Raw genomic sequence first — 185,936 nt, 5'->3', positions numbered from 1 at the left:
CTCCCCTCCCTCCCAGGAAGGGGAGCAGATGGAAACCCATTAACCGATTGCCGCCGCGCATCCCGCTCGGCTATGCCCACCCGTCAATCAGCGGGAAAACCCGCATACAGAGGTGAAGGTCAGCTTATGCATGGTGCGGCGCTCGGTTTGATGCGGGAGCGCCGGTTCCTGCCGCTTTTCGTCACCCAGTTCCTCGGCGCGTTCAACGACAATCTGTTCAAGAACGCGATGATCTTCTTCGCGACCTACCAGATCTTCAACTCGGTCGAGGACGAGACCCGGTTCAGCGCCATCGCCACCGGCATCTTCATCCTGCCCTTCTTCCTCTTCTCCGCGCTCGCCGGCCAGCTCGCCGACACGTATGACAAGGCGAAGATCATGCGGATCATCAAGGCCGCCGAAATCGGCATCATGCTGGTGGGCGCCTCGGGCATCTTCCTCAAGAATCTGGAGCTGATGCTCGTCGCGCTGGTCGGCATGGGCATCCATTCGGCGTTCTTCGGCCCGATCAAATATGCGATCCTGCCCCAGCATCTGAAGGAAGACGAAGTGCTGGGCGGCACCGGCATGGTGGAGGCCGGCACCTATATCGCCATCCTGTGCGGCACGATCGCCGGCGGCGTGATCAGCGCGAAGGCCGCCGCGTTCGCGGTGATCGGCGTCGCGGTGATCGGCTGGCTCGCCTCGCTGCGGATCCCCCCCGCCCCGCCGCTCACCACGCTCAAGATCGACTACAACATCTTCCGCGCTTCCTGGCGGCTGATCTCGGCCACCATGCACATCCGCCGCCTCTATCTCGCGATCATCTCGATCAGCGTGTTCTGGACGATCGCGGCGGTGCTGGGCGTGCTCTTCCCCCCGCTCGTCAAGAACGTCTTCCATGCCCAGAAGGACGTGGCGAGCGTGTTCCTCGGCATCTTCTCGGTGGGTATCGCGATCGGATCGGTGATCATCAACCGGCTGCTCAAGGGCCATGTCTCGGCGAAATACGCCGTGCGCTCGGTGCTGACGATGATGGTGTTCGTGATCGCCTTCTATTTCGTCGCGCGCTTCTGGCCGGTGCACGACGGGCCGCTGATCAAGACCGCGGAGTTCGTGATGATGCCGCTGGGCTGGGCGGTGCTGGGGCTGCTGATCGCGATTGCGATCACCGGCGGCATGTTCGTGGTGCCGCTCTATGCCTTTCTGACCACCACCGTCGAAAAGTCGCAGACCGCGCGGACCGTGGCGGCGAACAACATCGTCAATGCGGGCTTCATGGTGTTCGGGTCGGTCGGCATCTTCGGGGTGAGCAAGATCCCCGGAGTCGGCGTGGCCGAATGCATCCTGGTGGTGGTGGTACTCTGCCTTGCCTCGGCCTGGTGCGCGAACCGGCTCTACAAGGCCGAGGACGCGCCCCACGTGCCCGACGTGCTGCCCTGAGCCGGCAGGCCCTCGCCGTCAGGCGATGAAGGTGAAGAAGCAGACGAAGAAGGCCGTGAAGCTCAATGCGAAGAGCTTGACGTCGCTGTCGTCCCGCAGCTTGCGCTGCTGCGCCACGGCGCGGCGGACGTGGCGGCGGAACGGGTGGCGGCGGGGCGCGTAGCCCTCGAGCACGAGCTGGCGTTGCATGGCCAGCAGTTAACGACTTCTTAACCTTTGCCGCCAGCATTACCTTTGGTTAACCAGTGTCCGGCGGCGGGACAGGCCTTGGTTACCGGGCGGCTGGCCCGGTGCTCGCCCGCACCACCAGCTGATGGCCCAGCGTGACGCGCGGCTGGGGCGCGCTGCCGCCGAGGATCAGCTCGGCCGCGGCGGAAGCGAGCTCGTGCACCGGCTGGCGGATGGTGGTGAGCGGCGGCCACACCGCGCGCGCCAGGTCCGAATCGTCGAACCCCGCGATCGAGAGCTGGCCCGGCACGTCGATGTCGCTCTCATGCGCCACTGCGAGCGCGCCCGCCGCCATGTCGTCATTGCCGGCGAAGATCGCGGTCGGCCGGTCCTTGCGCGCCAGCAGCGCGCGCGCCGCCGCTGCGCCCGAGGCGAAGTCATTTTCCGCGGCGGCGACGAGCGAAGGATCGAAGGCGATGCCATGTGCTTCGAGCTCGGCCTTGTAGCCCGCCAGGCGATCCGCCGAGGAAGCGTGGCTGTCGAGCCCGCGGATCATCGCGATGCGGCGATGCCCAAGCCCGATCAGATGGCCGACCAGCTCACGCGCGGCGGCGACGTCGTCCATCGATGCCGACATGCCGGCATCCTTGCGCGTGCCCGGCGCGATCCGGACATAGGGCAGTCCGCGCCGGTCGAGCTCGTCGAGCAGCGCCGTCGCCTCGGTCACCGGCGGCGAGAGGATCAGGCCGTCGAGATGCGTCTCGTCGATCAGCGCAAGCACGTTCGAGACGAGATCGGGCGACTGGCTGTCGATCGGCTGGAGCAGCAGGCGATAGCCCAGCTCGGTGCAGCGCTGCTGCGCGCCGGTCTGGACGTGATAGATGTAATAGGGACTGGGGTTGTCGTAGAGCAGGCCGACCTGGAACGACTTGCGCCCGGCAAGCGTGCGAGCGGCGTGGCTGGGCCGGAAGTTGAGCCGGGCAACGACTTCCTCGACGCGGCGGCGCGTCTCTTCGCTGACATGCTTCTCGTTGTTGAGCACGCGGCTGACGGTCTTGAACGACACGCCGGCGATCTTCGACACTTCCTTGATCGTGGGACGGCTGGACATCACTTTCCCCGCCGGGATGCAGCCCCGGCCTGTACAAGCCATATTTGACAGCGCTGGCAGTGCGCAAGCTAAGAAGCGGGGTGATGGACAGCGCACCGCCCCTTCCCGCCATGGCCGAGATCGTCGCGGCACGGCTCCGCCCGGGCGCGCGGCGACCCTTTGTGCTCGGCATCGCCGGCGCGCAGGGCAGCGGCAAGTCGACGATCGCACAAGCCCTCGCCACCCACTTTGGCTGCCCCGTGCTGTCGCTCGACGACCTCTATCTAGACGGTGCCGCCCGGCAACGGCTCGCCGAGACCGTCCACCCGTTGCTGCGCACCCGCGGCGTGCCGGGCACGCACGACGTTCCCGCCGGGCTGGCGGCGATCGAAGCGCTGGCGCACGGCCCCGCCCTGCTCCCCCGCTTCGACAAGGCGCGCGACGAGCCCCGCACGTCCGAGCAGGTTCCCGGGCCGGCCGAGATGTTGATCCTGGAGGGCTGGTGCGTGGGGGCTCGGCCACAGGCCCCTGCGGAGCTCGCCCAGCCGATCAACGAGCTGGAACGCGTGCACGATCCGGACGGCCGCTGGCGGCGCTGGGTGAACGACCAGCTGGCCGGTGCCTATCAAGCGCTCTGGGCACGGATCGACCAGCTCGTCTTCCTCGAGGCGCCCGGCTTCGAGGTAGTGGCCGATTGGCGGATCGAGCAGGAACATGCCGCGCGCGGACCGATGTCCGATGCCGAGGTCCGGCGCTTCGTCCAGCATTATGAGCGGCTGACTCGGCATATGCTGCGCCACGGCCATGCCTGGGCCGATCTGACGCTGCGGCTCGACGCCGATCGGCAGCCGAGGATTGATCCAGGTTAATTGGGCAGCTCGACATGGCGGGCTGCCCGCTTTCGTTGGGCGCCGCGGCTCGCGCGGCGCCCGCCCCCCGAAAAGGGCCGAGAGCCCGCGCAGCCGAACCGCGCGGGCTCTCTTGCTACTTGCCGCCGCCGTTCGCGCCCTCGCTCTTGCCATCGCCCTCGAGATTCCGGGAAGGGTCCTGGTTGAGCGAGAAGCCGCCGTCGACGCCGGTTCGCAGCATCCTGAGGGCGTCGCTGGCATCGGCGCCCGATTTGGTGAAGCTGATCACGAGCGTGCCCGGGATCACGGTGAGCAGATAATTGGCCGACAGCGCGAGCGTTCCCTGCCCGATCGCATAGCTGCCCACCTGCTCGCCGGCCATGCGCGCCAGCGCGCCGGTGAAGCCGTCACCATTTACCAGCGAACCGGTGGAAATGGTGTAGCCGAACACCGGATCGGGCTGGCCGAAGAGCTTGGTCGCATTGTTGGCAGAGACGGTCACCGTGCGGCGCGTGATGTCGGCGATCACCGGCCCGCCCGTCAGCGAGACCGTGTAGTTCCCCGCGTCCACGCCCGACAGCGCCAGCCCGTTCACCTGCACCGCGCGGCCGCTGCCGGCATTGGCGTCGGCGAAGCGATAGGTGGCGGTGCCGGTCACCGCATCTCCCGAGATCACGCCGGTGAGCGCGATCCGGCCGGTGGTGCCGGTGGTGCCGTCATAGGCGCGGCTGTCCGCCGTCGCGGTGGCGGTGATCGCCCGCTGCGCGATCGTCGCGGTGCCGGTGGCGGTGCCGCTGATCGTATAGTTCGCCGCATCGGCGCCGTTCAGCGCCAGGCCGGTGGCCGTGGCCGTGCGATTGCCGGCATTCCTGCTGTCGAAGGCGATGCCGCCGGCCGTCACTCCGACCTGGTCGCCCAGGACGACGCCGTTCAGGCCGAGCGTGCCGGTGGCGGCGGCGGTGCCGTCATAGACGCGGCCATTGGCAGCCAGCGTCGCGGTGATTGCCTTGGCAAGGATGTCCGCCAGCGCAGTCGCCGTCGTGTTGACGACATAATTGCCCGCATCCGCGCCCGACAGGGTGATGCCGCTCGCCGTCACTGTCCTGCCGACGCCCGCATTGCGGCTGTCAAAGGCCATGCCGGTGCTGCCGGCCGACACGGCATCGCCCGCGACCACGCCGTTCAGGCCGAGCGTGCCGGTGGCGGCGGTGGTGCCGTCATAGACGCGGCCATTGGCAGCCAGCGTCGCGGTGATCGTCTTGGCCAGGATGTCCGCCAGCGCAGTCGTCGTCGCGTTGACAACATAGTTGCCTGCATCCGCACCCGACAGGGTGATGCCGCTCGCCGTGACGGTGCGGCCGATGCCCGCATTCTTGTTGTCGAACGCCAGCGTGCCGTTCGCAGCCACCTGATCGCCGCCGATCAGGCCGTTCAGCGCCAGGCTGCCGGTGGCGGCGGTAGTGCCGTCATAGGTGCGGCCATTGGCCGAAAGCGTCGCGGTGATCGCCTTGGCGAGGATGTCCGCCAGCGCAGTCGCCGTCGTGTTGACGACATAGTTGCCCGCATCCGTGCCCGACAGGGTGATGCCGCTCGCCGTGACGTTGCGGCCGATGCCCGCATTCTTATTGTCGAACGCCAGCGTGCCGTTCGCACTCACCTGATCGTTGCCGATCAGGCCGCTAAGCGCCAGGCTGCCGGTGGCGGCGGTGGTGCCGTCATAGGTGCGGCCATTGGCCGAAAGCGTCGCGGTGATCGTCTTGACGAGGATGTCCGCCAGCGCAGTCGTCGTCGTGTTGACGACATAATTGCCTGCATCCGCGCCCGACAGGGTGATGCCGCTCGCCGTGGCTATGCGCTTGCCGGCATTCTTGCTGTCGAAGGCGAGGACGCCGCTCGCCGCCACCTGATCGCCATCGACCAGGCCGGTCAGCGTGAAGCTGCCGGTGGCGTTGGCGGTGCCGTCATAGACGCGGTTGTCGGCGGTGAGGATCGCGCTGATCACGCGGGGATCGACCACCACCGTGCCTGCGCCGAAGGTGAAGGCATAGTTCATGTCCGACGCCAGCGAACCGAGCGCCGCATAGACCGCATAGGTCCCGGCGTTGCGGCCGGCGCCGCTGAGCGCCGCCGCGCCCGACCAGGCCGCACTCGCGCTGTCGCCGTTCACCAGCCCGGTGATCGTCGCGGTGAGGGTCGGCACGGCGCCATTATAGGTGACGTGGAAGCTGTCCGGCGTCACCGTCAGCACCGGGCGGTAGCCATAGACGAAGCGGTTGCCCGCATTCGGCGCGGCGGCGAAGCTGCCGGTGCCGAAATCATAGGCGTCGCCGTAATAGCTGGTGCCCGCCAGGCCGCCGAAATCATTGTTCGGATCGGACTGGCCCGGCGTGGCGCCGGTTTGGGTATAGACCAGCCAGCGGCCCGCAGTGGCGGCGAGCGCATCGGCGCCGCGCCGGTTGGTGAACAGCCCGTCGGAAGCGAGCGTGATCGCGTCCCCGCCTGCCGCCGAGAGGATCCGGCCATTGGCCGTGATCGTCATGCCGCCATGCGAGGCGATCGTCACCGCGCCGCCATTGCCCTGAACGATGCCGTCGATCGCCAGCGCCGAGATGTTGTTCAGCCTGAAGCCGTTGCCGTCGAAGCTGCCGAGCATGCCGATGCGATTGTCTCCACCCAGCACCGCGCCGCCGGTGGCGCCGCCCTGCAGGCGATTGGCGACGATGTAGAGGCTGTTCTGGCTAAGCGCGCCCGTCACCTGGAGATCGAGCGTGCCGCCGACTTCGATCAGGCCGTCCAGGCCCAGATTCTGCAGGTTTCGCAGCTTGAAACCGCCATTGGCCACGGTCACCGTGCCCAGGCTGGCGACCTGCGAACCGACGCCGTTCACATCGAGATCGACGTCGCCGTTCGCCGCCACCACGGCCAGCGTGGCGGCCGAGACGCCGGCCCCGCCGATCCCGCCCGCGGCCGTTAGCGCCACGTCGCCGCCCGTGACCGTTCCGAAACGCAGATTGCCGGCGCCGGTGCCTCCCCCCGCGCCGAGATTGACGACCGAGCGGCCCCACAGGTCGCCCGTGCTGACATCGCCCTGGCCGAGGATGTCGATATGGCCGGCGCTGCTGGTCACGTTGCCAAGCCTGAGCGTGCCCGTCGGCCCCTGGAGCGCGATCGCGCCCGCCGCGTCGATATTGCCGATCGCGAGATCGCCGGTGCGCACCGAAACCTGCACCGTGCCGCCATCGATATTGCCGAGCCGGTCAGCCTGCTGGAGATTGATCGCGATCGCGCCGTTGCTGGCCGCCAGGCCGGTGCCGGTCAGCGCGCTGCCGGCATTGGTGAAGACATTGCCGACTGCGATCGAAGCTGCGTCGGCGGCGCCGAACACCAGCCCTCCCCCCGCGGTGAGCGACAGCGCATTGGCGCCGGTGCCGGTCAGCGCCGCGCTGGCCAGTTCAAGGTCGCCGCCTGCTTCGAGCGTGATCGCATTGCCCGCCTGGAGGTTGCCGATCCTGAGCAGGCCGTGCTGCGCCCGGATCGAGATCGCGCCGCCAAAGGCGAAGTCGGCCGCGCCATGGTCGAAGTCGCCCACCGTGTCGGTGACGGCGAGCGAGCCGGCCCGGGCGCCGCCCACTGCCAGGATATTGCCCACGAAATCGCCGCCGGCGAGCGTGTAGTCGCGGCCGACGCTGACCGTGCCGACCATATCGGCCGTGCCGGTGCCCGCATCGATGGTGACGTCACGGCCGGTAACCTGGCCCAGGCGGATGCCCTGCCCGATCGCAGTGACGTCGCCCTGCGCGTCGAGGATCATCCCGCCGGTGATCGCCCCGCCGCGTGCCTCCACATGGATGTCGCCCGCGGCGATCAGCCATCCGCCCGCGCCGAGATCGCCCGCGGTGTCGATGATGGTGACGTTGCCGAGCGCAGTGGCGCCGCTGGTGCCGAACACCGGATGCAGCGCGTCGCCGCCGAAATCGGCGGCGGTCAGCGTATAGTCGCCGCCGCTGCTCTCCACTCGGGTCAGGCTCAGCAGCCCGGGAGTGAACGCCGTGATGTCGTGCCCGGCGAGCAGGTTGATGCCGAGATCGCCCGAGGCGACGCGAACATCGACATTGCCGCTACCGGCGGCGACCGTGTCGAATACGCCGGTCACGCTGAACAGGTTGATCGTCACATTGCCGCCGAGCGAGACGACCGTTGCGCCACCGGTGCCGCAACCGCAGCCGCCAAGGCTCCCGCCCGCTTCGGCGATGTTGGACGCGCTCGCGACGGCGCCGGCATCGGCACCCAGCGTGACATTGCCCATCGCGGCGAGCGCATAGCCGCCCGGCGCGGTCAGGCTGCGCACCGTGGCGGTGCCGCCCGCGGCGAACTGGCCGCCGCCCGCCAGCGCGATCCGCTCGATGCTGAGATCCCCGGCCGCGCTGACCGTCGCATCGCGCCTGCCGGTCAGCGCCCCCATGGTGATCCCGCCGGTGCTGCTGTAGAGTTCCACATCGCCGCCGGAATCGAGCGCAGCCGCCAACACCGTGCCGCCATCGATGTAGAGATAATTGCCGGCGGAGAGGTTGGCGACCGCAGTCGTGTCGATCGTGCGGTTGCTGTTCAGATAGATGTCGTTCGCGCTGATCCCGCCGCTGCCGAGCGTCAGGTTGCCGCCCCGCGCCTCGAGATCGACCGTGTCGCCCGACGCCGTGTTCACGGTGAGCGCGCCATCGGCGAGATAGACGCTGGCATTGCCGGTGTCGGCGCGAAGCTCGCCGATCGCGAGATTGCCGTGCAGCACGGTCACCGCCGCGTCGTTCGCTATGACCTGATCCAGCGTCGCCGAATGATCGAGGTTCACGAACGCTCCGGTGAGGCCCCGGACATGGGCGGAGCCGGTCGAGCCCGTCGCCCGCTCGAAATAGCGGTCGTTGCCGATGCCGACGGCGCCGTCCTCGCCCAGCACCGCGTTGCCGCTGGTGCTCTCGACGGTGAGGTCGCCGGTCGTGCCGGTCAGCGTCGACCGGCGCAGCACTGCGTCGCCGCCCTGGGCATAAACCGTAATGTCGCCGCCCGAGGTGATGTAGCCGGCGGTCGCATCGCCATTGGCGGCGGCGAGGCGCACATTGCCGTTCGCTTCGATGCTGCCGGCCACGCGGATCGCGGTGGCGCTCTCGATATCGAAGCCGCCGGTACCGCCAGCCCCGTGGAAGAGGTTGAACGCGCCGATGGTGGAGGAGACGCCGACCCCCACCGCGCCGAGCAGTTCGTAGACGTCGACCGCGTTGGCCGAACCGGTCACCGCGCCGGTGAGCGACTGGATCGTACCGTTGCTGAGCATGCCGGCGACCTGGAAGTCGATGCTGCCGGGATATTCGAGCGTGGCTCCGCCCAGGTCGAGGTCGCCCAGGCTGGTCAGGTGCCAGTCGCCCGTCCGGCCGCCCACCGGCGTGAGCGCGGCGCCGAGGAAGCTGGCGCCCTTCAGCGTGTAGTTGCGCCCGACATAGGCCAGGCCGACATCGACGATGCCGGTGCCGTTGAGCTTCAGGTCATAGCGGCTGCTCGCCTCGAGCAACGCGATATTGGCGCCGTTGACGGTCAGGGTGCCGTCCGCGGTCAGGCCCGCGCCGAGCCGGGCGGATGCGCCGAGCACATCGCCCGCCGTCGCGGTGGCGGTGAGGTCTCGGCCCGCGACGAGGTTGCCCGACAGCGTCAGGTCCGTGCCCGCGATCAGCGTGACGTTCGCGCCGCTGGCGCCGGCGATCCGCAGCGCGTCGAGCGACTCCGCATGCACGTCGCCGGTCGCGGCGATGCCGATGGCGGCATTCGCATCCGTGACGCCGACGGTGGCGTTGCCGGTGGCCAGGATCATGACCGAGCCGGGCGTGACTCCCGCCCCATAGCTGAGATAGTTCGAGGCCGTGATGGCACCGCTCGCGGCGCCCAGCGTGACGTCGCCGCCCGAGATCCGCACATTATAGCCGTCGCCCGCCGCATCGGTGCCGCCGAGCAGGTCGAGCGAGCCGACGCTGACATAGCCGGTGCCGGTCACCGCGACATCGTCCTGCGAGAGGATCCGGCCGATGCGCACGTCGTGCGCGCCGCCATTGACGATGACGTCGTTGCCCCAGAGCTCGCCGGCCTGGATGCCGTTGGCGTTGAGCGTGATGACGCCCAGCGTGCTGATCCCGGCATTGGCGGTGAGGTCGCCGTCCACGTTCAGCGTGACGTCGCCGCTGCCGATATTGCCCAGAACCGTCAGGTCGCCGGCATTGGTGAAGCGGAACGCGGCGCTGGAATAGGTATTCCCCTGCAGCCGGACGACGTGATTCTCCCGGTCGGCCGTGACGCCGCCGCGGCCGTAGAGCGACAGCGAACGGACCGTGAGATTGCCGTCGGACTGGGTGATGGCGCCGGTCGCGTCCAGGACCATCCCGCTGGTCACCACGATATTGCCGGCGAGATCGATCGCGCCATTGTTGTAGAGCACGAAATTGTCGGCGCTCGCGTCGCCGAGCGTGGTGAACGAGACCAGCCCGTTGCCGTAGAGCTGCACCCAATGGCCCGCCGCGGACGCGCTCAGCGTGCCGCCGGAGACCGCGGCCGTGCCGCCATTGTCGATGTCCCCGCCCGCGATCAGCGTCATGGCCGCGCTCGATCCCGCGCTGACCGGGCCGGTGATGGCGAGGCCGCCTCCGGTCCTGACGGTCAGGTCGCCGGCCGCGGACAGGTTGCCGATCGCGCCGATCATGTTGCCGCCGCCCAGCAGCATATCGCCGGTGGCGGAGCCCGAGGCGCTCGCTGCAGTGATGACCGAGCCGGCGGCCTGGCTGACCGATCCGGCCATCGCATCCGCGCTGAACGCGCCGCTGGTGCTGACCGCGCCCGTCAGGCGGACATGCTCGGCCAGGAGGCCGACATCGCCCGAGCTGGTGATCTGGTCGCCGAACGCACCCACATCGCCGCTGTTGAACGCAATCGCGATGCCGCTCTGGGCGTGCGAGCGCAGCGTGCCGGTCACCCCGCCGGTCATGCCGTAGCTGGTGATCCGCCCGCCCGAGGTGAGCGACAGGTCGCCGCCCACGTCGACGGTGTCGGCCAGCATGAGGTTGCCGACGACATTGACGGTGGCGCTGCCCGTCAGGTCGAGGCTGAGCACGCCGAACTGGTTGGCGCCGCCCAATAGGATGTCGCCGCCGGCGCGCGCGTTGAGCCTGCTGCCATAGATCACGGCATCGGGATTGTTCGCCTGGGTGATCCCGCCGGTGTCGGAAGTGAGCGTCACGAGATTGCCCGACGCGGCGACTGCGTTGGTCAGGCTCACATCGCCGGTGACGTGCAGCGTCAGGTCGCCCGCCCGCGCGCGCAACTCGCCGATCGTGGCGATCTGGTTGGCGTTGCCGAGGCTGATCTGGCCGTTGGAGATGGCGCCCAGGCTGTCGGCGGTGACGATGCCGCCTTGCTGGACCAGGTCCCCCGCGGTCTGGAACCAGATGTTCCGCGCGGTGACGTTGCCGTCCAGCTTCAGGTTGGCCGCCCGCAGGTCGAGATCGCCGCCGGCGCTGATCGGCCCCAGCGACAGGAAGCTGTTTGCGCCATTGGCGAGCGTGATGTCGCCCGCCGCGCGGAAACTCGCCGCGCCGCCGATCGACAGCGCCGCCGACTGAGTGATCGAGCCGGTATCGGAGATCAGCGTGAGGTCGCCCGGCGAACTGAAGGCGGCGGCGTCGAGATCCCCGTGGTTGCGGAACAGCAGGTTGCCGGTGGAAGTGGAGAGCGTGGCGCTGTCGATCTGGTTGGCGCCGGCCAGCGACAGGCCGGTGCCGGCGGTGCCGTTGAAGCTGCTCGCGATGATCTTGGCGGTCGAGGCCTGGTCGATGCCGGCGCCCGCGGAAAACGTGACGTTGCCGGCCGAGATCGTGCCCGCGCTCTGGGTGATCCGGCTGCCGTCAACGAGGAAATAGGCCTGGCTGCCCCCGTCCACGTCGCCGGCGATATCCAGGTCGACGACATTGTGGACGAAGACGTTCGAACCGCTCAGCCCGGCGATCGTGCCGATACGGTTGGCGAGGTTGAGGCTGATGCCGCCGCTGGTCGTGCTCGCGTCGAGCGATCCGACGAAGAGCGCGCTGAGCTGCGTGATCGCACCGCCCGCGCGCGCCGTCATCGAATTTGCCTGGCCGCCGATCCGCAGCGCGCCGGTGGCCCGCAGCGTCGCATCGCCGGTCGAGGCGAGATAATATTCGGAGACCGTATTGGCCCCGTCGAGCACGACGTCGCCCGCGGTGACCGCGACGCGCCCGCCCGAGAGCGTGCCACTGATCTGCTCCAGCCGGCCGGAGCCGGTGTCGAAGTTGAGAGCGCCGCCCGTCACGTTGCCGTCGAGCGCCAGATCGCCCTGGTTGGTCAGGCTGATCGTAGTGCCGGTGAGCGAAGTCAGTCCCTTGACCGTGCCCACATGGTTGGCGCGCTGCAGATCGATCACGCCATAGGCACTGGCGGTGAGGTTGTCGGCGGTGATGCTGCCGCCGGTCTGGGTGATCGCGCCGTAATTCGGCCCGAACCCGTTATTGGCGAGGAGCGTGACGTTCCGTGCCGCGATGTCGCCGGTGATTTCGAGCGCATGGTCGGACGAGACCGATACGTCCGCGCCGGTGCCCGCCGAGAGCCCGGCGATCCGGTCGATCGTGCCGGCCAGGTTGACGCCGTCACGGCCATAGGCGGTGAGCCCGCGGATGGTGACGATTGCATTGTTCGCCTGCGTGATCCCGCCCTGCTCGCTGCGCAGCGTGACGTCGGTGGCCCCGTTGGTCACGATCCCGTCGATCAGGAGATTGCCGGTATTGGTGAAGGCAAGATTCCCGCCGGGCGTGTGCGCGTTGAGCGTGCCGACATTGCTGGCGGCCGCGGTGAGATCGACGCCGAGCCCGAACAGGTACAGATAATCCGCGGCGATGTTGCCGCCGTTGATCGCCGCGACGCTGTTGGTGAGCGATACGCGCCGGCCCGCCGCGGCGATCCGGTCGACGGTCATGACGCCGCCATAGCCGTTGGAGCCGCTGGCGATGCTCACATCGCCGCCGCTGATCACGTCGAGATGCTCGATCTGGTTGTCCCTGCCCAGCAGGGTGGCGCCGCCGGCCGCGTTGACGATCAGCGAGCCGATCAGCGCACCGTTGACCGGGTCGCTCTGCGTGATCGTGCCGGTGTCGGAGACCAGCTCGATCATGTGCCCGGCCGCATTGACCGAGCCGATCGAGATGTTGCCGAGATTGCGGAAGCGCAGGTCGTTGCCATTGCCGTTCAGGTCGGCCGCCGCAACGTCGTTCGCGCCGAGCAGCGAGATGCCCGTGGCGCCGCCGGCCTGCAGGCTCGCCGTCGTGATCGCGGAATGATCGACGTCCTGGGTGATCGCGCCGCCAGCGGTGATCTTCACCAGATTGGGCGCCGCGATCTCGCCGTTGAGCGCCAGATCGCCGTTGGTCTTCAGCGTGAAGCTGCCACCCGCGCTGATCCCGTTGAGCGTGCCGATCGCATTGTTCTGGTCGAGCACGATATCGCCGCCAATGGCCTTCGCATCGAGCATGGCGGCCGAAATCGTGCCCGTCTGCGTGATGCCGCCGCTGTCCGCGATGAGCGAGACCGAGCCCTGCGCACTGATCGTGCCGAGCAGGATCGCGTTCGCCGAACGGAAGAGGATCGGAAAGGCGGTGACGTTGTTGGTCGCAGTGAAGTTGCTGGCGGTGGTCGAGCCGATATCGTTCGCGCTCGCCAGTTCGATGCCGAAGGCGGTGAGATCCAGGTGATCCGCGGTGATCGTGCCCGCGCTCTGGTGGATCGTGCCGGTAACGTTCATGGTCAGCGCGCCGCCTGCATGGACGTTGCCGCCCAGCGTCGTGAAGCCATGGCCGTCATAGGTGATCGATCCGCCCGCGCTCAGATTGCCGAGCGTATCGACGAAATTGTCGCCGGCGAGAACGATGTCGGTCGCGGCATCGACATTCAGCCGACCGGTCGAGATCGAATTGCCGGACCCGGCCTGCTGGTCGACCGACCCGATATTCGAGGCCAGGTTCACCGTGCCGTCCTGCGCGGTGATCGCCTTGACCTGCAGGTTACCGGCGTTGCGCAGGGTGATCGTGCGGCCGTCGCCGGCCCGGATATTGTACAGGCCGACCGCATTGGCGCGGTTGAAGCTGATGTCGCCGCCCGCCGTCGCCGTCAGCGTCGCCGCGGCAACGGTGGAGCTGGTCTGGGTGATCGAGCCGGTTCCCCCGGCCGTGAGCTCCACATTGCCCGCGATGATCGAACCGCCGACGTTGAAGCCGCCGGCGTTGGCGAAGTGGAAGAAGTTGGTGCCGGTGCTGATCGTGCCGGTGCTCTGGACCTGGTTCGCCTTGGTCAGATCGACATCGCCGGTCGAGGAAATAGTCAGCGTGCCGGCGGTGATGATCCCCAAAGTCTGGGTGATCCCGGCGGCGCTGAGCGTCGTGCCGGCGAGGCCGCTGTTGATGCTTCCATAGAGGTTCAGCACGCCGCTGGTGCTGGTGATGTCGATCCCGCCGGTGGCGCTCGTCAGATCCCGCAAGAAAGCGAGGCTGCCCGAAAGGTTGATGCCCGTCGCGGCGTCGACCACCAGCGTGTTTGCCGTGAGCCCGCTGCCGGTGACCGAGCCGGTGTTCGAGTTCAGCGTCGCCTTGTTCACGGTGACGGCCCCGGTGAGGACAAGGTCGCCGGCGTTGCGGAAAGCGAAATCGCCCGGGCCATGCGTGTCGACTGCGCCGATGCCGGCGACATTGTTGGCGCTGTCGAAGAAGATCGCGCCATGCGACGACAGGTTGAGCGTGCCGGTCGTCACCACGCCGCTGCTCTGCGTGATCGTCCCCCCGCTCGAAAGCGAGACGATGCGGGCGAGGATGTCGCCGCCCAGCGTCAGATCCTGATTCCCCGCCACAGTGACATCGAGCGTGCCGGTGCCGAGCGTGATGTCGCCCAGGCCGAAGGTGCTGCCGCCATAGACGGTGGCGGAGCTGCCGTTGCCGGTGAGGTTCAGCCGGCCCGCGGTGATCTTGCTGTTGGCGTCGAATGCCGTGAGCGCGCCGCCGCCGAGATCGAAGGTCACGCTGTGGATGTCGGCGTTGACGCCGCCGGCGGCGATCTGGAAGCCGTTATGGTTGGTCAGCGATACGTCGCCGGCCATGGCGTAGAGCGTCAGGCTGTTGAACGTGTTCGCTGCATTCTCGAGCGTGATGTTCCGCGCGGCCGAAAGGTTCAGCCCGGTTGCCGAGACATAGCCTGCCCCCCCGATCGCGCCGATCTGCGAGGTCAGGGACACATCCAGGGTCGCGCTGACATGGCCGCCGATGAGGATGTCGCCCCGGTTCATGAACGAGGCGCTGCCGGCGCTGGCGTTCAGGACGTCGATCTGGCCGACATGGTTGGTGCCGTTGAACGCGAGAGCCGTACCGTTGGCAGTGAAATTGTTCGCCGTGATCGTGCCGGCATTCTGGACGATCGTGCTGCTGCCGGTCAGTGTGACCGTGCCGCCGGTGACATCGCCCACCAGGGTGAGCGCGGTGCTGGTCCGCAAGGTGACGTCGCCGGACCCGCCATTCAGGATGCCGACCGCGCTGATCGCATTGCCAAGGCTATTCAGCGTGATGCCCGTGCCGCTGCCGGCGTTCAGGCTGGCCGCGGTGATCGCGCCGGCCTGGGTGATCGCGCCATTGTCGGAGAACAGGTTGAGCGCCCCGACGGTGCCGCCGGTAAAGGCGATGCTGCCGAGATTATGGATCCAGACGTTCTTGCCGCTGCCATAGATGAATTGCGTGCTGCCGTTGGTGCCGTTGAAATCATTCGCGCCCTTGAGCGCGATGTCGCCATGGGCGCTGGTGACGGCCAGGCCGTTGCCTGCCACGACCTTCGCGGCCGCATCCTGCAGCACCGAGCTGTTGTTCGACGTCAGGTTCACATAGGCGCCCGAGATCGTGCCCGCCGCCTGGCTGAGGTCCCCGCTGTCCGCCGTCAGGCTGACGATGCCAGTGGCGGCGTCGGCCGTGATATCGCCGTCGATGGTGAAGGCGTCGCCGGTGAAGCTGATGTTGGTTCCGCTCAGCCCATGGATCGTCCCGACATGGCTGGTGCCGTTGGACATCTGGATCGCGCCGCTGGCGTTCGCGGTCAGCGAGCTGGCCGTGAGTCCGTCGCTGGTGAGCTGGATGTCGCCGGCCGTCGCGGTGAGCGTGACGTTGCCCGCCGGGTTGAGGAACTGCAGGTACAGCCCGTCGCCCCGCAGCTGCACCGTGCCGGCCGAATCAATGGCGGTTGCCGTGCCGAGGCCGAACCTGTTGGCACCCGTCAGATACAGGTTGGCGCCGCCCAACGTGGTGGCATTGGCATCGACCTTGCCGTCGCTGGCCTGCATCACGTTGCCGGTGGCGCGCAACGTCACGCCATAGGCGGAGATCGTGCCGGTGGTCTGGGTGATCGCACCGCCATTCGCCCAGAGGTCGATTATCTTCCCGGTCGCCCTGCTGGCAGTGACGTCGCCCTCGATCGTGAAGCCATGGGCCACCGTGACGCGAATGTCCCCGCCCACCGCGGCGAGCCCGGTGAACCTGTTGACGTTCACATTGCTGGTCAGGTCGATCGCGTTGGCGCTCGCCGACAGGCTGTCGGCGGTTATGCCGCTCGAACTCAGCGCGCCGACGGTGGTGACGGCGGCGCTGCCCGTGGTGGTGAGGCCGAGGTTCAGCGCCGCGCTGTTCGCATTGTTCAGGCGGATCGTGCCGCCGCCGCTCGACTGGGCGTTGAAGCTGCCGAAGCGATTGCCCTGGAGGAGCGTGATGTCCCCGGCTGCCGACGCGGCGCCGAAGACGCCGGAGTTCCAGCTGCCGCCGCTCTGGGTGATCGCGCCGGTCTTGGCGATCAGGCTGGCGGAGGCATTGATCGTCCCGGCTAGGTCGAGATCGTGATCGGCGATGATGGTCAGGCCGTTGCTCACGGTCGAATTGCCGAGCTTGATGTCGTCCTTCGCGTACAGCGTGGCGGCGAAGCCGCTGACCATCAGCGTGTCCGCATCGATCTTGCCGTGCGGGGTCGTCACCGAGCCAACGGTGGTGGTGCCGGTGGTGATGCTACCAACGCCGGTGCTGGCGAGCGCCACCGTGCCGGTAGCCGCGCTGATGTCGGCTTCAATGGCGAAGCCGCCGGTATCGCCGATCCGGATATCGCCGGCGGTGGTGACGAGGCCGTTCAGCGTAGTGAAGTTGTTGGACGCGTTCGACAGGTCGATGCCGGTCGCGGCCTGAGCGACGAGCGTGGCGACCGTGATGGCATCGGTCTGGCTGATTTTGCCCTGGTCCGAGATCAGGGTGAGCGTGCCGAAACTGTTCTGCGCGCCCGGCAGCGTGATGTCCCCGCGGTTGCGGATCGTGACGGTCCCCCCATTCGGGTGGAAAGCCTCCGTCAGGGTTCCGAAATTGTTCGCGCCGCCGAGGAGCAGCGGGCTGCCGCTCGTGCCGGTCCAGAGACGGTCCGCAGTGATCGCGCCGCCGGTCTGGTTAATCCCGCTCGTCCCATAAAGCTTGACGCCGCCGGCGGTGATGTTCCCGGTCAGGGCGAGCAGCGTATTGGAGTAGATGTAGACGTCGTTGTCGCCGCCGGTGCTCTTCGCGGTCAGCGCGCCGAGCTCGGCGATCTCGCTGTTGCCGTCGTTGAACCGGATAAAGCCATTGGTGGCGGTGGCGGTCAGCTTGTGCGCCAGGATGACGCCGGAGATCGATCCGGTGTCGGAGGTCAGATTCCAGTCGCCGGTGCTGGTGACGTTGTTGCCCCACAGCAGGATGTCGCCAGCGTTGCGCAGCGTGAAGTCGTGGCTGACCGTATAGCTGGAGAACGCGTCGATCTGGTTCGCGCCGGGCAGGATCACGTCGGTTCCGCTAAAGTAGAAACCGCCCGGACCATTGCTGATCACCTGTGCACCAACATCCTGGATGATCGACTGCGCCGCATCCAGGGTGATGGCATAGCCACCGGCGATCTTCCCGCTGTTCTGCAGGATCGAGCCGCTTGTCGACTGGAGGTGGATCCAGTCGGCGTTGCCGGAGGCGCCTACCGTTACGTCGCCGTCGAGATGGATGTCGCCCGGGGTCTGGATCTCGATCTGGCCGGCCGCGGTGGTGAGATAGCGATAGCTACCGACATTGACGGTGGCGCTCGAGCCGTAGACGCTGATGCCGTTGCCCGCGTTGATCCCCAGCGAATGGGCGATCACGTCACCGCTGTTGCCGACCGAGGCGGCGCTGTCGATGGTGACGTCGCCCGTCGTGTTCACCGAGAAGCCGATATAGCTGTCGCCGCTGAGGTGAATGTCGCCGCCGCCGGTCGAGGTCGCCCAGATGTTCACGCCGCCGGCACCGGCGAGGTCGATTCCCCCGGAGGCAGTGGCATAGGTCGTGGCCGGAAAGCTGTTGGAAACCGTGCCGCCGTTGCGCGTGATCGCCCCGCCGTTCGTGGACAGGATCAGGTCGTGCGTGCCGGTATTGACGGCGCCGGTCAGCGCGATGTCGCTGTCGCTGCCCAGGTAGAATTTGCCGCCGCTGCCGATGGTGGTGTCCACGGCACCAAGCCGGATGTTGCCGGCCACGTCGAACGAGACATCGCCGCCGGCGGTTACCGCCAGCGTGCCGCCGAGCGAAAGCTTGCCCGAATAGGTTTCGATCGCCCCGCCGGAGTTGAGGGACACGTTGCCCGCCGCCGCGCTGATGTTACCATCGATGGTAAAGCCATTGTCTTCTCTAAGGCTGATGTTGCCCGTCGCGCTCGTCAGGCCGGTGACGCTGCCGACCTTATTCACCGTGCTGGAATTCGAGTCGTAGAGCGTGATGTCGCCGTGCGCCTGGACGTTCAGCGAGGCAGCGTTGAAGCTGCCCCACTGGTCGACGTTACCCGTGTCCGAGATCAGTGTGAGCGCGCCGATGGCAGGGTTAGAAGGGTTGGTGCCAACGGTGTCGAAGTGCAGATCGCCGAGCGAGCGTATCGTTACGGTGGCGTTGGCGCCCCAGTTGAATGAATTAAATTCGAGCCGGTTGGTGCCGAGTAGCTTCAGGTCAGCACCGGAATCCCCCAAAAAGACACCACCGATGTCCGCCTGAACGCTCGCGGCGCTGGACTGGAGGACCGAGTTGGTGGCGCGGAGTGAAATGTCAGATCCGAAGATCGTGCCGGCGGCCTGGGTGAGCGTGCCGTTCGCCGCGATCAGCGTCACCACACCGCCCGCTCGGCCGACATCCCCATCGACCGTGAAGTCGCCGTCGTTCCAGACAGTGACGTGCGTGCCAAGCAACTGATGATAGGTGGTGACATCGGCCTTGCCGAATTGGCTGCCGATCCCGACGTCGCCAGCGGCCTCGGCGGTTATCGAATTGGCGACGAGGCCTGGGTTCACGACGACATCGCCGCTCTCGGCATACAGGCGGACATCGCCGAACACGCCGGAGAAACCGGCATTCACCCAGTCGCCGCGGATCACCACGTTGCTGCCGTTGGCGCCGATGACGCTCGAGAAACCGAGATGGTTGCCCAGATGGTTGCCCGTCCGGTTCAGGTCGATCCCGGTTGCGGCCTGGAAGACGAAGCCGGTGCCCAGGCTGATCGTGCCGCCGGTCTGCAGGATCGCGCCGTTGCGCGAGTTGAGCAACAGCGAGTTGCCCGCCGTGACGGTGTCCGTGAGCCTGATGTTGCCGTCGAGCGCGATCGAAAGGTCGCCGCCGGCGCTCAGCGCGCCGAAGCTGCCGACCGAGCCCATGTCCAGCGTCAGGTCGCCGCTCAGCGTGGCGGTCAGCGTGCCGGCATGGCTCGCGCCGGCGACGTTATAGGATCCGCCGGTAAGATCGACTGCGCCGGTGGTGCTGACCGCCAGGTTGGTGCTGCCGGCATTGCTGAGGGTGATGGCACCGCCGCCCGTCGAGCCCGCGACGATATCGGAAATATAGCTTCCCGCACCGAAATCGATGTCGCCCGAGGCGTTCAGGGTCAGCAACGACACGCCGACGACGGCGCCGCCGGTCTGGATGATGTCGCCGCCCGCCGCATTCAGCGTGATCGCTTGGTTGTTGCCGGCGACGGTCGTGTTGACCGCCAGCCCACCCGTGGCGTTGACGGTCAGACCACCGCCGCCCGTGCCCAGCCCGATCAGCGTGGTGCTGCCGGCGATGTTGATCGTGCCGCCGCTCTGGGTATCGAGATAGGTCTGCGGCGCGGCGATCGTGCCGCTGCCGGATACCGCACCGCGGGCGGTGAAAAGCACTTTGGTGGTGGAACTGATCGTGCCGTCGATCGACACGGGCGCATTCACGCCCATGCGCAAGCTGACATCGCCGGTGCTGCTGCTGATATTGCCGAGATGGGCAATGCTGTTGTTCTGCGAGGTGCCGAGCTCGATGCTCTGCGTCGCGCTGGCGATGAGCGTGTTCGCGGTGAAGGCGACGCTGCCCTGCTGGATGTTACCATTGTCGGCGATCAGCGTCAGCGTGCCGATCGGGGTCGCGCCACCGTCGAAATAGATGCGGTTCGCCGAGCGAAGGGTGACGTCGCTGCCCGAGCCCCAACCCAGAGTAAGGCCCCAAAGGCCCATATTGTTGGCGCCGGCAAGGATCAGGTCGTCGCCCGCCACGAAGGAGTCGGTGCCCATCCCCGTGCTGGTGATCGTCGCGCTCTGGCCCTGCACGATCGAGCCGCCTGCCGACATGTGGACCTGGCGGCCCCTGATCGTGCCCGCGGTCTGGTTGATCGTACCCAGGTTCGAAGTGATCGACACGTCATGGCCGCTCGCCGCGGTGACGGTGCCGCTGAAGCCGACAGTGGAATCGGTGGCGATGGCGATGTCGCCGCTGGTCGTGATCAGGTCGCCGAAGTTGACGGCGCCAAGCGCGGCCTGGTTGATGTTGATTGCGGCCGCATTGATGTTGAGCGTGCCGATGTTCGATCCGCTGCCGGCGCCGACGGTGCCGCCCGAGGTCACGTTGATCACGCCGGTGGTGAGACCGCCAATGTCGAAGCTGTTCACGCCCTTGACGTTAATGGTGGCGCCGGTGAGCGAGCTGACGAAGACCTGGCTGAACAGATTGTCTTGGCTGAGATCGATGCCGTCGCGCGCGCCCGCAACCACGGTGCCGTTCAGCACGCCGCCGCCGGCGCTCTGGTGGATCGCGCCGTTGGCGGCGTTCAGATATACCCGGTTGCCGAGGTTGTTCGCGGTGCCGGTGAGCGCGATGTTCAGGTCGCCGGTGCTGTTGACCGTGAGATCGTGGTTGATCGCGTAGACATAGTCGAGCGTGGTGGCGGTATCGAGGTTGAACGCGCCGTCGCCGGAAAGCTCGGCATGCGCGGCGCGGATGACGCCGCTGCCGCTGGCCGTGCTAACGTTCAGGCTGACCTTGCCGGGCGAGACGATGTCGCCGGCGATGTTGGTATTGGTGCCGTAACTGTAGAAGGAGATATCACCGCCGGCGGTCAGCCCGCCGATCTTGTCGATCGCGTTCCCGGTGCCGGTGAACTGCATCGAGGCGCCCGATCGGGCCGTGAGCGTGCCCGCGGTGATCCCCTGGACATTGGACCAGAGCACACCGTTCTCGGCCGTCAGGTCGACGGTGCCGCCAACGGCCGTCATGGCAGCGCCGCTGGTGATCGAATCGCTCGAGAGCATCGTGATCGCCGGGGCCGTAAAGCTGCTCTGGGCATTGTTGCCTATGCCGATATCCGCGCCGCCATTGTTGGCGACGGCGGTGGCGCTGGCGGCGCCGTTCACGATGTTATGGTTGGTGGTGAGGACGATCGCGCCGGTCTCGTCGAGCGCCGCCGTGCTGGCAGTGACCGTCCCGGTCGACAGCAGGCGGGAGAAGAGATTGGTCTTCGAGACGAGCGCGGCGAACACGCGGTTGCCGCTGGTGCTGCCGCCAAGCGAAAGCACATCGCCGCCATTGGCCGAACTGCCCGTGCCGTCGGCTCCGCTTGCTACTTCGAAGCTCAGCAGGTCGAGATCGTCGGCGCCGGTCCGGGCGAAGCTGATCCTGTACTTGGCCGCCGCGCCGTAAAGCACGTTGCCGCCATCCTGCGCGGAGATGCTCGACCCCGCCTCGGTGGTGACCGAGGTGGAAACCAGCGCGATCGCGCCGCCATGGCTGGTGATCTGCGCGCCGTTCCGTACGGTGATGCCCGCGTCGCTCGAAGCGCCGGTGAAGCCGAACTGGGTCGAGCTGCCGTCGAGGAAACCGCCCGCCGAGGAATCGGTCGCGCGGTCCACTGCCGCGGTGGTGACGAGCAGGCCGCCGGTGCTGACGCGCGCATTGGCGCCGATCACCACGCCATTGGCGTTGTAGATCCAGATATTGCCGCCCACCGCGCCGCCGGTGGAGCCGATCGTGCCGTTGAGGTTGCCGTTGATCGTGCTCGCCGCGCCGCCGACGCGGTTGAGCACGATGTCGCTCCGATTGGCGAAGACGAAGTTCGCCGTGTCGCCGCCGTTGATGTCGAACTTGTCCCAGTCGATCACCGTGCGCGAGCCGCCCAGGGTCACGGTGGTGGTGTTCGGCACCGACTGGTCGATCGTCGGCCCCGCGCCGTTGCTCTGCGCGGGCGTGGCGCCCTGCACGAGCTGGGCGTGCGCGGGCGCGGCCCAGACGGCGGCGAGCGCGAGCGCGCCAAAGGCCGAGGTGGTGAAGAGGCGGCTGCGGCGGCGGGGGGCGGACATGATCATATCCCTCAGAAGATCGAGGCGGAGAGGCTGACGAGGATGCGGTCGGCGGGCTTGGGCACCCTGGGAGCGACGCGATCGAACGGGTGCGCCCAGGCCAGGTCGAGCGAGAACCACGGACCGATCTGCGCGCGAACGCCATAGCCGGCCGAGCGCAGCGTCACCTTGTCGGCGCCGGGGCCGATATTCGTCAGCCGCACCGCGTCGAGAAACGCATAGGGGCGAAACACCGAGCGCTTGCCGAACTGGAAGGGCGCGGTGCTGATCTCGAGCGACGAGCCCAGCGCCCGGTCGCCCGACGCGGCCGAGGGGTCGTAGCCACGGCCGATCGAGAGGTTGCCGGCCGAGAACTCCTCATAGGAGAGCAGCGGCGTGTCGGTATATTGCCAGCTGGTCGAGATGCTCGCGGTCACCGGGCCGACGACGCGGCCGCCGACCGAAAAGTCCGCGCGCACCACCGTGGCATCCGGATGCCCGCCGAAGCGCGAGGCGACCCGGTTGCCATAGGGCGTGGCGCCCAGGCCGTTGACGCCCTTGCGCAGCTCGAGCGAGCCGGTGGCCGCCACGGAGTGCGAGGCGAGTTCGCGCGGCGCGAGATGGCCGTCGAGCCGGGCGAAGAAGACGCGGAGCTTGTCCTCGGTCAGCGTGGCGATGCCGCCGCCAAACTCGACCTTCTGGTCGATCCACTCCAGCCCGCCCGACAGGTTCAGATTGTAGCGGCGGTGGCGCAGCAGCGGATAGGTGAGCCGGGCATTGCCGGCGAAGCTGTTGCCGAGCAGGTCGAGCGGCTTGAGCGCGGCGCCGGGCCGGGTGCGCGCGAACGAGCCGGACAAGTCTAGCTGGAGCCCTTCCCCGCCCAGCTTGACGCTCTCGGTCAGCTGGATGACGCGCTGCTCGGGGCTGGAGATCGTGCCGTAGCCGACGATCGTGGTGCGCTCGCCGAGCGGCGTGAAGCTGTTATAGTCGACCCGCGCAGTCGCCAGGTCGCGGCCGATCGAGTCCGAGCCGTAATCGTTCACTGCGAAGGTGGCAGTGACCGGCGTGCGCGAGATGGCGATGTCAAGATCGACCGCACCGCGGCCGCCCGGCGACTGCTTGAGCGAAGCCTGCACGATCACGCCGGGAATGTCCGAGGCGAGCAGCAGATAGCGCTGGGCCATGTTGAGATCGAAGGGCGTCATCCCCTTCAGCTTGTCGAGATAGCGCTCAACCTGGCGCTGCGCCGGGCCGACATCGCCGTGATAGCTCACCGAGACGACATGCGCCTCGGTGACCGAAAGGATCAGCTTGCCGTCGGCGATGCGCTGCTCGGGAATGTCGACCGCGGCCAGCACGCCGCGGCGCAGATAGAGCGCCGCCACACGGTCGCGGATCGTGCAGATCGTGGCGATCGGCACTTCCCGGCCGAGCAGGTCCGCATAGGCGAGCCGCAGCTTGCTCTCGTCGAGCGCGAGATCGCCGTTGGTGCCCTGGAACTCGACGCCGGTGAGCGTGACCTTGAGGTCGCTGCTGGCGAAGGGGCACGGCCCGGTTTCCATGTCGCGGAACAGCTCGCCGCGCGGCGCGGCGGGTATCGGCGTCTGCTGGGCGGGGTTCAACTGCTGGCGCGTGGGCAGCACCTGCGCAGCCGCGGGCGAAGCCAGCGCGGTGCCCGCGAGAAGCAGGAACGCGGCGAGCGCCTTCCGCCCGTTCGGAAAATGTTGCACGGCAACCATCGGCATCGCTCGGCCTTTTTTTGTCTGGAACTGGGGAACCGGAAAGCCGCTCTGCCCCACGACCCGGGCAAGCGATCCTGCCTGGCGATCGTATCGCAGGCGGGATTTTGCGTCTGTCGCTACTAATAGCGACAGTGGCGGAACGAGGTTGCGGCACAGGGAGCGCTTCGCTCCCCATCCCTCCACTCGCCCTTGCCCTGCACCCAAGTCACGACAAGAAAACACCAATTTCATCGACGCTGACCCCCGACCGAGATCGCGCGCAAACGATCCGGAACGGTGCTGCCTAGGGCAGGGCCGCCGGGGGCGAATAGCTCCCATATGGTAGTGGTTTCCGCGCGGTTCACCGCATCGGCGAACCGTTCCGGCGCTGCCCTATCCGAGTCGGATCGTCGGCACCGACATGGCCAGGCGCACCAGATCGAGCTGCCGATGACAGCCCGTCTTGGCCTGGATCGTCTTGAGCCGGGTGCGCGCGGTCGACAGCTGGATGCCAAGCTGGTCCGCTGCCTCGTTCAGCGGCACCCCGGCGATCACCGCATCGGCGAGCCGCTCCTCGGCGGGAGACAGGGCGAAGCGCCGTGCGATCCACCCGACCGCGCCGGGCGGCGTGTCGTCGGGGTCGGATATGACGAGCAATACCTGCCCGGGCAGGCTCGGCAGGCCGAACTCGCCCGCGGCGGCGAGCGGCCAGAACATCGCGTGCAGCGCGCTCCCGCCGCTGCGGCGCGGCAGCATCACGCCGGAAAGCTCGCCTTGCACCGCCATCGGCGCGTCGGCGCTGGCCCGGCAAGCGGCGAAAGCCAGGTCGAGCGCGCGGCTGCACCGGTCATCGAAGCTGCACGGCTGGCCGAACCGGTTGAGCAGGATCGCCCCGCCGCGCGCGACCAGCGCCTCGGCACGGTGGTTCATCCGCGTCACGCGCCGCTCGCGATCGAGCACGAAGGCGGCGTGCATCCAGCCGTCGAACACCGTCTGCGAGGCCATGCTCGCCATGCGGGCTTCCATCAGCGTCCGCCGCAGCTTGAACGCTCGGCCGAAATGCGGAGCGAGCAGGCGGAGCAGCTGCATCTGGTGCTCGCGCCGCGCCGGATCGTTCCGTCGATCGGAGAAGGAGAAGGAAGCCCAGCCGCCCGGCTCCCGCTCCAGCACCATGCCGGCGCCGTGATGGCCGATCCCGTGGACCCGCATGAAGTCGTTGTAATGCTCGGTGCGGAACAGTTCCTCGTCGCGGATGATCGCTTCGGTGCGCACCGGCTGGCCGACGCCGTTGCGAGGGACGAAGTCGACATAGGGGCTGTTGGAGAAATAATGGGCCGCATAGTCGCGCATGGCGGCTTCGGAATAATTGGCCGTCACCGTGAGCGCTGCCGCCGGGAGATGGCTCTCATGGCTGAACAGCGCGACGGTGATCTCGGGATAGATCTCTTCGATGCGATCGACCAGCCGCTGCCACAGGCACGGATCGAGCGCGGCTTCGTAGATACCGCCGACCAGCTCCGCCACCAGCATCGGCGTCAGGGATTCCGGGCTTGGCATGACGCGCCCCTCTTTTGTGCCGGACCTGGGAAATGCGGCATTAACCCCGGCAAGGCTCCGGAACAAACTGTAACGAACGCGAAATATTGCGTATGTCGCTATTTCTAGGGACAAGCCTGGGGCAATTCGGGTGGTAAGAACGCGAAAACCGGGCGTCACCATGCGCCCATCCGATCGCCGCCACGGCCACGCCACGGGTGGCGTGCCGCTCCAGGATGCCCCGATGGCCGATTCCGTCCCGCCGCTGCTCAAGGTCGCGCTGGTGGAGGACGACATCGCCTTCCAGAACAGCTTCGCCGCGGCGGTGCGCAGCTCGGCGGACATGCAGCTGATCGGCATGGCGCACAACGTCGCCCAGGCGCGCCGGATGCTGGCCGGCGATCCGCTCGACGTGCTGGTCGTCGATCTCGGCCTGCCCGACGGATCGGGGATCGACGTGATCCGCGCCGCCCATGCGAGCTGGCCCGAATGCGGGATCATGGTCAGCACCACCTTCGCCGACGAGAAGCACGTGATCGCCTCGATCGAGGCGGGGGCGGCGGGCTATCTGCTGAAGGACAGCTCGGCCGAGAAGATCGCCGACGAGATCCGCGCGCTCCATGCCGGGGGCAGCCCGATCAGCCCGCGCATCGCCCGCCAGATCCTGCTGCGCTTCCGCCCGGCCGAGCCGGCGCCGCAAGTGCCCAGCGCCGCGGCGCTGGCCATGGCGACTCCGATCGCCTCCCCGCTCTCGCCGCGCGAGCGCGAGGCGCTCGAACTGATCACCAAGGGCTTCAGCTATGACGAGATTGCCGAGCTGATGCTGGTCTCGCGCAACACGGTGATGACCTTCGTCCGGCGCATCTACCAGAAGCTCGAGGTGACCTCGAAGGCGGAAGCGATCTTCGAGGCCCGCAACCATGGGATTCTCTAGGACGCTGCGGACCTCCCTCGTCTATACGGGCCTGGCGGCACTGCTCCTCGTCGCCCTGTACCTCGCGACGCGGCCCCAGGGCATTCACCTGACCCATGCGCAGCTGCTGGTGCAATATAGCCAGGGCTATCCCCCACCGTCACGCACCGCCGACTGGCGCGCCCTGCCGGGCCGGTGGGAGGAAGTCGGCCTGCCCCATGCGCCCCGCCCCCGCATGCTGCCGGGCACAGGCGACGCCGGGCAGCTCCCCACCCAGACGACCTGGTATCATTTCACCCTCGATCCCTCGCAGAAGGCGCCGCGCGGCGCCTATCTCTACATCCCGCGCTGGAAGACCGACGGCGAGCTGGCGGTCTATGTCGACGGGCGGCTCTTCTACCAGACCCACGCCAATCTCCAGTGGAACGGCTCGAACCGGCCGCTGTGGATCCCGCTCGAGGAAACGGCGGAGACCACCTCGCCCAGGGACCTGCTGATCCGCATCCGCCACGTCCGCGGCATCGGCGGCGCGCTTTCCACGCTGTGGATCGGCGACTATCGCCAGCTCGCCGCCGCCTATTACGCCCGCGCCTTCTTCCAGGCGGAACTGCCCTATATCAGCTCGGCGATGTTCCTCGCGACGGGAGCGTTCGCCTTCCTCGTCTGGCTGCGGTCGCGGCGCGAGACGCTCTACCTGCTCTATGCGCTGATGACCGTCGCGACATTCCTGCGCGTGATGCACGCCTATATGGGCGCCGATCGCCTGCCCGTCTCCGACGCCTGGTTCGGGTGGATCACGGTCAATTCGGTCGGCTGGACGGTTCTGATCGCCCATCTCTTCCTCACCGCGCTGCACCATCATCACGCGCGCTGGCTGACCGCGACCATCGCCGTCATGTGCCTGGGGTTCGGCGGGATCACCCTGCCGCTGTTCGAGGGCACCCCCGACGCCACGATCGTCTCGCCGCTGATGTACATCACCATGGTGAGCGTGGGCACCTTCACCTTCATCGCCCATATCGTCTGGAGCCGCCGGGCGGGAACGATGGAGGGGATCGGGCTGGCGATCTGCGGCCTGCTCTCGTTCATCCTCGGCGGGCGCGACATGCTGCTCCAGAACAACCTGATCAACATCGAGAGCCTGTTCGTCTCCTTCTACGCGCAGATCGCGCTGATCCTCGCCTTCTGCCAGATCATGCTGAGCCGCTACCTCAAGGCGATGAACGCCGTGGCCGAGTCGAACGTCGTGCTCGCCCGCAGCCTCGCCGAGCGCGAGGCCGAGCTCAATGCCAGCCACCAGAAGCTGCGCGAGATCGAGCGGCGCGAAGTGCTCCACCAGGAACGCCAGCGGCTGATGCAGGACATGCACGACGGCCTCGGCTCGTCGCTGGTGAGCACGCTGCGCATGGTCGAGCACGGCCATATCGACGAGGCGGACATCGCGCAGCTGCTGAAGGGCTGCATCGACGATCTGAAGCTCACCATCGATTCGATGGAGCCGGTGGAGACCGACCTGCTGCTGCTGCTCGGCACCCTGCGCTTCCGCCTGCAGCCCCGGCTCGAGGCTACGGGTATCCGCCTGCGCTGGGACGTGCGCGACGTGCCGCCGCTCGCCTGGCTCGACCAGCGCCACTCGCTGCACGTGCTGCGTATCCTGCAGGAAGCCTTCACCAATGTGATCAAGCACGCCAGCGCCGGCGAGATCGTCGTCACCACCGGCGTGCGCGACGGCCAGGTCTGCGTGGGGGTGGAGGACAATGGCAGGGGCTTCGACGCGGCGGCGGCGGTGCTGGGGCGCGGGCTCGGCAACCAGGCCCGCCGCGCCGAAGTGATCGGCGGCAGGGTCGAACTCGAATCGACACCACGGGGGACCCGCTTCACCTTGCTGCTGCCGATCGAGGGCACCCGCTCCCCGCCCCGCTGACCGAGGTTCCCGACTTTCGCCCGGGCCAATATTTCCTTTGCTGAAAATCCTATCAAATCAGAGGATGTTTCGCGCACGCAGCACGAGGCAGCTTCCATGCGTTCGACACTCCCGAGCCCACCCGCCCCCGCCTTTGCGGCCGAGATCGCGGACACCGTCTCCGCGCTCAACGCCGTGCGCTCGGCCTGGCGGACCCGGCAGCCGCACCGCGGGAGCGTGACTCGCTTCCCGTCCCCTTCCGGCCTGGCGCGTGTCGTCGAGCATCTGTCGGCGGCGCTCTTCCCCGCCAGGCTGGGCGGCTTTCGCGGCGGCCCGGCCCGCGAGGACGATTTCGTCGCGGCTCAACTGCGCGATGCCCTGGCGCTGCTGCGCGAGGAAGTGGCCAGCGAGCTCGACTATTGGCAGGCCGAGTCCGACCAGCCTTTCGAGCCCGACCAGCCCGATGCGATCGTCCGCCTCTTCGCCGCGACGCTCGCGGATATCCGCACGCTGGTCGACGCCGATGTCGAAGCCGCCTTTGTCGGCGATCCCGCCGCGCGCAGCACCGACGAGATACTGATCAGCTATCCCGGCGCGCTCGCGATCCTGCACCACCGGATCGCGCACCAGCTCCACATCTTGGGCGCCGTCATCGTCGCGCGCGTGATCTCCGAGCTGGCCAATGCCCGCACCGGCATCGACATCCATCCCGGCGCCACGATCGGCCCCAGCTTCTTCATCGACCATGGCACCGGCGTGGTGATCGGCGAGACCGCGATCATCGGCCGGGGCGTGCGCCTCTACCAGCACGTCACGCTGGGTGCGCGCAGCCCCCTCGGGCTGGCGCCCACCGGCCCGCGGACCCGGCACGCGCGGCATCCGATCGTCGAGGACGGCGTCACCATCTATGCCGGCGCCACCATATTGGGCCGGGTGACGATCGGGTGCGGCAGCGTGATCGGCGGCAATGTTTGGCTGCTCGACGATGTGCCGCCCGAAAGCGTGGTGGCCCAGCCCGAGGCGATCCGGCTCGATCCGGCCGCGCGCAACGCGCTCTCCGAACGGCTGACGGAGCATGGCGCATGAGCCCGCTGATCGGCGTGCTGTGCTGCAACGAAGTCGCCGACCGGCCGATCCAGGCAGTGGCGACACGGTTCATCCGCCCGCTGGCCGAGATATCCCGCGCCACCGTGCTGCTGGTGCCCGCCGTCGCCGGCACCTTCGACGCGGCATCGCTCGCCGCGCGGCTCGACGGCCTGCTGCTCACCGGTTCGCGTTCGAACATCGCGCCACGCCGCTATGGCGACGAGGGGGTGGCCATGGGCCCCGAAGCCCATGCCGCGGTCGATGGCCTGGTCGAGGCCTTCTCGGCCCGGCCCGCCGGCGCACCCGTACTCGCCGTGCAATGGCATCCGGAATGGGACGCCGCGCACCGGCCGGAGAGCCGCGCCTTCTTCCGCTTTGTCGGCGAGGCGATCGCCGCCTGAGCCGGCCGGGCGGGCTCAGCCCCCGCGCAGGCTGTCGGGAACCACGCCGCCATTCTCCGCCAGCTTGGCCATCACCGCCTGGTGCAGGGCAATGTTCTGCTCCGCGGTGCCATCGTCGCCGGCATGCACGTCCAGCTCTTCGGCGAGCTGCTTGCGCGCGTCGAGGCTGGAGTCGAGATCGAGCAGCTTGAGCAGGTCGACGATCGACGTCTGGTAGTTGCCGCCGCCGCCCTTCATGTCCGCCATCGAGGAAAGCACTGCCCCGACATCGACCTGGGTCGGGGCTTCCGCGGGCGCAGGTGCCGGCGCGGCCTCCGCTTCTGCGGTTGCGGGTTCGGGGCTCGGGGCGGGGGCGTCCGCCTTGTGGCCGAAGATCTTGCCCATGATGCTGCCGAAGATGCTCATTCAATCCTCCCATCACATGCGATGAAGCGCACGGCGCGCGGCATCAAACGCGCACCTCGGCAAAAGGGTTCGGCGGAACGGGCGATAGATGCAGGCGTTCACGCCCTAGCTCCGCACGAGGGGCTCCAACAGGAGGTAAGGATGCAGGTTCTTCGCTGGATGATGCTGGGCGCCGCCGGGCTCGCGCTCGCAGGCTGTGGTTCGAAGACCGATACCACCAGCACCGATACGACCACTGTCACCACCAACACCCAGGGTTCGATGATGGCGAACGGGATGGACATGGCGCCCGCCGCATCCGTCGGCCAGGGCTTCGCGAATGCCGCCGCAGCGAGCGACGCCTTCGAGATCGAGACCTCGAAGCTCGCCCAGGGCCAGTCGCAGTCCGCCATGATCAAGAAATTCGCCGACGCGATGATCAAGGCCCATACCGATTCGACCGCCAAGCTCAAGACGGCGGCGAGCGCGGCTACCCCCGCCATCACGCCGGACCCGGCGCTGACGGCCGCCCAGCAGCAGGCGCTGGATTCGCTCAAGCCGCTGAAGGGCGCCGAATTCGACAAGGCCTATGCCGCCGCCCAGGTCGACGCGCACCAGAAGACGCTCGATGCGCTGAAGGCGACCATCGGCAACAAGGACGTGCCGCAGCCGCTGCGGGATTTCGCGACCAAGCTGATCCCGACGGTCACCGCGCATCTCAACCTGGCCAAGGGCCTCAAGGCCTGAACCCGCGGGCGATGGGCCGCCCGATCAGCGGTTCGTCAACGGGCGGTGACGGGTGCCTCCGTCACCGCCCCCCGCAGCAACCAGCCGACCCATAGCAGCACCCCCAGGATGCCGCAGATCAGCACCGGCGCGGAAAACGCTTCGCCGATGCGCGCATGGCAAGCCACCGCACCGCCGAGAAAGGCAGTGAGGAGGCCGCAGCCGATCGCCCCGAACCTGCGGGTAAGGAACGCGCAGACGCCGAGGATCAGGATTCCCGCCAGATAGGGAAGCTGGCCCGGCGGATAGCCGATATGTGCCTGGGGAGCTGCCAGCACCTCCGGCGCCAGCAGCATGACCAGGGCATCGGCCAGCAACAGGGCGCTGGCGAGGATCGAGCAGATCCATCCGGCACGCGGCCGCGCGGCAACGAGGAGCGGCTTCGACAAGAAATGCACCGGGTAAATGTCCCTTCGACAGTCGGAAACGAGCTCGAGCCTCGGCCGGCGCGATCAGAACGCGACCGAGAGGCCGGCATTCACGCTGTGACGGGCGACGTCGCCAAACTTGTTGCCGACGCCCGCGCCATATTCTCCGGTGTAGCTCAGGTTCAAGCGAATGCCCTTCGACACGGGAGCCGTGAGGCCCAGCGCGACATGCGCCATGGTGTCGCCGCGCTCCGCGCCCCGTGCCAGCATCATGCCGCCCGCATCCGCCGCGGCATAGGAAGCGCTGGCCCGGCCGTTATTGCCCTGGAACTGATGGCGGATGCCCGCCTCTGCCCAGGGAGTGACGCCGCCCAGGTCGAAGCTGATGCCCAGCGCGGCATCGCCGAACAGCGCGTTGCCGGCATTCTTGACCAACTCCAGCGCGAAGCCCGAACCGCCCTCGGTCAGGTGGTTGCGGCGGCCTTCGACATAAGTGAGGCCGACGCGCGGCGTGATGCGAGCTAAGCCCAGCGACACCTGATAGCCAGCCGACATGTCGGCGATGAACCCGCCCAGGTCGTAGCGCGACGTGGCGGTGCCGCCCGGAACGGCGCGACGGGTCTTGGCCCGCGACAGGTCGTAGGCGACCAGGCCGCGCAGCGCGAGGCCGCCGAGCTCGGCACTGGCCGAGACACCGATCTGCATGCCCTCCAGCTTGGTGGTGGCAGCCAGGCCCTCCACCGTCTGGTTGGTCGAGAGCGTCCCGACAAAGGCACTCACCCGCGCCGTTTCGGAGAATCCCCAGCCGAACCCGCCGAGCAGGCCGCGGCTGTCGCTGCGCAAGTCATGCGCGCCGGTGCCGGCATTCCCCTGGAGCGCACCCTCCTGATACAGGCCCTGGGCGAAGCCGTAGAAGCCGACATGGCCCTTCCCGCCATTCTCCAGCGTGCGCATCGCATCGACCACGGCCAGGCCGTTGTCGATGCTCGCCTGGTCGGCCGCGGCATAGGCCTCGGCGCTGAGCTGGGCAAAGCCGGCGGCACGCGACGCGCCGTTGGTCTCGACCAGCGCCGGCAGCGCGTTGGTGAAGGCCTGCACCATCTGCCCGCCGCCCAGCACGGCATTGGCATAGCGGATCGAATCGCGCACATTGGCGCCGAACGCATTGTCGTTCTGGAACTCGCCGACCAGCTGGATGCGGTTGCCGCGCGTCGCCACGAAGCCGAACACCGTCTCCGACTTGTTGATCGTGGTAAAGCCGCCGGTGATCCCGCCTTGCGCCACGACAAGGTCGAGCGCGCCGCCCGGCGTGGACTGGAGGATGCCGGTGATGTCCAGCGTGGCCCCCGGCTGGATGCGCATCGCGCCGGAGATGTTCAGGCGGTCGCTGCCGGTCGGCGCCATTTCGAGCAGCAGGTTCGAGCCGTTGGTGAACAGGACGTCGCCATTGACCGTCATCGTGCCCGGCGAGGCGCCCGGCGACAGCGTGCCGCGCACTTCGATATTGGCATTCACCGCGCCCGCGCTGCCGAAGGTCGCGCCACGGCTGACGATGATGGTCTGGGCCGAGGTGATGGTGGTGCCCGCCTGACCGATCAGGCGGCCGCCAGTGACCGAGACGGTGTCGTAGCTAATGTTCCCGGTGAGCGAGACCACGCCGCCGGCGACGTTGAACGCTTCGAATTCGGTATAGCCCTGACCGTTCCACGCGGTCGGCGCGGCATAGGTGCCCTGGGTGTCGAACTCGAGCGTGTCATAGCCGGTGCCGCCGCTCGCGATGCCGGTGATCGCACCGGCACGGCCGAGGGTGAGGCGGTCATTGCCCGCGCCCAGCGCCACATTGCCCGCCAGCGTGCCCTGCACGTTGAGATTGTTGGCACCGTCATTGCCCGCGAGCGTCGGCACGGTGAGCGTCGAGCCCGCCGTGACCGTGAGCTTCGCGCCGAACAGGTCGACGACGTCGAAGCCGGCGTTGCGATCGATGATCAGTTCGCCGGCATCGCCCGATTCGAGCTGTTCGAAGCCGCTGGCGTTGACGCTGCTCAGCTGGCGCACGGTGTTCGCCGCCTGGTTGAGCACCAGGCGATCGATGCCGTCGCCGCCATCGATCGCGCCGCTCAGCATCGCGCCGCTCGCCAGGGTCAGCACGTTGTTCGCCGCGCCGAAGCTGGTCTGCGTGGCCGCGATGGAGCTGCCCGCCGCGATGGTCAGGTCGCCCTGGTCCACGGTGATGTTCTGGTAGGTGCCGTTGCCGCTGATCGCGAGGTTGCCGGCGCCGCGCGCCAGGATGTCCTCGAAGTTGAGGATCTTGGCGGTGGCCAGCGTCGCGGTCTGGTCGGCGAGCGTGTTGAACACCAGCGCGTCGTGCCCGGCGCCGCCATTGACCGTGCCCAGGATCGAGCCGCCGTCGACGATCAGCAGGTTGTCGTGTTCGTCGAAGTTGAGCGTCTGATCGGCGGCAATCGTGCCGCCCAGCGTCAGCGACGCGCTGCCGGCGACGTTGATCGTCTCGAAGCTGGTGATCCCGCCGGCGATCCGGGAATCGCCCGTCAGGTTGAGGTTGAGCACGTCATTGCCCGCGCCGCCGTCGAGCATGCCCGAAAGCGCGCCGTTGAGGATCATGGTCAGCGTGTCGTCGCCGCCGCCCAGCGACACGCCGCCGGTGAGCGCGGTGTTGAGGATCACCGACTGTGCGCTGTCGTCGCCGATGATGTTGCCGATGCGGTGATCGCCCTCGCCCGGGTTGAGCGTCAGGCTGGCGCCGTTGCGCAGCGTTACCGTGTCGAAGTCCTGGTTCATGCCGATCGTCAGGCGGGCATTGCCCGAGACGTCGAGCGACTCGAAGTTGACGACATTGGGCAGGTCGCTGGTGTCCTGGGCGATCTGGAAGGCCACGGTGTCGATGCCGGTGCCGCCGTCGATCAGCCCGGTAGCGGTGCCGCCGGCAAGCACAAGGCGGTCGTCGCCCGCGCCGAGGTCGATATTGCCCTCGACCACGCCGCCGGCATTGAGCGTGACGGTGTCGTTGCCGCCGCCCATGGCGATGCCGCCGCCGATCGCACCCGCGACGGTCACCGATTCCGCCGCGTCCGAACCGATCAGCGCAGTCGCGCTCTGGGTCTGGAAGCGCGTGCCGGCCGCGACCGTCACGTTCGAGCCCGCCATGCTGAGCGTGTCGAGATCGGTGGTGCCCCGGATGGTGATCGCGCCGGCCCCGCGCTGGCTCAGCGTCTCGAAGCCGCGGAACTGGTCGAAATTGACCGAGCCGCCGCCATTCACGTCGACGAGCAGCGTATCCCTGCCCTCACCGCCATAGGCAGTGCCGGTGAAGATGCCCGATGCGGCATAGACGAAGGTGTCGTTTCCGCTGCCCAGGCGCAGGTCGCCCTGGAGCGTGCCGTAATTCTCGAACAGGTCGTCGCCATCGGCCAGGTCGACATTGCCGATGATCGTGCCGCCGGCGAGGTTGCGGATCCTGTCGGTGGTATGCAGCGTCTGGATGCCGCCCGCGATCACATAGGTTCCGGCCGCATCGCCGCCGGGCGCATGGAGGTCGACTCCGCCCGCATCGAAATTGCTGTTGTCCTGGAGAACCGTGTCCGCTCCGCCCCGGATCATGCCGAGATTGTCGAGCTCGAACAGGCGCAAGGCAGCGTCGACGCCGGCGCTGCCATAGCCTTCGTCGTCCAGGCCGGCGACCATCAGCGCAGTCGATGTGCCGCCGGTAGCCTCGATCGTACCGCCCGCCGCGTTGGTCATGCCGACGATGCCGTTGTTGCCGAGCAGGGCCGCGAAGACGCCGGTGGCGACGGCCGCCGACGAGCCTTGGGTGCTCCCGCCGCCATTGGCCGCGATCCGGCCGCTATTGACCAGCTTGCCGACCCGTACCGGCTGCTGATCGATGCAGTCCTCTTCGAAGGCGCCGCCGAAGGAGGTGAGCTGCAGGCCGGCAACGCCCCGGCCGGTCGCTTCGATCGTGCCGCTATTGGCCACGTCATACTGCTGACCCATCGCCACGGCGGCGCCGGCATATGCGCTGCCCGCGCGAATCGCGCCGCTGTTCGCCAGCTTCACCAGGCCGCTCTCGCTTTCGAGGTAGACTGCATTGCTGCCGTCGCTCGAGGCCGTAATCTGACCGCTGTTCGTTACGTCGATGCTGCGGCCGTGCTCGTCCATTCCATAGCTGCCGACCCGCAACCCATAGCCCTGGGCCGAGGAGATGGAGCCGCTATTGTTCAGCGAGAAGGCGCCGTATTCGTTGATGACCGCGACACCGTCATAGCGCGTGTCGATTGCGCCGGTATTCGTGAGGCTGGACAGCGTGTTCAAGGAAAAGATACCGGCGACCTCGCCCTTGATCGATCCGTTGTTCACCAAGGCGAGTTTCGCCTCGTAGCGCGGGTCGGCCACCTCGATCGCGGCGTATATGTCGCCATTCTCGTTATCGACGACATCGAAATTGGCGTTGTTGGTGATCTTGCCGTCGCCGAGCATACGCAGCGACCTGTTCTGGGTCGTCGCCGACATAACCGTCACTTCGGTATTCGCGCCGCTCGCCTCGACGCCATGCATCTCGAAACCCGCCGGGATCGCGTTGGTGGCAAGATCGAACGTGCCGCTGCTGGTGAAGGACCGACCATAGGCGTCCGCGCCTCCGCCGCCGGTCACCGTTCCGCTGACGTCGAGCGCGGCGCCGTTGCGCGTGAGCACGGTGTCGTTGCCGTCGCCCATGTCGAGGTTCCCGGTCACCTTGCCGCCAGTCGCGACATAGAGATCGTTGCCGCCGCCGAGCAGCACATGGCCGGTGATGGTGCCGGCATTCTCGACGATATCCCTGGCATAGCCGCCCACGATTGCCGCGCCCGCGGTGCCGGTGGTGTTGCTCGTCACATGGCCGGCGATGGTGCCGGTCGCAGTGTTCACGACGCGATTGATACCTTCCCACCCGACCATCTCGATCGCATTGCCATGGGCGCTGACGATGTCGCCGCTATTGTGGACTTCCGAACCTTCCATCCGGATGCCGGTGCCCTGCATGCTGACCCGGCCGATGCCCAGATTGCCGCGATCATTGGTGAAGACGCCGTTCAGGAGGTCCACGCCGAGCCCGAAATTGCCGGTCGAGGCGTCCTTCGAATCTTCCCAGATCGAGGCGCGGTTGGTGATCCGGCTGCCATTGGCCTCGAGCAGCACGCCATAGGCACTGCCCATCTTGCGCAGATTGGAGCTGGCCGAGATCAGCACTTCGGTGCCGGCGCCGGTCTTGAGCGCGGTGCCGCCGGTGATGCCGATATAGCCGCTCTGCGCGAACAGCTCGACGCGGCGGGCATGGGTCGCGTCGACTGCAATGCCCGCGGTGCCGCCGTTCACGGCGCCGGCGATCACCAGGTCGAGCCCCTGTCCGCCTTCGCCGAACACGCTGCTCGTGGAATCCCTCTCGACGATGATCGACGGTCGGGCATAGCCGCCATTGTTGAAGTTCATGTCGAGCACGACGCGGCCGTCGCCGGCCACGCGCAGCAGCCCGTCATAGCTGTAATGGCCGCCGGTGCCGTCGGCCGGCCCCTGCAGCGTCAGCACCGTGCCGGCACCCGCCGCCTCGTAGATCGTGCCGCCCGAGAAGCCGGCGGCGTTCGCCCGGAGCACCGAGAAGGTCTGGCTTTCGCCGGCACGGGCCTGCAGCACGTTGTTGCCCGCACCCATGTCGACCGTTCCCGTCACCAGTCCGCTCGTATCGACGCTGCCGTTCTGGCCGAGCCGCCTGATGTCGACGACCAGCTTGTCATCGCCGGCGCCGGTCGAGACATTGCCCTGCACCGAGCTGCCCTCGGCGAGCCACACCATGTCCTTGCCCGCGCCGCCCAGCACGACGTCGCCCACGATCCGGCCCTTGTTCGCAACTTGTGCGCCGGATTGAGCCCCGGTATTTATTCCGACCGCGGCGCCTGTTCCCGCGCGAATCTCGCCTTCGTTGATCAGCTTGGGCGATACATAATATTGCTCGTTGTAACCGGAGACGGCGGCGCGCTCACCCGTGCCGATGATCGAACCACGGTTCGTCAGGGCCGCGCCATATTGCAGGAACACCGCCTGGTCGCCGCGGATCACGCCGCCCGTATCGTTGAGGAAGGTGCCATAGAGGCTCCGCAGACTCAGGCCCGTGCCGCCTTCCGCCGCGTTCGAGATCGTGCCGCTGTTATAGCCCGATCCGCTCACCTCCACAGCGGTGTCCACCCGTCCCTCGGCACGGATCGTGCCGCGATTGACGAAGCCATGTGCGTTGTCGGCGGAGCCGGCGCCCGAGGCGCGGATGCCGAATTGTGCCTCGCCCGACAGGTTTATGGTGCCGCCGGTATCGTTGACGAAGCTGGCGTTGTAGTCGCCGGCCTCGATCAGCGCGGTCGGAGCGTCGTTCTCGGGAGTCGAAACGCCGGTGAAGCTCAGCGTGCCGCGGTTGACGAAGGTCAGCGGTGCACCGTTGTTATATTCGTTGTACGAAGTGATCCTGAGGCCGGCGTCCGATCCGGCATAGGTGAAGCTGGCCAGGTTGGTCACGGTTCCCGGCCCGGACACGTCGAGGGCGCCGGTCAGGTTCTCCGCCGCGATGGTCACGGCGAGATTGCAGCCGCACAGATCGAGGCCGTAGCGCTCGAAGCCCGTCGGCAGCTGGCCGAAGGCGACCGTTCCCGAACCGGTCATGCGGATGCCGTAGGTGTCGACGCCTTCGCCGCCGTCGAGCGTGCCGGTCGGCATGGCGGCGAGGCCAGCCCCATTGCCCTCGCGCCAGAATATGTCGTCACCGTCGCCCAGCGCGAGATTGCCCGCCATGCCGCCGCCGATGCGCTGGTAGAAGCGATCGCCAGCTTCGCCGAGCACGACATCGCCACCGATCTGGCCGGCATTCTCGATGATCGCCTGCCCCGTCGCGCGGATCGCCGTGCCGCCGGCGCTGCGGATCACGCCGCCGGCCTTGTTCCGGAGGCTGAGATCCGACGCCGAGATGGCCGGGGCCGCGCCGCGCGCCTCGATCAGGCCGGTGTTGCGGATATCGCCCTGGCCGGAAATGGCGATGGTCGCTTCGGCCGCCGAATTGTTCGCGATCGTGCCGCTATTGTCGAGATCGACATAGGTGGCGCGGATCGCCGAAGCGTCGCCCGCCTCGATCGTGCCCGCATTGCTTCCATAGGCTTCGCGGACGTCCACGCCGCCTTCGATGCGACCGCCGCGGCGGTTCTGCAGATCCAGCACGGACGCGCGCGCGCGCACCGCCGGGCCGTCGGTGCCGCGCACCAGGCCGTTATTGTCCAGCGAGAGGTAATTGCCGGCATCGTCGTCCTGGCGCAGCGCGTTGCCGCCCGAAAGCGTGCCCGACCTGCCGATCCTAACATCGAGGCTCGCCGTATCGGCAAGCAGGACCGCAGGGCCCTGCGAGAACACGCCGCCATCGACGATCAGCCTGCCGCCGACATCGAAACGCAGCGCCGCGCCCTCGGTCGCCTGGCTGCCGACGGTCGCACCGGGCTGCACGGTGACGGTGCCATTCGCTACCGCCATGACGAAAGGCGCCGAGGTGCCGGCACAGACGATCTGCGTACCTTCGCCCGCGCACTGTGCACGCGCCGCCGTCGAGGAAAGGGCAATGGCCAGCGTCGCCGCGCTCACGAACAACGCGGCACGGCCCTTGGCGCGGGGAGGAATATGAGTCGGAAGGGCGGTACGCGCCATGATGCTGCTCCAATGCCGGAAGTGCCGGCTCGGATGTACGCGCCAGCGTGAACAGCAAGGGCAGATGCCGATGTTCGAAAACTAGTTCCAACGCTTTAACTACACAGCGGAATGCAACTTCACGCGATTGTGCAGTTTTCAGTCGGCTATTCCGGACAGGAGGTTCCGGACTAGCAGGCCGGTCATCGTATCGGCGCGATGATTGGCGTGGCGCGCCGCGATCCGCGCGGCCTGCGCGCGTATCCGATCGTCGCCGGCGGCGCGGCAGAGCGCCGCTCGCACCGCATCCGCTCCCGCCGACACGGCCTGCGACTGGGCGGCGCCGGCAAGGCGCAGCCGATAGGTGAGCAGCAGCGATTCCAGCGTATCGGGCAAGAGGAGCTGCGGCACTCCGGCGGCGAGCATGCTCGCCGAGGCGCCATAGCTCCCCCGGCCGACATAGAGCGCCGCTTCGCGCGCCACCGCCGCGAGATCGATGGGCGCGGCGCTGTACCGGATGTTGCCGGGCAGCGCCTCGCCAGGGGAACTCGCCGAATGCCAGAGCGCGGGCCAGCCCAGCGCGCGGAGCGCACGCACCACGATCGCGCTGCCGGCCCGGTCGAACGGCAGGTAGACGAGCGTCCGCGGGCCTTCGCCTTCCGGCCAGTCGGGGCGGGCATCGGCCTCGATGCCGATCAGCGGGCCATAATAGGAAGCGGTCCCGTCCGGCCCGTAGTGATCGAGTTCGGCCCAGGCGAGCGAATGGAGCGGCGCACCCGCCAGCAACTCGTCGAGCCCGGCAAGTTCGGGCGCGCCGAAATGGCGGCAGGCTTCCCGCACCGCCCGATCGGCGGGAAGCTGCGCCGCCGCCAGCTCGGCGGCATCATGTCCGGCCCAGGGCTGCAGGCTTGCGCCCGCATCGCGCGCGCGGGGCGCCACGAAGGTGGGGCCGAGCCGGCGCGCGGGGAGCCCGGCAACATGGGCCGCCAGCAACGACAAGGGCGCATGTTCCGCCAGCAGCGCATCCGGCGCCAGCTGCTCGAAGAAGTCCAGCCATTGCCGGACCAGGGGTATCGCACCGGCCGCGTCCGCCAGCCCGCCCGCCGCGATTACCTGGCCATAAGTCAGCGTCTCGCGCCTGGGCACGGCGCCGGCGAAACGCGGACTCTGCACCACCAAGTCGAACGCATCGCGCTCCAGGCGCAACGCGGTCTGCGGCGTCCGTGCCGCCAAGGTCAGATGATGCCCGCCCGCACGCAACGCGCGGCAGACCGGCGCGAGAGTCGCGACATGTCCATATCCCAGCCCCAGCTCCCAGCTGGCCAGCAACCGCATGCAATCTCCCCCCAGGCGGACCGGAACGATGGGATAGCATAGCGGCCGCCGGAGATCGCCGCACAGCCGCCATTCCTTCCCGGCAACGTGCAATCCCCGGCCCGTCGCGCGGCGGACGGCTTCCGTCGCAGCCGATGCAGCATCGTCCGTCTTCCCTGCGCATGGGCTCGGCCAGCGTTGAAAAGGGGACAGCAATGTTCATCGTCGGGAACATCCCTCCGGAGACTTCCGCGCCGCGCAGCCGGCGCGAAAACCGCGCCGCGATCCTGCTCGCCGGCCGCGCCCTCTTTGCGCGCCACGGCCTCGCCGGGGTCACTTTCGAGCATATTGCCCGGGAAGCCCGGCTGACTCGGCGGACGATCTACAATCACTTCGCCAATGTGGACGAGCTCTTCGTCGCGGTCATTCACCAGACGCTTCGGCAATTGAAGGCGCAGGTGCCGGCCGCCCCACCCGGCGAACAGCAGCTGCATCCGGCACTGAATCGCTTCATGCGGGACTTGCTCGTGCTGTTCACCAGCACCTGCTTCTCCGATCTCCACCTGGCGCTGGTCCGCCATGGCAACGATCATCCGGAACTCCGCAGCGCCTTCGAGCGCGAGATTCTCGATCCGCTGGGCACGTCCCTCGCGACCTATCTCGGCACGCGGCGGGCCCGCGATTTCCACCGGGATCCGCAACGCGGCGCCGAAGAAATGGTCGCGATCATGCTCGGGCTTGCCGAAACCTCACGACTGCTCGGACGAACCAGCGACGAAGCGATCCTGCACGGACTGCCGCTCATCGCCGCCATTGTCCAGGCGCTCGCATCGGCGCAGCCCAATCCGCTCTGCCGCGTGGCCTGACCGCCCGCCTTCGCTCCGAAGGGACGCAGCGGCGCGCGCCTTTCATCGTGCCCATGTCCGTTTTCGTCGCGCGGATATGGGATTTCGTCGCAGCCGGAACTATGCTCCGTTCTCCGCCTCGAGGGCGGACATGAAGGCCCTGAGCGGCACGCCATTCCGGGGGAGCGATCACGACAGATGCGAGGCGGCCCGATATCTGCTCCCGGGTTGACCGGTGCCGTTGCCCGCATCTCGCTGATCCTCTGGACATTCGGTCATGGATTGACCGTCCTGATCGGGGGGCTGAAGGGGCGCGGCTATCTGGTCCAGTTCCTGGTCGAGATTCCGCTCTGGGCTCTCTCGCTGGCCGCCGTCGCGATCCTCTACCTCGTCTGGCGCGGTCTCGAAGCGCATGGCGTGATGGGCCGCTGGCCCTTGCTGGGCCTGGCCTGCCTCGCGGCGGGGGCGGCCCTGAGCGTGATCGACCTGATCTATTATGACTGGCTGGCCACGCTGTTTCTTCCGCGATGGCATGATTGGGCGCATGCATTCGGCCCGCGCGCAGGCAATAATTTCGCGCTCTATTCCTGGACCTTCTGCCTGAATGCCACGCTGTTCTGGGCATTGGGAGTCGACGAGAAGGCGAAGCGGCAGGAAAGGATCACCACCGAAGCGAAGCTCGCCGCGCAGGAGGCCAGGATCGAAGCCCTGCGCTTCCAGCTCAATCCGCATTTCCTGCTCAACACGCTGAATGCCGTCGCCAGCCTGGCCGCCATGAACCGCAACGTCGAAGCCGAGGCGATGACCATGAAGCTGGCCGATTTTCTGCACGGCAGCCTGGCCACCGACGCCAAGGCGCCCATCCCCCTCGCGAACGAGCTCGCCATCATCGAATCCTATCTCGACATCGAAGCGGTCCGCTTCGGAGACCGGCTGCGCGTCGAGATCGATTGCCCGAATCACCTGCTGGACGCCAGCGTGCCGAGCTTCATCCTCCAGCCGCTCGTCGAGAATGCCGTGAAATATGCGGTGGCCCCCTCGCGCTCGGGCGCGATGATCCGCATCATCGTGCGCGGGGCGGAGGGATTCCTGCTGATCTCGGTCATCGATACCGGAAGCGATGGCACAACGGCCCCCTCCGGCGGGACCGGTGTGGGGCTGCGCAATATCCGGGCGCGGCTCGCCACGCTCTACGGGCCCGATGCTCGTCTGGATATAATCGCCGAGCAGGCCGGCTTCACCGCGACGCTCCGCATGCCGTTGCGCATGGCGCCGCCGCTCCCCGCGTGAAGCGGCCGAAGGGCGGCAGGCGCGCTTGCCGGCGTCCGTCTGCGCTACCGGGGTCTGCGGATTGGCCTCCGCCCGCCACCGACGGCACGACCCGCAAACGAAAAAAGCCCGCATTTCTGCGGGCTCATTTCATCGGGGGAATGGTGGAGCCGAGGGGGATCGAACCCCTGACCTTCGCAATGCCATTGCGACGCTCTCCCAGCTGAGCTACGGCCCCAAACCCCGGGAAGACGGGCCCTCTAAAAGGGCTCCGCGGGTCTGGCAAGGACCTTTTTTCGGTCCCTGCCAATTTTCCCGGATTTATTGCTCTTCGTCGTCGCCGCCGGTCTCGACGCCCAGGTCGTCGTCGCCGCCCAGATCGACATCGTCGTCCGCCGAGGGCTCCTCGTCGTCGTCGCCGATGTCCAGATCCTCGTCACCCAGATCGGAATCCTCCGTCGCGGGCTTCTCGGCCTTCACCGCCTCGAAAGGCAGCGGCTGCTTCGACTTGAGGATCGGTTCCGGATCCCAGGCGAACCCGCAGCTGATGCAGGTCACCGGTTCGTCCTTGGTCAGATCATAGAAGCGCGTTCCGCACTTCGGGCACGCGCGCTTCGTGCCCCATTCGGGCTTCACCATGTGTTGCCTCTTCGCCTTTCAAATCTTGGATTTCGGGAACAGGTCCCGGAAAGTGGGAGGCGCCTTGCCATGCCGCAAGGGCGCTGTCAAAGCCGGGCGTCATGTCCGCCTCTCCTCCCCGTCCGCTCAGCATCTCCGCCCGTGGCCCCTTGCGGGGCCGCGTCACCGTGCCCGGAGACAAGTCGATCAGCCATCGCTCGCTGATGTTCTCGGCGCTCGCCGTCGGCGAAAGCCGGATCGAGGGACTGCTCGAGGGCGAGGACGTGCTCGCCACGGCCGCGGCGATGCGCGCGATGGGCGCCGTGGTGACTCGCGGCGCGGACGGCGCCTGGACCGTGCACGGCGTCGGCGTCGGCGGCCTGCTCCAGCCCGAGGGCGCGCTCGACATGGGCAATTCGGGCACCTCCACCCGGCTGCTGATGGGCCTGGTCGCCAGCCATCCGATCACGGTGACCTTCACCGGCGACGCCTCGCTCTCCAGCCGGCCGATGGGCCGCGCGATCGAGCCGCTGGGCCAGATGGGCGCGGACATCACCGCCAGCCCGGGCGCCAAGGGGAGTCAGACTCTGCCGCTGATGCTGCGGGGGATCAGCCCCGCCGTGCCGATCACCTATACCTTGCCGGTCGCCTCGGCCCAGGTGAAGTCGGCGGTGCTGCTCGCCGGGCTCAATACGCCGGGCATCACTCGGGTGATCGAGCCGGTGCCGACTCGCGACCATAGCGAACGGATGCTGCGCGGCTTCGGCGCCGAGCTGACCGTGGAGGACGGCCCCGAGGGCAAGATCATCTCGATCCGCGGCGAGGCGGAACTGAAGCCCCAGCACATCATCGTGCCGGGCGATCCCTCTTCCGCCGGCTTCTGGATGGTCGCCGCCTCGATCGTGCCGGGATCGGACGTCACCATCGCCAATGTCTGCATGAACCCCACCCGCACCGGCCTGATCCAGGCGCTGCGGATGATGGGCGCCTCGATCGAGGAACTGGATGCGCGCGAAGTGGGCGGCGAGCCGGTCGCCGATCTGCGCGTGCGCCATGCCCCGCTGAAGGCGATCGAAGTGCCGCCCGAGCTCGCGCCCAGCATGATCGATGAATATCCGATCCTGTTCGTCGCAGCCGCGGTCGCCGAGGGGCGCACGGTGGCGCGCGGCGCGCACGAGCTGCGCGTCAAGGAATCGGACCGGATCGCGACGATGCGGGCCGCGCTCGAAGCCAATGGCGTCTCGCTGGAGGAGTTTGACGACGGGCTCGCCATCACCGGCACCGGCGGCGCGCCGATCCCGGGCGGCGGCAATGCCGTCTCGAAGCTCGACCACCGCATCGCGATGAGCATGACCGTCGCCGGGCTGGTGGCCGCCGCGCCGATCGCGATCGACGACGTCGCACCGGTGCAGACCAGCTATCCCGCCTTTTTCGACGTATTGGACGGCCTGACCGCATGATCCGGCTCGGCCGCCGCGCCTTTCTCGGCGGCCTTGCCGCAGGCACCCTCGCCCTTCCCGCCTGGGCCCGGATGCGGGACGAGATCCGCTTCGCGCCGGACCGGGAGCTGATGGTCCCGGTCGAGGGCGGCAGCGTCTATGTGCGAGTGAACGGCGACCTCGAGGGCGCCCGCCCGCCGCTTATCTATGCGCATGGCGGCCCGGGCGGCGATCATTCCGGGCTCCTCCCCCTCACCGCCCTGGCCAACGAGCGCGCGGTGATCCTGTGGGATCAGCTCGACAGCGGCCGCTCCGACGCGCCGCTCGATCCGAAGAACTGGCGGGTGTCGCGCTTCGTCGACGAGATCGACCGGATCCGCGACGCGCTGGGCATCACCCGCTGGCATGTCGGCGGCGGTAGCTGGGGCGGCACGCTGGCGATCGAATATGGCGCGCGGCGGCGGCCCGATACCGCCAGCCTGATCGTCCAGTCGCCGCTCGTCTCGACGAAGAGCTGGATCGCCGATGCCGATCTGCTCCGCTCGCGGATGCCGGCGGAAGTGCGCACCACGCTGGAGAAGTGCGACACCGCCGCCCCGCCGCCAGCCCGGGCCTGCGAGGCGGCGACCTGGGATTTCTACCGCCGCCACGTGATCCGCTCGCAGCGGGCGGACGGCATCGCCGCCTATCGCGCCCGGGCGCCGCGCGATGCCGGCGACACGCTTTACCGGCGCATGTGGGGCAAGGCCGAGTTCGTCTCGACCGGCACGCTCCGGGACTATGACGGCGAGCCGCTGCTGGCGAAGCTCGACGGGCCGAAGACGCTGTTCGTCTGCGGCGAATATGACGAGGCGCGGCCCGAGACTGTCGCCGGGTTCGCCGCACGGGTTCCCGGCGCGACCTTTCGGGAAGTGATGGGATCGGCGCACTCGATCCTGTCCGACCAGCCCGAGGCCTATCTGGCGCTGCTGCGCGACTGGATGGCACGCCACGACGCCGCCTGAACGCGGATTTGCGCTCGAATCGCTTGACGGCGCGCCCATGTGCCGCGAACGCTGGGGCATATGATCATCGCAGTCGACGGACCGGCAGCCTCTGGCAAGGGCACCATCGCGCGCGCCCTGGCGCAGCATTACGGGCTGCCGCATCTCGATACCGGCCTGCTCTACCGCGCCGTCGCCGCCACCGTGCTGCGCGAGGAGCTGGACCCGGCCAAGGAAGCCGACGCAGTCTCCGCCTGCAGCTTCGAGGATTACCTGCTCGACGATCCCTGGCTGCGCTCCGACGAAGTGGGCAAGGCGGCGTCCGTCGTGTCGGCGCATCCGCTGGTGCGCGCCGCCCTGCTCAACCGCCAGAAGAAGTTCGCGCGCCAACCCGGCGGCGCGGTGCTCGACGGACGCGACATCGGCACGGTGATCGCGCCCGACGCGGACGTGAAGCTCTTCGTCAAGGCGACTCCGATGATCCGCGCCCAGCGCCGCCACCTGGAACTGCGCAAGCACGGCGTGCTCACCAGTCTCGACAAGGTGCTGGCGGACATCCGCGCGCGCGACGAACGCGATTCCAAGCGCACCGAAGCGCCGATGGCGCAAGCCAGGGACGCCGCGTTGCTCGACACCAGCTTCCTCTCGATCGATGCCGCCGTCCAGCGCGCGATCGCGATCGTCGAGAGCAAGACGAACGCGATCCACGCTTCCGGCTGACACGCCCGCTAGATATCGATCTGGATCTCGCCCTCGGTCGGCTGGGTGAAGCCGCGGATGATCTGGAGCATGCCCTCGGTGCCGAACAGCTGGTAGAGCGTGAACAGCCCCTGGGCGAGATCGCCGTCGAACTTCATCGAGAAGCGTTCGATGCCGCAATCGGCCATTTCCACCGGCCCGCCCGAATAGACGAATACCACTTCGTTGAAGGTGCAATTGCGGAAGGTGTTGCCGTCCAGCACGATCTCGGCATTGGTGAAACGCTGGCTGTCATATTCCATCTTCATTCCTCGCGACCCGGCCTCGGAATCCGCAGGTCGCATCCCGCGCGCCGCTCTGCAATGCTTGCGGATATCGGCAGTTTCGGCTAGAGCGCGCGCGTCCAGCGGGCGGGTGTCCGCGGAGGAAGGCGCGGAGGGGAGACTCTCACGCGCCGTTTTCGCTTTCACCGGCGTCTTGCTTCCTTCGCTTGCTCCCGCACAATGGATGCCGCGACCGGCGATCGGCCGCCGCGGCGAGTCTGGCCCAAAGACCGTCGGATCCAACCGACCGGCCGGAAACAACATGATTAGGAACTGAAACCCTTATGGCCACTACGGCAAATCCGAGCCGCGACGATTTCGCGGCGCTTCTCGAGCAGACCCTCGGTCAGGCGGACGGCTTCGAAGGCCGCGTCGTGATCGGTACCGTCACCGGCATCGAGAACGACCTCGCAGTCATCGACGTCGGCCTCAAGTCCGAAGGCCGCGTGCCGCTGCGCGAATTCGCCGCGCCGGGCCAGAAGGCCGATCTCAAGGTCGGCGACGAAGTCGAAGTCTATGTCGACCGCGTCGAGAACGCCAATGGCGAAGCGATGCTCAGCCGCGACCGCGCCCGCCGCGAAGCCGCCTGGGACAAGCTGGAAGCCGAATTCGCCAAGTCGGCCCGTGTCGAGGGCGTGATCTTCGGCCGCGTCAAGGGCGGCTTCACCGTCGACCTTTCGGGCGCGGTGGCCTTCCTCCCCGGCTCGCAGGTCGACATCCGCCCGGTGCGCGACGTCACGCCGCTGATGGACATCCCGCAGCCCTTCCAGATCCTCAAGATGGACCGCAAGCGCGGCAACATCGTCGTGTCGCGCCGCGCCGTGCTCGAAGAGACCCGCGCCGAGCAGCGTTCGGGCCTCATCCAGAGCCTGGCCGAGGGCCAGATCATCGACGGCGTCGTCAAGAACATCACCGATTACGGTGCGTTCGTCGACCTGGGCGGCATCGACGGCCTGCTCCACGTCACCGATCTCAGCTACAAGCGCGTCAACCACCCGTCCGAGATGCTGGGCATCGGCGACACGGTGAAGGTGCAGATCATCCGCATCAACCGCGACACCCAGCGCATCTCGCTGGGCATGAAGCAGCTTGAGAGCGATCCGTGGGACGGCGCCGCCGCCAAGTATCCGGTCGGCGCGAAGCTCAGCGGCCGCGTGACCAACATCACCGAATATGGCGCGTTCGTCGAGCTGGAGCCGGGCATCGAGGGCCTGGTCCACGTCTCGGAGATGAGCTGGACCAAGAAGAACGTGCACCCGGGCAAGATCGTCTCGACTTCGCAGGAAGTCGAAGTCGTGGTGCTCGAGGTGGATGCCGAGAAGCGCCGCATCTCGCTCGGCCTCAAGCAGGCCCAGCAGAACCCGTGGGAGCGTTTCGCCGCCGAGCATCCGGTGGGCACCGAAGTCGAGGGCGAAGTCAAGAACGCCACCGAGTTCGGCCTGTTCATCGGCCTGGACAACGACGTCGACGGCATGGTCCACATGTCGGACATCGCCTGGGGCATCTCGGGTGAGGACGCGCTCAACCTGCACCGCAAGGGCGAAGTGGTTAAGGCCATCGTTCTCGCAGTCGAGCCGGACAAGGAGCGCATCTCGCTCGGCATGAAGCAGCTCGAGCGTGGCGGCGTCGCCGCTGCGGGCTCGACCGCCTCGGCCGATCGCCTGAACAAGAACCAGGTCGTCACCGTGAACATCCTCGAAGTCCGCGACGCGGGCCTCGAAGTCCAGGTTGGCGAAGACGGCGCGACCGGCTTCATCAAGCGCACCGACCTCGGCCGCGACCGCGACGAGCAGCGTCCGGAGCGTTTCGCCGTCGGCCAGAAGCTCGATGCGATGGTCACCGGCTTTGATCGTTCGAAGAAGCCGACCTTCTCGGTCAAGGCGATGCAGATCGCCGAAGAGAAGCAGGCGGTTGCGCAATATGGCTCGTCCGATTCGGGCGCGTCGCTGGGCGACATCCTGGGCGAGGCCCTCAAGGCCCGCAACGAAAAGAACTAAGATACCGTGCGGGGAGCGGCAAAACCGCTCCCCGTTTCGTTTATTCCCGAATATCATAGGTTAATAGCCAATCTGCGGGTTGATGCAGGTTGGTGAACGGGGCTACAGAGCCCGTCAGGGACTAGCGCTGACGCGGAAGACCGCAGGTCCGCGTGCGCAAAGGGAGGGTTGCGGATGATCCGCTCGGAACTGGTTCAGTTGCTGGTGCAGGACAATCCGGGCCTTTCGGTCCGCGAGGTCGAGAAGATCGTGTCGGTCTTTTTCGACGAGATCGTCGGCCGGCTTCAGCAAGATGGCCGCGTGGAACTGCGCGGCTTCGGCGCCTTCTCCACCCGCGCGCGCGATGCACGCGTCGGCCGCAACCCGCGTACGGGCGAGACGGTCGAGGTGGACGCCAAGCGCGTTCCCTATTTCAAGCCCGGCAAGGAAATGCGCATCAAGCTCAACGTCTGAGCAATGCGCACCGCGTGACGCCGGGGATTCCAAGCGCTCGCGTGGATGCGCACGGATGTGGCGGACCCGGAGTTCGAAATCATCGACGCCGGACGGCGCGGCGCGCCTTATGTTCGGCCGCGCCCGCCATGGCTTTCGATCTCGACGACACTCCCGCGCCGCTTGGCGGCCGCTCGGTGTCGCCGGACCGCAATCGCCCTTGGCGGGGAATCCGCCCCCAGCTATAGCGTCCTCGGCCGTGCGGGCGTGGCGAAATTGGTAGACGCACCGGACTTAGACAAAGACTTGAGTGCTCGCGGGGAAACCCGCGCAGTAGAACTGCTCAAATTCGGGGAACCCTGTCAGATGGCAATCCCGAGCCAAGCCCGGAAACGGGAAGGTGTAGAGACTAGACGGGCAGCACCTACCCCCTGCATCCGCAGGGCAAGGTGAAGGGATAGTCCAGACCACAAACGCCCATCCGGGCGGCGGCGAAAGCCGTAGCTGGTAAGAAAATCCGTAAGGCCGCAAGGCCTGTGGGGGTTCGAGTCCCCCCGCCCGCACCAGGTCCGAAAAGCGGTTGACGGCCGCCTTCGGATGACGACGCCAATTATGGCGTTCCTCGGCTTCGACGCCGCGCCCCTGACCGGATCCGCGCAAGGGAAGGTGAAATGGAATTTCCGCCGCCCCGGAAAGGCGCGCGGCGCATCGCCGACCTTGGCGCGCCGGTTCGGCATTCGGCCGCGACGGGCATCGCGGGAAGCGCCGGAGGATCGCTACTTCGGGCCATATGCCGGCCTTGCCGGCAATATACGGGAACCGGCCGGAGAGACGTGCCGAGCGGCAAGGCAATCTCTTGCCTCACCATTGCCCGGACTTGAAATCTTCCGCCCTTCGGGGACGTGCGGGTTCGAGTCCCGCGGTCCGGCCCGCGCCTTTCAGGGGCTGTCGGGCTTGTCGTCCTGGGTGGCGATGATCACGCCGCCCGCCACGATCGCCACAATGCCGATGATCGCGATGATCGGCGCGCCGCCGATATCCGACTTGTGCTTGGCCCCGGTCGACGAACGCAGCGACAGTTTCGACGCCGCGGTTCCAGGCGCGGCGAGTGCCGGCACGGCAGCCAAAGAGAACAGCGCAGCGAAAGCCGCGACCTTACCGAGAATACGCATCGTACACACTCCCCTTTCAAAGGAATGGTGGTGAAATGCCTCGCACGCACCGATGGTTCCCGCACCGCAGCGAATCGCTGCGGTGCCGCAGGGGTTGGCAGCGGCGGCCGGCGATCATACACCCGTTTCCGCCCAGCCGGATTTACCTGATGCCCCCTCGCCTCCTCTGCCTGCTGCCCCTGATCGCGCTATCGGCTTGCGACGGCGGCGCGGGGCAGCGACGCGACGACACCGCAGTGGTCGTCAGCGCGATCGGCTCGGGCAGCGCACTCGGCGATCCCGACACCGGAGCGCTCGATCCCGCCCGCCGCGTGCTGCTCGGCGCGACCGCCCAGGGCCTGGTGCGGTTCGATGCCGCCGGACAGATCGAGCCGGGACTGGCCGAGCGCTGGATCGTGATCGACGACGGGCGCAGCTACATCTTCCGCCTGCGCGACGATGCGACCTGGCCCGATGGCGAGCCGGTCACCGCCGAACAGGTGGTGCGAACGTTGCGCCGCACGATCGCGCCACGCTCGCGCAACGCGCTCTCTCCCTTCCTCGCAGTCATCGACGAGATCGTCGAAATGACACCGCAGGTGATCGAGGTGCGACTGAAACGCCCTCGGCCCGATCTGCTAAAGCTCTTCGCCCAGCCTGAAATGGCAGTGTTCCGGCTGGACAGACTCGACGGCAGCGGCCCGTTCCGCGCCATCCAGCACCGGGCGAGCGTGCTGCTGCGGCCGGCGCCCGATCCGGACACGGCCGACGACGGCGCCGCGCCGCGCCCACAGGAGACGCTGCAATTCCACGGCGAGCGCGCGGCGGTGGCGCTTGCCCGTTTCCGCGACGGCCAGTCGGACCTGGTGCTGGGCGGCAGCTTCATCGACTGGCCGCTGGTGACGGCCTCGGGTATCGCCGCACCCAATGTGAAGCTCGACAATGCGTTGGGGCTGTTCGGCCTGGCGGTCGTCTCGCGCGAGGGGTTTCTCGCCGATCCGGCCAATCGCGCCGCGATCGCCATGGCGATCGACCGCGCGACGCTGGTCCACGAGATTCATCCGGACTGGACGCCCGTCGAGACCCTGCTTCCGATACAGCTCGATTCGGCCAGCCCGCCTGCGCAGCCCGCCTGGGCGGCGCTCGACCTCGATCAGCGCCGGCAGAGCGCGCGGGCCGCAGTCGCCGGCTGGCGGCGGGCGCATCCCGGCCCGGTCACCATGCGCATCGCCTTGCCCGCCGGGCCTGGCGCCACGCTCGTCTGGTCGCGGCTGGCCGAGGCGTTCTATGCGATCGGGCTCAACCCGGTCCGCGCTGCCACCAACGCGCCCGCGGACCTGCGCCTCGTCGATGCCGTCGCGCCCTATGACAGTGCGCGGTGGTTCGTCGCCACCGCCTGCCAGGCCTGCTCCAGCGATGCGCAGACGCTGATCGATGCCGGGCGCGACGCGCCGGACCTCTACGCCCGGGCCCATCGCATCGCCGAGGCCGATGCCGCGCTCACCGCGGACGGCGCTTTCATCCCTATCGCCCAGCCCTTCCGATGGTCTATCGTCGCCCTGCGGCTGCAGGCCTGGCAGGGGAACGCTCGCGCGTGGCACCCGTTGAACCACCTGCGCAACGAGACGAGGTGAACGTGGCGAGGACGACGCGGATGGCTTCGGGGGCAAAGGCGGCAGCCGCGGCGCTGCCGCTGGGATCGCATGCGGCGGACGTCCGCCGGCGAATCGAGATGATGGAGCATCTGCTCGAGCGCAGCGTTCCCATTCCCGGCACCAAGGCCAAGGTCGGTCTCGACGCGATTCTGGGCCTGGTGCCCGTGGGCGGCGATCTGATCGCGGCGCTGCTCGGTCTCTATATCGTCTGGGAGGCGCGCAACCTGAAGATGCCGGCGACGACGATGATGCGCATGGTCGGCAATGTCGGCTTCGACTGGTTGATCGGGCTGGTGCCGGTGGTGGGCGACGCGGCGGACTTCCTCTTCCGATCGAACACCCGCAACCTCCGGCTGATCAAGCGCCATCTCGACCGGCATCACCCGGGCACCGCGACGGTCCATCACCGCTAGCGCGTGGCGCCTCGGGGAAGGACATGCTCCCGGCGCCGGCTCGCAATGCGGGATTTCACCTGCCGGGCTCGCGCGGCCAGGCCCATGACCCGGATGCGGGATCCGGCCTAGCGCCGCCCACCCCGCCAGATCTTCAGCGCACTGCGATCGGCCGCGCCGCCGGTGCCGGGCCGGCAGGCCTCATAGCGCAGCCCCTTGTCGAGGCAGAGCCAGAGCTCGTCGAGCCACCCCTCGCGCGTCACCGTCACGCGGATCGCATTGGCGGGAATGCCGCGATTCACTTCGGCGAAGCGCGCCTTGAACTCGCCGACGGTCAGGTCGCCGCGCGAAAGCCGATCCATGTCGGGATAACGGACCGCGTCGTAGAGCCGCTTCGCCGTGCCGAAATAGGCAGCCGGCGACATCGTGGTGCAGGTGCCGTGCTTGGCCCATTCGTGCTGGATCAGCTGCGCCGAGGGCGTGGTGCACAGCATCGACTTGATCTGCGCGGGCGGCAGAATGCGCGTGTTCGCGCAATATTGCGGCCAGCTCCGCATCTCGCCATCGGGCCACAGGCCGTGCAGCGTGAAGCCGAAGCGCGCGCCCTGGCGGCACTGGAAGCGATTCTCCGGTTCGTCGCCATGCGCACGGCAGAAGCCGGGGCTCCAGGTGAGCGCCAGCGTATAGGAGCCGATTGGCATGATGCGGCGCGGCTCCTTCGCGCCGGGCAGATCGGGGCGCGGCCGCTCGATCTTGCCGGGCATGGGGCACATCATCGCCTGGGCGGAGGCGATGCCGGGCAGGAGCGCGAGCCCCGTGCCCAGGAATCCGAGAACCAGCTTGCGCATCATGCTGCGCCCTCCGGCGCGAAATCCAGGCCGATATCGGCTGCGGGTGCCGACTGGGTAAGCCGGCCGACGCTGACATAAGTGACGCCGCTCTCGGCGATCGCACGAATCGTGTCGAGCCGCACGCCGCCCGACGCCTCGGTCGGCACCCGGCCCGCGACCAGCGCGACTGCCTCGCACAGCGTCTCCGGCTCCATATTGTCGAGCAGCAGATGCGTCGCGCCCGCGGCGAGCGCGGGTTCGATCTGGTCGATCCGGTCGACCTCGACGATGATGCGCTCGATCCCCGCGGCGACGGCGCGGCGCACCGCCTCGGCCACCGATCCGGCGACCGCGACGTGATTGTCCTTGATCATCGCGGCATCCCACAGGCCCATGCGATGGTTGGTCGCACCGCCCATGCGGGTCGCATATTTCTCCAGCCGGCGCAGGCCGGGCAGCGTCTTGCGCGTATCGAGCAGCGTGGCGCCCGTCCCCGCCATGGCATCGACATAGGCTCGCGCCAGGGTGGCAATGCCCGAGAGATGCTGCACGGCGTTGAGAGCGGAGCGCTCGGCGGTGAGCAGCGCGCGCGCACGCCCGCGCAACCGCATCAGATCGGTCCCCGGCGCCACGCTGTCGCCATCCTCGACCAGCCGCTCGATCTCGACCTGGGGATCGAGCGCACGGAAGAAGGCCTCGGCGATGGGCAGGCCCGCAACGGTGATCGCATCGCGGCTGTCCATCACGCCGGCGAAAACCGCATCGGCCGGGATCACCGCGGCGGAGGTGATGTCGCCCTTGTCGCCCAGATCCTCGGCGAGCGTGGCGGCAACGAAGGCGTCGAGATCGAATCCCGGGAGCGCGAAGACTTGAGACATGGCGCGCTTGTGGCACAGTCTGCGCGGACGGCAAGGGGGTGTGGACGGCGCGCAGGACCGCGCAGGATCGGTCGCAACTCGAATTGACTGAAACCCGGCGCGCGGGGCAGGCTGGCCGCCATGGCCGATATCGAACCCGCCATGATGCCCGAAGTCCGCCGGCTGCACGCTTATTGGGAGCGGCGCGTCGCACATCGGCCGTCACCGTCCGGGGAATGGATCGCGGACAAGCTGCTGCTGGACGCACTGGGGCTGGGGCTGGAGCAGACGCTGCAATATCTCGGCCTCGAGCAGCCCGATTTCGAAGATTTTCGGCGTTGGATCGTCGCGACGGCGGGGCCGCCCGACCGGCTTGCGATCGCCCGCTATCACGCCGCTCTGGATGGCACTCCGCCCCCGCCGCAAGTCGCGGCGCGGCTTGCGGAGATCGACGCGATGCCGCCGGTGCTCGACGCGGCGGACCTCGCCCATTGGGAAGCCCAGGGCTATGCGATCCTGCGCGGCGCGATCACCCCCGAACAAGTCGCCGCGGCCGCGGCGCTGCTCTGGGAAGCGGCCGGAGCCGATCCGGACGATCCGGCGAGCTGGTATGGCCCGCGCACCAACGGGCTGATGATCCAGCGTTTCCAGCACCCCGCATTGGAGGCGGCACGGCGCGCACCGCGCGTGCACAAGGCCTTCGCCCAGCTCTGGGGCACGAGCGACCTGTGGCCGCGCATCGACCGGATGAGCTTCAACGCGCCCGTCCGCCCCCACCACGACTTCGCCGCACCGCGGCTGCACTGGGACGTGAGCCTGGTGCCGCCGATCGCCTTCGCGACCCAGGGCATCCTCTATCTCTCGAATACCGCGGCGGACCAGGGCGCGTTCGAGCTGGTTCCCGGCTTTCATCACCGCCTGGCCGACTGGCTGGCGGCGCTGGGCGAGACGGACCCGCGGACGGTGGACCTGAGCGACCAGGCGGTGCGCGTGCCCGCGCGCGCCGGCGACCTGATCATCTGGCGGCACGATCTCCCGCACGGCGCCAGCCCCAATCTGGCGGCCCGGCCACGGCTCGCGCAATATGTGAATTATTACTCGGCGGAGATGGGCATCCAGCCGGAATGGCGATGACCGGCAACGCCTGTTCTCCGGAAGGGCATGCCCTCAGCGGATCCTGGCGGGATCCCCGATCGCACCCAGGTCACCCTGCCCCACTGTGCCTGCCGCCATTTCCAGCATCCGGTCGAGGCTCTTCTTCGCCTGGAGGCGCAGCCCTTCCTCGATCTCGATGCGCGGCTCGAGGTCGCGCAGCGCGAGATACAGCTTCTCCATCGTGTTGAGCGCCATATAGGGGCAGATGTTGCAGTTGCAGTTGCCGTCGGCGCCGGGCGCGCCGATGAAGGTCTTGCCCGGCATCGCCTTCTGCATCTGGTGGATGATGTGCGGCTCGGTCGCGACGATCAGCGTGTCGCCCGGCATGGTCTGCGAGAATTCCAGGATGCCGCGGGTCGAGCCGACATAATCGGCGTGATCGAGCACGTGCGGCGGGCATTCGGGATGCGCGGCGACCGGGGCGCCGGGATGCTGCGCCTTGAGCTTGAGCAGTTCGGTCTCGCTGAACGCTTCGTGCACGATGCACACGCCCGGCCACAGCAGGAGGTCGCGGCCGACTTTGCGCTTGAGATAGCCGCCCAGATTGCGATCCGGGCCGAAGATGATCTTCTGGCTCTCCGGAATCTGGGCGAGGATCTTCTCTGCGGAACTGCTGGTGACGATGATGTCGCTGAGCGCCTTAACCTCGGTCGAGCAGTTGATATAGGTCAGCGCGATGTGATCCGGATGGGCGGCACGGAAAGCCGCAAACTGCTCGGGCGGGCAGCTGTCCTCCAGGCTGCACCCGGCATCCATGTCGGGCAGCACCACGATTTTGTCGGGCGAAAGGATCTTGGCGGTCTCGGCCATGAAACGCACGCCGCAAAAGGCAATCACCTCGGCATCGGTCTCGGCCGCCCTGCGCGACAGGTCGAGGCTGTCGCCGACGTAATCCGCCAGATCCTGCAACTCGGGCTTCTGATAATAATGGGCGAGGATCACGACATTGCGCTCCTTGCGCAGCCGGTCGATCTCAGCGCGGAGATCCAGCCCCGTCAGGCTTCCGCCGATACCCTTGCGCGCGTCCATGCCTCACTCTCCCTTGCCCGCGCCGCACATGGCCCGGCAGACGCGCGGGTTCAAGGCTGGTCAGGGAAAGTGTGCCGCGAAATCGCGTTCGGCACCGGGCGTTCCTGCGACCACGGCGCGCGTCACCGATTCGCCGAACGGCGTGAAGGCGATCGCCTCCGCGCCGAAATGCGCGAAGATCATCGCGCCCATTCCCCAGAGCCAGGCCGGATGCACGCGGCGCGCGCGGAGGAAATCGCCGGCGACGCCGATCAGCGGGAAGATCAGCGGCGTCAGCCCGCCCACGATGATCCAGGCCCAGGGCACAAGGAACGGCGTGGGCAGCAGGCGGCCAAAGCCGGGCCCCGTGAGTATCGCCGTCGCGCAGATCATCAGCCGCCGGTGCCATGGCGAATTCCCCCGCATCGCCACTGCCGTCAGCACCAGCCCGGCGAAGCAGAACAGGTCGGCGGCATTGCCGAACAGGAACTCGCGCAGGTCGAAGAACGGCGGGCCGCCATGGTCGCGCACCGAGAAGAGCATCATCGCGACGCCGGCCGCGACCATCATCGGGACCCAGGCGAGCGCGAGCATGCCCAGCCTCCGGTGGATCCGCACCGCGCCCGAGGCGACGAGCAGATTCTGCGTCAGGAACAGCGCCACCCAGCCGAAGAATATGACGGAATGAACATGGTAGATCGGCGGCAGTGCGAAGCTGGAGCGCCCCAGCGCAAGATTGAGCGCGAACCCGGCAACGATGACGGCACACATCGCCAGCGAAAGATAGAGAAAGAAGCGATCGCGCCCCCCGGCGCGCGGCAACGGTTCGGCAACAGTAGCCATGTGACCATCCCCCAAAGTCGATGGCGCCTTCTACTCGCTTCGTTACACCTTCTCAACAACGCAGATATGCATCATTCCCGGTTGCCGAGAACCTCCTCGGGCCGGCGCGATACGTCCCAGCGCTCGGTCGAGCGGTTGGCTTCGTCCGGAAAGAGCACCCGGACTTGGGCGTCGATGCCCGTCGCCCTGAGCGGCATGGCAAAGCTGCGCTCCACTGCGCGCCGCGTCGCCTCCCGGGCCATGCGCATATAGGGCCCGGACTGGGCCTGGCGAAGCAGTTCCTGCTGGCCGGCCTTGCGATTGGCGTCGTCCAGCTTGCCGCCGACATCCGTGACCGAGAGCAGGATGCCGCCATTGTCGTACTGGCGGACCTGGTCGAGATCGACGTCCGGCCCCATCGCCTCGACCGCGGGCAGCCGGACAGTGAGCTGCCTGTTCTGCGCATCCCAGGCAACGTCCTCCTGGCGCAGCTGCGACAGATCGACTTCGTAGCGCACGCTGCCCGGCATGATCATGGTCTTCTGCGCGGTGAGACCGAGCTGGCTCTGCTTCGACGTCACCACCGCGACGAACTTGGCCGCGAAGGCGGACAGGCGGTTCTGCTCCCGCAGCCCCTGCAGGCTGGCCTGCGCCACCGTCTCCGGCGTCGGGCCCTGGAACTGCCGCTTGATCGTATCGCCCAGGAACCAGAAGCCAGCGCCCATCGTCAGGACCACCGCCAGCACGATCACGAGGGTAACGCCGAACAGCTTGAGGCAGCCCCCGCCGCCCTGCTTCACGCTGTCGTCTTCCAAACGCCGTCCTCCTCGATGACGAGCCCGCGGTCGCGCAAGTCGATCAGATGCGCGAGCACCGATCGTCCGGCCGCGCCGCTCAGCCTGGGATCGAGCCCAGCATACATGCGCTCGACCATGGCGGGAACCGCGCCGACATCGGCCTTGAGCAGGCGCAGTATCTGCCCCTCGCGCTGCTTGCGGTGCCCGATCAGCCCACGGACGAAACGGTGCGGCTTGTCGATCGGCTCGCCATGCGCCGGGAAATAGATGCGGTCGCTCTCACGCGCCATCAGCTTGTCGAGGCTGGCCATATAGGCGGCCATGTCGCCGTCGGGCGGCGCGACCACCGTGGTCGACCAGCCCATGACATGGTCGCCGCAGAACAGCGCGCCGCTTTCGGGCAGTGCGAAGCAGAGATGGTTGGACGTATGGCCGGGCGTGGCCACCGCGACGAGTGTCCAGTCCGGGCCCGAGATCGATTCGCCGTCCGCCAGCACGCGGTCGGGCGCATAGCCGGTATCGAACGCGGCATCGGCGCGCGGGCCGGCATCCTCGAGCGTGAGCGGCGCGCAGCCGATGATCGGTGCGCCCGTCGCCGCCTTGAGCGGGGCGGCGGCCGGGCTGTGATCGCGATGCGTGTGGGTGCAGAGGATCGCCGCCACCGACCGCCCGCCGATCGCGGCGACGAGCGCCGCGAGATGACGGGGATCGGCCGGCCCGGGATCGATCACGGCGAGCACGGAGGTGCCGACCAGATAGGTCTGGGTGCCGGTATAGGTGAAGGGCGAGGGATTGGGCGCCAGCACCCGCGTGACCAGCGGATCAAGGGTCATGGCCAGGCCGGTCGGGGCATCCGCGATGATGTCCATGCTCCCGAAATGGCCTTTGCCGCGCCGCAGCGCAAGGCCGTCTGGAGCAACGAAACGGGACCGGCCGCGAAGGAGATCGGCCGGCCCCGTCGAAAGGCGTTCGTGAAAGGGGCTTTTTGACGAACGCCCTTCCCCTCCATGTCACTTGTCGTCGGGGACGCTCTTCTCGACTTCGGCAATCGCTTCATCGATGCCCTTCAGCGCATTGGCGCGCTGCTCGGTGCTGAGATCGAACTGGCCCTCGATCGACCGGCGGGCCATGCGCAGGCCCATCATCGCGCTTTGCATGCCCATCCGTCTGGCGTCGATCGCCACCTTCTGGGCCTCGACCGTGATCTTCTCGATCCGGTTGGAGCAGATGATCATCACCTTCTTGCCGTCGCGCTCGAACTTCTCGACGACCGGCTTGCCGTCCGTGGTGTCCGCGCACTTGCCGTTGCGGACTTCCGGCACGCTGGCGCGGATCGCATCGACATCGGGAATCTTCGTCTCGAACGAAGAACCATCGGCACGCGTCATCACGATCTTGGTGACGCGCTTGCCGTCCTTCTCCTTGCCCCCCTCAGTGGAGCGATAGACGTACCGCTCCACTCTGACGGGCGCCGCGGGTGCTTCCGGCGCAGCGGCGGGCGTCGCGGGAGCAGCCGGCGCGGCGACGGGCGGCGGGGGCGGCGGCGCGGGCACGTCCTGATCCAGCGTCACGCCGGTGACGGTCGCCACCTTTGCCTTGATCTGCTCGGCGGCCTGCGTGCCCGAGGCGGTGAGGCCGAGCGCGGCGAGGCCGAGCACGCCGGTGCCGACCAGGCCGGCAGCGAGGCGGGCGGGAGTGTTCTTATGGGTCTTCGAAAGCATGCGGAGCCTCCCTTTAACTTCGTTGATCGTATGCAAGTGACACGCCGCCGAGACCGCACCCCCATGCGCGGACTTGACGATCGCACGGCCATAGGCATGGCGCAGTGCCTGGGCGCGGCCGGCGAGCACCAGGGCGTCGCAGGCCATTTCCTGGTCGGCGCGGAAGGCGCGGAAGGCCCTCCAGGCGACCGGATTGAACCAGTGGATGGCGAGGACGACCAGCGCGACCCAGTTCGCGATCAGATCCCCGCGGACATGATGGCCGAGCTCATGGGCCAGCGCGAGATCGCGTTCCTGCTCGTCATAGCGCTCGGTGAAATCGCACGGAAAGGCGACATATTTGCGCAGCACTCCGAAGGCGAGCGGCCCGTGCACCGCATCGGTCTCGATCACCCGCACCTTGCCTTGCGCCACGGTACGATCGACGCGCGCGGCCTTGAGCAGGCGTGCGCAGTGCCGGCGATGGGCGATCAGATGCCAGGCGAGAAAGGCCAGCGCCCCGATCGCCCACAGGCTGATGCCGAGGATCAGCAGGCTGGGCCCGCTCGCGCTTTGTGCGGGCGCGACCAGGGCAGCCGCGACGGGGTGGCTGCCAGCGCCGATCTCGACGATCGTCACCGCGCCCTTGTCGATCCCGCTGGGCAGCGCTTCCGGCTTGATCACCCCGGTGACGATCCCCGGCACGTCGGCTTCGCGGACGAAGGGTGCGATCAGGCTCGTGAGATGCCAGTCGCCGGGCAGCGGGGGCATCAGCATCCGGATCACGGGAAGCGCCCAGAGCGCATAGGCCATCTGCGGACCGAACGCACGGCGGACGGGTGCGCGGATAGCGAGCACCAGCAGCATCAGCAGCGTGCTCGCGACGAAGGTCTCGATGATCCAGCCGGTCATTGCTTGAGTTCCTTCAGCAGCGCCTCGATCTCGGCGATGTCCTGTTCGGTAAGTTCGTCGCGCTCGGCGAGATGCGCGACCAGCGGCGTGAGCTTGCCGCCGAAGAGCCGGTCCATCAGCTTGCGCGATTCCCCGGCGACATAATCGCCGCGCACGACCAACGGATGATAGAGATAGCGGCGGCCCTCTTCCTGGTGCGCGATGATGTTCTTGGCGAGGAGGCGCCCAAGCAGAGTCTTGACCGTATTGGCGCTCCAGCCTCGGGCGGCGGGCACCCGCTCGGCCACTTCCTGGGCAGTGAGCGGCGACTCCTCCCACAGCACTTCCATCACGGCGTGCTCGGCGTCGCTGATCCGTTCGGTCATCGTTCCCTCTTTGAAATGACTACGTCTGTAATCGTCTCGATTACGTCTGTAGTCAACTGGGTGAACGCCGGCTGAACGATCCAACATGGACTCTTCAGGATTTGCCAATATCTGCACAACTTCGCATGCATCTCCCTCCAGTGAGAAAGTCGCACCACTGGCGATTCCACACGGTTTCACTGGAGAAGAGACATGGCCAACCCGCCTGCCGACTGGATCAAGTCCGCCGTCAAGATCACCCCCGGCTTCGAAGTGGCCGGCGACCCGTACATGGGCGCGTCCGGCAATTTCGACGGCATGGGGATCTCCTGCGGCGCGTTGCAATGGAATATCGGACAGAACTCGCTGCAGCCGATGGTGAAGGCGGTGGGCCAGCCGGTCGTGCTTGCCGCGATGCCGACCTATGGTGCGCAGATTTGGGCAGCCTGCACCGGCACGGTGCGGAACGGCCTGGCGATCGTGAACGGCTGGCAGAACGGCAAGGCGCTGAAGCCCGTCGCCAAGGCCGAGCTTCGCGCGCTGATGGGCGGCACGGCGATGCGCGCGCAGCAGGACAAGGTGATCGGCGAAGTCGCCGGCCGCGCCCATGCCGGCGCCACGGCCTGGGCAAGGGGCTATGACGACGGCACGCCCAGCAAGCGGCTGTTCTGCTGGTTCTTCGACATCATCACGCAGAATGGCGGGCTGGAGACCCTCTCACCGCAAAGGGTCAAGGACTTCATCGCCGCCAACAGCCCCGACCACGCCGACGACGTGATCTGCGACTTCCTGGCTGCGGTGAAGGGCACCGCCGGCCATGTGAAGGATGCGAACAAGAACGGCTTGCTCTGGCGCAACAAGCCCGATGCCGAGCAGATGATGGTTCTAGTGATGAGCTATCTGCGCTCGAACACCGCCAATCCGAAGTGGCAGCATGTCGTCCTCAATCGCAAGGGCACGATCGCGATGGGCGAAGGCTGGGTGAACGGCGCCAAATGGGATTTCTCGAGCGAAGGGCTCTGAAGCTCGCCAAACTGTCGGAATTGCTTACAAGCGCGATGCCTGGTTAACGATCGCTAACCATCGAAACCCCGGAAATCCGGGCTTGGCCCAAACTGGCACGGCGAGTGCAAAGTAAAGGGCACCCCAAGCGTTCTACGCTTCATTCATTGGGTGGGTCGACCGCTACTTCCCGGTCTCGCGTCGACCCACCCACCCGGGGCCTCCCAGAATCAGGCAGCAAGACGATTTTACGCCGCAACGTCACGCCCGGCGACGAAAAACGCCCCGGCTTTCACCAGGGCGTCATCGGAAAGCAGGCCTTGCCGGGGTCAGGCCTCGGCGAAGAGCTGGGCGAGTTCGCCGCTCTCGTACATTTCCATCATGATATCCGAGCCGCCGACGAATTCACCCTTCACATAGAGCTGCGGGATGGTCGGCCAGTCGGAGAATTCCTTGATCCCCTGGCGGATGCCCTGGTCCTGGAGCACGTCGACGCTCTCGAACTCGACACCGAGATGGTTGAGAATCGCCACCGCGCGGCTGGAGAAGCCGCACTGCGGGAAGAGCGGGCTGCCCTTCATGAACAGCAGCACCTTGTTGCTGTCGACCAGCGCCTTGATGCGCGCCTGGGTATCGTCGGTCACTTCGCTTGCTCCTCGAGGGGCGCTTCGGTGGTGAGCTGGAGAGCGTGGAGCACGCCGCCCATGCGCCCGCCGAGCGCGGCATAGACCGCCTGGTGCTGGCGCACCCGCGGCATGCCCTTGAACATCGGCGCGACCACGCGCGCCGCATAATGATCGCCATCACCGGCGAGATCGGTGATCTCGACCCGGGCATCGGGGATGCCGGCCTTGATGAGGTCTTCGATCTCGCTGGCCGCCATTGGCATCAGGCTTCACCCATCAATTGGCGGCGCGCCTCGACTGCCTGCTCCTCAAGCGCGCGGCGCACGGTGGCATCGTCGGTCTCGATGCCGGCGGCGAGCAGATCGCCGAGCAGCTTGCGGATCACATCCTCGTCGCCCGCTTCCTCGAAGTCGGCCTGGACGACTGCCTTGGCATAGGCATCGGTCTCTTCCGGGGTCAGCTTCATCTGCGCCGCGGCCCACTGGCCGACGAGACGGTTGCGACGGGCGGTGACGCGGAAGGCCATGTCCTCGTCGCGCGCGAACTTCGCCTCAAATGCCTTTTCGCGATCGTCGAACGTGGTCATTGCAGTCCCCTATATGGCGTTTGGTGTGGAGATAGGGGGGCGAAGGCCGGAGAGCAAGCAGCCGATCCTCCCCGGCAGGGGGGACCATGCGCAGCACGGTGGAGGGGGAACGCAACACGGGATTTGCTCGCGGCGAGACCCCTCCACCACGCCGCTTCGCGTCGTGGTCCCCCTCCCCGTGCCGGGGAGGATCAGATCGTCACCACGACCTTCCCGATCACCTGGCGCGCGGCCATCTTGGCGATCGCCTTGCCGCCATCGGCAAGCGAGAAGGTCTCCGTCACCTTCGGAGCGATCCGCCCTTCGCCCCATAGCCGGAACAGCTGCCCCACATGCGCCGCGTTCGCCTTGGGATCGCGCGCCGCGAAGGCACCCCAGAACACGCCGCACACGTCGCAGCTCTTCAACAGGGTCAGGTTGAGCGGCAGCCTGGGAATGCCTGCCGGGAAGCCGACCACGAGATAACGCCCCTCCCAGCCGATCGCGCGCAGCGCCGGCTCGGCATAGTCGCCGCCCACCGGATCGTAGATCACGTCCGCGCCCTGGGGCCCCAGCGCCGTCTTGAACTGCTCCGCCAGTGCCTTGGACTGGTCCTTGTCGAACGGAGCGCGGCCATAGACGAGCGCCTCGTCCGCGCCGGCAGCCTTCGCCGCCGCCGCCTTTTCTTCCGAGGAGACCGCCGCGATCACGCGCGCGCCGAATGCCTTGCCGAGTTCCACCGCGGCGAGGCCGACGCCGCCCGCGGCACCCAGCACCAGCAGGTTGTGCCCTTCGCGCAGATGCCCGCGATCGAGCAACGCGTGGATCGTGGTGGCATAGGTGAGCAGCAGCGCCGCGCCTTCCTCGAAGCTGCGCCCCTCGGGCAGGCGAAACAGGCGAAACGCCTCGATCGCGATCTTCTCGACCAGCCCGCCATGACCGGTCACTGCAATCACCCGGTCGCCCACCGCCCAATCGGTCACGCCCTCGCCCACGCTTTCGATCACGCCGGCGATCTCGCCGCCCGGCGCGAAGGGGCGCGGCGGCTTGAACTGATATTTGTCCTCGATGATCAGGAAATCGGGATAGTTGATCGCGCAGGCCTTCACCGCGACGACCACTTGCCCCCTGCCCGCCGTCGGATCGGGCAGATCCTCCAAGATTAGAGTATCAGGTCCGCCCGGTTGCTTCGAGAGCAATGCCTTCATTCGCCGTCTCCACCGCCAGCCAGGGGCGATCCTTCGCCATTCCGGCTTCGAATTTCGAAATCGCGGTATCTTGTGCCAGCGTCATGCCGATCTCGTCCAGCCCTTCCATCAGGCATTGGCGGCGGAACGGGTCCAGATCGAAGGCGAAGCGATCCTGGAAGGGCGTGGTGACGGTCATCGTCTCCAGGTCGACCGTGATCTCGTCGGTCCTGGCGACCTCGACGAGCCGGTCGACCGCTTCCTGGGGAAGGACCACCGGCACGATGCCGTTCTTGAAGGCGTTGCCCGAGAAGATGTCCGAGAAGCTCGGCGCGATCACGGCCTTGATGCCGAGATCGGCGAGCGCCCAGGCGGCATGCTCGCGGCTCGATCCGCAGCCGAAATTGTCGCCGGCGACGAGCACGGGCGCCCCCGCATAGCGCGGATCGTCGAAGATATTGCCCGGCTGGGCGCGCACGCTCTCGAACGCGCCCTTGCCCAGCCCCTCGCGCGTGGTGGTCTTCAGCCAGTGCGCGGGAATGATGATGTCGGTGTCGATATTCTTGGCGCCCCACGGATAGGCGCGCCCGTCGACCTTGCGAACGGCTTCCACTCTACACAACCTCCCGGATCAGCGGGTGGCCGTGACCTCCGCCCTGGCCTCGACTGCCTTGCCCGTGGCCGCATAGGCCGCGGCCAGGCCGCTCAGCACCGTACCCGCAATCAACGCGATGAGCGCCCGCTTCATACAACATCCCCTTACGCATCCTCCGACATCAGCTCCCTGACATCGGTGAGGCGTCCCCGGATCGCCGCTGCCGCCGCCATTGCGGGTGAAAGCAGATGCGTCCGCGCCCCCGGACCCTGCCTCCCTACGAAATTCCGGTTCGAGGTGGAAGCACAACGTTCACCGCTGGGAACCTTGTCCGGGTTCATCGCGAGACACATCGAGCAGCCCGGCTCGCGCCATTCGAACCCGGCTTCGAGGAAGATGCGGTCCAGCCCCTCGGCCTCGGCCTGGCGCTTCACCAGCCCGGAGCCCGGCACGATCAGCGCCTGGCGGATGCGATCAGCCACGTGATGGCCCTTCACCACTGCCGCGGCGGCGCGCAGGTCCTCGATCCGGCTGTTGGTGCACGAGCCGATGAAGACGTGCTCGATCGGCACGTCCTCCATCCGCATACCGGGCGTCAGGCCCATGTAATCGAGCGACTTTTGCGCGGCGACGCGCTTGGCGGGATCCGCGAAGCTCTCGGGATCGGGCACCGCGCCGGTGATCGGCACCACGTCCTCGGGGCTGGTGCCCCAGGTGAGCGACGGCGCGATGTCGCTCGCGTGCAGGACGACGCTCCTGTCGTACGCGGCGCCGGCATCGGTGGCCAGGCTCTTCCAATGGGCGACCGCCCGGTCCCAGGCCTCGCCCCCGGGCGCCATCGGCCGGCCCTTGATATAGGCATAGGTCGTCTCGTCAGGCGCGATCAGGCCCGAGCGGGCACCGCCCTCGATCGACATGTTCGAGACGGTCAGCCGCCCCTCGATCGACATGTCGCGGATCACGTCGCCGGTGAACTCGATGACATGGCCGGTACCGCCCGCCGCGCCGATCCTGCCGATGATCGCCAGGACGACGTCCTTGGGGCTGACCCCGAAGCCCAGTCTGCCATCGACGCGGATCTCGAGCGTCCTGGACGGGGACAGCAGCAAAGTTTGCGTGGCGAGCACATGTTCGACCTCGCTCGTCCCGATGCCGAAGGCCAGCGCTCCCAACGCTCCATGCGCCGAAGTATGGCTGTCGCCGCAGACGAGCGTCGCGCCGGGCAGCGTAAAGCCCTGTTCGGGGCCGATGACATGGACGATTCCCTGCCGCGCATCGAGCGCGTCGATATAGGGCACGCCGAACTCGGCGACATTCGCACGGAGAGCGGCGAGCTGGCCCGCGCTCGCCGGATCGGCGATCGGCAGCGCATCGCCGGCAGCGTCGACGCGGGCGGTGGTCGGCAAGTTATGATCGGGAACCGCAAGCGTAAGGTCCGGGCGGCGCACCGGCCGCCCGGCCGCGCGCAGGCCGGCAAAGGCCTGGGGGCTGGTCACCTCATGGACGAGATGGCGGTCGATATAGATCAGGCAGGTTCCGTCGTCCCGGCGCTCGACCACATGGTCGGCCCAGATCTTTTCATAGAGAGTGCGCGGTTGAGCGGTCATGCAGGCGCTTTAGTCGATTCTTGCGCACAGGCAAGCGTTCGTGCAATTTTCCATCGCATAGTTGAACTATTCTCCGGTCAGCGGCCCAGCCTGTCCGCCTCGCCCCTGAGATAGGCATGGAGCGCGCCAATTTCCGCGTCGTTGAGCGCATGCGTCGCTTCCCGGGCGACCGCCGACATCAGCCCCAGGTCGCGTCGGCGCTTCCCCACCCCGATGCGCAGCAGCCGGCGGAAGGCGATGGGATCATAGCCGGCGGCCATGGGCGCCAGCGCAGGGGCAACCGGCCCCTCGCCCAGCGCATGATCGTCGCCCAGCCGATGGCAGGCGGCGCACGCCGTGTCATAGACATAGCGGCCCGTCTCGGGCGGCCGGTGCGCCGGAGCCAGCCGGACGTTGCGATAGCCCTCCTCGAAACTGCCGGCCAGCATGCCGAGGCGCGGCAACGGGCCATAGCCGGTCTCCGCCCGCGAATCCCCCGCGCCGGGCTTCAGCGTGCGCAGCCAGGCGATGATCCGGCCAAGATCGTCATCGGCCCAGGCGCGCTGCGCCCCGGTGGGCATGATGAAGACCGTGCTGCCGTCCCGCTTGACGCCGTAGCGGATCAGCCGGACGAGCTCCGCGTCCGAATAATAAGCGAGCTTGCGGGCGATGGCCGGCGGCGCGATCGTCCCGGTCAGCCGGTCGCTGGTCCAGACCCGCCCCTCGCCGTTCGGCCCGTGGCAGCTGCGGCAGCCCGCGAGCGTGGCGAGCCGCCCGCCTTCGGCGATCGCCGCGGGATCGCGCGGAATGGCGATTCGATCGTCCGGCACGGCATGGCCGCGCCCGATGATCCATTCGGAGCCAACAAAGAGCCCGGCCGCCAGCACGATGGCGATCGCCACCAGGACTTCGAACAGCTTGACCACGCCCCGCATCGGATTCCCCCCGGATTCCCGGGCGCGATCCAGAGCGCAGTTTCGTTACAGGGCCGCGACGACACCCTTCGGCATCCTCCCGGTCAGGCCGCGCCCGCCGCTTCATTGGGCGAGACATAGGCCGGGTCGTGCGCGAACGGCAGCGGCCGCCCCGTCCGCAACGCCTCCAGCACCTCCACGAACCCGGTCTCGCACCGGAAGCCGAGCCGGCGCTCCGCATGGCCGGCGTCATAGACGCGGCCGATGCTCGCGGGGAGTTCCCAGCCCCGGGCACGATAGAGCGCCGGAGCGTCCGGGAAATACCGCGCGATCACAGCGCGCGCATCGGCCTTGAGCGCCGCGCAGTCCGCGCGCGCAAAGGGCGTCGGCGCGGAGACGATGAACGTGTCGAAGCCGATCTCCGGCGCCCTTTCCAGCGCGCGCAGATGGGCCCGCGCGGCGTCCTCCGCCGTCAGCCGGCGGTACAGCAACTCGTTCGCCTTCATGTTCTCGCCGGACAGCGCCCGATGCGTGTCGTCCTCTTCCGGGAAGAAGCGGCTGGTGCGCAGCACGACGCAATTGAGCCCGTCGTTCAGCCAGGCCAGCCGGCAGAGCTGCTCGGCGGCGAGCTTGGTGACGCCGTAGATGTTGCGCGGCTCGATCGGCCCGGAACGCTCGTCGAGCCATATCGCCGAATCCCCGGCTTCGTCGCGGATCGCCTGGCTGATCATCAGCGACGTGGTGGACGTGAAGACGAACCGGTCATGGCCGGCACGGGCAGCCGCCTCGAGCAGGTTCAGCGTGCCGGTGACATTGACGTCGACGAACGCCCGGGCCGGATAGCGTGCGATATCGGGCTTGTGCAGCGCCCCGCCATGGATCACCGCCTCGATGCCGCGCTCGGCAAAGATGCGATCGATCAACGCCCTGTCGGCGACCGATCCGATCAGGTCGGTATCCGCGCCCGGTGCAACGTCGAGCCCGGTCACGACGTGCCCTTCCGCACGGAGCAGGGGCGCGAGGAAACGGCCGAGCCAGCCGGAGGAGCCTGTCAGGAGAATATGCATGTGCACCCGATAGCGGAGTGTCAGCCCCGCTGCCAGTCCGAGACGAGATAGCGGCACGACGCGGCGGTCCAGTGCGTCGAGAAATGCGACGCACCCCGTTCGCGGCCGGCGCCGCTCCCGCGCTCCGCCTTAACCGCGGCATCGCCATCCTCCAGACCGCTCGACAGATCCAAAGCCGCAAGAAACACGATCAGCCCGGTCAGGCCGCAGACCATCCTACGCATGCACAAACCCCGTTACGCCCGCGCGCCGACATTCCGGCACGCCCTCTCCGGCGGTTGCAGCAGTGCGACCTTATGCTGCGGCGAGGCCGGGTGCGTCAGGCGGCCGTGCATTGCCACAGCATTGCGACGAATCCGGACCTGACGGCGATCACGACGCACGCGCGCGCGTCGAAGGCGGGGAAATCAGGCCAGGCTGGGGATTGCGGAAGCCCGGATCTCGGCCGGTTCGCGGGCATCCGCCCATTCGGTGCGCCGCTTCACGCCGGGATTGAGGAACAGCACCGGCAGCTTGAGGAACAGCAGCTCGGAATGGATGAAGGTGTCGATCGCCCGCTCCCACCATTTGGGATCGCGCTTGCCGTTCGCCTGGAGCCAGCCGTCATAGGGTGCCCAATGGCTGGGCTCGTCCTTCTCGATGACCCGGAAGATCTTCATCAGCACCTTGTCGTGCCGCACCAGCGGATGCCGGAGCAGAATGTCGACCTGTTTGTAGCCGCGCCGTTCGGTGAGCGAGATGACCCGGCACAGCCGCTCGAACTGCGCATCGTCGTCGATCACCGCCTGGGTATCGAGTTCGTCGATCGTGCGCCGGAACATGATTTCGACGAAGCGGTCGATATGGCCGCAGGTCCGGTCGACCTGCAGCGGCATCTTGCCCTGCAGTTCGAACCAGCGCTTGAACATCACATAATGCTTGCGCTCGTCGGCCCGGTGCTTCTCGATCGCGGCGATCAGCGCATGGTCGTCGGGCGCCCGCGCCTTCACCGCCTCGAGCACCCGGTCGATGCTCGTATACCCGCGATGCTCGTTATAGATGTAGATCGAGCCCAGCAGGTCGAGATAGCGGCGGCGGAACCATGCTAGCATTGCCGAATGCTACGCCTTTGTTTCCGCCCCCGCCAGCCGGGCAAAGATTAATTCGCAGTCATGTGGCCATGAAGGCGACGGCACTGATCCCTTTCGGACAAATACCCCTGTTTCGTCATCCCCGCTCCTTCCGTCGCCATCCTCGCTCTTTCCGTCGTCATCCTCGCTCTTTCCATCGTCATCCCCGCGAAGGCGGGGATCCAGGGCAGCACGGGATATCGGCGCCATCGCGCAAACGCCGTCCGGAAAGGGCGGAACCTGCCACTCTCGCTCCGCGCTTGGCTCTGGATCCCCGCCTTCGCGGGGATGACGTCGAAAAATCAGATACTTGTTTGGGTTCTCAACCTGATGGACCATCCTTGTCCGAAAGGGATAAGCGCCGAAGGCGATCAGGCGGCGACGAGCGCCACTTCATACTTCGCCGTCGTCTTTTCCGCGACTTCCGCTTCGGTGACGCCGGGCGCCAACTCGACCAGGCGGAAGGGCGAATCATGATCCGCGCGCTGGAACACGGCGAGGTCGGTGATGATCATGTCGACCACGTTCCTGCCGGTGAGCGGCAGCTCGCAGCTCGGCACGAACTTGGGATCGCCGTTCTTGGAATTGTGCTCCATCACCACGATGATCTTCTTCACGCCCGCGACCAGGTCCATTGCGCCGCCCATGCCCTTGATCATCTTGCCAGGGATCATCCAGTTGGCGATGTCGCCGCCCTCGCTGATCTCCATGGCGCCGAGCACGGTCAGGTCGATATGGCCGCCGCGGATCATCGCGAAGCTCTGCTCCGAGCCGAAATAGACCGACTGGGGCAGCTCGCTGATCGTCTGCTTGCCGGCATTGATCAGATCGGGATCGACTTCGTCGTCATAGGGGAACGGCCCGATGCCGAGCATGCCGTTCTCCGACTGGAGCGTGACTTCCACGCCCTCGGGAATGTGGTTCGCCACCAGCGTCGGGATGCCGATGCCCAGGTTGACGTAGAAGCCGTCCCGCAGCTCCTTCGCGGCGCGTGCCGCCATTTCATCACGGGTCCAGGGCATTTCTCAGTTCTCCTTTGCGCCGTCGGCCACCGACCGGGCGCGCTCCTCGTCAAATCCCCGCCAGATTCCCTGCAGCACGTCGGCCTCGGCCAGGCCGGTGTGCGCGGCATAGCCGGCTGCGGCGGTCTCGACACACTCGACGAGCAGCGAGCCAAGCAGTTCCGGCGGCCAATGCGTCATGGTGCCGACGATGCTGAACGAACGGCCTTGCTCGGCGCTCACCCAAAATCGGGCCAGCTCGAAATAATCATCCGTCAGGCCCGCATGCCCCTCGAGCGGAAGGGCGCCGGGATGCTCCGGCTCGGATCGGCGCAACCAGCTCATGGTTTCGCCGCCCCGGCCGGATCGGCCCATTGCTTGTCCTTGGGGAACACGTCGTCCATCTGGCCCTTCAGGCCGGTGCCGTAGACGGGGTTGGGCAGGATGAACCAGCCATGCCCCCAGAGCGGCGCGATCAGCGTGTTGGCGGTGGTGTTGCGCCGGGCGGAAACCGACAGGTCCTTGGCGTTGAACAAGTCGCTGAAATCGCCGAGCTGGTCGCCGCCCATCGCGACGATGCAATAGCGCTCGGCGATCTTCCAGCGCCGCTCGTCCTTGCCGCCGGGCGCGGCATCGTCGCGCAGGATCAGCGTGTCGCCGAGCGTCACCGGGCCCAGCCCGGCATGCTCCAGCGCCCGGATCGTGAAAGCGGCGGTGCTCGCCGAGCGATTGGTGTTGTAGATCACGGTGATGCCGTCGCCGCGCAGCGCCGCGATCGTCTCGGGCGCGCCGGGCACCGCCTCCACCTTGTCCGCGCCGGTCTCTTCCCAGCGCGTCCAGCGGCCCTGATCATAGCCCGGGCCGCGCCGGGCGGCGTCGCTCTCGAAGCCCAGGTTGAGCAGCACCGTCTCGTCCACGTCGAACACCACGGCGAGCGGGCGCTTGCCGCAGGTCTCGAACCGGGGCGAAGTCAGCGTCGAATCGCGCGTCATCACGACCGAGGTGATCTGGCTCTTGTCGCGGCGGAAGCGCAGCTCGCCATGGACATAGTTCCACAGCGCCGCATAGGCCTGCAGGCTGAGCGCCGAAGCCTCGCCCGAGCCGTAGAGGAACTGCATCTCGGGCGGCACGCTTCCTGGCGCGGGAGCCGACCCGCCCGGCGCGCTCGATGCGACCGGCGTGCCGCTCGGGGGCGGCAGCGCGGTGAGGTTGGTGAGCTGGACCTTCTCCCCATCCCCGGTCTCGAAGACCTGGCCCGGCTGCGGCGCCGCCCGCTCGGCCTTGCTCTTCTTGCGCTTGTGGTCCTGCGACGTCTTGATCACGCCCGCCGCGGCGCCGAGCGGCACCGCCGCCGCGGCGATGCAGCCCGAAAGGCCGCTCGCGGCGAGCGCGAGGCCCGCGATCGCGCAGATGCGGTTCACGCGGCCCCCAGGGTCTCTGGGCGGGGACGGGTGGTCCGGAACTCGATCTTCTTGTCATAGGGGGCGCCGACGATCATGCGCTTCACATAGATGCCCGGCAGATGGATCTGGTCGGGATCAAGGCTGCCCACCGGCACCACTTCCTCCACTTCGGCGACGCAGATGCGCCCCGCCGTCGCCATCGGCTGGTTGAAGTTGCGCGCGGTCTTGCGGAAGATCAGGTTGCCCGCTTCGTCCGCCTTCCAGCCCTTGATGATCGACAGGTCGCTGCGGATGCCGCGCTCGAGGATATATTCCTCGCCGTCAAAGACCTTCACTTCCTTGCCCTCGGCCACCTGCGTGCCGACGCCGGTCCTGGTGTAGAAGCCCGGAATGCCCGCCCCGCCCGCGCGGCAGCGCTCGGCCAGCGTGCCCTGGGGGCAGAATTCCACTTCGAGCTCGCCCGACAGATATTGCCGCTCGAACTCCTTGTTCTCGCCGACATAGGACGAGATCATCTTCTTCACTTGGCGCGTCCGCAGCAGCTTGCCCAGCCCCTCGCCGTCGATGCCGGCATTGTTCGAGGCGATGGTGAGGTCCCGGGTCCCGGCATCGCGGATCGCATCGATCAGCCGCTCGGGAATGCCGCACAGGCCGAAACCGCCCGCGCAGATCGTCATGCCGTCGAACAGCAGCCCTTCCAGCGCTGCTTCGGCGTTGGGGTAGAGCTTCTTCATCCGCGATTCTCTCCTGACTTCGCCGGGGGCGATAGTCCGGCGCGGAAGCTCCGGTCAAGCGAACCTGAACCGACTTTCAACTTCGCTGCGCCGCAGCAACGGGCGGGATCGCCCTCGATCCAAGCTGAACAGGAGATGATCGGCACCGGTGGTGTGGCACAATGGCAACACGGCAGGGTTGTAATTAAATTGCCATATTGCACTGCGGAATCGGAGGCCTACGTAGAGCCCCGGATGGCCATCCGAACCTGAGTAATAAGTCCAAAGGTAGGAAAACAAATGCGAATTCTCGCAACGACCGCGCTCGCCCTCGTGGCGGCCACCGCAACCCCCGCCCTCGCGCAGGACGGCACCTTCCAGGGTCCGCGCGCCGAAGTGATCGGCGGCTGGGACCGCGTGAACGGCGATGGCGACGGCAAGTCGGGTTTCGTCTATGGCGGCGCCATCGGCTATGACCTGCAGCGCGGCAAGGCAGTGTTCGGCGTCGACGCCGAAGTGACCGGCTCGACCACCAAGGCCACCGAGGCCGGCGTCACCGTCAAGGCCGGCCGTGACCTGTATGCGGGCGTGCGCGCCGGCATCGCCGTCACCCCGACCACCCTGGTCTATGCCAAGGGCGGCTACACCAACGGCCGCATCACCGGCGAGACCGGCAATGTCCGCGTCTCCGACAATCTGGACGGCTTCCGCCTCGGCGCCGGTGTCGAGCATGCGTTCGGCCAGCGCCTCTACGGCAAGGTCGAGTATCGCTACTCGAACTACAGCCAGGATGTGGAGCGTCACCAGGTGCTCGCGGGCCTCGGCGTCCGCTTCTGATCGCCTGACGATCCGGAACGAAGGGGCCGCGCGGGCAACTGCGCGGCCCTTTTCCGTTCGCGGTTCCGCTGCGATAGCGCGGCATGCTTGCAGCCCTTCTCGCATGGATCGTCGGCGTGAACCTGTGGACGATGCTGCGCTTCCAGGAGGACAAGCGCCGTGCGGCCGCCGGTGCGCGGCGCATTCCGGAGGCCCGGCTTCTCCGGCTCGCGCTCCTGGGCGGCACGCCGGGCGCGCTCGCGGCGCGGCGGCTGTTCCGCCACAAGACCCGGAAGCAGCCCTTTTCCACCCAGCTCCTGCTGATCGCGGCCGTGCAGCTGGCCGTCGCGATCGGGCTCCTGGTGCTGTGGCTTGGGAAATGAGCGGCGGCTAGGGCCCGTCGTCCAGCATGATCGAGCGATGCGGCTCGCGCCCGCCATAGCTTTGCGCGGCTACCCTCGCCCCTGCCGCCCGCAGCGCCTCAGGCCGGTCCACCGAGCGCACGCCGACGATCGCGGCCTCGTACTTCATCGTCCCCGCGAACGCCGGCACCGCGCGTACCCGTTCGAGCCATGCGGCCGTGCGCGGCCAGCGATCCGCGTCGATCTCGAACCCGGCGAGCGAGGCGTTGCGGAAGAAGCAGGCATAAGTGAAGTCGGCGATGCAGACATGGTCGAACAGGAAGCCGTCCGCGGGCGCCCGCGCCTCGATCCAGTCGAGCGCTTCCGGCAGATCGCGGGTCGTGACCTGCGCGATCAGCGCCTGGTCGGGCTCGCGCTTCCACACATAGGGGACGATCGTCTTCTGATAGAAGAGCCGCCAGATGATCAGGTCGCCCAGCCGGCTGTCGGCATATTCCTCCATCCACCGCGCCCGGGCCCGATCGGCGGGCGAGCGCGGCATCAGCGGCGGCTCGGGCCAGCGTTCGTCGACATATTCGGCGATCACGGTCGAATCGTTGAGCACCAGCTCGCCGTCGATCAGCACCGGAATGCGGCGCAATGGGCTGACCCGGGTGAATGCGTCGGTGCCGTAGAAGGGCACGATCGGGTCGAGCTCATAGTCGACGCCCTTGTGATCGAGTGCGACGAATACCTTGCGGGCATAGGGCGAGACATGATTGCCAATGATCAGCATGGCCATGGGGGTTACGCTTCCTGCCCCGGCCGGTCTAGAGATGGATCATGACCGCAAAACGAACCGGGGGCCGGATCCTCGTCGACAATCTGGTCGCACAGGGCTGCGACCGCATCTTCCACGTGCCGGGCGAGAGCTTCCTCGCCGTGCTGGACGCGCTGCACGACGTGCCCGCGATCGACATGGTCACTTGCCGCCAGGAAGGCGGCGTCGGCTTCATGGCCTGTGCCGACGGCGCGATGACCGGCAAGCCCGGCATCGCGTTCGTGACGCGCGGGCCGGGCGCCACCAACGCGTCGATCGGCGTGCACGTGGCGATGCAGGATTCGCAGCCGATGATCCTGTTCATCGGCGATGTCGACCGCGGCATGCGCGATCGCGAAGGCTTCCAGGAAATCGACCTGCCCGCGATGTTTGCCCCGCTCGCCAAATGGGCGACCCGGATCGAGGACGCCCGCCGCATCCCCGAATATGTCGCCCGCGCCTATGCGGTGGCGATGTCGGGCCGGCCGGGCCCGGTCGTGATCGCGCTGCCCGAGGACATGCTGTGCGACGAAGTCGAGGCGCTCGACCGGCCCGAGCTCGCGCCGCCGCTCCAGGCACCCGACGCCTATGACCTCGACCAGATGTACGCGCTGCTGCGCAAGGCCGAGCGCCCCGTCGCGATCGTCGGCGGCGCCGGCTGGGACGCGGAGGCCGGCGAGGAATTCGTCAAGTTCGCCGAGCGGATCGGCCTGCCGGTGGCGGGCGCTTTCCGGCGGCAGGACGCGATCCCCAACACCGCGCCGGTCTGGGCCGGCAATCTCGGCTATGGCCCCAACCCGCGCCTGGTCCAGCGGATCAAGGACGCCGACCTGCTGCTCGTGGTCGGCGCGCGGCTGGGCGAGGCGACCACCGACGGCTATGCGCTGATCACACCGGACCATCCGGGGCAGACGCTGATCCATGTCCACCCGGACCCCGACGAACTCAACCGCGTCTATCTGGCCGACCTGCCGATCTGCGCGCGCCCGTTCGAATTCGCGGCAACGCTCGCGGCCGACACGGAAGTAGAGCTGCCCCGCTTCGACGCCGGGGCCGCGCACGCCGAATGGATCGACTGGTCCACGCCCAAGCCCCGCGAAGGCGTGGCGCTCGATCTCGGCCAATGCGTCGCGGCGATGCGCGCGGCGATGCCGGCGGATGCGATCATCTGCAACGGCGCGGGCAATTTCTCCAGCTGGTGGCACCGCTACTGGCCCTATGCCGCCCAGCCGTCGCAGCTCGCCCCCACCGCCGGGGCGATGGGCTATGGCGTGCCCGCCGCCGTCGCCGCCGCGCTGCGCTTCCCAAGCCGCGCAGTGGTCGCGCTCGCCGGCGACGGCGACTTCCTGATGAACGGCCAGGAACTCGCCACTGCCGTCCAGCACGATGCCGAGCTGATCGTCCTCCTGGTCGACAATTCGACCTATGGCACGATCCGCATGCATCAGGAGCGCGAATATCCCCTGCGCCTCTCCGGCACGACGCTGCGCAATCCGGATTTCGCCGCGCTCGCCCGCGCCTATGGCGGCTGGGCCGAGACAGTGGAGACCACCGCGCAGTTCGCCCCCGCGCTGGAGCGCGCGCTCGCCCAGACCGGCCTGCGCCTGCTCCATCTCAAGACCGACATCGAATTCATCACCCCGGGGCTCACCGTCTCGGGCCTCCGGAGCAAATAATCCCGCCGGCGCACGGCTTTGGCTGCCGCGCACGCCCTATAATGCGCACGAGGCAATCGAAGAGGCGAGTACATGGGCTGGCGGCACCTGCACGTCGGACGAAAGGGCGACAATCTGACGATCCGGGATCGTCGCGTCTGGCAGGAAGAATGGCGCTGGATCAATGGCGAGACTGTGCGCCTGCCCGATCCGCTCGTACCGGCGGACGTCCTTTCGCACATGATCTGCGAGATCGGGCCCAGGACGCGCCCGGTGCGCTTCGCCGCGCACAAGCTGCAAAGCGAGCTCTGGTCGTTCTACGTTCCGGATTGATCGGTCGCGGTGCGCGCCGGTCCTGACCGAGGAGGATCCGGATCAGCTCGCCAGTCCCTCCGCGATCTCCCACCATATCGGATCCCGCTTCCGCCCCAATATCTCCACCACCGTCCGCCCCTCGCCGTCGGGAATGTCCCCGCGCGCGCCGGCGCGCACGAACATGGCGAAATGCTCCGCCCCGCTGCCCTTCGCGAGCATCCGGTGCAGCGCGGTCCGGCCCTTTCCGTCCCGCGCATCGGGATTGGCGCCGCCGATCAGCAATTCCTCCGCCGGCCCGAACCTGCTCCAGCCAACCGCGCCCAGCAGCGGCGTGTCGCCGCGGTCCGCCCCTTCCTCGATGTCCGCGCCCTGCGCGAGCAACAGGCGGATCATCGCGCGATCCTCGTTCCAGGCAGCGGCGAACAGGCAATGATTGGGGTCGGCGCCGCACGCCAGCAGATGCTCGGCGAGCGGATGGTTCGATCCGCGCGCGACCGCGAACCAGAGCGGCGTCGCACGCCACGCGCCTTCGGTGAAGGCGGCATCGTCGAGCGCGAGGCCGAGCCCAAGCAGCAGGTCGGCCATGGCGACGCCGGTGCCGGGCGTCGCGCAGGCCAGGTGCAGCCAGCTTCGGCCGCGCTCGTCGCGATGGCCGAGCAGATCGGGCCTGGCCGCGAGCGCTTCGCGCACCTCCTCGAGGCGGTGCCGGCGGATGCTCTCGGTGAGGCTGGTCTTCGAAACCATGTCGCACCCTAGCCCCGAAGCTCGCGCAAACGAAGAGGCCGCCCCGGTTTCCCGGAACGGCCTCCCCTGAGTATCCGCCAAGGGATCAGATATCGTCGCCGAGCGCGCCCTTGACCTTGCCGATGAGCTGCTGGCCCTTGCCCTTCAGCTCCTGCAGCTTGCCCTCGACGTCGAGCTTGTCGTCCGCGCGGGTGCGGTTGGGATCGTCGGCGTCGCCCGCCATCGCCTGCTTGGCCTTGCCGACCAGCTCGTTGACGTTGCCCTTGATCTTGTCGGTAAGTTCACCCATGATTCCAATCTCCTGCCGCGGATCGGCGCTTGGCCGCGCCTGTGATCCGTCTGACTGAAACAACGGTCAGCGCCGGATATGGGTTCCGTCATGCCAGAGCGGATTGCCGAACATTATGAGCGACATGCCCATGCCTTCGATCATGAGCGGCGCAAGCGTTTCGCCGAACGCGCCTGGCTCGACCGCTTCCTGCTGGGGGTGCCGAAGGGCGCGCCGGTCCTGGACCTGGGCTGCGGCGCGGGGGAGCCGATCGCGCGCTATCTGCACGACGCGCACCACCCGATCACCGGCATCGACGTCTCGGAGAAGATGATCGCGCTGTGCCGCACGCGCTTCCCGCGCGAGCGCTGGATCGCGGCGGACATCCGCGACGTGACGCTGGACGCCATGTTCGGCGGGATCATTGCCTGGGACAGCCTCTTCCACCTGCCCGCCGACGATCAGCTCGCCCTGCTCGAGCGGATGGCCTCCTGGCTCTCGCCCGGCGGTGCGCTGCTGTTCAACACGGGGCCCGCGCGCGGCAGCGCGATCGGGTGCCAGTTCGGCGAGGCGCTGTTCCACGCCAGTGCCGACCCGGCGGAATATCGCGCGGTGTTCGCGAAGACCGGGTTGTTCGAACTCGCCTACAAGCCGGAGGACGCCGCGACCGGCGGCCGTTCGGTGTGGCTGGTGCGGAAACCGCATTGAGCGCGCCGGCCCCTATCCTCCGTCATCCCCGCGCAGGCGGGGATCCAGAGCCGCAAAGGGCGCCGCTTCATTACCCTGGATCCCCGCCTGCGCGGGGATGACGACGGGAAATCAAATGTCCTCGGTCTAACCCCTCCCTTCCAGGGAGGGGAACCAGGGTCAGGGCGCCACCTTCTGCAGGAACGCGATCACCGCGGCCCAGGCCGGCTCGGCGCCATCGGGATTCTTCGGGCGCAGCAGGGTCGAGGAACCGTGCACGCCGCCTTGCTTGGGCACGAACTGCTCCTTCTCGCCCGGCACCGCGGCAAGGATGTCGCGCGCCGCGTCGATCTCGCGCCCGTCCTGGGCGGAAGTCACGAACACCGGCGCCTTCACCTTGGCGGCCGCGGTCCTTACCAGCTTCGCATCGTCGAAATACTCGCCGGGCGAGAAGGCCAGCACGGCCTTCACTTCGCCCGGATGCTCGGCGGCGAGCAGGAAGGCCAGCGAGGCCGAATAGCTGCTGCCCCACAGGATCACCGGCAGCTTCCGGGTTTCCGCCCAGGCGAGCGCGGCCTCAAGATCGGGCTTGGCCGCCAGATATTCCGCCGAAGTCGCGATATGGCCCGGCTTGACGCCGACGCCCCTCGCCGTCTCGTTGCCGCCGAACAGGTCGCCGCCGGCACGCTGATCGATGCGGAGCGACGCATAGCCCCAGGTCGCCAGCCGCGGCGCGATGGTGGCATATTCGTCCCGGCCCGATTCGGCCTGGTGGAAGAGCAGGATCAGCGCCTTGGGCTTCTCCACCCCGGTATAGACCCCGGCCACCTTCACCCCGTCCGCCGCGGTGAGCGTCACCGGCTCGGCGGAGATGGCGCGCGCCTCCTTGGGCACATTCGCCGGCTTGGGGTGGCAGGCGGAGAGCGCGACCAGCGCAAGCGCCGCGGCCGCCGCGCCCCGCATCAGATCAGCCCCGCGAGCGGGCTCGACGGATCGGCATAACGGCGCTTGGCCATGCGCCCGGCGCGATAGGAGAGCCGCCCGGCCTCCACCGCCGCCTTCATCGCCGCCGCCATCAGGATCGGATCCTTCGCCTCGGCGATCGCAGTGTTCATCAGGATGCCGTCACAGCCCAGTTCCATGCCCACCGCCGCGTCGCTCGCCGAGCCGACTCCGGCATCGACCAGCACCGGCACCTTGGCCCCTTCCACGATCAGCCGGATCGTCACCCGGTTCTGGATGCCCAGCCCCGATCCGATCGGCGCGCCGAGCGGCATGATCGCCACTGCCCCGGCATCCTCCAGCCGCCTGGCGGCGATGGGATCGTCGACGCAATAGACCATCGGCTTGAAGCCTTCGTTCGCGAGGATCTCGGTGGCACGGAGCGTCTCGACCATGTCCGGATAGAGCGTCCGCGCCTCGCCCAGCACTTCGAGCTTCACCAGCTCCCAGCCGCCCGCCTCGCGCGCCAGCCGCAGCGTGCGGATCGCCGATTCGGCATCGAAGCAGCCGGCGGTGTTGGGCAGGTAGGTGATCTTCTTCGGATCGATATAGTCGGTGAGCATCGGCGCCTTGGGATCACTCACGTTCACCCGGCGCACCGCCACGGTCACGATCTCCGCGCCCGACGCGGCCACGGCCGCTGCGTTCTGCTCGAAATCCTTGTACTTGCCGGTGCCGACGATCAGCCGCGAGCGGAAGGTCCTGCCCGCCACGGTCCAGCTATCGTCATCGACGCGCCTGCCATGATCGCCGCCGCCCGCCGCGACCGGATGGTCGCCGCCGCCGACGAAGTGCACGATCTCCAGTTCGTCGCCATCCTCGACCATCACCTGGTCCAGCGTCGAGCGCGGCACCACTTCCAGGTTGCGCTCCACTGCCAGCTTGGCGGGCACCAGCCCCAGCTCCTCGGCCAGCCGGGCGATGGTGAGGCCCGCAGTGACTCGCTTGTGCTCGCCGTTGACGGTGATGGAGACGGTGCCGTCGCTGTGCATGTACTGTCCTTGGATATTTGATCGGGAGCGCGGGCTCATATAGGGAAGCCGCTCCCGCGCCCGCAACCGAAAGGCTTGGCCTTGGCCGATACGATCTACGTCCTCAACGGTCCCAACCTCAACCTGCTGGGACTGCGCGAGCCGGAGATCTACGGTTCGGACACGCTCGACGACATTGCGGGCCGGCTGGAAGACCGGGCCAAGGCGCTCGGCCTCGAGATCGATCTGCGTCAGTCGAATCACGAGGGCCATCTGATCGACTGGCTCCACGAGGCCCAGGCCCGCGGCGCGCGGGCGGTGCTGCTCAATGCGGGTGCGTTCACCCATACCAGCCTCGCGCTGTACGACGCGATCCGCTCGATCAGGACGCCGGTACTTGAAGTCCATATCTCCAACCCGCTCGCGCGGGAGGAATATCGCCACCACAGCTATGTCGGCATGGCCGCCAGGGGAACCATCGCGGGTTTCGGGGCGCTGTCCTACATGCTTGCGCTTGAAGCCGCCGCGCTCCTCTGACAAAGGGCGCCGTTTCATCGGAAGACGAGATCAAATGGCAGAAAAGAACGACAAGACGGGCGCAATGCAGGTCGACATCGACCTGGTGCGGCAGCTCGCCGCCGTGCTGGACGACACCAATCTCACCGAAATCGAAGTCGAGGACGGCGATCGCAAGGTCCGCGTCGCCCGCACCGTGCAGGCCGCGCCGGCGATAATGCAGGCGCCGATGGCAGCGCCCGCGATTGCGGCACCGGTAGCCGCCGCGCCGGCCGTCGAGGCCGCGCCCGCGGCGTCGGCGCTGAACGCGGTCAAGTCACCGATGGTCGGCACCGTCTATCTGGCGCCGAATCCCGAGGCGGCCAATTTCGTCGCGGTCGGCCAGACGGTGAAGGCCGGCGACACGCTGCTGATCATCGAGGCGATGAAGGTGATGAACCCGATCCACGCCACTTCGGCCGGCACGGTCAAGGCGATCCTGGTCGACAACGGCCAGCCGGTCGAGTTCGACCAGCCGCTGGTCGTGGTCGAGTAACCATGCCCGAGATCAAGAAGCTCCTGATCGCCAATCGCGGCGAGATCGCGCTGCGCATCCACCGCGCCTGTCACGAGATGGGCATCAAGACCGTCGCGGTGCACTCCACCGCCGATTCGGACGCGATGCACGTGCGGCTGGCGGACGAAGCGATCTGCATCGGGCCGCCGGCCGCGGCCGAGAGCTATCTCAAGATCGACCGGATCATCGCCGCGGCGGAGATCTCCGGTGCCGACGCGATCCATCCGGGCTATGGCTTCCTCTCGGAGAACGCGAAGTTCGCCGAGATCGTCGAGGCGCACGGGATCATCTTCGTCGGGCCCAAGCCCGAGCACATCCGCACGATGGGCGACAAGATCGAGGCGAAGCGCACCGCCGGTGCGCTCGGCCTGCCGCTTGTCCCCGGCTCGGACGGCGCGATCAGCGATGTCGAGGAAGCCAAGCGCATCGCCGAGGCCGCGGGCTATCCGGTGATCATCAAGGCCGCATCGGGCGGCGGCGGCCGCGGCATGAAGGTGGTCACCAACCCCGCCGACCTCGAAGCGCAGATGCTCCAGGCCGGCAGCGAGGCGAAGGCCGCCTTCGGCGACGCCACGGTGTATCTGGAAAAGTATCTCGGCAACCCGCGCCACATCGAGGTGCAGGTGTTCGGCGACGGCAACGGCAACGCCATTCACCTCGGCGAGCGCGACTGCTCGCTCCAGCGCCGCCACCAGAAGGTGCTCGAGGAAGCCCCCTCGCCGGTGCTCTCGGCCGAGGAGCGCGAGCGTATCGGCGGGATCTGCGCCAGGGCGATGGCCGACATGGGCTATCGCGGCGCCGGCACGATCGAGTTCCTGTGGGAAAACGGCGAGTTCTACTTCATCGAAATGAACACCCGCCTGCAGGTGGAGCATCCGGTGACCGAGGCGATCACCGGCCTCGACCTCGTCCGCGAGCAGATCCGCGTGGCGGAAGGCCACGGCCTGACGCTGCGCCAGGAAGACGTCGTCTTCCGCGGCCATGCGATCGAATGCCGCATCAACGCCGAGGATCCCCGCACCTTCGCTCCCTCGCCGGGCCTGGTGAAGGGCTATCACGCGCCGGGCGGCATGAACGTCCGCGTCGATTCGGGTCTCTATGCCGGCTACAAGGTGCCGCCCTATTACGACTCGATGATCGCCAAGCTGATCGTCTACGGCACCACGCGCCAGGGTGCGCTCCGCCGCCTGCGCCGCGCGCTCGAGGAGTTCGTGATCGACGGGATGAAGACCACCATCCCGCTCCACCAGGCGCTGCTCGACGATCCTGATTTCCAGAAGGGCGACTATACGATCAAGTGGCTGGAAGAGTGGCTCGCCCGGCAGGACGAGGCATGAAGGCCACCATCTACCACAATCCCCGCTGCTCCAAGTCGCGCGAGGCGCTGGCGATCCTGAACGGAACGCCGGGCCTCGAGGTCGAAGTGGTCGAGTATCTCAAGACCCCGCCGAGCCGCGAGACGCTGAAGGACCTCTATGCCCGCGCCGGCATGACCGCGCGCGAGGGCCTGCGCATCGCCGAGGACGCCGCCAAGCCCCTGAAGGGTGCGGACGACGATGCGATCCTCGATGCGATGGCAGCCGACCCGATCCTGATCGAACGGCCGCTGGTGGCGACCGAAAAGGGCGTCCGCCTCGGCCGCCCGCCGGAGCGGGTGCGCGAGATCCTGTAGGTTGAGAACCCAAACAAGTATCCGATTTTCCTTCGTCATCCCCGCGCAGGCGGGGATCCAGGGTAATGCGGGATATCGGCACCACCGCGCGAACGCCATCCGGAGCGGGCAGCACCCCGCCACCTCGGCTCCGCACCTGGCCCTGGATCCCCGCCTGCGCGGGGATGACGATTGAAGGAATGTGAGTCCCCGACCCAGAGCCGGCCACGCTACCCGATTTGGCGAATTCCCGGCAGGATTAACGCGAATATTACGATCGCTCCCGTAACAATCCCCAGGAAACGGGGGCGGGGAAATGCGGACAAGGGTCAGGATCGATGGGCATTGCGCGGGCAAGGATCCCGCACGGACCGGCGGTGCGCGGCCATGAGCACGCCCGTCTCGCTCCACTCCCCGCTCGATCGGCTCGTCTCCTGGTTTCGCCGCGGCGAAGGGGAAGACCCCTGGGCCGCGCCCGACCGGACCGCGCTGCACCGGCTACGCTACGAGCAGATCGGCGCCTTCCTGTTCCAGCACGGGCTGGAGCCCAGCACGACCAACTTCGATTTCGCCGGCCGCTTCCTCGACGGCCTGGAGGCTCCGCTGGTGCGGGCGGCCCAGGAACTGCTCAACGCCAAGGGCCGCCTCACCGATCGCGACATCGAGCGGATCGTCGAGCGCTGCGCTGCCAGCGAAACGCCTGACAAGCTCGACAAGCTTACCCGCGAACTGGAGAGCAAGGTCGCCGATTGTCTTGGCGCGGTGGGCGACGCCACCGCTTCGACCAGCGCTTATTCGACCGCGCTCGGCGAAGCGGCGGACCAGATGGGCAGCGAGCCGGGCGAGGCCTATCGCCGGCTGCTTGAAGTCACGCTCGAAGTCGCCGAGACGACGCGCAAGATCGGCGGCCGGCTCGAACGCACCCGCGAGGACACGCGCCGCCTGCGCGCCGATCTCGAACGCGCGGTGCGCGAGGCGGAGGAGGATCACCTCACCGGCCTGCCCAATCGCCGCGGCTTTTTCGCGCGGATGGAGGAAACGCTGGCGCGGCCGGATGCCGCTCCCTTCGCCCTCGCGCTGTGCGACATCGACAATTTCAAGGCGATCAACGACCGGCATGGCCACCATACTGGCGACCGCGTGCTCCGCTTCGTCGCGCGCTTCCTGCGCGAGGATCTTGGCCGCCGGGTGATGGTCGCGCGTTATGGCGGCGAGGAATTCGTCTGCCTGTTCGAGGGAGCCGACGCCGAGGAAGCCGCCGACCGGCTCGATGACTGCCGCGCGCGACTGCGCGAGCGCCTGCTGCGCGACCAGACCACCGACCTGCCGATCGGCCGGATCAGCTTCTCGGCGGGCGTCGCACCGATCACGGGCGATCACGCCGATGCGCTGCGCCTCGCCGACGACTTGCTCTATGCCGCGAAGCATGCGGGCAAGGATCGCGTGGTGACTTCCACGCTGCCGGTGGCCTCCGCAGCCTAGGAACCGTCTTTCTTCACGTCCGTGGTGGAGCGCGGGCGTTTGTCCCAAGCCGTGCATACGCGGCGGAAGGGACTCCTCCGCCACGCCGCGCATGGTGCCCTTCCCCCTCCGGGGAAGGAACTAGCCCCGTCTCAGGTGCGTGATGTCCTGTTTCAAGCCATAGAGATAGACTGGCCGGCCATCGCGCACTTCGACATCGGCGGTCACCCGCATCCAGCGCATCTCGCCGCTCGGCCGACGAATCTCGGCTTCGAAGGTGAAGCTGCCGCAATTGGCGATCGCCTCCGATCGCAGCCGGGCCAGTTCGGCCTGCGATTCCGCGCTGTACATCGCGACCACTTCGTCGCGCAGCACCGGCCGGCCGGGCGGCAGGCCGAAGATCTCGAACACACCCGGCGTCCAGCGCAGTGAATCGTCGGAAAGATCGCATTCCCAGGCGGCCGGCATCGGCGCGAGCAAGCCGGGGGCATGATCGGGCACGACGTGCAGCCCGTTTGCCCAGCCCATCGGCACCCGGCCGACGGGCGGCTCCGCGACCCGATCTATCCAGTGACTCGCCATGCTACACCCAAGGCTCCACCCCGTTCGCCTTGCTACTCCTCCAATGGTTAATGTCCAGCACCCAGTTTCAGCGACGACCCGGTCTTTTAATGCGGGATTCCATCTGCTTGGCTGGCGGTAATGCCGATGCCCCATCCCTTCCCCGCCGCGTTTCCGCTCGCCGCCCTTGCCGGAGCAGGCATGCGCGTGCGCGCCGTGCCCTCCCGCCCTCCGCGCACGCGAAGGCGAGTCAACGCAGTCAACATTTTCGCGCGGCTCCCGCTCGGGGGTGACGCGGGCACATGCCCTCGCTATGGGCTGCGCCCATGACCCAGATCACGTCCGAGATCGTCGCCGAGCACGGCTTCACCCCCGAAGAATATGAGCGCGTCCTGAAGGCGATGGGCCGCGAGCCCAACCTCACCGAGCTCGGCATCTTCTCGGTGATGTGGTCGGAGCATTGCAGCTACAAGTCGAGCCGCATCCACCTGAAGAAGCTGCCGACCGAGGGTCCCCAGGTGATCTGCGGCCCGGGCGAGAATGCCGGCGTGGTGGATATCGGCGACGGCCAGGCAGCCATCTTCAAGATGGAGAGCCATAACCACCCGAGCTATATCGAGCCCTATCAGGGCGCAGCGACCGGCGTGGGCGGCATCCTGCGCGACGTGTTCACCATGGGCGCGCGCCCGATCGCCAACATGAACGCGCTGCGCTTCGGCCGGCCCGATCACCCCAAGATGAAGCACCTCATCGCCGGCGTGGTCCATGGCATCGGCGGCTACGGCAATTGCGTGGGCGTCCCCACCGTCGGCGGCGAAGTCAATTTCCACAAGGCCTATGACGGCAACATCCTGGTCAATGCGATGACCGTCGGCATCGCCGATACCGACAAGATCTTCTATTCGGCCGCTTCGGGCGTCGGCAATCCGATCGTCTATGTCGGCTCGAAGACCGGCCGCGACGGCATCCACGGCGCGACCATGGCCTCGGCCGACTTCGGCGAGGATTCGGAGGAAAAGCGCCCCACCGTCCAGGTCGGCGACCCCTTCACCGAAAAGCTGCTGATCGAGGCGTGCCTCGAGCTGATGTCGTCGGACGCGATCGTCGCGATCCAGGACATGGGCGCCGCCGGCCTCACTTCGTCGTCGGTCGAGATGGCCAGCAAGGGCGGCGTCGGCATCGAGCTGATCATGGACGATGTCCCCCAGCGCGAGACCGGCATGACGCCGTACGAGATGATGCTCTCGGAGAGCCAGGAGCGCATGCTCATGGTGCTCAAGCCGGGCCGCGAAGCCTTTGCCGAGGCGATCTTCCGCAAGTGGGAGCTCGATTTCGCGGTGATCGGCCATGTCACCGACACCGGCCGCATGGTGCTCAAGTGGAAGGGCGACACGGTCGCCGACATTCCGCTCGCCCCGCTGGCGGACGAAGCCCCGCTCTACGACCGGCCGCATGTGCCGACGCCGAAGCCCGCCGAGCTGGCGGACGTGCCCGAGAGCGCGGATCCGGCCGCCGACCTGCTCAAGCTGGTCGGCACGCCCGACCTGGCTTCGCGCCGCTGGATCTGGGAGCAATATGACCACATGGTCGGCGCCGACACCGTCCAGCGCCCGGGCGGCGATGCCGCGGTGGTCCGGGTGCACGGCTCGGGCAAGGGCCTGGCGATCACCACCGACTGCACCCCGCGCTATTGCTTCGCCGATCCGGTCGAGGGCGGCAAGCAGGCCATTGCCGAGGCGTGGCGCAACCTGTCGGCGGTGGGTGCCACGCCGCTGGCAGTGACCAACTGCCTCAACTTCGCCAATCCCCAGCGCCCCGAGATCATGGGCCAGATCGTCGGCTGCCTCGAGGGCATGTCGGAGGCGTGCCGCGCGCTCGACTTCCCGATCGTCTCGGGCAACGTCTCGCTCTACAACGAAAGCAAGGCGACCGGTGGCGGCTCGGCGATCCTGCCGACCCCGGCGATCGGCGCGATCGGCCTGCTCAAGGATTACAGCAAGAGCGCGACCATCGCCTTCAAGGGCACCGGCGACATCATCCTGGCGGTCGGCGAGCGTTCGGGCCATCTCGGCCAGTCGCTTTGGCTGCGCGAGCTGCACGGCCGCGAAGAGGGCCCGCCCCCGGCGGTCGACCTGATGATGGAGCGCCGCACCGGCGCCTTTGTCCGCTCGGCGATCAACACCGGCTGCATCACCGCCTGCCATGATGTGGCCGATGGCGGCCTGGCGGTGGCGCTCGCCGAGATGGCGATGGCCTCGGGCATCGGCGCGATCATCGACCAGCCCCAGCCCTTCGGAATCGCGGGCTCCTTCTTCGGCGAGGATCAGGGGCTGTACGTCGTCACCGTGCGCGACGAATCGCTCGCCGACTTTCTGGTCGCCGCCGACAAGGCCGGTCTCGCGGCAGACCCGATTGGTCGCACGATCAAGGACCGGATCATCTTCGAGCTGGAAGAAGGCGATTTCTGCGTGGCCTTGACCGATCTCAAGGCGGCGCATGAGCGTTTCTTCCCTGAATTGATGGGCGAAGACGCCGCCCTGGCATGAAGTTCGGCGTGCCGGGCCGGCAATGAGGAGGTCCAGTGATGACCGCTGGCTATTCGGGCACGCCGCTCGCGAAGAAACTGGGGCTCAAGCCCGGCATGCGCAGCTGGTTCCACGGCATGCCGGAGAGCGTCCGTGCCGAAATCGATCCCCGGGGGCTGGGGGTCGAGGAATATGCCGCCGCCTGTGCCGGGCTGCAGGCAGCGCACATCTTCGTCACCGAGCGGGCGAAGCTGGAACACGAACTCGGCGCACTGCTCGCGCTGATCGACCGCAACGGCTTCATCTGGGTCTCCTGGCCCAAAAAGGCCGCCCGAATGGAGACCGACATCACCGAGGACGTGATCCGCGAAGTCGCGCTGCCCAAGGGCCTGGTCGACATCAAGGTCTGCGCAGTCGACCGGATATGGTCGGGCCTCAAGCTGGTGATCCGCAGGGAAAACCGCTGAGCGCTACGGGGAAAACCGGATTGCCCGCCCCGAGACACCGGTGGCATCAGCGGCCCGGGAGCGTGGTAATGGCCGAGCATGAAGCGCTGCCCTGGCAGCCCTATCCGGAATTGAGCGATGATGCGCGAGTCGAGCGGGCCCAGGCCTTCCTCGCTGAAATGGCCACACGCCGCAGCTGCCGCGCCTTCTCCGAGCGCCCCGTACCGCGCGAAGTGATCGAGGCGGCGCTGCGGGCCGCGGGTTCGGCACCGAGCGGCGCCAATCGTCAGCCCTGGCATTTCTGCGCGATCGAGGGAGAGGCGGCCAAGGCGACGATCCGGGTCGCGGCCGAGGAGGAGGAGCGCCAATTCTACGCCAGCCGCGCGCCCAGGTCCTGGCTCGACGCGGTTCGCCCGCTCGGCACCCATGCAGACAAGCCCTTTCTCGAGAGAGCCCCCTGGCTGATCGCCATCTTCGCCCGGCGCCTTGCCGATGACGAGGTCGTGCCGCGCAACTATTACGTCATCGAGAGCGTCGGCATCGCCACCGGGATCCTGCTCGCCACGCTGCACACCGCCGGGATCGCCACGCTGGTCCACACGCCCAAGCCGATGCGCTTCCTCAACCGTGTCTGCCGCCGTCCGGACAGCGAGAAGCCGCTGATGCTGATCGTCGCCGGCCACCCGGCCGCCGATGCCACGATCCCGGTGGCCGGGGCGGCAAAGAAGCCGCTGGAGGAGATCAGTTCCTGGATGTAGCGTCCCCGCCAGAAGCGCGGGGAGGACAAGCGACATGATTCAAGCCGGACGCAGAATCCTGGTGGCCGCCCTCGTCGCCGGCACGCTCGACATCGGCGCGGCGGCGATCCTCTCGCTCCGGGCCGGGCGCACGCCCGACGCGATGCTGCGCGGTGTCGCCAGCGGCCCCTTTCCCGGCGCGACGTCCTGGGGCGCGGGCGGCGCGGCGCTGGGGCTGGCGGTCCATTTCGCGATCATGGCCGTGATGGCGGCGGTCTTCGTCCTTGCCGCCGATCGGCTGCCCCTGCTCAAGGCGCGGCGCGTGACCGCGGGCGTCGGCTATGGCGTCGCCACCTGGGCGGTGATGAACCTGGTCGTGCTGCCGCTGCGCTGGCCCGGCATCTTCCCGCATCTCGGCCTGCAGACGATCGCGACTCAGCTCTTCTGCCACATCGTGCTGGTCGGCATCCCGATCGCACTCGTCGCCGCGCGGCGCTGAATGCCCCCTTCCGCCGCGGGCACCCGGCTCGCTTCTCTCGATGTGGTCCGCGGCGTGGCGGTGCTGGGCATCCTGCTGCTCAACATCCTTTCCTTCGCCATGCCCGAGGCCGCCTATGTGAACCCGCGCGCCTATGGCGGCTGGCACGGCGCCGACCTGGCGGCCTGGGCGATCAACTTCGTCCTGTTCGACGGGCGGATGCGCGGGCTCTTCTCCTTCCTGTTCGGCGCATCGCTTCTGCTGGTGATCGGGCGCGCCGAAGCGAGCGGACGCAGCCCGGCCGGCGCACACTACCGGCGCATGGCCTGGCTGCTCGTCTTCGGCCTCGCCCATCTGTTCCTGGTCTGGCACGGCGACATCCTCGCCCATTATGCCATGATCGGCATGATCGCCTATGCGATGCGCGGCTTGCCCGTCCCGCGGCTGCTGGTGCTCGGCACGATGCTCGCGCTGGCCGGTGCCCTCCTGTTCGCGACCATCCCGCTCACCATCGTCCAGCTGCAGGCGAGCGCACCGAACGCCTCCGAGCTTCGCGGCTACGCTCAGTCCTTCGGCGTCCCGGCTCCAGCCAATATCGCACGCGATCTCGCCCTGCACCATGGCAGCTATGGCACGCTCCTGGCCAATCGGCTGCACGAGGACGGCAGCGAGTTGATCGCGCTGCTCGTCTTCTTCGGGCCGGAGACGCTCGGCTACATGCTGTTCGGCATGGCGGCGCTCCGCAGCGGCATGCTGCGCGGCGAATGGACCCGGGCACGCTATCGCCGCTGGCTGGCCGTCTGCTGGGGGATCGGCCTGCCCGCCTATGCCATGCTCGCATGGTGGCAATGGCATTCGGGCTTCGATATCTGCGTGGTCGCGGCGATGCTGCCGCTTACCGCGCTGGTCCGCCCGCCGATGATCGCGGGATGGATCTGCCTGATCCTGCTCCTCGCCCGCCCGGGCGGCGCGCTGACCACCCGCCTCACCGCGGCGGGGCGCATGGCCTTCACCAACTATCTCGCCACCAGCCTGATCTGCACCTCGCTCTTCTACGGCTATGGGCTGGGCTGGTACGGGCAGCTGACCCGCTGGCAGCTCTATCCGGTGGTTCTCGGGATCTGGGCGCTGATCCTGCTCTGGTCCAGGGCCTGGCTCGACCATTTCCGATTCGGCCCGTTCGAATGGCTGTGGCGCAGCCTGGCGCGCGGGCGCTTCCAGCCGATTCGCGGAAGCGCACAAGATAGTAATGCGAGTGCCTCGCAATAGTCTTGCGAATCAGTGTCAATAGCCCTACTTCCTCCCTTGAGAGTCGTGAGGGTTCGATGGTCGTCTGCGTTTGCAATGCTCTTCGGGAACATGAGGTGCGCGAGGCCGCGCGCGAAGGCGCGACCAGTGCCTGCCAGGCCTATCGGGCGCTCGGCTGCCAGGCCAAATGCGGACAATGCGTGCCGTTCGCACGCGAGATCATCGCCCAGGAACGTGCTGCTGCGTAACGTTCGCAACAGCCGAAAGCCGCAGAAATCAGCCATTTTTTGACTGTCCAAGGCGAACCCGCGCGCCTATGATCGCTGCCTGAAAATACAACAGAGGCACGCGACATGAAGGGCGACCCCAAGGTCCTCGATTATCTCAACGAGGCGCTCAAGAACGAGCTTACCGCGATCAACCAATATTGGCTGCATTACCGGCTGCTCGACAATTGGGGCATCACCAAGCTCGCCGAGCTCGAGCGCCACGAATCGATCGACGAGATGAAGCATGCCGACAAGCTGGCGGAGCGCATCCTGTTCCTCGACGGCCTGCCCAATTTCCAGCTGCTCGGCCGCCTGCGCATCGGCGAGACGGTGGAGGAGATCCTCAAGGCCGACCTGGCGGTGGAGATGGAGGCAATCCCGCTGCTGCGCGACGCGATCCAGCATTGCGAGAGCGTGCGCGACTATGTCTCGCGCGACCTGTTCGCCCATATCCTCGAAAGCGAGGAAGAGCATGTCGATACGCTGGAGAAGCAGTTCGACATGATCGCGCGCATGGGGCTTGAGAACTATATCCAGCTCAACAGCGAGGCGGCCGAGGCGAGCTAGGGTCCGCCGTCAGCCCGCGAGCGAGCGCCGGCCGAACACCGGACGGCGCTCCACCAGCGGGTTCGATTCGCGTTCCAGCAGGGCCAGCGTCGCTTCGAAGAGCGGGCGCAGCTGCACGACATGTTCGAGCACGTCCGTCGGCGTGTCCTGCCGCTCCATGCACAGGCGGGCGCTCATTTCGATCGTCTCGGCCAGGTCCGCCAGCGGATCGGCACCGAACTGGCGCGATTCGCCCTTCAGCGTATGCGCGGGAATCACCATCGAGGCGGCGTTGTTCGCGCGCATCGCCTCCTCGATCCGCGCGACGGACTTGACGCCGTCTTCGCGGAAATAGCCGAGAATGCGCACGAAATTGGCGCCGAGCTCGGCCCGAGCCTGCGAAAAACTGTCCCAGTTCACCAGCTGCACATTGCCGGTCATCGCTTCATTCCCCTACTCCGCACCCTCCAGAGCGTCCCCCAAAGGGTATCGCCCGTGTGTAAACACAGAGTTGATTTGGGATCAGGATCGTTACGGAAGCGATTGGATTCTCATTCCTTATCGCGGTCGAACGGATTCTTCGGCGCCCGCAGCGTCAGCCGCACCGGAACCGCACCGAAATCGAATTCGCGGCGCAAGCCGTTGATCAGATAGCGCTGATAGCTCATCGGCAGCAGATCGACGCGGGTACCGAACAGGACGAAGCTGGGCGGACGCGTCTTGTTCTGCGTGACATAGCGGGGCTTGATCCGCTTGCCGCCGGGCGCGGGCGGCGGATTCGCTTCGATCGCGCGCTCGAACCAGCGATTGAGCTGGCCGGTGGAGACGCGGCGCGACCAGGCCTCGCGCGTCTTGAAGGCAACGTCGATCAGCGTGTCGAGCCCCTTCCCCGTCGCCGCGGAGACCGTGAGCAGCGGCACGCCCTTCACTTGCGCCAGCCCCTCGTCCAACGCGCCCTTCACGCCGTTGAACAGGCTGGAGGCATTTTCGGCCACATCCCATTTGTTGAGCGCGATGATCAGCGCGCGACCTTCCTGGAGCACGCGGTCGGCGATCTTGAGGTCCTGCACTTCCAGCCCGCGGGTGGCGTCGAGCAGCAGCACCACCACTTCGGCGAAATCGATCGAGCGCAGCGTATCGGCGACCGACAGCTTCTCCAGCTTCTCCTCGACGCGAGCCTTCTTGCGCAGGCCCGCCGTGTCGATCAGGCGGACCGGGCGCATATTGCCCTCGAAATCCTCCCATTCCCAATCGATCGCAATCGAATCGCGCGTGATCCCGGCCTCCGGCCCGGTGATCATCCGGTCCTCGCCCAGGAAACGGTTCACCAGAGTCGATTTGCCCGCATTCGGGCGGCCGACGATCGCCAGCTTGAGCGGCGCATTGGGGTTATCGGGATCCTCTTCCTCGACGTCCTCCTCTTCGCGCTCGACATGCGGCAGCAGTGCCTCGAACAGGTCGCCCATGCCTTCGCCATGCTCGGCGGAGAGCTGCACCGGATCGCCAAAGCCCAGCGCCATCGCCTCGATCACGCCGGTCTCGCCCGCGCGGCCCTCGGCCTTGTTGGCGACGAGCACGATCGGGCGATCGGTGGAGCGCAGCCAGCGCGCGATCTCTTCGTCCAGCGGCGTCACGCCGGCGCGCGCATCGACCAGGAACAGCGCGACATCGGCGTCCTGCACCGCCGCCTCGGTCTGCTGGCGCATCCGGCCCGGCAAGGTCGCCGCGTCCTCGTCCTCATATCCCGCCGTGTCGATGATGCGGAACTCGAGCCCGAGCAGGCTCGCATCGCCCTCGCGGCGATCGCGGGTCACGCCCGGCTGATCGTCGACCAGCGCGAGCTTCTTGCCGACCAGCCGGTTGAACAGCGTCGATTTGCCGACATTCGGCCGGCCGATGATGGCGACGATGGGCAGTGGCATGGCGTGAAGACTCTTGTCGACGTGGTTCGGTCAGGAAAACGGCATGGCGCCCCAAAAAGCAACGGGCGAGGCCTTTCGGCCCCGCCCGCCTGCCATGGCCGGGACACTAAATCAGCGGAACGCAGTGAGGCGCCCGCGGTCGTCCAGAATGTAGAGCATGTTGTTTGCCACTACCGGCTGGAGCGAGATCGGATATTTCAGCTCGATCGTCGAGCTCACGCTGCCGTCAGCCGGCGATACGAAGGCCAGCTCGCCCCGGGTATTGCCCAGGATCAGCTTGCCGCCGGCAAGGACGGGGCCGACCCAGCCCCAGGGGTCCTTGGGCTTCTTGTCGTTCTTGTAGCGCTTGAGCTGCGAGATCCAGCGCACCTTGCCGCTGGTACGCGAAAGACACAGCAGCCGGGCGTCGTCGGTCACCACGAACAGCCATTCCCCCGCCACCCAGGGCGTGGAGATGCCGGCGATGTTCTGTTCCCACATGCGGTTGCCGGTGGCGATGTCCATCGCGACCATGCGGCCGCCCTGTCCCACGGCATAGACGCGGCCCTGGTCGATCACCGGTTCGGCATCGATGTCCGACAGCGAGGAGACCGAAGTGGTCATGCTGCTGCGCGAGAGCACGTCGCTCCACAGCGAGCGGCCATTCTCGTAGCGATAGGCATTGAGCTCGCCCGACGAGAAGCCGGCAATCACCGTGCCCTGCGCCGAAGCCGGCGCCGCCACGCCGAACACGCCCTGCGATTCGAGGCTGGCCGACGCGGTCCAGCTGACATCGCCATTTTCCTGGCTCATCACGAAGAGCTGGTTGTCCTGCGTGACGACATAGGCATTGCCGTTGGCGAGCGACGGCGCGCCGCGCAGCGGGCCACCGGGGCGCTTGCGCCACACTTCGGTGCCGTCGGCGACCTTCAGCGCCACGACATCGCCAAGACCGTTGGTAGCGAAGACATGCTCGCCCGAGACGCTGACGCCGCCGCCGAAGCGCGCGGTCTTGTTGCTATCAGCCTTGACGGTGGCGGCGCGCCAGAGCTCGGCACCGGTGTCGGCGGCGAGCGCATGGACCTGGCCGTCAGTGTCCATCACGAACAGCTTGCCACCCGCGATCACCGGCGAAGCGGCGAGACGCTCCTTCTTGGAGGTCTTGGCGATCTCCTTGCTCCAGACCTGCGAGGGCGTGGCGGACAAGGCGAGATGGCCCATCGCCTTGGCGGCATTGCCGCCCGGCTGGTTCCAGTCCGCGTTCACTGCCGCCTCCGGCACGAGCACGTCGACATTCGCCAGCGACTTGTCGCTGGTGATGTCGTTCTCGGACATCAGGATGGGAACGCGCTCGCCGAGCACGGGCGTCTTCTTGCCCTGCCCCTTGATCACCCCGCAGCCGCTAGCCAGCGCGAGTGCCGCAAGGGCCCCAGCCACCCTCAGCTTATTGTTCATTTAGCCTGCTTTTCCTTAGACTGATCGAGGACGTCGATCCCCAATACGCTCGCCAGCTGAACCGCGCGTTGCCGCGTCGTATCCGGCACATTGTCGCCGCCCTGGGCGATCTGCTGCAGGAGCTTGCCCGCCTCGGCGCGCTTGCCGAGCTTGATCTGCGCGGCCGCCACCATCTCGCCGGCACTGCCGAACCAGGCCGAATCCGGCCTGGCGAGCCCCTGAAGGCGCGAGACCACCACTTCCGGCTTCAGCGTGTCATATTCCACCGACGTCTGGCGGAGCAGCGCATAGTCGCGATAGGGCTTGGCATAGGCAGTGTTGCCGGCAACCCCGGCGAACTTGGCGGCGGCGCCCTTCGCATCCTTCTTCTGCACCAGCAGATTGCCCTCGATGATCGCGGACATTGCGGCGAAGCCATTGGTGCCGCCGGCGGCGAGCTTGGCGAGCACCGGGTTCGCCTTGTCGAACTGGTTCTGCTCGATGTCGCGCAGGGCCGCGTCATATTGCTCGCCCTTCTGGCCCGCGGCGGAAACGCTCTGATGCTGCCAGAACAGGAAACCGGCAAGGGCAATGAACCCGGCCACGACGGCACCGACGATCAGGCGCCCATATTTCTGCCAGATGCCGAGCATCTGCGAACGGCGATATTCCTCGTCGACTTCGCGCAGGAAGGCTTCGTCTGTGGTGCCGGAGGGGGGAAGCGCCAAAATCTACTCCATGCGTCTCTAGCGGGCGCGAACCTGATCGTGCCGCGCGGGAATCAACAGAGCGCTCGGTAGCCCGTCAATCCCGCGGCGCATAGACCTGATCGGGCCCCGGGAAGGCCCGCGACCGAACATCGGCGGCATAGGTTTCAACCGCGGCGGAAATACGGCCGGCGAGATCGTCATATTTCTTCACGAACCGGGCAGTGCGCTCGAACATGCCGAGCATGTCGTCGATCACCAGCACCTGGCCGTCGCACTCGGCCGATGCGCCGATGCCGATCACCGGGCACGAGACCGCCGCGGTGATCTCCCTGGCCAGCGTCTCGACCACGCCTTCCACCACCATGCCGAACGCCCCGGCGGCAGCGATCGCCCGCGCATCGTCGAGGATCTGGGCATGTTCCGCGTTGCTCCGGCCCCGCGCGCCATAGCCGCCGAGCGCGTTGACCGCCTGCGGCGTGAGGCCGACATGCCCGATCACCGGAATGCCGCGCCGAGTGAGGAATTCGACGGTGGGCGCCAGCGTCTCGCCGCCCTCCATCTTCACACCGGCGGCGCCCGTTTCCGCCAGCACGCGCGCCGCCGAGGCGAAGGCCTGTTCGGGGCCCTGCTCATAGCTGCCAAAGGGCATGTCGACGACCACCAGCGAATGCCAGCTGCCCCGCACCACCGCGGCGCCGTGCGCGATCATCATCTCCAGCGTCACCGGCAGCGTGGAGGGCAGGCCGTAGATCACCTGGGCCAGGCTGTCCCCCACCAGCAGCACGTCGCAATGCGGATCGAGCAGCTGCGCCATCCGCGTCGTATAGGCTGTGAGCATCACGATCGGATCCTTGCCCTTGCGATCGCGAATCGAGGGGACCGTGAGCCGCTTCATCGGAGCGGGGGTCGGGTTTGCACGGCTCGTGGCCGTATCCATGGTGACGTGCGACATGCTCGGCTCTCTAGCGTCTCCGCCCACCGCCCGCCAGCACCGAGCAGCACGCCAGTTCGAATGACTTGACTCTATGTTCAGTATACTTAACATTGAGTCGTATATTTCGAACTCGAGGTGAATCATGTCATTCAAGGAGAAGATCGCCTGGATCTCGGTGATCACCACTGCGCTGGTGTGGGGCGGCTATTTCGGCTTCATGCTCGCGACCGGCGGGAAGCTGTACGGCCCAGCCTATCTCGCCGGCTTCATCGGCGCAGTGATCGTCCAGACGATCCTGATGATCGCCGCAGCGATCGTCACTGCAGTGCTCGCGCCGGCCGATGCCAGCGCCGGCAGCGACGAGCGCGACCGCGACATCGCCCGGCGTGCCTATGCCTTCGCCTATCCGGTGCTGCTGGCGCTGGTCGTCTGCGTTGCGGCGAGCGTCCATTTCGGCGTTCACGCCGTCGGCATGGCCTATGGCATCATGGGCGCGATCGTGATCGCGGAGATCGTCCACTATGCCGCGCAGATCGCCGGCTACCGCAGGGGGCATTGAGCCATGGTCCGGGGACGCGTCGTCAACCAGGTGCGCACCTTGCGCTTCCTCGCCGGCGAAATGACCCAGGCCGAGCTGGGCGAGAAGATCGGCCTCACGCGCCAGACCATCGCCGCGATCGAGCAAGGAAAATACTCGCCGTCGCTCGAAGCCGCGTTCCGGATCGCCCAGGTGTTCGACAAGCCGCTCGAGGAAGTATTCAGCTGGGAGGCATGAACCAGCCCGGAGATCCGGGCGCTCGAGAAGTTCCGCGCGGACTTGCGATCAGAGCAGCGTCCGCGCGTAATGCTCAGGCTTGAAGCCGACCAGGATGCCGCCGGGATATTCGAGCACCGGGCGCTTGATCATCGACGGCTGGGCCAGCATCAGCGCCGCCGCCTTGCCGGCATCGATGCCCTCGCGATCGGCATCGGGCAGCTTGCGGAAGGTGGTGCCGGCCCGGTTCAGCAGCACTTCCCAGCCGACAATCCCGCTCCAGCGCGCGAGACGCGCCGCGTCGATCCCCGCCGCCTTGTAGTCATGAAAGGCATAGGCGATGCCGTGCTCGTCCAGCCAGGCGCGCGCCTTCTTGATCGTGTCGCAATTCTTGATGCCGTACATGGTGACCGTCACGTCGCGTCCTCGCCTGCTCATGGCCTCCGATGCGCGATAGCGTGCTCCGCGGCGAAAGCCAGCCGGCTTTCGATCGGGCGGGACATGCCCTAGGCTGTCGCCGAACGGTATCGGGATGATGCGATGATGTATCGGTTCGAAAGGCCGGCACCGGCGGCGGCGGCTCTCTCTTCGCCACAGGCCCGGAACTCGGCCGGTGGGTGCGCCAGGTGAGCGCGCCCAAGCTCCTGTCGGGCGGCAATCCCCAGATTCCCAAGGCCGACGGCGACGCGCCGGTGCAGGCCTATATCGCCGCGATGCCCGATTGGAAGCAGCGCATCGGCCGCACGGTCGACGATCTGGTGGCAGGCGCCGTCCCCGGCGCGCGCAAGGCAGTGAAGTGGAACACGCCCTTTTACGGCGCGCCCGACCGGGAGGGCTGGTTCCTCGCCTTCCACTGCTTCGACCGATATGTGAAGCTCACTTTCTTCCGCGGCACGTCGCTCGATCCGGTCCCGCCCGGCACCTCGAAGCAGGCGGAGGTGCGCTACCTCGACATCCGCGAAGATGACAGGATCGACGCCGTGCAGCTGGCGGCGTGGTTCCGGCAGGCCAGCGCCTTGCCCGGCGAGAAGCTCTAGTCGTTCAGGAAACGCCCGAGCGTGACGACGCCCTGCCGCTCCAGGCCGAGCGCCTCGTAGAAGCCGAGCGCTTCTCCATTGCCCTCGCGCACCATGAGCTGGATCTTCGGGCAGCCCCGTGCGCGCAACCACGCCTCCGCCGCGGCCATCAGCGCTCGACCAAGCCCGGTATGACGGGCGACGGGTGCCACCGCGAGATAATAGACCCATCCGCGATGGCCGTCGTCGCCCAGCATCACGCTGCCCGTCATCCCGCCGCCCTCGCCTTCCGCCACCAGGATGGTCGAGGCTTCCGCGGCGAGGGCACGGGCGAAATCCCGCTCGGGATCGTTCCACGGGCGCGTGAGGCCGCAATCGCCCCAGAGCGCGATGACGGACCCCGCGTCCTCGGCACGCGCCTGCCGGATCATGCCGGCCGCCGGGCGATGCGCCACAGCGTGGCCGCGCCGATCAGCAGCCACACCATGTTCAGCGTGGCGGAGGGGATTGCGCCGTTCCAGCCGCTGTTGATCACGAAGCAGCCGGCGCCGACCACGTTCATCCACTGATAGGCACGCGACTGGCCGGTCAATTTGCCGGACGAGAGCAGAAGATAGGCAAGGAGGATCAGCCCCGCTCCGGCCCAGCCCGCGATCTCGATCAACAGCCTCCCGGCGCTCATCGCGCGATACAGGTGACGCCGGCCCAGAGATTGGTCACCTTGCCGTCGGGTGCAGGCGAGCTGAGCAGGCCGGAAAGTTCGCCCATCATGAATTCGTTGCCGATCGTCGTCTCGCCGACATCCACCGTGCCCGCCGCCTCCAGCGCCTTGCGGCTGGTGCCGATGCCGATGCCGTTGCCCGTGGTGAACCTGGGTGATTCGCGCCCGTCCAGGTCCCAGCCGGCGAACTTGCCGTCCTGGAAATAGAGCGAGAGCCCGTCCCGGAAAGTGGCATGCGCGAGCGGACCGGCGCCGCAATCCTGGCTGTTCGCTTCCTCAATCGGGCTGCCGAGCGCGGCCGCGAGCATCCGCACCGCATCGGCCCTGGCGATGCCGAAGGTCACATGACGGGAAGCGCCGTTGGGCAATACCAGAGTCAGTTCGTCCGGCGCCAGATTGACTGCGACGCCCGGCGCCTCTTCGCTTGCGTTCGGCGCATCGGCGGTGCCCGCGGGTGGCACGATGATCTCGGTCTCATTGGCCGCGGCGTTGCTCTCCACCGGCTTCTTCGGCGCGGGCGAGCAGGCGGCGAGCAGGCCCAGCGCCACGAGCGCGCACGGCAACAGCTTGATCGTCATCGTCCATTCCCCCGCCGGTTCACGGCCATTTTCTCACTATCCCGCAGCGCCCGCAACGATTTCAGGCGAGCGCGGCCACGGGCGCGCGGCGAAAGCAATGCCGTTGATGATCGTTCACCAGCCCCACCGCCTGCATCCAGGCATGGACGATCGTCGGCCCGACGAACTTGAAGCCGCGGCGCTTCAGCTCCTTCGAGATCGCTTCGGAGAGCGGCGTGGTGGCGACAAAGCCGTTCCCCGCGCTCAGGATCGGCTTGCCCCCAGTGAAGCGCCAGCAGAAGGCGGCGAAATCCTCGCCTCGCGCTGCCATGTCGCACCAGATCTGCGCGCCCCTGATCGTCGCCTCGATCTTGGCCCGCGCGCGAACGATGCCGGGATTTGCCATCAGCCGCTCGACATCATCGGGCCCGAAGGCGGCGACCTTCACCGGATCGAAACCGGCGAACGCCTCGCGAAAGGCCTCGCGCTTGCGCAATATGACGATCCAGGCAAGCCCCGCCTGAAAGCCCTCGAGCATCAGCGCTTCCCACAATGCGCGCGAATCGCGGATCGGCACGCCCCATTCGGCATCATGGTAAGAGCGGTTGAGCGGATCGCTCACCGCCCAGGCGCAACGTGGCAGATCGTCGGTCATCGGCTTCCCCTAACCGTCTCGCCGATACGCACTTCGCTTAGCCCGAGCCAGTCCGCCATGCGGGCAAGCTCGATCGCCAGCCGCTCCTCGGTGTCGCGCGGGGCGCCCGGCTCCAGCGTCACCCGATGGGCGAGCAGCCGGCCGGCCTGGCGATCGGCCTTGAGATCGACGCGCGCGGTGAGCGCCTCGTCCATCAGAAAGGGCAGCACGAAATAGCCATGCGTCCGCTTGTCGGCAGGCACGTAGATTTCGATCCGATAATGGAAGTCGAACAGCCGCTCGGTGCGGCCGCGCTCCCAGATCAGCGGATCGAACGGCGCGAGCAGCGCCGCGCCGCGCACGCGGCGCGGCAGCCGCGCATCACGGTGCAGCCACGCCCTCTGCCCCCAGCCCTTCACCTGGACGGGGATCAGCACCCCCTCTTCCTCCAGCTCGGCGAAGGCGCCCTTCGCCTCTTCGGGCTTGAGCCGGAAATAGTCGCGCAAGTCAGTTGCGGTCGCCACGCCGAGCGCGCGGGCACTGCGCTCGATCAGCGCACGTTGCGCAGTCGCCGCATCCGGCGTCGGCAGGCCATAGACCGCCGGCGGGATCACGCGCTCGCTCAAATCATAGATCCGCTCGAAGCTGCCCCGCCGGGTGGCGGTGGTGATCCGGCCCGACCAGAACAGCCATTCGAGCGCGAGCTTGGTCTCGCTCCATTCCCACCATCCGCTCTTCGAGCTGCCATTCTCGAAGTCGGAAGCGGCAAGCGGCCCTTCGCCGGCGATGCGGGCGAGCACTGCCTGGGCCTCGGCATTGCGCTCCCGGGCGAACAGCCGGAGCTGCCGCCAGCCGATCTCGCCGCGCTCGGCCCGCGCCATCCGCCAGCGGAAGTGCGGATGGAGGTCCACCGGCAGCAGCGACGCCTCGTGCGCCCAATATTCGAACAGCCTGCGCCCGCGCCTCGGCCCCCAGGCATCGCGCTCGAGCAGCGCGCGGTCATAGCCCCCCAGCCGCGAAAAGGCGGGCAGATAGTGCATCCGGGCCAGCACGTTGACGCTGTCGATCTGATGAAGCCCAAGCCGATCCACGGTGCGGCGCAGATGCGCCGACCCGACGCTGGCCGGGCGAGGCCGGCCGAAGCCCTGTGCCGCGAGGAAGATGCGGCGGGCCTGGGCCAGCGAAAGCGTCTCGCTCGCGCTCATTGCGCCTCGAGCGCCGCGAGATCGGCCGGCAGCCATTGCTTGAACAGGGCGAGCACGCGCTTTGCCTCGGCGGGCGGCAGGGTTATCGCGTGGCGCACCGCCGCGGCGATCAGCGTCATCGTCAGCTGGGCATGGCAGGCGATCGCCGCCGGGCTCGCGCCGCCCGCGATCGGCCGCACCGTCTCTCCGAGCAGGCCCGCGAGAAAGGCGCCATCCTCCTCGTCGAGCTTCTGCAGCGCGCGGTCGGCCTGGGTGGCCTGCCAGATGTCGCGCATCACCGGCTCGTCCAGGAACATCCGATAATAGCTGTCGACGATCCGGCTCAGCGCCGGGCGCAGATCCGCCACCGTCTTCACCGTGGCGAGATCGCGCTCCACACAGGCGCGGCCCATGGCGTTATAGCGCTCGGCCAGCGTGCCGATGATCGCCGCCTTGTCCGGGAAATATTGATAGAGCGAGCCAAAGGGTATCCCGGTGCGCTCGACGATGTCGCTCATGCGGAAAGCCTCGCCCCCCTTTTCCGCCATCACCGCCGCCGCGCATTGCAGGATGCGCTCGAACCGCTCGCGGCTGCGCTTCTGCACGGGCACCATCCGCTCCCGTGCATCGGACGCTTCCGCCCCTTGCGCCTTCCCTGCCGGCCTTCGCCCCATTCCGATTCCCATCGCATCGCTTGACGATCCGAATACGAGAGACTATCGGGTTTTGCAAATACGATATATTCTCGTATTTTGAGCGAAAGGTCTGACCATGCGAACCTTCCTCGTCCCTGGACTGCTTTGGTTCTCGGCGATCGGCTGCGGCCTGATGGCTGGGCTCTATTATGCCTTTTCGACGTTCATCATGACTGCGCTCGGCCGGATCGCCCCGGCATCGGGCATGGCGGCGATGAACGCGATCAATGTCGACATATTGCGCTCGTCCTTCCTGCCGCTGTTCCTTGCCACCACCGTCGCGGCCGGGCTGCTCGCGGCAGCTGGCGCACTGCGCTGGGGCGAGCCGGGCTCGCTTGCGATGCTCGCTGGCGGCACCCTGTATCTGCTCGGCATGTTCGGCGTGACGATGCTGTTCAACGTGCCGCTCAACGATGCGCTGACCGCAGCTGGCGACGGCGGCGGCTCGGCGGAGATATGGGCGCGCTACGTCAGGGAGTGGACGATGTGGAACCATGTCCGCACGCTGAGCTCCACTGCGGCGCTCGCGCTGTTCGTCGTGGCGCTGGTGCAGCGCTAGGTTGAGAACTCCTATTCTTCCATCCTCACCCCGGCCTCGAGCCGGGGTCCCGCTGCCTTGCCGGCAGAAGAAGAAGCAGGATCCCGGCACAAGGCCGGGATGACGGAGGGAAATCAGATACTCGTTTGAGTTCTCAACCTAACGCCTGAGGCGGAACGCAGGCAGGTATCCCCTTCAAACAACCATCCCTGTTTCGTCATCCCCGCGCAGGCGGGGATCCAGGGTTTCTCCACCGCATCGCCCGCGACTCTGGATCCCCGCCTGCGCGGGGATGACGGCTATCGAACCGTCCTTGCCTTGAGAGGACAAGCTCCAATGACGAAAAGGGGCGGTAGTTACCTACCGCCCCTTTCCTTTGTCGCTGATGGCGAACGAAGGCTTAGCCCTCGAGCACCTTCACCATGTGCGGCAGCTTGCGGATCATGCCCCGGACTTCGGGAGTATCCTCGAGCTCCGAAACCTTGTGCATCTTGTTGAGGCCAAGGCCGATCAGCGTCGCGCGCTGATCCTTGGTGCGGCGGATCGGCGAGCCGATCTGCTGGATCTTGATCTTCGCCATGGTCGCTTACTCCGTGACGGCCGCTGCGTCCGCCTCGGCGGTCTGCGAACCACCGCGGCCGAGCAGGTCGGCGATCTTCTTGCCGCGACGCTGCGCAACGCTCTTCGGCGAGGTCTGCTCGCCAAGCGCTTCGAAGGTGGCGCGGATCATGTTGTAGGGGTTCGAAGTGCCGACCGACTTGGTCACCACGTCCGCCACGCCCAGGCTCTCGAAGACGGCGCGCATCGGGCCGCCCGCGATGATGCCGGTACCCTGCGGGGCCGAGCGCACATAGACGCGGCCGGCGCCGAAGTGACCCGCACCGTCATGGTGCAGCGTGCGGCCTTCCTTGAGCGGAACGCGCAGCATCTTCTTCTTGGCCGAGGCAGTCGCCTTCGAAATGGCTTCCGGCACCTCGCGGGCCTTGCCATGGCCGAAGCCGACACGGCCCTTGCCGTCGCCCACGACGACCAGCGCAGCGAAGCCGAAGCGCTTGCCGCCCTTCACGGTCTTCGAGACGCGGTTGATGTGAACCAGCTTCTCGATCAGCTCCTCGCCGCCGTCTTCCTGGTTGCCGCGACGATCGTCGCGACGGCCACGGTTGCCGTCACGGCCGCCACGGCCGCGATCGCCGCCGCCGCCCGGACCACCACGGCCACGGCCACGGCCGCGACCCTGCTGCTCCTGGGGAGCCGCACCGGCGTCCTGGGCCTCGAAGCCCGCGCCTTCCGGCGCCTGGTTGTTTTCGTCAGCCATTCTCAGAACTCCAGCCCGCTCTCACGAGCGGCATCGGCCAGCGCCTTGACGCGGCCATGATAGAGGAAGCCACCGCGGTCGAACACGACCTGGGTGATGCCGGCGGCCTTGGCGGCCTCGGCAACGCGCTTGCCGACTTCCTGCGCAGCCTCGATGGTCGCGCCGGTCTTGCCGCGCACGTCCTTGTCGAGGGTGGAAGCCGCGGCAACGGTCTTGCCCTGCGTATCGTCGATCACCTGGGCATAGATGTGCTTGCCCGAGCGATGGACCGAAAGACGCGGACGACCGCCGGCACGCGCGCGCAGCGCAGTGCGGTTGCGGCGACGACGCTTCTCGAAAAGCGAGAGACCCTTGGTGCTGATCACTTCTTCTTCCCTTCCTTACGGAAGATGAACTCGCCGTCGTACTTGATGCCCTTGCCCTTGTACGGCTCGGGCTTGCGCCAGCGGCGAATCTCGGCCGCAATCTGGCCGACCTTCTGCTTGTCGATGCCCGAGATCTCGACCGTGGTCTGATCCGGGGTCTTGATCTCGATGCCTTCCGGCACGTCGATGTCGACGTCGTGCGAATAGCCGAGCTGAAGCTTGAGCTTCTTGCCCTGCGCGTTCGCGCGGTAGCCGACGCCGGTGATCAGCAGCTTCTTCGAGAAGCCGGTGGTCACGCCGGTGACGAGGTTCTGCACCAGGGTGCGCTGCATGCCCCAAAAGGCGCGGGCGCGCTTGGTCTCGTTCGCCGGCTGCACCGAGATGCCGCCCTCGACCAGCTCGTAGCTGATCAGATCGGCCTTCGGCATGGTCAGGGTACCCTTGGGCCCCTTCACCGAAATCTCGGCACCTTCGATCGTGGCGGTCACGCCTGCGGGGATCGCGACCGGCTTCTTACCGATGCGGCTCATCAGAACACCTCCGCCAGCACTTCGCCGCCGACATTCTGCTCGCGCGCTTCCGCGTCCGAGAGAACGCCGCGAGGCGTCGAGACGATCGTGATGCCCAGGCCGTTGCGCACGCGGGGAAGCTCCTGGCTGCCCGAGTAGACGCGGCGGCCCGGCTTCGAGATGCGCGCGACGTGCTTGATCGCCGGCTGGCCCTCGAAATACTTCAGCTCGATGCGGATGCCGGCCGCGGGGCCCATCTGCTCTTCGCTGTAGCCACGGATATAACCCTCGCGCTGGAGAACGTCGAGGACGCGCGCACGCAGCTTGCTCGCCGGCGTCAGGACGGAGTCCTTGCGGGCGCGCTGGCCGTTGCGGATGCGGGTGAGCATATCACCCAGGGGATCGGTCACTGCCATCTTCGTGATCCTTACCAGCTCGACTTCGTGACGCCGGGGATGAGGCCCTTGTTGGCCAGATCGCGCAGCATGACACGAGCGAGACGGAACTTGCGGTAGTAACCGCGCGGACGACCGGTGAGCTCGCACCGGTTGCGAATGCGGGTCGGGTTGCCGTTGCGCGGCAGCTCGGCCATCTTGAGACGCGCGATGAGACGCTCGGTCTCATCGAGGCTCTCGTCATTCGCGATCGCCTTCAGCTTCGCATACTTGCCGGCGTACTTCTTCACCAGCAGCTTGCGACGCTCGTTCTTGTTCACGGAACTCAGTTTCGCCATGACTTAAGTTCTCTTTCCTTTACGCGGCCTTGGCTTCGCCGTCCGCATCCTGCGGGAACGGGAAACCGAAGAGACGGAGAAGCTCGCGAGCCTCGTCGTCGGTCTTCGCGGTGGTGGTCACGATCACGTCCATGCCGCGGATCTTGTCGACCTTATCGTAGCTGATTTCCGGGAAGATCAGCTGCTCCTTGAGACCGCAGGCATAGTTGCCACGGCCATCGAACGACTTCGGGTTCAGGCCACGGAAGTCGCGAACGCGCGGCAGCGCGATCGTGATGAAGCGGTCGAGGAACTCGTACATGCGCTCGCGGCGAAGGGTGACCTTCGCGCCGATCGGCATGCCTTCGCGCAGCTTGAACTGCGCGATCGACTTCTTCGCCTTGGTCACGACAGGCTTCTGGCCGGCGATGAGTTCCATCTCCGACGCGGCCTGCTCGACCTTCTTCTTGTCCTGCGTGGCTTCGCCGACGCCCATGTTGAGCACGATCTTCTCGATCTTCGGCACTTCCATGACGTTCTTGTAACCGAACTTCTCGGTCATCGCCTTGGCGATCTGCTCGTCATAGAGCTTGCGCATGCGCGGCGTGTAGGAATCAGCCATTGATGACCTCCCCGGTCTTGACGGCGATGCGGACCTTCTTGCCGTCACGCTCCTCGAAGCGGACGCGCGTCGGCTTGCCGTCCTTGGTCACGTGCGCGACCTTCGACACCGCCATCGGCGCTTCCGAACGCTCCAGGCCACCCTGCGGGTTGGTCTGGCTCGGCTTGCGGTGGCGCACGGCGACGTTGACGCCCGAGACGACGACCTTGCCGTCCTTGGGCAGCGACTTGACGACTTCACCGGTCCGGCCCTTGTCCTTGCCGGACAGGACGATGACCTGGTCGCCCTTCTTGATCTTGGCAGCAGCCATCACAGCACCTCGGGGGCGAGCGAAATGATCTTCATGAAGCCCTTCGAGCGCAGCTCGCGGACCACCGGGCCAAAGATACGGGTGCCGATCGGCTCCTCGTTCTTGTTGACCAGGACGGCAGCGTTGCCGTCGAAGCGAATGACCGAGCCATCGGCGCGGCGGACGTCCTTGGCGGTGCGGACGATGACGGCGCGGTGCACGTCACCCTTCTTCACCTTGCCGCGGGGAGCAGCTTCCTTGATGCTGACGACGATGACGTCGCCCACGGAGGCGAAGCGACGCTTCGATCCGCCCAGCACCTTGATGCACTGCACCCGCTTCGCGCCGCTGTTGTCTGCGACGTCGAGATTGGACTGCATCTGGATCATCGATCCGGTTCCTTCTCGTTCGGCCTACCGGGACGGATCGCCCGGCGGTTCCAGTTAAAAAGATTAGGCGGCGGTGTCCGACTTGGCCGGAGTCGCGTGGGTGTTCACCCGCTCGATCACCTTCCAGGTCTTGAGCTTCGAGATCGGCGCAGTCTCTTCGATGCGCACGGTCTCGCCGGCCTTGTACTCATTGCCCTCGTCATGGGCATGATACTTCTTCGAGCGACGGATGATCTTGCCGTAGAGCGGGTGCTTCACCTTACGCTCCACGAGCACGACGACCGTCTTGTCGCCCTTGTCGGAAACCACGTTCCCGGTCAGCACGCGCTTCGGCATGGTCTTACGTCCTTACTTCGCAGCCGAGCGCGAGCGCTCGTTCTGCAGCGTCTTGATACGGGCAATGTCCTTGCGGACCTGCGTCACGCGCGTCGGCTTCTCAAGCTGGCTGGTCGCCGCCTGGAAGCGCAGGTTGAACGCCTCGCGCTTCAGGTTGCCCAGCTCCTCGGCGAGCTGATCGTCGTTCTTCGTGCGAAGGTCTTCGCGACGGTTCTTGAGGATGCTCATCTTACTCAACCCTCCAGGTGCGAGGTATCGCCGAGGCGAGCCACGACCTTGACCTTGATCGGCAGCTTCATCGCCGCGCGCTCGAACGCTTCCGCCGCGAGCGGGCCGGGCACGCCGTCCAGCTCGAACAGGATGCGGCCCGGCTTGACGCGGGCGACCCAGAATTCCGGCGAGCCCTTGCCCGAGCCCATGCGGACTTCGGCGGGCTTCGACGAAACCGGCACGTCGGGGAAGATGCGGATCCAGAGACGGCCCTGGCGCTTGATGTGACGCGTGATCGCGCGGCGAGCCGCTTCGATCTGGCGGGCGGTGATCCGCTCCGGCTCCATCGCCTTCAGGCCATACGACCCGAAGTTCAGCGCCGTGCCACCCTTGGCGTCGCCATGGATGCGGCCCTTGAAGGCCTTGCGGAACTTGGTGCGCTTCGGTTGCAACATGGTTCTGTCCTAACCCTTAGCGGCGGTCTTCGCGCGCCGGGCGAACGCCCGTCGTCTGCGATTCCAGGTTGAGGCGATCGGTCGCCATCGGATCGTGGCCGAGGATCTCACCCTTGAAGATCCACACCTTGACGCCGCAGACGCCATAGGCGGTGTGCGCTTCGGCAGTGGCGTGATCGATGTTCGCGCGCAGCGTGTGCAGCGGAACGCGACCCTCGCGATACCATTCCGAACGGGCGATCTCGGCGCCGCCGAGACGGCCGCCGCAGTTGATCCGGATGCCCTCGGCGCCGAGACGCATCGCCGACTGCACCGCGCGCTTCATGGCGCGGCGGAAGGCGATACGGCGCTCGAGCTGATCGGCAATGCCCTGGGCGACGAGCTTGGCGTCGACTTCCGGCTTGCGGATCTCGACGATGTTCAGGCTCACGTCGCTCGAGGTCATCGCGCTCAGCGTCTTGCGCAGCTTCTCGATGTCCGAGCCCTTCTTGCCGATGATCACACCGGGACGGGCAGCATAGATCGACACGCGGCACAGCTTGGCCGGGCGCTCGATCACCACCTTCGAGATCGCGGCCTGGGGCAGCGTCTCGAGGATGTACTTGCGGATCTTGAGGTCCTCCATGAGGAGCCGGCCATAGTCGGCGCCCTCGGCGAACCAGCGGCTGTCCCAGGTGCGGTTGACCTGGAGGCGAAGGCCGATCGGGTTGCTCTTGTGACCCATTATGCTTCTTCCTGCTCGCGGACGACGATGCGAAGACGGCTGAACGGCTTCAGGATGCGGGTGGACTTGCCACGGCCGCGGGTCGCGAAGCGCTTCATCGTGATCGACTTGCCGACCGAAGCCTCGGCGACGACGAGCGCGTCGACGTCGAGGTTGTGGTTGTTTTCCGCATTGGCGATCGCCGAGGCGAGAACCTTGCGCGCGTCCACGGCCATGGCCTTGGTCGAGAACTGAAGGATGTTCAGCGCATCGCCGGCCTTCTTGCCGCGGATCAGGCCCGCGACGAGGTTCAGCTTCTGGGCCGAGCCGCGGATCTGCGTGGCGACGGCAAGGGCTTCCTTGTCGCCGACCTTACGGGGGGCTGCAGGCTTGCTCATTAGCGCTTACCCTTCTTGTCGGCGGCGTGGCCCGGGAAGAACCGGGTCGGCGCGAACTCGCCGAGCTTCATGCCGACCATGTCCTCGTTGACCGAGACCGGCACGAACTTGCGGCCATTGTAGACGCTGAACGTCAGGCCGACGAAGTCCGGCAGGATCGTCGAGCGGCGCGACCAGGTCTTGATCGGACCGGCGCGGGTGCCCTGCTCCTGCGCGGTCTGCGCCTTCTTGAGCAGGTGGAGGTCCACGAACGGACCCTTCCAAACGGAGCGAGCCATCGGTTAGCCCTTCTTCTTCGCGTGACGGCTGCGGATGATCATCTTGTCCGTCGCCTTGTTGTGGCGGGTGCGCGCACCCTTGGTCGGCTTGCCCCACGGCGTGACCGGGTGGCGGCCGCCCGAGGTCCGGCCTTCACCACCGCCGTGCGGGTGGTCGACCGGGTTCTTCGCGACACCGCGGGTCAGCGGGCGGATGCCCTTCCAGCGGTTGCGGCCGGCCTTGCCGAGGTTGGTGTTCTGGTTGTCCGGGTTGGACACCGCACCGACCGTCGCCATGCAGTTGCCGTGGATGTAGCGCTGCTCGCCCGAGTTCAGGCGAACGATGACCATGCCGCGGTCACGGCCCACGACCTGCACATAGGTGCCCGCCGAACGCGCGATCTGACCGCCCTTGCCCGGCTTCATCTCCACATTGTGGACGATGGTGCCGACCGGCATCGACGAGAGCTCCATGGCGTTGCCCGGCTTCACGTCGGTCTTCTTGCCCGCGATCACCTTGTCGCCGACGGCGAGACGCTGCGGCGCGATGATGTAGGCGACGCGGTCCTTGCCGTTCTCGTCGGCGCCGTAGTTGACCAGCGCGATGAAGGCGGTGCGGTTGGGATCATATTCGATCCGCTCCACGGTGCCCTCGACGTCCCACAGGCGGCGCTTGAAATCGATGATGCGATAGCGCTGCTTGTGGCCGCCGGCGATGCCGCGCGACGTCACATGGCCCTTGTTGTTGCGGCCGCCGGTCTTGGTCTTGCCTTCGGTCAGAGCCTTGACCGGACGACCCTTGTACAGGGCCGAACGGTCGATCAGGATCAGGCCGCGGACGCCAGGCGACGTCGGATTGTAATTCTTGAGTGCCATTACGAATTGACCCCCGAGGTCACGTCGATCTGCTCGCCGTCGGCGAGGGTCACGATAGCCTTCTTCACGTCAGAGCGCTTGTAGGGGGCGCCCTTCCACTTCTTGGTCTTGCCCTTCTGGACGATCGTGTTGACGCCAGTCACCTTGACCTTCCAGATCGCTTCGACAGCGGCCTTGATTTCGGGCTTGGTGGCGTCGCCGGCGACCTTGAACACAACGGCGTTGTGCTCGGAGACCAGAGTCGACTTCTCGGTGATGTGCGGCGCGACAATCACGTCATAGTGACGGTTGTCGATCGCGGCTGCCAGCTTCTTAGCCATTGAAGCGCGCCTCCAGCTTCTCGACGGCAGCGCGGGTCAGGACCAGCGTGTCGTGCTTCAGGATGTCGTAGACGTTGGCGCCCACCGCGGGGAGGACGTTCACGCCGATCAGGTTGCGCGCGGCCAGGAAGCCGTTGCCGGCCTCGCCGTCGATCACCAGCGCGGTCTTGCCGGTGCCGAGCTTGGCGAACTGCGCCTTGAGCTCGGCCGTCTTGGCGGTGCCGAACGCGTCGACCACGATCAGCGAACCCGCCTTGGCATGGCTGCTGAGCGCCATCTTCAGGCCGAGCGCGCGGATCTTCTTGTTCAGCGACGGATTGAAGTCGCGGACGCGGGCGCCGTGCGCCTTACCACCGCCGATGAACACCGGAGCGCGGCGATCGCCGTGACGGGCGGTGCCGCCGCCCTTCTGGCGACCGAACTTCTTGCCCGAACGGGCGACGTCGGCACGCTCGCGAGTGCCGCGCGCAGTGGCGCGGCGCTTCTCGAGCTGCCAGGTGACGACGCGGTGCAGGATGTCGGTGCGCGGCTCGACACCGAAAACGGTGTCGTTGAGCTCGATGTCGCCCGATGCCTTGGCGTCGAGGGTTTGAACCTTGACCTTCACTTAGCCCTCCTGGCCTTCGGTCGCCTCGGGGGCCTCGGTCACTTCAGCCGGGGTCTCCGCGGGGGCGGTGTCGTTGTTGTTGGCGACCGACTTGATACCGGCCGGGAACGGCGCGGCGTCGGGACGGGCGACCTTGACGGCGTCCTTGACGAACAGCCAGCCGCCCTTCGAGCCGGGGACCGAGCCCTTGACGAAGATCAGGCCGCGCTCGACGTCGGTGCCGACGATCTCGAGGTTCTGCTGGGTGCGGAACTTGTCACCCATGTGGCCGGCCATCTTCTTGTTCTTGAAGACCTTGCCCGGATCCTGGCGCTGACCGGTCGAACCGAGCGAGCGGTGCGAGACCGAGACGCCGTGAGTGGCGCGCAGACCGCCGAAGCCCCAACGCTTCATGCCGCCGGCGAAGCCCTTGCCCTGGGTCTTGCCCTGGATGTCGACGAACTGGCCGGCGACATAGTGGTCGGCCGAGATCTCGGCGCCCACTTCGAGCAGGCCGTCCGCGTCGACGCGGAACTCATGGACCACCGCCTTGGGCTCCACTTCGGCCTTGCCGAAATGGCCGCGCTGCGGCTTGGCGACATTCTTGCTCTTCGCCGTGCCGGCGCCGAGCTGGACGGCCGTATAGCCGTCACGATCCTTTTCGCGGACGGAGACGACCTGCACGCCCTCGAGAGCCAGAACGGTGACCGGCACGTGGCGGCCGTCGTCCTGGAACAGGCGGGTCATCCCCAACTTCTTCGCGATCACGCCAGTGCGCATGACCAGTTGCTCCTATGCATAGGCACCCTCGGGACCATTCCCTCGGGTGCGTGCTTCAGCCCGAAAATATGATGCGAGCCCCCGTCCGGGCTGAACCTCTCCCCGAAGGAAGAGGCGACGGGGGACGCAGACCCGGTTCTCCGAAGAGGCCGGCGGTATCCCTATCGCGATGTGAGTGCGCGCTTGGCGCCCTCCGGGTTCCTTGCTTCGGATCGGGATCGATCCTGTGGAGGAACCGGCGAATCCCTCAAAAGGGAATCGCGAATCTCGTGTGGAGGCGCGCCTTTACGTCAGCAGCGCTTCCCTGTCCACCCCCTCACCTGCAATCCCGTGCGGGAATGCGCCGGAAGGAGAAAGCCCCCGCTTTCGCAGGGGCTTCAACTGGCTCAGGCCAGCTTGATCTCGACGTCGACGCCGGCGGCGAGGTCGAGCTTCATCAGCGCGTCGACCGTCTGCGGAGTCGGCTGCACGATGTCGAGCATGCGCTTGTACGTGCGCACTTCGAACTGCTCGCGCGACTTCTTGTCGATGTGGGGACCACGGTTGACCGTGAACTTCTCGATCTTCGTCGGAAGCGGGATCGGGCCACGGATGAGAGCGCCGGTGCGGCGCGCAGTGTCGGCGATGTCGCCGGTCGCCTGGTCGAGCACTCGATGATCGAACGCCTTCAGGCGAATACGGATATTCTGCGTTTCCATGTCCCTACCAATGCGAAAGAGCGGAGCCCGTTGCCGGACTTCTATGCTGTACCCAAAAACCGAAGGCGCGCCATTACCGCCGCCCTCATAAAAAAGCAACCGCCCGGCACCCCTTTTTTGGAGTGCCGGGCGGCTGCCCTTAGCTTCCCAGAATTACTTCTGGATCTCGGCCACCACGCCGGCGCCGACGGTGCGGCCGCCTTCGCGGATCGTGAAGCGCTGGCCGACGTCCATGGCGATCGGCGCGATCAGCTTGATGCCCAGCGCGACGTTGTCGCCCGGCATCACCATCTCGGTGCCTTCCGGCAGCTCGATCGTGCCGGTCACGTCCGTGGTACGGAAGTAGAACTGCGGACGATAGTTGGCGAAGAACGGCGTGTGACGGCCACCCTCGTCCTTCGACAGCACGTACACTTCCGACTGGAAGTCGGTGTGCGGCTTGATCGAGCCCGGCTTGGCCAGAACCTGACCACGCTCGACTTCGTCACGGCCCACGCCGCGGATCAGCGCGCCGATGTTGTCGCCGGCCTCGCCCTGGTCGAGCAGCTTGCGGAACATTTCGACGCCGGTGACGGTGGTCTTGCGGACGTTCTCCTGGATGCCGACGATCTCGACTTCCTCGCCGACCTTGACGATGCCGGTCTCGACGCGACCGGTCACCACGGTGCCGCGGCCCGAGATCGAGAACACGTCTTCGATCGGCATCATGAACGGCTTGTCCAGCGGACGCTCCGGCTGCGGGATCGACTCGTCGACAGCGGCCATCAGCGCCAGGATCGCGTCCTGACCGAGCTTCTGGTCCGAACCCGAGAGCGCGGCAGTCGCCGAGCCACGGATGATCGGAATGTTGTCGCCGTCGAAGTCACGCTTCGAGAGCTCTTCGCGGATTTCCATCTCGACGAGCTCGAGGATTTCCTCGTCGTCGACCAGGTCGACCTTGTTGAGGAACACGACCATCGTCGGCACGCCGACCTGACGGGCGAGCAGGATGTGCTCCTTGGTCTGCGGCATCGGGCCGTCGGTGGCGGCGACCACGAGGATCGCGCCGTCCATCTGCGCCGCGCCGGTGATCATGTTCTTCACATAGTCGGCGTGGCCCGGGCAGTCGACGTGCGCATAGTGGCGGTTGGCGGTCTCGTACTCGACGTGCGCCGTCGAGATGGTGATGCCGCGCTCGCGCTCTTCCGGAGCCTTGTCGATGTTGGCGAAATCGACGGCGACGCCGCCCGACGTTTCGGCCAGAACCTTGGTGATCGCGGCGGTCAGCGACGTCTTGCCATGGTCGACGTGGCCGATGGTGCCGATGTTGAGGTGCGGCTTGTTCCGCTCAAACTTTGCCTTCGCCATTGTTTTCCTACCTTCTGAGTCAAATTCCGCGTCGCTCAAGGGACTCGCCGGAAGGCGAGCCCCATAGCGGCTGATTACGGGTTACGCCAGCCCAAGCACGAAGTGCGTTAGGCCAGCTTCGCCTTCACTTCGTCGGCCACGTTCGGCGGCACTTCGTCGTAATGGCTGAACTGCATGCTGTACTGCGCGCGGCCCTGAGTGAACGAGCGGAGCTGGTTCACATAGCCGAACATGTTGGCCAGCGGCACCATCGCCTCGACCGTCTGCGCGTTGCCGCGGCTGTCGGTGCCCTGGATCTGGCCACGGCGGCTGTTGATGTCGCCGATGACGTCGCCGAGATAATCCTCGGGAGTCACCACCTCGACCTTCATGATCGGCTCGAGCAGCTTGATGCCGGCCTTCTGCGCCGCTTCGCGCATCGCCGCACGAGCGGTGATTTCGAACGCGAGCGCCGACGAGTCGACGTCGTGATACGCACCGTCATACAGCAGCACTTCGAAGTCGATGATCGGGAAGCCGACCAGCGAACCCGTCATTGCGGTCTCGCGGAAGCCCTTCTCGATCGCCGGGATATATTCCTTCGGAACGTTGCCGCCCTTCACTTCGTCCTTGAAGACGAAGCCCGAACCGCGCTCGCCCGGCGTGAGCTTGACCTTGACGCGACCGAACTGGCCGGTGCCGCCCGACTGCTTCTTGTGCGTGTAGTCGATGTCCACCGGCTTCGCGAGATATTCGCGATACGCCACCTGCGGCGCGCCGACATTCGCCTCGACCTTGAACTCGCGCTTCATGCGATCGACCAGGATCTCGAGATGGAGCTCGCCCATGCCCTTGATGATGGTCTGGCCCGATTCGTGATCGGTCGAAACGCGGAACGAGGGATCCTCGGCGGCCAGGCGGTTCAGGGCGAGGCCCATCTTCTCCTGGTCGGCCTTGGTCTTCGGCTCCACCGACAGCTCGATCACCGGCTCCGGGAACTCCATGCGCTCCAGGATGATCGGGTGCGCCGTGTCGCACAGCGTATCACCGGTCGTGGTCTCCTTGAGGCCCGCGATCGCGACGATGTCGCCCGCGCGCGCCTCTTCGATGTCCTCACGCGAGTTCGCGTGCATCAGGAGCATACGGCCGATCTTCTCCTTCTTGTCCTTCACCGAGTTCAGATACTGACCCTTGGTGAGAGTGCCCGAATAGATGCGGGCGAAGGTGAGCGAGCCGACGAACGGATCGTTCATGATCTTGAAGGCCAGCAGCGAGAGCGGCGCGGTGTCCGAGGCCGGACGCGAATCCGGGGTCTCGCCATCGAGCTTCACGCCCTGCACGTCGGGGATGTCCAGCGGGCTGGGCAGATAGTCGACCACGGCGTCGAGCAGGGGCTGCACGCCCTTGTTCTTGAACGCCGAACCGCAGACGATCGGAACGAACGAGAAGTTGAGCGTGCCCTTGCGGATCAGCTTCTTCAGGTCGGCGACCGACGGCTCGTTGCCCTCGAGATACGCTTCCATCAGATCGTCGTCCTGCTCGACGGCCATTTCGATCAGCTCGGCACGGGCAGTCGCGGCGGCGTCGGCCAGGTCGGCCGGGATGTCCTGATATTCGAACTTCGCGCCCAGCGACTCTTCGAGCCAGATGATCGCGCGGTTCTCGACCAGGTCGACCAGGCCCTTGAAGCCGCCCTCGATGCCGATCGGAAGATACAGGACGGCCGGACGGGCGCCCAGGCGATCCTTGATCATGTCGACGCAGCGCTCGAAGCTCGCGCCGGTGCGGTCGAGCTTGTTGACGAAGCACATGCGCGGAACCTTGTACTTCTCCGCCTGGCGCCACACGGTCTCCGACTGCGGCTCCACGCCGGCAACGCCGTCGAAGCACGCGACCGCGCCGTCGAGCACGCGCAGCGAACGCTCGACTTCGATGGTGAAGTCGACGTGGCCCGGGGTGTCGATGATGTTGATCAGGTGCTCTTCACCCTTGCCCTCTTCCGCGCGCCACTTACACGTCGTTGCGGCCGACGTGATGGTGATGCCGCGCTCCTGCTCCTGCTCCATCCAGTCCATCGTCGCGGTGCCTTCGTGCACTTCGCCGATCTTGTAGGACTTGCCGGTGTAGTAGAGGATGCGCTCGGTCGTCGTCGTCTTGCCGGCGTCGATGTGCGCCATGATGCCGATATTGCGGTAACGCTCGAGCGGATGGCTGCGGGCCATGACCTGGTTTCCTTAAGGATGTGGGGAGCCGGACGATCCGGGCTCCCCGATATGTAGGAACGAAATTGTCGGGCGCCAGCCTCGTGGCCGGCGCCGCGAGTCTTACCAGCGGTAGTGGCTGAAAGCGCGGTTCGCTTCGGCCATACGATGGGTGTCTTCACGCTTCTTCACTGCGTTGCCGCGGTTGTTCGAAGCGTCGAGCAGTTCGCCCGAGAGGCGAGCCGACATGGTGTTTTCGCTGCGGTTGCGGGCCGACGAGATCAGCCAGCGGATCGCGAGCGCCTGGGCACGCTCCGGACGCACTTCCACCGGCACCTGATAGGTCGCACCGCCGACGCGGCGGCTGCGGACCTCGATGCCCGGCTTGATGTTGTTCAGCGCGTCATGGAACACGCCGATCGGATCGCGCTTGGCGCGAGTCTCGACGGTCTCCAGGGCCGAATAGACGATGCCCTCGGCGACGGACTTCTTGCCGTCCAGCATCACCGAGTTCATGAACTTCGAAAGAACGATGTCACCGAACTTGGGGTCGGGCAGGATTTCCCGCTTTTCGGGGCGACGACGACGAGCCATCTGAAACTTCCTTTACAAACTTCAGCCGATCCGGAACCCGTCCGGGGCTTACTATGGCTGTGATTACTTCGGACGCTTGGCGCCGTACTTCGAACGCGACTGGCGACGGTCCTTGACACCCTGGGTATCGAGCACGCCGCGCAGGACGTGATAGCGCACGCCCGGAAGGTCGCGCACACGGCCGCCGCGGATCAGCACCACCGAGTGCTCCTGCAGGTTGTGGCCTTCGCCCGGGATGTACGAGATGACTTCGCGCTGGTTGGTCAGGCGGACCTTGGCAACCTTGCGGAGCGCCGAGTTCGGCTTCTTCGGAGTCGTCGTGTAGACGCGGGTGCAGACGCCGCGCTTCTGCGGGTTCTGCTCCATCGCAGGGACCTTCGACTTGGTCTTCTGCAGTTCGCGGCCCTTGCGGACCAGCTGGTTGATCGTCGGCATGAAGCCCTTCACCTTATGTTACCGGCATGGCCGGCGGTTACTTTGCTGGAACCCTGGTACGAGAAATACGAAAAGGCCCCGGGTGTCCTTGACCCCCCGGGCCATTGCGTCTCCAGCAACGTTCAGCTCTTGCCCCACGCGGGATTGACGCCGGCAGACCGGCCCCGTGCGGAACGGGGGCGCCTATAGCGATGGGTGGCGAGCGGGTCAACTGAGTCGCCCGGGAGATAAGAGAGCGTCAACCTCCGCCGGGCTAGAGCGAGCGGCATGGTTCGTCACGCTCCCCAATCCAGGCCGCTTGTCGCCGCGCTGGCGGCGCTCGCCGCGACTCTGTTGCTGGGCGGCTTCGGCCCGGCGCTCGCCGGCCCCGCGGGCCTGCTCTCCTGGGAATTGTTCGGGCTCGCGATCGCGGGCGGCGCCGGTTTCCTCGCCTGGCACCTCGCGCAGCTGACCGCCCTGCCCCCCGCCCCGGTCACCCGGGCCGCGCTGCCTGCCGCGCTCGCGCCGCTGATCGTCTTTCCGCACATCGGCGCGCCCGCCCTGCTCGTGCCCGCCGCCCTCGCCTTCGCCCTGCCGCCGACCGAGCGATTCGCTGCGATGCTGGCGCTCGCGGGCGCGCTCGCCGCGCTCGGCACCGGCCCGGTCGCGGCAGCGGCCGCCGGCGGCGCGATGCTCGCCGCCGCATGGCTTTGCCGCGCCCGCTGCCCGGCCGCGAACGACAATCCCTCTCTGGAACGGATGCGGCGCTTTTGGCCGATGCCTGCGTCTCTCCATTATGCTAGGGAAATCGCCAGGGATTCGGGTTCCGAATTTGGGGAGTAGCGTGAATGTTCAACGGCAATAATCGTGGTCGCGATCGTGACGAACGTCCGGCAATGCCGCCGGCCCCGCCGCAACAGTCCGGTGGCGGCGCCAAGCGTGGCATGTTCTCGGTGATCGGTCCGGACGTGACCGTCACCGGCAATGTCTCGGCCAGCGCCGATCTCCATATCGACGGCCGCATCGAAGGCGACGTCAATTGCGGCAGCCTCGCGCAAGGCGCCGACAGCCAGGTCTTCGGCAACGTCACCGCCGAGACCGCGCGCCTCGCCGGCGCGATCGAAGGCACGGTACGCGTCCGCCTGCTTACCATCGAGCGCTCGGCCAAGATCACCGGCGATGTCGAATATGAGAACATCACCATCGAGAATGGCGGCCATATCGACGGTCGCCTGAAGCACATGAGCGCCGTTTCGGCGGTGGCCCCCGCGGCCCCGGCGGGCCCGCGCCCGGTCGAGGCGGCGCCTTCGCCCTTCGCGGCGGCCGCCAACGAATAGGCTTCCCGCTTTGGGGAAACAGGGCGCGTTCCCCCTGGGGAGCGCGCCCTTTGCTTATGCGCGCCCTTTCGCCCTTCGCCGGGAGAATGGAAGCCAGGAGGCTCAGAGCCCCCGGATCTTGTCCAGATGCTGCTGCACCACCGGTGCGACCTCCGCTGCAAAGGCCCTGAGCTCGGGCACGGTGCCGTGCGCGGCATAGTCCTTCACCGCCGCCAGCGCCGCTTCGTGCGCGACGACCTGCTGCGCCTTGTAGGCATCGTCGAAATCCGATCCCGTCGCCTGGCGCAGCGTCGCAAGGTTCGCTTCCTGCTCGGCGCTGAGCCTGGGATCCGGCGTGATCGCCGGCACCGCCCTGGCACCCGCCGCCTTGAGCCTGGCGGTCGATTCGGTGTGGCCGGCCACCATCATCCCGCCGAAATCCCTGAGCGCCTGTACCGTCGCCCTTTGCCGGGCGAGCTTGCCGGCTTCGATTTCATAGGCGTCGCTCGCCCCGGCGGCGTCGGCAAAGGCCTGGCCGGTCGCCACTGCTGCGCCGATCGATGCCCCGCCATCGGTACCGGTCGCGGCATTGGCGACGATATTGTCGACCGTGGTGACCGGTTCGCTGCCGCCACAAGCGCCCAGCGCGAAGGCCGGGCCGAGCCCGAGCGCGAAGAAGTATCTGTTCATCCAGGCATTCCTCCTGTTTCAGAAGAAGGAACGCGAGCATGCAGGCGCCGTTCCGGCTACCGTGGGAGGATGCGGCGAACCGACAAGGGAGATATCGAATGACCGACTGGGCCCAGGCGCACGAAGGCGGCTGCCGCTGCGGCGAACTGCGTTTCCGCCTGACCGGCGCGCCGATGCTGACCAGCGCCTGCCACTGCACCGGCTGCCAGAAGATGAGCGGCAGCGCCTTTTCGCTGACGCTGACCGTGCCCGCAGCGGCCTTCGAGCTACTCCAGGGCGAGCCGGTGATCGGCGGGCTGCACGGGCCGGTCGCCCATCATTATCACTGCGACCACTGCAAGAGCTGGGTCTTCACTCGGGCCGAGGGCATCGACTGGTTCGTCAATGTCCGCACGACGATGCTCGACGCGCCCGACGATGCCCGGCCCTTTCTCGAGACCTGGACGAGCGAGAAGCTCCCCTGGGTCGAGACGGGCGCAGCGAAGCGCTATCCGGGAGATCCGGACTGGAACGACTGGGAGACGCTGACAAAGGAATATGCCGCCCGGGCCTGACGGCCCGGAAGGGAATGGTCGGGAACCTCACACCTTCAGCGGATCATGCCCCCAGTTCATCAGCGAATAGCGCCAGCGCGAGGTGGGGATGCGATACTCCTCGTGCGGCCCCTGCGCCCGGTGACGGGCAACGAAGCCGACCACCTTGCGCATGTGCGCATAGTCACCGCCGTCCAGATCTTCCTTCCCGGTCCGCAGGATGCCGACGATGCGGCGGCCCGAGGCATGGCCCACGCTCTCCCCGCCGTCGCGCTTGAGGCCAACCTTGCGACTCTCCGCCGTCTCCAGCCAGTCCTCGATTTCCCCCGGCGTCATGTTCACCACTTCATGGAACTTGCGCCAGATCACTTCATGGTCGTCGCGTTGGGCCACCCGTTTCTCCGTTAACGTCATGTTACCCATGCGTAACGGCTTCCCCTATCAGGGGTTTCCCGTAGCGAATGATTTTATCCAGCCGCATCGGTGTAAGTTTCACCGACAGGTGGCAGCGCGATCCGTGCCACCACGCTCGTCGCGCCCACCAGCAGCAAGGCGCCGAGCGCGATTCGCATGCCGCGTCGCGGCAGTGGCGCACCCGCCATCAGCACGACGGCGAGGCCGGTCGCGAGCATCGCCCAGAGGTGGTAGCGATAGTCGGCGGCCACGCTGATCACGAGAAAGGCGAGTTCGGTCAGCACCGCCGACAGCGCGAGCGTGACGGCGAGCCGGCTCCGCCCGTCGTCGCGCCGCCAGCCGAGCGCCAGCACCGCCAGCGCCGCGGACAGCCACAATATTGGCGCACCGAGCGGACTCTCGGCAAGCATCCCCGCGAGCTTCTGGAGCGGCGCGATCCGCGGCGACGGCGAGCCGAGCCCGAGCATATTGGGTTCAGAATCCGATTGCGGCTCAGCCAGTGGATAGCGCCAGGGGACCAACCAACGCATCGTCGCATTCCAATGCGCCAGCCGATGCGCGGCATAGGCCATCGGGTGGCGTGCGATCGTCACCAGCCAGACCTCTGTGAGCTTGCGGCCCGGCGCAGTGACCGCGAGCCCGTCCGCGACGAAGTCGCAGCGATCGCCGAGCGGATCCCAGAGGATCGGCCGGATGCACCGCTCCGCCTCCGCCGCGCGCCACACCTCTGCCGGCAGCACCGGCACCGCCTCGGGGCCGGCGTGATGCGCGATGCCCGCCAGGTCGTAGGTCGGCAGCGCTCGCCCGACATCGCTGGCCCCGGCGCGAAGCAGGCCGTGATTGACCAGCGGCAGCGCCGCAAGCACTGCGACCATCGCCGCCAGCATCATCGCCCCGCGCCGCACCGGCTGCCGCCGCCACTCCCCCTGCCCGAGCAGCCCGAAAGCGAGCGGCACGGTGGCGAACACCGCATTGATGCGGACAAGCGTCGCATAGAGCAGCAACAGGCCGACGAGCAGCGCCGCCCGGCGCGGCAGCGGCCGGTCCCGCAATCGCCTCCAGGCGGCAAGGCCGGTGGCGGCAAGCAGCGCCCCCGCCATCTGCGCGTCCTTCAGCACCGCCACCTGCCAGCCGATGATGGGCGGCCAGATGCCGAGCAGCAGCACGGCGGCGGCCGCGGCCCGCGAACCCTGCCGGGCCAGCACCGCCGCGAACAGGCCCAGGCCGGTCCAGTACAAAAGCATCTGGAACAGGAACATCGGCGCCTGGCCGTGCCAGCCCGCGCCATGGAACAGTGCCCAGAACCGCGCCATCGCCGGCGGATGCCAGTCGTCATAGCTGCCCGAGCGCAGCTGGGCATATTGGTTGAGACTGTCGAACATCGCCACGCCCGGCCAGAACAGCGCGAGCATGGCGAGGCAGAGCAGCAACGCCGCGAGCGCCGCCCGAGCTGCGGGCGACACGCGCTTCAACGCGAGGCTCCTAGCCGATCTTGCGGCCGAACACCGGGCGCACCGGAGCGTCGCCCCGGGGGAAGGCTGCGGGCGCTTCGGGCATCGCTTCTCCGGCGGCGGCCTTGCGCGCCAGATAGCGGCCGAGCGCGGCATCGGCGTCGAAGCTCGACGCCTCCTCCTCCGCATCGCCCTTCTTCGCCGCCGCGGGACCGCGCGGAGTGATGACCAGCTTGAACAGCCGGAAGGCGAGCGGGACGCAGAAGAGCAGCCCGACTGCGCCCAATCCGAGCACCGTCGGCCCCAGCCCCTGCGTGAAGTCCCCGCCGTTCCAGCCCTCGAAGCCGGTGAAATAGAAGAGCAGCCCCCCGATGAAGACGAGGGGCAGCATAGACACGATCAGCTTGAACATGCGCACGCCGAATCTCCCACCAGTTCGGGCGAACATGGCGGAAGATCTCAAACAAAGCGTGAATACCGCCTAGATATGGAGCGCGCGGCCATAGGCGCCGAGCACGGCCTCGTGCATCGTCTCGCTGATCGTCGGATGCGGGAACACCGTCTCCATCAGCTCGGCCTCGGTGGTCTCCAGCGTCTTGCCGATCGTGTAGCCTTGGATCATCTCGGTCACTTCCGCGCCGATCATATGGGCGCCGAGCAGCTCGCCGGTCTTGGCGTCGAACACGGTCTTCACGAAGCCCTCGGCTTCCCCGAGAGCAATGGCCTTGCCGTTGCCGATGAAGGGGAAGTTGCCGACCTTCACTTCATAACCGGCTTCCTTGGCCTTGGCCTCGGTGAGGCCGACCGACGCAATCTGCGGGTGGCAATAGGTGCAGCCCGGGATGTTGCGCACGTCCATCGCGTGCGGATGCTTGCCGGCGATCGCCTCGGCGGCGATCACGCCCTCGTGGCTCGCCTTGTGCGCGAGGAACGGCGGCGCGGTGACGTCGCCGATCGCATAGAGGCCGGGCACGTTGGTCCGGCACGAAGCGTCGGTGACGATGTGGCCGCGCTCGGTCTTCACGCCCAGCGTCTCCAGCCCGATATTCTCGGTATTCGGCACGATGCCGATCGCGACGATGACGTGGCTGAACTCCTCGACGGTCGTCTTGCCGTCCTTGTCCTTGATCGAAGCCTTCACGCCCGAACCGGTGGCTTCGATCTTGTCGACGCCGGTCGAGGTGCGGATGTTCATCCCCTGCTTCTTGAACTGCTTCTCCAGGTGCGTGGAGACGTCCTTGTCCTCCACCGGCACGATCCGGTCGAGCATCTCGACGATCGTCACCTCTGCGCCCATGTCGTTGTAGAAGCTGGCGAACTCGACGCCGATCGCGCCCGAGCCGATGACGAGGAGCTTCTTCGGCATTTCCGGCGGCGTCATCGCCGTGCGATAGGTCCAGATGCGCTTGCCGTCGGCCTTGGCGAAAGGCAGGTCGCGGGCACGGGCGCCGGTGGCGACGATGATGTTCTTCGCCTCGATATCGGTCTTCTTGCCGTCCTCGGCCGTCACGGTCAGCTTGCCCGGCGCGGTCAGCACCCCGGTGCCGAAATGCACCGCGATCTTGTTCTTCTTCATCAGGTGCGTGACGCCCTGGTTGAGCTGCTTGGCGACGCCGCGCGAGCGCTTCACCACTGCCCCCAGGTCGGCGCTGATCTTCTCGGCGACCAGCCCGTAATCCTTGGCGTGCTGCATATAGTGAAAGATTTCGGACGACCGGAGCAGCGCCTTGGTGGGAATGCAGCCCCAGTTGAGGCAGATGCCGCCCAGCAGCTCGCGCTCGACGATCGCCGTCTTGAGGCCCAGCTGCGCGGCGCGGATCGCCGCCACATAGCCGCCGGGGCCCGAACCGAGCACGATCACGTCATAAGTGTCAGCCAAGGGGGAAGTCCTTCCGCTTATTGGTTCTATGTCAGATAGTATCGGCCGGCGGCGCTTCCACCGGACGCGGCCGCTTGTGCTCGTCCACCGCGACGAAGACGAACTGGGCCTGGGTGACCAGGCAGCTCTCTTCCGAATGCCGGGCGCGGCGCCAGGACTGGACGTCGATCGTCATCGAGGTGCGCCCTACCTTGACGATGTCGGCGAATACCGAGACTTCGTCGCCCACCGATACCGGCGCGTGGAACTTCATGCCCTCCACCGCGACGGTGACTGCCCGCCCGCGCGAATGGCGCGCCGCGACCAGGCCCGCGGCAAGGTCCATCTGGCCCATCAGCCAGCCGCCGAAGATGTCGCCATAGGCATTGGCGTCGGCCGGCATGGTGCTGACGCGGATCGCCGGCTGCTGATCCGGCGGCGTCGGCGATCCTTCAACCATCGGCGCGCGGCTCCGTGCCGCCGGCGAGCCTGGCCCTGTCCTCGGCGAACGCCTTGCGCACCGGCCCCACGCCCATCGCGATCACCGCGATCATGCAGGCATAGCCGACCAGCCAGATATCGTCGGTCGCGCGCGGATAGGACCAGGCGGCCGCCGCGGAGATCAACGTCGCGGCGATCAGCCCGATCGCGATATGCACCACTTCGATCAGCACGCGCATCGGCGCAGCCCTCCGGTTCAGGCGATCATCCCGAAGGGATTCTCGACCAGCTCCTTGAAGATCTTCATCATCTCGGCGCCGTCGGCCCCATCGATCGCGCGGTGATCGAAGCTGCCGGTCGCCGACATCACCGTCGCCACGCCCAGCGCGTCATCGACGATGTACGGGCGCTTCTCGCCCGCGCCGATCGCCATGATCATGCCCTGGGGCGGATTGATCACCGCCTCGAACTGCTTGATGCCGAACATGCCCATGTTCGAGAGCGACGCGGTGCCGCCCTGATATTCCTCGGGCTTCAGCTTGCCGTCGCGGGCGCGGGCGGCGAGGTCCTTCATCTCGGTCGAGATCGCCGAAACCGCCTTGTTCGCCGCGTCGCGGATGATCGGGGTGATCAGCCCGGTCGGAGTCGAGACCGCTACCGACACGTCCGACCGGCTGTACTTGATCAGCTGGTCGCCGGTGTAGGTGACGTTGCACTTCGGCGCCTGGGCCAGCGCCACGCCGAGCGCCTTGATCAGCAGGTCGTTGACCGAGAGCTTCACGCCGCGCGCCTCGAGCGCCTTGTTCAGGTCGCCGCGCAGCTTGAGCAGCGCGTCGAGCCGGATGTCGAGCGTGAGATAGATGTGCGGGACGGTCTGCTTCGACTCGGTCAGGCGGCGCGCGATCGTCTTGCGGATGTTCGAGAGCTTCTCGGCCTCGTGCGGGATCGATTCGTCCCACCAGACCGGCTTGTGCTCGGCCGGAGCGGCCGCCGCCGGAGCGGCAGCGCCCGGAGCGGCGGCGGCCGGGACGGCGCCCGGCCTGGCGCCGTCGATGTCCGCCTTGACGATGCGGCCGTTCGGGCCCGATCCGGTCACCCCGGCCAGGTCGACGCCCTTCTCGGCGGCGAGGCGCTTGGCGAGCGGGCTCGCCTTGACCCGGTCGCCCGAGGCGGTGGCCGGCTGGGCCGGGGCGGGCGCCGGAGTCGGAGTCGGCGCAGGCGCAGCGGCCGGTGCGGCGGCAACCGCGGGAGCGGGCGCCGGAGTCGGAGCCGGCGACGCAGCAGCCGAGGAGACATCCTCGCCCTCGCCCGCCAGCACCGCGATCACGGTGCCGACCTTCACATTGTCGGTGCCTTCGGGAACGAGGATCTTGGCGATCACGCCTTCGTCCACCGCTTCGAACTCCATCGTGGCCTTGTCGGTCTCGATTTCGGCCATGAGGTCGCCGGACTTCACCGTGTCGCCCTCCTTCACGAGCCACTTGGCGAGGGTCCCCTCTTCCATGGTGGGAGAAAGCGCCGGCATCTTGATTTCGATCGACATGAAGGTTCCCGTTGTTGGAGCCCTGAACAGGTTCGGGCCCTCTTTGCGCCGCCCCCGCCCCGGGTCAAGAGACGCGCTTGCAGGAAATGACGCTACGGGGCACGTAACGCATGAGCGAAAGGATCAATCCATGCGCACCTATCTGGTGGTGATCGACGAGAGCCCGGAGGCGGAGATTGCGTTGCGCTTCGCCGCGCGGCGCGCCGTGAAGACCGGTGGCAGCGTCGAAATCCTGGCCCTGATACCCAAGCCCGATTTCGTCCAATGGGGCGGCGTGATGGCGACGATCGAGGAGGAAGCACGCGAACGCGCCGAAGCGCTGGTCGCGCGCGCGGCCGGCACCCTGTTCGCCGAATCGGGGCTGCAGCCGTCGATCACGGTGCGCGAGGGCGATGGGCCGAAGATCGTCCATGAGATGATCGCCGCCAATCGCGACATCGCCGCGCTGGTGCTCGGCGCGGCGGCCAGCGGTCCGCCGGGCCCGCTGGTGACGCATTTCTCCGGGTCGGATGCGGGCAAGCTGCCGGTGCCGCTCATGATCATCCCCGGCGCGCTCGACATGGACGCGATCGACCGGCTGAGCTGAGCGAATCTCCTTCTCCCCTTGAGGGGTAGGGAGAGTGATTGACCCGCCCTCGTTCCGCCGCCACCTTCCGCTTCCATGCGCATCCTCGCCCTAGCTCCGCTCGCCCTCCTCGCGCTTCCCGCCCAGGCCCAGGAAAATCCCGACCCCGCCCGGCTCAAGGCGAGCGTCGAGAGGCTGGTGGGCTTCGGCACCCGCCACACGCTCTCGGACCCGGACAATCCCACCCGCGGCATCGGTGCCGCCCGGCGCTGGTTCGCGGCAGAACTCTCGAAGATCGGCGACCAGTGCAGCTGCATCGAAGTCGCCAACATCGCCCGCGGCTTCACCGGCGAGCGCGCGCCGAACGGGGTGCAGATCGTCGACGTGCTCGGCTTCCAGGCCGGCACCGATCCCAAGCGCGTCGTCATCGTGATGGGCCATATCGACAGCCGCGTCAGCGACGTGATGAATGCCACCGCCGACGCCCCCGGCGCCAATGACGATGCCTCCGGCGTCGCCCTGGTGCTCGAGGCGGCGCGGCTCCTGTCGAAGCAGAAATTCCGGGCGACGATCGTCTACGCCGCGCTCTCCGGCGAAGAGCAGGGCCTGTTCGGCGGCCAGCTGCTCGCCGAGACCGCGAAGGAGCGCGGCTGGACGGTCACCGCGGTGCTCAACAACGACATTGTCGGCAACACCATCGGCACCGACGGGCACAAGGTCGCGGACCGGGTGCGCGTCTTCTCCGAAAGCTTTGGCGAGAATGACGAGCCCCGGGCGCTCAAGGGGCTCCGCGCCGATGGCGGCGAGGATGACGGCCCCTCGCGCGCGCTCGCCAAGGCGATCGGCCAGGTGGCGGGCACCCTTCCCGGCGGGCTCCAGGCCTTCCTTGTCCGCCGGCCCGATCGATTCGGCCGCGGCGGCGATCACACGCCGTTCCTCAAGCTCGGCTATCCGGCGATACGCTTCTCGGTGGGGATCGAGAATTACGATGCACAGCATCAGGATCTCGTCCCCGGCAAGGGCGACACGGTCGACCGGATGGATTTCCCCTATCTGGCGCGGGTGACCGCGCTCAACATCGCCACGATCCGCCGCCTGGCCGCGGCACCGGCAGCACCGGACAAGGTGACGATCGGCGGCGCGCTCGCCTCCGATACCTCGGTGAAATGGGCCGCAGTCCCCGGCGCGGTGAAGTATCGCGTCCACTGGCGCCGCGCCGATGCGCGCGACTGGACCGACCATCTCGACGTCACCGCCACCGAAGCGAGCCTGAAGGGCGTGATCGTCGACGACAATTTCGTCGGCGTGTCCGCGATCGGCGCGGACGGCGCGGAGAGCCTGGTCACCTTCGGCCGGCGCGGAGGCTGACCCCTCAGGAGCCCGTCACCGGGGGCACGCGCGCCAGTGCAAACTCGCCAGGCTTCCGCGGTTCGAATTCGCGCCGGCGCCGCCGACGATCAGCGGCAGCCGCAGACGCAGCACTGCACCCGGGGCTTGTACCGCCGCACCGGCGCCTTGCGCACTACTCGGCGCGACGCCGCGCGGACATAGCTGGTCGTCACTTCCTCGGTCACGACAGTGGTCGTGGTCACGGCGGGCATGGTGACGATCACGGTCGAGCCCATGGGCGCGCCGTAATAATAGGCGCCGGACTGGTAGCCGCCCGCACCATAATAGGCGCCGCCGGAACCATAATAGCCCTGGACCTGCACACCCGGCGGCGGGGCCGGCGGCGCATAGTCCCCGGGATATCCGTCATAATAATCATTGGGATCGATCGGCTGGATGGGCTCGCGATAGCCCGCGCCCGTGCCGGAATAGCGATAGGCGCTCGAATAGCCGCCGCTCGAATCGGCCCAGGCATCCGCATCGGCCCAGCCGATGCCGCTCACCGAATCCCACACGTCGCCGCGATCGTCGGCGAGCACGGCATCGTCATAATAGCGGACCCAGAAATAGCCGGCAGGCGGCGCGGCGAGCCCCCAGCTCAGATAGTCGGGAATGCGGAAGCCGCCGCCCATCCAATAGCTGGGCAGATGCTGGCCCCGACCGAGCCGGCGATAGCCGTTCCAGCCACCGGGCGCCTGCGCGCCGGCATACCAGCGACCGCCGATCATGCCGCCCCAGCGATTGCCGTTCCGCTGGACGGCCTGGCCATGGCCGCGCGGCGGCAGCGCCATCCAGCGGCCATTCTGCCAGACGCGCGCGCCGGCGGTCGGCACGCCCGGGCCATTCTGGACGACGGGCGGCGGCCCGGGAACGCGCGGCGGCGGCGGCATCGGCACGCTGCGCCCGCCATAGACACCCCCGGGGGCCGGGATCGGACCACCGCTGCCGCCCCAGGCTGGGCCGGGCGCCACCTGCGCAGCCGCAGGCATTGCGGCCAGCAGCGCCGAGGCCATCAGGGCCGGCTTCAACAGGTGACGCATATCGATACTCCTTCGTCCCATGCCGGAGCGCGCACTGCCCCCATGGTTTCCAAAGGATTAAACCCCGTATCTGCGGGGCGCCACTTTTGCCTATGCTTAACGGAGTCCCGATCCGGGTCAGCCGACCAGACGGGGACCCAGGATGCGCATCAGCGCCTCGCAGCCGGCAGCGTCGCCGGCGTCGAAGCGCGCAGGATTGGGGCTGTCGAGGTCGAGCACCCCGATCAGCGCGCCCTGGACGACGATCGGCACGACCAGCTCGGACCGGCTGGCCGCGTCGCAGGCGATATGGCCGGGAAAGGCGTGCACGTCTTCGACCAGCTGCGTCTCGCGCGTCGCGGCGGCGGCACCGCACACCCCCTTGCCGAAGGGAATGCGGATGCAGGCGGCCTTGCCCTGGAACGGACCGAGCACCAGCTCGTCACGCACATTGCGATAGAAGCCCGCCCAGTTGAGATCGGGCAGATACTGCCAGATCAGCGCCGCGACGTTCGCCATGTTGGCGATCGCGTCGGGCTCGTCGGCGGTGAGCGCGTCGAGCGCGGCGGCGAGGTCGCGATAGAGCTCGGTCTTGTCGGCGGTGTCGATATCGAAGGCATACATCGCGCCCATATAGTCGATCCGATCCCCAGGCGGGAGGGGTCAGCCGAGCAGGCGCGGCAGCCACATCGCCATCACTGCCCCGAAGATGCCGATCCCGGCCGCAAGGGTAAGCAGCCCCAGCCCCGCGGCGGCGGCGAAGCGCGGCAGTGGACCGCGCCGTTCGGCGGCCAGATAGAGTTCGAGCATCGCCAGCGGCGCGAGATAACAGCCAAAGGCCCAGGCGCGGACGAAGGGGCCGTCAAAGTCCGGCCCGATGCCCACCGGCCCGCGATTGGCAAGGATCCAGAACATCAGCCCGACGCGGAAGAACCACACGCCGCTCGCCAGTACGAAGCTGCGAAGCGCCCAGCGGCGATGCTCGGCGAAGCGGCGCCGGCGGGCAAGGCGCCACGCGACCATTGCCGCGCCGATGATCATCAGCCCGTTCAGGCTGATCCCGATCCGCAGCGACGGGCCGCCCGCCGTGCCCCGGGTCCACACCATGTAGAGCCCGCCAAGGCTGATCAGCAGCGCGGTGAGCATATAGGCGCGGCCGTTCCAGCGATGGAAACGCGGCCAGCGGCGGCGGATCGCGGGAACGAGCTGGAGCGGCCCGCCCAGCGTGATGACGGCGGCGAGCAGCAGATGCATCGCCAGGACGAGGTTGCCGGCCAGCCCGCCGGGAACATAGCCGCCGACCAGTACTTCGTTCCACCGCTCGAAATCGCCCTCCACCGCGGCCCGGCCGTAGAAGCCGACGATATAGACGACGAAGGCGAGTTGGCCGATCGTGGCGACGGCGAACCAGAAGAGGGCGGAGCCCTTGAGCGCCTTTCCGCTCCACGCCGCGACGGTCTTGTCGGTCATCTTCCCTCCCGGACTTGCCAGCAGGGCGATAACCCGGTGAGACTGGCGGCGGACATGACCGCGCCGACCGGAAAGCATGACTTTGCGCGCCAAGGAGCGCCGACCGTCTCGGCGGGCTATGCCGGCTATCTGTGGCGCTTCGCCCTGGCGCGCGGCGCCGATGCAGACGCACTGGCGCGGCGATCGGGGATCGATCCGGCCGGCCTCGCCGATCCCGATGCCCGCGTGCCCTTCGCCCGCTACCAGGCGCTGATGCACACCGCACAGGCGCTGTGCCGCATGCCCGGGCTCGCGCTGCACCTGGGCGCGGGCAACGACTTTCGCGAATTCTCGGTGGTGGGCCTGATCTGCTATGCGGCCCCAACCATGGGCGAGGCGCTGGCCGAGCTGAACCGCTATGGCCGGCTCGTCGCCGAAGTCGATCTGGCGATGACCGGCCCGCGCTTCCGGATCGAGCAGCGCGACGGCGGCACCTGGCTGACCGATATCCGCGCCGATCCGGACGCCTTTCCCGAAATGACCGAGGCGACCTGGGCGCGCTTCATCGGCGAAACCCGGCGTCACTTCCCCGACGCGCCCTTCGCGCTGGCCGTGCACGTCACCCATCCCGCCCCGGCCCATGCCGCCGAATATGCGGCCGTCTTCGGCACGCCGGTGACGTTCGCCAGCGATCGCAACGCGATCCGGATCGATCCGTCCTGGCTCGGTATCGAGCTGCACAATCCCAGCCGCTACGCCTTCGGAGTGCTCAGCGAACGTGCCGACCGGCTGATGCGCGAGCTGGAGAATGCCAAGTCGATGCGCGGCCGGGTCGAAGCCGTGCTGATTCCGATGCTCCACAAGGGCGATGTCGCGATGGAGACAGTCGCCCGGAAGCTCGGCACCAGCCGGCGCTCGCTCCAGCGCCGGCTGAAGGACGAGGATATGGGCTATGAAGCCCTGCTCGACGCGCTCCGCCATCGCATGGCGCTGAACTATCTGAGCGGCGGCCGGACTTCGGTGAACGAGACCGCCTATTTGATCGGCTTCTCCGATCCCAGCGCCTTCTCCCGCGCCTTCAAGCGCTGGACCGGCACCAGCCCGCGCGGCTGGCAGGAGCGGGAAGGCTAGGGTCAAGACTCCTTCAGCAAACCTTGTCCTCCCCGCGCAGGCGGGGATCCAGGATAGTGCGGGATATGGATGCCATCACGCGAACGCTCTCCGGAGAGGGTTGGCCCCGCCGCACGCACCCCACTCTTGGCCCTGGATCCCCGCCTGCGCGGGGATGACGAAAGAAATCAAAGTCTTGATCGAGATTTAACTCCAGGATGTCCGGTCCCGAATCGCCCGGCCGCCCACCACTTGCAATGTAGGATTTCGCCTGCTTGGCTCGCGCAGCCAGGGTCATGCCCGGCCGCTCTTTTTGGTGCTGTTGGAAAGATAGGATCACGCGCGCGCAAGGATGTTGCGGGATGCGGCGCGTTTCCGGGAAAGGAGGGAAAATGAGCCGCCGCAAAGAGAGGGTCCATGGGCGACTTTCGCTACCTTTGGCGACTCTTGCGACAGCTCCGGTGATTCGGTCCGTCGGCGATATAGGCAGGAGCCGCCGCGGCTCGCAAAGGCTCGGGCATCGAGCGCGGCCCGCCCTAGTCGAGCCGCACCTTGCCCCGGCCCGCCTTCACTGCGCTGCGGCCCTTCTTCTCGTCCACCCGCCGCGCCTTGGCGGCCTTGCTGGGCTTGGTCTTGATCCGCTTGGCATCGCGTTCATAGGCCCTGGCGATCAGCTCGGCGACGCGCTCGCGGGCATCGGCGCGATTGGCCTCCTGGGTGCGGAACTTGCGCGCGGTGATCACCAGCTCGCCGCCCGCGGTCAGCTTGGTGCCGGCCAGCGTCTTGAGCTTCTGATAGGCGTGTGGCGCCAGCCCCAGCCTGAACACGTCGATCCGCAGCTGGACGGCGGTGGCGACCTTGTTGACGTTCTGCCCGCCCGGCCCGGTCGAGGCGAGGAACTTCTCCTCGACGATCGCCTCGTCGGGGATTTCAACCACGGCCGAACCCGGCCCCGAACCCGGCCCCGAACCCGGCATTGTGGAAGCGCACCGGCAGCGGGGCGGTGGCGTGGATATCGTCCTTGCCCTCGCGCGGCACGGTCAGCTCGATCGCATGGAGCATCATCGCCGGCCCGCCCCGGCCATAGACGGGATCGCCCATCACCGGCACGCCCAGCCCTTCGGCGGCGTGGACCCGGATCTGATGGGTGCGGCCGGTCTCGGGATAAAAGGCTACCAGGCTCCTGCCACCCTTGCGCTCCATCACCTTGTAGCGCGTGATCGAAGGCTTGCCCCGGGGATCGCCGACCATCCGCCAGCCTTCCTCGCGCGTCGAGACCTTGGCCAGCGGCAGGTCGATGGTGCCGCTGTCCTCTCCGGGCTCGCCGTCGAGAATCGCCAGATAGCGCTTGGCGACAGCCCCGGTCTCGAAGGCCTGGGCGAAGCGCTTGAGCGCCTTGGGGTTGCGGGCGAGCAGCAGGCAGCCGCTGGTATCGCGGTCGAGCCGGTGGACGGGCACCGGCAGGCGCTGGAAGCCGAAGGTCAGCTGGTCGAGCAGGTCCTCGAGGCTCTCCGCGCGATCCCGCGGACGATCGACCGGCAGGCCCGCGGGCTTGTCGATCACCAATGCCTCGCCGTCGATGAAGAGCACGCGATCCTTGAACATCGCCTGCCCATGCCACCGCCGGCGCCGGAGCGCCAGCGGTGGTGGATACCGATCAGCGCTGGAAGCGGATCGAGCAGACCGATTGGCGGCCCTGAACAGTGGTGCGCCAGTTGCCGGTCCATTCGCCGCGCATGTCGCGGGCGGTGTCGCGGCACTTGCGATCGGCGTCGGACTGGTTCCAGAGCGGCCCGACCTCGATGTCGCGGATCACGCCACCGGTGCCCCAGCCGCCGCCGTCACCGGGACGGCCATCGCCGGGGCGACCGTCACCCGGCCGACCGCCGCCGGGGCGATCCCAGCCGCCACCGCCGGGACGATCCCAGCCGCCGCCGCCCGGACGATCCCAGCCGCCGCCACCCGGACGACCGCCGCCCGGACGGCCCCAGCCGCCTTCGCCCCAGCCGCCATTGTCGCCCCAGCCGCTGGAGCGGCGCGGGTCGACGTCGGTGATACGGTAGAGAAAACGCGGCGGGCCCGAGCGCGGCACGCCCGAAATGTCACCGCGGCGCAGGTCGAGGCGCACGCGCGCGCCGCGCGACGGATCGTAGAGGTTGACCGCGTCGCGGCTGCGGTTGGTCTCGTCGAAGCGGTGGATGAGCGTGCCGTCATCGGCGAACTCGACCCAGCGGCCGGGACGCGTTTCGACAAAGGCGCCGCCCCCGCTGTGGCGGACGCGGCCGACATTGTTGCCGTCCACGCGCTGCATGGCGGCGGGCGCGGCGTGGTTCGGTGCCGGCGCCGCCGAAGCGGTGGTGCTCAACAGCACCGCGGACAAGGCAAGGCATGAAACTCGTAGAAACATGATCATTCTCCCTCTGCTGCAACGGCGGGCCTATTTTGGACCCTATGGACACAGCTGCGCAACGACACAGCAATGTGCAAAGTTGCGTGAGCCTTTTCGCTTGAACCGCGTTTGAACGGATGATGCCCTTTCGGCAGCGTCGTGAGGTTGCGTATGCGTCTTTCGGCCCTGGCCCTGCTCTCGCTTCTGCCGCTGACCGCGTATGCCCGGGAAGATGCCCCGCCGCCCGCGACCGCTTCCGTGACGCGCCTGTTCAACCACCTTCCCTATGGGGAGGCGGCCCCGGCCGACCTACAGCCCGTGCCGGCGCTGCCCGGCTGCGTCATGGCGCGCGCGGCGGTACCCGATCTCGAGCGATTGCTCGCCGCGGCGCGTGCGGAAGGAATCGCGCTCGGTGCCCTGTCCTGCTTCCGTTCGATCGCGCATCAGCGCCGTGTATTCTGCGCCGGGGCCGGCGATTGCGACGTGGGAGCAGCGTTGCGGGCCCGTTTCGTGGCGCCTCCGGGCTATAGCGAGCATGCCACCGGCTATGCGATCGACTTCGTCCAGCGCGGCGAGCATTGCCGCGCCGTCGAGCAGTGCTTCGCATCCACGCCGGGCGGGCAGTGGCTGATGCGCCGGGCGCCGGAGTTCGGCTTCGAACTCTCCTTTCCGGCAGGCAACAAGCAGGGCGTGGGCTGGGAACCCTGGCATTGGCGCTGGGTGGGGGCGCCCGGCGCCCGTGCCCGCTTCGCCGCGGCGCAGGCGAGCTTCCCGGCGCTTCCCGCCGCCCCGCGCGCGCAAATGAAAACGGCGGCCGGACACGAGGTCCGGCCGCCGTCCCTGGAGACCGCGCCAGGAGGGGGAGATTACGCGGTCTCGACTTCGCGGGAGGAAGCCGCGATCTTGTTGGCCAGCTCGGCGATCCTGCGGCCCTGGTAGCGGGCGCCGTCCAGCTCCACTTCACTCGGCTGGCGGCTGCCGTCGCCGTCCGCGATGGTGGTGGCACCATAAGGCGAGCCACCCTTCACTTCGCCGACGCCCGACTGTCCCTGGAAGCCATAGTCGAGGCCGACGACGGTCAGGCCGAAATGCAGCAGGTTGGTGATGATCGAGAAGAGCGTCGTCTCCTGCCCGCCATGCTGCGTGGCAGTCGAAGTGAAGGCGCCGCCGACCTTGCCGTTGAGCTGACCCTGGAACCAGACGCCGCCGGCACGGTCCCAGAACGAAGCCATCTGGCTCGCCATGCGGCCGAACCGGGTCGGCGCGCCGACGATGATGCCGTCATAACCGGCGAGTTCGCCCACATCCTCGAGCACCGCATGGCTGTGATCGGCGACGAAGCCGGCCGCCTGCGCCACTTCGAACGGCGCCGTCTCCGGCACGCGGCGGACGTCCACCTGGGCGCCGGCGCTGCGCGCGCCTTCGGCCATGGCGTCAGCCATCTTCGCGAGGTGGCCATAGGACGAGTAATAGAGAACGAGGATCTTCGACATGATGCTTCCCTTCCTGATTATTCGCTGTCGACCAGGACGAGCTCGGCGTCCTGGATCGCGGTGATGGTGTAGGTCTTGCCGCTGGTGAGCGCGGCGCCGTCACGGGCATCGACCGGCTCGCCGTCGATCTCGATCCTGCCGACCGCGGGCACCAGATAGGCGTGGCGGTTGGCGCCCACTTCATGGGTGACGCTCTCGCCGGCCTTCAGCGTGGCGCCCAGCACCCGGGCATCGGCCCGGATCGGCAGCGCGTCCTCGTCGTCGGCAAAGCCGCTCGCCAGCGTGACGAACTTGCCCGAGCGATCGCCCTTGGGGAAAGGCTTGGCGCCCCAGCTCGGCTGGCCACCCCGCTCGCGCGGCATGATCCAGATCTGGAAAAGCGTCGTCGTCTCGGGCTCGAGATTATACTCGGCATGGCGCACGCCGGTGCCCGCGCTCATCACCTGGACGTCGCCGGCGCCGGTGCGGCCCTTGTTGCCCATCGAATCCTGGTGCGTGATCGCACCCTGGCGGACATAGGTGATGATCTCCATGTCCTGGTGCGGATGCGGCGGGAATCCGGCCCCGGCGGCGATCTCGTCGTCGTTCCAGACGCGCAGCGCGCCCCAGTTCATCCGGCTGGGATCATAATAGTCGGCGAAGCTGAAATGATGCCGCGCGTTGAGCCAGCCATGGTCGGCATGGCCGAGCGTTTCAAAGGGTCGTTTGTCGATCATGGGGTCTGAACCTCCTGTGTTGAACAGGAAGATAGGCCGCCGGATCGCGCGGTAAATGGAAACGTTGGAAACCGATCGTTTCCGTGTTACGCATCCGGCATGAAGCTACCGGACTTCGAGGCCTGGGCCGTTTTCGCCGCGGTGGTGGAGCACCGCTCGTTCAGCGCCGCCGCCGACGCCCTTGCCGTTTCAAAGGCAACTGTCTCCAAGGCGATCACGCGCCTGGAGGGGCAGCTCGGCACTACCCTCTTCCACCGCACCTCGCGCCGGCTGACCCTCACCGACAGTGGCCGCAGCCTCGCCGAACATGCCCAGCGCATTCTGAGCGAGGGCCAGGCGGCGGAGGAAGCCGCGTTCGAATCCGCCAGCGCACCCGCCGGGCTGGTCCGCGTCGCCGCGCCGCTGACCTTCGGCATCCAGGCCGTGGCGCCGGTGCTGGCCGACTTCATGAAGCTCTATCCGGGCATCAAGGTGGAGCTGCGCCTGTCCGATGCGTTCGTCGACATCGTCGGCGAAGGGATCGACATCGCGCTGCGCATCGCCGAACTGCCCGACAGTTCGCTGCGTGCCCGCCGTCTCGGGCCGGTGGTGATGCACATCGTCGCGTCGCCGGACTATTTCGACAGGGTCGGCCGGCCGCGCCACCCCGCCGACCTCGCCCATCATGCGTGCTTCGTCTATACCAACACATCCAACCCCGATGTGTGGCGCTTCCGCAAGGCGGGCGGCGAGGAAGCCGCGGTGCGTGTGGAAGGACCGATCCGCACGGACAGCGGCGACGCGATGATCCCTGCGCTGCGCGCCGGCCTGGGCATCGCCCGCCTGCCCGACTTCATGATCAGGGGCGAACTCGCCAAGGGCAATCTGGAAGCGGTTCTCGAGGACTGGTCGGCCAGCGCCGCAGCGATCCACTTGCTGACGCCGCCGGGCACGTTGCGCCCCGCGCGGGTGGAGGCATTGATCGAATTCCTCTCGGAGAGCCTTCGCAAGAGCTGCGGCGCATTCCATCAAAATGACTCGACTCCGTAACGCATCTGAGTCCCCGCTTAGGTAGATTCCCTACGACTCGTGGATTCAGGCCGGTTAGGGAGAAATTAACCTTTTGCCTTCAGACACGCTTAGGTTAATGAATCGCTCCAAGGCATGCCTTTCATTGGGGCAAGGCAGCCTGCGGGCAAGGGGACTTTGACGATGCGCGTGCTGTTGATCGAAGACGAGCCGAGCACTGCCAAGGCGATCGAGCTGATGCTCACGACCGAGGGGTTCAACGTCTATACGACGGACCTCGGCGAGGAGGGCTTGGACCTGGCCAAGCTCTATGACTACGACATCATCCTGCTCGATCTGAACCTGCCCGACATGCATGGATATGATGTCCTGAAGAAGGTTCGTGTCGCCCGCGTGCAGACGCCGGTGCTGATCCTGTCCGGCATCAACGAGATGGATTCCAAGGTGCGCTCGTTCGGCTTCGGCGCCGACGACTATGTCACCAAGCCCTTCCACCGCGAGGAGCTGGTGGCGCGCATCCATGCGGTCGTCCGCCGCTCGAAGGGCCATAGCCAGTCGGTCATCCGCACCGGCAAGCTGGCGGTGAACCTCGATGCGAAGACGGTCGAAGTCGACGGCGCCCGCGTCCACCTCACCGGCAAGGAATATGCGATGCTGGAGCTGCTCTCGCTCCGCAAGGGCACGACGCTCACCAAGGAAATGTTCCTGAACCACCTGTATGGCGGCATGGACGAGCCCGAGCTCAAGATCATCGACGTGTTCATCTGCAAGCTGCGCAAGAAGCTGAGCATGGCATGCGAGGGCGAGAATTACATCGAGACCGTCTGGGGCCGCGGCTATGTGCTGCGCGAGCCGGACGGCGCCGAAGGCCAGGAGCCGATTTCGGCCGTCGCCTGACACAGTGATTTCAACGGGGGTTGGCGAGGCCGCGGTCCGAAGGGAGCGCGGCCTTTCGCTCATCTGCGCCGCCGCCGCGCCACTGCGTGACGTTCCGCCGCCTCGAGCAGCGCGGCGAGATCCTCGCGGCTCACGTCGAAGCTCTCATGCGCCGCCTCGAGCGCCGCATCGATATCCTCGGGCAGGATATGGGGATCGGCGGGCACCGGCACCGGGCGATGCGGGTAGCTGTGACCCGAGAAGCGGTGGAAGATCAGGCCGGCGACCACCAGCAATGCGGCGTTGAGCCCGCCCGGCACCAGCGCAAGCCAATAGCCCTTGGCGAGCAGCTCGGGGCCGCCGAGCACGGCCAGGAGCGCGCAGCCGCCGCCGGGCGGGTGCAGCGAGCGCGTGGCCGACATGACCAGGATCGACCCGCCCACCGCCAGGCCGGCGGCAATCGGGCCGTGCCCGAGCAGCTGCGTCGCCAGGATCCCGCAGGCGATCGACAGGATCGTGCCGCCGATCACCGGCCAGGGCTGGCCGAGCGGGCTCGACGGCACCGCGAACAGGATCACCGCCGACGCCCCGATCGGCGCGGCGAGCAGCAATGCCGCATGGCTGCCGACGATCAGCGCGCTGATCGCCCCGGCCGCGCCAATGGCAAGCGAAGCCCCCAGCGCGGCGACGGCACGCTCCCGCCAATTGGTGCCGGAAAGCTGGCGCAGGCGCAGCAGTCGATCCAGCTGCCCGATCGCAACCCGCATCCGCCCGCCTATTTCTTCACGAAGACCCGCGCGCCGCCCACCCAGGTCTCGAGCACCTGCGTGCCGCGCAGATCCGCGGGGGAGGCGAGCAGGGGATCGCGGTCGACGATGATGAAGTCGGCGCGCATGCCCGGCGCGAGGCGGCCGATCTGCTTCTCGGCAAAGCCGGCCCAGGCCGCGCCGGTGGTGAAGCCCGCCCAGCCCTGCTCGCGCGTCACCGCCTCTTCGACCCGCCAGCCGCCAAAGGGCTGGCCATTGGCATCGGTGCGCGTGAACGCCACCGCCCAGCCCGCCCAGGGATCGGGGCTCTCGACCGGATAGTCGGAGCCGAAGGCGATGCGCGTGCCGTCCCGGAGCATCGTCTTCCAGGCATAGGCGCCGGCCAGCCGGTCGGGCCCCAGCCGGGCCTCGGCCATCTTCATGTCGCTGGTCTGGTGGACCGGCTGCATCGACGCGATCACGCCCAGCTTGGCGAAGCGCGGCAGATCCTTGGGATCGACGATCTGGGCATGCTCGATCCGCCAGCGGCGATCGTCCTTATAGGTGTCCGACAACACCTCGACCGCGTCGAGCACCTGCTGGTTGGCACGGTCGCCGATCGCGTGGACCGCGATCTGGAAACCGTCCATCGCGCCGCGCGTCATCATGTTGAGGAGCTGGTCGTCGGTTAGGAAGCCCAGTCCCTTCTCGCCCGGCGCATCGCTATACGCGGCCTTGAGCCACGCGCCGCGACTGCCCAGCGCGCCATCGGCGTAGAGCTTGATCCCGCCCATGCGCAGCTTGTCGCCATAGAGCCAGGGCGTCGGCCCCTGCCCCGCCACTGCCAGCGCGGTCTCGACGCCGCTGGCATAGCTCATGATGCGGATCCGCAGCTGGCCCAGGTCCGCCATGCGGCGATAGGTGAGCCAGTCGTCGACGCTGGTGCCCATGTCGGCGGTGGCGGTGATACCGAGCGACAGCAGCCGGTCCTGCGCGGCGAGGAAGGCGGCATTGCGCTCGCGCGGGGTCTGCCGGGGCACGAACTTGTCGATGAGCGCAGTGGCGCCGTCGACGAACACGCCCGAGGGCACGCCCTTGGCATCGCGCTCGATACGCCCGCCGGCCGGATCCTTGGTCGCGGCGGTGACGCCGGCGACTTGCAGCGCGCGGCTGTTCGCCCAGGCGGCATGGCCGTCGACTCGCTGGAGCCAGGCCGGCCGGTCGGACACCGCGCGGTCGAGCTCCGCCGCGGTGGGGAAGCGGCCGAGCTTCCAGGTCTCCTGGTTCCAGCCGCGGCCGATGATCCACTTGGTGGGATTGGCATCGGCATAGGCCTTGATCTTCGCCAGCGCCTCGTCGAGCGACGTGGTGGCCGAGAGATCGAGCAGCAGCAGCTGCGCGCCCAGCCCCATCACATGGCCATGCCCGTCGATCATGCCCGGGAGCAGCGTCTTGCCGCCCATGTCGAGCTTCCACTCGACTTTCTTGGGGCGCTTGTGCTCGCGAGTGAGCAGGGCCGTGACCTGGCCCTCGCGGTTGAACAATATGCCGTTGAAGCGGACCACGTCGCCCTTCTCGTCCAGCGTCATGCCGTTGACGTTGTCGATCAGCCCGTCCGCCATGGCGGCGGCGGGTGCTAGGAGGAGGGCGAGCGCGGCGAACAGCCGCAGGAGGCGCTTCAGCATGGGCCAGGGCATAGGGCCTGTTCTCCCCGCACGCCAGATACGGCGCCTTCATGCCCGACGAACATGGCCTTCATCGCAGAAGCGTGGTTTCCCCCCGCCTCCAGATGGTCTAGGCGAGCGGAATCATGGCCAGCAAGACAGTCCCGGCGACCCAGCCGCTCTCCGTATCGATCGACGACGTCCGTGCAGCGCAGGTGCGCATCATGGGCCAGATCGTGCGGACGCCGACGCTGGTCAGCAAGACGCTGTCGGATCTGACCGGCGCGACGGTCTATCTCAAGTTCGAGAACCTGCAGTTCACTGCCGCCTACAAGGAGCGCGGCGCGCTCAACACGCTGCTCCAGCTGGACGAGGCGGCACGCGCCAAGGGCGTGATCGCCGCATCGGCCGGCAACCATGCTCAGGGCCTCGCCTATCACGCCACCCGGCTCGGCATCCCGAGCACGATCGTGATGCCGAAGAACACCCCGATCGTGAAAGTGACGCAGACCGAGCATCACGGCGCCGACGTGATCCTGGAAGGCGAGACGTTCGACGCCGCCTATGCGCATTCCCGCAAGCTGGAAGCCGAGCACGGCTTCACCTTCGTCCATCCCTTCGACGATCCGCGCATCATCGCCGGCCAGGGCACCGTGGCGCTCGAGATGATCGAGGATGTGCCGGACATCGACACGCTCATCATCCCGATCGGCGGCGGCGGCCTGATCTCGGGCTGCGCCACCGTGGCCAAGTCGGAAGGGCGCGACATCGAAGTCGTCGGCGTCCAGGCCGAGCTCTACCCGTCGATGTACAACCGCATCCACCACACCGACATGCCCTGCGCCGGCGACACGCTGGCCGAAGGCATCGCCGTGAAGCAGCCGGGCGGCATCACCGCCAAGCTGGTCGAGGCGCTGGTCGACGACATCGTGCTGGTGAGCGAGCGCCGCCTCGAGGAATCGGTGAGCCTGCTGCTCCAGATCGAGAAGACGGTGGTCGAGGGCGCCGGCGCCGCCGGCCTCGCCGCGCTGCTCGCCGAGCCCCAGCGCTTCAGGGGCAAGACCGTGGGGATCGTGCTGTGCGGCGGCAATATCGATCCGCGGCTGCTCGCTTATGTGCTGCTGCGCGACCTTGCCCGCTCGGGCCGGATGGCGCGGCTGCGCATCCGCCTGCAGGATCGGCCCGGCGCGCTCTACAAGGTGGCGCAGATCTTCGAGCAGCTCTCGGTCAACATCCTCGAGCTGTCGCATCAGCGCATCTTCACCAATCTGCCGGCCAAGGGCCTGAGCCTCGACGTGGAGTGCGAGACGCGCGACCGCGACCATCTGGACCGGCTGATGACCGCGCTGCGCCGCGCCCAGTACGAAGTGCAGCTGGTCGAGCTGGCCTGATCCGGGCGGCGCGCATTGGCGACGGGGGAGAAGGGCTCGGTTTGCATCCGCCAGCATCGAGCAGGCGGAATCCTACCTTGCAAGGCGGCGGGCCGACGCCACCGGCCCTCTCCCATCGCCCTGAACTTGTTTGGCACCCATCCCCTCCGGGCAGATACTCCGTTTCGTCATCCCCGCGCAGGCGGGGACCCAGGGTTTCTCTGCCGTATCGCCCATGTCTCTGGATCCCCGCCCGCGCGGGGATGACGGCTATTGGCCCCCGCCGCACGCTGGATGCTGAAACGAGTTCAGTATGGCGGGACGAGGCCAACGCCTTCCTGTCCGTCGAAACCGCCCGCGACTCCGCAGGACTCCTTCTGTTCCGCACCGACCCGATGAAACGAATCGCACGCGCGACGAATTGAGTCGTCGCTGGATTCACACGATTCACCGCAGCCGGTATGATGACCGCACAGGACAAATTCTCCTTTTCAGGCAGCGTGTTACGCGGCCCGATGGTTAACGCCCGCGCTCTCCGCGAAACTGGTGAATCGTTAACCCTCTTTCATGGTAAAGCCGCTTTTCATCCTTGCCGAACCACCGCATATTCAGCGCTGTCGGGTCAGCGTAACGGCCAGAGAATAGGGGCATCAGGGTGACTGCACTTTCCCGTTTTCCGCGGTTCTTCGTCACCAGCCCTTCCCCCTGCCCCTATCTGCCGGGCCGGCAGGAGCGGAAGATCTTCACCGAGCTTTCGGGACTGCATGCGGGCGAGCTGAACGACGCGTTGGGCCGGATCGGCTTTCGCCGCAGCCAGTCGGTCGCGTACCGGCCGAGCTGCGCGGGCTGCACCGCCTGCGTCTCGGTCCGCGTCGTCGCCGACGAATTCAGGCCCAATGCCAGCCAGCGCAAGCTGCTGAAGCGCCATTCGGACCTGGAGATCACCGCCTGCAAGCCCTGGGCGACCGAGGAGCAGTTCACGCTGCTCCACCGCTATCTCAAGGCGCGCCATCCGGGCGGCGGCATGGCGGCGATGGACGAGAACGACTATGCCGACATGGTCGAACAGTCGCCGGTCAGTTCCTATGTGATCGAATATCGCGAGCCTTCGGTGGACGGCGCGCGCGGCCGGCTCGTCGGCGCCTGCATCACCGATCAGCAGGCCGACGGCCTGTCGATGATCTACAGCTTCTTCCTCGCCGATGACGACGGCCGCCCGGGCCTGGGCAATTTCATCATCATGGAGCACATCCTGCGCAGCCAGGCGGCGGGCCTGCCCTATGTCTATCTCGGCTATTGGGTGAAGGGCAGCGATCGGATGGCGTACAAGACGCGGTATCGCCCGATCGAAGTGCTCGGCCCCAATGGCTGGGCCGTGCTGGAGGACGAGGATCTGGCGGTTTCGATGCCGATGACGCAGAGCGCGGCTGCTTTCGCCTGAACCAAGCCAAGCGTTGGGATTTCGTCATCCCGCCTTCGCGGGGATGACGGGATTTAGGGACGCCGGTGAGAAGCCCTTACTCCTCCGCTCCCAGCCGACCGACCTGCACATCGATCGCCAGCTGCTCCTGCCCCGGCCCGATGCGCATGCCGCCGGTGGCCGCGGCGCCGCTCGCGTCGAGCCCGATCGCGACGCGGACATAGCTTTCGTCGGGGCTGAGCCCGGTCGAGGGATCGAAGCCGACCCAGCCCAGCCCCTCGATACAGGCTTCGGCCCAGGCGTGCGGGGCCGAACGCGCGGCATCCTCCGCACGATAGCCCGAGACGTAGCGCGCCGGGACCGCGAGCCCGCGCACGGCGGCGATGAACATCTGGGCGACGTCGCGTGAGCTCGCCTTGCCTGCCTCGAACGCCTGGGCGGCGGTACAGCCGGTGTCGGGCAGATCGGGTAGCAGGGGAAGCGCGCACGGAGCGCGGCGTTGAGGCGGTGGAGCTGCTCGAGCGTGTCGCCCCCGCCTCCGATGATGTCCGCGGCGAAGGCGGACAGCGCGTCGCTCCTCCCGGTGCGCGGGGTGGGGCGCAGATAGAAGAGCGGCGGCAACGGTTCGCGTGCGCCGCGCACCACGCCGCTCGCCTCGCTGGTGAGCACCTCGCCCGTCACCGTGATATCGAGCGCCTCGATCGGTCCCTCGGCATAGAGCATCGTCACTGCGTTGCCGAGGCCGTCGTTCGCGTCGCGGAGGCGCGCATCGCAATCCACGCCGACCAGCCAGCTCACCACGGACTGGTCCTGGGTGTCGCACGGGGTGAGGCGCAGCATCTGGACGATGCGCGCCTGGGGCTCGCTGAACCGGTAGTGCGTCCTGTGCTCGATCGCGATGCGCATCAGATGAACCTGAATTGCCGGGCGATCGCTCCGTCGAGCATCGCATTTTCGCGGACGAACGCCCCCAGATGCTCGTGCAGGCCGGACACGATCACCTCGTGCGTGCGCGTCTTCTGCATCCGCGCCAGGCGGGCGCGGGCCATGCGGTCCGCCTCGCCCTGGAGTCCGGTGCGCTTGGCGAGCGCGTTGAGCAGCGCAACCACTTCCTCCACACAGGCCGCCAGGCTGCGCGGCAGCTCGGCGCGGCTGATCAGCAGATCGATCACATTGGCCGGCCGGAGCCCATCATTGTAGAGCCAGCGATAGGCATTCACCGCCGACACGGTCTGGAGGATCGTGTTCCACTGGTCGCGATCGACCACGCCGCCGACCCTCTCGTCCTCCGGAAGGAGCAGGTGATATTTGACGTCGACCAGCCGCGCGGTGTTGTCCGCCCGCTCGATCGCCGCCCCGAGCTGGATGAGCAAGGTCGCCTCGTTGCGCATCATCCGGTGGATCGCGCCTTCGAAGCCGCGGGTTTCGCCCTTGACCTGCTCCAGCAGCGTGAGCGTCGCGGTGGCTCCCCCGGTGGCCTGACGGTTTTGCGAAAGCAGCCAGGCGCGGTTGATCGCGGTCCAGGCCTCGCGCGTGAGCGCCGTCCGCACGGCGCGGGCATTGTTGCGTGCCATGTCGAGGCAGCGCACGATCGAGCCGGGATGGCCGTCGTCGAGCGTGAGGAAGCGGGCGACCTGGGCCTGGGTCATCTCCTGCCCGGTCGCGGCGAAGGCCTGGTCGGTATAGGTGACGGCGAGGGCGCTCTGCCAGGCCGCCTCGCCGGCGGGCCGGGCGGAGAGCGCATCGAGGCGGATGGTCGCCTCGACCAGCCTGGCGATGAAGTCGGCCCGTTCGAGATAGCGGCCGAGCCAGTAGAGCGCGGCGGCGGTGCGCGAGAGCATCAGCACCTGCGATCCTCCCCTGCCAGGGGGAGGAGGAAGCCGGCCTGCGCCCTCATGCCCCGTCGTCCAGCAGCACGAAGCTGTCCTTGGTGCCGCCGCCCTGGCTGGAATTCACCACCAGCGAACCCTGCCGAAGGGCGACGCGCGTGAGCCCGCCGGGCACGACGCGGACGCCGTCGCTGCCGGTCAGCACGAACGGGCGGAAATCGACATGGCGCGGGGCGAGGCCCTGCTCCACCAGCGTGGGCACGGTGGACAGCGCCAGCGTGGGCTGGGCGATGTAGCGGTGCGGCTCGGCGATCAGCGCTGCACGGAATTCCTCGATCTGCGCCTTGGTCGCGGTCGGGCCGACGAGCATGCCGTACCCGCCCGAGCCGTCGACCAGCTTGACCACCAGCTCGGGCAGGCGATCGAGGACGTATTTCAGCGCCTGCGGCTCGCGGCAGCGCCAGGTCTCGACGTTCGGCAGCTTCGCCTCGCCGCCCGAATAGAAACGGACGATTTCGGGCATGTAGCTGTAGATCGCCTTGTCGTCGGCGATGCCGTTGCCCGGCGCATTGAGGATCGCGACGTTGCCGGCGCGATAGGCCGCGGTGATGCCGGGCACGCCGAGCATCGAATCCGGCCGGAAGACCAGCGGATCGAGGAAATCGTCGTCGATGCGGCGATAGATGACGTCCACCTTCACGCGCCCGCCGATCGTCTGCATCCAGACGATGTCGTCGTCCACCACCAGGTCCGCCGCCTCGACCAGCTCGACGCCCATCGAATCGGCGAGGAACGAATGCTCGTAATAGGCCGCGTTGAAATGGCCGGGAGTGAGGACGACGCAGACCGGCCTGGGATTGCTGCCCGGCGCGACCGACTGCATCGTCCGCAGCAGCATGTCCGGATAGCTGTCCACCGGCGCCACGCGGAAATCGCGGAACAGCTCCGGACAAAGCCGGATCATCGCCTCGCGATTCTCGAGCATGTACGACACGCCGGAGGGCGTGCGGGCATTGTCCTCGAGCACGAAGAACCGGTCGGGGCCGGTACGCACCAGATCGATACCGCAGATATGCGCCCATATGCCGTGCGGCGGGCGGACGCCGTCGACCTCGGCGCGGAACTGCTCGTTGAGGTAGATCAGCTCGGGCGGGACGATCCCTTCGGCGAGGATCCGGCGCTCGCCATAGATGTCCTCCAGAAAGGCGTTGATCGCCTCGACGCGCTGGACCAGCCCCTCGCTGAGCCGCGCCCATTCGCCGGCGAGGAAGACGCGCGGCACGATGTCGAAGGGAATGATCCGCTCGGCCGCGTCGCTGTCGCCATAGACTGCGAAGGTGATGCCCAGCTGGCGGAACGCGGCTTCGGCGGATTGCTGGCGGCGATGCAGCTCGGCGCTATCGGTTTCCGCCAGCCAGCGGGACAGCGCGGCGAACTCGGCGCGCGGGCTGTCGGGCCCGCCATGCCCCCAGATTTCGTCGAACGCCCCCGGTGCCCCCATGCGCCTCCCAAATGCCGATGATATCGACCGGCTCCATGCTGCAACGCTTTGCTGCGTCGCACAAGGGGCAGAATCTCCCGCCTTCCCTCGGCCCCCTCCCCTGACAGCTAGCTCGCGTATTTCACGCTGCAGCCATAGGGGCGCGTCTCGGGCACCGACACTGGCTTGCCCGCGCGCATCTCGGCGAGCGCGGCGAGCACGTGGTTGCGCGCCCCGGCGATGTCCGCGACATCGGCCGTCGGCCTGTCGTCGATCCCGCCCTTGTAGACGAGCCGGCCCCGGCCATCGATGATGTAGAGGTGCGGCGTCGTCTTGGCGCCATAGCCCTTGCCGACCAGCCCCCTGGGGTCGAGCAGATAGGCAGTGGGCCTTGCCTTCTCGGCGGCGACGAACTTCCGGGCCTCGGGGCCGGTCATGTGCCCCTGCTGCCCCGGCGCGCCCGAATTGATCGTCAGCCACACCACGCCCTGCGCCGTCGCCGCGGCCTGGGTCTTCTGCATGTTGCCGGTGCCATAATGCTTCTTCACGAAGGGGCAGCCGGGGTTGTTCCATTCCAGCACCACGGTCTTGCCGCGATAGGCCGCGAGGTCGACCACCTTGCCGTGCATGTCGAGGGCGCGGAAATTGGGAACGGTGGCGGCAAGCTCGGGCTCGGCCATGAGCGGCGACGCCGCGATGGCCGCTCCGGCGATGGCGACGCCGACCAGCATGCGATGGATCATCTTCGCTCTCCTCTTCAGCCCCCGCTCGCAAGGTCGCGCAGCATCGCCTGGGTCAGGATCTGGGGCAGGACGCGCGGCTCGGGCTCGCCCGGCTTGTACCACAGATAGAGCGGCACGCCCGCCCGATTGTGGCGCTCGATGAAGCGGCCGAGCGCGGGATCCCCGTCGGTCCAGTCGCCGACCAGCACCGCGACCTTGTGGTCGGCCAGCACCCTGGCGACCGCGTCGGTCTCGATCACCGCCTTCTCGTTGACCTTGCAGGTCAGACACCAGTCGGCGGTGAAATAGGCGAAGACCGGCCGGCCCTGCGCGGTCAGCTCGGCGAGGCGAGCCTCGCTGAACGGCTCGGCACCGGCCACGCTCTCGGCCTTCGCGCCGGCGGGCACGGCGCTGACAAAGGCGATCCCGCCGACAGCCATCAACAGCAGGGGCGCCGCGGGCAGCCAGGCCCGGGCCTTGCCGCGTCGCTGGCGCAGGCCCGTCCACCACAAGCCCAGTGTCGCAAGCAGCGCGGCGGCGAGACCGATCGTCATGCCGGCAACCCCCGCCTGCCGCCCAAGCACCCAGGCGAGCGCGAGCGCAGTGAGGAACATCGGCACCGAAAGGATATGCCGGAGCGTCTCCATCCAGGCGCCCGGCCTGGGCAGCATGCGGCGAAAGGCGGGAACCAAGCCGAGCAGCAGAAAGGGCAGCGCGATGCCGAGCCCCAGCCCGCCGAACACCGCGAGCGCCGCCGGCCAGGGCAGCACCAGCGCCGCGCCCAGCGCCGCGCCCATGAACGGGCCGGTGCATGGCGTCGCGACGAAAGCGGCGAGCGCGCCGGTTATGAAGGCGCCGCCCGTGCCCCTGGATGCCGCCCGGTTGACGAAGCCGGGGGCCGACAGCTCGAACAGCCCGGCCAGGTTGAAGGCGATGCCGGTGACGAGGAGCAGCAGCACCAGGATCACGCGCGGATCCTGCAGCTGGAAGGCCCAGCCCAGCGTCGCCCCTCCGGCCCGCAGCGCCAGCAATGCGCCGCCGAGCGCGAGGCAGACCAGCACCACCCCGGCGGTATAGGCCAGCGCCTCGCCGCGGGGATTGCCTCCTTCGGCATTGGCCTTGGCAAGACTCAGCGCCTTGAGGCTGAGGATCGGGAAGACGCAGGGCATGATGTTGAGGATCAGCCCACCCAGCACCGCGCCGAGAAACGCGAGCACGGCGCTGCGCCACGGCGCCGGCTCCGGTGCTGCCGCGGCAGCCGGCACGGCGCCGGGAAGGGCCCGGACCCAGAAGCCCTGCTTGCCGAACGCCAGCAGCCCCTCGACTGGCCCCGCCGTCTTGAGGCCCGCCGTCTCGATCACTACCCGGTCGCCGTCGCGCGTCACCTTCTGGGGGGCGGCATAATCGAAGACGCCGTGCGTGGCGGGAAAGAAATAGCCTTGCCCTTCCGTCCTGGCCGCGGCGGGGAACGGAATGGCGAGACGCAATGCCTTGTTCTCGACCTGATAGCGCCCCTCCGCGCCCAGCGGCCTGGGCAGCGCGCCACGCCAGGCGTCGAACTGCGCGCCGATACCGGGGGCGATACTGCCGTCGCCGATCTCGAGCGTGGTCGACAGGTCCGCCTTGCCCGGCACGCAGATCGCATCGGTGCAGACGAGGTAGCTGAGCTTCAGCCGGATCGGAAAGGCGCCGCGCGCATCGGCCGGGACCTTGAGCGTCACCAGCGGAGCGAAGGGCCCTTCATAGACATAGTTCATCAGTCCTGCGATCGTCAGCCGCTGCGGCACCGGATAGCGGAACGCGCCGATGCCGGTGCCCTTGGGCAGCGTCCATTCGGCGCGGGCCGGCAGGCCCGCATCCCCCGGATTGAGCCAATAGGCGTGCCAGCCCCTTTCCGGCACCGAGGCGAGCGCGAGCGTGACTTCGCTGCCCGGCGCCGGGCGGTCGCTTTCCGCGACCAGGCTGATCCGGACGTGCTGCTCGCCGGGCGCCTGGGCGAATGCCGCGCCGGCAAACAGCCAGGCCATCAACGCCATCAATCCGAAACGAACCGCCTTCATGGAGCGTCCTTGCCGTGGAAGAGCTGTTGGCCCAATAGCAGCCCGGCAGGATTTGCACACGCCGGAGGTCCCTACCCGCCATGAAACTGTTCCGCCCGCTCGCGGCCGCCGCCGCGCTGCTCGCCACGACGCCGCTCTGCGCCCAGCAGGCGGCCCCGGCGCAGAACGTACCGTCGGAAGCGCCGCGCGCCGCACCTTCGCTGGTGGTGGTGATCTCGGTCGACCAGTTCTCGGCCGATCTGTTCGCCGAATATCGCGCCCAGTTCAGCGCCGGCTTCGCGCGGCTGATGTCGGGCGCGGTCTTCCCCTCGGGCTATCAGAGCCATGCCGCGACCGAGACCTGCCCCGGTCACTCGACGATCCTGACCGGCGACCATCCGTCGAAGACCGGGATCATCGCCAATGACTGGACCGATTTCAGCGCGCCGCGCGCCGACAAGACGGTCTATTGCGCCGAGGACGAGAGCGTGCCCGGCAGCACCTCCAACAACTACACCGTCTCCGACAAGCACCTGAAGGTGCCGACGCTGGGCGAGTGGATGAAGCTCGCCGATCCGCAGAGCCGCGTCGTCTCGGTGGCGGGCAAGGACCGCGCCGCGGTGATGATGGGCGGCCACAAGACCGACGAGATCTGGTGGTGGAACGGCAAGGCGTTCGTCTCCTATGCCGGCCGCGCCGAGCCGGCGATGGTCACCCGGATGAACGCCAACGTGACCAAGCGAATCGCCGAGGCCCAGGGGCCGCTCGATCTGCCGCCCTTCTGCCAGGCGCGCAGCCGCGCCTTCCAGCTCAACCCGAACCGCAGCGTCGGCGACGGCCGCTTCGCGCGCGCCGCGGGCAATGGCACCGCCTTTCGCGCCTCGCCCGAATTCGACGAGGCGATCGTGGCGACGGCCGCCGGACTCGCCACCGACATGAAGCTCGGCCAGTCGGGCCATACCGACCTGCTGATCGTCGGCGCCTCCGCCACCGACTATGTCGGCCACACGCTGGGCACCGAGGGCAGCGAGATGTGCCTGCAACTCCTCTCGCTCGACCAGACGCTGGGCAAGCTGTTCGCCGTGCTCGACAAGACCGGCGTGGACTATGCCGTGGTGCTCACCGCCGATCATGGCGGCCACGACATGCCCGAGCGCAACCGCGAGCATGCCGCGCCTATGGCGGCGCGCATCGCCAAGGGGCTCGACGCCAAGACGATGGGCAAGGAGATCGGCACCGTGCTCGGCATCGCCGGCCCGGTGCTGGTGGGCGGCAATTCGGGCGACGTCTATCTCGCGCCCGATCTGAGCAAGACCGATCGCGCCCGCGTGCAGGCCGAGGCGATCAAGCGCTGGTCGGCCAATCCGCAGGTCGAGGCGGTGTTCACCCGCGCCCAGATCGCGGCGACGCCGATCGTCCACACCCCGCCCGAGACCTGGACGCTGCTCGAGCGCGCCCGCGCTTCCTATGATCCGCAGCGCTCGGGCGATCTGGTGATCGCGCTCAAGCCGCGCGTCACGCCGATCGCCGGCACCGAGGGCGGCTCGATCGCCACCCATGGCAGCTTCTGGGACTATGACCGCCGCGTGCCGATCCTGTTCTGGCGCAAGGGCATGACCGGCTTCGAGCAGCCGCTGTCGGTGGAGACGGTGGACATCGCGCCGACGCTTGCCGCGCTCATCCATGTGCCGGTGCCGGTGGAAATCGACGGACGCTGCCTCGATCTGGATGCCGGCGCCGGCGATACGTGCAAATGAGGTGACGCGGGCAGTTCGCCAGATTTCTCGCGGGCTCTTCCCATTTCTTCACCGTCACCTGACCTTGTCTGGCACCTATGCCCTTGAGGCAGGGAGGGTCCAATGACCGTCATCCCCGCGCAGGCGGGGATCCAGAGTCACGGGCGATACGGCGGAGAAACCCTGGATCCCCGCCTGCGCGGGGATGACGAATGAGGGTATCGCCCGAAGGGGATGATCGCCCCTCGAGCGATGTCGCTGATGGAGAGTTGAATGCTGGCCCGCGGATCAAATCCGGGGTCAGCACGACGCCTCGGCCTATCGCCGCCGTTCGAAGATGCGGATGCCGGGGCCGAGATCGTTCTGGCCGAGTGTGCCGAGCTGGCCGGTGAAGTCCGCCACGAATGCCGGATTGCCCGGCGCGCCGGGCGCCAGGGTGGCGGTGTTGCCTTCGATGCGCAGGCCGGTGCTGGGATAGGTTCGCCCCTCCGCCGCGACGACGATCAGGGCCGAGCTGTTCTCCTTGCGCGGCCCCTGGACGAAGGTGTTGCCGGCGATCAGGCCGGTGCCGCCCTCGGACAGGTCGATCATGTAATTGGTCTTGTTGCCCCGGCTGTCGTCGAAGCTGTTGCCGGTGATCGTCACCCGGCGGGCGCGCAGCTTGACGTAATGGCCGCCGGTGCCGCGCTCGAAGCGCGAATTGGTGACGACCACCTCGCCGTCCACCGCGAGATAGATCGCGTGGCTGCAATTCTCGGTCTCGCATTGGCCGAGGCCGGCAAAAGTCGTGTGGTCGATGGCGATGCGGCGCACCGTCTCGTGGCCGCCGCCCAATATGCCTTCCTGGCTGTCGAGGAACATCGAATTGGTGACGGTGAGGTCGCCCATCTCGATGCGGATGCCGGCGCCGTTGCCGTCGGGCACCGCGAAGCCGCGAAACACGATGCCGTCCACCGCCGAGCCCCGGCCGCGCAATACGAAGGCAGCCTTCTCCTCGCAGGTCTGGTTCTCGAAGATCGCGGTGCCGGGCTGGACTGCCTTGAAGGTGATCCTGCCCCCGGTCTGGACCGTGCATTCGCGATAGGTGCCCGGCGCGATCAGGATCGTCGCGGTGCCGTCGCGCACGGCGTTCACGGCATCGTCGAGGTGCGCGAAGCCCTGGCCGGTCTCGGCAATGACGAAGGGCGCGCGCTGCTGCTGGGCGGCGACGGGCGCGGCGATCAGGGCAAGGGCCGAGAGGATGGGCAGGCGCATGGCCGCCTTATGGGCCCCGGGGAGTTAAGATTCCTCCCCGAGCCTGTCTCGGGGAGGGGAACCAGCCGCAGGCTGGTGGAGGGGTGCCGGCGAGGGTGCCGGCGTTCCGCCGCCACCCCTCCACCACTCGCTTCTCGAGCGCCCCCTCCCCCAGCAAGCTGGGGGAGGAATGCGATTACCGCAAAGTCTTGATGATGCCCGAGAAATCGAGGCCCGCGCCGTCGCCGTCGACGAACGCCTGATAGAGTTCCTCCGCGCGCGTGCCCATCGGCACGTTCGCGCCGACGCTCACCGCCGCTTCCAGCGCCAGCTTCAGGTCCTTCAGCATCAGCGGCGCGGCGAAGCCACCCTGATAGTCGCGATCGGCGGGGCTTTCGGGGCCGACGCCGGGAACGGGGCAATAGCTCGTCATCGACCAGCTCTGGCCCGAGCTGACCGAAGCGATGTCGTAGAAGCGTCGCGCGTCCAGCCCCAGCTTCTCGGCGAGCGCGAACGCCTCGCAAGTGGCGATCATCGTCGCGCCGAGGATCATGTTGTTGCAGATCTTGGCTCCCTGCCCTGCCCCGCTGGCGCCGGCATGGATCACGGCCCTGCCCATGTCCGCCAGGAACGGCTCCGCCCGCCCGAACGCCTGTTCGGTGCCGCCGACCATGAAGGTGAGCGTGCCGGCATTGGCTGCAGCGATGCCGCCCGAGACCGGCGCGTCGACCGCCATCAGCCCGCGCTCGGTCGCGGCCTGCGCCATGCGGCGGGCAGTGTCGACGTCGATGGTCGAGCAATCGATCAGGATCGCGCCGGCATCGGCATGATCAAGCAGCGTGTCGGTATAGACCGCCTCCACATGCCTGCCCGCCGGCAGCATGGTGATCACCGCCTCGGCGCCCGCGATCGCATCGGCGGCGCTGGCGGCGGGGAGGCATCCCGCAGCCTTGGCGCGATCGAGCGCATCCTGCGAAAGATCGAAGGCGCGGACGTCGTGGCCCGCCTTGGCGAGATTCGCCGCCATGCCGCCGCCCATATGGCCCAGGCCGATAAATGCTACGCGTGCCACTTCCCGTTATCCTCTCTCAATTCGTCCTGTTCTCGGCTGCCGAATCGACGCCTCACTTCCCCGTCCAGTTCCCCGGGCGCTTCTCGACGAACGCCGCCATGCCCTCCTTCTGATCGGCGGTGCCGAACAGCGCATGGAACAGGCGGCGCTCGAACTGCACGCCCTGCGCCAGGCCGGTCTCGAAGGCGGCGTTGACCATCTCCTTGTTGGCCAGCACCGCCAGCGGGGCCATCGAAGCGATCAGCTGGGCGGTCTTCACCGCCTCCTCGACCAGCTCGGCCGCCGGCAGGATGCGGCTGGCCAGGCCGGCGCGCTCGGCTTCCTGGGCATCCATCATCCGGCCGGTGAGGCACATCTCCATCGCCTTGGCCTTGCCGACGGCACGGGCGAGGCGCTGCGAGCCGCCCATGCCGGGCGAGACGGCGAGCTTGATCTCGGGCTGGCCGAACTTGGCATTGTCGGCGGCCAGGATGAAATCGCACATCATCGCCAGCTCGCAGCCCCCGCCCAGCGCATAGCCGGCAACCGCGGCGATCACTGGCTTGCGGGTGCGGGTGAACACGTCCCAGCCGGCGAAGAAATCGTGGCCGTACATGTCGGCAAAGCCCTGGGCCTGCATCTCCTTGATGTCCGCCCCGGCCGCGAAGGCCTTTTCGCTGCCGGTGATCACCGCGCAACCCTGCGACGGATCGGCGTCGAGCGCCTTCATCGCATCGAGCAGCTCGGACAGGACCTGGCTGTTGAGCGCGTTGAGCGCCTGGGGCCGGTTCAGCGTGACCAGCGTGGCGGCGCCGCGCTGCTCGACGAGGATGGTTTCGTAGTTCATTCAGGCCTCCTGGGCACGCGTTCGAGATTGGCGAGCAAGGCCGCGAGCTGCACGGGCGTGGCGTGCTCATGGGCTTCCTCGGTGGAGCTGGGGGTGTTGTCATAGGGGATCGGCTCGTCGAACTGGTCGGTCGCGAGGTCCCAATAGCGTCCGTCGATCCGGTTGTAGAAATGGGTGCCGCCCTTGGTGGCGGTCTTCATGATGTCCCCACCGAAGAAATGCTGGGTGGCGAGCGCGGTCACCGCGCACTGGTTGCGGCACGGATCGGCCGGATCGAAGGCGCTCGAAATCGTCTCCGGGCCCCAACCCTGCTTGACGGCATGATAGAGATCGATGGGGGTGGCGTAGCGCATCAGGGCTCCCATTGTTGATCGGCCGGCAGCGGCGCGAAGATGGCGTCGACCGCCGCGTCGCTCACCGCTTCGGGCGTAGCCGGGTTCCACGCCGGCGCGTTGTCCTTGTCGACGATCAGCGCACGGACGCCCTCGATGAAGTCGTGGCTCTGCGCGACGCGGCTGCCGATCGCATATTCCTGCGCCATCTCCTCGGCGAAGCTGGTCCTGGACCTGCCGTCGCGGACCAGGCGGAGCGAGACCTTCATCGACTGGGGAGACTTGGTACGCAAGGTCGCGAGCTGGGCGGCGGCCCATTCCCCCGGGTCGGCGGCAAGCGCGGCGACGACGCCCTCCACGGTGTCGGCAGCGAAGAGCCGATCGATCTCGTCATAATGCGCAGCGATACGGGGCGCGGGCGCCGGAATCGCAAGCGTCGCAAGGACCGATTCGGCCGAGGCCGGATCGGCGGCGATGCGCGCCTTGGCGTCGTCGAGCGCTTCGGCGGGCAGATAATGCGTGGCGAGGCCGAGCGCGAGGCATTCCGCGCCGTCGAGCCGGTGGCCGGTCAGCGCGAGATACTCGCCGAGCTTCCCCGGCAGGCGCGAGAGATACCAGCCGCCGCCGACATCGGGGAACAGGCCGATGCCGGTCTCCGGCATGGCGAACCTGGTATTCTCCGTCGCCACCCTATAGCGCGCCGGCTGCGAAATGCCCACGCCGCCGCCCATGGTGATGCCGTCCATGAACGCCACAATCGGCTTCGCATAGGTGAACAGCGCATGGTTCAGCCGGTATTCGGTACGGAAGAAGTCGCGCGCCCGGCCGCCGTCGCCCGCGCCGCTCTCGGCGATCATGCGGATGTCGCCGCCGGCGCAGAACCCCCGGCCCTCGGCATGGTCGATCAGCACGATCTCGACCACCGGATCGTCACGCCACGCCGTCAGCGCATCGAGCATCGCCCGGCACATGCCGGTGTTGAGCGCATGGATCGCCTTGGGCCGGTGAAGCCGGATGCGGCCGGCCCTGCCTTCGACCTGGAGGATGACGTCAGCGTTCATTTTCGTCCTTCATTCGATTGCCCGGCCGGCGGTGGCGCAATAGCCTCTCAGGATCATGGAGAGGCATGGCATGCTCGAAACCGGCAAGGTCAAGTGGTACAATGAATTCAAGGGGCTCGGCTTCATCACGCCCGACTCCGGCGGCGAGGATGTGCCGTTCCGCCTTCCCGTGATGCACGCGGCGGGGATCGAGACTCTCGCCGAAGGCCAGCGGCTCGCCTTCGAAGCCCGCATGGGCAATCGCGGGCTGGAAGCCGTGTCGATCAGGCTGGCCTGACAGCGGCATCACTGGCGGGTGAGTTCCCGGCCGACGATCATCCGCATGACCTGGTTGGTGCCCTCAAGGATCGAATGGACGCGCAGGTCGCGCCAGAAACGCTCGATCGGATAGTCCATCAGATAGCCATAGCCGCCGTGCAGCTGGAGCGCGCGATCGACCACCGAGCTGCCGGTGTCGGTCGCCAGCCGCTTGGCCATAGCCGCGAACTTGGTCTTGTCGGGAGCGCCCGAGGTCACCTTGGCGGCGGCGAGATAGAGCAGCGCGCGCGCCGCCTCCAGCTCGGTCGCCATGTCGGCCAGGACGAACTGGGTGTTCTGGAAATCGGCAATCGGCTTGCCGAATTGCTGGCGGTCCTTGGTGTAGTTGACCGCTTCGTCGAGGCAGCGCTGGGCGCCGCCGAGCGAGCAGGCGCCGATGTTGAGGCGGCCGCCGTCGAGGCCCATCATGGCGAAACGGAACCCTTCGCCTTCGCCGCCGATACGGTTCTCCACCGGCACGCGCACGGCATCGAACGTCACCTGGCGCGTGGGTTGCGAATGCCAGCCCAGCTTGCGCTCGTTCGCGCCGAAGGAAACGCCAGGCATGTCCTTCTCGATCACCAGGCAGGAAATGCCCTTCGGCCCCTCTTCGCCGGTGCGGACCATGGTGACATAGACTTCGTTCTCGCCCGCGCCCGAGATGAACTGCTTCGAGCCGTTGACGACATAATGGTCGCCGTCGCGCACCGCGCGCGTCTTGAGCGCGGCGGCGTCCGAGCCCGAGCTCGGCTCGGTGAGGCAATAGGACGCGATCCGCTCCATCGTGATCAGCGAGGGCAGATACTTGTCCTTCACCGTCTGGCTGCCGAACCGGTCGATCATCCAGCTCGCCATGTTGTGGATCGAGATGAAGGCGCTGGTGGAAGGACAGCCATAGGCCATCGCCTCCATGATCAGCGCCGCCTCGAGCCGGCCGAGGCCGATGCCGCCGCTCTCTTCGGAGACGTAGATCGAAGCAAAGCCCAGCTCCGCCGCGGCGCGGATCGTCTCGCGCGGGAAGATGTGCTTCTCGTCCCATTCGGCCGCGTGCGGGGTGATCGCATCGGCGGTGAATTTCCGCGCCATCTCCTGGATGGCAAGCTGGTCGTCGGTGAGTTCGAACTGGGTCACTTTTTGCTGCCTCCTGCAGCTGGGCATTTGGATAGGATGGATTTGCCGAAGCGCAGGCGCTTGGCGATTTCGGATTTGTCGTGGACAACCACCTTGGCCGGCCAGCTCAGGCCAGTCCTGGTAACAACACCTCCAGGCTGCGGGGCGTTTCCTTCATAAATGACGCTGGTCCCATCAGGTCGGACCAGCCGATAGACGATGAAGTCTTCCGCAGGGTTTTTCCAGGACAGCGACTCATTCTCGCGCAAGACGATCGCGAACGCCTGCCCGCAAACCAAGCCCGGTCCTTTCATTTCGCCGGAATATCCGTCTTGCGCGGAAAGGGCCCATATGAATGCAAGCGTCAGGATCATTTCCCGGTTCCCTCATGCAGCACGCGGTCGGCGAAGAGCGCATTGGCGATCCTGACGTCGTTGCGCTCGTACCAGCGCGGCTTGGCGAGCTTCTTCTCCCAGGCGATCTGCTCGATCATCGTGCCCGCGGTCCAGGCGACGTCGGGGCGCTCGCGGTGCATCGGATCGGCATAGGCCTCGTCGGCGCCGATGATCTCCCAGCCGTCCTTGCGCAGCGCATCGATCAGGTCGCCCAGGAACAGGCCCGCCATGTCGGTCTCATGCAGCAGCAGGATGTGCGCCGGCGAGCGGCCAAGCGCGCGGCGGGCCAGATCGTCGCCGAAATCGGCGGACTGGACATGCGTCTCGACATAGAGGTCGCGCAGCGCCTCCATGTCGATCGCCTTGCCCGCCTTGCGCGCGGCGATGGCCTGGCCCTCCAGGTTCCAGTCCGAGCCGTCGATCGTCGCATAGCCGTTCATCATCCCGCGCGCGGCGAGCCCGGCGCGGACCGCGTCGCGCTTCGCCTTGTCGGGCCCGCCCTCGTCCAGATAGGGGAAGCGCAGCCAGGGGCGATAGGCGCTGCCCTGCGTCTTCAGATAGGCCTCGGCGCGATCGATGTCGGCGAGGAAATACTCCGCCGTGACCTTGGTCAGCTTGGGATGCGTGTTGGTGTGGTTGGCGAGCGCCGCGCCGGCGGCGACATAGGCGGCGATGCGCTTCGGCGCGTCGATCCCGTCGCCGAAATGGACGATCCGGTTCGGGTTGAGGAAAAAGACCGGCTGCGGGACCCGGCGCGAGCGAAAAGTCTCGACCAGGCGCGCGGTGCGCTCGTCGGGCGTGAGGAAGGCGCCGCGGCCGCGCGGCGCGTCGTCGAAGCTGAGCGCGATGCGCTTGGTCGCCTGGAGCGGCGTCGACGCGATCACGCTGATCGTGCGCTTGCCCGGCACCACCAGCGCCAGCGCGATGCAGGCGATCGTCGCCTTGAGCACGAAGCGCAACCCGGTCATCGCCCTTCCTCCCTGGTTCCAGCCATTCCAGCCAATAGACGCTGGCAGAGGGCGGCGCCATAAGGCTGCGCATGGAGCGGCTGTTGCTTATCGATACGGCGATGCGGCTGATGGGCGTGGGCCAGCTGCTGCTGATGGCGCTGGTGGTGGGCCGCAGCGGCGCACCGGCGCCGATCCGCCGGGCGACGATCGCCCTGCTGGTGTGCGTCTCCGCCTATCTCGCGATCGTCTCGCCGGCGCTGCAGCTGTGGCGCTCGGCGGCGTGGCCGGTGATCCAGATCTTCTCGCTCAACGCCCCGCTGGCGCTGTGGGTGTTCGCCCATCTGATCTTCGAGCGGCCGATCGACAAGCGCCTGTTCGCGCTGGCGCTGGGCGCGACGCTGGTCGACTGGAGCTTCTTCCTGCACGCGCGCTATGTGACGCACCAGATGCCAGTGGCGGCCGGCGCGGTGCAGCACGCGATCGCCTTTCTGTGCGCGGCGCACGCGATCGCCATCGCCATCGCCAATCGCGGCGACGATCTGAGCGAGAAGCGCCGCATGTTCCGCCTGGGCTTCGTCATCGTGGTGGGGCTGGAGACGCTGGGCGTGGTGCTGGCCGAGAGCTGGTACGACTTCCTGCGCACCGACATGCGGCTGATGCTGCTCCAGTCGGGCACCTCGCTGCTTGCCATCCTGGCGTTCGGCGCGGCGATGCTCTCGGCCAATGCCGAGCTGCTGTTCGACGCCGATGCGCCGCGGCCGGCGCATCCGCCGCTCTCGCCGGCCGAGCATGTGCTCAAGCAGAAGCTCGACGCGGCGATGGCCGCGCATGTCCATCGCGAGAGCGGACTGACCATCGGCGTGCTGGCCGGCAAGCTGGGCGTGCCCGAACATCGGCTGCGCGCGCTGATCAACCAGCGGCTGGGCTATCGCAACTTCTCGGACTTCCTCAATTCGCACCGCGTCGCCGATGCGAAGGCGTGGCTGGGAGACCCCGCCAGGGTGGACCTGCCGGTGCTCACCCTGGCGATGGACCTGGGCTATGGCAGCCTTGCCCCGTTCAACCGCGCCTTTCGCGACGCCACCGGCACCAGCCCCAGCGAATATCGGCGCGCGGCGATACTCGATCCTGAAAAAGGCTGATCGATTCCGGAAATGCGCGGCATTTTCCGGGCGCGGCGGGACCGGTGCCGCGCGGCGCCCTAGCAAGGCGGCATCCGCTTTCGAGGATGCGACATGCAACATTGGATCGTACCGCTCGCCGCGCACGGCACGCACAGCTTCGCCGTCGAACTGACCCGCTATCTCGCCGCGGCCGGCGGGATGACCGCCATCCTCTGGGCCGGCGCGCGCTGGACCGCGGCCCGCCGCATCCAAAAGCGCGCGCCCGCCAAGGGGGATCGCGCCCGCGAATTCGGCCATTCGATGCTGTCGGTCGGCATCTTCGCGCTGTGGAGCATCGCCACGCTGGCGATGAACCAGGCGGGGATCATCCATATGGGCTTCGCCCTGCCGACCTGGTGGCAGGCGGCGCTCGAATTCCTGGGCATCGTCCTTGCCCATGACGCCTATTTCTACTGGATGCACCGCGGGCTGCACACCAGGGCGATGTTCCGCCGCGCGCATCTGACCCATCACAAGTCGCGCACGCCCACGCCCTGGGCGGCATACAGCTTCGCGCCGATCGAGGGCGTGCTGGAGGGCATGTTCCTGCCGCTGTTCTTGGCTGTAGTGCCGATGCATGCGATCGTGGTGCTCGCCTTCCTGCTCCACCAGATCGGCCGCAACGTGCTGGGCCATTCGGGGCATGAGCTGATGCCGCCGGGATTCACGCGCTTCCCGCTCACCGCCTGGCTGACCACGGCGACGCATCATGACCTGCACCATAGCGGTGGCGGACATAATTTCGGGCTCTACTTCACCTGGTGGGATCGCTGGATGGGCACCGAGCATCCGCGCTACCACGAGCATTTCGAAGCGGCGGCGGTGCCGTGGTTCGGTGGGCGGAAGAACAAGGTCGTCGAGGCGTAACCCGCTCCTCCCCCGCAGGGGGAGGGGGACCAGCCTCAGGCTGGTGGAGGGGGCACGCCACAGGCTGCATCGCTCGCGGCATTCCCTGTCCACCGCCCTTCGGGCGCGGCCCCCCTCTCCCTCCGGGAGAGGATTTTTCGGGTTACCCCATGGTGGGAATGACGAAGGCGCTGTCGCCGCTCGCGCCGCCATCCGGCCAGCGCTGGGTGACGGTCTTGACCTTGGTCCAGAACTTCACGCCTTCCATGCCGTGCTGGTTGGTGTCGCCGAACGCCGAGCGCTTCCAGCCGCCGAACGTGTGATAGGCAACCGGCACCGGGATCGGCACGTTGATGCCGACCATGCCGACATTCACCCGCGCCGCGAATTCGCGCGCGGCATGGCCGTTGCGCGTGAAGATGGCGACGCCGTTGCCGTACTGATGGTCGCTCGGGAGCCGGAGCGCCGTCTCGAAATCGGGCGCGCGGACGATCTGGAGGACCGGACCGAAAATCTCTTCCTTATACGCCTGCATGTCCGGCGTGACGCGGTCGAACAGGCTCGGCCCGATGAAGAAGCCCTGCTCATGGCCCTGGAGCTGGAAGCCGCGCCCATCGACCACCAGCTCGGCGCCTTCGTCGACGCCGGTCTGGATCCAGTTCTCGACGCGCTGCTTGTGCGCGGCGTTGACGACCGGGCCGTAATGCGCCTCGGCATCGGTGGAGACGCCGATCCGAAGCGCCTCGATCGCCGGGATCAGCTTCGCGCGCAGCGCGTCGGCGGTTTTGTCGCCGACCGGGACGACCACCGGCAGCGCCATGCAGCGCTCACCCGCCGACCCGAAGGCCGCGCCCGACAGATCCGCCACGACCTGGTCGAGATCGGCATCGGGCATGACGATGCCGTGATTCTTGGCGCCGCCCATCGCCTGGACGCGCTTCCCCGCCTCGACGCCGCGGCGATAGACATAGTGCGCGATGTCCGACGAGCCGACGAAGCTCACCGCCGCGATCGCGGGATGATCGAGGATCGCATCGACCATCTCCTTGTCGCCGTGGACGACCTGGAGGATACCTTCGGGCGCGCCCGCCTCGCGGAGCAGTTCGGCGAGGCGCACCGGCACGCTGGGATCGCGCTCGCTGGGCTTGAGGATGAAGGCATTGCCGCAGGCGATGGCGACGCCGAACATCCACATCGGGATCATCGCCGGAAAGTTGAACGGCGTGATCCCCGCGCCGATGCCGAGCGGCTGGCGCATGCTGTACACGTCGATGCCGGGGCCCGCGCCCTGGGTATATTCGCCCTTGAGCACATGCGGGATGCCGCAGGCGAACTCGATCACTTCCAGGCCGCGCTGGATGTCGCCCTTCGCATCGGCGATCACCTTGCCATGCTCGGAGCTGAGCAGATGGGCCAGCTCTTCCATGTTCGCCTCGACCAGTTCCTTGAAGCGGAACATGACGCGAGCGCGGCGCTGCGGGTTGGTGGCGGCCCAGCCGGGCTGGGCGGCGAGCGCGGCGGCGACGGCCTTGTCGAGATCCGCCTGATTGCCGAGCTGGACCCTCGCCTGGACCTGGCCGGTGTTCGGGTTGAACACCTCACCTTCGCGGGCGCCTGCTCCGCCCGCCGAGGAACCCGTGTGCCCGACGATGACATGGTCGATGATACGCATTTCGCTCTCCTGCGGACTCCGGCGGCCCGACTCGTTCGTGTAATTTAATTACGCAGTGGCACAAGCCACGGGCGCTGTCACGCGCCGCCCGACGGAGCGGCTCAGGCCCGGGCAGGGCCGATGGGCACGGGGAGGAGGCGGCCCTGCGCGTCGCCGATCACCATCACCTCCACGCCGAACGCCGCGCGCAACGGCTGATGGGCGAGCGCTTCGCCGGGCGTACCGAAGGCAATCATGCCGCCGCCGCCGAGCAGCAGCACCGCGTCGGCCACGCGCGCGGCAAGGACGGGATCGGCAAGCGTGACGACGATCCCCATCCCCTGCTCCGCCGCCGCGCGCAGCTGGGCGATCCGGGCGAATTGCGCGGCCGGATCGAGCGCGCTCAGTGGATCCGCGACGAGCAGCCAGGCCGGGCGCGCTGCCAATGCTCCGTCGAGATCGGCATGGCCCCGGGCGAACAGGCGCCGCCGCCCGCGCGCCACCAGCGCGATCGTCCGGGCGCGCTCGGCCCTGCCCAAACGGCCGATCAGCCTGCCGCCCAGCCGGACATGGCCGGCATCGGCATCGGCAAGCCCCGCCAGCGCACGCAGCAGCAGGCCCTTGCCAGCGCCGGCGGCACCGAGAATCACCGTAACCTTGCCCGGCGCCAGCACCGCATCCACGCCCTCGAGCCGGCGATGCTCGCCATGGCTGAGGGCCAGATTGTCGATGCCGAGCTTCATTCCCCGCCCTAGGCATCGGCAGATGACAACATGGTTACAGCCCGCGGCACAATTTTCGCGAGGAATCGTCCGCAAGTCGCGAAAAAATGCGCTTTGTCTCGGTACTGTAACGCTAGGCTAAGCGCGCATTTACCAACCGCGCCCTATCCGGCGGGCAATGTCCTTGGCCGATCCTTCGCCCGCCCCAGGCGGCACCTGGCTCACCGAACGCGAGCTCGACCCGCCGTTGCTGACGCTCACCGACACGATGTGGCGGGCGGCCGAACTGTTCGGCGACGATCCCGAGCTGCGGCTGGTGGCGATCGTCGACGATCGTGCCCAGCCGCTGGGCGCGATCTTCGAGAAGGACGTGCGGCGGCTGCTGCTCAATCCCTTCGGCCATGCGCTGATGCGCAACCCCTCCTATGGCGCGGCGGTGTCGCGCTATGTCCGTGCCTGCCCGGTGGCCGAGATGACTCACGATCTCGGCCAGCTGATGGAGAGCTATCGCGCGTCAGGCGGATCGGAGGGGATGATCCTGACTCGCGGCGGCCGGGTTCAGGCGACGGTGAACAATCGCCGGCTCGTCCATCTCGCAGCGGAGCGCGAAGTGGCGACGGCGCGCGCCCAGGTGGAACGCGCGGCGCGGATCGAGGCGGCAAGCAAGCGCTTCGAGGCACAGGTAGAGGCGCTGTCACGCGACATGGGCATGCTTTCGACCGCGCTCGAGAAAGGCGCAGTGGCGACGGCGGACCGGGCGAGCGGCGTGGGCGACCGCGCCGTGGCGGTGGCGACCGCCGCCTCGCAGACCAGCGACAACATGGCGGAAATCGCCGCGCGCGGGCGCGACCTGGCCGGTGCGCTCGCCGGCATCGCCCACAACACCAGCGACGCCCGCCATGCGGCCGCGGCGGTCTCCCAGCTCGTCGAGAGTGGGAGCGAGCGCACGCGCGACTTGCTGCATTCGGCACAATCGATCGATTCGGTGATCGGGCTGATCAGCGACATCGCCCGGCAGGTGAACCTGCTCGCGCTCAACGCCACGATCGAAGCAGCGCGCGCCGGCGAGGCCGGGCGCGGCTTCACGGTGGTGGCGAACGAAGTGAAGCAGCTCTCGACCCAGACCGGCATCGCCGCCAACCGGATCACTGCCCATGTCCGCGAGATCCGCGGCGGGATCGACGAAGTGGCCGCGGGACACAGCCGGGTCGAGCAGGCGATCGGCGCGATGGCGACGCTCGCCGACGCAGTGGAGAGCGCAGTCGCGCGGCAGGAAGAAGCGACGCGGACGATCGCGCGCAACGTCGATGAAGCGGTGCAGGCCAGTACCGGCATCCAGCGCGACGTCGAGGCGATCGGCGGTACGTCGCGCGACGCCTCGGAACAGGCGCGGGCGATGCGCGACGTGGCGGGCCGGCTCCATGTCGGCGCCGATGCCCTTTCGGACCAGGTCCATGCCTTTCTGGCGGAACTGCGCGTCGCCTAGCCGGTAGCGGTGACGATCTCGACGCGCACCGGCATGCGCACCGCACCATCCGCATGGTGACGGGCGCAGGCCTCGGCCAGGCGGGCGCGGGCGGCGTCGCGCTGCGCGGGCGGCGCACCGAGCAACGGCGCCGCCATCGACGAGGAAGCAAGCAGGAAATCAGCCGCGGCCTCGGGCGTCGCGCCGGGCACGGGCAGCACGCAATGCACGCTGCGGCTGGCGGCATCCTGGAAACCGGTGGCGTGCAGCAGCGCGACCAGCTTGCCGGGATCGCCGTAACGGACGGGGCTGGGCGCATCGGGATCGGCGGGCGGCAGCTCGATCACCGAAGCGACCGCCGCGCGGATTTGCGCCATGAAGCCCACTTCGGCCGCCGGCCCCCAGACGGCAAAGGCCAGGCGCCCGCCCGGCACGAGCCAGTGGCGGAGGTTGGCGAAGGCTGCGGGCGGATTGGCGAAGAACATCACGCCGAAGCGCGAGGCAAGCCGTTCGAACGGCCGCTCTGGCCGATAGATCGCGACGTCCGCCTCTACGAACCGTGCGACGTCGCCGGCCCGCGCCGTGGCGGCGGCGACCAGATCGGGCGAGATGTCGAAGCCGATAACCTCGCTGCCCGGAGGCGCCGCCGCGGCAATGGCACGCGTCGTGCCGCCGCCCCCGCAGGCGATCTCCGCGACGCGGCAGGGCGTGTCGAACGCCAGCGCATCGACCAACGGCGCGTCGATCGGCGCGAGCATCTGCTCCATGCCGTCGAGCTGATCGCGCCACTGGGCGCCGCGGCCGCCCGCCCAGTCATATTCCGAAGCTGTCTTCTGCATGGAGCCGAGGATGCGCCAAAGCGCGACGCGACGCCAGCGCGGCGCATCAAAAAAGCCGCCAGATCGATGACCTGGCGGCTTTTCTATATGGTGGGCGCGGCAAGGATTGAACTTGCGACCCCTGCGATGTCAACACAGTGCTCTACCACTGAGCTACGCGCCCATGGGCCTCTCGGCCGAAACGGGAAGCGGGCCTTTAGCGGGCAACATCAGCCCGTGCAAGCGCGCTTTTCAGTTTTTGCGACGCCCGGCCGGCGCTGCCAGAATCGCAAATGTCAATTGAACCCGGCATTCTCCGCTTCGAACAGCCGGTCCACCTCGAGCACCAGGTCGCGCAGGTGGAAAGGCTTGGAGAGCACGCGTGCCTGGGGGACCTGCTTGCCCGCCTTGAGCGTGACCGCCGCGAAGCCGGTGATGAACATCACCCGCATGTCCGGCGCGATCTCGCTCGCCTTCTGCGCCAGTTCGATGCCATCCATCTCGGGCATCACGATATCGGTGAGCAGCAGGTCGAACCGCTCGCTCTCGAGCAGCGGCACCGCCGCGGTGCCGCGATCGACCGCGCTGACCGCATAGCCCGAACGCTCCAGCGCCCGGGTAAGATATTCCCGCATCACACGGTCATCCTCGGCCAGCAATATCCGGATCATGTTCCCCCACTCGAAATCGACAGGCCCCTTCCTATACCCGAAGCCCTTAAGATTTTCCGCCCCTATACCATTCCACGCCATTGCGGCAGTGCGATGGCAGGCATAGTCATGACGTCGTGACCGGAGAATCCTTCGTCCGCCATGGCCCCGCCGAACCGCGAAGCCCGGTGATCCTGTCCGTGCCGCATGCCGGGCGCGACTATCCGGACGCGCTGCGCGCAGCGCTGCGCGTGCCGCTGGCGGCATTGAAGGGGCTGGAGGACCGCCATGCCGACGCGATCGCCCTCGCCGCCCGGCGCGACGAGACACTGTTCGTAGCCACCCGGGCGCGCGCCTGGATCGACCTCAACCGCGCCGAGCATGAGCGCGACCCGCGGCTCGACGACGGCGCCTGGACGCATGGCGCACCGCTCTCCGCCAAGCTCCGCTCCGGGCTGGGCCTGGTGCCGCGGCGGGTGAGCAGCGCGGGCGACATCTGGCAGCGCCGGCTGAGCGCCGACGAAGTGCAGCAGCGCATCCTGGCCGATCACCGCCCCTGGCATGACGCAATCGCCGCCGCATTGGCATCCGCACGGGCGCGCTTCGGCGTGGCGGTGTTGCTCGACGTACACTCGATGCCGCCGCTGGGCAGCCCGGCAACGGCGGCGCGCCTCGTGCCGGGAGACCGGTTCGGCAAGGCGGCCGCAGCACGTTTCCTTGGGAGGATCGAAGGCGTGGCACGCGCGCACGGCATCCGCACCGCCGCCAACACGCCCTATTCGGGCGGGCACATATTGGAGCGCCACGGTGATCCGCGCCGCGGCGTGCACGCGATCCAGCTTGAGTTCGACCGCGCACTCTATCTCGATTCGGCACTCGACGCACCGGGCCCGGGACTGAAGGTCGCGGTGCGGCTGTTGCGCGACCTGATCGACGCCGTGGCGGACGAGGCGCTGCCGGGCGCGATCGCGGCGGAGTAGCGCCGCGCGGCGAGCCCGAGCAGGAAGATCGCGGCCAAGGCGGGCACCCAGTCGCCCAGCACCGGATAGAGCGCACCGAACCGGCGGATGGGCAGGTTGGCGACCAGCACGCCGCCCCGCGCGGTCATCGCCTGGGCGAGCACGACGCCGCGCCCGTCGCTCGCCAGGCTGAGGCCGCCATTGGCCGGGCGGAACAGGGCGGCGCCACTCTCGATCGCACGCAGTGCCGCCATGCGGGCGTGGAGCGGAGTCATACCGGCATCGTCCCAGGCCGGCGCGATCAGCAGATCGGCGCCGGCCCGCCCGGCCTGCATGACGAGTTCGGGATAATCGAGATCATAGCAGATCGCCCAGGCGATCCGGCCGTACGGCGTATCGATCCACCCCAGCTTGCCGGATCCGCGAATCGACGCCTCGCTGGGCGTGGGATGGCTCTTGCGATAGCTGGCGCGCACCCGGCCCGCGGGGTCGATCACGACGAGCTTGTTCTCCGCAAGGGAGCGTCCAGGCGTGATCACCGCCATGCCGAGGAAGAGATGGATGCGCTCCCCCGCCGCCAGAGCGCGAGCAGCCGCGAGGAAGGCCGGCTGTTCGTCCGCCAGGACCAACGCATTCGCCTCACTCCAGACGATCAGCCGCGCACCGGCGCGCGCCTCCCGCCGAGACGCGTCGAACAGGGCCTCGTGCAGCCGCCGGACGGCGGGGCGCGCGCGCTCGGCCATGGCGGCGTCCAGCCCCTTGCCCCGCATCAGCGGCCCCCAGCTGCTGCGAAACGCATCGAGATTGTCGGCCACGATGCCGGCGATGCGAACCGTGGCGCCCTGCGGCGCAGCGGCGAGGCGCAGGGTGCCGGCGATCATCACAACGGCCAGGCCGCCCAGGACAAGCCCGGCCGGGACGAGCGCCGCGGGTGCAAGCCGGCGCTCCCACAATGCCAGCGACGCCGTCGCGACGACGCCGTTCAGGAACGCGATGCCGGACAGGCCGGTGACGGCGGCAAGCTGCAACAGCGCCGGCGAATCGAGATGAGCATAGGCGATCGCGCCCCAGCTTCCCTGCCCGGCCCGAGTCACCAGATACTCGGCGACCACCCAGGCGCTGGGAAAGAGCAGCAGGCGCCCGACACCGTCCAGCTGCCCCCCGGCCAGCCGGTCGATCGCATAGGGCAGGAAGAGGGCGAGCCCAGCACCCGCCGTCGTGGCGAGATAGGCGTCGGCCGGAAGCGGCAACACTCCCCGCCAGCCAATCGCCTGCGCGCAGACCATCGCGAGCGCTCCCATCGCGAGCACCGGCCATCGTGCGCCCTGTCGCGTGAAGGCGAGCAGCAGCAGCGGCCCCGCCCAGGCGGCGAAACCCAGCGCATGGTTGCCGACGGTGAGGCTCAGTGCGGCCAGCGCGGCCGGCCAGAGCAGCAGGCGCGGCCATCGGCGCGCGGGGGGAGCATCCTTGGCTGCAGCGGTGGACATTGCGTCATCTTTCCCTGTTCGCATTGCAGCGGGGGCGATAGGAATCCGCGGGCACGCAGCTAGGGGGAATGCGGGAATGGGCCAGTGGATGTCGCGAACGGACGGCCGGGCGCACGGATGACCGCTCGCGAAGCGCCAACGGACCGCGCCCGGCCGGCATCGCCCGTCATTCTTGCGGAAGCGGCATTGATCGGGCTGGTGATTCTCGTCCTCGGCATCACCGGCCCCTTCGGCACCTATGGGCTTGGGCCCTGGAGCGACCGGCTCGCCTATTGGCTGCGGACGCTGGCTGCCGGCTATGTCCTGTATCGACCGGCGCTGTGGCTCGCCGAGCGTCTCGCCCGCCGGCATGGGATCGGCCTGCCGGCCGCCTGGGCCATCGCGATAGGGGCGGTCACGCTGCCCATGACGCTATGGCTCTGGTATTTCGGGCCGGAGATCGACCCGAGCCGCCGCTTGCCGCGCGGCGGGGAGTTCCTCGAAACCTATCTCCAGATCCTCGTCATCGCCGTGCTCGCGATCGGCGGGCTCGGCCTGGTACGCGCGCGCCTGACGGAGGCGCCCGCGCCCGCGCGCCAAGGCGACGATGCCGGGATCGGCGAGATGCTGGCCGCGCGGCTGCCACGCCATCTGGGGCGCGATGTCCAGGCGCTGCGGATGGAGGACCATTATGTGCGGGTCTACACGCCGCAGGGCGAAGCGCTGCTGCTGATGCGGATGTCGGACGCGGTGCGCGACGTCCGCTGCATCGACGGCGCGCAGGTCCACCGGTCCTGGTGGATCGCCCGCGCCGCGATCGACCGGATCGAAGGCGGTGGACGCCAGCTCCGGCTGCGCCTGGTCAACGGGCTGGAAGTCCCGGTCGCGCGGCGGCGGCTGGCGGAGCTCAAGGCCCAGCGCTGGCTCTAGCGCCAATGCCCATCGGCCCCTGGCGATAAAAAACCACCTCGTGGTTACCCACGAGGTGGCCAAGGTTCAGGGAGGAGACACGCCCGAGGGCGTGCCATACGGCGTCGCGAAAGGGGGGACACGATGCCGTACAAGAGGAATATAGGTGAGAGCCCGGATAGTTCAAGGGGTCGCGGGAAACCGTTTTCAACGCGCGATCAACCGCGCCGGCGACGCCCCGGAAGCATGCGCGCCAGCACCTGGTCACGCAGGATGAGATGGTGGCGCAACGCCGCGGCGATGTGGATTGCGACCAGCGCCGCCATCAGATAGCCGAGCAGTTCATGTGCCTCGTGCGCATTGTGCGCGATGCCGGGCGTGGCGGGCAGCACGGGAATCTCGAACAGCCCGAACCAGTTGATCGGGCGCGGCCGTTCGGGGTTTGAGGAGAGCAGCCAGCCGCTGAGCGGCAGGATCAGCAGCAGCGCGTATAGGATGAAGTGGACCGTATGCGCGGTCGCCTTTTCCCAGGCCGGCAGCAATTCCGGCAGATGCGGCGGCCTGTGGGTAAGGCGCCAGCCGATACGGCCGAGCGTGAGCACCAGCACGGCGATGCCCAGCGACTTGTGGATCGGCATCACGCCCCACGCCCGCGGCATCGCGTCGTGGAACAGGCCGACGATCAGGTTGAAGAGGACGAGCGCGGCGATCACCCAGTGGAAGGCGATCGCTCCCCGGCTGTATCGATCGCCGCGCTCGATCATGTTCAGGCGGTCGGCTGGACGAGCTGCGGCTCGGGCATCTTGCCCTGGCGCAGCTGGCGGCCGAAGATGTCGCGCATCAGGCCCAGCGAGAAGAGATGCGCGTAGATGAGCGGCAGCATGCCGTTCTGCACGATCTTGCGCAGCTGATCGCCGCGCATCTCGTTGAGCTTGTTCTCGTCGACCATCATGAAGCCACGATAGACGAAGGGTTGGGCCGCGCCGTCCGGCTGGATCGTCACTTCGCCGTCGATCAGCAGGTCGAGCTCCTTGAGCTCCTGCATGAACTGGCCCGTGCGGGCGCCGGCCTGCTCGAACTGCTCGTTGAACTGCAGGATGTTCTTGGTGGTGTCGCTCGGCTGGCCGTCGACGAACAGGGCCTCGCCCTCGTCGAACGCGCCGACCGAGTCCGAAGTCGGATCGAAGCAGAGCGACAGCTCGTCGCTGTCCGGGCGCAGGCGCGCCAGCAGATAGGGATAGCGGCGGACATAGGCCGGGACGTAGAAATTCGTCTCGTTGAGCGAACCATCCTCGTCGAAGAAGGTGTTGATGCCCTCGTTCAGGCCCATCAGCGCCAGCGGCACCGGCTCCTCGCCCTGCGAGAAGACGATCGGCATGAAGCGCTGCACCAGCGGGAATTCCTCCACGGTGACCGGCACCGCGTGCTGCTTGGCGAGGAACGGCGCCTTGTCGGCGGCGCGAATCTTGAAATCGGCGTGCTGCTGGCTCGAGAGCGGCTCAAGCTCATTGTAGAACAGAGGCAGCGACTGCTGCGGGGCGGAAGCCATCCTAAATCTCCTGGGAACTAAAAATGCTGATGTCTGGAATCCCGAGCCGAGGGTCTATGGGGTGCGAGCGTCGGGCGCAAGCGCTACGAGCTTGCCGGGATTCAGGATTCCATGGGGATCCAGAGCCGATTTGATCGCTTTCAGTACCGCGATACGCGACGGCGGGCTCAAACGCTCGAGTTCGGCGCGTTTCATCTGGCCGATGCCGTGTTCGGCGGAGATCGATCCCCCCTCCGCCACCACCATGTCGTAGACGAGACGACTCACCGCGGGGCCGTCGCCGGCATACCAGGCGTCGCGATCGGCGCCCTGCGGTGCGCGGACATGGAAATGGACGTTGCCGTCGCCCAGATGCCCGAAGGCGGTGGCGCGCGTGCCGGGGAAGCGCCGCTCGGCCTCGGCCGCGGCCGCGATCATGAAGCGCGGCATCTTGTCGACGGGCACCGAGATGTCGTGCTGCATCGCCGGGCCGAGCGCGCGCTCGGCCTCCGAGATCGAATCGCGGATGTGCCAGAAGGCCTCGACCTGCGCCTCGCTCGTCGAGATCACCGCGTCCTCGGCCAGCCCGGCCTCGAACACCGGGACGAGAAGGCGCTCCAGCAGCGCGGCCGGCGGCTCGGCGCCCGGTTCGGTCGCCACCGATTCGATCAGCACGTGCCAGGCATGCTCACCCGCCAGCGGCGAGCGGGTGCCGGGAATGTGATGGAGGACATGGCCCAGTATCTCGCCCGGGATGATCTCGAAGCTCTCGATCGTGGTGGTGCGCGCCTCCATCATGCGCAGGATCTTGAGCGCGTCCTCGGGATCGGCGACGCCGACCCAGGCCGCGGCCCGATCGAGAATCGCCGGATAAAGGCGCAGCGTGGCGGCAGTGACGATGCCGATCGTCCCTTCCGCGCCGATCAGCAGCTGAGTGAGATCATAGCCGCGATTGTCCTTCTTGAGCGGAACGAGCCCGTCATGGATCGAACCGTCGGGCAGCACTGCCTCCACCCCCGCGACGAGGTGGCGCATGTTGCCGAAGCGCAGCACCTGGGTGCCGCCGGCGTTGGTGGAGACCAGCCCGCCGATCGTCGCGCTGCCCTTGGCGCCCAAGGTGAGCGGGAAGCGGCGGCCGTGCTCGGCCATGGCGTCGTGGAAATTGGCGAGAATCACCCCGGCCTCGACCACCGCGAGGTTGCCGGCGGTATCGACCGAGCGGATCCGGTTCATCCGCCGGGTGGAAAGGAGCAGCGCCGAACCGTCCGCGGGCGGCGTCGCCCCGCCGACCATGCCGGTGTTGCCGCCCTGGGGCACGATCTTCACGCCCAGTTCGCCGGCGAGGCGGATGATCGCGGCGACTTCCTCCGTCGATCCGGGAGAGAGAAGCGCCGGCGCGCTGCCATGATAGCGACCGCGCCAATCCGACTCCCAGGGCTCGATCTCGTGGGGATCGGTGGTCACCGTCTTGGGGCCGAAGCGTTCCAGGATGGTATCGACGAGCTGCTGCTGGGCTGGTGTCATGGTATTTTTGGGCTAGCACGCGGGGTGCCAGTTCATCCACTGTTCAAACCTGCAACGTACATAACCAACGCGAAATGCCGAATCCGTTCCTGGTCGCATCCAGCCTGCTGCTCCTCGTCGCCGCGCCCGCCGCGGCGCCTGCGGGCGCGCCTGACTGGAAAGCGGTTACCATCGCACTGCAACAGCAGCAGGAGCAGCAGGAGCGCGTGACGATCCAGGTGCCGCGCGTCACCATCACCAGCAGCGCCACCATCGTGGTGCGCCGTGCGCCGCGCGTGATCGAGAAAAAGGCCAAGGACTGCGTGAAGGTCCGCGACATCTCGGGCTTCGCCGGCGTCAACACGCAGGACAGCGTCGACCTGGTGCTGCGTGACGGCTCGCTGCTGCGCGCCAAGCTGGGGCGCAAATGCCAGGCGCTGGGCTTCTACAACGGGTTCTACGTGAAGACGAACAAGGACCAGAAGATCTGCGCCGGACGCGATTCGATCCGCACGCGCGCAGGCCGTTCGTGCGACGTCGAGGACTTCAGGACGCTCGAACTGGCACGCTGAACGCCTCTACGCTTGACTTTCCCCGACAAATCCGCAAGCGCGTGCAGACTTCGCGCGTGGGTTTTGCCACGCCGATTTTCCGGAAAATTGCATGAGCTTTGCCGATCTCGGCCTTTCTGACGAACTTCTGCGCGCAGTGACCGATGCGGGCTATACCGAGCCCACGCCGATTCAGCAGCAGTCGATCCCCCCCGTGCTGATGGGCAAGGACCTGATCGGCATCGCCCAGACGGGCACGGGCAAGACAGCCGCCTTCGTCCTCCCGATGATCGACATCCTCGGCGAAGGGCGCACCCGCGCGCTGATGCCGCGATCGCTCATCCTCGAGCCAACGCGCGAGCTTGCCGCGCAGGTCGCCGAGAATTTCGAGAAATACGGCACCCATCACAAGCTCTCCATGGCCCTGCTGATCGGCGGCGTGCAGATGGGCGACCAGGTGAAGGCGCTGGAAAAGGGCGTGGACGTGCTGATCGCCACGCCGGGCCGGCTGATGGACCTGTTCGGCCGCGGCAAGATCCTGCTCAACGGCTGCAACCTGCTGGTGATCGACGAGGCGGACCGGATGCTCGACATGGGGTTCATCCCCGATATCGAGGAGATCTGCACCAAGCTGCCCAAGGAACGGCAAACCCTGCTCTTCTCGGCGACGATGCCGCCGGTGATCAAGAAGCTGGCGGACAAGTTCCTCAACGATCCCAAGCGCGTGGAAGTCGCCCGCCCGGCGACGACCAACACCAACATCACGCAGTATCTCATCGAAACCACGACGATGAAGAAGCGCGAGACGCTGCGCGCGCTGCTCGAGGCCGAGAACGTCCAGACCGGCATCATCTTCTGCAACCGCAAGACCACGGTGCGCGAGCTCAACAAGAGCCTGCAGCGCCACGGCTTCCGTTCGGCCGAGATCCATGGCGACATGGACCAGCCGGCCCGCCTTGCCGAGCTCGACCGGTTCAAGAAGGGCGATGTGAACATCCTCGTCGCCTCGGACGTCGCCGCGCGCGGGCTCGACATCAAGGGCGTGAGCCACGTCTATAATTTCGACGCGCCCTGGCATCCGGACGATTATGTCCACCGCATCGGCCGCACCGGCCGCGCCGGCGCCAAGGGCACCGCCTATACGCTGGTGACCAAGGAAGACGCCGAGAATATCGCGCAGATCGAGAAGCTCACCGGCCAGAAGATCGACCGGGTGAAGCTGCGGAGCGCGCCCGCCCCGTCGGCAGAGGACGAGCGCGAGGAAGCGCCGCGCGGCCGCAAGCGCAAGAGCGACGAGGACAAGGGTGGCGAGCAGGGCGGCCGGAGCCGCGCCGCGAAGGCCGAGCCGAAGCGCGAGGCCGAGCCGAAGCGCGATGAAGCCCGCCGCGAAGCGCCCCGGCGCGAAACGCGCGACGATCAGCCGCGCCGCGAACGCGGCCGCCGCCGCGACGAGCGCGACGACGGTCCGGACGAGGGCTGGAACGGCCCGATCCCGGACTTCCTGAACTACACGCTCGCCGAATGATCCGGTGTGCCGGGCTGGCGCCGGCACTGACGGCGGCGATGCTGCCCGGCGCGGCGCCGGCCCGGCAGATCGCTCCGCGGATCGGCGGGTGCGCACTCGACCGGCTGCCGTTCCTGCTGGCCGGCTTACTGGTGCGCTGGGCCCGATGATCGAATATGTACCCATCGTCGAGAGTCCCTGCGTCAGCATCTGCGTGATGGACGCGGCCACCGGCTGGTGCATCGGCTGCGGCCGCACGCTTGACGAGATCGCTCGCTGGGGCATCACCGACCAGGCCGATCGCGACGCCGTGACGGCCGAGCTGCCCGCGCGGATGGAGAGGCTGGAACGGCGAGGATAGCAATCGGCCGGCGCGTATGAGAGCTTGCGCGGACTGAATCCGGAGCAGGCGCGATGCTGATCCCGACGCTAACCGTTCGCGACATGCGCGAGGCGATCGCGTTCCACACCGAAGTGCTCGACTTCAAGATCGCGGCGCGGCTTCCCGAAGCGGATCCCTTCTACCTGGTCCTGATCGGGGGGCCGGACGAATTGCACCTCTCGCTGCGCTCGGGCGGTATCCCGCAGGGGCCCGCCACGGCGATCCTGGTCTGCAGCGATATCGACGCGCTGCTTGCCACCTACCGCGCGCGGGGCCTGGCCATACCGACCCGGCCCGATTCCCCCGTGCATGCGGAGCCGATCGACCAGAGCTGGGGCACGCGCGAATTCTATATCGACGATCCCAGCGGCAACACGCTGATCCTGCAGCAGCGCTAGAAGCGACCTTCAGCGCGCCGAACGCTCAAATGCCGCGACATTGTGACGAACGCGCCGGCGGCGGGACGAACGACATGGACAACCGCACCTTCGGACTGCGATCCAGGGACCAGGCGACGGCACGAACCGAGCCTTCAGGGAGGATCGTCATGCCCATCGGCCGCAGGGAAGTTCTGAAGCTGGGCGGCGCCGGGGCCGCCTGTGCCCTTTTGCCGGGCGCGATGGCCGCTCCCGCGATCGGGCGCGCGATTATCGACGTCCATATGCATGCCTATCCGGCGACGATGCAGCTTCCCGCCCCGGTCACCAATCCGATCTCGGGCTTCAAGAGCCCGATCCGGACCGGCACCGACCATCTCGCCGCGTGCATCGCCGAGATGAAGAAGCACAATGTCGTGAAGGGCGTAGTGAGCGGCGGCGATGGCGACCGGCTCCAGGCAGCGATCGACTGGCATGACCGCGACCCCGGCCGCTTCGTCGCCGGCGCCGGCATTCGCGGCTCGGAAGATACGCCGCTGCCGCCGCTCGAGGTGCTCCGCAAGGCCTTTGCCGACGGCAGGCTAAAGGTGCTGGGCGAAGTGACGTCGCAATATGCCGGGCTGTCGCTCAGCGACCCCAAATACGACCCCTATCTCGCGCTGGCCGAAGAATTCGACGTGCCGGTCGCGCTCCACACCGGCACCATGCCCGCGGGGACGAGCTTCGATCCCTGCTGCACCGCTGCGCGGGCACGCTTCGGCAATCCCGAACTGGTCGAGGAAGCGCTCAACCGCCATCCCAAGCTGCGCCTCAACATCATGCATGGCGGCTGGCCCTATCTCGACGACACGATCGCGATGCTGATGCTCTATCCGAACGTGAACATCGACACCGGCGCGATCGACTGGCTGCTGCCGCGCCCGGCCTTTCACGCCTATTTGCGAAGCTTCGTGGACTCGGGCTTCTCCAAGCGCATCATGTTCGGATCCGACCATATGTACTGGCCCGACGCGATCGGCCTTGCCATCGAGGGGATCGAGAGCGCGGCCTTCCTGACCGAAGCGCAGAAGCAGGACATACTGCACGACAACGCCGTGCGCTTCTACAAGCTGTGAGCGCGTAGCGGCGTTCAGGCCGCCGGCTGCAACTCCGCCGCCAGCGCATCGTCCTTGGCCGAGGCGCGCTGATAGGCCTCGCGGCTGCTCAGCCGGCCGAAATATTCCAGGAACGCCTCGCGCTTGGGCAGCGTGCCGAACATCGTGCCCCAACCGACCGCGGAGCCGACATAGATATCCGCCGCAGTGAAGCGGTCGCCCGCAATATACGGATGCGCGGAGACGGCCCTTTCCAGCACGTCCACCGTCAGTTCGTAATTGCCATAGCCGAACATGCGGCCCTGCTCGGGGCGGGGGACGAACTGCGCGGCATGGTTGGTCACCGCCTGCTCGACCGGGCCGGCGGCGAAGAAAAGCCAGCGATAATAATCGGCGCGCTCGTCCGCAACGGGCGCGAGGCCCGCCGCCGGAAAGGCTTCGGCCAGATAGGCGCAGATCGCCGCGCACTCAGTGACGACGCGGCCGCCATGGACGATTGCCGGCACCTTCCCCATGGGATTGATGCCGAGATAATCCTCGCCCTTCATGGTCGTGCCATATTCGACGAGCTGCGTATCATAAGATGCGCCAACCTCTTCCAGCGCCCAGCGGACGATGCGCCCGCGAGACTGGGGATGGGTGTAGAAGATCAGCTCGTCCGCCATGGCTTCCCTCCGAATCAATCGAACATAAAGTGAACAGAATCGTCGATCGCGTCAAGCGCCGGTCAGAGCGCGGCAAAGGTGCCGAGCAGGCGTTCCCATGCCCGATTGGCCTGGTCGGCATTGTAGACCTGGCTGTCCGGCGGGCACCAGCCGTGCATCGTGCCCTTGTAGACTTCGATCTCCGCCGGCTGGTCGCTCGCGGCAAAGGCGGCCTTGAGCTTGTCCTTGTCCTCCGGCGACCGGGCATCGTCATTCTCGGCGATGGCGATCAGCCAGCGCGCCTTCATCTGCGGCACCAGCGCGATCATGCCGTCGGCCGCCAGCCCGCCGCCATGGAAGGTCGCGCCGCCACGGACGCGCGCCGGCACCGCGGCGGCCGTGTACATGACCATCGGGCCGCCCATGCAATAGCCGGTGCTGCCGATGCCGCGCTTGGCATCAACTTCCTTCTGCCGGTCGACCCAGGCGACAAAGGCCTTCGCGTCGCGCGTGGTCGCGTCCGGCGTGAGCAGCTGGCGCCAGGGGCCGACCTTGGCCCGAAGCGCGTCGTCGAAGCCCTGGCCGAGCGTGACGAAGGGCGATTTGGTCGAGCGGTAGAACTGGTTGACGGTGAGCACCGCATAGCCCGAGCGGGCGAGCCGATCGGCCATCTGGCGGAAAGCGGGCCGCAACCCGAAAATGTCCGGCCACACGATCACGGCAGGATGCCGGCCGGTCGCAGGCGCGACGAAATAGGCGTCGCAGCTGCCGTCCGGCGTGGCGATGAGGGTGTCGCGCCCCGCGATCTCGGCTGCTTTGGCAGGCATCGGCAACAGCGCCGCGACGCCCGCGGCGGTCGCTCCCGCACCGAATTCGCGGCGTGTCATCAGGAAGTGCGCATTGTCGGCGGCGGTCAGCTCGTCACACACGGGATCCCTCCACGGCTTCGGATGGCGCCCCGGCACGCCGAGTCGCGGCTGCGAGGCTACACGCCCCGTCCGCCGCCGTCATGCCGCGAGGCGATCCTGCCGGGCATGGCGGGCAAAGGGGCTGAGGCCGAGCCAGCGCTGCATCTGCGCGGCGATGCCGGGCGCGCCGGTGAGCAGCAGCGCCTCGCGATCGAGCGCATCCCGCACGGTCTCATATCCCATCCAGATCGCCGTCATGGTGCGCAGATCCGAAGAGACGAACAGATCGACGTCGTGCCCGGGATCGATCGAGCACAGATCGACCCCCGCCTGCGGATCCACCACCAGCCAGTAACGGCGGCGCGGATCGGGCTGCTCGGGAAAGCGGAACTGGATCACGTTGCGCCTCGGGGGCAGCGGCGTGGGGTCGAGGTGACGGCGCATGTCCCACATCAGCAGCTGCGCATCGAGGTGCTGGAGCGACAGGTCATACTCCACCCAGCGCTGCCCCCAGATGCCGAACGCTTCGATCACCGGCCCGAGCTCGCGCCCCGCCTCGGTGAGCCGATAATCGGCCCCGCCCGCCTCGCGCGCGACGATGCCGGCGCATTCCAGCTCCTTGAGCCGCTGCGAGAGCAGTGCGGGCGACATGCGCGGCACGCCGCGGCGCAGGTCGTTGAACCGCGTCGATCCCGCGAACAGCTCGCGCAGCAGCACTACCGTCCAGCGCGTGCACAATATCTCCGCCGCCATCGCGACGGGACAGAATTGCTTGTAGCTCCCTTGCGTCATCCCCGATCCTTCACGAACGTGCAGGCACATTAGTTCAGACTCTGTACCGGGCAAGTTCAGTTTCTGAACTGGAGTGGGTTCCCCAAGATGGGTGATTGGCGACGCGACCAATCGCCGAAGAGAGGAATGACGATGCAAGGCAAGACGGAGACGCGGGACTGGATCGCCGACGCCAGGGTGATCGCGGCGGAAATCGAGGCGCACGCCGATCGCCACGACGCCGAGGAGAGCTTCGTGGCCGAAGGCTATGCGCGGCTCAGGGCAGCGGGATTCTTCAAGGCGCTAGTGCCGGAGGCGCTGGGGGGTGGAGGCGCGGATCTCGCCGATATCTGCGGCGCGATCCGCGTGCTGGGCGCGGCCTGCGGATCGACCGCGCTCGCCTTCTCCATGCACACTCATCTGGTCGCCGCGGCGGCGTGGCGCCTGCGCCATCAGGACGCGCCGACCGAAGGGCTGCTCCGCCGAGTGGCGGCCGAGGACCTGATCCTCGTCTCGAGCGGGGGATCGGACTGGCTGGAGAGCGCCGGCACCGCCGAGAAGGTGGAGGGCGGCTTCCGCATCACTGCGCGCAAGCCCTTCTCCAGCGGCTGCGAGATGGGCCATCTGCTGATGACCAGCGCGGTGTACGACGATCCCGAGGCGGGGCCGACCGTGCTCCATTTCGGCGTGCCCCTGAATGCGGACGGCGTCGCCATCGCCGATGCCTGGCACGTGCTGGGCATGCGCGGCACCGGCTCGCACGACCTGGTGCTCGACGGCGTGTTCCTGGCCGACGCGGCGGTCGCCGGGCGGCGGCCGCAGGGCAAGTGGCACATGCTGTTCCACGTGATCAGCATGATTGCCTTTGCCGCGATCTATTCGGCCTATATGGGCGTGGCGGATGGAGCGCGGCGGCGCGCGCTGGAGATCGCCCGCACCCGCACGCCCGATGCGCATATGCTCCAGCGCGTCGGCGAGATGGAGAACGCCCATGCCGCGGCGGACATGGCGACGCGCGAGATGATCGCGATCGCCGTCGGCGGCCAGCCGGGGCCGGACACGACCAGCCGAGCGATGATCTGCCGCACCTTGCTGGGCACGGCGGCGATCGACACGGTCAGCCGGGCAATGGACGTCGCCGGCGGCGCGAGCTTCTATCGCAAGGCCGGGCTGGAGCGCGCCTTTCGCGAGGTGCAGGGCGCCCGCTTCCACCCGTTGCAGCGCGAGCCGCAACTCGCATTGGCCGGCCGCGTCGCGCTGGGGCTCGACATCGACGGCTGAGCCCGGCATGCGTCGCCCCGTCACGAGAGGGCGGCGCATGGATATCCAGGCCTATTTCGCGCGAATCGGGCATGACGGGCCGCTGACGCCCGATCGCGCGACACTGAGCACGCTGATGCAAGCGCATCTCGCGGCCTTTCCCTTCGAGAATCTCGACGTGCAGCTGAAGCGACCGGTTTCGATCGCGCCGGACGCGATCTTTGCCAAGCTGGTGACGCACCGGCGCGGCGGCTGGTGCTTCGAGCAGAACGGACTGTTCGGGCGCGTGCTCGAAGCGCTGGGTTTCGAAGTGCGCCGGATCTGCGCGGGCGTGATGCGGCACGTGCACGGCGCACAGGCGATGGGCAACCATCTGGCATTGGTCGTCATGCTGGAGGGCCGGCCCTGGCTGGTCGATGTCGGCTTCGGGGGCATGCAGGCGGCGCCGCTGCCGCTGTTGCCGACGGAAGCGCACCATGCACCCTATGACGTCGCGCTGCGCGAAGCGGAAGGATGGTGGCGGTTCGAAGAGCGCTATGGCGCGGGCGACCCGTTCAGCTACGACTTTCGGGACGCGCCTGCCGACGAGGCATTGCTCGCGCGGCGCTGCGACGAATTGCAGACCCGGCCCGAATCACCCTTTGTCCAGAATCTCGTGGTCCTGCAGCGCCGCGGCGATCGCCACACGACGCTACGCGGGCGGGTGCTGACCGAGCGCGGGCCGGAAGGGGAAACGCAGGAACTGCTCCCCGATGCCCGGACGCTGGTCGAGCGGCTCGATCAGCGTTTCGGATTGCAGGTGCCGGAAGCGGCGGAGCTATGGGACGGGATCCGCGCGCGCCACGCCGCTCTCTTTCCGGACGAAACCTAGCCCGGCCCCGTTTCTACGGGCCGGTTCACCGTCAGTTGCTGCTGCTGTTGTTGCGGAACAGCGTCTCGGCGGTATGCTCGATCGGAGCGGCCGGAGCGTCTTCACCGGCGGCCTCGGCGTCGCGGGCCGCGGCCTGGCGCTCGGCGCGGAGCTGCTCGATCAGCGCCTCGCGGTCGCCTTCAAGACGCGTATCCACCTGCGCTTCGATGCCGGCGGCCTTGGCGGCCTTGGCGACGATCGCGTCGAGCTCGCGCTGGGAAGTGAGGCCCAGCGTGACCGGGTCCTTCGGCACGATGTTGGCGATGTTCCAGTGGCTGCGGTCGCGGATCGCGGCGATCGTGGTGCGCGTGGTGCCGATCAGCTTGCCGATCGCACCGTCCGAGATCTCGGGATGGTTGCGCAGGATCCAGGCGATGCCGTCCGGCTTGTCCTGGCGCTTGGAGACCGGCGTGTAGCGCGGGCCCTTGGTACGGCGGACCTGCTCGGGGCCCTTGAGCATCTTGAGGACATAGTTCGCGTCCTTCTGGCCCTTCTCGATCTCGTCCATCGTCAGCTCGTGCGCACGGACCGGATCGCGGCCGGTGAGCTTGGTCGCGGCGGTATCGTCGGCGATCGCCTGGACCTCGAGGATGTGCAGGCCACAGAACTCGGCGATCTGATCGAACGAGAGCGAAGTGTTGTCGACCAGCCAGGAAGCGGTCGCATGGGGCATCAGCGGCTGGGCCACTTACAGTCTCCAGAAATAGAAGAGGCCGCCCATCACGGGCGGCCTGTAACGGGGACGACTTAATGCTATGCGCAGCGAAGAGCAAGGAAAAGGGGGCGGAAAGAGTCTTCGACGCGATCGCCAATCTCCGCCGTCGCAGCGAAGGCCGGGATGCACCTCATACCCAGGTTGGACCTCATATTCTTCCTTCGTCATTCCGGCCTAGGGCGAAGCCTCGTTCAGCAAACCTTGTCATCCCCGCGCAGGCGGGGATCCAGGGTAGTATGAGACATCGACGCCATCGCGCGAACGCTCTCCGGAGAGGGCTGGGCCTGCCGCACGCACCCCACCCTTGGCCCTGGATCCCCGCCTCTGCGGGGATGACGAAGTGGGAGCATTGTCTCCATGCAAATCAAATATTTATATGGGTCCTCAACCTAGCGCTCGAGGCCCGTTGCCTTGCGGGCAGAAGAAGAAGCGGGATCCCGGCTCAAGGCCGGGGTGACGACGGGAAATCAGATGCTGGCTCGAGTTGCCAACCTAAGCCGCCACCCGCTCCCCGTGCATCGGGTGGAGCGCGCTCAGGAACTGGCGGGCGCTGGCTTCCCAGGTGAAGGTCCGGCCATAGGCCGCACATGCCGCGCGGTCCTTGGTCAGCGCCTCGCCGATCGCCTTGGTCAGATCGACGTCCATCGCCCCGGTTTCGGGCGTGAGCACGTCGATCGGCCCGGTGACCGGATAACCGGCGACCGGCACGCCGCAGGCCAGCGCCTCGATCATCACCAGCCCGAACGTGTCGGTCTTGCTCGGGAAGACGAACACGTCCGCCGCGGAATAGGCGGAGGCGAGCTCGGCGCCGAACATCGGGCCGAGGAACTTCGCTTCGGGAAAGCGCGCCTGGAGCGAGGCACGCGCCGGCCCGTCGCCCACCACCACCTTGGTGCCTGGATGGGTGGTCTTGAGGAACGCCTCGAGATTCTTCTCGATCGCAACCCGGCCGACATAGAGCTGCACCGGACCTTCGAGATCCTTCATCGCCGGATGCGGAACAAGGCCGGGACGGAAATTGCCGAGATCCACGCCGCGTCCCCAATGCTTCACATGGGACAGCCCGTGATCGGTCAGCGACTGGCGGATCGAGGGAGTGGAAGCGAGGATCGCCTGGCTCGGGGCGTGGAACCACCGGATGTAGCGCCAGATCCACTCCGACGGCACGCCCGAGCGCGCCGAAACATAATCCGGGAACTGCGTATGATAGGCCGTGGTGAAAGGCATTTCGTGCCGGATGCACCAGCGCCGCGCCGCGACGCACAACGGCCCTTCGGTGGCGAGATGGATCGCGGTCGGCCCGAATTCCTCGAGCATCGCGCCCACGCTGGCGACGCGGGCGAGCGCGAGGCGGATTTCCGGATAGGTCGGGCAGGGCAGCGAATAGAAGAGATCCGGCGAGATCACCTCGACCAGATGCCCCTGTTTCTCGAGCACTCGGCGCACCGACTGCAGCGTGCGCACCACTCCATTCACCTGGGGCTCCCAGGCGTCGGTCACGATAGCTATCCGCACAGGTCCGACCTCCGTTGCCGTCACGCAGCCGCCAGTCTGACCCCGGACGCTGCTTCGCTTTCGCGCTTCGCCATCTCTTCAGCCCAATGGAGAATTTCCATGGTACCGTCGTAATGCTCAACGAGCGCGGTGCAACCCTCCACCCAATCGCCGTCATTGTAATAGGCGATGCCTTCGATGTTGCGCATCTCGGCAGTGTGGATATGCCCGGCGATCACGCCGTCGACTCCTCGCGCACCGGCTTCGTGCGCGACGATCTCTTCGAACTTCGAGATGAACTCGACTGCGTTCTTCACTTTAGCCTTGGCGTATTTGCTCAGCGACCAATAGGGCATGTCGAGCCAGCGGCGGACGCGGTTCACCAGCCGGTTGAGGCCCATCATCATTTCATAGGCCGCGTCGCCCAGATGGGCGAGCCAGCGGTGCGACATGGTGATCGCGTCGAACTCATCGCCGTGCAGGACAAGCAGGCGACGGCCGTCGGCGGTCGTGTGGATCGCCTGGCGGCGAATATGGACGCCGCCGAAGTTCAGCCCGGAGAACTGGCGGAACATCTCGTCATGATTGCCCGGGATGTAGACGATCTCGGTGCCGCGCTTGGCCCGCTTGAGCACGCGCCAGACGATGTCGTTGTGCGCGTCGGGCCAGTAGAAGCGCTTCTTGAGCGCCCAGCCGTCGATGATGTCGCCCACCAGGTACATCACGTCGCTGTCGACATGGTCGAGAAAGTCGATGAGCATCTCGGCATTGCAGCCGCGCGTGCCGAGATGGACGTCCGAGATCCAGATCGAACGATAGCGCTTGCGCTCCGTGATCGCCCTTTCGGGGATCGACGGCGTCGACGCATGAAAATCCGCGACGTGCTGCGCGTCGAACGGAAGCCTGGTGATCGTGGCCATTTAACCAGCCCTGCAAATGCCCTTGCCTGGCTCGGCTAAATGGCCGCGGAATATTACATTTCGAATCGTTTCGACTTCACGCGGATGTCACAGAAACCTGCATAATCTCATAGCTTCCCCCGACTCGATCGGCTTGCCTGCTTCAAGCGTCCATCGGAATGTACCGCGGCAGCGCCGCCACCCGGTCGAGCCAGGCGCGGACTGCGGGATAGGGCCGGAGGCTGAACCCGCCAGTTTCGGCGACATGCGTATAGGCGTAGAGCGCGATATCGGCGAGCGTGAGCCGGTCGGCCACGAACCAGTCGCGCTTCTCCAGATGCTCGTCCATCAACGCGAGCGCCGCTTCGCCCGCCGCACGCTTCGCCGGAAGCATCGCGCGTTGCCCCTCGCTCAGATTGTCCAGGCCGATCCAGACCTGCCAGAACCGCAGCGTCGCGACATTGGGTTCGTGGTTATATTGTTCCCAGAACAGCCAGCGCAGCATGTCGGCGCGCGCAAACCGGTCGTGCGGAATCAGGTCGCTGCCATCGGCCAGATAGAAGCAGGCGGCATTGCTCTCGGGCAGGAAATCGTCGACGCCGACCTGAAGCACCGGGATACGACCATTGGGATTGACCTCGCCGAGGAACGCCGGCGTGCGCGTCTCCCCTTTCACGATGTCATATTCGCGCCGTTCGAGCGGCAGCCCCAGATGCGCGGCGGTGAGCCGGATCTTGTAGCAATTGCCCGACGCGGCATATTCGTGAAGCACCAGCGCAGCCATCATGTCCTCCCTTGACCGGCCCGCCCCTTCGGACCGGCCGGGACGTGGCGTCCAATAGAATACGCCATGCGAATCACAAGCAGCGCTTATGATCGGATACTGCCCGCGCACTGCTCCACCGGAAGATTCGGTGCGGTTTCAACGCGTCCTGCGGCCCGGCTCAGTCGATCGTCAGCACGATCTTGCCGACATGCCCGCCCGCTTCCATGCGGGCATGCGCCTCGGCTGCCCGGACAAGCGGGAACACCGTGTCGATCACCGGCTTCAGCCTGCCCTCGGCGACGAGCGGCCACACCGTACGGTGCAGTTCGTCGGCAAGAAGCGCCTTGAACTCCGGGGGACGCGGCCGCAGCGTCGACCCGGTCAGCGTCAGCCGCTTGCGCATGATCTCGAAGATCGGGATCGTCGCCTGCATGCCGCCCTGCACGGCGATGGAGACATGGCGCCCCTCCTCCGCCAGGCACTGGAGGTTGCGCGGCACATAGTCGCCGCCGACCATGTCGAGCACGATGTCGACACCCCTGCCCGCCGTGATCTCCATCGCCCGGGCGACGAAATCCTCGGCCTTGTAGTTGATCGCGTGATCGGCGCCGATCCGCCGCGCGGCCGCGCACTTCTCGTCGGATCCGGCGGTGACGATGATCGTCAGCCCGAACAGGTTGGCGAGGTGGATCGCCATCGTGCCGATGCCGCTGGTGCCGCCATGGACGAGGATCCACTCCCCCTCCGTCGCATAGGCACGCTCGAAGACGTTGCTCCAGACAGTGAACAGCGTCTCCGGCATCGCCGCGGCCTCGACCATCGAGAGCGCGGGCGGCACCGGCAGGCACTGGCCCTGCGGCGCCACCGCATATTCGGCATAGGCCCCGCCCGAGATCAGCGCGCAGACGCGCTGGCCCAGAAGCTCGCGCGGCACTTCCTCGCCCACCGCCGCGACGGTGCCGGAAATCTCCATGCCGAGAATCGAGGACGCGCCGGGCGGCGGCGGATACAGCCCCTTGCGCTGCATCACTTCGGGCCGGTTCACGCCCGCCGCGGCGACCTTGACCAGCACCTCGCCCCGCCCCGGCCGCGGCACGGGGCGCGAGACCGGCACGAGAATCTCGGGCCCGCCAGGCGCCTCGGGGTCGATTGCCAGCATCGTTTCCGGAAGACCCATCGGCTCGTCGCTTTCGAACGCAGGTGAAACCGCGGGTCTTATTGACATCGGCCCGGCCCCGGTCAACGCTGGGTCATCATGGACGCCGACGAAAATCTTCCGCGTCGCAAGGACGACCTTGTCGTCCAGCTCGCGAAGCAGGACCTCGATCCCCTTTCGGTTGAGGAGCTTAACGAGCGAATCGCGCTGCTCGAGGCCGAGATTGCGCGAAGTCGAAACAAAATTTCATTTGCCCTTAACCACCGCGCAAGCGCGGACGCTCTATTTAAGAAATGAGCGTGACGGCACCGGAGATGGGGCGAAACGCCAATCCGCTCCGGTGCGGGGCCGCTGCGCTTGATGCCGGGCCCATGCCTCCCGACATAGGGGGAGACAGGGGCCGCGTATCCTTTCCGGCCCACAGGAGTTGTACCTGAATGCCTAGTTTCGCCTCCGCCCTGGAATCGACCCTTCACAAGGCGCTCGAAGCTGCGAGCTCGCGGCGCCACGAATATGCCACGCTGGAGCATCTTCTCCTCGCGCTCGTCGACGACGAGCATGCGAGCAAGGTGATGAGCGCGTGCGGCGTCGACCTGGGCGAGCTCAAGAACACCGTGGCGCACTATCTCGACACCGAGCTCGAGGCGCTCAAGGTCGACCAGGCCACCGATCCGTCGCCGACCAGCGGCTTCCAGCGCGTCGTCCAGCGCGCCATCCTGCACGTCCAGTCCTCGGGCCGCGACGAAGTGACCGGCGCCAACGTGCTCGTCGCCCTGTTCAGCGAGCGCGAGAGCTACGCCGTCTATTTCCTCCAGCAGCAGGACATGAGCCGCCTCGACGCGGTCAGCTACATCTCGCACGGCGTCGGCAAGGGCGGCACCGGCAGCACCGAGGCGACCACGCCCAAGGGTGCCGCCGACGAGGACAAGGCCGCCAAGCAGGAGACCAAATCCGGCAAGGGCGAGAGCGCGCTCAAGCAGTTCACCGTCGATCTCAACGAAAAGGCCAAGGCCGGCAAGGTCGATCCGCTGATCGGCCGCGCCGCCGAAGTGGACCGCACCGTGCAGATCCTCTGCCGCCGCTCGAAGAACAACCCGCTCTATGTGGGCGATCCCGGCGTAGGCAAGACCGCGATCGCGGAAGGCCTGGCACGCAAGATCGTCGAGGGCGAAGTGCCCGAGGTGCTCAAGGAAGCGGTGATCTATTCGCTCGACATGGGCGCGCTGCTCGCCGGCACCCGGTATCGCGGCGATTTCGAGGAGCGGCTGAAGCAAGTCGTCACCGAGCTGGAGAAGCTGCCCCACGCGGTGCTGTTCATCGACGAGATCCATACGGTGATCGGCGCCGGGGCCACCAGCGGCGGCGCGATGGACGCGTCGAACCTGCTCAAGCCCGCACTCTCCGGGGGCTCGATCCGCTGCATCGGCTCGACCACCTACAAGGAATTCCGCAACCATTTCGAGAAGGACCGGGCGCTGCTCCGGCGCTTCCAGAAGATCGACGTGAACGAACCGACCGTGGAGGACACGATCAAGATCCTCGCCGGGCTGCGCACCGCGTTCGAAGAGCATCACCACGTCAAGTACACCCCCGACGCGATCAAGTCGGCAGTGGAGCTGAGCGCGCGCTACATCAACGACCGCAAGCTGCCCGACAAGGCGATCGACGTGATCGACGAAGTCGGCGCGATGCAGATGCTGGTGCCGCCGTCCAAGCGCAAGAAGACGATCACGCCCAAGGAAATCGAGGCCGTGATCGCCACCATGGCGCGCATCCCGCCAAAGAGCGTGTCGACCGACGACACCAAGACGCTGGCGAACCTGGAGACCGACCTGAAGCGAGTCGTGTTCGGCCAGGACAAGGCGATCGAGGTGCTGTCGTC

At 67.5% G+C, this 185,936-nt stretch carries 189 protein-coding genes, 3 tRNA genes and 2 pseudogenes (1 of these 194 cut by a window edge); 68 read left to right on the top strand and 126 right to left on the bottom strand.

Annotated features, from left to right (window positions below):
* The first annotated feature begins 150 nt into the window (after nucleotides 1-150).
* A complete protein-coding gene (locus tag FFS08_RS08255; RefSeq protein WP_502702017.1) occupies nucleotides 151-1,422 on the top strand; it encodes an MFS transporter in 1,272 nt (423 codons plus the stop codon).
* 18 nt (nucleotides 1,423-1,440) lie between these two features.
* Here FFS08_RS08255 and FFS08_RS23420 read toward each other — a convergent pair whose 3' ends face one another.
* Entirely contained in the window at nucleotides 1,441-1,611 is a 171-nt protein-coding gene (locus FFS08_RS23420; protein WP_171012528.1) for a hypothetical protein, read from the bottom strand.
* Nucleotides 1,612-1,693: 82 nt separating this feature from the next.
* The gene (locus FFS08_RS08250; RefSeq protein ID WP_137861542.1) at nucleotides 1,694-2,701 is read right to left on the bottom strand and encodes a LacI family DNA-binding transcriptional regulator; all 1,008 of its coding nucleotides are present in this window, start codon (nucleotides 2,699-2,701) and stop codon (nucleotides 1,694-1,696) included.
* 83 nt (nucleotides 2,702-2,784) lie between these two features.
* Between FFS08_RS08250 and FFS08_RS08245 the strand changes: the two genes are divergently transcribed.
* The gene (locus FFS08_RS08245) at nucleotides 2,785-3,549 is read left to right on the top strand and encodes a kinase (protein ID WP_249340980.1); all 765 of its coding nucleotides are present in this window, start codon (nucleotides 2,785-2,787) and stop codon (nucleotides 3,547-3,549) included.
* A 115-nt stretch (nucleotides 3,550-3,664) separates the two neighbouring features.
* Here the strand turns inward: FFS08_RS08245 and FFS08_RS08240 are convergent, their stop codons facing one another.
* The 3 genes from FFS08_RS08240 to FFS08_RS08230 form a co-directional block, all read right to left on the bottom strand.
* Nucleotides 3,665-22,264, bottom strand: a complete 18,600-nt coding sequence (locus FFS08_RS08240; RefSeq protein WP_171012527.1) for a YDG domain-containing protein — start codon at nucleotides 22,262-22,264, stop codon at nucleotides 3,665-3,667.
* A gap of 11 nt (nucleotides 22,265-22,275) precedes the next feature.
* Nucleotides 22,276-23,988, bottom strand: a complete 1,713-nt coding sequence (locus FFS08_RS08235) for a ShlB/FhaC/HecB family hemolysin secretion/activation protein (protein WP_212741969.1) — start codon at nucleotides 23,986-23,988, stop codon at nucleotides 22,276-22,278.
* A gap of 369 nt (nucleotides 23,989-24,357) precedes the next feature.
* Entirely contained in the window at nucleotides 24,358-25,521 is a 1,164-nt protein-coding gene (locus FFS08_RS08230) for a helix-turn-helix transcriptional regulator (protein ID WP_137861539.1), read from the bottom strand.
* A 223-nt stretch (nucleotides 25,522-25,744) separates the two neighbouring features.
* Between FFS08_RS08230 and FFS08_RS08225 the strand changes: the two genes are divergently transcribed.
* From FFS08_RS08225 to FFS08_RS08210, 4 genes are all read left to right on the top strand, one after another.
* Entirely contained in the window at nucleotides 25,745-26,434 is a 690-nt protein-coding gene (locus FFS08_RS08225; RefSeq protein ID WP_137861538.1) for a response regulator, read from the top strand.
* Complete coding sequence (locus FFS08_RS08220; protein ID WP_137861537.1) at nucleotides 26,421-28,337, top strand: ATP-binding protein; 1,917 nt, start codon at nucleotides 26,421-26,423, stop codon at nucleotides 28,335-28,337. Before FFS08_RS08225 ends, FFS08_RS08220 begins: the two co-directional genes overlap by 14 nt.
* Before the next feature lie 96 nt (nucleotides 28,338-28,433).
* A complete protein-coding gene (gene epsC, locus FFS08_RS08215; RefSeq protein ID WP_137861536.1) occupies nucleotides 28,434-29,402 on the top strand; it encodes a serine O-acetyltransferase EpsC in 969 nt (322 codons plus the stop codon).
* Nucleotides 29,399-29,803 (top strand): gamma-glutamyl-gamma-aminobutyrate hydrolase family protein, encoded by a 405-nt coding sequence (locus FFS08_RS08210; protein WP_171012526.1) that lies wholly within the window; start codon nucleotides 29,399-29,401, stop codon nucleotides 29,801-29,803. Before epsC ends, FFS08_RS08210 begins: the two co-directional genes overlap by 4 nt.
* A gap of 15 nt (nucleotides 29,804-29,818) precedes the next feature.
* On the opposite strand, the gene FFS08_RS08205 is transcribed toward FFS08_RS08210, so the two are convergent.
* A complete protein-coding gene (locus FFS08_RS08205; protein WP_137861535.1) occupies nucleotides 29,819-30,208 on the bottom strand; it encodes a DUF3597 domain-containing protein in 390 nt (129 codons plus the stop codon).
* 141 nt (nucleotides 30,209-30,349) lie between these two features.
* On the opposite strand from FFS08_RS08205, the gene FFS08_RS08200 reads away from it, so the two are divergent.
* Complete coding sequence (locus FFS08_RS08200) at nucleotides 30,350-30,934, top strand: DUF4142 domain-containing protein (protein ID WP_137861534.1); 585 nt, start codon at nucleotides 30,350-30,352, stop codon at nucleotides 30,932-30,934.
* Nucleotides 30,935-30,969: 35 nt separating this feature from the next.
* Here the strand turns inward: FFS08_RS08200 and FFS08_RS08195 are convergent, their stop codons facing one another.
* The 3 genes from FFS08_RS08195 to FFS08_RS08185 all read right to left on the bottom strand — a co-directional run bounded on the left by FFS08_RS08195 (nucleotide 30,970) and on the right by FFS08_RS08185 (nucleotide 40,380).
* Entirely contained in the window at nucleotides 30,970-31,371 is a 402-nt protein-coding gene (locus FFS08_RS08195) for a DoxX family protein (protein ID WP_137861533.1), read from the bottom strand.
* Between the two features lie 54 nt (nucleotides 31,372-31,425).
* A complete protein-coding gene (locus FFS08_RS08190) occupies nucleotides 31,426-39,066 on the bottom strand; it encodes an autotransporter outer membrane beta-barrel domain-containing protein (protein ID WP_137861532.1) in 7,641 nt (2,546 codons plus the stop codon).
* A gap of 138 nt (nucleotides 39,067-39,204) precedes the next feature.
* A complete protein-coding gene (locus FFS08_RS08185) occupies nucleotides 39,205-40,380 on the bottom strand; it encodes a glycosyltransferase (RefSeq protein WP_137861531.1) in 1,176 nt (391 codons plus the stop codon).
* Between the two features lie 194 nt (nucleotides 40,381-40,574).
* Here FFS08_RS08185 and FFS08_RS08180 point away from each other — a divergent pair, with 194 nt between their 5' ends.
* Both FFS08_RS08180 and FFS08_RS08175 read left to right on the top strand, forming a co-directional pair.
* The gene (locus tag FFS08_RS08180) at nucleotides 40,575-41,225 is read left to right on the top strand and encodes a TetR/AcrR family transcriptional regulator (RefSeq protein ID WP_171012525.1); all 651 of its coding nucleotides are present in this window, start codon (nucleotides 40,575-40,577) and stop codon (nucleotides 41,223-41,225) included.
* A 207-nt stretch (nucleotides 41,226-41,432) separates the two neighbouring features.
* On the top strand, nucleotides 41,433-42,494 hold the full coding sequence (locus tag FFS08_RS08175) for a sensor histidine kinase (protein WP_171012524.1): 1,062 nt from the start codon (nucleotides 41,433-41,435) through the stop codon (nucleotides 42,492-42,494).
* Between the two features lie 141 nt (nucleotides 42,495-42,635).
* Here the strand turns inward: FFS08_RS08175 and FFS08_RS08170 are convergent.
* Nucleotides 42,636-42,711 (bottom strand) — tRNA-Ala (locus FFS08_RS08170).
* 83 nt (nucleotides 42,712-42,794) lie between these two features.
* Nucleotides 42,795-43,112: a TIGR02300 family protein gene (locus FFS08_RS08165; protein WP_137861528.1), complete on the bottom strand. Its 318-nt coding sequence runs from the start codon at nucleotides 43,110-43,112 to the stop codon at nucleotides 42,795-42,797.
* A 101-nt stretch (nucleotides 43,113-43,213) separates the two neighbouring features.
* Between FFS08_RS08165 and aroA the strand changes: the two genes are divergently transcribed.
* Genes aroA through FFS08_RS08150 form a run of 3 tightly spaced genes read left to right on the top strand, consistent with a single transcriptional unit; the run spans nucleotide 43,214 to nucleotide 46,233 of the window.
* The gene (gene aroA, locus FFS08_RS08160) at nucleotides 43,214-44,551 is read left to right on the top strand and encodes a 3-phosphoshikimate 1-carboxyvinyltransferase (RefSeq protein ID WP_137861527.1); all 1,338 of its coding nucleotides are present in this window, start codon (nucleotides 43,214-43,216) and stop codon (nucleotides 44,549-44,551) included.
* Nucleotides 44,548-45,534, top strand: a complete 987-nt coding sequence (locus FFS08_RS08155; protein ID WP_249340979.1) for a proline iminopeptidase-family hydrolase — start codon at nucleotides 44,548-44,550, stop codon at nucleotides 45,532-45,534. The genes aroA and FFS08_RS08155 overlap by 4 nt, the downstream gene beginning before the upstream one ends.
* Before the next feature lie 60 nt (nucleotides 45,535-45,594).
* A complete protein-coding gene (locus FFS08_RS08150) occupies nucleotides 45,595-46,233 on the top strand; it encodes a (d)CMP kinase (protein WP_137861526.1) in 639 nt (212 codons plus the stop codon).
* Between the two features lie 8 nt (nucleotides 46,234-46,241).
* Here FFS08_RS08150 and FFS08_RS08145 read toward each other — a convergent pair whose 3' ends face one another.
* Nucleotides 46,242-46,514, bottom strand: coding sequence for a hypothetical protein (locus FFS08_RS08145; protein WP_137861525.1), 273 nt, complete (start codon nucleotides 46,512-46,514; stop codon nucleotides 46,242-46,244).
* Between the two features lie 305 nt (nucleotides 46,515-46,819).
* On the opposite strand from FFS08_RS08145, the gene rpsA reads away from it, so the two are divergent.
* From rpsA to FFS08_RS23415, 3 genes are all read left to right on the top strand, one after another.
* The gene (rpsA, locus tag FFS08_RS08140) at nucleotides 46,820-48,532 is read left to right on the top strand and encodes a 30S ribosomal protein S1 (RefSeq protein ID WP_137861524.1); all 1,713 of its coding nucleotides are present in this window, start codon (nucleotides 46,820-46,822) and stop codon (nucleotides 48,530-48,532) included.
* Nucleotides 48,533-48,706: 174 nt separating this feature from the next.
* Nucleotides 48,707-48,985 (top strand): integration host factor subunit beta, encoded by a 279-nt coding sequence (locus tag FFS08_RS08135; RefSeq protein WP_137861523.1) that lies wholly within the window; start codon nucleotides 48,707-48,709, stop codon nucleotides 48,983-48,985.
* Nucleotides 48,986-49,786: 801 nt separating this feature from the next.
* Nucleotides 49,787-49,894: transfer RNA gene (locus tag FFS08_RS23415), tRNA-OTHER, on the top strand.
* Between the two features lie 8 nt (nucleotides 49,895-49,902).
* On the opposite strand, the gene FFS08_RS08130 is transcribed toward FFS08_RS23415, so the two are convergent.
* Nucleotides 49,903-50,136: a hypothetical protein gene (locus FFS08_RS08130; RefSeq protein ID WP_137861522.1), complete on the bottom strand. Its 234-nt coding sequence runs from the start codon at nucleotides 50,134-50,136 to the stop codon at nucleotides 49,903-49,905.
* A 149-nt stretch (nucleotides 50,137-50,285) separates the two neighbouring features.
* Here FFS08_RS08130 and FFS08_RS08125 point away from each other — a divergent pair, with 149 nt between their 5' ends.
* Both FFS08_RS08125 and FFS08_RS08120 read left to right on the top strand, forming a co-directional pair.
* Complete coding sequence (locus FFS08_RS08125) at nucleotides 50,286-51,749, top strand: ABC transporter substrate-binding protein (RefSeq protein WP_137861521.1); 1,464 nt, start codon at nucleotides 50,286-50,288, stop codon at nucleotides 51,747-51,749.
* Nucleotides 51,750-51,769: 20 nt separating this feature from the next.
* Nucleotides 51,770-52,183 carry a DUF4112 domain-containing protein gene (locus FFS08_RS08120; RefSeq protein WP_137861520.1) on the top strand — a complete coding sequence of 138 codons (414 nt, stop codon included), beginning with the start codon at nucleotides 51,770-51,772 and terminating at the stop codon, nucleotides 52,181-52,183.
* A gap of 107 nt (nucleotides 52,184-52,290) precedes the next feature.
* On the opposite strand, the gene FFS08_RS08115 is transcribed toward FFS08_RS08120, so the two are convergent.
* Together FFS08_RS08115 and nadC are read right to left on the bottom strand one after the other, a co-directional pair.
* Nucleotides 52,291-53,010, bottom strand: a complete 720-nt coding sequence (locus FFS08_RS08115; protein WP_171012533.1) for a ribonuclease T2 family protein — start codon at nucleotides 53,008-53,010, stop codon at nucleotides 52,291-52,293.
* On the bottom strand, nucleotides 53,010-53,870 hold the full coding sequence (gene nadC, locus FFS08_RS08110) for a carboxylating nicotinate-nucleotide diphosphorylase (RefSeq protein ID WP_137861518.1): 861 nt from the start codon (nucleotides 53,868-53,870) through the stop codon (nucleotides 53,010-53,012). The genes FFS08_RS08115 and nadC overlap by 1 nt, the downstream gene beginning before the upstream one ends.
* A gap of 120 nt (nucleotides 53,871-53,990) precedes the next feature.
* Between nadC and FFS08_RS08105 the strand changes: the two genes are divergently transcribed.
* A complete protein-coding gene (locus FFS08_RS08105) occupies nucleotides 53,991-54,983 on the top strand; it encodes a phytanoyl-CoA dioxygenase family protein (protein ID WP_249340978.1) in 993 nt (330 codons plus the stop codon).
* A gap of 33 nt (nucleotides 54,984-55,016) precedes the next feature.
* Here FFS08_RS08105 and nadA read toward each other — a convergent pair whose 3' ends face one another.
* The 6 genes from nadA to FFS08_RS08075 all read right to left on the bottom strand — a co-directional run bounded on the left by nadA (nucleotide 55,017) and on the right by FFS08_RS08075 (nucleotide 60,608).
* Entirely contained in the window at nucleotides 55,017-56,033 is a 1,017-nt protein-coding gene (gene nadA / locus FFS08_RS08100; RefSeq protein WP_137861517.1) for a quinolinate synthase NadA, read from the bottom strand.
* 60 nt (nucleotides 56,034-56,093) lie between these two features.
* Nucleotides 56,094-56,855, bottom strand: coding sequence for a hypothetical protein (locus FFS08_RS08095; protein WP_137861516.1), 762 nt, complete (start codon nucleotides 56,853-56,855; stop codon nucleotides 56,094-56,096).
* 71 nt (nucleotides 56,856-56,926) lie between these two features.
* On the bottom strand, nucleotides 56,927-57,649 hold the full coding sequence (locus tag FFS08_RS08090) for a DUF4230 domain-containing protein (protein ID WP_249340977.1): 723 nt from the start codon (nucleotides 57,647-57,649) through the stop codon (nucleotides 56,927-56,929).
* Nucleotides 57,631-58,500, bottom strand: coding sequence for an MBL fold metallo-hydrolase (locus FFS08_RS08085; RefSeq protein ID WP_137861515.1), 870 nt, complete (start codon nucleotides 58,498-58,500; stop codon nucleotides 57,631-57,633). Before FFS08_RS08085 ends, FFS08_RS08090 begins: the two co-directional genes overlap by 19 nt.
* A 141-nt stretch (nucleotides 58,501-58,641) precedes the next feature.
* Nucleotides 58,642-60,243 (bottom strand): M56 family metallopeptidase, encoded by a 1,602-nt coding sequence (locus FFS08_RS08080; RefSeq protein ID WP_137861514.1) that lies wholly within the window; start codon nucleotides 60,241-60,243, stop codon nucleotides 58,642-58,644.
* Nucleotides 60,240-60,608, bottom strand: a complete 369-nt coding sequence (locus FFS08_RS08075) for a BlaI/MecI/CopY family transcriptional regulator (protein ID WP_137861513.1) — start codon at nucleotides 60,606-60,608, stop codon at nucleotides 60,240-60,242. Before FFS08_RS08075 ends, FFS08_RS08080 begins: the two co-directional genes overlap by 4 nt.
* Nucleotides 60,609-60,800: 192 nt before the next feature.
* On the opposite strand from FFS08_RS08075, the gene FFS08_RS08070 reads away from it, so the two are divergent.
* Nucleotides 60,801-61,610: a peptidoglycan-binding domain 1 protein gene (locus FFS08_RS08070; RefSeq protein WP_137861512.1), complete on the top strand. Its 810-nt coding sequence runs from the start codon at nucleotides 60,801-60,803 to the stop codon at nucleotides 61,608-61,610.
* 308 nt (nucleotides 61,611-61,918) lie between these two features.
* On the opposite strand, the gene grxD is transcribed toward FFS08_RS08070, so the two are convergent.
* From grxD to FFS08_RS08000, 14 genes are all read right to left on the bottom strand, one after another.
* Nucleotides 61,919-62,233: a Grx4 family monothiol glutaredoxin gene (gene grxD, locus FFS08_RS08065; protein WP_137861511.1), complete on the bottom strand. Its 315-nt coding sequence runs from the start codon at nucleotides 62,231-62,233 to the stop codon at nucleotides 61,919-61,921.
* Entirely contained in the window at nucleotides 62,230-62,478 is a 249-nt protein-coding gene (locus FFS08_RS08060) for a BolA family protein (protein ID WP_137861510.1), read from the bottom strand. The genes grxD and FFS08_RS08060 overlap by 4 nt, the downstream gene beginning before the upstream one ends.
* Nucleotides 62,478-62,801 carry a DUF1476 domain-containing protein gene (locus FFS08_RS08055; RefSeq protein ID WP_137861509.1) on the bottom strand — a complete coding sequence of 108 codons (324 nt, stop codon included), beginning with the start codon at nucleotides 62,799-62,801 and terminating at the stop codon, nucleotides 62,478-62,480. The genes FFS08_RS08060 and FFS08_RS08055 overlap by 1 nt, the downstream gene beginning before the upstream one ends.
* A gap of 191 nt (nucleotides 62,802-62,992) precedes the next feature.
* Nucleotides 62,993-63,988 carry an NADPH:quinone oxidoreductase family protein gene (locus tag FFS08_RS08050; RefSeq protein ID WP_171012523.1) on the bottom strand — a complete coding sequence of 332 codons (996 nt, stop codon included), beginning with the start codon at nucleotides 63,986-63,988 and terminating at the stop codon, nucleotides 62,993-62,995.
* Nucleotides 63,951-64,580, bottom strand: coding sequence for a 3-isopropylmalate dehydratase small subunit (leuD, locus tag FFS08_RS08045; RefSeq protein WP_137861508.1), 630 nt, complete (start codon nucleotides 64,578-64,580; stop codon nucleotides 63,951-63,953). Before leuD ends, FFS08_RS08050 begins: the two co-directional genes overlap by 38 nt.
* A 146-nt stretch (nucleotides 64,581-64,726) precedes the next feature.
* Nucleotides 64,727-66,169 (bottom strand): 3-isopropylmalate dehydratase large subunit, encoded by a 1,443-nt coding sequence (gene leuC / locus FFS08_RS08040; RefSeq protein WP_137861507.1) that lies wholly within the window; start codon nucleotides 66,167-66,169, stop codon nucleotides 64,727-64,729.
* Nucleotides 66,170-66,246: 77 nt separating this feature from the next.
* Nucleotides 66,247-67,083: a cytochrome c gene (locus tag FFS08_RS08035; RefSeq protein ID WP_137861506.1), complete on the bottom strand. Its 837-nt coding sequence runs from the start codon at nucleotides 67,081-67,083 to the stop codon at nucleotides 66,247-66,249.
* An 83-nt stretch (nucleotides 67,084-67,166) separates the two neighbouring features.
* Complete coding sequence (locus tag FFS08_RS08030) at nucleotides 67,167-68,129, bottom strand: NAD-dependent epimerase/dehydratase family protein (RefSeq protein ID WP_137861505.1); 963 nt, start codon at nucleotides 68,127-68,129, stop codon at nucleotides 67,167-67,169.
* 20 nt (nucleotides 68,130-68,149) lie between these two features.
* Nucleotides 68,150-68,353 (bottom strand): hypothetical protein, encoded by a 204-nt coding sequence (locus FFS08_RS08025; RefSeq protein WP_137861504.1) that lies wholly within the window; start codon nucleotides 68,351-68,353, stop codon nucleotides 68,150-68,152.
* A 183-nt stretch (nucleotides 68,354-68,536) separates the two neighbouring features.
* Nucleotides 68,537-69,220, bottom strand: a complete 684-nt coding sequence (locus tag FFS08_RS08020; protein ID WP_137861503.1) for a ferritin-like domain-containing protein — start codon at nucleotides 69,218-69,220, stop codon at nucleotides 68,537-68,539.
* A 389-nt stretch (nucleotides 69,221-69,609) separates the two neighbouring features.
* Nucleotides 69,610-70,260 carry a 3-oxoacid CoA-transferase subunit B gene (locus FFS08_RS08015; protein ID WP_137861502.1) on the bottom strand — a complete coding sequence of 217 codons (651 nt, stop codon included), beginning with the start codon at nucleotides 70,258-70,260 and terminating at the stop codon, nucleotides 69,610-69,612.
* A gap of 3 nt (nucleotides 70,261-70,263) precedes the next feature.
* Nucleotides 70,264-70,584 carry a DUF5076 domain-containing protein gene (locus tag FFS08_RS08010; protein WP_137871825.1) on the bottom strand — a complete coding sequence of 107 codons (321 nt, stop codon included), beginning with the start codon at nucleotides 70,582-70,584 and terminating at the stop codon, nucleotides 70,264-70,266.
* Nucleotides 70,581-71,660 (bottom strand): HAD family acid phosphatase, encoded by a 1,080-nt coding sequence (locus tag FFS08_RS08005; protein ID WP_249340976.1) that lies wholly within the window; start codon nucleotides 71,658-71,660, stop codon nucleotides 70,581-70,583. The genes FFS08_RS08010 and FFS08_RS08005 overlap by 4 nt, the downstream gene beginning before the upstream one ends.
* Entirely contained in the window at nucleotides 71,657-72,376 is a 720-nt protein-coding gene (locus tag FFS08_RS08000; protein ID WP_137861500.1) for a CoA transferase subunit A, read from the bottom strand. Before FFS08_RS08000 ends, FFS08_RS08005 begins: the two co-directional genes overlap by 4 nt.
* A 279-nt stretch (nucleotides 72,377-72,655) precedes the next feature.
* Between FFS08_RS08000 and FFS08_RS07995 the strand changes: the two genes are divergently transcribed.
* Complete coding sequence (locus FFS08_RS07995; RefSeq protein WP_137861499.1) at nucleotides 72,656-73,192, top strand: outer membrane protein; 537 nt, start codon at nucleotides 72,656-72,658, stop codon at nucleotides 73,190-73,192.
* 83 nt (nucleotides 73,193-73,275) lie between these two features.
* The gene (locus FFS08_RS07990; RefSeq protein WP_137861498.1) at nucleotides 73,276-73,554 is read left to right on the top strand and encodes a DUF1294 domain-containing protein; all 279 of its coding nucleotides are present in this window, start codon (nucleotides 73,276-73,278) and stop codon (nucleotides 73,552-73,554) included.
* 7 nt (nucleotides 73,555-73,561) lie between these two features.
* Here the strand turns inward: FFS08_RS07990 and FFS08_RS07985 are convergent, their stop codons facing one another.
* Nucleotides 73,562-74,314 carry a glutathione S-transferase family protein gene (locus FFS08_RS07985; RefSeq protein ID WP_137861497.1) on the bottom strand — a complete coding sequence of 251 codons (753 nt, stop codon included), beginning with the start codon at nucleotides 74,312-74,314 and terminating at the stop codon, nucleotides 73,562-73,564.
* 41 nt (nucleotides 74,315-74,355) lie between these two features.
* On the opposite strand from FFS08_RS07985, the gene FFS08_RS07980 reads away from it, so the two are divergent.
* Together FFS08_RS07980 and FFS08_RS07975 are read left to right on the top strand one after the other, a co-directional pair.
* Nucleotides 74,356-76,008, top strand: a complete 1,653-nt coding sequence (locus FFS08_RS07980; protein WP_137861496.1) for a thiamine pyrophosphate-binding protein — start codon at nucleotides 74,356-74,358, stop codon at nucleotides 76,006-76,008.
* A 72-nt stretch (nucleotides 76,009-76,080) separates the two neighbouring features.
* Nucleotides 76,081-76,320, top strand: a complete 240-nt coding sequence (locus FFS08_RS07975; RefSeq protein ID WP_137861495.1) for a hypothetical protein — start codon at nucleotides 76,081-76,083, stop codon at nucleotides 76,318-76,320.
* Between the two features lie 42 nt (nucleotides 76,321-76,362).
* Here the strand turns inward: FFS08_RS07975 and FFS08_RS07970 are convergent, their stop codons facing one another.
* Nucleotides 76,363-77,046 carry an ankyrin repeat domain-containing protein gene (locus tag FFS08_RS07970; protein WP_137861494.1) on the bottom strand — a complete coding sequence of 228 codons (684 nt, stop codon included), beginning with the start codon at nucleotides 77,044-77,046 and terminating at the stop codon, nucleotides 76,363-76,365.
* A gap of 85 nt (nucleotides 77,047-77,131) precedes the next feature.
* Nucleotides 77,132-77,335 carry a CsbD family protein gene (locus FFS08_RS07965; RefSeq protein ID WP_137861493.1) on the bottom strand — a complete coding sequence of 68 codons (204 nt, stop codon included), beginning with the start codon at nucleotides 77,333-77,335 and terminating at the stop codon, nucleotides 77,132-77,134.
* Between the two features lie 90 nt (nucleotides 77,336-77,425).
* Between FFS08_RS07965 and FFS08_RS07960 the strand changes: the two genes are divergently transcribed.
* Nucleotides 77,426-78,022, top strand: coding sequence for a class I SAM-dependent methyltransferase (locus tag FFS08_RS07960; protein WP_171012522.1), 597 nt, complete (start codon nucleotides 77,426-77,428; stop codon nucleotides 78,020-78,022).
* A gap of 159 nt (nucleotides 78,023-78,181) precedes the next feature.
* Here FFS08_RS07960 and FFS08_RS07955 read toward each other — a convergent pair whose 3' ends face one another.
* Both FFS08_RS07955 and thiS read right to left on the bottom strand, forming a co-directional pair.
* On the bottom strand, nucleotides 78,182-78,964 hold the full coding sequence (locus FFS08_RS07955; protein ID WP_137861491.1) for an alpha/beta hydrolase: 783 nt from the start codon (nucleotides 78,962-78,964) through the stop codon (nucleotides 78,182-78,184).
* A complete protein-coding gene (gene thiS / locus FFS08_RS07950) occupies nucleotides 78,964-79,995 on the bottom strand; it encodes a sulfur carrier protein ThiS (protein ID WP_137861490.1) in 1,032 nt (343 codons plus the stop codon). Before thiS ends, FFS08_RS07955 begins: the two co-directional genes overlap by 1 nt.
* Nucleotides 79,996-80,076: 81 nt before the next feature.
* Between thiS and aroQ the strand changes: the two genes are divergently transcribed.
* The 5 genes from aroQ to FFS08_RS07925 all read left to right on the top strand — a co-directional run bounded on the left by aroQ (nucleotide 80,077) and on the right by FFS08_RS07925 (nucleotide 84,179).
* On the top strand, nucleotides 80,077-80,511 hold the full coding sequence (aroQ, locus tag FFS08_RS07945) for a type II 3-dehydroquinate dehydratase (protein ID WP_137861489.1): 435 nt from the start codon (nucleotides 80,077-80,079) through the stop codon (nucleotides 80,509-80,511).
* Nucleotides 80,512-80,545: 34 nt separating this feature from the next.
* Nucleotides 80,546-81,025: an acetyl-CoA carboxylase biotin carboxyl carrier protein gene (gene accB / locus FFS08_RS07940; protein ID WP_137861488.1), complete on the top strand. Its 480-nt coding sequence runs from the start codon at nucleotides 80,546-80,548 to the stop codon at nucleotides 81,023-81,025.
* A 2-nt stretch (nucleotides 81,026-81,027) separates the two neighbouring features.
* Nucleotides 81,028-82,383 carry an acetyl-CoA carboxylase biotin carboxylase subunit gene (accC, locus tag FFS08_RS07935; RefSeq protein WP_137861487.1) on the top strand — a complete coding sequence of 452 codons (1,356 nt, stop codon included), beginning with the start codon at nucleotides 81,028-81,030 and terminating at the stop codon, nucleotides 82,381-82,383.
* Nucleotides 82,380-82,718: an arsenate reductase (glutaredoxin) gene (gene arsC / locus FFS08_RS07930; protein ID WP_137861486.1), complete on the top strand. Its 339-nt coding sequence runs from the start codon at nucleotides 82,380-82,382 to the stop codon at nucleotides 82,716-82,718. Before accC ends, arsC begins: the two co-directional genes overlap by 4 nt.
* A gap of 366 nt (nucleotides 82,719-83,084) precedes the next feature.
* On the top strand, nucleotides 83,085-84,179 hold the full coding sequence (locus tag FFS08_RS07925; protein ID WP_137861485.1) for a GGDEF domain-containing protein: 1,095 nt from the start codon (nucleotides 83,085-83,087) through the stop codon (nucleotides 84,177-84,179).
* Between the two features lie 120 nt (nucleotides 84,180-84,299).
* Here FFS08_RS07925 and FFS08_RS07920 read toward each other — a convergent pair whose 3' ends face one another.
* Entirely contained in the window at nucleotides 84,300-84,740 is a 441-nt protein-coding gene (locus tag FFS08_RS07920; protein ID WP_249340975.1) for a PAS domain-containing protein, read from the bottom strand.
* Between the two features lie 305 nt (nucleotides 84,741-85,045).
* On the opposite strand from FFS08_RS07920, the gene purL reads away from it, so the two are divergent.
* The 7 genes from purL to bfr all read left to right on the top strand — a co-directional run bounded on the left by purL (nucleotide 85,046) and on the right by bfr (nucleotide 90,989).
* The gene (gene purL / locus FFS08_RS07915; protein WP_137861484.1) at nucleotides 85,046-87,265 is read left to right on the top strand and encodes a phosphoribosylformylglycinamidine synthase subunit PurL; all 2,220 of its coding nucleotides are present in this window, start codon (nucleotides 85,046-85,048) and stop codon (nucleotides 87,263-87,265) included.
* A 38-nt stretch (nucleotides 87,266-87,303) separates the two neighbouring features.
* Nucleotides 87,304-87,711: a DUF3052 family protein gene (locus tag FFS08_RS07910; RefSeq protein WP_137861483.1), complete on the top strand. Its 408-nt coding sequence runs from the start codon at nucleotides 87,304-87,306 to the stop codon at nucleotides 87,709-87,711.
* Nucleotides 87,712-87,779: 68 nt separating this feature from the next.
* Complete coding sequence (locus FFS08_RS07905) at nucleotides 87,780-88,448, top strand: nitroreductase family protein (RefSeq protein WP_137861482.1); 669 nt, start codon at nucleotides 87,780-87,782, stop codon at nucleotides 88,446-88,448.
* Between the two features lie 61 nt (nucleotides 88,449-88,509).
* A complete protein-coding gene (locus FFS08_RS07900; protein WP_249341325.1) occupies nucleotides 88,510-88,926 on the top strand; it encodes a hypothetical protein in 417 nt (138 codons plus the stop codon).
* Nucleotides 88,927-90,174: a DUF418 domain-containing protein gene (locus FFS08_RS07895; RefSeq protein ID WP_137861480.1), complete on the top strand. Its 1,248-nt coding sequence runs from the start codon at nucleotides 88,927-88,929 to the stop codon at nucleotides 90,172-90,174.
* 56 nt (nucleotides 90,175-90,230) lie between these two features.
* The gene (locus FFS08_RS07890; protein ID WP_137861479.1) at nucleotides 90,231-90,401 is read left to right on the top strand and encodes a (2Fe-2S)-binding protein; all 171 of its coding nucleotides are present in this window, start codon (nucleotides 90,231-90,233) and stop codon (nucleotides 90,399-90,401) included.
* A gap of 105 nt (nucleotides 90,402-90,506) precedes the next feature.
* Entirely contained in the window at nucleotides 90,507-90,989 is a 483-nt protein-coding gene (bfr, locus tag FFS08_RS07885; RefSeq protein WP_137861478.1) for a bacterioferritin, read from the top strand.
* A gap of 9 nt (nucleotides 90,990-90,998) precedes the next feature.
* Here bfr and FFS08_RS07880 read toward each other — a convergent pair whose 3' ends face one another.
* The 5 genes from FFS08_RS07880 to panB all read right to left on the bottom strand — a co-directional run bounded on the left by FFS08_RS07880 (nucleotide 90,999) and on the right by panB (nucleotide 95,965).
* Nucleotides 90,999-91,409, bottom strand: coding sequence for an Hpt domain-containing protein (locus tag FFS08_RS07880; RefSeq protein ID WP_137861477.1), 411 nt, complete (start codon nucleotides 91,407-91,409; stop codon nucleotides 90,999-91,001).
* Between the two features lie 110 nt (nucleotides 91,410-91,519).
* On the bottom strand, nucleotides 91,520-92,890 hold the full coding sequence (gene der / locus FFS08_RS07875; protein WP_137861476.1) for a ribosome biogenesis GTPase Der: 1,371 nt from the start codon (nucleotides 92,888-92,890) through the stop codon (nucleotides 91,520-91,522).
* A 111-nt stretch (nucleotides 92,891-93,001) separates the two neighbouring features.
* Nucleotides 93,002-94,324 carry an outer membrane protein assembly factor BamB family protein gene (locus tag FFS08_RS07870; RefSeq protein ID WP_137861475.1) on the bottom strand — a complete coding sequence of 441 codons (1,323 nt, stop codon included), beginning with the start codon at nucleotides 94,322-94,324 and terminating at the stop codon, nucleotides 93,002-93,004.
* Nucleotides 94,321-95,031, bottom strand: a complete 711-nt coding sequence (locus FFS08_RS07865) for a tetratricopeptide repeat protein (RefSeq protein WP_137861474.1) — start codon at nucleotides 95,029-95,031, stop codon at nucleotides 94,321-94,323. The genes FFS08_RS07870 and FFS08_RS07865 overlap by 4 nt, the downstream gene beginning before the upstream one ends.
* A 76-nt stretch (nucleotides 95,032-95,107) precedes the next feature.
* Nucleotides 95,108-95,965 (bottom strand): 3-methyl-2-oxobutanoate hydroxymethyltransferase, encoded by an 858-nt coding sequence (gene panB / locus FFS08_RS07860; RefSeq protein ID WP_137861473.1) that lies wholly within the window; start codon nucleotides 95,963-95,965, stop codon nucleotides 95,108-95,110.
* A 124-nt stretch (nucleotides 95,966-96,089) separates the two neighbouring features.
* Between panB and FFS08_RS07855 the strand changes: the two genes are divergently transcribed.
* The gene (locus FFS08_RS07855) at nucleotides 96,090-96,506 is read left to right on the top strand and encodes a hypothetical protein (protein ID WP_137861472.1); all 417 of its coding nucleotides are present in this window, start codon (nucleotides 96,090-96,092) and stop codon (nucleotides 96,504-96,506) included.
* A gap of 3 nt (nucleotides 96,507-96,509) precedes the next feature.
* Nucleotides 96,510-96,722, top strand: a complete 213-nt coding sequence (locus FFS08_RS07850; protein WP_137861471.1) for a helix-turn-helix transcriptional regulator — start codon at nucleotides 96,510-96,512, stop codon at nucleotides 96,720-96,722.
* 48 nt (nucleotides 96,723-96,770) lie between these two features.
* Here FFS08_RS07850 and FFS08_RS07845 read toward each other — a convergent pair whose 3' ends face one another.
* Complete coding sequence (locus FFS08_RS07845; protein WP_137861581.1) at nucleotides 96,771-97,118, bottom strand: ArsC family reductase; 348 nt, start codon at nucleotides 97,116-97,118, stop codon at nucleotides 96,771-96,773.
* Nucleotides 97,119-97,327: 209 nt separating this feature from the next.
* Between FFS08_RS07845 and FFS08_RS07840 the strand changes: the two genes are divergently transcribed.
* Nucleotides 97,328-97,738, top strand: a complete 411-nt coding sequence (locus FFS08_RS07840; protein WP_249340974.1) for a DUF1801 domain-containing protein — start codon at nucleotides 97,328-97,330, stop codon at nucleotides 97,736-97,738.
* On the opposite strand, the gene FFS08_RS07835 is transcribed toward FFS08_RS07840, so the two are convergent.
* The 6 genes from FFS08_RS07835 to FFS08_RS07810 all read right to left on the bottom strand — a co-directional run bounded on the left by FFS08_RS07835 (nucleotide 97,735) and on the right by FFS08_RS07810 (nucleotide 101,424).
* Nucleotides 97,735-98,148 carry a GNAT family acetyltransferase gene (locus FFS08_RS07835; RefSeq protein ID WP_137861470.1) on the bottom strand — a complete coding sequence of 138 codons (414 nt, stop codon included), beginning with the start codon at nucleotides 98,146-98,148 and terminating at the stop codon, nucleotides 97,735-97,737. The two genes, FFS08_RS07840 and FFS08_RS07835, sit on opposite strands and share 4 nt — an antisense overlap.
* Nucleotides 98,145-98,381: a CBU_0592 family membrane protein gene (locus FFS08_RS07830; RefSeq protein WP_331483810.1), complete on the bottom strand. Its 237-nt coding sequence runs from the start codon at nucleotides 98,379-98,381 to the stop codon at nucleotides 98,145-98,147. Before FFS08_RS07830 ends, FFS08_RS07835 begins: the two co-directional genes overlap by 4 nt.
* A 14-nt stretch (nucleotides 98,382-98,395) precedes the next feature.
* Nucleotides 98,396-99,016 carry a hypothetical protein gene (locus tag FFS08_RS07825; protein ID WP_137861468.1) on the bottom strand — a complete coding sequence of 207 codons (621 nt, stop codon included), beginning with the start codon at nucleotides 99,014-99,016 and terminating at the stop codon, nucleotides 98,396-98,398.
* Between the two features lie 61 nt (nucleotides 99,017-99,077).
* Entirely contained in the window at nucleotides 99,078-99,650 is a 573-nt protein-coding gene (locus FFS08_RS07820; RefSeq protein ID WP_137861467.1) for a DNA-3-methyladenine glycosylase I, read from the bottom strand.
* Nucleotides 99,647-100,834, bottom strand: a complete 1,188-nt coding sequence (locus tag FFS08_RS07815) for a winged helix-turn-helix domain-containing protein (RefSeq protein WP_171012521.1) — start codon at nucleotides 100,832-100,834, stop codon at nucleotides 99,647-99,649. Before FFS08_RS07815 ends, FFS08_RS07820 begins: the two co-directional genes overlap by 4 nt.
* The gene (locus tag FFS08_RS07810) at nucleotides 100,831-101,424 is read right to left on the bottom strand and encodes a TetR/AcrR family transcriptional regulator (protein ID WP_212741968.1); all 594 of its coding nucleotides are present in this window, start codon (nucleotides 101,422-101,424) and stop codon (nucleotides 100,831-100,833) included. The genes FFS08_RS07815 and FFS08_RS07810 overlap by 4 nt, the downstream gene beginning before the upstream one ends.
* 160 nt (nucleotides 101,425-101,584) lie before the next feature.
* Between FFS08_RS07810 and FFS08_RS07805 the strand changes: the two genes are divergently transcribed.
* Complete coding sequence (locus FFS08_RS07805) at nucleotides 101,585-102,067, top strand: anthrone oxygenase family protein (protein WP_137861464.1); 483 nt, start codon at nucleotides 101,585-101,587, stop codon at nucleotides 102,065-102,067.
* A gap of 379 nt (nucleotides 102,068-102,446) precedes the next feature.
* On the opposite strand, the gene rpmD is transcribed toward FFS08_RS07805, so the two are convergent.
* The 24 genes from rpmD to rpsL form a co-directional block, all read right to left on the bottom strand.
* Complete coding sequence (rpmD, locus tag FFS08_RS07800; RefSeq protein WP_086128658.1) at nucleotides 102,447-102,626, bottom strand: 50S ribosomal protein L30; 180 nt, start codon at nucleotides 102,624-102,626, stop codon at nucleotides 102,447-102,449.
* Between the two features lie 6 nt (nucleotides 102,627-102,632).
* Nucleotides 102,633-103,361, bottom strand: coding sequence for a 30S ribosomal protein S5 (rpsE, locus tag FFS08_RS07795; RefSeq protein ID WP_137861463.1), 729 nt, complete (start codon nucleotides 103,359-103,361; stop codon nucleotides 102,633-102,635).
* Between the two features lie 2 nt (nucleotides 103,362-103,363).
* Nucleotides 103,364-103,723 (bottom strand): 50S ribosomal protein L18, encoded by a 360-nt coding sequence (gene rplR, locus FFS08_RS07790; protein WP_171012531.1) that lies wholly within the window; start codon nucleotides 103,721-103,723, stop codon nucleotides 103,364-103,366.
* A complete protein-coding gene (gene rplF / locus FFS08_RS07785) occupies nucleotides 103,723-104,256 on the bottom strand; it encodes a 50S ribosomal protein L6 (protein ID WP_137861461.1) in 534 nt (177 codons plus the stop codon). The genes rplR and rplF overlap by 1 nt, the downstream gene beginning before the upstream one ends.
* Nucleotides 104,256-104,651 (bottom strand): 30S ribosomal protein S8, encoded by a 396-nt coding sequence (gene rpsH / locus FFS08_RS07780; RefSeq protein WP_086128654.1) that lies wholly within the window; start codon nucleotides 104,649-104,651, stop codon nucleotides 104,256-104,258. The genes rplF and rpsH overlap by 1 nt, the downstream gene beginning before the upstream one ends.
* A gap of 11 nt (nucleotides 104,652-104,662) precedes the next feature.
* Complete coding sequence (gene rpsN, locus FFS08_RS07775) at nucleotides 104,663-104,968, bottom strand: 30S ribosomal protein S14 (RefSeq protein ID WP_137861460.1); 306 nt, start codon at nucleotides 104,966-104,968, stop codon at nucleotides 104,663-104,665.
* 19 nt (nucleotides 104,969-104,987) lie between these two features.
* Nucleotides 104,988-105,569: a 50S ribosomal protein L5 gene (rplE, locus tag FFS08_RS07770; RefSeq protein WP_086128652.1), complete on the bottom strand. Its 582-nt coding sequence runs from the start codon at nucleotides 105,567-105,569 to the stop codon at nucleotides 104,988-104,990.
* Complete coding sequence (gene rplX, locus FFS08_RS07765) at nucleotides 105,562-105,879, bottom strand: 50S ribosomal protein L24 (RefSeq protein WP_137861459.1); 318 nt, start codon at nucleotides 105,877-105,879, stop codon at nucleotides 105,562-105,564. The genes rplE and rplX overlap by 8 nt, the downstream gene beginning before the upstream one ends.
* Nucleotides 105,879-106,247 carry a 50S ribosomal protein L14 gene (rplN, locus tag FFS08_RS07760; protein ID WP_086128650.1) on the bottom strand — a complete coding sequence of 123 codons (369 nt, stop codon included), beginning with the start codon at nucleotides 106,245-106,247 and terminating at the stop codon, nucleotides 105,879-105,881. The genes rplX and rplN overlap by 1 nt, the downstream gene beginning before the upstream one ends.
* Before the next feature lie 63 nt (nucleotides 106,248-106,310).
* Entirely contained in the window at nucleotides 106,311-106,583 is a 273-nt protein-coding gene (gene rpsQ, locus FFS08_RS07755; protein WP_137861458.1) for a 30S ribosomal protein S17, read from the bottom strand.
* A gap of 12 nt (nucleotides 106,584-106,595) precedes the next feature.
* Nucleotides 106,596-106,811, bottom strand: coding sequence for a 50S ribosomal protein L29 (gene rpmC, locus FFS08_RS07750; RefSeq protein ID WP_116838635.1), 216 nt, complete (start codon nucleotides 106,809-106,811; stop codon nucleotides 106,596-106,598).
* A 5-nt stretch (nucleotides 106,812-106,816) separates the two neighbouring features.
* A complete protein-coding gene (gene rplP / locus FFS08_RS07745) occupies nucleotides 106,817-107,248 on the bottom strand; it encodes a 50S ribosomal protein L16 (protein WP_086128647.1) in 432 nt (143 codons plus the stop codon).
* 16 nt (nucleotides 107,249-107,264) lie between these two features.
* Nucleotides 107,265-107,972: a 30S ribosomal protein S3 gene (gene rpsC / locus FFS08_RS07740; RefSeq protein ID WP_086128646.1), complete on the bottom strand. Its 708-nt coding sequence runs from the start codon at nucleotides 107,970-107,972 to the stop codon at nucleotides 107,265-107,267.
* Nucleotides 107,972-108,349, bottom strand: a complete 378-nt coding sequence (rplV, locus tag FFS08_RS07735; RefSeq protein ID WP_086128645.1) for a 50S ribosomal protein L22 — start codon at nucleotides 108,347-108,349, stop codon at nucleotides 107,972-107,974. The genes rpsC and rplV overlap by 1 nt, the downstream gene beginning before the upstream one ends.
* Nucleotides 108,349-108,627 (bottom strand): 30S ribosomal protein S19, encoded by a 279-nt coding sequence (rpsS, locus tag FFS08_RS07730; RefSeq protein ID WP_086128644.1) that lies wholly within the window; start codon nucleotides 108,625-108,627, stop codon nucleotides 108,349-108,351. Before rpsS ends, rplV begins: the two co-directional genes overlap by 1 nt.
* A 3-nt stretch (nucleotides 108,628-108,630) precedes the next feature.
* The gene (gene rplB, locus FFS08_RS07725) at nucleotides 108,631-109,482 is read right to left on the bottom strand and encodes a 50S ribosomal protein L2 (protein ID WP_086128643.1); all 852 of its coding nucleotides are present in this window, start codon (nucleotides 109,480-109,482) and stop codon (nucleotides 108,631-108,633) included.
* Nucleotides 109,482-109,802 carry a 50S ribosomal protein L23 gene (locus FFS08_RS07720; RefSeq protein WP_137861457.1) on the bottom strand — a complete coding sequence of 107 codons (321 nt, stop codon included), beginning with the start codon at nucleotides 109,800-109,802 and terminating at the stop codon, nucleotides 109,482-109,484. Before FFS08_RS07720 ends, rplB begins: the two co-directional genes overlap by 1 nt.
* On the bottom strand, nucleotides 109,795-110,409 hold the full coding sequence (gene rplD / locus FFS08_RS07715; RefSeq protein ID WP_137861456.1) for a 50S ribosomal protein L4: 615 nt from the start codon (nucleotides 110,407-110,409) through the stop codon (nucleotides 109,795-109,797). Before rplD ends, FFS08_RS07720 begins: the two co-directional genes overlap by 8 nt.
* The gene (gene rplC / locus FFS08_RS07710) at nucleotides 110,410-111,168 is read right to left on the bottom strand and encodes a 50S ribosomal protein L3 (RefSeq protein WP_086128640.1); all 759 of its coding nucleotides are present in this window, start codon (nucleotides 111,166-111,168) and stop codon (nucleotides 110,410-110,412) included. It abuts the gene before it with no gap.
* 386 nt (nucleotides 111,169-111,554) lie between these two features.
* Nucleotides 111,555-111,866: a 30S ribosomal protein S10 gene (gene rpsJ / locus FFS08_RS07705; protein ID WP_029936463.1), complete on the bottom strand. Its 312-nt coding sequence runs from the start codon at nucleotides 111,864-111,866 to the stop codon at nucleotides 111,555-111,557.
* Between the two features lie 153 nt (nucleotides 111,867-112,019).
* Nucleotides 112,020-113,213 carry an elongation factor Tu gene (gene tuf, locus FFS08_RS07700; protein ID WP_137861455.1) on the bottom strand — a complete coding sequence of 398 codons (1,194 nt, stop codon included), beginning with the start codon at nucleotides 113,211-113,213 and terminating at the stop codon, nucleotides 112,020-112,022.
* Between the two features lie 107 nt (nucleotides 113,214-113,320).
* Nucleotides 113,321-115,414 (bottom strand): elongation factor G, encoded by a 2,094-nt coding sequence (gene fusA / locus FFS08_RS07695; protein WP_137861454.1) that lies wholly within the window; start codon nucleotides 115,412-115,414, stop codon nucleotides 113,321-113,323.
* A 102-nt stretch (nucleotides 115,415-115,516) separates the two neighbouring features.
* Nucleotides 115,517-115,987 (bottom strand): 30S ribosomal protein S7, encoded by a 471-nt coding sequence (gene rpsG, locus FFS08_RS07690; RefSeq protein ID WP_086128636.1) that lies wholly within the window; start codon nucleotides 115,985-115,987, stop codon nucleotides 115,517-115,519.
* Between the two features lie 63 nt (nucleotides 115,988-116,050).
* Nucleotides 116,051-116,422: a 30S ribosomal protein S12 gene (rpsL, locus tag FFS08_RS07685; protein WP_086129340.1), complete on the bottom strand. Its 372-nt coding sequence runs from the start codon at nucleotides 116,420-116,422 to the stop codon at nucleotides 116,051-116,053.
* A 267-nt stretch (nucleotides 116,423-116,689) separates the two neighbouring features.
* Here rpsL and FFS08_RS07680 point away from each other — a divergent pair, with 267 nt between their 5' ends.
* Together FFS08_RS07680 and FFS08_RS07675 are read left to right on the top strand one after the other, a co-directional pair.
* A complete protein-coding gene (locus tag FFS08_RS07680; protein ID WP_137861453.1) occupies nucleotides 116,690-117,244 on the top strand; it encodes a hypothetical protein in 555 nt (184 codons plus the stop codon).
* A gap of 5 nt (nucleotides 117,245-117,249) precedes the next feature.
* The gene (locus FFS08_RS07675; RefSeq protein WP_137861452.1) at nucleotides 117,250-117,738 is read left to right on the top strand and encodes a bactofilin family protein; all 489 of its coding nucleotides are present in this window, start codon (nucleotides 117,250-117,252) and stop codon (nucleotides 117,736-117,738) included.
* Nucleotides 117,739-117,840: 102 nt separating this feature from the next.
* On the opposite strand, the gene FFS08_RS07670 is transcribed toward FFS08_RS07675, so the two are convergent.
* Nucleotides 117,841-118,407, bottom strand: coding sequence for a DUF4142 domain-containing protein (locus tag FFS08_RS07670; RefSeq protein ID WP_137861451.1), 567 nt, complete (start codon nucleotides 118,405-118,407; stop codon nucleotides 117,841-117,843).
* A gap of 98 nt (nucleotides 118,408-118,505) precedes the next feature.
* On the opposite strand from FFS08_RS07670, the gene FFS08_RS07665 reads away from it, so the two are divergent.
* Nucleotides 118,506-118,961, top strand: a complete 456-nt coding sequence (locus FFS08_RS07665; RefSeq protein ID WP_137861450.1) for a GFA family protein — start codon at nucleotides 118,506-118,508, stop codon at nucleotides 118,959-118,961.
* Between the two features lie 27 nt (nucleotides 118,962-118,988).
* Here FFS08_RS07665 and FFS08_RS07660 read toward each other — a convergent pair whose 3' ends face one another.
* The 7 genes from FFS08_RS07660 to FFS08_RS07630 form a co-directional block, all read right to left on the bottom strand.
* Entirely contained in the window at nucleotides 118,989-119,333 is a 345-nt protein-coding gene (locus FFS08_RS07660; RefSeq protein ID WP_137861449.1) for a DUF3140 domain-containing protein, read from the bottom strand.
* 74 nt (nucleotides 119,334-119,407) lie between these two features.
* Nucleotides 119,408-120,817 (bottom strand): hypothetical protein, encoded by a 1,410-nt coding sequence (locus tag FFS08_RS07655; protein WP_249340986.1) that lies wholly within the window; start codon nucleotides 120,815-120,817, stop codon nucleotides 119,408-119,410.
* 19 nt (nucleotides 120,818-120,836) lie between these two features.
* Nucleotides 120,837-121,223, bottom strand: coding sequence for a hypothetical protein (locus FFS08_RS07650; RefSeq protein ID WP_137861447.1), 387 nt, complete (start codon nucleotides 121,221-121,223; stop codon nucleotides 120,837-120,839).
* 63 nt (nucleotides 121,224-121,286) lie between these two features.
* On the bottom strand, nucleotides 121,287-122,684 hold the full coding sequence (gene lpdA, locus FFS08_RS07645) for a dihydrolipoyl dehydrogenase (RefSeq protein WP_137861446.1): 1,398 nt from the start codon (nucleotides 122,682-122,684) through the stop codon (nucleotides 121,287-121,289).
* 31 nt (nucleotides 122,685-122,715) lie between these two features.
* The gene (locus FFS08_RS07640) at nucleotides 122,716-123,123 is read right to left on the bottom strand and encodes an acyl-CoA thioesterase (RefSeq protein ID WP_137861445.1); all 408 of its coding nucleotides are present in this window, start codon (nucleotides 123,121-123,123) and stop codon (nucleotides 122,716-122,718) included.
* On the bottom strand, nucleotides 123,116-123,343 hold the full coding sequence (locus tag FFS08_RS07635) for a hypothetical protein (protein WP_044121621.1): 228 nt from the start codon (nucleotides 123,341-123,343) through the stop codon (nucleotides 123,116-123,118). Before FFS08_RS07635 ends, FFS08_RS07640 begins: the two co-directional genes overlap by 8 nt.
* A 17-nt stretch (nucleotides 123,344-123,360) precedes the next feature.
* A complete protein-coding gene (locus FFS08_RS07630) occupies nucleotides 123,361-124,647 on the bottom strand; it encodes a pyruvate dehydrogenase complex dihydrolipoamide acetyltransferase (RefSeq protein ID WP_137861444.1) in 1,287 nt (428 codons plus the stop codon).
* Nucleotides 124,648-124,777: 130 nt separating this feature from the next.
* Between FFS08_RS07630 and FFS08_RS07625 the strand changes: the two genes are divergently transcribed.
* Together FFS08_RS07625 and FFS08_RS07620 are read left to right on the top strand one after the other, a co-directional pair.
* Nucleotides 124,778-125,233 carry a universal stress protein gene (locus tag FFS08_RS07625; RefSeq protein WP_137861443.1) on the top strand — a complete coding sequence of 152 codons (456 nt, stop codon included), beginning with the start codon at nucleotides 124,778-124,780 and terminating at the stop codon, nucleotides 125,231-125,233.
* Nucleotides 125,234-125,308: 75 nt separating this feature from the next.
* Nucleotides 125,309-126,580, top strand: a complete 1,272-nt coding sequence (locus FFS08_RS07620; RefSeq protein ID WP_137861442.1) for a M20/M25/M40 family metallo-hydrolase — start codon at nucleotides 125,309-125,311, stop codon at nucleotides 126,578-126,580.
* 89 nt (nucleotides 126,581-126,669) lie between these two features.
* On the opposite strand, the gene FFS08_RS07615 is transcribed toward FFS08_RS07620, so the two are convergent.
* The 3 genes from FFS08_RS07615 to FFS08_RS07605 all read right to left on the bottom strand — a co-directional run bounded on the left by FFS08_RS07615 (nucleotide 126,670) and on the right by FFS08_RS07605 (nucleotide 129,090).
* Nucleotides 126,670-127,641, bottom strand: a complete 972-nt coding sequence (locus FFS08_RS07615; protein ID WP_171012518.1) for an RcnB family protein — start codon at nucleotides 127,639-127,641, stop codon at nucleotides 126,670-126,672.
* Nucleotides 127,642-127,758: 117 nt separating this feature from the next.
* Nucleotides 127,759-128,244, bottom strand: coding sequence for a free L-methionine (R)-S-oxide reductase MsrC (gene msrC, locus FFS08_RS07610; protein WP_137861579.1), 486 nt, complete (start codon nucleotides 128,242-128,244; stop codon nucleotides 127,759-127,761).
* A gap of 39 nt (nucleotides 128,245-128,283) precedes the next feature.
* Nucleotides 128,284-129,090, bottom strand: a complete 807-nt coding sequence (locus FFS08_RS07605) for a DUF2306 domain-containing protein (RefSeq protein WP_137861440.1) — start codon at nucleotides 129,088-129,090, stop codon at nucleotides 128,284-128,286.
* A 54-nt stretch (nucleotides 129,091-129,144) separates the two neighbouring features.
* Between FFS08_RS07605 and FFS08_RS07600 the strand changes: the two genes are divergently transcribed.
* Entirely contained in the window at nucleotides 129,145-130,200 is a 1,056-nt protein-coding gene (locus tag FFS08_RS07600) for an AraC family transcriptional regulator (RefSeq protein WP_137861439.1), read from the top strand.
* A 515-nt stretch (nucleotides 130,201-130,715) separates the two neighbouring features.
* Here the strand turns inward: FFS08_RS07600 and arfB are convergent.
* From arfB to FFS08_RS07585, 3 genes are read right to left on the bottom strand one after another with little or no spacing between them, the layout of a single operon-like run.
* The gene (arfB, locus tag FFS08_RS07595) at nucleotides 130,716-131,117 is read right to left on the bottom strand and encodes an alternative ribosome rescue aminoacyl-tRNA hydrolase ArfB (protein WP_137861438.1); all 402 of its coding nucleotides are present in this window, start codon (nucleotides 131,115-131,117) and stop codon (nucleotides 130,716-130,718) included.
* Nucleotides 131,110-131,784 (bottom strand): RluA family pseudouridine synthase, encoded by a 675-nt coding sequence (locus FFS08_RS07590; protein WP_137861437.1) that lies wholly within the window; start codon nucleotides 131,782-131,784, stop codon nucleotides 131,110-131,112. The genes arfB and FFS08_RS07590 overlap by 8 nt, the downstream gene beginning before the upstream one ends.
* A gap of 52 nt (nucleotides 131,785-131,836) precedes the next feature.
* The gene (locus FFS08_RS07585) at nucleotides 131,837-132,586 is read right to left on the bottom strand and encodes a mannan-binding lectin (RefSeq protein WP_171012516.1); all 750 of its coding nucleotides are present in this window, start codon (nucleotides 132,584-132,586) and stop codon (nucleotides 131,837-131,839) included.
* Between the two features lie 153 nt (nucleotides 132,587-132,739).
* Here FFS08_RS07585 and FFS08_RS07580 point away from each other — a divergent pair, with 153 nt between their 5' ends.
* Complete coding sequence (locus FFS08_RS07580; RefSeq protein WP_137861435.1) at nucleotides 132,740-133,507, top strand: M15 family metallopeptidase; 768 nt, start codon at nucleotides 132,740-132,742, stop codon at nucleotides 133,505-133,507.
* Here the strand turns inward: FFS08_RS07580 and wrbA are convergent.
* Both wrbA and FFS08_RS07570 read right to left on the bottom strand, forming a co-directional pair.
* Nucleotides 133,435-134,061, bottom strand: coding sequence for an NAD(P)H:quinone oxidoreductase (wrbA, locus tag FFS08_RS07575; RefSeq protein ID WP_137861434.1), 627 nt, complete (start codon nucleotides 134,059-134,061; stop codon nucleotides 133,435-133,437). The two genes, FFS08_RS07580 and wrbA, sit on opposite strands and share 73 nt — an antisense overlap.
* Before the next feature lie 17 nt (nucleotides 134,062-134,078).
* Nucleotides 134,079-134,777: a pirin family protein gene (locus tag FFS08_RS07570; RefSeq protein WP_137861433.1), complete on the bottom strand. Its 699-nt coding sequence runs from the start codon at nucleotides 134,775-134,777 to the stop codon at nucleotides 134,079-134,081.
* A gap of 99 nt (nucleotides 134,778-134,876) precedes the next feature.
* Between FFS08_RS07570 and FFS08_RS07565 the strand changes: the two genes are divergently transcribed.
* Both FFS08_RS07565 and ctrA read left to right on the top strand, forming a co-directional pair.
* The gene (locus FFS08_RS07565) at nucleotides 134,877-135,806 is read left to right on the top strand and encodes a LysR family transcriptional regulator (protein WP_137861432.1); all 930 of its coding nucleotides are present in this window, start codon (nucleotides 134,877-134,879) and stop codon (nucleotides 135,804-135,806) included.
* A 162-nt stretch (nucleotides 135,807-135,968) separates the two neighbouring features.
* The gene (gene ctrA, locus FFS08_RS07560) at nucleotides 135,969-136,682 is read left to right on the top strand and encodes a response regulator transcription factor CtrA (RefSeq protein ID WP_137861431.1); all 714 of its coding nucleotides are present in this window, start codon (nucleotides 135,969-135,971) and stop codon (nucleotides 136,680-136,682) included.
* 59 nt (nucleotides 136,683-136,741) lie between these two features.
* Here ctrA and FFS08_RS07555 read toward each other — a convergent pair whose 3' ends face one another.
* A complete protein-coding gene (locus FFS08_RS07555; protein ID WP_137861430.1) occupies nucleotides 136,742-137,428 on the bottom strand; it encodes an HPP family protein in 687 nt (228 codons plus the stop codon).
* 8 nt (nucleotides 137,429-137,436) lie between these two features.
* Nucleotides 137,437-139,092 (bottom strand): amidohydrolase, encoded by a 1,656-nt coding sequence (locus FFS08_RS07550; protein ID WP_137861578.1) that lies wholly within the window; start codon nucleotides 139,090-139,092, stop codon nucleotides 137,437-137,439.
* 125 nt (nucleotides 139,093-139,217) lie between these two features.
* Between FFS08_RS07550 and FFS08_RS07545 the strand changes: the two genes are divergently transcribed.
* Both FFS08_RS07545 and FFS08_RS07540 read left to right on the top strand, forming a co-directional pair.
* Nucleotides 139,218-140,462 carry a threonine ammonia-lyase gene (locus FFS08_RS07545; RefSeq protein ID WP_137861429.1) on the top strand — a complete coding sequence of 415 codons (1,245 nt, stop codon included), beginning with the start codon at nucleotides 139,218-139,220 and terminating at the stop codon, nucleotides 140,460-140,462.
* A 634-nt stretch (nucleotides 140,463-141,096) separates the two neighbouring features.
* The gene (locus FFS08_RS07540; RefSeq protein ID WP_137861428.1) at nucleotides 141,097-141,882 is read left to right on the top strand and encodes an arginyltransferase; all 786 of its coding nucleotides are present in this window, start codon (nucleotides 141,097-141,099) and stop codon (nucleotides 141,880-141,882) included.
* Nucleotides 141,883-141,958: 76 nt separating this feature from the next.
* Here the strand turns inward: FFS08_RS07540 and FFS08_RS24285 are convergent, their stop codons facing one another.
* From FFS08_RS24285 to FFS08_RS07515, 6 genes and pseudogenes are all read right to left on the bottom strand, one after another.
* Complete coding sequence (locus FFS08_RS24285; RefSeq protein ID WP_331483774.1) at nucleotides 141,959-142,252, bottom strand: transglutaminase-like domain-containing protein; 294 nt, start codon at nucleotides 142,250-142,252, stop codon at nucleotides 141,959-141,961.
* 335 nt (nucleotides 142,253-142,587) lie between these two features.
* Nucleotides 142,588-142,701, bottom strand: a pseudogene (locus FFS08_RS24280) (transglutaminase family protein); the annotation flags it as partial.
* A gap of 65 nt (nucleotides 142,702-142,766) precedes the next feature.
* On the bottom strand, nucleotides 142,767-143,702 hold the full coding sequence (locus tag FFS08_RS07530) for an alpha-E domain-containing protein (protein ID WP_171012530.1): 936 nt from the start codon (nucleotides 143,700-143,702) through the stop codon (nucleotides 142,767-142,769).
* Between the two features lie 52 nt (nucleotides 143,703-143,754).
* Nucleotides 143,755-145,191 carry a circularly permuted type 2 ATP-grasp protein gene (locus FFS08_RS07525; protein ID WP_137861426.1) on the bottom strand — a complete coding sequence of 479 codons (1,437 nt, stop codon included), beginning with the start codon at nucleotides 145,189-145,191 and terminating at the stop codon, nucleotides 143,755-143,757.
* 107 nt (nucleotides 145,192-145,298) lie between these two features.
* A complete protein-coding gene (locus tag FFS08_RS07520) occupies nucleotides 145,299-145,913 on the bottom strand; it encodes a redoxin domain-containing protein (RefSeq protein WP_137861425.1) in 615 nt (204 codons plus the stop codon).
* A gap of 14 nt (nucleotides 145,914-145,927) precedes the next feature.
* Nucleotides 145,928-147,952 carry a protein-disulfide reductase DsbD family protein gene (locus FFS08_RS07515; protein WP_137861424.1) on the bottom strand — a complete coding sequence of 675 codons (2,025 nt, stop codon included), beginning with the start codon at nucleotides 147,950-147,952 and terminating at the stop codon, nucleotides 145,928-145,930.
* A gap of 80 nt (nucleotides 147,953-148,032) precedes the next feature.
* On the opposite strand from FFS08_RS07515, the gene FFS08_RS07510 reads away from it, so the two are divergent.
* The gene (locus FFS08_RS07510; RefSeq protein ID WP_137861423.1) at nucleotides 148,033-149,688 is read left to right on the top strand and encodes an alkaline phosphatase family protein; all 1,656 of its coding nucleotides are present in this window, start codon (nucleotides 148,033-148,035) and stop codon (nucleotides 149,686-149,688) included.
* 297 nt (nucleotides 149,689-149,985) lie between these two features.
* On the opposite strand, the gene FFS08_RS07505 is transcribed toward FFS08_RS07510, so the two are convergent.
* From FFS08_RS07505 to FFS08_RS07485, 5 genes are all read right to left on the bottom strand, one after another.
* Entirely contained in the window at nucleotides 149,986-150,921 is a 936-nt protein-coding gene (locus FFS08_RS07505) for a NosD domain-containing protein (protein ID WP_137861422.1), read from the bottom strand.
* Between the two features lie 175 nt (nucleotides 150,922-151,096).
* A complete protein-coding gene (gene mmsB / locus FFS08_RS07500) occupies nucleotides 151,097-151,972 on the bottom strand; it encodes a 3-hydroxyisobutyrate dehydrogenase (RefSeq protein WP_137861421.1) in 876 nt (291 codons plus the stop codon).
* Nucleotides 151,973-152,024: 52 nt separating this feature from the next.
* Nucleotides 152,025-152,798 (bottom strand): enoyl-CoA hydratase, encoded by a 774-nt coding sequence (locus FFS08_RS07495; protein WP_137861420.1) that lies wholly within the window; start codon nucleotides 152,796-152,798, stop codon nucleotides 152,025-152,027.
* Nucleotides 152,795-153,151, bottom strand: a complete 357-nt coding sequence (locus tag FFS08_RS07490) for a YunG family protein (RefSeq protein ID WP_137861419.1) — start codon at nucleotides 153,149-153,151, stop codon at nucleotides 152,795-152,797. The genes FFS08_RS07495 and FFS08_RS07490 overlap by 4 nt, the downstream gene beginning before the upstream one ends.
* The gene (locus FFS08_RS07485) at nucleotides 153,151-154,191 is read right to left on the bottom strand and encodes an enoyl-CoA hydratase/isomerase family protein (RefSeq protein ID WP_137861418.1); all 1,041 of its coding nucleotides are present in this window, start codon (nucleotides 154,189-154,191) and stop codon (nucleotides 153,151-153,153) included. The genes FFS08_RS07490 and FFS08_RS07485 overlap by 1 nt, the downstream gene beginning before the upstream one ends.
* 70 nt (nucleotides 154,192-154,261) lie before the next feature.
* On the opposite strand from FFS08_RS07485, the gene FFS08_RS07480 reads away from it, so the two are divergent.
* Nucleotides 154,262-154,468, top strand: coding sequence for a cold-shock protein (locus FFS08_RS07480; protein WP_137861417.1), 207 nt, complete (start codon nucleotides 154,262-154,264; stop codon nucleotides 154,466-154,468).
* Between the two features lie 8 nt (nucleotides 154,469-154,476).
* On the opposite strand, the gene FFS08_RS07475 is transcribed toward FFS08_RS07480, so the two are convergent.
* Genes FFS08_RS07475 through FFS08_RS07465 form a run of 3 tightly spaced genes read right to left on the bottom strand, consistent with a single transcriptional unit; the run spans nucleotide 154,477 to nucleotide 156,961 of the window.
* Nucleotides 154,477-155,619: an acyl-CoA dehydrogenase family protein gene (locus FFS08_RS07475; RefSeq protein WP_137861416.1), complete on the bottom strand. Its 1,143-nt coding sequence runs from the start codon at nucleotides 155,617-155,619 to the stop codon at nucleotides 154,477-154,479.
* The gene (locus FFS08_RS07470; RefSeq protein ID WP_137861415.1) at nucleotides 155,616-155,972 is read right to left on the bottom strand and encodes a hypothetical protein; all 357 of its coding nucleotides are present in this window, start codon (nucleotides 155,970-155,972) and stop codon (nucleotides 155,616-155,618) included. Before FFS08_RS07470 ends, FFS08_RS07475 begins: the two co-directional genes overlap by 4 nt.
* On the bottom strand, nucleotides 155,969-156,961 hold the full coding sequence (locus FFS08_RS07465; protein WP_137861414.1) for a polysaccharide deacetylase family protein: 993 nt from the start codon (nucleotides 156,959-156,961) through the stop codon (nucleotides 155,969-155,971). The genes FFS08_RS07470 and FFS08_RS07465 overlap by 4 nt, the downstream gene beginning before the upstream one ends.
* 83 nt (nucleotides 156,962-157,044) lie before the next feature.
* Here FFS08_RS07465 and FFS08_RS07460 point away from each other — a divergent pair, with 83 nt between their 5' ends.
* Together FFS08_RS07460 and FFS08_RS07455 are read left to right on the top strand one after the other, a co-directional pair.
* Nucleotides 157,045-158,085, top strand: a complete 1,041-nt coding sequence (locus FFS08_RS07460) for an AraC family transcriptional regulator (RefSeq protein ID WP_171012515.1) — start codon at nucleotides 157,045-157,047, stop codon at nucleotides 158,083-158,085.
* A gap of 93 nt (nucleotides 158,086-158,178) precedes the next feature.
* Nucleotides 158,179-158,973 carry a sterol desaturase family protein gene (locus tag FFS08_RS07455; RefSeq protein ID WP_137861412.1) on the top strand — a complete coding sequence of 265 codons (795 nt, stop codon included), beginning with the start codon at nucleotides 158,179-158,181 and terminating at the stop codon, nucleotides 158,971-158,973.
* A 142-nt stretch (nucleotides 158,974-159,115) separates the two neighbouring features.
* Here FFS08_RS07455 and FFS08_RS07450 read toward each other — a convergent pair whose 3' ends face one another.
* Both FFS08_RS07450 and FFS08_RS07445 read right to left on the bottom strand, forming a co-directional pair.
* The gene (locus FFS08_RS07450) at nucleotides 159,116-160,624 is read right to left on the bottom strand and encodes a CoA-acylating methylmalonate-semialdehyde dehydrogenase (protein WP_137861411.1); all 1,509 of its coding nucleotides are present in this window, start codon (nucleotides 160,622-160,624) and stop codon (nucleotides 159,116-159,118) included.
* A 101-nt stretch (nucleotides 160,625-160,725) separates the two neighbouring features.
* Nucleotides 160,726-161,346, bottom strand: coding sequence for an ATP-binding cassette domain-containing protein (locus tag FFS08_RS07445; protein WP_137861410.1), 621 nt, complete (start codon nucleotides 161,344-161,346; stop codon nucleotides 160,726-160,728).
* Nucleotides 161,347-161,509: 163 nt separating this feature from the next.
* Between FFS08_RS07445 and FFS08_RS07440 the strand changes: the two genes are divergently transcribed.
* On the top strand, nucleotides 161,510-162,811 hold the full coding sequence (locus tag FFS08_RS07440; protein ID WP_171012514.1) for a methyl-accepting chemotaxis protein: 1,302 nt from the start codon (nucleotides 161,510-161,512) through the stop codon (nucleotides 162,809-162,811).
* Here FFS08_RS07440 and FFS08_RS07435 read toward each other — a convergent pair.
* The 3 genes from FFS08_RS07435 to cpdR all read right to left on the bottom strand — a co-directional run bounded on the left by FFS08_RS07435 (nucleotide 162,808) and on the right by cpdR (nucleotide 164,279).
* Nucleotides 162,808-163,629 carry a class I SAM-dependent methyltransferase gene (locus tag FFS08_RS07435; RefSeq protein WP_137861408.1) on the bottom strand — a complete coding sequence of 274 codons (822 nt, stop codon included), beginning with the start codon at nucleotides 163,627-163,629 and terminating at the stop codon, nucleotides 162,808-162,810. The two genes, FFS08_RS07440 and FFS08_RS07435, sit on opposite strands and share 4 nt — an antisense overlap.
* Before the next feature lie 88 nt (nucleotides 163,630-163,717).
* Nucleotides 163,718-163,792, bottom strand: a tRNA-Val gene (locus FFS08_RS07430).
* Nucleotides 163,793-163,904: 112 nt separating this feature from the next.
* Nucleotides 163,905-164,279: a cell cycle two-component system response regulator CpdR gene (gene cpdR / locus FFS08_RS07425; RefSeq protein WP_137861407.1), complete on the bottom strand. Its 375-nt coding sequence runs from the start codon at nucleotides 164,277-164,279 to the stop codon at nucleotides 163,905-163,907.
* Between the two features lie 116 nt (nucleotides 164,280-164,395).
* Between cpdR and FFS08_RS07420 the strand changes: the two genes are divergently transcribed.
* Nucleotides 164,396-165,238: an N-formylglutamate amidohydrolase gene (locus tag FFS08_RS07420; RefSeq protein WP_249340972.1), complete on the top strand. Its 843-nt coding sequence runs from the start codon at nucleotides 164,396-164,398 to the stop codon at nucleotides 165,236-165,238.
* Nucleotides 165,239-165,330: 92 nt separating this feature from the next.
* On the opposite strand, the pseudogene FFS08_RS23995 reads toward FFS08_RS07420, so the two are convergent.
* Nucleotides 165,331-166,704: pseudogene (locus FFS08_RS23995) on the bottom strand (nitrilase-related carbon-nitrogen hydrolase); the annotation flags it as partial.
* A 117-nt stretch (nucleotides 166,705-166,821) separates the two neighbouring features.
* Between FFS08_RS23995 and FFS08_RS07410 the strand changes: the two are divergent.
* Nucleotides 166,822-167,613, top strand: a complete 792-nt coding sequence (locus FFS08_RS07410; RefSeq protein ID WP_137861405.1) for a LytTR family DNA-binding domain-containing protein — start codon at nucleotides 166,822-166,824, stop codon at nucleotides 167,611-167,613.
* A 197-nt stretch (nucleotides 167,614-167,810) separates the two neighbouring features.
* On the opposite strand, the gene FFS08_RS07405 is transcribed toward FFS08_RS07410, so the two are convergent.
* The 3 genes from FFS08_RS07405 to FFS08_RS07395 are packed head-to-tail and all read right to left on the bottom strand — an operon-like array spanning nucleotide 167,811 to nucleotide 170,644.
* Entirely contained in the window at nucleotides 167,811-168,356 is a 546-nt protein-coding gene (locus FFS08_RS07405; protein ID WP_137861404.1) for a cytochrome b, read from the bottom strand.
* 2 nt (nucleotides 168,357-168,358) lie between these two features.
* The gene (locus FFS08_RS07400; protein WP_137861403.1) at nucleotides 168,359-169,141 is read right to left on the bottom strand and encodes a SapC family protein; all 783 of its coding nucleotides are present in this window, start codon (nucleotides 169,139-169,141) and stop codon (nucleotides 168,359-168,361) included.
* A 54-nt stretch (nucleotides 169,142-169,195) separates the two neighbouring features.
* On the bottom strand, nucleotides 169,196-170,644 hold the full coding sequence (locus FFS08_RS07395; RefSeq protein ID WP_137861402.1) for an FAD-binding oxidoreductase: 1,449 nt from the start codon (nucleotides 170,642-170,644) through the stop codon (nucleotides 169,196-169,198).
* Between the two features lie 74 nt (nucleotides 170,645-170,718).
* On the opposite strand from FFS08_RS07395, the gene FFS08_RS07390 reads away from it, so the two are divergent.
* From FFS08_RS07390 to FFS08_RS07370, 6 genes are all read left to right on the top strand, one after another.
* Entirely contained in the window at nucleotides 170,719-171,195 is a 477-nt protein-coding gene (locus tag FFS08_RS07390; protein WP_137861401.1) for a hypothetical protein, read from the top strand.
* 91 nt (nucleotides 171,196-171,286) lie between these two features.
* Nucleotides 171,287-172,699 (top strand): DEAD/DEAH box helicase, encoded by a 1,413-nt coding sequence (locus FFS08_RS07385; protein ID WP_137861400.1) that lies wholly within the window; start codon nucleotides 171,287-171,289, stop codon nucleotides 172,697-172,699.
* A complete protein-coding gene (locus FFS08_RS23410; protein ID WP_171012513.1) occupies nucleotides 172,696-172,848 on the top strand; it encodes a hypothetical protein in 153 nt (50 codons plus the stop codon). The genes FFS08_RS07385 and FFS08_RS23410 overlap by 4 nt, the downstream gene beginning before the upstream one ends.
* On the top strand, nucleotides 172,845-173,039 hold the full coding sequence (locus FFS08_RS07380; RefSeq protein WP_137861399.1) for a DUF1289 domain-containing protein: 195 nt from the start codon (nucleotides 172,845-172,847) through the stop codon (nucleotides 173,037-173,039). Before FFS08_RS23410 ends, FFS08_RS07380 begins: the two co-directional genes overlap by 4 nt.
* Nucleotides 173,040-173,092: 53 nt before the next feature.
* Nucleotides 173,093-173,458 carry a VOC family protein gene (locus tag FFS08_RS07375; protein ID WP_137861398.1) on the top strand — a complete coding sequence of 122 codons (366 nt, stop codon included), beginning with the start codon at nucleotides 173,093-173,095 and terminating at the stop codon, nucleotides 173,456-173,458.
* Between the two features lie 149 nt (nucleotides 173,459-173,607).
* Nucleotides 173,608-174,552, top strand: a complete 945-nt coding sequence (locus tag FFS08_RS07370; protein WP_171012512.1) for an amidohydrolase family protein — start codon at nucleotides 173,608-173,610, stop codon at nucleotides 174,550-174,552.
* A 14-nt stretch (nucleotides 174,553-174,566) separates the two neighbouring features.
* Here FFS08_RS07370 and FFS08_RS07365 read toward each other — a convergent pair whose 3' ends face one another.
* The 3 genes from FFS08_RS07365 to FFS08_RS07355 all read right to left on the bottom strand — a co-directional run bounded on the left by FFS08_RS07365 (nucleotide 174,567) and on the right by FFS08_RS07355 (nucleotide 176,875).
* Entirely contained in the window at nucleotides 174,567-175,196 is a 630-nt protein-coding gene (locus tag FFS08_RS07365; protein WP_137861396.1) for a glutathione S-transferase family protein, read from the bottom strand.
* A gap of 62 nt (nucleotides 175,197-175,258) precedes the next feature.
* Nucleotides 175,259-176,104, bottom strand: coding sequence for a dienelactone hydrolase family protein (locus FFS08_RS07360; RefSeq protein WP_137861395.1), 846 nt, complete (start codon nucleotides 176,102-176,104; stop codon nucleotides 175,259-175,261).
* A gap of 78 nt (nucleotides 176,105-176,182) precedes the next feature.
* Nucleotides 176,183-176,875 (bottom strand): winged helix-turn-helix transcriptional regulator, encoded by a 693-nt coding sequence (locus FFS08_RS07355; protein WP_137861394.1) that lies wholly within the window; start codon nucleotides 176,873-176,875, stop codon nucleotides 176,183-176,185.
* A 132-nt stretch (nucleotides 176,876-177,007) separates the two neighbouring features.
* Between FFS08_RS07355 and FFS08_RS07350 the strand changes: the two genes are divergently transcribed.
* Nucleotides 177,008-178,135, top strand: a complete 1,128-nt coding sequence (locus FFS08_RS07350; protein WP_171012511.1) for an acyl-CoA dehydrogenase family protein — start codon at nucleotides 177,008-177,010, stop codon at nucleotides 178,133-178,135.
* Nucleotides 178,136-178,172: 37 nt separating this feature from the next.
* A complete protein-coding gene (locus FFS08_RS07345) occupies nucleotides 178,173-178,985 on the top strand; it encodes an arylamine N-acetyltransferase family protein (protein WP_171012510.1) in 813 nt (270 codons plus the stop codon).
* A gap of 31 nt (nucleotides 178,986-179,016) precedes the next feature.
* Here the strand turns inward: FFS08_RS07345 and FFS08_RS07340 are convergent, their stop codons facing one another.
* From FFS08_RS07340 to FFS08_RS07320, 5 genes are all read right to left on the bottom strand, one after another.
* Entirely contained in the window at nucleotides 179,017-179,712 is a 696-nt protein-coding gene (locus tag FFS08_RS07340) for a DUF1013 domain-containing protein (protein WP_137861391.1), read from the bottom strand.
* 519 nt (nucleotides 179,713-180,231) lie between these two features.
* A complete protein-coding gene (locus FFS08_RS07335) occupies nucleotides 180,232-181,254 on the bottom strand; it encodes a glycosyltransferase family 4 protein (RefSeq protein ID WP_137861390.1) in 1,023 nt (340 codons plus the stop codon).
* A gap of 20 nt (nucleotides 181,255-181,274) precedes the next feature.
* Nucleotides 181,275-182,153 (bottom strand): UDP-2,3-diacylglucosamine diphosphatase, encoded by an 879-nt coding sequence (locus tag FFS08_RS07330; RefSeq protein ID WP_137861389.1) that lies wholly within the window; start codon nucleotides 182,151-182,153, stop codon nucleotides 181,275-181,277.
* Between the two features lie 142 nt (nucleotides 182,154-182,295).
* Nucleotides 182,296-182,919 carry a glutathione S-transferase family protein gene (locus FFS08_RS07325; RefSeq protein WP_171012509.1) on the bottom strand — a complete coding sequence of 208 codons (624 nt, stop codon included), beginning with the start codon at nucleotides 182,917-182,919 and terminating at the stop codon, nucleotides 182,296-182,298.
* Nucleotides 182,920-183,076: 157 nt separating this feature from the next.
* Complete coding sequence (locus FFS08_RS07320; RefSeq protein WP_249340971.1) at nucleotides 183,077-184,075, bottom strand: NAD(P)H-quinone oxidoreductase; 999 nt, start codon at nucleotides 184,073-184,075, stop codon at nucleotides 183,077-183,079.
* A 78-nt stretch (nucleotides 184,076-184,153) separates the two neighbouring features.
* Here FFS08_RS07320 and FFS08_RS07315 point away from each other — a divergent pair, with 78 nt between their 5' ends.
* Nucleotides 184,154-184,351: a DUF1192 domain-containing protein gene (locus tag FFS08_RS07315; protein ID WP_137861387.1), complete on the top strand. Its 198-nt coding sequence runs from the start codon at nucleotides 184,154-184,156 to the stop codon at nucleotides 184,349-184,351.
* Between the two features lie 140 nt (nucleotides 184,352-184,491).
* Nucleotides 184,492-185,936 carry the 5' portion of an ATP-dependent Clp protease ATP-binding subunit ClpA gene (gene clpA, locus FFS08_RS07310; RefSeq protein WP_137861386.1) on the top strand. It continues 880 nt past the right edge of the window, so 1,445 of the gene's 2,325 nt are visible here — the first part of the coding sequence; the start codon lies at nucleotides 184,492-184,494; the stop codon falls past the right edge of the window.

It is taken from the genome of Sphingomonas sp. 1F27F7B (assembly GCF_005503355.1).
In the GTDB taxonomy this organism is placed as follows: Bacteria; Pseudomonadota; Alphaproteobacteria; order Sphingomonadales; family Sphingomonadaceae; genus Sphingomonas.
Note: the sequence above shows the minus strand (reverse complement) of the source record. Positions and strands in the feature narration are given on the sequence as shown.

Bases quoted from the DNA above. Each gene is read 5' to 3' on its own strand.
- FFS08_RS08255 (WP_502702017.1), top strand. From the start codon at position 151: ATGCGGGAGCGCCGGTTCCTGCCGCTTTTCGTCACCCAGTTCCTCGGC.
- FFS08_RS23420 (WP_171012528.1), bottom strand. From the start codon at position 1,611: ATGCAACGCCAGCTCGTGCTCGAGGGCTACGCGCCCCGCCGCCACCCG.
- FFS08_RS08250 (WP_137861542.1), bottom strand. From the start codon at position 2,701: ATGTCCAGCCGTCCCACGATCAAGGAAGTGTCGAAGATCGCCGGCGTG.
- FFS08_RS08245 (WP_249340980.1), top strand. From the start codon at position 2,785: ATGGACAGCGCACCGCCCCTTCCCGCCATGGCCGAGATCGTCGCGGCA.
- FFS08_RS08240 (WP_171012527.1), bottom strand. From the start codon at position 22,264: ATGTCCGCCCCCCGCCGCCGCAGCCGCCTCTTCACCACCTCGGCCTTT.
- FFS08_RS08235 (WP_212741969.1), bottom strand. From the start codon at position 23,988: ATGCCGATGGTTGCCGTGCAACATTTTCCGAACGGGCGGAAGGCGCTC.
- FFS08_RS08230 (WP_137861539.1), bottom strand. From the start codon at position 25,521: ATGCCAAGCCCGGAATCCCTGACGCCGATGCTGGTGGCGGAGCTGGTC.
- FFS08_RS08225 (WP_137861538.1), top strand. From the start codon at position 25,745: ATGGCCGATTCCGTCCCGCCGCTGCTCAAGGTCGCGCTGGTGGAGGAC.
- FFS08_RS08220 (WP_137861537.1), top strand. From the start codon at position 26,421: ATGGGATTCTCTAGGACGCTGCGGACCTCCCTCGTCTATACGGGCCTG.
- epsC (WP_137861536.1), top strand. From the start codon at position 28,434: ATGCGTTCGACACTCCCGAGCCCACCCGCCCCCGCCTTTGCGGCCGAG.
- FFS08_RS08210 (WP_171012526.1), top strand. From the start codon at position 29,399: ATGAGCCCGCTGATCGGCGTGCTGTGCTGCAACGAAGTCGCCGACCGG.
- FFS08_RS08205 (WP_137861535.1), bottom strand. From the start codon at position 30,208: ATGAGCATCTTCGGCAGCATCATGGGCAAGATCTTCGGCCACAAGGCG.
- FFS08_RS08200 (WP_137861534.1), top strand. From the start codon at position 30,350: ATGCAGGTTCTTCGCTGGATGATGCTGGGCGCCGCCGGGCTCGCGCTC.
- FFS08_RS08190 (WP_137861532.1), bottom strand. From the start codon at position 39,066: ATGGCGCGTACCGCCCTTCCGACTCATATTCCTCCCCGCGCCAAGGGC.
- FFS08_RS08185 (WP_137861531.1), bottom strand. From the start codon at position 40,380: ATGCGGTTGCTGGCCAGCTGGGAGCTGGGGCTGGGATATGGACATGTC.
- FFS08_RS08180 (WP_171012525.1), top strand. From the start codon at position 40,575: ATGTTCATCGTCGGGAACATCCCTCCGGAGACTTCCGCGCCGCGCAGC.
- FFS08_RS08165 (WP_137861528.1), bottom strand. From the start codon at position 43,112: ATGGTGAAGCCCGAATGGGGCACGAAGCGCGCGTGCCCGAAGTGCGGA.
- aroA (WP_137861527.1), top strand. From the start codon at position 43,214: ATGTCCGCCTCTCCTCCCCGTCCGCTCAGCATCTCCGCCCGTGGCCCC.
- FFS08_RS08155 (WP_249340979.1), top strand. From the start codon at position 44,548: ATGATCCGGCTCGGCCGCCGCGCCTTTCTCGGCGGCCTTGCCGCAGGC.
- FFS08_RS08150 (WP_137861526.1), top strand. From the start codon at position 45,595: ATGATCATCGCAGTCGACGGACCGGCAGCCTCTGGCAAGGGCACCATC.
- FFS08_RS08145 (WP_137861525.1), bottom strand. From the start codon at position 46,514: ATGGAATATGACAGCCAGCGTTTCACCAATGCCGAGATCGTGCTGGAC.
- rpsA (WP_137861524.1), top strand. From the start codon at position 46,820: ATGGCCACTACGGCAAATCCGAGCCGCGACGATTTCGCGGCGCTTCTC.
- FFS08_RS08135 (WP_137861523.1), top strand. From the start codon at position 48,707: ATGATCCGCTCGGAACTGGTTCAGTTGCTGGTGCAGGACAATCCGGGC.
- FFS08_RS08130 (WP_137861522.1), bottom strand. From the start codon at position 50,136: ATGCGTATTCTCGGTAAGGTCGCGGCTTTCGCTGCGCTGTTCTCTTTG.
- FFS08_RS08125 (WP_137861521.1), top strand. From the start codon at position 50,286: ATGCCCCCTCGCCTCCTCTGCCTGCTGCCCCTGATCGCGCTATCGGCT.
- FFS08_RS08120 (WP_137861520.1), top strand. From the start codon at position 51,770: ATGGCTTCGGGGGCAAAGGCGGCAGCCGCGGCGCTGCCGCTGGGATCG.
- FFS08_RS08115 (WP_171012533.1), bottom strand. From the start codon at position 53,010: ATGCGCAAGCTGGTTCTCGGATTCCTGGGCACGGGGCTCGCGCTCCTG.
- nadC (WP_137861518.1), bottom strand. From the start codon at position 53,870: ATGTCTCAAGTCTTCGCGCTCCCGGGATTCGATCTCGACGCCTTCGTT.
- FFS08_RS08105 (WP_249340978.1), top strand. From the start codon at position 53,991: ATGGCCGATATCGAACCCGCCATGATGCCCGAAGTCCGCCGGCTGCAC.
- nadA (WP_137861517.1), bottom strand. From the start codon at position 56,033: ATGGACGCGCGCAAGGGTATCGGCGGAAGCCTGACGGGGCTGGATCTC.
- FFS08_RS08095 (WP_137861516.1), bottom strand. From the start codon at position 56,855: ATGGCTACTGTTGCCGAACCGTTGCCGCGCGCCGGGGGGCGCGATCGC.
- FFS08_RS08085 (WP_137861515.1), bottom strand. From the start codon at position 58,500: ATGGACATCATCGCGGATGCCCCGACCGGCCTGGCCATGACCCTTGAT.
- FFS08_RS08080 (WP_137861514.1), bottom strand. From the start codon at position 60,243: ATGACCGGCTGGATCATCGAGACCTTCGTCGCGAGCACGCTGCTGATG.
- FFS08_RS08075 (WP_137861513.1), bottom strand. From the start codon at position 60,608: ATGACCGAACGGATCAGCGACGCCGAGCACGCCGTGATGGAAGTGCTG.
- FFS08_RS08070 (WP_137861512.1), top strand. From the start codon at position 60,801: ATGGCCAACCCGCCTGCCGACTGGATCAAGTCCGCCGTCAAGATCACC.
- FFS08_RS08060 (WP_137861510.1), bottom strand. From the start codon at position 62,478: ATGCCAATGGCGGCCAGCGAGATCGAAGACCTCATCAAGGCCGGCATC.
- FFS08_RS08055 (WP_137861509.1), bottom strand. From the start codon at position 62,801: ATGACCACGTTCGACGATCGCGAAAAGGCATTTGAGGCGAAGTTCGCG.
- FFS08_RS08050 (WP_171012523.1), bottom strand. From the start codon at position 63,988: ATGAAGGCATTGCTCTCGAAGCAACCGGGCGGACCTGATACTCTAATC.
- leuC (WP_137861507.1), bottom strand. From the start codon at position 66,169: ATGACCGCTCAACCGCGCACTCTCTATGAAAAGATCTGGGCCGACCAT.
- FFS08_RS08035 (WP_137861506.1), bottom strand. From the start codon at position 67,083: ATGCGGGGCGTGGTCAAGCTGTTCGAAGTCCTGGTGGCGATCGCCATC.
- FFS08_RS08030 (WP_137861505.1), bottom strand. From the start codon at position 68,129: ATGCATATTCTCCTGACAGGCTCCTCCGGCTGGCTCGGCCGTTTCCTC.
- FFS08_RS08025 (WP_137861504.1), bottom strand. From the start codon at position 68,353: ATGCGTAGGATGGTCTGCGGCCTGACCGGGCTGATCGTGTTTCTTGCG.
- FFS08_RS08020 (WP_137861503.1), bottom strand. From the start codon at position 69,220: ATGCTAGCATGGTTCCGCCGCCGCTATCTCGACCTGCTGGGCTCGATC.
- FFS08_RS08015 (WP_137861502.1), bottom strand. From the start codon at position 70,260: ATGCCCTGGACCCGTGATGAAATGGCGGCACGCGCCGCGAAGGAGCTG.
- FFS08_RS08010 (WP_137871825.1), bottom strand. From the start codon at position 70,584: ATGAGCTGGTTGCGCCGATCCGAGCCGGAGCATCCCGGCGCCCTTCCG.
- FFS08_RS08000 (WP_137861500.1), bottom strand. From the start codon at position 72,376: ATGAAGAAGCTCTACCCCAACGCCGAAGCAGCGCTGGAAGGGCTGCTG.
- FFS08_RS07995 (WP_137861499.1), top strand. From the start codon at position 72,656: ATGCGAATTCTCGCAACGACCGCGCTCGCCCTCGTGGCGGCCACCGCA.
- FFS08_RS07990 (WP_137861498.1), top strand. From the start codon at position 73,276: ATGCTTGCAGCCCTTCTCGCATGGATCGTCGGCGTGAACCTGTGGACG.
- FFS08_RS07985 (WP_137861497.1), bottom strand. From the start codon at position 74,314: ATGGCCATGCTGATCATTGGCAATCATGTCTCGCCCTATGCCCGCAAG.
- FFS08_RS07980 (WP_137861496.1), top strand. From the start codon at position 74,356: ATGACCGCAAAACGAACCGGGGGCCGGATCCTCGTCGACAATCTGGTC.
- FFS08_RS07975 (WP_137861495.1), top strand. From the start codon at position 76,081: ATGGGCTGGCGGCACCTGCACGTCGGACGAAAGGGCGACAATCTGACG.
- FFS08_RS07970 (WP_137861494.1), bottom strand. From the start codon at position 77,046: ATGGTTTCGAAGACCAGCCTCACCGAGAGCATCCGCCGGCACCGCCTC.
- FFS08_RS07965 (WP_137861493.1), bottom strand. From the start codon at position 77,335: ATGGGTGAACTTACCGACAAGATCAAGGGCAACGTCAACGAGCTGGTC.
- FFS08_RS07960 (WP_171012522.1), top strand. From the start codon at position 77,426: ATGCCAGAGCGGATTGCCGAACATTATGAGCGACATGCCCATGCCTTC.
- FFS08_RS07955 (WP_137861491.1), bottom strand. From the start codon at position 78,964: ATGCGGGGCGCGGCGGCCGCGGCGCTTGCGCTGGTCGCGCTCTCCGCC.
- thiS (WP_137861490.1), bottom strand. From the start codon at position 79,995: ATGCACAGCGACGGCACCGTCTCCATCACCGTCAACGGCGAGCACAAG.
- accB (WP_137861488.1), top strand. From the start codon at position 80,546: ATGGCAGAAAAGAACGACAAGACGGGCGCAATGCAGGTCGACATCGAC.
- accC (WP_137861487.1), top strand. From the start codon at position 81,028: ATGCCCGAGATCAAGAAGCTCCTGATCGCCAATCGCGGCGAGATCGCG.
- arsC (WP_137861486.1), top strand. From the start codon at position 82,380: ATGAAGGCCACCATCTACCACAATCCCCGCTGCTCCAAGTCGCGCGAG.
- FFS08_RS07925 (WP_137861485.1), top strand. From the start codon at position 83,085: ATGAGCACGCCCGTCTCGCTCCACTCCCCGCTCGATCGGCTCGTCTCC.
- FFS08_RS07920 (WP_249340975.1), bottom strand. From the start codon at position 84,740: ATGGCGAGTCACTGGATAGATCGGGTCGCGGAGCCGCCCGTCGGCCGG.
- purL (WP_137861484.1), top strand. From the start codon at position 85,046: ATGACCCAGATCACGTCCGAGATCGTCGCCGAGCACGGCTTCACCCCC.
- FFS08_RS07910 (WP_137861483.1), top strand. From the start codon at position 87,304: ATGACCGCTGGCTATTCGGGCACGCCGCTCGCGAAGAAACTGGGGCTC.
- FFS08_RS07905 (WP_137861482.1), top strand. From the start codon at position 87,780: ATGGCCGAGCATGAAGCGCTGCCCTGGCAGCCCTATCCGGAATTGAGC.
- FFS08_RS07895 (WP_137861480.1), top strand. From the start codon at position 88,927: ATGCCCCCTTCCGCCGCGGGCACCCGGCTCGCTTCTCTCGATGTGGTC.
- FFS08_RS07890 (WP_137861479.1), top strand. From the start codon at position 90,231: ATGGTCGTCTGCGTTTGCAATGCTCTTCGGGAACATGAGGTGCGCGAG.
- bfr (WP_137861478.1), top strand. From the start codon at position 90,507: ATGAAGGGCGACCCCAAGGTCCTCGATTATCTCAACGAGGCGCTCAAG.
- FFS08_RS07880 (WP_137861477.1), bottom strand. From the start codon at position 91,409: ATGACCGGCAATGTGCAGCTGGTGAACTGGGACAGTTTTTCGCAGGCT.
- der (WP_137861476.1), bottom strand. From the start codon at position 92,890: ATGCCACTGCCCATCGTCGCCATCATCGGCCGGCCGAATGTCGGCAAA.
- FFS08_RS07870 (WP_137861475.1), bottom strand. From the start codon at position 94,324: ATGAACAATAAGCTGAGGGTGGCTGGGGCCCTTGCGGCACTCGCGCTG.
- panB (WP_137861473.1), bottom strand. From the start codon at position 95,965: ATGTCGCACGTCACCATGGATACGGCCACGAGCCGTGCAAACCCGACC.
- FFS08_RS07855 (WP_137861472.1), top strand. From the start codon at position 96,090: ATGTCATTCAAGGAGAAGATCGCCTGGATCTCGGTGATCACCACTGCG.
- FFS08_RS07850 (WP_137861471.1), top strand. From the start codon at position 96,510: ATGGTCCGGGGACGCGTCGTCAACCAGGTGCGCACCTTGCGCTTCCTC.
- FFS08_RS07835 (WP_137861470.1), bottom strand. From the start codon at position 98,148: ATGATCCGGCAGGCGCGTGCCGAGGACGCGGGGTCCGTCATCGCGCTC.
- FFS08_RS07825 (WP_137861468.1), bottom strand. From the start codon at position 99,016: ATGACGATCAAGCTGTTGCCGTGCGCGCTCGTGGCGCTGGGCCTGCTC.
- FFS08_RS07820 (WP_137861467.1), bottom strand. From the start codon at position 99,650: ATGACCGACGATCTGCCACGTTGCGCCTGGGCGGTGAGCGATCCGCTC.
- FFS08_RS07815 (WP_171012521.1), bottom strand. From the start codon at position 100,834: ATGAGCGCGAGCGAGACGCTTTCGCTGGCCCAGGCCCGCCGCATCTTC.
- FFS08_RS07805 (WP_137861464.1), top strand. From the start codon at position 101,585: ATGCGAACCTTCCTCGTCCCTGGACTGCTTTGGTTCTCGGCGATCGGC.
- rpmD (WP_086128658.1), bottom strand. From the start codon at position 102,626: ATGGCGAAGATCAAGATCCAGCAGATCGGCTCGCCGATCCGCCGCACC.
- rpsE (WP_137861463.1), bottom strand. From the start codon at position 103,361: ATGGCTGACGAAAACAACCAGGCGCCGGAAGGCGCGGGCTTCGAGGCC.
- rplF (WP_137861461.1), bottom strand. From the start codon at position 104,256: ATGAGCCGCATCGGTAAGAAGCCGGTCGCGATCCCCGCAGGCGTGACC.
- rpsH (WP_086128654.1), bottom strand. From the start codon at position 104,651: ATGGCAGTGACCGATCCCCTGGGTGATATGCTCACCCGCATCCGCAAC.
- rpsN (WP_137861460.1), bottom strand. From the start codon at position 104,968: ATGGCGAAACTGAGTTCCGTGAACAAGAACGAGCGTCGCAAGCTGCTG.
- rplE (WP_086128652.1), bottom strand. From the start codon at position 105,569: ATGGCTGATTCCTACACGCCGCGCATGCGCAAGCTCTATGACGAGCAG.
- rplX (WP_137861459.1), bottom strand. From the start codon at position 105,879: ATGGCTGCTGCCAAGATCAAGAAGGGCGACCAGGTCATCGTCCTGTCC.
- rplN (WP_086128650.1), bottom strand. From the start codon at position 106,247: ATGATCCAGATGCAGTCCAATCTCGACGTCGCAGACAACAGCGGCGCG.
- rpsQ (WP_137861458.1), bottom strand. From the start codon at position 106,583: ATGCCGAAGCGCGTGCTGACCGGGAACGTGGTTTCCGACAAGGGCGAC.
- rpmC (WP_116838635.1), bottom strand. From the start codon at position 106,811: ATGAGCATCCTCAAGAACCGTCGCGAAGACCTTCGCACGAAGAACGAC.
- rplP (WP_086128647.1), bottom strand. From the start codon at position 107,248: ATGTTGCAACCGAAGCGCACCAAGTTCCGCAAGGCCTTCAAGGGCCGC.
- rpsC (WP_086128646.1), bottom strand. From the start codon at position 107,972: ATGGGTCACAAGAGCAACCCGATCGGCCTTCGCCTCCAGGTCAACCGC.
- rplV (WP_086128645.1), bottom strand. From the start codon at position 108,349: ATGAGCAAGCCTGCAGCCCCCCGTAAGGTCGGCGACAAGGAAGCCCTT.
- rpsS (WP_086128644.1), bottom strand. From the start codon at position 108,627: ATGGCTCGCTCCGTTTGGAAGGGTCCGTTCGTGGACCTCCACCTGCTC.
- rplB (WP_086128643.1), bottom strand. From the start codon at position 109,482: ATGGCACTCAAGAATTACAATCCGACGTCGCCTGGCGTCCGCGGCCTG.
- FFS08_RS07720 (WP_137861457.1), bottom strand. From the start codon at position 109,802: ATGGCTAAGAAGCTGGCAGCCGCGATCGACAACCGTCACTATGACGTG.
- rplC (WP_086128640.1), bottom strand. From the start codon at position 111,168: ATGCGCACTGGCGTGATCGCGAAGAAGTTGGGGATGACCCGCCTGTTC.
- rpsJ (WP_029936463.1), bottom strand. From the start codon at position 111,866: ATGGAAACGCAGAATATCCGTATTCGCCTGAAGGCGTTCGATCATCGA.
- tuf (WP_137861455.1), bottom strand. From the start codon at position 113,213: ATGGCGAAGGCAAAGTTTGAGCGGAACAAGCCGCACCTCAACATCGGC.
- fusA (WP_137861454.1), bottom strand. From the start codon at position 115,414: ATGGCCCGCAGCCATCCGCTCGAGCGTTACCGCAATATCGGCATCATG.
- rpsG (WP_086128636.1), bottom strand. From the start codon at position 115,987: ATGGCTCGTCGTCGTCGCCCCGAAAAGCGGGAAATCCTGCCCGACCCC.
- rpsL (WP_086129340.1), bottom strand. From the start codon at position 116,422: ATGCCGACGATCAACCAGCTGGTCCGCAAGGGCCGCGAACTGCAGAAG.
- FFS08_RS07680 (WP_137861453.1), top strand. From the start codon at position 116,690: ATGGTTCGTCACGCTCCCCAATCCAGGCCGCTTGTCGCCGCGCTGGCG.
- FFS08_RS07675 (WP_137861452.1), top strand. From the start codon at position 117,250: ATGTTCAACGGCAATAATCGTGGTCGCGATCGTGACGAACGTCCGGCA.
- FFS08_RS07670 (WP_137861451.1), bottom strand. From the start codon at position 118,407: ATGAACAGATACTTCTTCGCGCTCGGGCTCGGCCCGGCCTTCGCGCTG.
- FFS08_RS07665 (WP_137861450.1), top strand. From the start codon at position 118,506: ATGACCGACTGGGCCCAGGCGCACGAAGGCGGCTGCCGCTGCGGCGAA.
- FFS08_RS07640 (WP_137861445.1), bottom strand. From the start codon at position 123,123: ATGGTTGAAGGATCGCCGACGCCGCCGGATCAGCAGCCGGCGATCCGC.
- FFS08_RS07635 (WP_044121621.1), bottom strand. From the start codon at position 123,343: ATGCGCGTGCTGATCGAAGTGGTGCATATCGCGATCGGGCTGATCGCC.
- FFS08_RS07630 (WP_137861444.1), bottom strand. From the start codon at position 124,647: ATGTCGATCGAAATCAAGATGCCGGCGCTTTCTCCCACCATGGAAGAG.
- FFS08_RS07625 (WP_137861443.1), top strand. From the start codon at position 124,778: ATGCGCACCTATCTGGTGGTGATCGACGAGAGCCCGGAGGCGGAGATT.
- FFS08_RS07620 (WP_137861442.1), top strand. From the start codon at position 125,309: ATGCGCATCCTCGCCCTAGCTCCGCTCGCCCTCCTCGCGCTTCCCGCC.
- FFS08_RS07615 (WP_171012518.1), bottom strand. From the start codon at position 127,641: ATGCGTCACCTGTTGAAGCCGGCCCTGATGGCCTCGGCGCTGCTGGCC.
- msrC (WP_137861579.1), bottom strand. From the start codon at position 128,244: ATGTATGCCTTCGATATCGACACCGCCGACAAGACCGAGCTCTATCGC.
- FFS08_RS07605 (WP_137861440.1), bottom strand. From the start codon at position 129,090: ATGACCGACAAGACCGTCGCGGCGTGGAGCGGAAAGGCGCTCAAGGGC.
- FFS08_RS07600 (WP_137861439.1), top strand. From the start codon at position 129,145: ATGACCGCGCCGACCGGAAAGCATGACTTTGCGCGCCAAGGAGCGCCG.
- FFS08_RS07590 (WP_137861437.1), bottom strand. From the start codon at position 131,784: ATGTTCAAGGATCGCGTGCTCTTCATCGACGGCGAGGCATTGGTGATC.
- FFS08_RS07585 (WP_171012516.1), bottom strand. From the start codon at position 132,586: ATGTTTCTACGAGTTTCATGCCTTGCCTTGTCCGCGGTGCTGTTGAGC.
- FFS08_RS07580 (WP_137861435.1), top strand. From the start codon at position 132,740: ATGCGTCTTTCGGCCCTGGCCCTGCTCTCGCTTCTGCCGCTGACCGCG.
- wrbA (WP_137861434.1), bottom strand. From the start codon at position 134,061: ATGTCGAAGATCCTCGTTCTCTATTACTCGTCCTATGGCCACCTCGCG.
- FFS08_RS07570 (WP_137861433.1), bottom strand. From the start codon at position 134,777: ATGATCGACAAACGACCCTTTGAAACGCTCGGCCATGCCGACCATGGC.
- FFS08_RS07565 (WP_137861432.1), top strand. From the start codon at position 134,877: ATGAAGCTACCGGACTTCGAGGCCTGGGCCGTTTTCGCCGCGGTGGTG.
- ctrA (WP_137861431.1), top strand. From the start codon at position 135,969: ATGCGCGTGCTGTTGATCGAAGACGAGCCGAGCACTGCCAAGGCGATC.
- FFS08_RS07555 (WP_137861430.1), bottom strand. From the start codon at position 137,428: ATGCGGGTTGCGATCGGGCAGCTGGATCGACTGCTGCGCCTGCGCCAG.
- FFS08_RS07550 (WP_137861578.1), bottom strand. From the start codon at position 139,092: ATGCTGAAGCGCCTCCTGCGGCTGTTCGCCGCGCTCGCCCTCCTCCTA.
- FFS08_RS07545 (WP_137861429.1), top strand. From the start codon at position 139,218: ATGGCCAGCAAGACAGTCCCGGCGACCCAGCCGCTCTCCGTATCGATC.
- FFS08_RS24285 (WP_331483774.1), bottom strand. From the start codon at position 142,252: ATGTTCATCGCCGCCGTGCGCGGGCTCGCGGTCCCGGCGCGCTACGTC.
- FFS08_RS07530 (WP_171012530.1), bottom strand. From the start codon at position 143,702: ATGCTCTCGCGCACCGCCGCCGCGCTCTACTGGCTCGGCCGCTATCTC.
- FFS08_RS07525 (WP_137861426.1), bottom strand. From the start codon at position 145,191: ATGGGGGCACCGGGGGCGTTCGACGAAATCTGGGGGCATGGCGGGCCC.
- FFS08_RS07520 (WP_137861425.1), bottom strand. From the start codon at position 145,913: ATGATCCATCGCATGCTGGTCGGCGTCGCCATCGCCGGAGCGGCCATC.
- FFS08_RS07515 (WP_137861424.1), bottom strand. From the start codon at position 147,952: ATGAAGGCGGTTCGTTTCGGATTGATGGCGTTGATGGCCTGGCTGTTT.
- FFS08_RS07510 (WP_137861423.1), top strand. From the start codon at position 148,033: ATGAAACTGTTCCGCCCGCTCGCGGCCGCCGCCGCGCTGCTCGCCACG.
- FFS08_RS07505 (WP_137861422.1), bottom strand. From the start codon at position 150,921: ATGCGCCTGCCCATCCTCTCGGCCCTTGCCCTGATCGCCGCGCCCGTC.
- FFS08_RS07495 (WP_137861420.1), bottom strand. From the start codon at position 152,798: ATGAACTACGAAACCATCCTCGTCGAGCAGCGCGGCGCCGCCACGCTG.
- FFS08_RS07490 (WP_137861419.1), bottom strand. From the start codon at position 153,151: ATGCGCTACGCCACCCCCATCGATCTCTATCATGCCGTCAAGCAGGGT.
- FFS08_RS07485 (WP_137861418.1), bottom strand. From the start codon at position 154,191: ATGAACGCTGACGTCATCCTCCAGGTCGAAGGCAGGGCCGGCCGCATC.
- FFS08_RS07480 (WP_137861417.1), top strand. From the start codon at position 154,262: ATGCTCGAAACCGGCAAGGTCAAGTGGTACAATGAATTCAAGGGGCTC.
- FFS08_RS07470 (WP_137861415.1), bottom strand. From the start codon at position 155,972: ATGATCCTGACGCTTGCATTCATATGGGCCCTTTCCGCGCAAGACGGA.
- FFS08_RS07465 (WP_137861414.1), bottom strand. From the start codon at position 156,961: ATGACCGGGTTGCGCTTCGTGCTCAAGGCGACGATCGCCTGCATCGCG.
- FFS08_RS07455 (WP_137861412.1), top strand. From the start codon at position 158,179: ATGCAACATTGGATCGTACCGCTCGCCGCGCACGGCACGCACAGCTTC.
- FFS08_RS07450 (WP_137861411.1), bottom strand. From the start codon at position 160,624: ATGCGTATCATCGACCATGTCATCGTCGGGCACACGGGTTCCTCGGCG.
- FFS08_RS07445 (WP_137861410.1), bottom strand. From the start codon at position 161,346: ATGAAGCTCGGCATCGACAATCTGGCCCTCAGCCATGGCGAGCATCGC.
- FFS08_RS07435 (WP_137861408.1), bottom strand. From the start codon at position 163,629: ATGCAGAAGACAGCTTCGGAATATGACTGGGCGGGCGGCCGCGGCGCC.
- cpdR (WP_137861407.1), bottom strand. From the start codon at position 164,279: ATGATCCGGATATTGCTGGCCGAGGATGACCGTGTGATGCGGGAATAT.
- FFS08_RS07410 (WP_137861405.1), top strand. From the start codon at position 166,822: ATGACCGCTCGCGAAGCGCCAACGGACCGCGCCCGGCCGGCATCGCCC.
- FFS08_RS07405 (WP_137861404.1), bottom strand. From the start codon at position 168,356: ATGATCGAGCGCGGCGATCGATACAGCCGGGGAGCGATCGCCTTCCAC.
- FFS08_RS07400 (WP_137861403.1), bottom strand. From the start codon at position 169,141: ATGGCTTCCGCCCCGCAGCAGTCGCTGCCTCTGTTCTACAATGAGCTT.
- FFS08_RS07395 (WP_137861402.1), bottom strand. From the start codon at position 170,644: ATGACACCAGCCCAGCAGCAGCTCGTCGATACCATCCTGGAACGCTTC.
- FFS08_RS07390 (WP_137861401.1), top strand. From the start codon at position 170,719: ATGCCGAATCCGTTCCTGGTCGCATCCAGCCTGCTGCTCCTCGTCGCC.
- FFS08_RS07385 (WP_137861400.1), top strand. From the start codon at position 171,287: ATGAGCTTTGCCGATCTCGGCCTTTCTGACGAACTTCTGCGCGCAGTG.
- FFS08_RS23410 (WP_171012513.1), top strand. From the start codon at position 172,696: ATGATCCGGTGTGCCGGGCTGGCGCCGGCACTGACGGCGGCGATGCTG.
- FFS08_RS07380 (WP_137861399.1), top strand. From the start codon at position 172,845: ATGATCGAATATGTACCCATCGTCGAGAGTCCCTGCGTCAGCATCTGC.
- FFS08_RS07375 (WP_137861398.1), top strand. From the start codon at position 173,093: ATGCTGATCCCGACGCTAACCGTTCGCGACATGCGCGAGGCGATCGCG.
- FFS08_RS07370 (WP_171012512.1), top strand. From the start codon at position 173,608: ATGCCCATCGGCCGCAGGGAAGTTCTGAAGCTGGGCGGCGCCGGGGCC.
- FFS08_RS07365 (WP_137861396.1), bottom strand. From the start codon at position 175,196: ATGGCGGACGAGCTGATCTTCTACACCCATCCCCAGTCTCGCGGGCGC.
- FFS08_RS07355 (WP_137861394.1), bottom strand. From the start codon at position 176,875: ATGACGCAAGGGAGCTACAAGCAATTCTGTCCCGTCGCGATGGCGGCG.
- FFS08_RS07350 (WP_171012511.1), top strand. From the start codon at position 177,008: ATGCAAGGCAAGACGGAGACGCGGGACTGGATCGCCGACGCCAGGGTG.
- FFS08_RS07345 (WP_171012510.1), top strand. From the start codon at position 178,173: ATGGATATCCAGGCCTATTTCGCGCGAATCGGGCATGACGGGCCGCTG.
- FFS08_RS07330 (WP_137861389.1), bottom strand. From the start codon at position 182,153: ATGGCCACGATCACCAGGCTTCCGTTCGACGCGCAGCACGTCGCGGAT.
- FFS08_RS07325 (WP_171012509.1), bottom strand. From the start codon at position 182,919: ATGATGGCTGCGCTGGTGCTTCACGAATATGCCGCGTCGGGCAATTGC.
- FFS08_RS07320 (WP_249340971.1), bottom strand. From the start codon at position 184,075: ATGGGTCTTCCGGAAACGATGCTGGCAATCGACCCCGAGGCGCCTGGC.
- FFS08_RS07315 (WP_137861387.1), top strand. From the start codon at position 184,154: ATGGACGCCGACGAAAATCTTCCGCGTCGCAAGGACGACCTTGTCGTC.